Origin of the sequence: Lutibacter sp., assembly GCF_016342705.1 — a bacterium.
GTDB lineage: Bacteria > Bacteroidota > Bacteroidia > Flavobacteriales > Flavobacteriaceae > Lutibacter.
Genome location: NZ_JAEINV010000001.1, coordinates 57,672 through 288,357, shown reverse-complemented (window position 1 = coordinate 288,357; position 230,686 = coordinate 57,672). Strand labels below are relative to the sequence as shown.

Sequence of the window (230,686 nt, the reverse complement as noted above, 5' to 3'; positions counted from 1 at the left end):
CGTAGATTTAAAGATTCATATCGGTCGTTATACAAATTACGCGCGCTTAATAAAATGTTTTTTGCTGTTACATAAGAGAAAAAACCACTTTTATGATAGGCCATACTCACATCTGCATTAAAGTAACTTTCGCTTTGTACAATTTGTGAAATTACAGGATCTGGTATGGTAAAACTTCTTTCATCTACATTATTGTTTACTACCATAAAAGAAAGTCCGAATGATAATTGATTTACCTCATCATAACTTCCCATATTTATATGATACGCATACGCTCCTTGCACGCCTTGTTGTGAATGATACCCATTTTTATCATTAAATAAAATAATACCAAGCCCCATATTTTCTCCAACTTTGGTATGTGCGCTTAATGTTTGTAGTGATGGCGCATCTTCTATTCCAGCCCATTGTGTTCTTGCAGTAAGTCTTAATTTACCACAATTTCCAATACCTGCTGCTGATGGATGTACCAAAAAAACATTGTCTGATAAATAATCCGCATAAATAGGCAACGTTTCCTGAGCATTTAAAAAAGGAAGTGCTAAAAAAAATGTTACTACAAATAATTTAAAAAATTTCATTACTTAAAAAAATAGGCCTTCAAATATATGCTATTTAAAATAATTTACGAATTGAGAAAATTTTAATTGTTGCTAAATTTCAAAAAAGTGATAATACGTTGGTTTGTACTTCTTCATTTTTTCCAACAAAAATTTTAATTTTCATAAAATCCAACACTTTCAAAAGTGTGCCAAAATGATATTCCTTTTCCGGAGAATTAGCACTTAAAACTCCGTTTACTGCTGTTTTACTTAAATTAGTTCCGTTTATAATTTCAATCTTTTTAATTCCATTCGCTTCCATTTTTTCACGAATAATTTTAGCTATGTGTACTTTACTTTCTACTTCAAATAAATTAATTGATAACATACCTTTAAATTTACCAGCATTACATACAATATGTAAGTTACGGATTTTTAATAAATTACAATGAATTAAATATAAAGAAATTAAAAACAAACAAACATTTAACACCATTTTAATATACAATAAATTATTTTATTTAACTTTGTAAAGCATTATGAAGCAATTATTTAGCAAAATAGCATCCATCTTAATGGCTATTGTGGTACTTTTTTCCACCATGTCATTTTCCTTTAGTGAACACTATTGTGGTGATCACTTGGTAGATGTTGGGCTATTTTCTAAAGCCGAATCTTGTGGAATGGCCATGGAAACAGCAGCTGCTGATAGTGACTGTAATTCCATAAAAAAAGATTGTTGTTCAGATATTGTAAAACAAATTGAAGGACAATCAAATCTTAAAATAGATTTTCAAAGTCTTTCTATTCCGCAGCAAGAGTTTGTGGTTGCATTTACCTATTCTTATTTAAATTTATTTGAAGGCACCGAAAATACGGATGTTCCTTTTTCAGCGTATTCTCCACCTCTGGTCGATAAAGACATTTCTGTACTTTATCAGGTTTTCAGAATTTGATTTTAAACTTTTTGAGTTGAATTGGTATTGTTTTGATTTTTGAATCAAAATAATAGTTACATACCTATTTATTTAGGTTTCAATATTCATTAAAGTTTAAATTTCATTTTTATGTTAAATAAAATAATACGCTATTTTTTAGAAAATAGATTTGTAACCATCCTTTTATTATTGGTTTTTATAGGATGGGGATTGTCTACTGCTCCATTTAATTGGAAAACAGGCTTTATACCAAAAGATGCAGTTCCTGTAGATGCCATACCTGATATTGGTGAAAATCAACAAATTGTATTTACCGATTGGCCAGGTAAATCACCTCAAGATATTGAGGATCAAATTACGTACCCGCTAACCACTTCTTTAGTAGGAATACCAGGAGTAAAAACTATTAGAAGTACCTCCATGTTTGGTTTTTCAAGTATTTACATCATTTTTGATGAAAATGTGGAATTTTATTGGAGTAGAAGCAGAATCTTAGAAAAATTAAATTCTTTACCTAGTGGCTTGTTACCAACCGATGCCAAACCAATGCTTGGACCTGACGCTACTGGCTTAGGACAAGTTTTTTGGTACACCTTAGAAGGAAGAGATTCCAAAGGAAATGTTACTGGCGGCTGGGATTTACATGAACTTCGTACAGTTCAAGATTTTTATGTAAAATATGGTTTAAATGCTGCCCATGGAGTTTCAGAAGTTGCATCTATTGGCGGCCAAGTGCAAGAATACCAGGTAGATGTAAATCCAGATGCTTTAAAAACCTACGGAATTGGTTTTGATATGGTAATGATGGCCGTAAAAAATAGCAATAGAGATATTGGTGCCAATACTATTGAAATTAATAAGGCGGAATATATGGTTCGCGGATTGGGCTACATAAAATCGCTAGAAGATATTGAAAATGCAGTAGTTACAGTTAATGAAAATACACCCATATTAATAAAAGATGTTGCCTTTGTAAGTGTAGGAGCTGCACCCAGAAGAGGCGTTTTAGATAAAGAAGGTGCAGAAGTTGTTGGAGGTGCTGTTATTGCACGTTACGGTTCTAATCCGTTAGAAGTGATTGATAATGTAAAAGCTAAAATCAATGAAATTTCAACAGGATTGCCTAAAAAAACGCTGGCAGATGGTACAATTAGCCAACTAACTATTGTTCCTTTTTACGATAGAACGGCACTTATCCAAGAAACCATTGGCACTTTAGAAAGTGCCCTTTCAGAAGAAATCATCATCAGTATTATTGTTGTTATTATTTTGTTGTTTAATTTAAGAGCCTCCTTTATAATAGCAAGTTTATTACCGCTGGCCGTAATTATGACTTTTATAATTATGCGTTATGCAGGTGTTGATGCCAATGTGGTGGCGCTGTCAGGTATAGCCATTGCCATTGGTGTAATGGTTGATGTGGGAATTGTTTTTGTTGAAAATAACATTCGATATTTTGAAATGCCTGAAAATATCGGTAAAAAAGGAAAAGAACTAATCTCCGTAATATATGATGCTACCGTTGAAATTGCACCAGCCATTACGGTTGCCATAGCAACTACAGTGGTCAGTTTTTTACCTGTATTTTTTATGGAACATGCCGAAGGAAAACTATTTAGACCTTTAGCTTTTACAAAAACATTTGCTTTAGGAGCATCGTTTTTAATTGGCATCATGTTTTTACCAACATTGGCGTATTTAATTTTTGGATTTAATTTTTCTAAACAAAAATTTAGTACCTATTGGAATGGATTCTTAATAATTGCCGGAATTGTTTTGGCATTTGCGTTTTCAACCATAATACCAGTAGCTTTAACTTTAATTGGTCTGAAAAACATTTTAGAAAATAGATACCCAACCTATTTAAAAAAACATTCAAATACAATAACCATAGGAATAGCATTGCTATTTACAACCTATATATTAACAACCTCTTGGAATCCATTAGGTCACCAAAATAGTTTGTTTTCAAATTACCTAATGGTTGCTTTAATTATAATTTCAGTGCTATCCTTTATAATAGCAGTTATTTACTATTATGAAACAATTTTATGGTGGTGCTTAAATAATAAGGGTAAATTTTTATTGTTACCGTTGTTCACCATTCTTTTTGGTTTATTTATTTGGATGGGATTTAATTCTATTTTTGGATTTACGGCCAAAGGATTAGATAAAGTAGGTGTTAATATTAGAAGTACAGGTGTATATTCCTATCTAGATCATAAATTTCCCGGCATAGGGAAAGAGTTTATGCCTTCACTAAACGAAGGTAGCTTTTTGTTAATGCCAACTTCAATGCCACATGCAGGGATTGAAGAAACTACCAAAACAGTTCAATTACTAGATATGGCCGTTGCCACAATTCCTGAGGTTGAGGTGGTGGTTGGAAAGCTAGGCAGAGCAGAAACAGCGTTAGACCCAGCACCCATTTCAATGTATGAAAATGTAATTAATTACAAATCAGAATATATTTTAAATGAAAAAGGACATAAAGAAACCTTTAAAGTTGATGAAAATAATGGTTTCATTTTAACAACAGGAGATACTATTTCAAATGAAAATGCCATTTTAAAAAGAATTTCAGCAACGCAATTAATTGCAGATGAAGATGGTGAAATTTTTAGAAATTGGCGAAAGGAAATTCAATCACCAAATGATATTTGGAAAGAAATAGTAAAGGTTACAAATTTTCCAGGAATCACCTCAGCACCTAAATTACAGCCCATTGAAACGCGTTTGGTAATGTTGCAAACAGGAATGAGAGCTCCTATGGGAATTAAAGTGTATGGCCCAGATTTAACAACTATTCAACAGTTTGGAATTGAACTTGAAAACATTTTAAAGACAGTGCCTTCTGTAAAATCCGAAGCTGTTTTTGCAGATAGAATTGTAGGAAAGCCTTATTTAAATATTAACATTGATAGAGCTAAAATTGCACGTTATGGCTTAAGTATTGAACAAACGCAACAAGCCATTGAAACAGCTGTGGGAGGAATGCCAATAACCACAACTGTTGAAGGAAGAGAGCGCTACAATGTACGCGTTCGTTACCCTAGAGAATTACGTGATGATCCTGAAAAGTTAAAGAAAATACTGATTCCTACTCCAACAATGGCACAAGTTCCTTTGGGTGAATTGGTTTCAATAGAATATGTTCAAGGACCGCAAATGATAAAAAGTGAGGATACTTTTTTAGTTGGCTACGTGTTGTTTGATAAAAAAGAAGGTTTTGCTGAAGTTGATGTGGTGGAGGATGCTCAACAAATTATTGACGCTAAAATAGCTTCTGGAGAATTAATAGTCCCTGCTCATATAAATTATAAATTTTCTGGAAATTTTGAAAATCAAGTGAGAGCCGTAAAACGTTTGTCAATTGTAATACCTATATGCTTGGGTATTATTTTCTTGCTCTTATTTTTTCAGTTTAAAACCGTAACAGCTTCGGCAATTCACTTTTCAGGCGTATTTGTAGCTTTTGCCGGTGGATTTATTATGATTTGGCTTTGGGGACAAGATTGGTTTATGAACTTCAGTATTTCAGGCGTAAATATGCGCGATTTGTTTCAAATGCATACCATTAATTTAAGCGTGGCAGTTTGGGTTGGGTTTATAGCTCTCTTTGGAATTGCAACAGATGATGGTGTATTAATGGGAACTTATATTCATCAGGTTTTTGAAGAAAGAAATCCGCAAAGTGTAGAAGAAGTTAGAAATGCCGTAGTAGATGCTGGTAAAAAACGTGTTCGCCCTGCCATGATGACAACCGCTGTAACTATTATAGCTTTAATACCAGTTTTGACTTCCACGGGAAAAGGATCAGATATTATGGTGCCTATGGCAATTCCAACATTTGGAGGAATGATTATTCAAACCATGACCATTTTTGTTGTTCCAATTCTTCAGGCGCATTGGAGAGAATCAATCATTAAAAAAAGTAACAAATGAAAGCGAAAATAATATATAGAATATTAAATATGAGATATTTAATAGTGATTGGTTTACTGTTCTCATTGAATGTAAATGGTCAAACCCTAGAGGAGTATTTGTTGATAGCTTCAAAAAACAATCCAGAAATTAAAGCAGCATATACTGAGTTTGAAGTTGCCATGCAAAAATCACCTCAAGTAAAATCGTTGCCAGACCCAACGCTTACAATGAGTGCTTTTGGAAGAATGGTTGAAACAAGAGTTGGCGCGCAAGAAGCTCGTTTCAGTATTATGCAAATGTTCCCTTGGTTTGGAACATTTGCTGCCAAAGAAAATGTTGCCAACTTATTAGCAGAAGCTGCTTTTCAGAATTATGTTGATACCAAAAATGAAGTTCTGCTCAATGTAAAAAAAATGTATGCTGAAATTTATGAACTTCAACAAATGATTGTTCTGGAGGAACAAAACCTTCAAATATTAGATACTTATAGAATTCTATCTTTAAGTAAATTTCAAAATGGAAATGGAGCAATGGTAGATGTTGTGAGAATTGATATTAAAAGAAATGAAAGTAGCACTAATATTGATCTTTTAAAGGAGCAATACAAACCGCTTCAAATAGGGTTTAATAGCATGTTAAATGTGGAATTAAATGAACCGATAAATAGTTTAGATTCATTGCCTTTAAATAATGAATCAATGCAAGAATATACGAATGATTTATTTGATTCAAACCCTAAAATAGTTATTCTAGCCAAAAAAGAGCAAGCGTTTGAAGCACAAAAACTAATAGAAAAAAAAGAAGGATTACCAATGATAGGAATAGGGTTGGATTATTCTATTATTTCAAAAAGAGATGTGCCTGATTTAGAAATGAACGGACAAGATGCTATTATGCCTATGCTAACAGTAACATTGCCAATTTTTAGAAAAAAATACAAAGCAGCACAAAAGGAAGTTGAGTTGATGATAAAAGGAACTGAATTTGAAAAAGAAGCACTTCAAAATAAGTTAAGAACTACTTATAGTATAACACTGTTTAATGTGCAAAAAGCTAAAAAATTAAACCAATTGTACTTAAAGCAAATTGAAGCTACCCAGCAAGCCATTAAATTATTACTTGCCTCCTACAGTAATTCAGGTAGCAATTTTGAAGAAGTTTTAATGATGAACCAAGATTTATTGATGTTAAAAACAGCTGTAATTACAGCAAATAAAAATCAATTTACAGCACAAGCGCAACTGGAGTATTTACTTTCAAAAGATAATTAATTATGACAACAAATACTAAAAACATACTAAAAGCAACAGGAATTCTATTGATAGGATTGTTGTTAGGATGGATACTTTTTGGAGGAAATAACACTTCAGAAGAAATCCACGACCATTCTGCTGAACAAGCTGAAAACACCATTTGGACTTGCTCTATGCATCCACAAATTAAACAATCAGAAGCAGGAAAATGTCCGCTTTGCGGGATGGATTTAATTCCGCTAGAAAATCAGTCAACAGATATGAACTCCATTGAAATGACAGAGAATGCTATGAAGTTAGCCAATATTCAAACAATGGTTGTTGGAACTAAAAACACGAATAAAGAAATTCGTTTAAATGGAAAAGTTCAGATTGATGAGCGAAAATTATATGCTCAAACTACTCATATTCCAGGTAGAATTGAACAATTGACTATTAATTTTACGGGTGATAAGGTAAATAGAGGTCAAACTTTGGCCATGGTATATTCACCTGAATTGGTAACAGCTCAAGAGGAATTATTACAAGCAAATGCAATTAAAAGTGCACAACCCGACTTATTTGCGGCTGCAAAACAAAAATTACGGAATTGGAAAATTAGTGACAATACCATTTCAAAAATAGTGAGCTCAGGGAAAGCTATTCAAAAATTTCCAATAACAGCCGATGTTTCAGGAATAGTAACTGCAAAAAAAGTGGCGTTAGGCGATTATGTAAATAGAGGAATGCCATTGTATGAAATAGCAGATTTAACATCTGTTTGGATTCTTTTTGATGTATATGAAAGCGACATGATTTGGGTTAAAGTAGGTGATAAAGTTTCATATACCCTTCAATCATTTCCGGGTGAAACATTTGAAGGAACCATTTCTTTTATAGATCCTATGATTCATGCACAAACAAGAGTAGCAACCGCCCGTGTTGAAGTTAAAAATGTTGGAAATAAGTTAAAGCCTGAAATGTTTGCCTCGGGGATTATTAAAGATCACTTGAGTAAAACAGCTTCACAAGAAATTGTAATTCCAAAATCTGCAATTATGTGGACAGGTGAACGTTCTATTGTATATATTAAAAATAAAAATTCAACAATTTTTACATTGCGTGAAGTAACTTTAGGAACCTCCTTAGGGGATTCTTATAGTATAAAAGACGGCTTAGAAAACGGAGAAGAAATTGTGGTAAATGGCACATTTACTGTAGATGCAGCGTCACAATTAGCAGGGAAACCAAGTATGATGAATACTGACGGAGGAAAAGCAATGACTGGACATATAGGTCACAATAATACTGAATCAACAGAAAGTTCCGCGATGGAAAAAGAAGAAGGTCATTCAAAAATGAATGCTAGAATTTCAGTTTCAAAAGAGTTTCAACAGCAATTAAATACTGTTTTTGATACATATCTTGCGGTAAAAGAAGCCTTAGTAAATGATAACGCCACAAAGGCACAAAAATTGGCAAGTGAATTACTGAAATTAATTAGTAAGGTTGACATGAATTTATTGACTACTAAAGAAGCACATACTCATTGGATGGCAATTACAAAAGAAATTTCAAATTCGTCAAAAATAATTTCGTCAACATCAGAAATAGAGACTCAAAGAATTGGCTTTATCAACTTGTCAAAAAGTATTTCAAAGAGTGTTGAGATATTTGGTATCAATAAAAAAGTGTATCAGCAATTTTGTCCCATGGCAAATAGTGATAAAGGAGCCATTTGGTTGAGCTCCAATGAAAAAATTATGAACCCATATTTTGGCGCCTCTATGTTAAGTTGCGGAACCGTTCAAAAAATTATAGAATAATTAATTTAAAACAATAGAAAATGAAAACACAAAAATTAGTAACTGTTTTAGTAATTGCATTATTAGCAGTATCAACCATGAATGCTCAAGAAATGAAGCAATCAAAAATGAAAAAAGAAGCAGCAAAAGTTGAACAAAAGGATATGTATGCTTGTCCGATGAAATGCGAGGGTGAAAAAAAATATGAAAAACCGGGGAATTGTCCAAAATGCAAAATGGATCTTAAAAAACTGGAGGTAAAGACAGTTTACACATGTACTATGCATCCAGAAGTTGTGAGTGGTAAAAAAGGAAAATGCTCAAAATGCGGCATGAAACTTACTGAGAAAAAAATGGAAATGAAAAAAGAGCATATGGAGAAAGGTGCATCTCATGAAGGTCACAATCATAATTAAACTGAATAATAGCTTTAATTATTGTTGCATTAGTAATAAGTTTTGGTCCTGTTTCGATAATTAAAAATTTAGTAAGATTTAAAATTCAATTATTTAAAATAAGTGAAATATGAAAACAATTAAAAATAAACAATTAGCCGGTATTTTAGTTTTATTACTAACCATATTATTCTCAGGATGTGCTAAAAATGATGATGTAGTTTCCAATGATGTTGTTGGTATCTATGAAGGAACTTTAACAAATGATGTAGCTGGAAAAATAACAAGCTCAAAATCCAACAGTGCTGCAACAGCTGTAGTAACTATGGTGGGTGATAAAATTGAAGTTCATTGTTATAATGATAATTTTGACATCACAATTATGTTAAATTTATTTGAAGATGGAGACATGATAAATACATGTTTAACTGGTACTGATTTCTCAACTATGTATGGTCACATGATGGGTCAATCTAATATGAATGGAAATATGCAAAATACTGGTTCAGCGTGGATGCAACATTTAAACAATGAACACCAAAACACTGATGAACATTTTGGTGGCTTTAATATGAAAAATCATTCTTTTGACTATATTTTTAAAATGGAAACTGGAGATTTTCATTTTCAAGGAATTAAAAATTAATTTTAATGAATTAGTTTCAATATAGTAAATAAAAAAAGCGAGTTTATTTTAAACTCGCTTTTTTTATAATCTACATATAATTCTAAATGTTTTTAGCTAACCAATCTCCAACTTCTTTCGTTCCGTAAGCCTTACCTTTTTCAGATAAATCTTCTGTCACAATTCCTTCGTTTAAAGCTTTGTTTACAACGGCTCTAATTGCTTTACCTTCTTCTAATAAATTAAAATTTTCAAACATCATAGCCGCAGATAAAACTGTAGCCATTGGGTTTGCTATATTTAATCCTGTAGCTTGTGGATATGAACCATGAATTGGTTCAAATAAACCTATGTTGGAACCTAAAGATGCTGAAGGCATTAATCCCATTGAACCTGAAATTACAGATGCCTCATCCGTTAAAATATCTCCAAATAAGTTTTCCGTAATTAACACGTCATAACTATTTGGCCATTGCACTAAACGCATAGCCACTGCATCTACAAATTCATAAGAAACTGTTACTTCTGGATACTCTTCTTCCATTGCTTGTACAGTTTCTCTCCATAAACGCGAAGTTTCTAACACATTTGCCTTATCTACACAACATAATTTTTTTGAACGCGTCATTGCTAGTTCAAACCCTTTTTTAGCCAAACGTTGTACCTCAGCCCTTGTGTAAACACAATTATCAAAAGCAGTTTCTCCACCATCTCTTCTCCCTTTTTCGCCAAAATAAATTCCTCCGGTTAATTCACGTAAGAAAACTAAGTCAGTTCCTTCAATACGTTCTCTTTTTAAAGGTGATTTATCTAATAATGATGGAAATGTAAACGTTGGACGAACATTAGCAAATAAGCCCAATTTTTTACGCATTTTTAACAATCCTTGCTCTGGACGAACTTTTGCTGAAGGATCATTATCATATTTGGGATGACCAATAGCTCCAAACAATACAGCATCTGAATTTACACATATTTCATGTGTTTCATCTGGGTATGGTTCTCCGCAAGCATCAATAGCTGCTGCACCCGTTAAAGCTGGTTTCCAATTAATTTCATGGTTAAATTTTATAGCAATGGCATCACAAACTTTTACCGCTTGATCAATTACTTCAGGACCTATTCCGTCTCCTGCTAAAAGTGCAATATTCAATTTCATCTTTCTAATTATTGTTTAATTGTATAATCTTTAATTTATTATGTACTTGTATTTAAAATTTGAAACGTCATTCTGAACTTGTTGCAGAATCTCTCTAGAAATATATCTACTATTAATAGGAACCTGAAACAAGTTCAGGTTGACGAACGTATATTTTAAATCACTTTTAATTCTATTTAAATATTTAACATTCTTTGTGTGGCTTTAATTGCAGATACCGTTTGATCTGAATCTAATCCTCTTGTTATAAATCTTTTATTGTCGTTTTCCCAAGTAATAATAGTTTCGCATAATGCATCTGATGTACTTCCTGGAGGAATTCTAACCGCATAATCTACTAACTTTGGCAATACCATTTTTTTCTTTTTATACAATTTTTTTAAGGCATTCATAAAAGCATCAAACTGTCCATCGCCTTGCGCATGTTCTTCATATAAGTCACCATCAATTTTTACCAAAACAGTTGTTGAAGGTTTTAATCCTTTTGAATGGGTAAGTACATACGACTCAATAGTTATACGTTCCTGATACAAATTACTGTTTAATACATCCGAAATAATGTAAGGTAAATCCTCTTTTGTAACCAATTCTTTTTTATCACCCAACTCAATAATACGTTGTGTAACTTTCTTTAAATCTTCATTATTTAAAGTCAATCCTAACTCTTGAAGATTTTTTTCAATATTTGCTTTTCCTGAAGTTTTCCCTAAGGCATATTTACGTTTTCTACCAAAACGTTCAGGCATTAAATCATTAAAATATAAATTGTTTTTATTATCACCATCTGCATGAATACCAGCAGTTTGCGTAAAAACATTATCTCCAACAATTGGTTTGTTTGAAGGAATTCTAACACCAGAAAATGTTTCAATTAACTTACTTACTGAATATAAGGACGTTTCTTTTACGGACACTTCAATTTCATTTTTAAAGAAATCGTTGATGACAGCCACAACACTTGCTAATGGTGCATTACCCGCGCGTTCACCCATTCCATTTACCGTTAAATGAACTCCATTAGCCCCTGCATATAAAGATTCCATGACGTTTGCAACACTTAAATCGTAATCATTATGTGCGTGAAAATCAAAATGAATAGTTGGGTATTTTGTGGTTGTTTTTGAGAAAAACTCTTTGGTTTCAGCAGGAGTTAAAACGCCTAAAGTATCTGGCAATAAAATTCTTGCAACCTGTTGAGTGGCTAAAAAGTCTAAAAATTGAAATACATAATCAGGAGAATTTCGCATTCCATTACTCCAATCTTCTAAATATACATTGGTTGTAATTCCTTCTTTTTGCGCTAAATCTATGACCTCCTTTATTTCAGCAAAATGTTGTTCAGGAGTTTTTTTAAGTTGATGTGTTAAATGATTTAAAGAACCTTTGGTTAATAAATTCTGAACCTTTGCTCCTGCATCTTTCATCCATTGAATAGATTGTCCTCCATCCACAAAAGTTAACATTTCAATTCTATCAATATATCCGTTTTTTGAAGCCCAATCTGTGATGTTTTTAACTGCTTGAAATTCTCCTTCTGAAACTCTTGCAGAAGCAACCTCAATCCTATCAATATGCAATTCTTCTATCAATAATTTTGCAATTGTTAATTTTTCAGCAGAAGAAAAAGAGACTCCTGAGGTTTGTTCACCATCACGAAGTGTGGTATCCATTATTTCTATTTTTCTTTTTTCCATTTAAACAGTTATTGGGTAAAATTTAAGATGAAAAAGCGTTTCTTTAATTTCGAAACGCTTTTTTAAATTTTATGTTTGTACATTCAAAATTAATTAAAACGGTCTTGTTTCAGCAAAAGACGTTATTTCGTTTTTCATTTTAGTTAAGTAATCAATATCATCAAAACCATTAATCATATTGTCTTTTTTATAACTATTAATTTCAAATGATTCTTGTTCTCCACTTGCCAAAATAGTAATGGTTTGTTTTGGTAAATCAATTTCTAATTCCGTTTCTGGATTTGATTCAATAGCTTTAAAGATTTTATCTAAAAATTCCGCACTTACCTGTACTGGAAGTACTCCAATATTTAAACAATTTCCTCTAAAAATATCTGCAAAAAAGCTAGAAACCACACATCTAAATCCATAGTCATAAACCGCCCAAGCTGCGTGTTCCCTAGATGAACCAGAACCAAAATTTCTTCCTCCAACTAATATTTTCCCTTTGTAAATTGGATTGTTAAAGACAAACTGTTCTTTTGGTGTATTGTCTGAATTGTATCTCCAATCTCTAAAAAGATTATCTCCAAATCCTGTACGCTCTGTTGCTTTTAAGAAACGAGCAGGAATAATTTGATCAGTATCCACATTTTCAATTGGTAATGGTACCGCTGTACTTTTTAATATTTCAAATTTATCGTAAGCCATAATATTGTTGTTGGTTGTTGGTTATTTGTATTTGGTTCAAAAAACCTACAACCTAATTTTTAATTATTAATTTTTAATTATAAAAGCGTTCTAGGATCCGTTACAACACCTGTTACAGCTGTTGCTGCAGCAACTAACGGACTTGCTAATAGCGTTCTAGACCCTGGACCTTGGCGACCTTCAAAGTTTCTGTTTGATGTACTTACCGCTACTTTTCCTGCAGGAACTTTATCATCATTCATTGCTAAACAAGCTGAACAACCTGGCTCACGTAATACAAATCCAGCTTCGTGGAATATGTCTAATAAACCTTCTTCTTTTATTTTTGCCTCAACAATATGAGAACCTGGCACTAACCAAGCAGTAATATTATTCGCTTTTTTTCTACCTTTTACAATAGATGCAAATGCTCTAAAATCTTCAATTCTACCATTTGTACAACTTCCAATAAAAACATAATCAACCGGTTTTCCAATCATAGTTTCACCTTCTGCAAAGCCCATATAATCTAATGATTTTTTATACGTTGCAACGCCACCTTCAACATCTTCAGCTTTTGGAATATTTTGTGAAATTCCTGTTCCCATACCTGGATTTGTTCCATAAGTAATCATCGGTTCAATTTCACTTGCACTAAATGTTAACTCTTTATCAAAAGTAGCATCCTCATCCGTAGATAGGGTTTTCCAATAATCCATTGCAGTATTCCAATCAGCTCCTTTTGGCGCAAATTGTCTTCCTTTTACATATTCAAATGTTTTCTCATCTGGAGCTATAAGTCCACCACGCGCACCCATTTCAATACTTAAATTACAAACGGTCATACGACCTTCCATGGTCATATTTCTAAAAACATCACCTGCATATTCAACAAAATAACCTGTTGCTCCTGAAGTTGTTAATTTTGAAATAATAAATAAAGCGACATCTTTTGGTGTTACTCCAAATCCTAATGTTCCATTTACGTTGATACGCATTTTTTTAGGTTTTGGCTGCATAATACATTGCGATGAAAGTACCATTTCTACTTCTGAAGTACCAATACCAAAAGCAATAGCTCCAAAAGCTCCGTGCGTAGATGTATGTGAATCTCCACATACAATAGTTGCGCCAGGCAAAGTAATTCCATATTCCGGACCTACAACGTGCACAATACCATTTTGTTGATGACCTAATCCCCAGTGAGAAATTCCCCATTCGGCTGAATTTTCTTCTAAAGCTTTTAACTGATTTGCAGATAAAGGATCTTCAACAGGTAAATGTTGATTAATGGTTGGTGTATTATGATCGGCTGTCGCGAACGTTCTTTCTGAAAATAAAACAGCATTTTTTCTGCTTTTTAATCCTAAAAAAGCAACCGGACTTGTAACTTCATGTATTAAATGTCTATCAATAAACAACACATCTGGTCCGTCTTTAATTTTACGAACCACGTGTGAATCCCATACTTTGTCAAATAATGTTGTGCTCATTTATCTTTTTTTATTGTATTTACTTTTTAATTAAATTTAAAACGTTGCAAAATTAAAAAAAGCCTTAGAAAACCAACTAGGAATAATTAATTTATACGATACCCAAAACTACTTTTAATAGCTTTTAAATTTTACTAAATACTATTACAACCCGCCTAACATGTTTTTTACATTTATTATATTTTAAAATCCCTACTTTTAAGTCGCTCTTTTAATTTTTTTCCAAATTGCTTATTTAATATATTTTGACCTTAATACACATTAAGAATTGAATACACTTTAAAAAAAAATCACTTTTACTAGTTTTTTGATAGTAATGATTTATTTCTGTAAAAATATAAAAGATTAAAATTTAGCTTTAAAACTAGAAGTTTTTACCATAAAATGTGTCTTTTTAATTTATGAAACTACTACGATATTCAAAAAAAAACACTTATGTTTCATTTAATATTTGCACTAAAAAAATAACATTTTCTACGTATTCGTGAATTCTATGATAAATGTTCTTGAATTACAACTTCATTTTTTTAATTTTAGCCATTCAAATAAAATATTATGAGCCAGATTATAACTTTTGGAGAAGTATTAATGCGTTTATCTCCCCAAGGAAACAAAAAATTCATTCAAGCCAACTTGCTTGAATTCTATTTTGGAGGTACTGAGGTAAATGTTGGTATTTCAATAGCAAACTTTGGTGGTGACGTAAAACATATTAGCTGTATTTCTAATGATTTTGTTGGAGATACTGCCATTTCTTATCTTAGAAAATTTGGTGTTGATACTTCTGCCATTGTTAGATCTAAACGTCCTTTAGGTGTCTATTTTTTGGAAGTAGGAGCTGTTATGCGACCGAGCACCATTTCTTATAACCGATCTCACTCCTCTTTTTCTGAAATTCAACCATCAATGGTTCATTGGGAAACAAGTTTAGAAGGTGGTAAATGGTTTCATTGGACTGGAATTACTCCTGCACTTTGCAAAGGAGGTTATGAAACTTTAAAAGAAGGTTTAATTTTAGCACGTAAAAAAGGAATGACCGTTTCTGCAGACCCAACTTATAGAAAAGGATTATGGCAATACGGTGAAAACCCCAAAGATGTACTTTCAGATTTATTAAATTATTCAACTATTTTTATTGGTGGCGTTAATGAAATTAACGAAGTTTTAGATACAAATTTCAGCTATTCTGAAGAGGATTTTATTGAAGCGAGTAAACAATTAATGCTTAAATTTCCTTCTATTGAAAAAGTTTTTGATAAAATTAGAACTGCCGTAAACTCCTCATGGAATAAAATTAGAGCCAGAATGTGGAATGGTAAAGAATTTAGAGAAACACAAGATTTAGATATTACACATATTATTGAAAGAATTGGTACGGGTGATGCTTTTGCTGCTGGTTTAATATATGGCTTGCAACATTTTGACGATTACAAATCTATGGAGTTTGCAAGTGCTTCGAGTGCTTTAAAACACACCTATGAAGGTGATGTGAATTTCTCCTCAGTAGATGAAGTTATTGGTATTTTAGACGGAAATATTTCTGGTAGATTTAATAGATAATTTTAAAGAGGTTAATTAAAAAGTGAAAATTACGTCAACCTGAACTTATTTCAGGTTCTCATATTAATTAATATTAATTTTGGTAAGATTCTGAAACAAGATCAGAATGACGATTCATTTTTTAATTAACCTCTTTTTTTATTTAAAGTCTTTTAATTTTTGGAATCATAAAAGTTTTTCAACACATAAAAAGCTTTTTTCTTTTGTCCATCTTCAGATATTAAGCCTTTTCTGTTATACCCATCTTGAATTTTTGGCAATACTCTTCTTGGAGATCTAAAATCAACTAAAATCCAAGGTGAAAAACCTTGTAATTGCTCAATTCCTTCCAACATTTTTAAAGTTTGCACGTATACATCTTCTTGGAATTCTTCTGTCCAACGCGTTAATTTATCGCCGTGTAAACCTATTTTTGCACCTGCACCAAATTCCGAAATTAAAACTGGCTTATTTTGTGTTATTTTCCAGCTAATTTGTCCGCATTTTTCAGGTAAACCATCATACCAGCCAACATACTGATTGAAACTTAACACGTCTACTACATCTGCAAACGAATCGTGAATTGTTCTAACGGAAGAATCACCCTGATAATCTGATTGCTCTAAAGCTGCACTAATTAATCTGGTTGGATCTAATGCTTTTGTATGCGCTGCTAAATTGGAAAGAAAAACATTTCGAGGCTCACTAGTTGGCGTTTCATTTGCCATTGACCAAATAATTACAGACGCTCTGTTTTTATCTCTATTGATAACTTCTGTTAATTGATTTTCGGCATTTTTATACGTTTCTTTATTATCCCAAGCTATGGTCCAATAAACAGGATTTTCTTCCCAAACCAACATTCCCATTTTATCTGCCAATCTAACCATATGTTCATTATGTGGATAATGAGCCAAACGTACATAATTACAGCCCAATTCTTTAGCCCAATTTAATAATTGCTGCGCATCTTCTATGCTTGAACCTCTTCCTCCTTTTATAGGGCTTTCTTCATGAATAGAAATTCCTTTTAAAAATATTTTTGAATTGTTAAGCAAAATTTCTTGTCCTTTTGTTTTTATGGTTCTAAAACCTATTTGATCTATTAAATCTTCATCACCTAATTTTAAAATAACATCATACAAATAAGGATTTTTAGTTGACCAATAGTTTATTTTTTTTGAATTTAACTCAATGGTTGCCATTCCTTTATTATTGGTTACAACCTTCGTTTTAATTTTAAGTTCAGGAATGGTAACCTGAATTTCTTTATCAGCAATAGTTGTTCCGTTTAGCTGCACAAACCCTTTTATTTGCTGATTATTTTCGGGATTTAACTGAATAAAATAATCTTGAATAAAGTTTGCAGAAGTTTCAATAAGTTTAACATCTCTTGTAATTCCACCATAATTAAACCAATCTGTATTTAAGGTTGGAACACCTTCTTTTTTACGTTTGTTATCAACTTTAACAATTAGAAAGTTGTCGTTTTCTTTTAAAAGTTTGGTTACTTCAAAATTAAAAGGTGTAAAACCTCCAATATGTTTTCCTAATTTTTTTCCGTTGAAATAAACATCTGCTTCATAATTAACTGCTTCAAAATATACAAAAACACGATTCTCTTTATTGGTTTTTACATAATCAAACGATTTTTTATACCATACTGTACCTTCATAATAGTATAAATTTTCTTTTTGTGTATTCCAATCACTTGGCACTTCAATTACATCCGATAAATCAAAATCATACTCAATTAAATCAGATTTATCTTTTGGTTTAGAATTGATAAAAAAAGCACCACTTGCAGGGTTTTCTTGATTTTCAAAAGGTTCATACCTGTAATTATAAAAACCGTTTTCATAAGGATCAACAATATAATTCCATTGTCCATTTAAACTTTTAACCGTTCTATTATATGTATTTACAATTAAATTTTCTTGTGCATTTAATTGAAAAAATGCTGAAAAAACACCTATTAAAAAAAGTGCTATTCTATTAATTTTAAACATTTTATATTTATTTTACTATATTAATTTACAGACTATTATATGCTGTTGATAACCAATTCATTCTTTCTATGTACCAATTTTTTAAGTGGTTTACTTCCTCTTGATAGGTATCATAAACTACCGGATTTGGCCACACATAATTACCTAATACATTCCATTTTAAATCATTTTCGTCTTGGGCATATTTTAAATAATTAGCATAAAAATCCATTTTATTTAAAATAAGGCTTTGATTGTTTTTAAAATAAACAAAACGAGACTTTACTTTGTTTACAAAAGCTGGATCTTGAAAAAGACGTGCAAACCATTTATGATCTTTTACCCAAAAACCCGAAGCGTTTGTAGCGTCTGAATAATCTACGTTTCCAAAAGCTAAATCAAAATCCCAAAGTGGCCCCATTTTTATTTTTTCACCAGGAATAACATTTAAAAAAATACTTGAAAAATCTCTTGAATCTTGATTTTTAGTAATTTCACTAATTAAATACCAATCAATAAAACAATCTTCATCTATGTATTTTGCGTACCCCGAAATAGGGTCTTTAAATGTTGCGCTTTTTAAAACAGTTTCAAATTCATTAACTAAATCTTTTACATAATTATATTCACTACTATTATACTCTAAATCTGGTTCTTTTATATTTATTAAAAAATCATTTGTTCTAAAATATACATCATCAGGATCTAATCTCTCCAACTGATCAATTTCTAATAAATAACCAGTATCACCCAAATTTACTCTATTGCTACTTTCTTCAACTTTCTGTGAAATATTGTAGGTTCCTGAATATTGATTATTCACAAAAACTTCTGCATATTCAGATTTTGGCGTCCAATCTAACTTGCTTAAATAGCCCATTTCAAAAGCAATTTTATTTCGCATCAATGTTTTATCTGAATGCTCTGCTAAAAAAATCCATTTTTTATCTTTTGGCATTCCTAATACTTCGGCTTTATCACTCAGCTTCATTTGATATGGCTTTTTTGGGTGCAACCACCAAGTTGAATTTCCTCTTCCTCTAATTTCCATTTCCGATGATGCCATCGGACTAAAATTACGCCCACCATTTATTTCGAAAAATCCATTCACCTCAACATCTTTAGAATCAATTGGAACATTTCCAACAGTATTCACATAAACAAGAGGTAAACCCGTAAAATAGGTGACATCAACATTATAACTTTGTTCCCTTCCATCGGTTGTTTTTACTTTAAAAGTTACTGGATTTGTAAAATCATTTATCGAAGATCCTACTTCTTGTGCCACATTATTCACTTCAACTTTTAATCCATTATGAATGTATGTTGCCACCAAATTTTTAATATCTGCGCTGTATGAAACTCTTCCATTAAAAGTATTTCCTTCTTTGTTTAAATAAATATCGTTAGCAAGGCTAGGATTATTCACTTTTAGAAAAGCAACATCTATTAATTCGGTTCCTTCAACAATAGGTTGAACGGTTGGACTATCATCATTACACGATATAAAAAATAATACTGTAAATAAAACCAGTACTTGAAATGGTTTTACTAAAAATTTAATTTTAAAATTTATCATAATTTGATCCTTTAAAGGATTTTAGTTGTTTTACTATTTAATTTTTGAAATACACTTGTTGTTTTAAAACATCTTTTGAATTGCCACCAATTTGCACTTCAAAATCTCCGTCCTCAACAATCCATTTATTTTCGATACCTACATTTTCAAAATCTTTAGTAACTAAAACAAATTCAATAGTTTTAGTTTCATTCGGTTGCAACTGAATTTTATTAAAACGAACCAATTTTTTTGAATCTGGAGAAACTGTTGCTACAAGATCTTTTAAGTACACTTGTACCGTTTCTTTACCTTCTCTTTTCCCTGTGTTTTTTACATCAATTGAAATTTTTACATCTTCTTTTCCAACCAAAGTATCTTTACTAACCTTTAAATTACTGTACTCAAAAGTGGTAAATGAAAGTCCAAATCCAAATTCATATTGGGGATAAAAACCATCATAACCCCAATTTATATCTCTGATATCGGTTTTTTTATGATAGTATGTCACAGCGTTTCCTGAATACATTGGATACGTATATGGCAGTTTACCACTTGGATTTATGTTTCCGAAAATTATATCCGAAATCGCTCTTCCACCTTCTTGACCAGGTAAATATGCCATAATAATTCCATCAACCAATGGTTCAATTTCCTTAATAATTCTTGGTCTGCCTTGTACCATTACTAAAATAATTGGCTTTCCTGTTTTTGCTAATTTTTTCACTAAATCTTGTTGCACTTTTGGCAATTCTAATTCGTTAATATCAGAGGGTTTTTCTGATGCGGGAATTTCTCCAACACACACCACAATATAATCGGCATTTTTAGCTTTTAAAACGGCTTTATCAGAATTTATATCTTCTAAATAATCAGTTCCCTCAATAAAATCTACATGTTGCGCACCCACTTGTTTTTTTATAGCCTGTAGAATTGTTAATTTACTTGGATCGTTATAGGTAGTATCTCTTCCCAAAAAAGAGCGAGACCAAGCACCATTTAAATTATTTATGGAATTTGAAGCGTAACCAGTTACTAGTATTTTTTTATTAGAAGAAAGTGGTAAAACTGCATTTTTATTTTTTAATAAAGTGATGGCTTCACTAGCTGTTTGGTAATTAGCAGCAATATGTTTTTCACTTCCAAAATCTGGATATTCTCCTGGATTATTATAGGGCTTTTCAAAAAGATTTAAATAAAATTTTAAACGTAAAACACGTGTAACAGCATCATTAATTCTTTCTTTTGAAATTTCACCTTTCTCAACTAAATCCACAATAATATCAACTACATCAGCATCATACGGATTCATTAATAGATCAATTCCAGCATTTACGGCAAATTTGGTAGCTTCACGCATATCTTTTGCTGATTCATGAGCGGCAACTAAAAATTCCACATCACTAAAATCTGAAATAACAACTCCTTTAAACTTTAATTCGCCTTTTAAAATATCCGTAATATAATACTTGTTTAAATGGCAAGGAATTCCGTTTACAGCATTAGAGCTAATCATAATTCCCATAGCACCATTTTCAATTGCTTTTTCAAAAGGAGGTAAAAAATATTGACGTAAACTATTTTCTGGGATTATTGCATTTGCTCGGTCTTTTCCATTTCTTCCAACTCCATAACCAACAAAATGCTTTAAACAAACAGCTGTGCTTGTTGGGTTTTGTAATCCTTTTTCTTGGGAACCTTGCATATAGGCGTTGGTCATTTCAGAAATTAAATACGGATCTTCTCCAAAACTTTCTGCAATTCTTCCCCAAAGTGGGTTCATAGCAACATCGGCATTTGGATTAAAATTCCATGGTAGTGACGCTGCTCTGGATTCATAAGAAGTAATTTCACCTCCAAGCCTTGAAAGTTCCTTATTCCAAGTTGCTGCAACTGCAATTTGATGCGGAAATATTACAGAACCATTTACATAATTAGCACCGTGAATATTATCAATTCCGTACAATACAGGTATTCCTAAACGGGTTTTTTGCATTGCTGAATCTTGAATTTCTTTAACAATTTTAAACCACTCTTCTCTAGTTGCAGGATATTGTGGTGTGTTGTGTATAGAGCCAACAGCATAATCAACAATAAATTTTTTGAATTTTTTCCCATCAAAATTAACACTGTCTCTTGCGTCCCAATATTCACCTTTTAAAACTGCAGGCAACCCAATATTTAACATTTGACCTGCTTTTTCTTTTAAGGTCATTTTAGCAACTAATTCTTGTATTTTAGCTTCAGTCTCTTCCGTTTGCAAATCGCTTACTTTAAAATCCAAATTAACTTGCTTTTCATTTTTGGAACAACTCATAACAACCATGGCTATTAAAATTATTTGATGTATTTTACTCATTTTTAGTTGATTATATTTTTTATCTATTATTCTTCTATTTTAAAGTTTAAGGCTTTTGTATAGCCTTTGTTTACAAAGTTATTTTTATACAAACTGTTTTCTAAATATTGATTTAATGCTTTTTGAACTTTTAAAATATCTGGTCTATTTTCTCTCACTTTTGCATAAGTTGAACGATCACTTTTAGCATATTCAGTAATTAAATGATAGTCCTCTGGCTCATTAAAGTTCATAATTCCACGTGGATTATTCATTTTTTTATAAGGCCAAAAACACCAATTAACGGCGTTTTTATCTAACAATATTCTAAAATCATTTACCCATTCATCAGTATTTTCACCAGTTTCACCAATGTAAATTGGGACTTTATGTTTTTCACTGAAATCTATATACGATTGTATAGCTTCCTGATTTACATCAAACCAATATTTATGAAATTCGTACACTACATTATCATCAACTAGTTCTTCAAAAACATCAAAATTGCCACTCCAATTGGAGCCGTTTAAAAAAATCATATGTTCTTTATCAACCTCACGAACTTCTTTAATAATACGGTTGTACAACAAATATAATTGATGATTCAACTGATCTAATTCATCATTAAAATAATGTGCAATAGGCTCGTTTACTATATCGTAGCCAATTATTACGGGTTCATCTTTGTATTTTTTTGCTATATCTACCCAAATCTTAGTCATTAAATCTTGTGATGACTTACTTTTAAACAAATAAGGATAGCCATAACTATCATCTATATTATCACCAGTTTGTCCACCTGGAGCACAATGCATATCTAATAAAACATACAATTGTTCTTCTCTGCACCAATCTATTAATTTATCAACATATTTAAAACCAGCGTTTCTTTGACCCATATACAAATCGTCTGTAAACATTTTATAATGAAAAGGTAAACGGATATGATTAACACCAATACTTTTTAAATACCTTATATCATCATGAGTAATGTAGTTTTTTAAAAAACCATTCCAAAAAACTTGCAAGCTATCAGGACCCACTAATTCATATAACAGTTCATCTATTTTACGAGGAGCATTTACCTGTTCCATTTTAAACATATATCCTTCAGGTACTAACCAGTTTCCCAAATTAGTTCCTTTTAAAATAATTTCAGTTCCTTGACCATCAACTAATTTTGTTCCATTGGTTTTTATAAAACTGAGTGTATTTGTTGATTTTTCTTCAAGAGTTTTAGCTGTTTTTTCCTTGCACGAATAACTTATTGTAATTAATAAGATTGCAGCAAGTGTTATTAAATAGTGTTTCATTTTTAATTATTTTTTTCTTTACTAATTCTTTCAACTTCATTTAACAACAACGGAAATGCTGGTTGCGTCATATTATGTCCGTATCCTTCTAATTCATAAAGAACTGTTTTGGTATGACCAACAATTTTCATCATTCGCATTAAATATGCATTTTCTTCATATCTACCCAACAATTCTAACTCACGATCTCCAGTTATTAAAAGTAATGGCGGTGCATCTGCACGCACATAATACAACGGAGCTAAATCATCAATAATTGGCTGAGTTCCTGCAATTCCACGTTCTTCGCGAACTGTAAAATGTGTAATTGCATGACCACTAAAAGGGATTAATCCTGCTATAGCATTCGCATCAATATTATGAACAGCTAACCATTTTTTATCCAATCCAACCATGCTTGCCAAGTAACCCCCTGCTGAATGCCCAGAAACAAAAATTAATTGATTATTTCCCCCATATTTTTGAATGTTCTTAAAAGTCCAAGCTACTGCAGCAGCAGTATCTTCAATATATGCCGGGGCTTTTACTTTTGGATACAACCTATAATTTATACCAATAATAGCAACTCCTTTATTTTTTAATTCTTCAGGAATTTCTTTTTGAAAACTTGTTAAACCTCCACCATGAATCCAAACAATGGTTGCAAAATTTTTGCTGTTTTTTGGATAATAGACATCCAACACACAACGCTCATTTATATACGCATCTGATTGATTTATAGAATCACTGTAATAATGAATATTTTGTTCTAGTTCATATGCTGTTTGCTGGCTAAAAACTGTTAAATTCCATAAACTAATTACTAAAATTACTATAATACGTTTCATTTTTTATTTATTTAAATTTTAATAATCTTTAAAGTTTTAGAATTTCCTTCACCTATTTTTGCCATGTAAATTCCTGAAGGGTTTTCTTCTAAAGAAATTTTTACCTTACCATTAATACTAGTATAATTACGATTAGAAATTAAGCTTGATTGCATGTTATAAATTGCAATTTGCACTTCATCTTGAATTAAGGGTAAGGTAATTTCAAAAATTCCACTTGTAGGATTTGGGTATGCTTCTATTTCATTAAAAAAATCTATTTTTTTTGTCACAACGCCTTCACAAGGTTTGGCCGTTTTAACCTCTACAACATCTCCTTGCTTAATGGTTACATTAAATTGTGATGCTAATGTTTCAAATGCTTGCTGATTATTAACCAAAATGGAAAAAGGTGGTGTTCCGTTATCTAAGGTTATTTCAACAGTTTTAGAATTTATTATTGAAGCTTTTCCAGAAACATTTTTTCCTTCTAAAATTTCAAAAGTATAACATTGCTCGGAAGATTCACCCACAACTGAAACACATAAATTATAGCTTCCTGACGCTAAATTATTATAAACTTTCGTAAGTGCAAATGTTGATGTTACTCCGTTTAGTTTAGCTTTATAAACACCTTGCTCTTTGGCTGAAACAACAATTTGTCCGTTTTTTTTATTTGGACACGTTTCACCTACTGTTTTTATATCAAAACTAGTTGAAGGTGCATTATTATTTGAGATTGAAATCCAATTAATATTAAAACCTGCATCTTTCACCAACATTTTTAGTACATGTTCTCCCACTATTAAATCAATTGTTGATGATACCGTTTCCCATTTTTGCCAACCACCAGTATTTGGAGTATTTAAAGCTACTTTCAATTGATTGTCCACTAAAAAATCAATTACTCCAGTATCTGAACCAGCTACTCTTGCAGAAATAGTATACGTGCCTGTTGTTGCAACATTTATTTTATAGGTTGCCCAATCATTATTTTCTGTCCATCCTAAGTTTAAAAAACCATCAGTATCTTCAGTTATTTCAGCAAATAACCCAGACATTAAATTATATTCTTCTGCCTCAATTTTACCTGGAATTTGAAATTTATAATTAGGATCATACACTGGTATTTTCATATATATTTCTCCTAATTCAGTTAATTTTCCATCGGAACCATACAAATCAATATATGGATAGGAGGTTGCGCCAGCATTCGTTCTTCCAATAAACCATGAATATCTATATACATCAGGATCTCTTTCTAAAAAATTAACAGTTCCTGCCAAATATTTTTTTTGTTCCTCGACACTTTGCACTGGGTTTGAATAATCCCACGATGCAAATTCTGTCACCCAAATTGGTTTATTGTATTTTCTGGCATCATTAATATAACCAACTATGGAATTTCCACTACCATACCAATGCAATGCTATATAATCCACTTCACAATCTGTACATGCAGCAAAAAAATCATCTAAATATTTAAAAGCATTCGTATACGTTGTGCCGTTTTCAGAAACACAATTTCCACAATAATTCACTGCGGGTCCAACAGTTTTTAAATTATGACTTTTAGCAATTGATTGAAACGCAGGCCAAGCAGTAGCTGCTTGTGAGGGAGTCATATTTGCCTGGTCTTTAAAGTTTGGCTCATTAAATCCTAAAATATATTTCACCTTAGAATCTTGATTTACCCAATTATTCACAGCTGAAATTCCAGTCCCATTCCAAGCCATTGGAGTGAAATCTACATTGTAGTTTTGATATGTTGATCTAATTGCATTATCTGGTTGTGCTCCCCAATTGTACCACCAAGAAATATTTTCAGAAACTTTTTGCATATCATTTACAGAATGATATCCATAGGCTACACCTCTTTTATAACTTTTATTTTGAGCATAATTTTGTGAACATATGAACAATAAAACTATTGCGTATAGTACCTTTTTATTACTCATTATTTGTTGTTTTTATTTTTATTTAATATTCAATCTTATTTATTGGAATGTACCAATCCCCTTTATTTAAATCTACACCACCTTTCATCTCTTCTTGAACAACTCTATCAATAATATAAATTCCTTTTTCGGCCATTTCATTAAAAGTAAACAATCCGTTATTGGGGAAATTTCTTCTAGTTCTATGAATATTAAATTTATCCGAAAATTTTCTATTAAAAGCTTTTTCAATTCCTTCTTTTCCAATCATAAACCCTAACAATCCACCCCAAGTTGCTGTTGGATTATCTGAATCCCAACCTGTTAATACTCCAATTTTTATTGTTTCTTTAAAATCACCTTCACCATACAACAGGCTAATAATACTTGATCCAAAATTTATTCCTGAAGCAAAACAACCATTACAATACATTTTTTTTGAAGTTAAATTATATCCATCACCTTGTTCTAATTGATACCTTTTATAAAGTCCATCCCTTGTTTCCTCCCAAGGTATATTAGCATCATATTTTTCTTTCACAAAATCAAACATTTTTGCAGTATATGAATGGTTTGGTAATCTTTTACGCGCCTCATTTGCCATCCAGTTAATTTTCTCTTTCATTTTTGAATTTTCATCCACTGACGAGGCTAAAGAATACATTGTTACATAGAATTCAGAAGCCCAAGCGGCATTTTCACGAGCTGTTGCATTAATAGGTAGCTTAGCCATTTTTAAAGCTATATCAGGCCGTGAAGGTGCAAAAAAACCAAATATTTCTGTGGTTAGCTGCGCATCAATCATTTCATAATAATTATCGTATATACTATCTGAAGTGAATTTTGGATCACTTGTATCAGGAGGAACGAAACCTTTTACCATCAAGTCCAACGCTTTTTGATTTGCTACCCATAAATAATTTTCTTCTTCCTTTTTTATGTATTTTAACCAGCCATCTCTTATTTGCTCTCCAGTTAAAATTGATGTTTTATTGGCATATAATAAATGTTGATACATAAACTCAATGTCCGTATCATCATCTGCACCCCAAATACTATCCTCTTTTGCAAATACAAAATCAATGACTGGTGATAAATTGCTCGGAAGTCCTTCTCCCCATATACTAGGCTGATCTGGTTTACCCCAATCATTTCTAGTATAAAAATTACCCGTTTTAACAGCTCCAATATCACCAATTTTGTCCATTTCGGTCACTAAACCTGTCCAATTCGCAATACATTGACCTAGCCAAAAACCATATAACTTTTCCTTATAATTTACCCGTGAAATTTTTATATCACTAAACTTAGGTTTGTAATATTTATAAACTAAAGAACTATCTGATAATAGGTTACGATTAAACACCTCCATCTTTTTACTTTGTTCTTTACACGATATTAATAAAATAAAAATTAAAACTAATTCAACTATTTTTTTCATTTACAACATTTAAAATTAATAGTTTTCAACTTCATTACTTTTTATTTTATATCAGTTTCTAATCTTAGGTCATTGTTAGGTTTTCACTTTTAAAAATGAAAATACCAAACAAGAATTATTTTAATTCTGAAAAATGCTCTTTCATAGCTAATTTTGGAGTACGATTTACTGTAAATAATCCCCAATGTTTTTCTGGTTCAAGTGGCTCATCTGAGCCTTTCCAAGGTTCATCAAAAGCTTCAAATACAAAAGTTAGAACTCCTGCTTCATCACTCCAATTTACCAAATCTTTGTAATAAATTTCTTGGTGTTCTTCACTTACATTACTAGGGTTAATACCTCTTCCATTTGAGTTTGTTGCCCAACCAGCCTCAGTAATCACTACTAATTTATCTAGATATTTATTTGCAATTGAATTATAATTTTCTTTAGTATATTCAATTGCCTCATGAATATTTTTATACTCCCAAACTGGGTATGTATGAATGGATATAAAATCAAGTTCTTTAATCAATGGTTCTAATTTATTAGCCCAAGGAGCATAATTTTCACAAAAAGTTACAGGTTGCTGTGCGCCTTCTTTTATCATTTTTACATATTCAATAACCTGATTCACTGGCACAAAATTCCCAGACCAATCTACTGTAGCCTCATTACCGGCTGATAATGCAAATACTACATCGTAATACTCATTTGCCCAAGAAATTAACTTTTTTATTTGAATTAAGTTAATTTTTTTATTCTTCTCAAGCGTTTCTTCAGGATATACACCTCCCCACGGACAACCAAAATTATTTTTTTCAGCATGAATATAGGCTCCCAACAGTACCTTAATAGGCAGCTTTTCTTTTCTTATAATTTGCAATACCATTTCAGCATGCATATCACAATCGTACATTCTTATATAATTCCAGTGATCTTTTATAATGTACAAATCTTCCTTTACCTCATCATAACTTGGAAAAACACCCAAATCTGGACTTTGACCATTTCTGAATCCTGAATAACAAACTGCTTTTCCTTTTAATATGTTTAATTCTTTTGTGTAATCCATTTATTAATATTCATTTAAATTATTTGGGATTGATGTTTTAATATTTAAGTTTTTCATCTTTATCCCAAATTCCCCAATAAGCACCAACATCACCTTCAGCTCCTGTTTTCCATGATTCATCAAATGACGAGAAATAGAATAATTTAATATCTTCTGCTTCTGACCATTGTTGTGCATTTATAAAATATTTCATAGCATTTTCAAATGATGGAACTGCTCCATAAAAAACCTGCCCTTTATTAGTCCATCCAGTTTCAGAAATAATTACCTGTTTCCCTTTTCCAGCTTGTAAGGCTCTTCTGTACATATCTTTCATATATAATAAGGAATACTCTAACCTACAACCTTCCCAATACGGGTAGCAATTGGCAAGAATTATATCGCAAGCTTCTGTAATTTTTGGACGTTTCTCAAACTCATAATAAGCATCAACATATCCCACAGGAATATTTGGAATCTCTTTTTTAACTTCATTTAAAAAAGTCAACAATTCTTCTTCTGTTAAATCACCTCTATACATTACTTCATTACCCACTGCAGCAATATCTACATGGCCTTCTTTAGCAATTTTAATAAGGTTGGCTATTTCTTTTTTATTAGTTTCATCATTATCTCCTAACCAAGCACCAACCATTGTTTTAATACCATACTCATGTGCAATTTTTGGAATTAATTCATTACCATCTGTACAAGAAAAAGAACGTACCCATTTTGTATATGGCTTAATAATTTCCATTCTTCTTCTAACTTGTTCTTCTGTAATAATATCACCAGGCTTTTGACCTTCTTCATAAGGACTAAAACATAATCCGTGCATTCCATTGTTTAAAGCCTTTGAAAATAATTCTTGAAGCTCTTCTTTAGATTTATTATCGTGGTTTATACCAGCCAAGGATAATATTTTTTCTGTTCTAATTGACATGTTTTGTATAATTTAAAATATATAATTATTTAAAAATCCTTATTTTTCAATATCTTGAAGATATTTTTCTTTTACAATAAAAAAAGCTTCTTTTTTATTTCTATCAATATCTACAATTCCCCAATATTCTTCATTTGGTGTACCGTCATAAGGAACCCCGCTACTATTTGGCGCCCAGCCACCGGCATCATATTGGTCATTATTTCCAGCCTTCCATAATTCATCATTAAAAGCAAATAATGCAACTCCTGAACAAGTGTTTTGATTTTTGAAAACACTGCTTAAAATATTTCTTGTTGCATCAGCCTGTGCTTTCTCATTGACTCCTTGTTCGTAACCATCTTTTGAAATTGTCATATAACTATCTGCTCCAGCTTCAGACAAATACATTGGTTTGTTACTTAGATTTTTCCATTGATTAAAAATACTTTTAGGATTGTCCCATCGATATACATTTAATCCCCATACATCAATATTAGGACTTAATTCAAGTGCTAATGAATCAGGAAGTTCTCCATGTGCAGTTGCTACAGGATGATTTATATCATTCTGATGAATTAATTTTGCAGCATTATTCATTGCTGAATACCAATTTTTAATATCATTATTAAACCATTCTGGGTGATAATTGTATTCGTTTCCTAATTCCCAAAAAAGAATGGAATTATGGTTTTTATACTTATTAACATACTTAATAAATGATCCAGAAAGAATATCATAATTGCCATTTTGATTGTATCCAAAGCCAACTATTAACTTTAAACCTGCTTTGTCTATTTCATTTAAAACAGCTATATCATCAATTGGTGAATACACGCGTATAGTATTTATACCTGCTTCAACCATTAAAGCTAAATCTTGCGTTAAATTCTCAAAGCTTCGGTCATTACTTCCTTTTGAAACTGGATTATAGCAAACTCCCTTTATTTGATAATTTTTATTGTTTAATAGTATTTTTTGGCCTGAAACTTTCACTAAATCAACAATGTTTTTATCTTGACAAGAAACAAGTGTACAATTAAACATCACAATAAAACTGATAATAATTGTTATTTTAAATTTATTAATCATTTTTAGAATTGATTTTTTTTTAATGTGATTACAGCTAAACTTTGTGCCAAATAAAAATTATGGTGTATATGTTAAGTTTTTACACTTTTCAACTATTTCCATTACTTGTTCATGAGTAATTTCGCCACTTGTTATATAAGGATATTTAATTAATGGATGTTCTACCATAAAACCTTGATATTCCCTTATTTCAGCCTCATCACCTTCTGTTACAATTCCTCTTATCCAATTTGGCATGTATTCTAATACAATTTCTCGCGTTTGTTTATTATTCCAATATTCAAGAAAAAATGTATATTCATCAAAAGCTAATGGAACAACTTGGGTTGATTGTAAATTGATAGTTTCAGATACTCTAATATCTCTTGAAGAAGCTGCTGCAGAAATAACGTACTCACCGCTTTCTGCAATCCACATATTTCTTTTACCATCAAAATAAGAAAAATCTCTGCTCTCCAATTTAAAAGTAACGGTTTTTTCTTCTCCAGGATTTAATTCTACCTTTACAAATTTCTTTAACTCTTTTTCTGGCCTTTGCAATGTGCTTTCTTTGTCAGAAACATACAATTGTACTATTTCTTTTCCTTTTACTTTTCCAGTATTTTTTATAGTTAAACTAGCTGTCAGTCCTTCTTTATCTGTGGTGTTTTTTGATGACAATTTTAGATTACTGTATTCAAAATTGGTGTAAGACAATCCAAATCCAAATGGAAATAAAGGTTCAATTTTCTTTTCATCATAATAACGATATCCCACAAAAAATCGTTCTCCATATAACACATCTCCTTGTTCGCCTGGAAAGTTAAAAAATGCTGGCGTATCTTCTAATTGCATTGGGAAAGTTTCCGCCAATTTTCCTGAAGGATTTACTTTACCAAATAACACATCTGCAATTCCTCCTGCTCCAGCTTGACCGCCTAACCAAGTTTCTAAAACAGACGAAACATTGTTAATCCAAGGCATGGTAACTGCACTTCCATTTGTAAGAACTACAACTGTATTTTTCTGAACTGCTGAAATTTCGTTGATTAATGTATTGTGAGATGGAGGCATATTGATATGAGTTCTATCAATTCCTTCGGATTCATATTGTAAAGGTAACCCTGCAAATATTAAAACTACATCTGCTTTTGATGCTACTTCCTTCGCTTGTTCAATTAAAGACATATCATTATCATCAGCTAAGTTGTAACCTTGAGCATAGCTAATTTCAATATCCTTTCCATATTCTTGCTTAATAATATCTAATACGTTATCAAGTTTAGTTGGCTTCACTTGTGAACTACCATTACCTTGGTAACGTGGGTTCATAGCAAATTCTCCAATAATAGCGACTTTCTTATATTTTTGATTATTAATTGGTAAAACCTGACCGTCATTTTTTAATAAAGTAGCAACTTCAGAAGCTACTTTTCTTGCAAATGCATGGTCTTTTTCAATATTCAATTTTGTAGTTCTATCTTCCAATGATTTTGCTTTAAAAACCACGGTTAAAATTTCTCTGACAAGATTATCAACAACTTCAATGTTTAAACTACCATTGTTAACAGCTTCAACCGCAATAGCATTATTAACACCACTTACTTTTGGCATTTCTATATGCATTCCAGCTTTCATTGCCTCAACCCTATTTATAACTGCAAACCAATCTGAAACTACAATTCCTTTAAAACCCCATTCATTTTTTAGCTTTTCAATTAATAAATATGGATTTTGAGTTCCGTATACTCCTTGCACTCTGTTATAACATGCCATAACTGTCCAAGGTTGTGCTTTTTTTACAGCAATTTCAAACGGTGTTAAATAAAGTTCATTTAAAGTTCTATTGTCCATATTGGAACTATTATACATACGCATAGTTTCAACATTATTTGCTGCAAAATGCTTTAGAGAAGTTCCAACACCTTTACTTTGAACACCATTAATAAAAGCTGCTCCCATTTCTCCTGATAAAATTGGATCTTCGGAAAAGTATTCAAAATTTCTTCCACCTAAAACAGATCTTTTTATATTTACTCCAGGACCTAATAAAACATTTACACCTAAAGCTTGACTTTCTTCACCTAATGTTTGTCCCACTTTATAAATTAAATCTAAGTCCCAACTAGCGGCAAGTGCAGATGCAGTTGGAAAACAAGTTGCTGGCAATTGATCTCCATAACCTGCCTTGTTTGTTTCTGGGGCACGACGCAAACCGTGAGGTCCATCAGATAGCCAAATCCAAGGAATATCTAATCGTTCAATAGGCATTGTACTCCAATCATCTCTACCGGAACAAAGTGCCACTTTCTCTTCAATAGTTAATTGAGAAATAAGTTGAGTAATTTTATTTTGAAGCTTATTTTCTTCTGGAGTTTGAGCTTTTAAATTCATAGTAATTAAAACTAGGAATGCTATTAATAAAACTTTTTTCATGATTATATGTTTTGGTACATCATCAAAAATAAATGCCCTGTATTTTAAATTTTGATGTTATTAATTGAATTTAGCCAAAACCTTATTAAGGTTAATACTTTTGTTTATTTCTATTCTCTTCTAGCTTAATTTCAGCGCGGCGCTTAACTAATGCTTCTTTAATTTCATTCGCTCTGTCCTCTGTTATATTGTATCGCCAGATTAACAGAATGGCAATAAGAGCTGCAATTATTGGAATTATAATATCTGCCAAACGTAAATTAATAAGCGTATCATGAGCTTGAACAGAAATACTTTCATCAAAACCAACCATTTTTAAAACAATTCCACTCGTTAGCATTGCTAAGGCTGTTCCTAATTTTACCATCCACCAGTAAACGGCGCCAAACATTCCCTCACGACGTTCTCCATTGTTCAATTCATCTAAATCGCAAACATCAGCTGTCATTGACATCATTAAGGTAAACAAACCTCCAATTCCAAAAGAAAGAAAAGGAATAGGCATAAACATTAACCACGGATTACTAGGGTCAAATCCCCACCATTTTAAAACATAACCAACAATTGAAAGTAAGGTTGCCACAACAAAAGCTTTGCGTTTCCCTATTTTTTCCGAAATTTTGGTAACAACGGGAATTACTAAAAACATAGTAGCCAATGCACTTGCAGTTCCAAACCAAGCTGGCCAAGAACCTGCTAAAACTGTATCTCCTTGAAATAAATAATAAACAATGATAAAAAACGAAAACTGGGCAATTGTTTGAAAACCATTGAAAATAAAGAACGTAGCTCCACATAATTTCATAAACTGCTTATTTTGAACAGTTAATACAATTCCTCTAATGAATTCTTTTGTATTTGCAGCCAACTCTCCTTTTGAAAGATTTTTTAATTTACTTTTATCAACTTCCATTTCTTTATTAAAAAGAGCCGGTAAAATTCCTAAAACCATACACAATCCTCCAACCCAAATTGCCATTATTTTAGCTCCTTTCGGAGCACTTTCAAATAATGTTTGATCGTAAATAATAACCCAAAACCAAGGTGCAATTACCCAAGCCATTTGCCCCATAAATTGCGACACAGCCATTAAACGTGTACGTTCATTATAATCAGGTGTCATTTCATACCCTAAACCAATTAAAGGTGTTGCAAATATTGTATACCCAATATAAAAGAATATGGATACTACTAAAAAATACCAAAAATTGTACATTTCAGAGTCTTCTGGATTTAACTGCCACATGATCATAAATGCAATTCCAGAAATTACACTTCCCAACAAAATATAAGGTTTTCTGCGTCCCCATTTAGATTTTGTATTGTCTGATATAAAACCCATTATAGGATCTGTAAGCGCGTCCATAAATCTAGGTAATGCGCCTAATAAACCCGCCAAAATTGGATTCATTCCTAAAGACATCACTAATACAACCATAAAAACACCTAGAGCTGCAGGAAATAACTGATTAGCCAAATGGCCTGATCCAAATGCTAATTTCTGACCAAAAGGAACAATATCCCTAGGCGCTGTTTTGTGATGTGTCATAATTATTTGGTTTTAGTAACGTTATTAAGTTTGGTTTATATATTTTTTAATTTATGTTCGATGATTTTCACCTCCTATTATTTTTTAATTTCATTAGCTAATGGAGGAGCCAACACCTCTTTTAATAGAGCGTCCTTATCTCCATTATAGGTTTTTTCAATTGACATTCCATCGCGTGTTAAACCATTAAAAAGACCCACATCCACCAAATCCCAAATTGCATACTTTGCTTGTCCTTTTAAATTGATTAAACCAAAATGATTTTCTGAACCAATTGGATTTTTAGCATCTTTCCATTGTTCATCAAAAGCTTCAAAATAGAATAATGAAATTTTTTCTTTGTTCGTCCATTCACGCATCATTTTATAATAAGACCCAGCTTTGTATTCATCCGCAGCCCTAGAACTTTTTTTACCATAATGCCCATCTGAGATTGTTGTCCAACCAGATTCACCTATATGAATTGTTTTAGTTGAATCTATACTTTTTACATAGCTTGAAACATCCTGGTATTGTTTTTTAGCAAAATCCAATGCGCGTAACATAGCGGCATCCACTTTTTCAGTTTCAGTAAAATCTTTTTCAGTATCTGGAACTTCCCAAAATTGTGGATTGTAATACGTATTATGCATTGGGTAGGTATGCATTGAAACATAGTCTACCGCTTTAATTAGTTCTTCTAAATCTTTTGTTCGATAGCTAGGATCTCCTCCTCCCCATGATGCAAAATCATCAGAGCTGGTGATCCATAAATCAGCAGAAAGTTCTCCTTTCTTTTTTAATTCTTGCAAGTGATTTACCCATTTTAAAATTACAGATGGCTGCACATAATAACTTGCTGCCCAACGCACCATAGCTTCATTTCCAACTGCTATAATTTTTACAATATCTGCATACTTTTTAGCTAATGCTGCGGCAGTTTCAATTTCAACAGCATTTCTTTCACTTTCTAAATTGTGATCTGGCTCTAACTCTGTCCAAGCATTTTTACAATCGATCCAAGCACCTAACATCACATACATTTCAAAAGTTTCATCCTCTTTTTTTAGTTCTGAAATTGCCTTTAACAAGTTTGAAGCCTCTTCTAAATGAACATTATATGTCCTAACTATTTTAACATTCATCACTGCTAAAATTTTCAAATCTTCTTTAATTTGTTGAATTGTAGGAACTGTATCACGCGTTTTTCCGCGATAACCTCCGTAAGAAATTGCTAAATACTCAGGGTTTCCTAAAATATTCGCTGCTGTTTTTTCCACTTTTTCCGCGTTTTCCATTTTTTTAACCGTTTGTCCGCATCCTACAAAAAAAATTAGGATTGATAGACCTAAAAAATATTTTATCATTTTTACCATCTCACTTATGTATAATTTATAAATTTTAAGTTTTATTTTTTATTTTTTCAAAAACACTTCAATTCTATTAATTTCACCGGTTCTTTTAAATACTTTTTTACTTGTTTGTGAATCAAGACATAAGCTTTCAAATTCAACAATAGCATCCTCATTAAACACTACTTTTAAACCGTGGTTTTCAGCCAATTTATAAATAATTGGAATTTGACAATAAGTAAAACAAAGTGAATCTTTTTGTAATTCAATTTCTTTAACTTCTTTATTAATATTAGTATATTTAAAAACTTTTGGTTCTTTTAAAAATTCGTCCCTTCTAAGCAATCTTGGATTGAATAACAATTTTCCATCTTCAACAAAAACTCCTAATTCACCAAAACGACTTAAAATATCCTCTTTTACTTGTCCTGTCATTCCTGGCTGTTGCGCTCCTTTCCCTCCTGGCGTATGTGAATATGGGTCGGTTGGAAATGCACCATACAATTTAGGTGATTTATGCACACCAATTCCTTCATTAATTTCATAATAATGCTCTAACAATTTTCCAATAGTAACTTCGCTTTCTTTGTTTGAAACAGCTATTAAGCAGGTTTCCTGAACACTTAATAACAATTTGGAAACCATATGCCAATAAATGGAACCTAACCCTTCGTATCCAAAGAAAGTTCCTGATCTTCCTGTAAAAGATTTATGATCAAAAATTTCTTCAAAAATGGCCAATACCAGTGGTGTATCCTTTTCAATTAATACCTGATATTTTTCTTCTGGCAATTGAGAAAGTGCAGTTTTAAGGCTATTCTCATTATTGAAATTTCCATTAAAATGATAGTTTCCTACAATATCTTTTACAATAATTTGTGTGTTTCCATCTTTTAAAAGTTGTTGAAGTAATGCGGATTTTTCAACTTTATCAGAAGCAATGTTATTTTTATCATTAAATCTTGGAAGTTCCTTGTTTGGATACAATATATAGCTGTACTGATCTGGTCTGAATAATGCACTAGATTTTAATGCATTTAACAGTTCTAAAGAAGTTTCTCCAGAAATAAATCCTGAACTTAAAACAGCTACTTGTCCTTCTAACATTTCTGGTAAATAGGAGATAACTATTTCCTGTTTGTTCTTAACAGTCATTAAATTGTATGCGTGATACAATTTATCCGCTCTTTTATTGGCTTCTATAGAATGATCAATAAATTGAAGCGTAATTTTAGTGAAGTTTAACAAGTCTTCTTTTGAAATAGTTCCTTTATTACTAGAAAATCCGTTTTCATAAACACTATTTCTAAAATTGCTTCCTGCATTTCCTAAACCATCAAGTACTACTTTCCTATCCTTATCTGAAATTTTTCCAGCTAATAAATTTTTATTTTTACTAAAAGTTGTTACAGTTTCACTAAAGAACAATACTAGTTCTTCTGATATCTCCACTGTTTCAAAAGTAGTATTTGAAACAATTCCTTCAAAGAATTTTAAGAAACGTCTTAAATAATACAAGGTTACCATTGAGACTCCATTTCCAACCAAAGCATTGTTGGCATCATTCCATTCAGGTCTTTGGGTACTCATCCAAATTCCAGCTTCAGGAATAAAGTTTGATACTTTTGCTAATACTGTTGCTAATAATTTTTCAACTAAATTTACTTTATAAATAAAGTAATTTTCATCTCTCAATAAAGCTCCGTCAGCACCTAATTCTTTCTTTTTTCGGTTAATTTCTTCATCCAATTCAGCATCAAAAACAATAGTGTCTTTCGGATTTGATAAAATAGCATCGTAACTTTTTATTTTGTATGGCACATTTGCATATACAAACAATTCCTGATTGAAGTAGCTTGCTAATTTTGCTGGATAATGCTTTTCAATAAATTCTAAAAATTTCAACAAATAAATAATTTGATGATCTCCCCAATAACCAATATAAGACCAAGGATTGTCTGGCTCAATTGTTTCCCAATCAAAACCATCTTTTGTAACACGATAAGGATTGTAACCGTCAAATGTTGTGGCGTTTAAAAACTTATGAATCATACTTTCAATAAACTCAGGATATGAATGTGCTAAAGCTTCCCAGTTTTGAAAAATATCTCTCCAGTTTCCTTCATAATCTAATATTTTTGAGCCATCAACTTCACTTCTTGTATTTATAGAGAATTTATTCCAAGGTCTGCTTGGGTCTCCATGACGGCGACTAAATTTCAAAGGCATATATTCAAAACAAAGTCGTTTTAAATTTTTATCGACATCTTTTTCTGCCAATTCTTTTAAATAACTTAGTGTAAATACTTCTGGAAGTTGTGCTAATAAATCTTCTTTTTTCTTGCTAACTTTTTTATTTGCATTAGCAATGTATTTTATAAAATCACCTTTTTCAATTTGATAATTGTCATCAAAAATACCACCACGCATAATATTAAAAAGAGTGTTTGCAAAATGACGTGTATTTCGTTGCTTATCTGCAGTTAATTGCATTGCATCAGAAGCGCCGTTAAGTTCCAATAATTGTTTTGAACCTAATTGGATATCGTCTTGAACCAAAACATCTAAATTAGGTTCGTTTTTAATGATTTCTTTAATTTGAGCTATGGACACTATGGACTGATTTACATCGGCAATAATTTTCCAGCTTTTTTCAGATTCAGCCGCTATAGTTAAGTCTGCACAAATAAAATAAGCTCCTTTTTCAGCCTTAATATCAACCTCTTGTTTAATTTCTTTCCCTTTTCTGAAATTATCTAATTGTAATGATGACAACAAATAGGTTGGATTTTCAATTCCAAAAGACCAAACTATGTTTGCTTTTAATGCTTCACTTGGTTCCGCTTTATCGACAATAATAGCGCTTAAAGCAAAAATTCCTAATCCAGTATCAGTTTCTAACTCGCATTTTTTATACGCATCAACTAAATTACTACTCGCATTTTGTAAGTCAGCAGAAACACCATAAGGCAATATGTTTTGAATTCCGTCTAATACTTTAAGTTGAATCGATTTGTTTGTGATATTAACCAATGTTGATTTTTTTACAAAACCAAATTTGTCACTTGAATTCCAATGGTACTTATAAGTAACACCTAAATCGTGATTTATTTCTTCAAAAATTACTTTGTTACCATAGTTATTCTTGTATAAATTTCTACTAATTTTATAAACACCTTCGTACCTTTTTGAAAATGGTTCCCATAAATATGTTTTACCCTCTAGATGAACCTGAATAATTGTTTTACTTCCAGTAATTTCAGCCGATTCGGTTATTTTATCATCTGTATAGTAAGGAAATAGTGCATTTTCACTGTTTTTTCTACCAGCAGATAATCCTCCATTGCTAGACAAAAACATCCAATGGTTTGAGTTACTAACAATACTCATAAAAAAAGGTCTCATTCCTTCAACATTCGAAATTTTGTAATAACTTTCATCCCCTACCATTACTAATTTACCTTTTACCTCATTTGCTCCAAATGAAGCTTCCTTATTTCCTATATACATTGTTTGTTGCTTATTCATTTTTTATTCAATTTTATTCTAGTCCCTCCTGTGAAATTTTATAAAGAGGTTTATCCATTCTCTATTTTTTATATTTATCTGCTTAATTTACTTTAAAAGGAATATTTGCTGTTGCAGCTTTTGAATGTCCGTCATCTGCATATCCAAATAATCTATAAGCTCCTTTAACTTCTGGCGCTTTAAATTTTAATTCACCATTTGTTGAATTAATTACTTTCATATCAATAGCTTTTGGTCTTTTTTCAAAATCACCTCCGTCACCTAAATCTGTGCTTTCTGGTAATAATTCCCATTTATAATTAATACTATCATTTTCAATATCTTTTACTGTAAATAGGGCTACAACTTCTTGATTTTCTTTTAAAATCACATTTTCATAGGCTGTTTTACTATTTAAAGTAAATGATTCAACTTTTGGAGCTCTATTGTGTGGCCATGTTCCACTCCAAATATAGTGCATCACATCAACCGATTCCGTTTCGCTTCCATCTTCTAAAAAAACACCATACCAAGTTGGTGTACGTTCTTGCTTTTGTCCCCATAAAAACACATATGAGCCAATGCATTTTAGAGAGTCTGCTTCAATAGCAACTTGATATCTTTTTAAATAATTTGAAGCTTTTACAGTGCTATTTTCTTCAATTGGAACATTCCAAGAAGTTTTTGGTACCTCCCAATGCCCAGTTGCGCCCCATTCGGTAACTATATATGGACCTTCCCAACCATAATCTTTAATCATTTTAGGCAATTCAATAATTTTGCCATACATCTGAACAGAAAGCACATCAATATCTGTGCATCGTTCTTTAATATTGTCTATTTCTTGTTGAGAAATACCAGCTAGGGTTGTAGTTGTTAAATGATTTGGATCTATTTCATGAATCATTTTTGAAATATCATTTACTGCATCCCATACTTTTGGATTGGTAGCTCTTAAATTCAATTCATTTCCAATAGCCCAAATTAGTAATGCAGGATGATCTTTTAACGCAATTACCTCTTTTTTAATACGTTCTAATTGTTCTTTAACAGCTACCTCATCATTATAATCAAATCCATGACGTTCTCTAGCAACTTCAATTCCCATAGTTACCATTAGCCCATATTTATGTGCTTGGTCTAATACTTCTTTACCAGATTGCTTCCCATTTTCAGTTCTCCACGTTCTGAATGAATTCCCTTTGTGTTTTGCTAATGATGAAATTTCACCAAATTCTAATCCAGCTCCTTTAATAAAAAACGGTTGTTGATTTACGTACAATTGATACTTGCCTTTATTGAGTTTTAATTCAACTTTCGCTGGTTTTTCTAAAGTATTCATAGCTTGTTCTTTTGGTTTGTTTGAAGTACATCCTATTACTAAGAATACAAATAAAATCAGAATTAAATTTTTCATTATTAATTTATAAAAAGTGTGGTTATTTTAATTTTTTACTAAATCCATTTCAATTTGCTCCAAGGATTTTCCTTTTGTTTCAGGCAATATTTTAAATAAAATAAAGAAACCTCCTAAGGCAATAACTCCAAATATTAAAAAACTCATTGCATTACCAAAATTTGATAATTCCCAAGGGAACACTTGTTGAACCAACCAACTGATAAATGAATTTACAAAACCGATAACACCAATTGCTAAACCTCTGTATTTATTTGGAAATAATTCTGACAACATAACCCACATTACTGGACCTAATGAAAAAGCGAAACAAGCAATAAATCCGAGGATTCCTATTAAAACAAGTGTTGCATTAATATTGGTTGCAGCCTCTAAAATAGTTCCTTCGTTCTTTGCGTATACTTGATTTCCTAAAGCAGCTTTCATATCGTTTTTAAAATCGATATCATTATCATATGTTTTATTTGCAAATGGTTCTAACTTGGCAGTTTCAACAGTTTCAACAGTTTCAAACTGAGCAATTTCATCAGAAGTCAATTGGTACGTTGCTTGGTTAAATCCGTAGGCGCAAACCAATAAACTTATGGAAATTCCAGCAATTCCTAACAATAACAAAGGTCTTCTCCCCATTTTATCTATTAAGAAAATAGCTATTATTGTGAAAACTACGGTTGTTAAACTCAACAATATTCCAGATGCAAAAGAAGCATCTGTTCCTATTCCTGTTTGTTTAAAAATAGAAGTTGCATAAAAATATACTGCATTTATTCCTGTAATCTGTTGTAAAACACCTAGTACTAAACCTACAATTAAAATAAAGCGTAATGAAGGTTTTAACAACTCTAGTATAGATACTTTTTCTTGTTTCTGACTTTCATTAATATTTTTTTCAATAGATTCAATTTCAACCTTTGCCAATTGTTCTCCATATAGTTGATTTAAAACTACTTTAGCTTCATTCATTTTACCCCTTGAGCATAACCATCTTGGACTTTTTGGCACGAAAAACATAAATAAAAAGTACAATATTGCAGGAATAAATTCTACTCCTAACATCCATCTCCACACATTTTCATCCGTTAAAAAAGATTCTCCAGAGGTGTTTAATTTATTGAAATAATAGTTACTTAAAAAGGCCGCAAAAAAACCTAATACAATGTTTAATTGTTGAATTGAAACCAGTTTCCCTCTGTTTTCTGCTGAAGAAATTTCAGCAATATAAGTTGGTGCTAAAATTAAAGCTGCTCCAAATGCCAAACCACCAATCATTCTGGCTATATACAGCATTTCATAGGAGGTTGCATATGCCGATGCCAACGCTGATATTGCATATAATAAAGCAACAACTATTAATATTTTTTTTCGTCCAATTACGTCACTTAATCTCCCAGAAATTAACATTGCAATCATTGCAGCAAAGGAAGGTGAGCTAACAACCCAGCCAGTTTGGCCATCGGTTAAATTAAATTCTGGACCTGCGTAGGACATTACTCCAGAAATAATTCCGGCATCAAATCCAAATAAGAATCCTCCTAAGGAAACCACAAACGCAATGAAAACAACCTTTTTTGACATAATTTATAATTATTTAAGAACTTTAATTTAAAATGATTGATTGAATAGAACGTGCTTGCATTTTTAACTTCGCCGTTTTATTATCAACTGTTAACATGTACTCAATTTCGTTATCGCTATCATTTAAAGCTACTACAACAATACTTCCATCTGTATTTAAAAAGGAGGTTGCGCTTAAATGATTGGCTGTTGTTCCTGTTGAAATTCTTTTTGCTCCTGGTCTAATAAATTTTGAGAAATGACCTATGTAGTAATATGAATTAGTAAAAGTCAATTGTCCTGTTTGTGTATTTCCGTGAACTGGTGCAAAACATAAATTACCAACATGATTTGGACCTCCAGTTTCATCTAATAAAATATTCCAGTCTGTCCAAGCTACCGTACCATTATTAAAATCGTTAATCATAGCTTTACCATAACGTTCTGCTAATTTTGGATCTTCAGAATTAATTCTAGTAACATCATATTTTTCATTACATCCTTCTGTAAAAATTAGATTTTTATCAGGATATGCATCGTTAACAGCAGCTACATTTTTGTACATTGGAGTTCCATCTTTCCAGTCTTCATACCAATGAAAACCTGTTCCCCAAACATATTTATTTGCATCAGGGTCACTTAAAATAACATTGGCGCGCTCAAATAACAAATCTCTGTTATGATCCCACACAATAATATTTTTATCACCTAACCCTTCTTTTTCAAGTGTTGGCCCTAAATAATTTTTTAAAAAATCTCTTTCTTCGTCAGCTGTATAGATACAAGATTCCCAAGTTTGTTTTGCCATTGGCTCATTTTGAATAGTTAATCCCCAAATTGGAATTCCTTCTTTTTCGTAAGCTTTTATAAATTTGGCATAATAGTTTGCCCAAGGCTCATAAAATTCAGGTTTTAATTTACCACCTTGCAACATATTATTATTGGTTTTCATAAAAGCTGGCGGGCTCCACGGACTTGCATACATTGTAAGTTTTCCACCTGCAGCCGCAATTGCTAATTTTGTGAAAGGGAGTCTATATTGTCTATCATGCTCAATATTAAACGTTTTTAAATCTGCATCACCTTCTTCAATATATGTATAACTTGCCGTTGAAAAATCGCAACTGTGAATTATAGTTCTTCCCAAAGAATATCCAATTCCTTTATCAACACTGTAATATGCCTCCATAAACAGTTTTTGTTGATCTTCAGTTAACTTATAAAAAGTTTCAGCTGCCGCATCGGTTAAAGCTGCACCAATCCCCAAAAATGTTTGATGTGTTTTGGATGTATTTACAAAAATTGAAGCTTCTGTTTCTAACGGTTGTTGATATTCACCAAATTTTAGTAATTCGGTTAGCTTTAATTTTATATCAGAATTATGAACTGTTGAATAAACTTTTATTGTTTTTTCACTTAATTCAACTTTTTCGTTTTGTTGCATTTCAGCTTGAGATTCAACATTGTTATTACTTTTCTTAGTACAGCTAAAAAAAGTAATTACCAATATTAATAGTATTCCTGTTTTTTTCATTTTATAAAATATTAATTTTACCAGATATAAGTTCCAATTGAGCCGGCTTCTAGTGAAGCTACAACCCAACTATCATTGTATTTAATGTTAAATATTTCGGATGTTTCACCATCATTTTCAACTATCAGCACTTTTTTACCATTTGGAGTTAAAAAAGCTACATTCTGCAAGTTTCCAGCTATATTACTTGAAATTCTTATAGAGCCTGTTGGTACAAATTTTGAAGCATGTCCAATGATATAAAACCCAACATTTTGAGTGTATGATGAACTGCTAGTGACAGTAATTGCACCTTTACAAGTTGTACAACCACCATCTGTATGAGGTCCAAATGTGGCATTGTTTGCTAAATTCCATTCCAATGCAGTTTTACTCCAATTTCTCATAGAACCAATAACTACATTTTTTAAATGCCATTTTAAATCACCTCCAAAATTTCCATCTGTAGCTGTATACTGTTCAGTAAAATATACATCCTTATCTGGGTGTGCATTTTTTACTGTAGACAATGCGCTAATATCTCCAGCATATAAGTGAAATGCAGATCCTGAAATAAATGTTTTAGCTTCTGCATCATTTAAAATGCTAATTGGATAATTTGGATTGTCGCAATTATGATCGTAAATAATAATTTTAGAGGTAATATTTGCAGCTTTAAAGGCTGGCCCTAAACTGTTTTTAATAAAACTTGCTTGCTGAGCAGCAGACATGTACATACTTGGGTTATTTCCCGGATGTAACGGCTCGTTTTGTGGGGTAATTGCATCTATTATAATTCCTTGAGTTTTCATTTGCTCAATGTATTTCACTAAATATTGCGCATATACATTGTAATATTTTGGTTGCAAACTTCCGCCAACTGTGTTATTATTATCTTTCATCCAAACTGGTGGCGACCAAGGCGTCCCCATTATTTTTATTGTTGGATTAATTGCAATTATTTCTTTTAATAACGGAATTAAAATGGTCATGTCTGGAGCTAAACTAAACTGATTTAAATTAACATCTGTTTCTCCATTAGGCATATCATTGTATGAAAAAGTAGAAGCATCTAAATCTGAAGCTCCAATACTTATTCTAAGGTAACTTATAGCAATACCGCTTTCATTAGTACCAAATAATTTTTGTAATAACTCTTGTTTTTTTTCAGGATTTAATTGGCTTATAACCTCAGCACTTCCTCCAGTCAATGAAAATCCGAATCCATCTATGGTTTGGAATGTTTGAGAATCATTTACTTGAATTGAGGTATATGAATTATAATTGCTACCAAAAGCTAAAATACCATCCTGCTTTTCTATTTTTACAGATCCATCTGATTTTGTTAGCCAAAAATCAACCTCATTTTCAATTTGTGGTGGAGTAATAATTGTATCGTCTTTTCCATCGTTTTTTGAATTATTGCAACTCAATAAAGAAATAGCAAAAACTAAAATTATTATTGGCTTCATTTTTTTTATATTTTTAATATTCATTAATATCAATTGCATTAAATTGTATTTAAAAAGGGTTAATTTGTTAAACCTTAATTAGTTCTTATCAAAAATAACCCTCCTGTTTTATAAGTTTTAATACTATTTTGTCATTAAAATGACTATTTTAATTTCTCCTATTGATAAACTCTTACATAATCAATTACAAATTGTTGAGGGAAAATTGAGTCATCAACTCCTTGAGCCCCTCCCCAATTGCCACCTATTGCAAGATTTAAAATTAAAAATTGATTTTTTGTAAATGGCCAAGTTGCTTCATTATAAGTTGTAGGTTTGTAAGTGTAATGTAGTGTTTCATCAACAAAAAAACTTATTTCAGTTGAAGTCCATTCTATACCATATACATGAAATTCTTCTTCTGCAGTAGTTAAATCAAAACTTTTATGATTTACCGTATTTCCGGAACTTGATGTTGTATGAATTGCACTATGTACTACATCTGGTTGATATCCAACATATTCCATAATATCAATTTCACCACAAGCAGGCCAATTTACCGTTGAAATATTTGATCCTAACATCCAAATTGCTGGCCAAGTTCCTTTACCGCTAGGTAGTTTTGCTCTCACTTCAACTTTACCATATTTAAAATCAAATTTTCCTTTTGTTAACAAACGAGTTGATGTATATTCAGCACCCTCGTAACTTTCTTTTTTTGCAGTAATTTTCAAAAATCCACCTTCTACAACTACATTGCTAGTTCTCTTGGTATAATATTGAAGTTCATTATTTCCCCAGCCGCTATTTCCAATATCGTAGCCCCATTTAGAGCCGTCTGGTGCTCCACTACCATTAAATTCATCAGACCATAAAAGGCCTGAGTTAATTTTTACAGTAATTGAAATACTCTTAGAAATTTGCTTATCTAAATTATAAGCTGATATATACACTTGAAATGTTTTTAAACCAGATCCTGTATATGTGTAGGTTAAAGTATTTGATGACGTTTCAATTATTTCATCATTTCCTAAATTAATTTTAAAAGTAGTGGCATTCTCTGCCGAAAAATTAAATATCACCTTTCCACTACCATCACCATTAGGATTTGACGTGTCAGTCCCAACAATAGTTGCATCAATTATTAAATTTGTTGGCGCTAAATTTAATTCCTCACCAGAACTAGATCCACCGCAACTTATAAATAATGTAAAAGCAATTATTAATATTCCAAAAATTGGAAATGAATGTATTTTAGTATGTTTCAAAATGATTTTGTTTAATTATAAAAAATATTAAAAACATCCAGAATTAATAAAATTCTGGATGTTTCATTGTTTTAAAAAAATTATTGAACCGGCTTAAGTTTTATCCACCATCCATTTCCAGTTTCTGTTCCTTGAACTCTAAGGTACAAATAATCTGATGTAGCTTCTAAAATTTCATATTCACTTTGAACAGCTCCATAGCCAATATAAGCTTCATTAGTTGCAAGTTTAATTGCTATCTGAGTTGAAGGATATGTTGCATCAACAGCAATTCCTGAACTTGAAGGAACAAAATTAAAACTTGATGATCCTCCAGAGTATTCACTGTAACATCCTTCATCACCAGAAGCTGGTATTCCTGGGATATTAGCTAAAGCTCCTGTTTTTGTAAACGCTCCATCTGCAGATGCATCTACTGTTAATTTAAATGTACCATTTGCATTTTTAATAAATGTAAATGTTGTACTATAAAAACAAGGCGCTGCTGTAAGTTTTTCATCAACTCCTGCAGTCCACCAAATTGGAGATTTTTCTCCCCAAGGACCTACACCAAAATGTGCTGGTACATCTTTATTAACAACCCAAGTTTTTGAATTATCATTAGTTATTGCAGTAACAACTTCAGGATCTGGAACATAATCACTTCTTACAGTTATGTCCTTTGTTAAATTAGATGCAACTCCCCCAGGACCAAAAGCAATCATTGAAATTCTATAGGTATTTACACCTGGATCTGTGAATTTTTGATTTATTGTTCCAGAAGCTAAAACTTTATAGTTTACTGGTGCAAAATCATCAATTTTATTAAAACCAATATGGTACGTAATGGCATCATCCGCATTTACAGTAATAACTACTTCACCAGAGCCATCTCCATTTGGATTTGAATCTGACATACCAACAATATCGGCATTAATTACAAGATTTGAAGGAGCTATTAAATCCCCAAATTCGTAGGTATCCTCTTTACATCCAGCAATAATTACCAGTGTTAAAAGAGCAATTCCAATTATATATTTTAAATTTTTCATTTTATAATATTTTTTTATTTACTTAACAAGCTTAAATGTCCAATACCCCGCTCCATAGTATAATACCAAAGTCATTGTATTTCCTCCATCAGAAAAAGTAACATCATAGGTAATTGAGCCTGGAGCATTTGCTGGATCTGATAATTCTCCACCATTGTATGGCTTCGGAATTCCTAAATAAGCTCCTGTTCCAATAACAGTAACAGTTCCAGCTGTTTTATCATACGAATATGTAGCCAATGCAGAGCCATTATGAGGTGCAACTGGAGTTCCACAATTATCCGATCCACCTTGCCATCCTTCAATCCAAGTACTTTCTCCTAATTCATTTTTAAATGAACCATTTGCAGAGAAAATATATTGATCATCAAATAAACAAGCTCTTCCTGTTACATCTCCTGCACTATTTCCCCACCAGTTTCCTGAACCATAAGAGTCTCCAACCATAAAAGCGTAAGCTTCAGGAGCCAATTTCCAGTTACCAACAAGTGGAGATACATCTCTCACTAATTTAAACGTCCAATAGCCTGCTCCATAATAAAGAACTAAGGTCATTGTATTATCATTATCAGAAAGTACAACATCATATGTGATAGAGTCCGGAGCATTTGAAGGTGAAGCTAATTCTCCTCCATTGTATGGTTTAGGAATTCCTAAATATGCACCTTTTCCTGTTATAGTAAGTTTCCCTAATACGTCATCATAATAAAATGATGCTGCAGTTGAACCATTGTGAGGAGCTACTGGAGTTCCACAACTATCAGTTCCACCTTGCCATCCTTCTATCCAAGTCGATCCGCCTAAAACATTCTTAAAGGAACCGTCATTCCCAAATACATATTCATCATCAAATAAACAAGCTCTTCCAGTTACGTCTCCTGCGCTATTTCCCCACCAATCACCAGAACCATAAGTAGGCCCAACTTTAAAAGCATTTGCTTCAGGAGCTAATTTCCATGTTCCTGATAAAATTGATGGTGCAGATGGCGCTTTGTAGAAATAAATATTATCAACAAAAATAGATCCCGATCCAACAAATTTAAATTGGTGAATATTGTCTAATGCCAATCCTAAATCAGAAAAATATGATAAAGGAATATCAAAACTATTCCATTGATCAGCTAAAAGAGTTAATGCAAAGAATTTTTCGTTTTCAGCAGCAATTCCAACTGGAAGTGGATAAAATTCAATAGTATTTGCAGTTGCAGACCAAACGTCAATATGCAAAGTTTCCATTCCAGAAACGTTTTGAGCTGCACCAATTTGAATACCTTGGTAATTTAAATTACTGTATTGTAACATTGCATCGCCATTTAAACTAAATGCAGTGTAAATAGTGTTTTGCCACCAGTAAGGATTGAAATCACTCCCTGCAACATTGGTATAAGCATCACTAAAAATAGAAATATAATCAGTTGCTACTCTTCCAGGTTGTGCTGGTGCAGATTTTATTGGTTGTAAAATTTCAGTTACTTCAAAATCTGTCACAATATATTCAGTTGTTGCAATTGCACCACCTTTTAATACTACTTTAATAGTATAAGTTCCAGGATTTGCATAAGTGTAAGAAACTTTATCACCAACATTTGCTGTTAGCACTGTTTCAACTCCATTTTCAACAAAATATGCATCATAAAACATAGCAAATTTTGTATCATTAGGAACCGTTACATTTACTTGTTTCGATTTTGCTGCATCATTCGCAATAATTGGATCAGTTCCAAACTCAGGCGCTTGAAATGATACTACTATTTCTTTAGCATATTCTGTTGTTAATCCTGTTATTCCTTTTGCTGCAATTCCTACTGTGTACGATCCTTCAGCATATACATGTGAAGCTTTTTTTCCAGCTTTTATAGTTGCAGAAGCTGACGTATCTCCAAAATTGATATCATAAGCTACTGCTCCTTCAGCGCTTGGTGCTATTGAGACTAAACCTGTATTATCTTGAGTGATTGTAAACAGCGCTTCAACATTTGTTGGAGCCACTGCAGACTTTGTAAAATCAAGATTATTCATTTCGTCATTTGAACAGCTCCAAAGTACTGCAATCAATAAGATTGCGTTTAAAATATATTTAAATACTTTCATAATTTTAATTTTTATTTAGTAGTTTGGATTTTGTACTAATTTGGTATTTTCCAATTCCTTATAAGGTATTGGGAAAATTTCATGTTTCCCAGAAACAAATCCTCTAGAAGCCAATTTAGCTTGTAATTTTCCATTTCTTCTTAAATCGAACCAACGGTGTCCTTCACCTGCCAATTCTAATCTTCTTTCAGCTAACACATTATCCATACTTACAGGAATAGATGGCAACCCAACTCTTGCTCTTACTGCATCTAATAATGCTTGAGCTCTTGTTCCAGTTCCATTTAAAGCTTCTGCTTCTAGTAAATAGGTATCAGCTAATCTTATCACATAAGAATTTTGACGGTGGTTTAACCACATATCTCCTGCACCTGTATGCTCTTCTGCAACAGTTGGAGCAAATTTATTTAAGAAGTAACCAGTATCTTGATACCCTGGAGAATATTGAATTTTACCTTGTTCTGATAATGCTTTTAAATCTAAAACAGTAGCTTCAAATCTAGGATCATTTTTAAGTAAATCATATAATTCAGGAATAATAGGATTAAAACTCCATCCAGAAGAATAAGCAGGAACATTGTCATTTACATCTAAATCAACAAAACCTCTTGGACCAACCATTGTACTAACCATGTTTCCTTCTGCATCATCATTATAAGCATTTCCCCAACCAGCTAAACTTAAATTTGTATGAGTAACTTCTAAAATAGATTCTGTATTAAATTTATTATCAATTTGCCATAAGTCATTAAAATTAGCTAATAACTTATATCCATAAGGGCTAGTAGCTCCTGGCGTACCATTTACAGCTGCAAATTGCGCTGCAGCTTCAGCTTTTTTGCCTTGCTCTAAGTAAACCTTTCCTAAAACCGCTTGTGCAGCTCCTTTAGTAAATCTACCTAATTCATCAGAATTTAATGTAGTTGGTAATCCTGAAATTGCATCTAATAAGTCAATTTCAATTTGGGCATATACTTCTTCTGGTGTTGATTGAACAACATTATAAGTTTCTGCTGGATCTACTGGCGCTGTAAATAATGGTATGTTTTTAAATAAACGTACTAAATTAAAATGGTAGTAAGCTCTTAAAGCTTTTGATTCTGCCATATATCTAGCTTTTAACGTTTCATCCATTGGCACATCCGGCAATTTCAAAATCATCATATTTGCTCTAAAAATACCTTTGTAATAATCACTCCAAAATGATGAAGGCATTTCAATTGCATTTAAAGTATAATTTGAAAATGATTGGATTCCTGCTCCATCAGTAGAGTTACCTCCACCTGCATAATGGTCGTCAGAACCTGCGTTCATCATAGTTACCATGTTTTCAAAACCTCCAGAGTTTTTTCTCATAAAATCATATTCTGCAACTAACCCCGCAAATGCTTCAGTTTGGTTTGCATAATAGTTTCCTGAAAGAAACTGTCCAGAAGGATCTACTTCCAAATAGTCTTCAGAACAAGAGAATATTGTTGCCAATAATGCTACTGCTAGTATTGGTAACCTATATATTTTTAATTTCATAATTCTTTTCATTTTTATTAAAATTGTACGTTAACCCCCATCATAAATGATTGTGCTTGTGGGTAATACCCTTTATCAATTCCCATTACACTTCCTCCAATTTCAGGATCGTATCCTGTATAATTAGTTATTGTTAGTAAATTTTCACCTGTTACATAGACTCTTAATTTGGAAGCTCCAATTTTTTCAACTATGTTATTTGGTAATGAGTATCCTAATTGAATAGTTTTGAATCTTAAGAAATCACCATCTTCTAAATAGAAATCTGAGAACTTCCCAAAGTTACCATTTGGATCGTTATTTGTTAATCTTGGGTATGAATTAGTTGATCCTTCTCCAGTCCATCTTCCTAATGCAGATGTTTGGTGGTTTGCATTAGCAACATCAAGTCTTCTTAAACCTTGGAAAATTTTATTCCCGGCAACTCCTTGAGTAAATACCATAAAATCGAATCCTTTATAATCTAAGTTTAATGTTAAACCAAAAGTATATTTTGGTAATGGTGTTCCTAAGAATGCTTTATCTTCATCAGAAATTTCTCCATCTCCATTGTTATCCTTCCATTTAAAATCTCCTGGTACCGCATTTGGTTGAATTGGAGTTCCTGCATCATTTACATAAGAATTTACTTCATTTATGTTTTGGAAAACTCCATTGGTTTGGTAACCATAAAATGTGTTAATAGATTCTCCTATTTGAATTCTAGTAACTTCACCCATTGATTGAAATCCTGCTCCTCCACCAATAAATTCTTTACCATCTCCTAAGTAGGTAACTTCATTCTTAATGTAAGAAACGTTTCCATTGGCTTTAAAATTAAAGTCTCCAAAAGATTTTCTATAGCCAACTTCAAATTCTAAACCAGTGTTTTTCATATCCGCAACGTTTCCTAATGGACTTCCTGAAGCTCCAACATATCCTGGAATTTCAACAGGTCTCAAAATTCCATTTGTTTCTTTAATGAAATAATCAAAATTCACATCAATATTTTCAAATAATCTTGCTTCAAAACCAATGTTTGTTTGTGCTGTCTCTTCCCATTTTAAATCTGGGTTATCCGGAGCGTTCGGACTATAACCTGTATAAATTACACCTGGATCTCCAAAAGTATAATTTCTACCACCACCTACTAAAGCTAAATATCCAAAATCTCCAATGGCATCATTACCTGTTATACCATAACCACCTCTAATTTTCAATTTAGTTACCACATTATTTTCTGGCCAGAAAGCTTCTTTTGTAGCTACCCAACCTGCAGAAAATGAAGGGAAAATACCAAATTTATTATTAGTACCAAATCTTGAAGAACCATCACGACGAACAATACCTGTAAATAAATATTTTTCATCATAGTTATAGTTTAATCTAGAGAATATTGATATTACTTTATGCTCTGTCCCTGTCCATGAATAACCAACTTTTTGATCATCTGTTACTGGAAAATTAAAACTAGCTTGATCTCTTGAAGTTACAGGCAAATCAAAATAAGTGATACCAACCCCACTAGAAATACCATCAACATATACACCTTGTCCTAATAAAACAGAGAAGTCATGAACTCCAAATACTTTTGAATATGATACCGTGTTTTCTAAATTCCATCCAAAACCTTTACTTCTGCTTCTAGACAAACGGTTTTGAGAATTTACACTTGTTGCTTGTAAATAATATTCTGGAGTAAATCCTTCATCTCCCCAGTAAGACATTTTTCCACTTAAAGATGATTTAAAAACTAAATTTTCTATAGGTGTAACATCAACAAATACATTTCCAACAACATCATCTGACCAGCCATAGTTGCCTATAGATCTTTGAATATCTGCTAAAGGGTTTGTCATTTCCTGTCCAACCCAATTTGAAATTCCATAAGGATTTCCATTTTCATCTCTAAATACTGGATTAGTACTATAAGGAGCTCCGTTAGCAACTACAGGATCTGTAATAACTAATGGAGTAATTGGATCTAAATTTATTGCAGAACTTAATGGTCCACCAAATTCAGAATTTGTTCCAATTCCTTTTGAAGTTTTATGAGCATATCCAAGTGTTTGACCAACTTTAATATATTCAGAAATTTTATGAGTTGAATTTAATCGAATGTTCTTTTTATTGAAATTAGAAACTTCTGACATTACAATTCCTTCTTGATCACTTAAACCAAATGAAGCATAAAATGTAGAAACATCATTACCTCCATTTAAATTAATTTCGTGTGAAGTTCTCATTGCACTGTCATTAAAAATAACATCTTGCCAGTTTGTTCCTTGACCTAAAGCAGCTATATTATTAAAAATAATTGGCCCACCATCTGCAACAGACTTTTCATTCATTATTGCTCCATATTCAGCAGCATTTAATAATGATAATTTTTTTGAAGCTTGAGAAACACCAATAAAAGTGTTATAACTTACATTCACTTTTCCTTGTTTACCTTTTTTAGTTGTAATTAAAATTACCCCAGCAGCAGATCTAGCACCGTAAATAGCTAATGAAGCAGCATCTTTCAGTACTTCAATAGATTGGATGTCTGATTGATTTAGGTAACCAATTCCTCCTGAGTCTACTACAACTCCATCAATAACCCATAATGGATTATTATTTCCAAAAGTTGTAATACCACGTACTCTAACAGTAGATGAAGATCCAGGTTGTCCAGCATCCGCAGCAATTACTACCCCTGAAACTCTACCTTGAAGTGCTTGTTCAACTCTTTCTACGGGTAAACCTTCTAGGTCTTCTGCTTTTACACTTGAAATAGCACCTGTAACAACGCTTTTCTTTTGTGTACCATAACCAACTACAACAACTTCATCTAAGCTTTGTGTGTCTTCAGATAAAGTTACCTTCATAGGGTTATTGTTAACTACTAAAACTTCCTTAGTAGCATATCCAATAAAGGAGAAAACTAATGTTTCGCCTTTTTCAATGTTAGAAATTGTAAAATTTCCATCAAAGTCAGTAGAAGCACCCTTAGTTGTGTTTTTAACAACTACAGTTACACCAGGTAGTGGTGAACCATAAGTATCTACTACATTTCCTTTTACTTCATAGTTTTGTGAGTAACTACATAACCCAACAAAACTGAGAAAAATTGATAATAAAAGTGATTTCATATATAAATGATTAATTAAGTTTTTATAAAGATACCTTGAATTTGAGCTGTTTTTTAAAATGATACCTATACAAAAAACATACATCTGGTATTTTAATAAATGTTAATTTAACATATATTTAAGATAATTTTGATTAAAATTCCAGTGTTTATTGAGGTTAAGCCACTAATTTAGGCGCAACTTTTTATGTTATTTTTTTTAATTATTTAGTTAACTAAAACCTTATAGTTGACTAATTGTTGTGGTAATGTTGAGGTATGTTTTTTATATGTAGTGGTAGCTATATTACTTACAAAGAGTACAGCATATGTTTTCTACCTATATTTCAATAGGCTTCTTCTTATTTTTAAAAAATCCTTCACACTTTTTCACAAAACAACAGCGTAAATGAAATATTCGAAAAGTAGTATGTATAAAAATATAGATTAAGTTTAAGACCTAAATTCAATAAGATTGTAGCTCCTAATTTAAAAATGTTGATATCTTCCATCAACTATTTGTAGATGCGTTTAAAGGGATGGTAATACTATTGGTATGCAAGTATGCATGGAGTCTATAATTCTCTTTTAAATTAGCAATTATTTAACTCTTAAACTAAAATTTAAGGGCAACATAAACAAGTTGAAAATTTCTAATATGAAAATGAAAATTTCAAGAAATTAACTATGAACTACATTACAACAATATAATAAAGTACTAAACTTATGAATAAAGAAAACTAACTTAATCTGTTGTGAAATTCCAAACTTGCCCAATGATTTGGCCTCCTTTATTATCTTTGACAACTACTTTCCAATAATAAGTGGATGAAGTATTTACAGCTTTGGTAAGTGTTTTGGCGCTCAAATTATCTCCAACTTTAACTATTGGTGGATTTGTAGTATCTAAAAATACGTCATACGTTAAAATATCTGCACTATCAACATCTGAAGCATTCCACTCTAACTCAACGGTTGAAGATTGAATAACAGAATTTAATGTAGGTTTTTTAAGCTCAGGTGCAAAAGGTGCATAATTTCCTACACCAATTCCATAAGTGAAAAATTTATATATTGGCGAAAAATTTCCTGCTAAATTTTTACTGTCAATTGCTTTAACTCTCCAATAGTAGGCATTATTATTTTCTAATGTAACCAATGCACTTGTTGAAGTAGTATTAATTATTTGAACAATTTGTGAAAAACTGTTGTCTTTAGCTATTTGAATTTCATACTTAATTGTATCATTATCCAAATCTGTTGAAGTTCCCCATTCAAAAGTAACAACTTTATCTACACAAAGAGAATTGTTAATGGGATTGGATAGTGATGGTGTTGAAGGCGCTTTATTTTCATCTGGAATTGAAGTTGGCGGAGAATCATCTCCACCTCCACAAGAAATAATTAAAATAACAATAGCAACTACTAAAAATATATTTTTCATAGTTTAATTTTTTATAATTTTAATATTAACCAGTGTGTCTAAATGAATTTTCGCCAAATAAACTCCGTTTGAGTTATTTGATAAATCTATAATAACTTGCCCATATTGAACCGGGTATATTTTAGATAAAACTAACTGCGAATTATAATTAAAAACTTCAATTAATACTTCATTTTTTTGAATTGGAATCCCAATTTCAAAAATTCCTTTGGAAGGGTTTGGATATACTTCAACAGCTTCAACTAAATCAACGGATTTTGCAAATACACCTTCACAAACTACACTGGTTTTTACATTAATAAAGTCTCCATTTTGAACAGGAATTTCAAAAGTATTTGACATTGTTTGAAGCATTAACTTACCATTAACTTCCACATTAAACGGTGCTGTTCCCTCTAAAATTTCAATAGAAGCTTTTTTATTTGCAACAGTTGATTTACCTGAAACAGTTTTACCCGCAGCAATTTCAATTGAATAACATTGTTCAAAAGATTCTCCGACTACTGAAATACAAAAATCGTAAGTTTTAGGAGTTAAATTACTAAACTTAATGGTTGCATTGCCAATAAAGCTATGATTTATGCCATTAATTGTGGTTTTATAACTGTAATTTGCTTTTCCTTTAATTGTTATTTGTCCATTATTCATATTAGGACATGTTTCGCCTATACTATTAATCTCAAAATTATCTTTTGCCAAAGTGAAACAACCATTTGAATCAACTGCTGCACCATTAGTTGTATTAGGGCATACATCTTTTGTGTCAGCAACACCATCTTTGTCACTATCTTTTTCTTGTAAAATAAATTCCATCCAGTTTAAATTAAATCCACCAGCAAGAATTTTTAATCGTAAAGTATGCTTCCCTTTTGGAATAATTAAATCGCCAGAGACAGTTGCCCAAGTTTGCCAGCCGCCCGTTACTGGAGTTGCAACAGTAAGTAATGAAGTTTCAACCGAACTTTCATTCACCAAAAACAAACCAATACTTCCTGCATTAAACGCTCCCGCAACTCTAAAATTTACCTTATAATTTTGCTCTTCTTCGGAATAAATTATATAATCAGCATAGTCATTTGCGTCCGTATAACTAATGTTTTTTCCTCCTCCAATATCTGTAGTTGTTTCTGTCGCAAGCCCAACCATAGATTTATAATTTTCTGCTTCAATTTTTAATGGTAAAATATTTACTACTGCTAGTGTATTTCTTATTACTAAATTCGAAAAAGTTTCAAGTTGTTTACCTCCGACAGATTTCACCAAATCGCCAGAATAACTCACTAAAATTTGATCGGTATATAATAAGTTTTTGCTTGTAGCTAAAACTAATGTTTTCTCTTTATTTGATTTTAGTGAAACAGATGAAATAGGTTGACTAACACCATTAACATATAACGTGAATAGTCCTGAAGAACCTGTTAATGAACTAGCTAATACTGTTTGACTAACAGAGATTTCAACTGATTTTTCATCTGATCCTGTTTCGCCATTTAAAGCTTTACAAGAAACTGACTCAACTGTACCTGTCTTTACAAACTCAATACTACTCATATTGTACTCAACCGCATTATCAATATGTAATTTTAAAACCTGAGCACCTTGCTTTAATACAATATTAGGAATTTCAATTGTTTGAAAATTAGTCCAACCATTTGTGCTAGCAACTGTTTGCCCTGCAGTAATATCTTCACCATTAATGGATAAATGAAAAACTCCTCCATTATTTGGGGTAGATAAACGCACTTTAGCCTTATAAGCCGAAGCTTCTGCAACATTAACTGTGTAACTAACCCATTCACCTTTTCTTACATATCCAATATGATATTTATTACTATTAACATTATCTACATTTGTACTAATATCCACACCGTCATTTCTATATACCCAACCAGAATTCCAAGCTTGAAACTCACCTGATGAACCAGAATAATTTGCAACATCAATATCATAATACGCTATTCCATTTTTACCTAAATCAAAATCCGACAAATAAACTACTCCAGGAATGTTATGTTTTTTATAAGGTTTAGTTTCATTGGTTTTTACCTGTCTAATCATAGCATCTGGCACATCTTTTTGATGATAACATTTTGAACTATTGGAGTTAGCAGCCAACTCCATCATTGCATTATAGGCTTCAGTTTCTGTTGGCTTGGTTGTTTCACCTCGCCAATAACTTAGAATCTTTTTGTATGCTGGTGTAAATGGAATAGAATAAGGACCAACAATAGTTTCAACTCTTTTTAATGGCCACCAAGACCAACCAATGTTATTATCTTCAAACAGTTTAATAGCATCTGTAAACCAAACATTAGAATTTTCTCCAGCTTCACCCATCCATAAAGGAACATTTTGCTGATCTCTTAAATTTAAAACCCATTGAATGGAACCAAGATCATTATAACTCCAATATTTATGAAAGCTATACACCATATTATTATCCCAAGCTGGTGTTAAACCCGTAAAATTATTTGCCCAATCGTGACCTTCAATAAAAAGTATGTGTTTTGTATCTACCTCTCGAATGGCATTGGTAATTTCAACATAAAATTGCTTTAATTGTGTACCCGTAACGTGATTTCCATTTACTTCGTTAATTAAATCATAACCGCCAATCCAAGGTTCATCTTTATACCTATCAGCTAACTTTCTCCATAAAGCAACTGTTTTATTTTTATTTTCTTGACTTTGCCATAAAGATGGTTTTGTATCATCATAATCAGAAATTGCAGCGTTTGTACCTTGTCCTCCAGGCGCTCCATGTAAATCTAAAATAAGATACATCTTATTGGACTCACACCAATCTAACAAATTATCAACCATAGTAAAACCTTTTGTTAACCAAGTATTTCCTCCAGCAACTTGCTCATCTTCTATAGGTAAAGTAAATAAATTATAATGCATTGGGAGCCTAACACTATTAAAACCCCATTTCGCTAAAGAATCAATATCTTTTTTAGTTACATGATTTGCCAACCAAGCATCATAAAACTCATTTGTTTTGGTCTCCCCCATTAACGCAATAAGTCTATTTTTAAATTCGTGCTGAGTATCTGCTACATCACTAGATTGCATCATATAACCTTCTTGAAGCATCCATCCACCTAAACCCATTCCACGCAAAATAACTTCATTGCCGTTTTGATCAACAATTTTTTTGCCTTGTGTTTTTAATCCTTGACTCCAACTAAATAAAGTTCCAAACATTAAGATTATTAGAAATATTTTATTTTTCATTTTAAGGTATAAAGATTATTTATTTGCAGAAAATTTGTAATAGTCAAAATAAGCTTTGCTATATTAATAAAATATATCCGCAACATACATTTATCAATATAAAATATCAAAGCCAAATAATTATACAAAATAACATAAAAAATCTCAAAACATTTAAAAATACAACACATTAAAAACTCTCATTACAATTTTAATCAACTCATCAAAAACTTTCATCCTTCGAAATTATAGTCTTGTAAACCCTTTATATTCAATATTATTATTAAATTCACTCAAATTTATTATTTCATCAATAATGAAAAACTTATTTCGCTTTATACCTTTTATATTATTAGTATTTCACCAGGTGAATTCACAAAGTGTGAAAGCTCCTATTTTACGAAATACTCCTTTAAAAGAACATTTTGACTCTAACGATTACAAAGGTGGGATTCAAAACTGGGCTTTCGACCAAACTAGTGATGGTATTTTATACATTGCAAATAATGAAGGTCTTTTAGAATTTGACGGAAGAGAATGGAATAAATATGAGGTTCCACTTTCTACAAGATTAAGAGCTATTAAAGTAGATAGCCAAGACAGAATTTTTGTTGGAGGTCAGGGACAAATTGGGTATTTCACTAAAACAAAAAACGATTTAGTTTTTACATCGCTCTTAAAACATTTACCTAAAAACAAACAAGATATTGCTGAAACTTGGAAAATACTTGAACTTAACAATAAAATATTATTTAATACAGAAAGTGAATTATTTGTTTTTGAGGACAACAAAATAAAGTCCATGAATTTACCAGGATATATGCGCTTTGCATTTAATGTTAATAATAAGATTTTTGCTCAATTCTATGGAAAAGGTCTCTATGAGATTATAAATAATGAGTTCATTAAAGTTAAAGGCTCTGAGATTGATTTTGATATTATTGCAATTTTACCAACTAACAAGGGGTATTATTGTTTAACTAGAGAAGGAGAAATGAAACTGTTAACTGATAAGGGCTATACACCTATTGACCTTAAAGTAACCCTTGGAACAGTTAATACTGCGCTAAAATTAACCTCTGGAGAATATGTTATTGGTACTCAAAGTAAAGGAATTTACATTTTTAATTCAAACTTTACTCTTAAAAATCATTTAACCAAAAAAGAAGGTCTATCAGATAGAACTGTAAAATCTTTATATGAAGATGAATTTCAAAATTTATGGGTAGGACTAAACAATGGAATTGATTACCTTAAAATAAATTTACCTTTTTCATTAATAAATGAAGAAGTTGGGATTGAAGGTACTGGATATGCAGCCATAAGTTATGGTAACGAAATATACCTTGGTACTAACACCGGTGTTTTTATTCAAAAAAAAGAGAATTATAACTCTAATGGCTACCCTTTTAAAATAATAACGGGAAGCGAAGGACAAGTTTATAATTTCTCTGAGGTTGAGAATAAACTTATTTTGAATCACGATCGTGGTGCATTTGATTTAAAAGGTGAAAACCTAACTCAAATTCAAGAAATTGGAAGTTGGAAATTTATGAATACCAAAATACCAAATATTATAATTGGTGGAGATTATAGAGGAATTTCGCTTTTTAATAAAAATAAAGACAACTGGTCAGTAGCTCAAAGAGTTGAAAAATTAGAAGAGCAATCATCTAGAATTATGGAGTTTGAAAATGACTCAACATTATGGATGACACATGTTTCCAAAGGAGCTTTTAGAATTGAATTTGATTCAAATTTAACTATTCAAAAAAACATCCAGAAATACGGAAAGAATGATGGACTACCTTCAAATATGATGATAGATGTTTATTCTTTGAATAACAACTTAGTTTTTACAACAGAAAAAGGTATTTATGATTTTAATTCAAACTCTCATACTTTCAGTCCTAATTTATATTTTAACAAATGGCTTGGAACCGAATATGTAAGCACTATGGCTTCTAATGGGACTAATTCTGTTTACTATATTCAGAACAAAAAATTTGGAAATTTAGTTCAAAAAGGATTTGGCTCTTTTGAAAATAAGACCACTATTTTTAAACATATCAATAAATTTATAAGTGATGATTTAGCAAATATTTCAATACTTGATAAAAACAATGTACTTATTGGTGCTAAAGAAGGCTTTATTGATTATACTCCTAATAAAAAAACATTTGTAAATAAAAACTTTCGTGTATTGCTTAGAAAAGTTGAAACACAATCTTCAACTGATTCCATTAACACCTATAATCCTTCTTATATAGATCAAATTGAAATTACCGAAACACATTCTATCAAATTTCATTATGCCTCACCATATTTCGATGGATTTGAAGATTTAAAATACTGTTACAGACTTTTACCGCTAGATGAACAATGGTCTAAATGGTCTAGCTTAGGTGAAAAAGAATTTACACACCTACCTTTCGGAGAATATACTTTAGAAATAAAAGCTAAGAATATTTACGAAATAGAAAGTAATGTATCTACCTTTTCTTTTGAAGTTTTAACCCCTTGGTACTTCACAAATTTGGCTAAAATGTGTTATTTGATTTTGGTCCTTATTTCTTTAACATTAATACCCTTTATTCAGCAAAAAAAATATAGAAAAGAAAAATCTATTATTTACAAGAATAAAGATGAAGAAATAAAAATAAAAGATAAAGAAATAAATAAATTAGAAAATGAAAAGCTTAAATCAGAAATTAATCTTAAAAATGATCAACTAACAACAATCACTATGCATTTGGTTAAAAACAATGATTTTATTCAGGATGTTCAAAATAAAATTGTTTCATCTCTAGATCAAACTGATTCAAAAAAAGCATTGAAGAAAATAATAAAAACTATTGATAAAGAGCTTTCAAACAACGATTCATGGGATCAATTTGCATATCATTTTGATCAAGTACACAGTAATTATTTAAAAAAACTTTCTGATAGCAATATAAAACTTTCTCCTAGAGAAATTAAATTAGCAGCATTTTTAAGAATGAATATGAGTTCTAAAGAAATCTCTAAAATGCTTAATATTACATCTCGTGGAGTAGAACTTGCCAGATATAGACTAAGAAAAAAATTAAACCTGAAAAGAGAGCAAAATTTAGTTGAGTATTTAATCGATTTAGATAACTCTTAGTTCTTTCAGGCTGCATACTTCTTTCTATTTTTTAATATAAATACATTAAAAATTGATATTTCACTGCAGTTATACAAATTTTTAAAATTATAATTCTAAAATATACTCCACGAGGCTTTTTTCATGCTGCAATTCCATTTTCTTTCTAAGCCTATATCTTTTTATTTCTACGCTACGAGCTGAAATATTTAATAGTGGAGCTATTTCTTTAGATGATAGATTTAAACGCAAATACGCACACAATCTTAAATCATTTGGAGTTAAATTTGGATGCGCTGCTTTTACCTTCTTTAAAAAATCACTATCTGCATTGTTAAATGCTTCTTGAAACATCTCCCAGTCACTTGTATTAGATAAGTTTTTATTAATAATTTTTATTACAGGTTTAATTTTACTGTCATCTTTTACAACTCCAAGTTCATTTTTAATAGTATTCAAAAGTTCATTCTTTTTTATAATACTCATTGTTGAAGCCGATAACTCTCTAGTTTTACTATCAATTTCATTTTGCAACTTTTCGTTTCTCAAATTCATAATTTCTTTTTCATTTTCTAATTGAGTCATTGAAAACTCCTGCTGCTTTTTATCCATCAATGTTTTCTTTTGCTTGGAATAATGTCTTTTGTACAGCATGTGGATTACCAATGATAAAATGATAAATAAAATTACGTAAACAATAATAATTTCGTTAGATAAAAACCACGGTTTTTCTATAGTAAACGAGAAAGCTGCTATGTTTTTAGAAATTTTACTTCCCACTCTTGCTTTCACATTAAACGTATATTTACCATAAGGTAAGTTTTTAAAAGCTACTTCAGATTCTTTAGACCAATTGGTCCATTTATTATACATACCTTTTAATTGGTACTGATAGTTTACTTCTGCATATTTATTATATCCCGGAGCGCTAAATTTAAAAGAAACATTATTTTCCTTATTTTTAAAGGTAACATTGTTATTCTTTAATGAAACCGGAATGGAATTAATATTAATAGTTCCTTTTTCAATGGCGTTTATGCTAACTGTAAAGTCATCTTGTTTTATTTTTTTAAGATCTAAAATTAAATATCCTTCGGAAGAACCAAACAAATAGGCGTCATTATTTAAATGCAGCACACTTTCAAAGCCTGCTATAAATTTTCTTGAAGAAGCTTCTAAAGATATTTTGGTGACTTTAGCTACGTTGTTTAATTTTCCTGGGGTAAAATATAATAAACTCTTATCTGAGAAACCCCAAAGCGTGTTAGTAATATTATCATTTAAAAGTTTACCCGAAACATAGCTATCATCCTTTAAAAAATAATCACTTAAAATTGGGTCTTTATCAAAATTATTACTGGTTGTATTATACCTAAAAATTCCCATATTAGAACCATACAACAATTGCCCCTCATAATTAGTAATGGCTGACTTTAATGCCTTTGGTGCACTTTTTAAAATGTCGCTACTTACAACTTTTGTATAATTATCATCTAATTCAATTTTAAAAACGCCTTTATACTCATGATTCATTAAAATACTGCCATCCTTTGTAAATTCAAAAAACCGACTTGTTGGATTAAAGCCTTTAATTTTGTTTCTAAATTGCCAGGTACCATTTCTTTTTTCAATAACATTTAAACCACTATAATACCCTTGAATTAATATATTTTTATTGTTTTTAACTGGCTTTATTTCCATGGTTCCCATAACATTACTTATAAGATTTGCCACTCCATTATTTACAATATAAGTTCCTTTATTGTGACCACAAAAAAGTGTATTATCATAAATCCTTAAACACCAAACTTGACCATCAGTACCTTCAATAAAATTAAAATCGTTGTTTGAGTCCAAATCTTTATAAAACAACCCTTGGTTTGTGCCTAAATATAATTTATTGTTAAAAATTGCAGAAGTATAAACAGAACCCAATTTCCCGCTAAAATCATTATAAACTCTGAAAGGAGAATTAAAGTTTACCACACTTAAGCCGTTATCTAAACCTAGCCAAAGATTATGCTCTTTATCTTCAAATAACGATAATACGGTATTGTTATTTAAGCCTTTCTCTTGATTTATGTGAATTAATAAATCTCCGTTTTTATTAATATGAAACATTCCGTTAGATATTGTTCCCAATATAAAACTTCCATCGGCTAATTGTAAGCTGCTATAAATACTAATTTTTGAAATTATTGCATTTGAAGAAATTTCCCATTTTTTTAGAACACCTTCCTCTAAATAATAAAAACCATCCTTTTGTGTTTGATAGAGTATTCTATTGTCTGATTTAAAAATATTTACCAATATATTAGTTTTCAGCATTTCATTATCCGAAACCAATACTGGCATTCCATTTTCAATTTTAAAAATACCAACTTCCATTTTTTGAAAGTAAATTGCGTTATCTACTTTAAAGGCTTTTGGAAGTTGTGTTTCTGAATTAATTATTTTTACCGACTCATCTAATGTATTGTAAATATAAATTCTATGTAACGACTGAAAAAGCACCCAGCTATCAAAAGTTATAATATTCCAGAAATCTTCTTCAATTAAAGATTCTTTTAATTTAGCACTTAAAGATGTATAATATAAACTGCCAAATTCATTTTTTTTCCAAAACCCAAACTCCATATAACTTCCTGTATATATTTTGTTGTTTTGAACATTTACAGAGCGTATTATAGTATTATTGGGTGAAGGATATAATTTCCATGTTGCACCATTAAACTCTAACAATCCGCTATTATTTGCTACATAAATATTCCTTTCTTCGGATTGAGAAATAGACCAGTTTTGATTTTCAGCTCCATAACTTGTTGGCGCATAGTTTTTAATTGGTGGCAATTCTTGAGAAAAAACACTTACTGAAAATACGATACATATTAACTTAAATACTACAGTTAGTTTTAATTTCATGGAAATCATTTTTTTGAAGCGCTACAAAATTACACTTTTAATAGGAAATATAATTGAACAGGTTTTTAATAGAGTTTTTTTACTGCTCCTTTGAAACATTAAATAAATACTCATCAATTAGTTTTTTAAATTTGTATGTCTTCAAACTAATTTAGACTTTTTAATAGAGAGTATTTAATTGATTAATTCAAAGTTAATTGTTTTTTTTGATTTGTTAATTTTTTAAATTTTAAGTACTCATTTCTACGTTGGTTCATAGCTTGTTTTTTTAATTTTTGTCTTTCTTTAAGAATTTGTTCTCCTCTACCGTAATATACATCAGCAGGAGTTAAATTTTGTAAAGATTCGTGGTATCTTTCGTTGTTATAAGTGTGCACAAATTTTTCTAAAGCATTTTCCAATTCCTCGGGAGTATAATAATTATCAAGTTTCACTACATTTTTCATTGTTCTGTGATAACGTTCAATTTTGCCTTGTGTTTGTGGATGATTAGGTCTTCCGTGTACTTGTTCCATCTGGTGCTGGTCTTTTAAATAAGTTTTCAGTTCTGTTGCAATGTAACAAGAGCCATTATCTGATAATAATCTCGGAGGTTGTTTGGTTATCAGTTTTGCTTTTACAATAGCCGTATTTACAGTTCTTTTAACGTCATCAACCTTCATATTTGAACAAAGCTCCCAATGGACAATATATCTACTGTAATCATCTAATACAGTACTTAGGTAATACCAACCCCATCCCAGGATTTTAAAGTAGGTAAAGTCGGTTTGCCACATTTGATGAACAAATCCTGTTTTACTTGTAAATTCATCAGCAGCACTGAGGAAAATATGCGCAGGGGCTGTAATAAGACCTCTAGATTTTAAAATTCTATAAACGCTGGATTCAGACATAAATACCTGTTGTTCATCTGTGATTTTATAGGCTAATTCCCTAGAAGATAATTGAGGATAATCCAATGCTAATTTCACCACTAAGTTCTTTTGCTGCTGTGGAATGCTATTCCATTGCCGATTGACACATCTTTTATTTGGAAGCAATCCTTCTACACCCTTTTCCGTATAGGCATTATACCAATTATAGAACGTGCTTTTATTGAGTCCAATTTCCCTGAGTGTTCTATTCACTCCAATTTCGGAGCGAACCACCATATGAATAATTTCTTGTTTTTCGGATACTGTAAAACGCATATATTTCTTGTATTTTACAGTTAGTCCAACTCGGATAAGCTTTTTTTTACAATGTCATAACGCAATACTAAATCAGCCACAATCTCTTTTAAACGCTGATTTTCTTTTCTAAGTTCTGATACTTCATCGCTGGTAGCTTCTCTTACGGTATCACCTGCAAGACGCTTTTTCCCTGCTTCTAAAAACTCTTTGTTCCATTTATAAAAGGAAGACTCGTGAATACCATATTTTCTACATAATTCTGCAACAGACATTTCTGCTCGCAAGGCTTCCATTACAATCTGTATCTTTTGTTCGGAACTAAAGATTCTTTTCGTTTTTCTACGAATCTCTTTAATGAAGTTTTCAGTGGTTTGTTTCTTCTGTGTTTTCATAATATATCAAAATTAAAGATTTTGAAAACACTCTCTATTAATTTGTTAAAATCAGTCCACTTTTTGCTGACGATTTACATTTTTAATATATAATGGGATTTTATTTTCTTTTGCCCTTATATCAAAAACAGAGAATAATTCTAGTAATAAATCATTTAAACAAACTTCGCTTTCTAGGACACTAACTTGTTTTGTTCCCAGTCTAGATATTTCAATGATATCATCAATAATATGAAGTAATTGTTTACCACTACTTTGAACAATTTGAACGTAATTCTTTCTTTTCTCCTCACTTAAATCCGGATTTAAAAGAAAATCGGTAAAACCTAAAATTCCATTCATTGGTGTTCTAATTTCATGAGACATATTGTTCAAAAACTCCGTTTTTAAACGGTTACTCTCTTCCGCATTTCCTTTCGCAATAATTAATTCATTTTCAACCTTTTTTTGTTCTGTTATGTCAATTTCAATTCCATCCCAACAAATAGCTCCTTTTAAAATTCTAGGTTTAGATATATAATAAGACCATCTAATTGAACCATCTAGATTTACAACTCTTGCTTCTGTTCTAAAAACGGACATTTCTTTTAATGCTGCTTGTTCTTTTAAAATTAAATCTTCAATATCATCTTTATGAATTCTTCCATAAACCAACTCTGGATTTTCTTTTGCCTCTTGAACTGTGCAACCATATAAATCTTTTACAGCATCACTTACATATGTAAACTCCCTTCTATTTTCATCTAAAGTAATTACTTGATAAATCATTCCATTCACCAAATTATTTGAAATTAGTTTTAATTGGTTTTCACTTTCCTCAGCTACTTCTTTGGCTAAAAAAAGCTCTTCATTTTTTTTACTTAAATCTGAAGTAAGGTTGTTTGCAATTCTCTTTGCTAAATTGGCTGTATTAGATAATGAAAACACTAAAAAACTTAATAATAAGCTAATTACAAACGCAATTATTAGAACAATAATACTAAAACCGTTAAAAAACCCTTCTTTTGGCTGGGTAAATTGCAAGGTCCAAATCTTGTCCTTCAATTTAATTGGCAGTAATAAATTGTTAAAATTATTTGTGTTGCTTTTATTTAAATTTATTTCAGAATTATACAGAAGTGAATTTAAATTTAAAGTATCTCCATCAAAAATATTTAAATGAATTTGGTTTTTGTTGTCTAAATTATAGGGAGCAACAACGCCCTCCATAAAGTCGTTTATTCTAAATGATAATGCAGCCCAACTATCAATAGCCTTTCTCCTTTCATTTACATTATTTAAAGGCTTTCCTTTTTTATAGACTGGAGAATAAATGACAATACTTGGCTGACCATTATTATCTCCTTCCTGTATTAAATTTACTTTGTTTGTTAAAATTGCCGTATTTAAATCTCTTGATTCTTCTAATGCTTTTCTCATATTAACATTAGAACTAATATTAAAACCAATAGCTTTTACATTTCTATCTATTAAAGGTTCTATAAATATAATTGGTGTAAATTCTTCCATTTCCAATTTGGGAAAAAGAGTATACTCATTTGAAAATTCATTTTTAAAACGATTTATATGTTTTTGAAGTTGATTTTTTGGCACGCTTGCAACATAAGCCACACCTTGAAAACCCTTTAAATAACTACTAACATTGCTTTTTTCAACAAAAAACTTCCAATCTTCTCTTGTAATGGTATCTGAAGCCATAAAAAAAGAGGAACTACTTTGAGAAAATTGAATATAAGCATTTAATCTACTTTGAATTTTTTCTTTTATTTCAGTAGCTACAATTTCTAATTGTTGTGCTGCAATTTTATTTGTATCTCTTTTAACATAATAAGTTACAATAATTGACAAACCCAAACTGAATAACAGTACTAGTACAGGAATTAAAAGTGTTCTTTGCTTTATTTCAGACATTTATTGAGGTTTGTAAATTTACCTCCCAAAGTAAACTATTTTAAAATGAAATCAAAAAATAATATTATTGGAAGCGCAGTGTTTTAATAACTAAAACAAGCTTTTTATTACATTTTTTTAAACATTAAATGAACCAATACAGGAAAATGATCAGAAGGATATTTATTGTTATATGTTTCCCTTAAAACTTTATATTTTTTAACTTTTATAGCGTTTTCACTCACAAAAATAAAATCTATTCTGTCGGTACTATTTTTAGAAATATCAAAACCATTAAAAGTCCCTAAAGTATCTATCACTTTACTTTTTGAAATTATTTTAGAATCTTTTAAATAAGAATCTATATATTTTATAACATCAGTTTCTTCAGTTAAATTAAAATCACCCATTAAAATTACCGGTAATTTATCTGTATTTAATTCCTTTATTTTTTGAAGAATTAATTTTGAAGATTGTTCCCTTGCTACGTCCCCAATATGATCAAAATGGGTATTAAAAACCCAAAATTTTCTATTTGTTTTTTTATCACTTAACAGTGCATATGTGCAAACTCTAAAATAAGCAGCGTCCCATCCTTTTGATGGTATTTCAGATGATTCCGATAACCAAAAAGTATTTTGAGTTAATAAATTATATTTAATTTTATTAAAAAAAATTGCAGAATACTCTCCTTTATTTTTGCCATCATCTCTACCAACTCCTACATAATTATAGTTTATTAAAACACTATCAACAAAAGCAACTTGGTTAGGTAAAGCTTCTTGAACACCAAAAACATCAACCTTATTTAAAGTTATTTGTTTTATCAATGCGTTTTTTCGAAAATCCCATGAGTTTTCACCATCACTCGGAGTATCTAACCTTATATTGTAAGTCATTATTTTAGCACGCTGACTCCATAAAGATTGCGTAAATAATAGACAAATTAATGCAAAAGGAATTAAATATTTCATGAAAATATATTTTTACTTCAAAAATAAACTATTATCCTTTAAAATTTTCAGTAACAATTTTCTTTATTGAATTATTGAGTGCAGTTAAACCCTTATAACTAGTATGTTCTAAAATAATAATTACCAAATCATCTTCCGGATATCTTGTTAGAGAAGTGCTAAAACCATTCCAATTCCCATGATGATAAATTGCTTTTTCATCTTTTTCATCAATTCTAAAGCCAAATCCATAAGGGATTTCTCTTCCATTCTTTGTTTCTCCTTTAGCGTACATTAATTTTAAAGATGCTTCACTAAGTAATTTTCCACTATTTAAGCTAAGTGTCCATTTTAATAAATCTTCACAGGTAGAATATACATTTTTATCTCCTACAATTGCATCATTTAAAGATTTATTAATTCTGGAATGTCTCCACCCTTTAACTAATCTATATCCATCTAATTGATTTGCTCTTGTACTGTCAATTTCAAAACTATACACAAACGAATCTTTCATTTCAAGAGGATCAAAAACATTTTTCTTCATAAAATCACTAAAACTCAACCCTGAAACTTTTTCAACAATGGATGCTAATACAAAATATCCTGTATTTGAATAATCAAATTTTTGACCTGGTGTAAAAAAACGCTGAACATTTACAGAATCAAGCAATTGCATCATTTCACTGTTTGTTGGTGCCTTTTCTTGCTTCCATTTATTATCCGTAACCCAAAAATACTTTGGCAGTCCAGCTGTATGATTTAACAAGTTTTTAATGGTAACATTTTCATATGGAAAATCTGGGAAATAATTACTTACCAAATCATTTAATTGCACTTGATTTCGCTCATTTAACAACATAATGGCTGCTGCGGTAAATTGTTTACTTACAGATGCCAATTGGAAAGTAAACTCATCGTTTAAAGGCTCCTTTTTATTAAAATCGGCATAACCAACGTTTTTTTTATATAAAACCTTACCGTTTTTAGCAACCAATACAGACCCATGAAAATCATTTCTTTTATTAATGCTTTGTAATAATGCGTCTAATTTAAGACTTACTAATTTTGTTTCTTCTGCTGAGTAGTTTTCAATGACAATTGACTCAACTTTTGGCGCAATAGAAGCTGAAGAATTTGTTCCGTTTTCAGATGCTTCAGATCTAGTGCTGAGTATAAAAACGAACAAAGTAATTGCAAGGGCTGAGGCTAAGTATTTAAAATATATTTTCAAATTAATCTTTGGGGTTTAGGGATGCAATTTAAGCATCACAATTAATATTTCAAAAGGTTAAAATTAATTTAACTAAACTTTCTGAAAAACATTTAATCTTCATAAAATCACATGGAAAATCTTGTATTCAAACTAACATTTAAACCATTTTACTATACATAAACGTAACAAATTGAAATATACTATGTATTATCCTATATTTATTTTTAATTTTGAATAGCTAACAATAAAAAGTAAGAGAAAATTATTGTTTCAATATTAAAATTCACGAAAAAATGAAAGTAAAAATAATTTTAAAGTGTGTATTTATTACATTAAACATTAGCTTCTTATTTTTAATACTTTTTTGGTCCACTACTTCAAAAGCTCAGGAAATTAAAGCTGAAGAGGTAAAACAACTCATGGAAAAAGTTGCGAACTGGCAAATTGAACATTTTTCGGATAGTTATAATGAAAATAATTATGATCATCATCCACTTGACTGGACAAATGGCGCATTGTATGTTGGCATGGAAAAATGGGCTAAAATGTCAGAAAATGACACTTATTACAATTGGCTCATTGAAATTGGAGAAAAGTATTCGTGGAAATTAAATACTAGAAAATACCATGCAGATGATCATACCGTTGGTCAGTTATATCTTGAATTATATAAAAAATATAACGTTGAAGCTATGCTAAAACCAACAAAAGATCAGTTTGATTTTATTTTACTTCATCCTGCAAAAACCTCGCTACATTGGAATACTCCATATCACCAAGACAGATGGAATTGGTGCGATGCTTTATTTATGTCGCCTCCAGTTTGGGCAAAACTTTACAATTTAACGGGTGAAGAAAAATATCTCAACTTTTTGATGGCTGAATTTAAAGCTACAACGAATTTTTTATTTGATGAAAATGAAAACCTTTATTATAGAGATGAAAGTTATATGGGCAAACTAGATCACGGAACCAAAATATTCTGGTCTCGTGGAAATGGATGGGTATTTGCTGGACTTGTAAATATTATGAATGAGTTAAACCCTAACAGTGAAGAATACCAATACTTTCTAGAGATTTATAAAAAAATGGCAGATAAATTAATTAAAATTCAAACACCAGAAGGCCATTGGTCTATGAGTTTATTAGGTCAAGATTTCTACCCAACTCCAGAAACAAGTGGATCTTCATTTTATATTTATGGCTTAGCTTGGGGCATAAATAATGGGATTTTAAACAAAAAAATGTATGGCACATCTGTAAAAAAAGGATGGAATGCAATGGTTAGCCATGTTACTGAAGATGGAATGCTAGGCTATGTTCAACCAATTGGAGCTGCTCCAGGCAATGCATGGGCCGATAAAACTGAAGTATACGGTACCGGAGCCTTTTTATGTGCAGGCTCCGAAGTATATAAATTATATATTCAATAATGAACTTCTAAAAAAGTTTAAATCAAACCAATTTGAAAATTAAAAGATAATAAGCACTCCCTATTCTTTTATATATTTTACAAGCAGAAGAGCTGTTTTTTTCAATTCCTCAACAGCAATAGTAGCTATTTCAGTTGCGCCTAAAACTGATAAATGAGTATTGTCATCCAATCCTTTTGGCAGATAATCATTTTCACCCGGCATAAAATGTAAGTGTAAATTTTTTGACTTTTCTGGGCCGTATGATTCCTCTAATAATTCTGTATAATACTGTAAATCAATAAAAGTTACATTTAAATCTTGAGCAACCAATCTTGTTTCCAAAGTATAAGCTCCATGAGAATCTAATAGCACACCTTCATTATTAAACTTTCTTCTAGCAATGGATGAAAACAATACCGGAATCGCTCCTTTTCCTCTAGTTTCCTGCACATATCTAATTAAATTATGGCGATAGGATGAATGAGGATTTGTATATCTTGTTGAATCGGTTAATTTACCATCATTATGTCCAAATTGAATAAAAACATAATCTCCAGGTTTTAGGCTATTATAAACAGGTTCCCAATGCTTTAAATTTCTAAAACTACGTGTACTTCTCCCGTTTACAGCTCTATTATCTACAATAACATTCTCTGTAAAAAAGGGTTGTAACATTTGACCCCAACCTCGTTCCGGATTCTGTTCTGGGTTTGGTTTATTTGCCATTGTAGAATCACCAATAGTATAAACTGTTATTTGTTGTGCTTTTGAATAATTTGCTATCAGAAGCATAATTGCAATTAATAAAATATTTTTAATTTTCATTTGTATTTATTTTATATTTAAAAGTTTGTTTTTATTCAAAAATTAGCTCCATTTATTTATTTTCGGAACTAAATTAGTAAGATCTGAAATTTTAATTGGCAAACCGGTGTCTATACTTTTTCTTGCTGCGATACCAATTAAAACTGCCATTGATCCATCTCTAACATCAGCTGCATGATTTAATGTTGGTTTGGTGTTTTGCCCTCTAAAAATTTCATCAAACATTAATTTATCACCGCCCCAATGTCCTGAACGCACATAAGGAAATTCTATTTTTTTATACTCCTCAAAATTTCTTTGTGACACTATTTCGTGAAATTTAACCTCCTTTTTTGTATGTGAAGAATTATCCATTTCCTTTTCGTGAAGTTTCGCTTGGTCTTCTGGATTCTCTTCTCTCCAAGGAATTCCTTCTTGAGTTTCTAATCTTCCTTCTTTTCCGTTAAAAGCAAAACGAAAACCTTCAAAAGGCGAATAGGTTGTTAAAGAATATGTAACCTCAACATTATTAGCATATTTAACTAAAACTGACATCTTATCAAAAATATCAATTTCTTCTCTCCACAAACAATTATCTCTAAAATAACCGTCATACTTTTCATTTGCGGCATATAAATTCATATAGTTTTCATTCTTGGTCATATCATAATAAAACTCACATTTATTTGTATGAGGGCAAGATCTGCAATTTTCACCCCTAAATGAATTATTTTTCCCATACTTTTCCAATGCCCCATTAGCATAAACCTCAACAGGATCTGAACCAATCATCCAATTTAACAAATCAAAATGATGTGCCGATTTATGTAATAACAACGTTCCAGATTTAACTCTTAATCCGTGCCAGCGTCTAAAATAATCTGCTCCATGAAATGTGTTTAAATACCAATTTAAATCAACTGAAATTAAATCGCCTATTTCTTTTGAATCAATAATTTCCTTTAGTTTGGTAAATAATTTTCCATACCTATAATTAAAGGCCATTATTAATTTTCCTTTGGAATTTTGTTGTGCGTCTATAATTTGCTGGCATTTTTGCTCATCTGTAGTCATTGGTTTTTCAGTAACTACATCAATATTTTTATTTAATCCTTTAATTATAAATTCATGATGGGTTGCATCAACTGTAGTAACCATTAATAAATCTATTTGTACCGAATTTAACATTTGATCAAAATCAGTAAATGTTGGACAATCTACACCAATGTAGTTTTTTGCATATTTAACTCTACCCTCATTTATATCACACAAACCAACAAACTCCACCATATCTCCATATTCTTCCATCAAAAATTTTCCATACAGAGAATTTCCTCTACTTCCAGTACCAACCATTGCTACTCTTTTTTTATTTGTAGCATTATTTAAAACCTGACTAAATGCTGGGGAAAAAATCATTGATCCTGCAATTGCTGTTCCTGTTGTTTTTACAAATTTTCTACGTGTTAGTTCTTTATTACTTTTAGAATGTATCATATTTTGAGTAGAATTAATTAATACCCTGATTTGTTTCATACCATAAATGATCTGAATTACTCTTGTTATTACCTAAGATTTTTTTAATTGAATATTTTTTTAATTGTGATTTTTTTAATTGATGTGACCAAGAAACTCTTTTTGCTGAATTTGCCCCATTTCCAGTAGATTTATATTCCGCATAATAGGCTGTTTTCTCCGCTTCTGGTTTATCCCAATTGTGCCAACCCTCAGGCACTATATGATTTGCCATTTCGCAATTTACAAATGCCGTTTTAGCATAAATTCTCCAAGGTCTGCCCAAATAAACTTTTGTAACACCTTCATTAGCAGTTAATTTGCAATTTTTAAAAACATACCCATATTTCTGATTTTTAGGGGTTGATGCTGCAGTTATATAAGAATTTTTTTTACTATGAATTGTACAATTTTCAAATAAAACGGTGGCTTTTCCAAAAATAAAATCGGTTGTTCCTTCAATATAACAATCTTTAAAATATTGTCTATTTCCGTCTCCAGAAGTATATAAAGTATCTTGATTTCCTAAAATATTACAATTTGTAATCACAACTTTATCAGAAAATACAGATAATGCAACTGCCTGACCTACTTCACCAGACGTGTTTTGGATTGTTAAATTTGTAGCATAAAAATCATTGGCTTCAACCAATAAAGTATAGGTGTAAAAAGTGCTATTTCTCCCTAAATTCATTTTACCAAAGTAGTCATTGTAAGTAATAATAGTTTTCTCTTTACTTTCACCAATTAAAGAAATATTTGTATTCCATTCATGAACCTTTATTTTTTCGTAATAAACACCATCTTTCACAAAAATAGTGACTCTTTGGTATGGAAAAGATTTTGAAGCGTTAATTGCTTCCTGAATACTTGTATAATCTCCACTTCCATCAAGAGAAACAACTACATTGTATTCATTAATTGGTTTTTTTTTTACACTTTCCTTTTCAACTATAGAAATCTTATTTTTTTTAATCCATTTCGGATACTTTTTTAACACCTCTTTTGGCTGATCTGTATACCAACCATATCCCTTTCTTCGTTCATCACCAATTTCCGCTAAAGTTGCCTTTTTTATACCATCTCTATCACAAAAGAATGGAGTATTGTCATCTAACTCCATAAAACGAGCCCAAATAGGCAGAGCCGTAGCATCCGGAATCATTTTTTTATCAATGATTTTTCCTTTTTCATTATAAACTTTATCTTCCCTAAGCCCCGTGATTTTTACCTTTTCAAACCAAGCTACTGCACTGTTAACTGCTGTAATAATTTCATTTGATGGATTTTCAATTTCCATTAATAGCAATACAATTTTTGCAGATTCTTTCCCACTTAAAGAAGGTAATTCATATGCTCTGGCTTTGGCTGGTAATAGCGTTTTTTCATCGTGTTGTGCGCACCAACTTGTTAGCACTCCATTTTGTTTGTATTGTGTTTTTAGAATACAATCAATTCCCTTATCAAATGCTACTTTTACTTTTTCAATAATTTCTTTTGATGGTTTTATGGAGAAATAATCGGTTTCATCTTTAATTTCTTTCATTACATTTAAAATATTTACCATAGAATCATCATTAAATGTAATATGTGTATAATATCCCTTTTTTAAAGGATAAAATTGAGGCCAACCTCCACTTTCATACTGTGCTTCTAAAATATAATTTAGTCCTTTTAAAAAGGCCGTTTTATAGCGTTGATCTGGCACTTGTCTGTACATTTTAGAAAGGAAAACCATTTCATTATAGGTTGCACCATTATCTGTTGTAACGTTATGATCATCACTTTTTAAAAGTTTTAACTCCTTTATTTCTTCTTTAGTTAAAGGATTTTGCATTTGAATATTTTTTGGCCATCCGCCAATATCTCTTTGATATAATAATACATTTTCAGCAATATCTTTAGCTTCTTGGGAACCAAACCAAGTTCCTTCATCAATGCTTGTAATTTTATCCCAAGATTTATCTAATACTTGCGCCTTTAAACCAGTATTTACTAAACAAGTAACAAATACAATAATTATAATTTTATTTAAATAATTCATTTTTTATTTATTTAATTTATTTATTCTAAACCAATCAATATCAACACTTCCAGCATCATTTGTATTTCCTTTTCTCAGTGCTAAAAAGCCTATTTTTGCACCAATCCATTTTCCTTCACTTGCTAAAAAACTTGAACCAACAGACTTGAAATTTTCTCCATTTTCGCTATAAAAAAAATCACAAACTCCACCTTTATTTACTTCTACCTTAAGGTAAATAGTGCTATTTTTTAATTTAAAGGATTTACTTTCCAATTCCACACCATTATTATCCGCATTTTTGCAAATAACTTGAGAGATATACAATTCTCCATTTTGTTTTTGTACACTTAAAAAACTGTAATCTAATCCCATTATTAAAAGTCCAATTTTTTCACCATCAGAACGTGCATTAAACGTCACTTTTGTTGTAACAGTAAATTCTTCTGCAGGAAATTTTTGAAGTAATAAGTTTGGAACTTCATATAAATTAATTGCATTATCTGGAATTGGACGACAATACATTGTATAATAACCTAAACTTGATGGAAAGCCCCAATATACTTGTGGATTTGCGTGCCATTGCCATTGCAAACCTAATTTTGGACTGTTAAATTCATCACTATCAAAAGGTGTAACTATTGAATATTCTTTTCCTACATTGGGCTTTTTATACGTTGAAACAGGCTCACCAATGCCATTTTTATCATCATCATTTCCAATAACTGGCCAGTTATTTATCCATTTCATAGGTTGTAAATGCACAATTCTACCATAAGCACCTTTATCCTGAAAATGAAAAAACCAATCTTCACCTGTTTGGGTTTGTACCCAAGCACCTTGATGAGGACCATTTATATCCGTTTTTCCTTGCTCTAATACTTTTTTCTTTTCATAAGGACCATAAATATTTTTTGATCTTAATACAGTTTGCCAACCTGTTGAAACTCCTCCAGCAGGAGCAAAAATGTAATAATAGTCATTGTATTTATAAAGTTTTGGTCCTTCAATGGTTGATTCATCTATATGACCATCAATAATTAATACCTCATCATTATTTGCAACGGTGCCTTCTTCATTCATGGTACAAACAACCAACAAACTTTTAATTCCTGCTCTGCTACCTGCAAACGCATAAGCTAAATACACTTTTCCACTATTGTCCCATAAAGGAGTTGGATCTATTAAACCTTTTCCTTCTTTTACTAAAATTGGGTCAGACCAAACTCCTTTTGGGTCTTTTGCTTTCACCATATATATTCCAAAATCCGGATCTGGATAATAAATATAAAATTCGTTATTATGAAATCTAATACAAGGAGCCCAAACACCATTTCCATGTTGTGGCTTATCAAAAACATTATAAGGAGGTTGTTTTTGAAGCGCATAATTAACCAATTCCCAATTTACCATATCTTTAGAATGTAAAATTGGTAAACCCGGAACACAGTTAAAAGAAGATGCAGTCATATAATAATCATCTGCAACTCTTACCACATCCGGATCAGAATAATCTGCATGTAAAATTGGATTTCTAAAAGTTCCATCCCCATTATCTGCCACCCAAACTTTTGAAATTTCAGTATTTCCTTGACCGAAGAATGAAATAAAACTTAACAAAAACAATACGACGCTGCATTTTCTCATAAGTTTATCACCTTTTTTTCTTTATTACTTTTTATGGCAGCTTCAATAATTTTTATCACATTCCTTCCTTCTGTTCCAGTTACTGGTACTGGTTTGTTATTTCTGATAGTTTCATAAATTCCATCATAATATTCCATATAATTTCCATTTGAAGAAGTAATATGTTCTTTAATGATTTTACCACCTATTTCTGTATGCAACAATCCTTTTTCAGCTGCTGGTTCTGTTCCCCAACTTTCTGAATTAGGCATTTTTCCCGCTTGAAGATCCACTTCTTGGACATCTCCTCGAGATTTTATGAAAGAGCCTTTTTTTCCATGAAAAATAAAAGCAGGTAATCCTTCTCGCACAAAATAACTTGATTTTAGAGTTACTCGATGCGACTTGTAATACAGTTTAACATCAAAAAAATCTTCAACTTTTGAATTTGGACGAAAACTATCCAAATCGGCAAAAACTGCATTAGGAAAACCAAACAAAAACAACGCCTGATCAATTAAATGTGAACCTAAATCATATAAAGTTCCTGTTGCAGGTGTTGGAGTTTCTTTATGAATTTTATAACTTAATTTTGAATCAAAACGATCGTAGTGTATTTCAGCATCTACAATTTCTCCAAGTACCTTTTGATCTAAAATTTTCTTTACACTTTTAAAATCGCTATCGTATCGCCTATTTTGATATACAGAAAGCACTACATTATTCTCCTTGGCCAGGTTAATTAACTCTTCAGCTTCTTCAACAGTTGCAGTAAAAGGTTTTTCTATAATAATATGTTTTCCTGCTTGTATAACTTGCTTCGCAAAATCAAAGTGTGTAATATTTGGTGTATTTACTATTACCAACTCAATAGTATCATCTTTTAACATTTCTTCTAATGATCGAAAAGTTTTTATAGATGGATATTTTTCTTGCCCCAGATTTTTTGTTCTTTCTAAAACAGCAAATAAGTTAAATTTAGGATTGACAAAAAGGAATGGTGCATGAAACACCCATCCGCTCATTCCAAAAGAGCATAAAGCAGTATTTATAGGTTTATAATTCATTATTTATCCAATTCTAAAGCTGCTAAAATAAACGGTCCAGTTGCTTTTGGATCATTATCTTTTTTTCGCTCATTTACATAATATTCATAAGAGCCATCTCTATACGGGTTTCCTCCTAAACCTGCTACGGCACACGCTTGAGTTATTACTACTTCTCCTGATTCAGAAATTTTCACAAGATCTCTTGTTAAACCATCAAAAGCTTTGTTTGCATGTTCTTTGTATTCTTCAGGTAAATATCCTTTATTCACTCCCTTTGCAAAAGCATAAGCGAACATTGCAGTTCCAGATGCTTCTAAATAATTTCCCTCTTTATCTCCCATATCAGTTACTTGATACCACAGTCCTGACTCATGTTGAACTTTTGCAAGTGCCACTGCCAATTGATTTAAATAACTAACCAATTCTGCTTGTTTTGGATGTTCTTTTGGAAAATAATCTAACACATCTACCAAAGCCATAGCATACCAACCTAATGATCTAGACCAAAAGTTTGGAGAAGTTCCTGTTTTTTTATTTGCCCAATCCATTGCTTTACTTTCGTCCCAGCCATGGAATAATAAACCTGTTTTAGTATCTAAGGCATGTTTTTGAATTAATTCGAATTGTTTGGCAACATCATTTAAATTTTTACCGTTTTCATAATCAACAGTATATCTTGCATAAAATGGTTCTCCCATATACAAACCATCTAACCACATTTGGTTTGGATATCTTTTTTTATGCCAAAACCCACCTTCATTTGTTCTTGGATGCTCGTCTAATTGTTTACGCAACAGCTGCATGGCTTTAAAATATTTTTCCTCTTTTGTTGTGTTGTATAAATTGAAAAGAATATTACCAGCTTCAATCATATCAATATTATAATCTTCAAACTTATAACTTGGTATTGCTCCTGTGCTATCAATACAAGCATCTGCATACCCTTTTATGTAGTTAAAATACTTTTCATTACCTGTATTTTTGTATAACTGTTCAAAAGAAGTTAAAACCAATCCATGCACATAATCCCATTTTGGCGCTGTTTTATCGTCAATTTGATAAGCTTCTGGATGATGCTTCATTAATGTTAAAGCCATTCTCTCAGACCATTTTAAAGAATCTGAAATAACTTTATTATCCCTTAACTCCACTTCCTGAACTTCCTTTTTCTCTTGCTTACAACTTGCGAAAGTTGTTAATCCAAGAAAAAATATTAATAGAATAATTGTACTATTTTTATATGTATTCATATACTTTAATTTTTTTGATATTTTTTAATAACAAGGTATTTTAATTGCGTTTCGCCAGCATTAGAGATTCCGTGCATTTGCATTGAAGGACAATATAAACTTGTGTATGGACCAACAGAAATACTTTCTCCGTCTAAATAGAATTTTGCGGTGCCTTCTAAAACAAAAAAGAATTCATCTTCTATATGTTTATGTGGTGCGTGCGTAGCTTCATTTGGAGCAACAACACTCATTTTAAGAGTTCTCCCATCCAAAAAATCTTTATCCGCAAACCAATATTGATAACCAACTTTAGTTTCAACAGTTTTATCTGCTGAAAATTGGTTTACGCAATTTTCAATAGTATAAACTTTAACGGAATCGGTTGGCTTTTGATTTTCTTGAGCTACAGCAGATTGATGTGTTAAAAACACAAAACATATTATTAAACTTAAAAATACATAGTTCATTTTAGAAGTTTCCATAAATCCTATTTTAATGTATTTGTATTGTTTAATTCATTTAATTTTTCATCTAAATAAGTTAAAAAATCAGCTTCTGTTTTTATGCCATCTTTTTCTTGTTCCCAAGCACCTAAAAAGTAAAAAGAAATTTCTTTAGTTGAAGGCTTAAAAATTATTAAATGGTCATGTTCCCATTCAGTGACTTCTGCAACTGTTGCTATTTCATAAAAAATTGCCATTCCTAAATTGTCAGGCTCAACAGCTAATGTTTGCTTGCCATAAGTGGCTATATATCCCCATTTTTTATTGGTGCTTTCTTTTGTAAAATAATTCACTCCATGCTTTACAATACCTGTACAAATTCCTTCCATCTCTTTTGAAGCTTGAATGGTGTGTTTTGTATAACGTTGATTGGGTGTTATTGCTAAAACCGAACTAAAATCTATTTTATTATCAGCAGTTTTCCAACCATTGTAATTTACTGTAACAACCGATTTGTCAATAGCGTTTTCAACTTTAGCAAAAGTAGAATCCACTTCATTAAAATGTAAAACTTCTTTATTTACAAATCTTCCAATTGCTCCAATTCCTAAGCCTTTTCCAGCTTTTAAAATATCTTGCCCCCAATCGGATTTTTCATGATAGGAATCAAAACCATCTTGACCAACTTTTGGTAGAATAATACTATCTGTCACTTTTCCAAAAATATCAATACAATTTCTCCAATCTAAATACAACCTGTACGCTACTTTATCACTTTCCCAGCCTGGCCCTTCATATCTTATATACCAAGAATGATCTGTATGTTCTGCTGGTACTTTTAACTCGGTTACATTTTTAAATGTTCCTTCCATATATTCTCTACCTTCCCAATGCCCACCTTCTTTAATGGATAACTCCGCATATGTTTTGGCAGTTTTTATGTTATATGTTTCTTCTGGAGTTGCAACTTCAACTGCTTTTTTTTCTTCCTGATTTTTACAAGCTATAAGACTTATAAAAAATAAAATTGCTGTAAATTTTAATGCTTTCATATTTTTTGAATTTTATATTCTGATGCTATTTTTCTTTAAATATTTTATCTAAAAAGTTTGTTATATATTGAACTGTTTCTTTAAACCAAGGATGAAATAACCAAAAGGAATGAGGACTATTTTCTATTTTTTCAGCTTGATTAAAAATACTGTATTTATTTAAAATTTCAATCATATCATCTTTACCTGCCAAAAAACGAGGATATTGACTTCCTATAAATAATATTGGCGGGGTGTTTTTATTTGTATGTGAAAGTGCAGAAGCTTCTGTCCAAGTTTCAATTTTATCTTTTGAATTGCCACCTAACCACAAACTTGCCATTTCTCCTTCTTCAGATTCTGGATGATTAAATGCCAAAATTCCATCAATATCTATAATTGCATTTACTTCTGATGATTGGTTGTATTTGCTATTTCCTTCTTCGAAATTTACATTATTATTGGTTGCGCCAATTAAAGCGGCCATTTGTCCGCCAGATGAACACCCCAAAATTGCAATTTTTGTAACATCAATATTAAATTCTTTTGAATGCTCTTTAATAAACTGAATTGCATTTTTAATATCAAAAATTCCCGCTGGAAAAATTGCTTCAGGCGATAATCTGTATTCAACAGAAAAGCAGGCATAACCATTAGAAGCTATATGTTGAGCCATTGGCTGCATATGCAATTTATTTCCTGATTTCCAACCTCCACCATGAACTAAAATTACAGCAGGTTTTAACTCCTTACTTTTATTATAAAAAGCATCTAAATGTAATTTTCGTTCTCCAATTTCATTATAAACAATCTCTTTTTTTTCAACAACATTGTCAAATATTTGAGGGTTTACAATTTCAATTTCTGGAAATTTTTTCAAATATTTTGTGTAAGAACTATAGACTGTATAACTTGTGTCTATTGTTTTCATCTGTTGAGAATTTACATGAAATGCAAAAACTAAAAAGAAAAAAATTATATGTGAACTTTTTAAATTCATAAATATTAATAAAACAATTAATTACTTTCAAAAGCGCCTAAATCTGGAGCTGAACCGTTAAATGGCAATCCAACATTTATTCCTTTATCAATTAAATCACTATCTGATTTTAAGTGAAAGAAATTTACTTCTGGTAAACTTCCATCAGATTTTCTTGAATTTAATAATTGATTATAATCTATACTTTCAAAATCATCAGAAGTTACAGAAATTCCGTTTTGCCAACTATTATTAGTAATATCAACAACTGTGGAACTTACACTTCCTAACGTTCCTAAAACACTGCTGTTTTTAATAGTTAGTTTTTCTAAAGGGTTAGTGTTACTAAATGAATAATTTTTTCCATTATCATAAGCTGAACAGTTGTACATTGTAACATTTCCTCTATTACTATTGTGATCAAAACCATCAAAAACATTTCCAACAGCAATACAGTTTTTATAAATTGCATTGTGCTTTAATAACTTATCATCGCTTCCACCTGTTTTAAAACCATTACCGTCACCATTTCCTTTGGAGCCGCTTTTTAAATAGCCATTTTTAATTGACCAACAGTTTTCATAGGTAGTTGTAATATTATCTGTCCCTCTTAAATAACCATCCCAACCATCATCTAAATTTTGCCAAGCTCTACATCCAATAAATTTATTTCCCGTACCTGCAGTTAATTTACAAGCAAAACCGTCTGCATTTTCAATTGTTGGATCTGCATTAAAAAACGAATCACAATTTAAAATAGTATTGTTTGATGCTCCACCATCTATCTGCAAACCCGTATCAGAACATTCAGAAAAAGTGCAAAATTCAATTACATTATTACTTCCTTTTATTTGCAATCCATTATCACCTGCTTTATAAATATCAATTCCTTTTATATGCCAATAATCAGCAGTTAAAACAATACCTTGATTTGCTGAATTTTCTACCATTGATGAAAAATCTAATTTTGGCCTATTCTCACCTTCTTTCCCTATTAAAGTGATTTTATCTTGCGCATTTCCAGAGATGCTAATACTAATTTTACTGTTTAAAGTATACGTTCCTTCATTTAAAATAATTGTACTTCCAGCTTTAATATTTGAAAGCGCATTTAAAAGTTGGGTTGAATTTGAAACTTCAATAGAATTATCTGTTCCGGTTTCAAAACTAGATATTGTAATTTCTTTAGTGGCAATTACAACGTTTTTATCTGTTGCGGTAGCCGTAACAACAACTTTTCCATTTTTTCTGGCCTTTAAAATTCCATTAGAAGAAATAGTAGCAATAGAATCATCTGAAGTTGACCAAGCAATAATTTTATTATTCGCATTTGTTGGCAAAACAATAGCAGTCATTTGACCTGTTGTACCCGAAGTTATGTTAGATCCACTAATAGTTATTGATTGAACAAAAACAATTTCATCAGGATTTCCCTCCTCTTTTGAGCAAGAGATAAGTCCAATTAAAAGAAATAAATATATGAATCTCATTTTTAATTTATGATTACCTTTTAAAAGATATTTTAAATTTAAGTTGATAATAAAAGAGGTATGCTAAAATGCATACCTCTTTTTATAGTAACCTATTTATTTATGCATTACATTTTATTAAATTCTCCAGCGTGGATCTCCAACTTGGTTATCTAATAATGTTTGATTTGAAATTTTAAAATTACCTGCAGATGCGTCAACAAAACCAGGGTCTAAAGCCGTATGAGTTCCTGAACCATCATATATTAATTGAGAAGAATCAAAAAATCCAGGTGCATTAAAATAATTATTATTTAAAAATGTAGGACTTGGATCTGTTCTACTTTGGTTTGAATAATAGGCAGATGTTTCCGCAAACAAATTATTTTTAACTGTTATTTTGTTTGATTGGAATCTAACATATAAAATTCTATCATTTGTATTAGAAACACCAAATAACGTACAACTTTCTAAAAGAACGTTACAAGTAAATCCCGATTGTGTTGATGTTCCTGCATCATCCAATCTGAAAAAATCACGCCCAGGTGCACAATTATTAAATGTACTAGTTTTAACTGTAACATTTAAAACGTCTGAATTTCTAAAGTCAATAAAATCACCTCCGCTTGTTAAAACATTGGTAACAATACTATTTTCAACTATTACTGATTGGACAATAGCTCCAGTAACATTTCCTGCAATAAATGAACGTGCATAATCATGAACATTACAACCACTAACTAAAAGTGAATTATAATTTCCAACTTCGGTATATCTTATTACATCTGATAAACTTGTACCATCATCTCCCAACAAATCTAAATCAATTAAATTTACATCAGTTGCTCCTGCATTAATTTCAAAATTAACTTTTAAAAGTGGTTTGTTGTAACTTCTTAACCCTTGAATTGTAATTGATTTATTTAATTTTATTGTTCCGGTTTGTGAAGTATAATCACCCGCTTCTAACAATAAAATATCACCAGGAGCTGCATCAGCAATCATTTGAAATAAATCATCTTCTATTGTAACCAACGTATTATCTCCTACATCTATTCCGGTAGTAAAAGTTGCAGTTCCTCTAGTTTTAGCATTGTTTAATAATACTGCACTATAATTAGTTTCACTGGTTAATCCAGTTACAGTAGCAATTCCATCAATTTTTTCCTGGGCATTAATGTCATGCTTAATATCTCCAGGATTTATTACAATTTGTGTAACATTGCTATTAGGCACCCATCTAAATGTAGCTTCTAAAGCCTTAATATCGCCCGCTTCTTGGGGTAACATCAGTTGTTCTGTTAATGTAGTCGCTTCCCCAATTGCCCATTTAGATTCGTCCAATCCTATGGCGCTAATTGCTTTTACTCTTATGGAATAAACAGTTTCTCCTTCTAATGCCACTTGAATAGGTAATTCATCTGCTCTAACTTCAATGGATTTATAAATGTTTGCAAAAGTAGGATCATCCGCACTAAATTCTACCACGTAATAATCTACATTATCTTTTGTAGTCCAATTTAATTCAACTGTTGTTTGGTTTCTAACTCTAGCTGTTAAACCAACTGGAGCAAATTCTCTATCTACTAATAGATTATCTATAACATCAACATCGTAGTCACAACTTAAGACTGTGAATGTAAGGAATAGCATCACTAATAATTCTTTTAATATATTCTTTGCTTTCATAATTTTAATAACTTTTTATTTATTATTAACTTTTGAAACTTAATAGTTATAGTCGTTAACCAATTTACCATTACTTCCATCAATAAATACTTGCCAAATTGGCCAAAATTGTCTGTCATCAGGATTTACACCAGTTTTAAAAAGAGAGTTGATTTTATCATCAACCAAAGATTGCCAAGAAACTGCAGAATACTCAATCCCTGGGTTTTGGTTTTCATTTCTATTTAAACCGTAAATATCTAATGTTACATTGTCTTCTTTATATTTAAAATACAATGTTGTTGGCACATCTGCATATTCTCCAGTTCGATCTTTTAGATTCACCATTTTTGATTTAGCTTGTTCTAAATTTGTTTTTAACAAATTCCAACGAATAAGAGATTGTTTACGCTCCATTTCTCCAGTAAACTCAAATTTATGTTCCTTCACTAGCGCATTAAACATACTTTCCTTACTTGACAAAGCATTTACGTAGGCATCTACTTTTTGAGCTTGATCTGCAGATTTAAACGCTCTTTTTCTAATTTCTTTTAAATAAGGTGCCGCTGCGCCAGGCCCTTCTAATTCATTAGCTGCTTCTGCTGCGATAAACAAAACTTCAGCATAACGCATGTAAATTTTATTAACGCCATCATCATTGGTAGATGTCACATATCTATTCATCCATTCGTAACGGTATTTTCCGAAATACCAGGTATCTAAGCTTCCTAATTCTTGTTGTGCAATTCCATTTGATGGTGTTCCATATCTATATGGAACACAAGTAACATCTCTACGAGTATCTGATTGATCAAAATCATAAAAAACTGTTGGAAGTGGGCCTGCCAAACCTCCTCGGCCTTGACCTGTAAATTGATCAGGTTTTGTATGTCTAACTGCAAAAGAGAATAAAACTCTTCCTCTACCATCAGAAAATGGAATTTCCCAAAGTGATTCTCCACCAGCTGTTGTAATTTCCTGATTGTATTTTCTCCATAATCCTTCAAAAGTTGTTTCTAAACGCGCTGTTCCACTTTGAATTACATCACGACATTCATCTAAAGCCAATTTATACATTTTATCCACTGAAAGCTCTGCATCACTGCTTCTTCTAACGCCATCAGGGTATTGTTGATAGCCGCTTGCTACCATTGCTAAACGTGCTCTTAATCCTTTTACAAAAGCTTTATTAATTCTCTCTACACTTGTAGTTGCTGATGTTTCATTTGGCCAAGCAACAAGTGTTGCAGCTTCCCCTAAATCTTCAATTATTTGTTTGTAAACTACATCTCTGCTTGATTTTTCTATATAGATAGTTTCAGAATTGATTGGCTCAAAACGAGCTGGCACATCTCCCCAAGCTTTTGTTAAATCCGCATAATAAATTGCGCGCAATGTTAAAGCTTCACCTAATAACTGTCCAAGTTCAGTTCCTGGTTCTGGATTTCCAAAAGTACGTAACCCTCTAATACAAATATTTGCACGCTCAATACCTAAATACATCATTGCCCAAGCATTATTCTCAGTATTCATTTGAGAATTGTTTGGCATAGTATTGTATACACATAGATCTGCTTGAGAATCATTTAATTTATCTGAATTAAGATTCCATTCCGTATCTGTATTAAATCCGTAGAATGGAATAAAACGACCTCTGTAAGAGTTTGTTTGTCCAAAAGGCTCTTTAATTCCGTCAACTGCTCCTTTAGCTAAACCAGGTGTAGAAAAAATGATAGATTCATCTAAAGTTGATTTTGCTGGCGCTTCTAAAAAATCATCGCTCAAGTCTTGGCAAGAAGCAAAAATTCCAGCTATTATTATTCCTAAAATTATTATTTTATGTTTCATCTTCTAATAAATTTTTAATTAAAAATTAAGGTTTAAACCAAAAACCAATTGTCTACTGCGTGGAAATGGTGAATAATCAACCCCAGGCGTTAGTGGTGTTTTTCTTCTAGTAGAAACCTCAGGATCAAGACCTGAATAGTTTGTAAGAATAAAAACATTATTAGCTGTAAGGTAAAATCTTAGTTTAGAAATACCAATTTGTGATATTAATGATTCTGAAACTGTATAACCTAACGTAAGCGTGTTCAATCTTAAAAATGAGCCATCTTCAACTGCCCAATCACTAAAAACAAAACGTTGCATATATGGAGACCACATTGTAGTGTTTGCATTAAGTGCTGCTAATTGAGTAGGATCGGTTACCAATTGTCCAGAAGTTGGATCTAAATTTGTCCATCTTATACCATCAGCCATTTCTGTACTTAAATTTCTATATTGTCCGTTTGGATTAGAAGTTGTAAACTCAATTTTATTTGCATTATAAACATCATTTCCAACACTCCAGTTAAATCCAGCAGAAAGATCAAAACCATAAGCGTATGCATTTATTACCATACCACCTGTATGCTTTGGGTTTGAATTTCCAATAATTGCATTATCACTTACAGTAACTAAACCATCATCATCAATATCTTTTAATTTCATAGTACCTGGCATAACAGTTCCTACAACTGCAGTATTATCTACTACTCCATCTTTTAATGTGTAGCTTCCTGTTCCGGCATCATAATTAAAATCAGAAACTTCATAACGTCCATCACTTTGATATCCGTACATTAATCCTAATGGTTGCCCAACATTTATAACATAATCATTTCCTATTTGAGAAGAAGCCCAATTGGTGTTTTGTCCAAAATCGCTCATAACTCCTAAAGAATTGATTTTGTTTTTATTTAAACCAATATTTATAGAAAAATTTAAACCGTAATTTTCTTTTTCTATTGCAGCAATATTTAAAGAAGCTTCAATACCCATGTTTTGAGTTTCTCCCATATTTCTATATTGACTTGTATAACCAGTCCCTGGCACAGGGAAATTAATTAATAAATCTTTAGTAACATTTTTATATGCTTCTAACGAACCTGAAACTTTTCGATTAAAAAGATCAAAATCAAGACCTACGTTTTGAGTTACAGTTGTTTCCCATTTTAAATCTGGGTTTGCCAAAGTATTTGACGCTGCCCAATAATTAGTAATACCATTAAGGTAAGTAGTATTTCTAGATTCAAAATTTTGAACAGTTTGCCCAGATGGAATATTATTATTTCCTGCCTGACCATAACTTAATCTTAACTTTAATGTATTCACCCATGATAGATCTTTCATAAAATCTTCTTCAGTAATTTTCCAAGCTACGGCTGCAGATGGAAAATATCCCCAACTATTATCTCCTAAAAACTTGCTGGAGCCATCGGCACGATACGTTGCGGTTAATAGGTAACGGTTTTTATAATCATAATTTACACGACCAAAAAATGATAATAATTTATCATCAGGACTATAGTAATTATCTACGGCTTGAGGAGTACCTTGCGTTGTAAGATTTCTAGATGTTGCAAAATCAAAAAACTTTGGAAAACCTTGTATTTCAGTTGTTACCTCATTATTTTTATTGATAAGCATTTCTTCTCCAACCAAAAGTTTTAAACTATGATCATCTCCTAATAAATTTTTAAAATCGTAGTTAAATGTATTTGCATTTCTGAAGCGTTCTCTTTTCTCATCACTAAAAACTAATGAAGGTAATCCTTGATTTTCTGCTGCTGGTCTATTGTTAGCATAATAAGTAGAACGTCCATAAAAACGATAATCTAAATTATTATAATTATCTAAACCTAAATCTGTTTTAAATTTAAGGTTTTCAATAATTTCCCAAGAAATGCTACCAAGTACGTTAAAGTTTTTTCTAAGTTTTTTACGTTGATTATCTGCAACCGCAACAAATGGATTTACCAAATAACTGGAAAGTGCTTCATCTGTATTGTCAGTTGTTAAACCAGGTAACGGAATTGGTGAGTAACCAACACTATGTCTCAGACGTGCATCTGCAGAAGAAATTTCATTTTGCTCATTAGCTCCACCTCCATTTATTTCAGTATCAGAATAACGGAATGTTAATGATAAATCTACTTTTTCAGACGCTTTATTTTTCAATGAAAATGATATGTTATTTCTTTTATAATCAGAACCTAACATTATTGTTTTTTCATCATAATTTGCAAAGCTAAAATTATAATTCACCTTTTCAGAGCCTCCACGAATTCCTAAATCATGACTTCTAACCTCACCCATTTCACCATAAATCTGTTTTTGCCAATTGTTCCCTTTCATTCCTAAGTATTGATCATAATCTTGCCATTGACCAAATATTTTTTCATAAGAAGGTAAGTCATCTTCAAGCAAAGCATATTCATACTGCCATTTTACAAAATCTTCAGGAGATTGAACATCTAAAGTTTTTGCAATTTTTTTAGCTCCGTAATAAGTATTTAGACCTACTACAATTTTTCCATCTTTTCCAGTTTTTGTAGTTATAATTATAACTCCGTTTGCACCTCTAGATCCATAAATTGCTGTTGAAGATGCATCCTTCAAAACAGTAATATTTTCAATGTCAGATGGTGAAACATCACTCATACTATTTACCGGAAATCCATCTACTATCACTAATGGAGAGCTATCTTGAGTTAATGAGCCTCCACCGCGAATTCTAATTTTAATTTCAGCATCTGGAGATCCTTCTGTTGATAAAACTTGTACACCTGCCATTCTACCCGTTAATGCTTCAGCAACATTTGAAATTGCTACCTTTTTTAAAGCATCTCCTGAAATAGCAGCAACAGAACCTGTTAAATCTGATTTACGAGCTGTTCCATAACCAATGACAACTACTTCGTCTAATGATTCTAAATTTGTTTTAAGTACAATGTTTAGTGCTTTTTTCCCCACAACGTTAACTTCTTGAGTTTGAAAACCTAGGTAACTTATTACTAATTTAGCATTTAAGCTTGTAGTTTTCATAGAAAACTTTCCATCAAAATCAGTTGAAGTTCCATTTTTAGTTCCTTTTTCAACAATATTAACTCCTGGTAAAGGCAGGCCTCCTTCATCTGTAACTACCCCGCTTATTTCAGATCCATTTTGTGCATAAACATCATTCCCTATGAGCGTACCCAAAAAAAGAAAAATAGCACAAGTCCACTTTAGGACTCCTTTTAGTAAAACTTTGATATTCATAATTTAATACTAGATTTGGTTTATATTCTAATTGATAATTTTGTTTGAATTAATTTTTTATACTTGTCATAAGACTTCCATTTATATATGTATTTTCAAAATTTAAATTTTCTACGTTTTCTAGTGAAAAAGGTTCATTTACTTTTTCAATAATTACATTTTTAAAATTGATATTACTTATTGGAGATTCTTTATACCCCTTCGCTAATATTCCATATTCACCTCCATTTTTAACAGTTATATTTTCTAAATAAATATTTTTTACCACTGGAATAAAATTGCCACTTTGAACACCATAAATTCCATAAAACATATTCACTTTTAAAACACACTCTTTTACTTCTCCAATTTCAATATTTCTAACATAGATATTTTCAACAACACCTCCTCTTTTAGAGTTTGTTTTAATCCTAAAAGCTCTATCTAAATTTGGACTATCCATGGTGCAATTTTCAGCAAAAACATTTCTAACACCTGCAGATATTTCACTTCCTATTACTACACCACCATGTCCATCAATCATTTTACAATTTTGAATAACAATATTTTCACTTTTTATAGCCACTCTTCTGCCATCACCATTTCTACCAGATTTAATTGCAATACAATCATCTCCTGTATTAAAAGTGCAATTCTTTATCCAAACATTTTTAGAATATTCTGGATCGCAACCATCATTATTAGGGCCATGACTTTCAACTGTTACACCGTCAATAATAACATTGGTACATTTTATTGGATGTATCACCCAAAAAGGCGCATTTATAATCTTTACACCTTCAACCAAAACATTTACACAATCAAATGGTTCAATAAAACTTGGTCTTAAAAAATGGTTTTCCCCGAAGATTCTTTTATCTACAGGAACATTATTTTCGCCCATTTCCATTAATACTGGAAGATTTAAACTATCCTTTTGATTCCCCATTCCTTCTTTCCATCCATAAATATCTTTTCCGCACCAAGACCACCAATTTTCATTACTGGCTTGCCCATTTAAAATACCTTTTCCAGTAATAGCAATATTCTTTTTCCTATAAGCATATATTAAAGGTGAATAATTCATAAGTTCTGTGCCCTCATAAGAAGTATGGACTAAAGGATAATAATCTTTTGGGTTTGTGCTAAATAAAATTTCAGCACCCTCTTCTAAATGAAGATTCACATTACTTTCTAAATGAATTGGTCCCGATAAATACTTTCCTTTCGGAATTATAACCATACCTCCACCACTCTCTGAGCAAGCCTTAATTGCGTCCTTAAAAGAATTTGTATTGTCAAAAACTCCATCGGCTACACTTCCAAAATCTAAAACATTATAAACCTTATCTGGAAAAACAGGAGTGGATATACTGTCTATTATTTGCTGCATTTTATCCCAATGATTTTCCATTGCAACCTTTTCCTTAGTCGCATTACAAGAGAATAAAATACTTAACAGGAGTAACCCAAAAAATGATTTATGTTTTAATATAGGCATTACTAATTATTTTAAAATTTGATTAAACAATTAATTGCTACAATAACAATTTACACATAGAATATTAATTTCTATGTAATCGATTACACGAAAGTAAATATTTACATCCATATAAACAAACAAATTCTAAAATAAATGTTAAATTAACTCTTTATAAGTAATATTTAACTTATTCATTTAATTAAGGATTCATTTAGGGTTATTATTTTGACCATGAAACCTCATTCAGCACTTAATTTTTTTAATTCTATAAAATAAGGTAATCGATAACATTTATTAGATTAATAAATATTAAATTGTATTTTTACAAAAAAATTAGAATGAGCGGTAAAACAACAATATATGACATTGCTAAAAAACTAAACATTACAGCTGCTACAGTTTCTAGAGCCTTAAATAATAACACAAAAATTAGTGAAGCTACACGGAAATTAGTGATGGAAACAGCTTCTCAAATGAATTATAAACAAAATAAGCTAGCTTTAGCTTTAAAAAGTGGGAAAAGTAATAATATTGGAGTGATTGTACCTCGTATAGATAGCAATTTTTTTGCAACCGTAATTAGAGGGATTGAAGAAGAGCTTCACCCGCATGGCTATCATGTAATAATTTGTCAAACAAGGGATGATAAAAATCTAGAAATTGAAAACATTGATGCGTTATTGAATGCTCAGGTTGACGGTATTTTAATGTCAATTTCAAATGTCTCAAATGAACAAAACGAGAGCTTTAACAGAATTCTTAAAAAGAATGTCCCACTTATATTTTTTGATAGGAAAGCTAATATTGATGGTGTAAGCACTGTTACTATTAATGATTTTCAGGGAGCTTATGATGCAACGACACATTTAATAGCTCAAGGTTGTAAGCGCATTGCGCATTTATCAAACAATCGTTTAATTGAAATTTTTAGAGATAGATATCTTGGCTACAAGCAAGCAATTATAGATAGTGGCTTAGAGTTTGACGAAAGCATAGTTATTGAAACTATTAGTAAAGTTGAAGAAGGAAGAAAAATTACAAAAAAACTACTAGAATTGGATAATCCACCTGATGCTATTTTTTCGTCAAGTGATTTTACTGCTCTTGGGGCTATTCAAGAAATTAATGCTCAAGGATTTAAAATACCGCAAGATATTTGTGTAGCAGGTTTTGCGAATGAACCATTCACAAAATTTATGGAATTATCTATAACATCTGTAGATCAATCTCCTTTAGAAATGGGTAGAATGGCCGCTAATGTTTTCTTAGAACAAGTAGGTGGAAATAATGGAAATATTAAAATTGAGAAAAAAGTTGTTTTAAATCCTAAATTACTTATTCGAGAATCTTCATCAAAATTTCAACTACAGAAAATAATTTAAAAAATAAGCGAAATAAAAAAAGCCATAAAAACTTAAGTTTTTATGGCTTTTTTACGAAAATAAACATAAATTTTTACTTTATAATGATACACCTCTTTTCCAAGGAATAAAATCATTTTGATCTAATAGCATTGCTTTAGATTTTATAGTACCACTTGCAACATCAATTATATATTCTAATAGCACTTCAGCCATTTCTTCAATAGACTTTTCACCTCTAATAACAGCTCCAGTATCTACATCAATTATATCAGACATTTTTGCTGCCAATTCAGAATTTGATGAAACTTTAATTACAGGTGTTATAGGATTTCCAGTAGGAGTTCCTAAACCTGTTGTAAATAACACAATATTTGCACCTGAGCCAACCATTGCAGTTGTACTTTCTACATCATTTCCAGGCGTACATAATAAATTAAGACCTGGTTTTTTTATGTATTCTCCATAATCCAACACATTAACAACTGGTGAAGTTCCACCTTTTTTAGCTGCTCCTGCAGATTTCATTGCATCAGTAATTAATCCATCTTTAATATTTCCTGGCGAAGGATTCATATCAAACCCTGAACCCGCGTCCACAACCGATTTCTCAAATGCCTGCATAAGACTTAAAAACTTAATTGCATCCTCTTCATCCACACAACGGTTTACCAATTCTTGTTCTACTCCGCATAACTCAGGAAATTCCGATAAAATAGCTGTTCCTTTAAGAGCAACTAACAAATCTGATGTATATCCTAACGTTGGATTTGCAGAAATCCCAGAAAAACCATCAGAACCTCCACACTCTAATCCAACATTTAATTTAGATAAAGGTGCTGGTTTTCTAATAATATTATTTGCATTTTTAATAGCCTCAAAAGATTCCTTCACAATAGCACTCAGCATTTCATCAACAGTACCCATTTGTTGTTGCTCAAAAATTAAAACAGGTTTTTTACTAGTAGGATTGATTGCTTTTAATGCATCTTTAAAAATGTTAATTTGTAAATTCTGACAACCCAAACTTAATACAGTAGCTCCCGCAACATTAGGATTATTAACATATCCCGCTAATAATTTTGCTAAACTTTCAGAATCTTGTCTAATTCCTCCACAACCACCAGGATGTGTAATAAATCGAACTTCAATATTATCAAATACTTTCTCTGAAGTAGACTTTTCATCTTCATTTGAAGTTCCATTATCACTATTTACCAATGAACGAAGCAACAATTGATGGCTACTAACTTTTTGTTTTAAAAGTTCTTTTTCAAAAACTTCTTTTAAAATTTCAATATTTCTATTTTCACAAAAAACAAGTGGAAAAAACAACCAAACATTCGCCGTTCCAACTTGTCCATCTTCTCTTTCGTAACCTAAAAAAGTTCTATCTTTCCATTTGTCAATATTTGGAGCTGTCCAACCAATATTTCCAGTTTTTTTATAAACTTTTTCACTTTCATGCTTCACATTATCTGTTGTAAGCACATCGCCTTTTTCAATAGTATAATTTGCTTTTCCAACTAAAACCCCATACATAGTAATTCTATCACCTTTTTGAAAACTGGTTAAAGCAACTTTATGCTTCGCTTTTGTAAATGAAATAATATTAATAGTTTCTCCTTCAAAATCAACTACATCTCCAACTTCTAAATTTACCAATGCTACAGCAACATTATCCGAAGGATGCACTTTTATTAATTTCTTTTGCATTATAAATAACTTTTTAGTGTTTTAATATAATTTACTAAAATTAGCAAATCCTTTTTCAATACCGTTATTTTCAATCTCTTCAAGAGCACAAGCAATTGCTTGAGACAATGAATTCAATTTTGTTAAATCTTGATCCCAAAATTCAGTATTTTTTAAAGTTTTATCTGCAATTTGAGAATAATCATTCAACTTCCAAATTTTGGCAAACGCTTCAGTAATTTCTGAACTATCTTTAATTGGAAGTGTTTTTCCTTGCCAAACTCCCTTATAAAAACGAATTAAACAAGCAAATGAAAACGTTAAATTGGTAGGAACTTTCTCGTGTAATTCAATGTATTCAACCAAACTTGGTAAAACTCTAACCTTAAATTTTGAAATTGAGTTTAAAGCAATATCAGCTAATTGATGTTTTATAAACGGATTTCTAAATCTGTCAAAAACTTCATCTGCAAAACTATTTAATTCATTACGATCCATTTTTAAAGTATCAATAATTTCATTAAAGACGGCTTTATTAATAAAATCACCTGTAAACTCATTATCAATAGTTTCTTTTACAGTACTATTTCCATATAAAAGTGAAAAAGGGACCATTGCTGTATGTGCGCCATTTAAAATTCGAACTTTTCGAGTTCTATATGGTTGCATATCTGCTACAATTTTAACGTCTAAATCTGTTTTATGAAATGGAAGTTTGGCTTTCAAATCATCTCCACCTTCAATTACCCATAAAAGAAAAACCTCAGCAGCAACTATTAAATTATCTGAATAATCTAACTGACTATTATATTCTTCAATTTCATCTTTTGGGTATCCTGGAACAATTCTATCTACCAATGTGCTATGAAATGTACTATTATTTAGCAACCAAGATTTAAATTCATCGCCTAAATTCCAATCTTCAATATATTGAAGAATAATTTCTTTTAATGTTTCAGAATTATGATTGATTAATTCGCAAGGAATAATTGTTAACCCTTTATCTGGATTTCCATTAAAATGCTTGAATCTTTCAAATAATAACAATGTTAACTTAGCAGGAAATGAGCTTGGAGGTTGCATTTCTGGTGTATCTGAAGCAACATAAGCAATACCAGCTTCTGTTGTATTTGAAATTATAAATTCCAATTCATCTTCTTTTGCTAAGCTCAAGTAATCGTTAAAATTTGTATAGGGATCAACACCTTTTACAATATTAGAAATCAATTCAATTTCTTGAATTTCCTTCCCCTTTTTAACACCTTTCATAAATAAAGTATATAAACCATCCTGATCATTCAGCATATTTATTAACCCTTTATCAATTGGTTGAACAACAGCAACACCTGCGTTAAAATTAACTTCTTTATTTAATTTTTGAAAAGCAAAATCTATAAAAGCACGTAAAAAATTCCCTTCTCCAAATTGTACAATTTTAATTGGAAGTTTATTTTCTAATCCTGTATTTTTTCTATTTAATTTTTTGACTGTCAGCATATTAAAACTTATGAATAATTAAATTATTTTTTACAAATCTGTTATTGGTCTATATTTAGGAACTAAAGTTTTCATAACCACCCATCCTATTAAGTAACAAACGGCACAAATTGAAAAAATAATAAAATATCCTGCTTCAATTCCTTTGAATCCCATAAATGCCATATTTGTATTTTCACTAAAATCGAATAAAACTCCAGAACCTTTATTAATAACAGTTGATCCTAATCCACCTGCCAAACCTCCAATACCTGTAACTGTAGCAATTGCTTTTTTAGGAAACATATCTCCCACTGTTGTAAAAATATTTGCAGACCAAGCCTGATGTGCTGCACCTGCAATTCCAATAATTATTACTGGAATCCAATAGGTATAATGGCCTAAAGGTTGTGCTATTAATGCTAATAGCGGGAAAAAAGCAAAAATTAACATGGCTCTCATCCTTCCTTCATAAGGATTCATTCCTTTTTTATCAACAAAATAAGTAGGCAGCCATCCACCAATTATTGACAGCAATGTTATCATATATAAAATAAATAATGGGAACGCAGCTTCGGTAGAATCCATCCCGTAAACTGAACTTAAATAAGCTGGTGTCCAAAATAAGAAAAACCACCAAACACCATCGGTCATAAACTTCCCAAAAGCAAAAGCCCAAGTTTGTTTATACTTAAAACAATCCATTAAAGAAGTTTTTTTCGAACTCTCAGGAATATATCCTTCAATTTTACTATCTGCAATGGCATCTTGCTGAATGTATTCCAATTCTGCAGCATTTACTTTTGAGTGTTTTTCTGGTTTTTCATACATAAATACCCAAAAACCCATCCATATAAAACCTAATGCCCCAATAATGATAAAAGACATTTCCCAACCGTATGCCTTTGCAATAAAAGGAATACTAATTGGTGCTGCTAATGCTCCAACAGTTGCTCCGGCATTAAATATACTTGTAGAAAACGCTCGGTCTTTTTTAGGAAAATATTCTGCAGTAGTTTTTATTGCAGCTGGAAAATTTCCAGCCTCTCCTAAAGCTAAAACAAAACGAGCAAAAATAAATAGAGTAACACTTACATACATTACTAAGCCTGTATCTCCAACTGTACTAATAATTTCTTTTGCTCCTTCAAAACCTACAAACCATTCTCCTGTTAAATAACCTGCAGTTCCAATCCCAGCAAAAGCATGCAAACAAGCCCCAACCGACCAAACTCCAATGGCCCAAAGAAATCCTTTTTTTGTATCCATAATATCTACAAAACGACCTGCAAACAATAAGGATACAGCGTAAAATATTGAGAATAATGCTGTTATGTTCCCATAATCATTGTTAGTCCAATGAAATTCAGGGGCTATAAAATCTTTCCAAGTTAAAGAAAGAACTTGCCTATCTAAATAATTTATAGTTGTTGCCATGAATAACAATCCAGTTATTGTCCATCTATACTTTGTTGCTTTTTTCGGAGATAAATCACTCATAATTTAAATTTTTATTTGCGTCAATTTTTTAATAGAATTGATGTATTATTTTCTTACTTCTTTAATTAGTGCCATCGCGTTTTTTACATCCTGCTCAAGTTTAGCGTAATTTTTGGTTGCCAAAATTTCTTTTGAGATTAATTGCGATCCCATTCCAACGCACGTAACTCCAGCACTAAACCAAGCTGATAAATTTTCTTTATTTGGAGCAACACCTCCGGTTGGCATTACACTCGTCCAAGGTTGAGGACCTTTTATTCCTTTAACAAATTGAGGTCCGTAAATATCTCCTGGGAATAATTTTACAATTTCACATCCTAATTCTTCTGCTCTTGTAATTTCTGTTAACGTTCCACAACCTGGTGACCATAGTACTTTTCGTCTATTACAAACAACTGCAATATCTTCTCTTAAAACTGGAGTTACAATAAAATTTGCTCCCAACGCCATATACAATGATGCCGCTGCTGCGTCGGTTACGGATCCAACTCCCATTATCATTCCTGGTAATTCTTTGATCGCATATTTAGTTAATTCTCCAAAAACTTCGTGAGCGAAATCTCCACGAGCTGTGAATTCCATTAATCGTGCACCACCATCATAACAAGCTTTTAAGACTTGTTTGCTAACTTCTAAATCATTACTGAAAAATAAAGGAACCATTCCAGTTTCTTTCATTACTTGTGCAACTTCTATTCTTGAAAATTGTGCCATTTTATTTATCTTTTTAATGAAGCTTTTCTTAAAAATGGATTGTTGAGTCGCGTTTTCTACGACTCAACTTTCCTATTTAACCAAACTTAATTATAATACTTCTTTATTATCGTGCTACTCTTCCTGAAGCGTCTCCACCCATTAGTTTATTTACTTCATCAACGGTTACCAAGTTTGCATCTCCTTTTATGGTATGCTTTAAACAAGATGCTGCTACTGCAAAATCCAAGGCGTTTTGATCATCTTCTGGGTAGGTTAACAATCCATAGATTAAACCTCCCATAAAACTGTCTCCTCCTCCAACTCTATCTACAATATCTGTAATTTGATATTGACGTGTTTGTAGCATTTGTTTTCCATCGTATAAAACTCCAGCCCACGTATTATGAGATGCCGAAATAGAACCTCTTAATGTGGTAATTACTTTTTTAGCTCTTGGAAATTTTTCCATCATTTGCTGACAAACCGATAAAAATGCTTCCGCTTTTACATCATGTCCGTGAGTTTGTACAGCGGCACCCTCTGGCTTAATGCCAAAGTGCATTTCTGCATCTTCTTCATTTCCTAAAATAACATCACAGTACGATGTTAATTCTGTCATAATTGCTTCTCGATCTCCACCGTATTTCCACAATTTAGCACGGTAATTTAAATCTGTTGAAATTGTTAATCCTAGTTTACTTGCTGCTTTTACGGCTTCTAAACAAGTATCTGCTGAACTTTGTGAAATTGCAGGTGTAATACCTGTCCAATGAAACCACTCTGCACCAGCAAATACTTCCTCCCAATTTACCATTCCTGGTTGGATGTCAGACATTGCTGAATGTGCACGGTCATAAACTACTTTAGATCCTCGAGAAACTGCTCCTGTTTCTAAAAAGTAAATTCCTAAACGGTCTCCTCCCCATACAATTTTGTCTACTCCAACACCTCTTTTACGCATTTCCATCATTGCACATTCTCCAATATCATTTTTTGGTAAACGCGTTACAAAGTCTGTTTTGATACCATAATTAGCTAAAGATACAGCTACATTTGATTCTCCTCCCCCGTATACAACATCAAAATTGTCCGCTTGTGAAAATCTTAAAAATCCTTGTGGAGCTAATCGCAACATGATTTCTCCGAATGTTATTACTCTACTCATTATTAATTAACCTCTATTAAAACTTGAAATATTCTTTTGCATTATTATAACTAATGTTTGAAACCATTTTCCCAATCCATTCTATATCATTTGGCAATTCGCCTCTTTTAATTTCATCACCTAAAAGATTGCATAATATTCTTCTAAAATACTCATGTCTTGGAAAAGACAAAAAGCTTCTTGAATCCGTCAACATTCCAATAAAACAACTAATTAACCCCATATTTGAGAGTGCATTTAATTGTTTTGTCATTCCATCTTTTTGATCTAAAAACCACCAACCTGATCCATATTGAACTTTTCCTTTTACACTTCCGTCGTTAAAGTTGCCAATCATGGTTGCCATCACTTCATTGTCCGCAGGGTTTAAGTTATACAGAATTGTTTTTGTTAATTTATTTTTACTATCCAATGCATTTAAAAATGCAGATAATTTTGCAGCTTGAGAATAATCACCTATAGAATCCCATCCTGTATCTGGACCTAAAACTCGAAGCATTCTTGCATTATTATTTCTTAAAGCTCCTAAATGAAATTGTTGAACCCAACCAAATTCGTGATACGTTTCAGCTAAAAATAATAAAAGTGCACTTTGAAATTTAAGCGCTTCTTCATTACTAACTTGTTGATTATTTCTCTTCTTTTCAAAAATTGATTTAATTTCACTTTCCGTAAAGTTTTCAAAGTAAATTTCATTTAAACCGTGATCACAAAGTTTACAGCCGTTTTTATTGAAATATGCTATTCTACTTTTTAAAGCATCACATAAATCTTGGTAAGAATTTATTGAAGTATCAGCCGCATGACCAAGTGAATCTATATAAGAATTATATCCAGGCTCATTTATTAATATTGCCTTATCTGGTCTAAAAGCGGTACTTACTTTTACAGTTAAATCGCTTTTTGCAATTTTTTTATGATGCTCTAAATTATCAATTGGATCTTCAGTTGTACAAACCAATTCCACATTTACTTTATGTAGTAAATTTTGACAACTATATGCTTCTGTATTTAATTTTTCTTTAGTTTCTTCATAAATTTTTTCAGCTGAATTTTCATTCAATAAATCATAAATATCAAAATAGCGAGCCAATTCCAAATGCGTCCAATGATACAAAGGATTTCTCATTGTATAAGGAACGGTTTTGGCCCAACTCATAAATTTATCTTTATCTGAAGCGCCTCCGGTAATAAAATTTTCATTAACTCCCAATGTTCTCATGGCGCGCCACTTATAATGGTCACCATTAATCCAAACATTTGTTATATTATTAAAAATTTTGTTATCAGCAATTTGCTGAGGAGGCAAATGATTGTGATAATCAATTATTGGCTGATTTTTAGCATAATTATGATACAATTCTTCTGCAAATTTATTCTCCAGTAAAAAATTATCATGTATAAATTTAGCGCTCATTTTATTCTAATTTCTTTAAATTAATCTTCGTTTGAAGGTTTCCCAATAGTGGCTAGTATTCCACCATCAACATATATTATTTGTCCGTTTACAAAATCACTTGCTTTGGATGCTAAAAATACTGCTGTTCCTGCCAAATCTTCTGGATCTCCCCATCTTCCTGCTGGTGTTCGGCTAATTATAAACTCATTAAAAGGATGGCCATCAACTCTTATTGGTGCTGTTTGCGAAGTAGCAAAATATCCTGGGCCAATACCATTGGTTTGAATATTGTATTTTGCCCATTCGGTTGCCATATTCTTCGTTAACATTTTTAATCCTCCTTTGGAGGCTGCATAAGCAGAAACTGTGTTTCTACCTAATTCACTCATCATAGAGTTGATGTTGATGATTTTTCCTGCTCTTCTAGCAATCATTTTTCTACCAACATATTTAGAAACAATAAATGGCCCTGTTAAATTCACATCAAGTACTGCGCGGTAATCTTCCGTTTCCATATCTTCCATTGGAACTCTTTTGATGATACCTGCATTGTTAATTAGAATATCAATTGGACCTACTTCATTTTCTATAATATCTATATATTTTTCTACTTCTTTATCATTGGTAACATCAAAAACATAGGTATGTACCTTTAACCCTTCTCTTTCATATTCCTTTTTTGCTACATCCAACATATCTGGCGAATAATTATTGACAATTAGTTCGGCTCCTGCATGACCTAAAGCTTTGGCCATGGCCATTCCTAAACCGTGAACTCCACCAGTAATTAGGGCTCTTTTACCCGTTAAATCAAATAAGTTTTTCATTATATATATTGCTTTTTATCTTAAGTCTGTTATTTTCGCTACATCCATATCTCCATAATCCAAGTTTTCACCAGCCATTCCCCAAATAAAGGTGTAGTTTGATGTTCCCGAACCACAGTGAATTGACCAAGGTGGTGAAATGACTGCTTGATGATTATTCATCCAAATATGACGTGTTTCTTGTGGTTGTCCCATAAAATGACAAACCGCTTGATTTTCTGGAATATCTAAGTAAAAATAAACTTCCATTCTGCGATCGTGGACGTGGGCCGGCATGGTATTCCAAACACTTCCGGTTCTTAATTCTGTCATTCCCATTTGTAATTGGCACGTGGTTACAATACCTCCAATAATTAATTGGTTTACTGTTCTATGATTAGCTGTTTCTAGCGAGCCTAATTCTAATTTATTAGCCTCAGCTTTACTTACTTTTTTTGTTGGATAACTTTTATGTGCGGGAGCAGCATTTAAATAATACTTCGCTGGATCTTTAACATCATTACTTTTAAAGATCACTTCTTTATTTCCACTACCAATATATAACGCATCTTTTAAACCTAAATCATAAACCGTTCCGTCAACTTCTACAGTTCCGTTTCCTCCTACGTTGATAATCCCAATTTCTCTTCTTTCTAAAAAATATTCAGCCTTTAATGGATCGATTGTTTCTAAAGTCAACGGCTTTAATGGAACCGCTGATCCTGCAATATAACGGTCGTAATGTGAGTAGGTAAGGTTAATTTTACCCTCCTGCATTAAATTATCTATTAAAAATTCTTCCCTTAATTGCGCTGTATCATATTGTTTAACTGCGTTCGGACTTGAGGCGTATCGTGATTCGTAATTTGTTGACATCATATTATATTTTATGTAATCGATTACACAAATATACTATAAATTATTTTAAATCCTATTTTTTTTAGTTTTATGCCATTTAAAAACCTGAAATTACATCAAAAAAGATATCAGTGTCCAAATTTTCAATAATAGATTTTATTCTTTCAGCAACACATTTAGTTATTTCAACAAAAACCAATTAAATAATTATATTGAAAAATTACTAATTTTGTTTTGTAATTTTATAAAGTTCCATAAAATCAAATAATGGAATTGACATAGCATTTTAACTAGCAGAATTAATATTTTTAGACTTCTCAATCCAAAAGGCAACCTTGTCAACAAATTCATCTTCCTCAAATGGTTTCGACAAATAATCATCCATTCCTAATTTAAGGCACTTTTCTCGTTCCCCTTTAATTACATTTGCAGTTAATGCAACAATGGGAAGATTCATTTTTAATTTTTTTCTAATTATTTTTGAGGTACTATAACCATTTAATATAGGCATTTGCAAATCTAACAACACCAAATCGCAATCATTATTTATTAAATGATTTATGGCTTCTTTACCATTTTCTACTTCGGAAATAACAGCCTCATATTCTTTTAAAATAAGTGTAGCCACCATTCTGTTCATAACATTATCATCAACAACAAGTATTTTCTTTCCTTTAATAATTTTTAAGATTTCATCTTTATTACTAATTTTTAGTTCTTCTTCAAGTACCCCTTTATTCATAGTTAATTTAAAACCAATGGCAGTTCCTTTACCCTTTGTACTTTTTACCCAAATCTCTCCTCCCATATTGTCTATTAAGGTTTTGGTAATACTCATTCCTAATCCAGTTCCACCAAATTTTCTTGCTGTAGATGCATATTCTTGACTAAATTTTTGAAATAAATTCTTTAAATAAGCTCCATCCATTCCTATTCCTGTATCAGTTATTATAATTTCAATCTCTTGAAAAATTTCCTCATCTTTCAAAACTCTACAAGAAACATCCACTCCTCCAATTGTTGTAAATTTTAAAGCATTTGAAATAAGATTTAACAGTATTTGATTCAAACGAAATGGGTCACCCATAAGTATTGGAGCTAAATCTGAATCGCAAAAAGTATTTGAAAGTGTAAGCCCTTTTTCTTCTGCTTTATGCATCATAGATTTCAATACATTTTCCATCACAAGTTTAGGAGAAAATGGGATGTTTTCAATGGATAATTTTCCTGCTTCTAGTTTTGCAAGATCTAGAACATCATTAATTATTACCAAAAGGTTTTCAGAAGAATTTGTTATAATATCAAGATAATTTTTTTGTTCAGTATTTATATTTGATTTTAATAATTGGCGACTCATTCCCATAATAGCATTCATAGGAGTTCTAATTTCATGACTCATATTTGCTAAAAAGTTTTGTTTAGAAAGTGCTAATCTTTCTGTAATTTCTTTGGCTTTCTTTAGCTCTCTTTCAGCTTCAATACGTTTTGTAATATCTATAGCAAAAGCAATAACGTAAGGCTCTTTATTAGGCATTTCTTTAAGGTAATTGTTTAATAAACAATAAACAATTTTTCCTTCTTTATTTATAACCCTAAATGTACCTGTAAATTCTTTATTTGATAAAATAAGATTTAAATAAAGATCCTCAAATTTTTCTCTATCATCAATATGCATGAATTCCGTTAAATGATGTCCAATCACATCATCTGGATGGTAACCTAATAATTTTTCTACAATTGGATTCATTGTTAGGAAAAAACCATGTATATCATGGGTTGATATCATTGCCAAACTGTTATCTACTATTTCCTTATACTTTATTTTACTTTCCTCTAATTGCTGTTGATATAATTTAATAGAAGTAATATCAACACCATAACCAATTACTAAATCTACTTCATTATCACTATTAACTACCGGGTACATATTTCGCATTATATAAGTGCTCGTGCCATCTACTCCATTCATTTCTTCTTCCCAGCTTTTCAGCTGTTTACTTTCTAAAACTTCTCTAAATGCATTTTTCCTTTCTTCAATAATTGAAACATGTTTATTTCTTTTTTTAATATAATCTTCATCTGTTTTGCCAATAATCCATTTTCTCAATTCTACATCCCTAATACCTTTTGGATTTACATATAAATAATGATGGTCCTTATCAAATACAGCAATATCTGACGGAATATTATCAAGAATTTTTTCATAAAAAACACGAAGTTCTTCTAATTTTTTGTTTGCTGTTATTTTTTCAGTTATATCAGAATACACCCATAAATGACCGTCATATTTACCTCCATTCCAAATTGGAATAAAATTTCGTTCCAATATTCTTCCATTAGCAAGTTCTAATTGATTGCCAATAACAAGTTTTTTATTTTTTAAGATTTCATTAATACCTGAAACAAATAACTCTGGGTTTGCAAAAAGATGTTTGGATTGCTCAGCGGCTTTAGAACAATCTGCACCTATTAATTGGTTAGGGCTAACAGGGATTTTAAACAAATTACAAAAACGTTCATTAACTAATTCTATTGTTTGATTCTCATTTTCCAACAAAATTGCATCTTGAAGATTGGTAATTAATGAGGACATGCGACTTGCTGCTTTTCTTAATTTTTCTTTTGCAAGTTTTTCTCCAGTAATATCCTCCTTTAAAGCGAAAAAATTTATTACTTCTCCCTTTTTATCAAAAATTGGTTGCGCATTAATTCTTCCCCAATAACCTTCCCCCGATTTTTTATAATTATATACTTCACACGTAAAAGGTTCAAGATTCTTAACCTTTTGCCTCATATAATCAGCCCTTTTTTTATCTGTTTTTTCTCCTTGTAATAATTTTCCAGGAGAATTACCTTTTGCATCTAATAAATTGTACCCTGTTATTTTTTCAAAAGCTTTATTAACCCATTCTATTTTCCCAAAAGAATCAGTAATAACTACTGAGCTTGTTGTTTCTTGAACAATAAGTGATAATTTTTCTAATTCCTGTTGATTTATTTTTTGTTCAGTTATATCTCTACCATATATATTTATATAGCCTTCTTCTGGCATTGCAACACAATCAAAAGAGTAATCAATTTCATTTGATCTAGCTTCAAAATTCCATCTTTTTAAGGTTTTATCAATTTTAGATGAAATCAATTTAAAAAACATATCATTCCTGTAGGTGCTTCCCTCATATTCAATAAAGTCAAGATTAGAAGCTGCGGGATTATTTTGCATTAAATCTCCTTCATAATTTATCCTAATATTTGGATCTGGATTTTGTTTAGGAAATAAAGCAATATCATAAACCTCTTTATTTGCTTTTTTTAAATCGTTTTTTTGCTTATTAACAGTGGCAATTAATTCTTTTAAGTCATCATTTGTAATTTCAACTGTTTTTAGTACATGAAGTAAATCAATAAGCGGATCATTCTTTGCAAAGTCATTAATCTGAAGGTTATTTTCTCTCAATTGTTCCATAGAACCAAACCAAGGAGAACCTAAAAAAAGAATTTCTTTTGTTCCCTCCATAAATTCAAACTGACCTCGTAACATCAATTTTTTAGGTGAATTTAATTCTATCAGTACCATTTGATTTTGTAAAACAATCAAATCATCCAATGAATTTATGATTGTTAATGGCCTTGGAATTGAAAAGAATTCATTAAAATTCTTACCCTTTTGTAAATCGCATAATTTACCTAAAGATTTACCAATAGAAACAACATTCAAATCTCTATTTATTAATATATAAAAAGGGAATAGTCCATTAAATTGGGCTTCACTAAAAGAAAAATGATTTGCCATAGTTTACCAACTTACTTTAAATATTTCGTGTGATTTTCCATCATCACGGCTTTCCAATAATTCTATCTTGGAGTCAACACTATACATTTTAGACAAACCCGAAAGCAATCCTCTCACAAATTCCTGTAACCCTAAACGTTTGGAATGATAATGTATATGAATTGAATTTTCTTCTAAATTACTCACTTTAAATTCTGGAGGTGTTAATTTTGGATACATTAACATAATTCTATTATGAAATAACGGCAGGTTTACTAAAAATTCTTTCAAATTATTTCCACCGGCTTCCATTAACCCTCCATATTTTTCTTTCCCTGTTTTTAATACCCACCATTCACCAAAAGCATTTAATACCTCACCAACTGAAATACCTAGTACTTCAGCAGCAGCTCCGGCAAGTTTATAAGTTATATCATCATCATAGGGCTCATTACTTAGAAAAAAATCAATATCAACTCCGCTTTTCTCTTTAACTGCTTCCCATTTATCTTCTCCAAAATTATCAATAATTAAATCTTGGATAGCTTTATTAACAATTCCATACATAAGCTTTTAATTTATAAATTAATCTTCATAAAATGAAGTAATAGTCATTGTTTGATTATGTAGTTGACAATTCCCACCTTCATTAAACGGAGAAATTTCCCCATAAGAATAAAACCCAGCTAAAAGTGTTTCATTATTAAATGTTTCGCTGACTGCTTTAACTTCTTCATCTGTCTGAGAACCTAAAATAAGCTTTCTTCCGACGCAACTTATCAATAATGAAAAATCTGGATGATTCTTATGCCCTACTGTGGTTTGATTTGCCGCTTCTGAGGCAGCTTGCGTAATTCTTTTAAAATTAGCCTTCATAAATCTTACCTCTGAACCAACAGGAACATCTCCTGCAAAAGTCATACTTTTATCCTCTTCATTTATAGAAAGAATGGTGCGTACAATTGGTTTTGTAGCTCCTGGAATTATGACTGATAATGGATATAAAAGAGCAGATCCAGGTAAATTTTTTGATTCAGGTCCTAAATATTTTTTATAAAGATCTAAAGCATTTTGACCTTCTAATTCAAACAATACATTTCCAGAAGAATTGGTAATTCTTTTTTCTAAGCCAAAAATATCCCAACCTCCTTGTGATCCATGTGTAACCGTTAAGTTTTTACCATAGAACCCAATAGCAATAATTTCACCTTCTTTTGGTTGCTCATTCAATCCTAAAAGTGTAGACTGAAAGTTAGAGCCATCACCTGCAAGCCCTCCTGTTACCAATATATTTTTATCTATCTGAGTAGATAATCCTTTTACAAGTTCACTTCCATTAACCAAACTACCGTCTGAAAACACCATTACATAAGCTAAATTTTCCTTTGGTAATTTTTTGAATAAGCCAATAGCTGCACTATAACTATTATTGTAGTCTTTAATATTAACTCTAGTTGCTTCTATTGTTGATTTTTCAAACTGCAATGCAACAACTATTAATGAGTTATTCAGCACATTTTCTTGATAAATTTCACCAGAAGTGCTGCATAAGGCTATTTGCGATGTTGGAAATTTAGATTTAATATTTATATAAATAGTATCATCCTCAAGTATTTCTTTTGAACCAAAACATAATATGAGATTTTCTTTATTCTCATCAATAGATTGGCTTTTAGGATTTTTAAACCATGTATTATCTTTAAATTGGTAAAGCGATGTATTCATTTTTATAATTTATTTTATGAAATTACCTGTATTTAAAGAAACTCCATATTTGCACAAAACACTTCTTTTTAACTAGTACTAAATATAGACTATTTTTCTTTTTTTGAAAAATAATATTTTTAAAACAACTCCCCTTCCTTTTTCATCTTATAAATTGTACTCTTCCCAATATCCAAAAATTTTGCTGTTGCAAGTACATCGCCATTATTTTTTTTCAAATAATATTTAATAATATCACAAGTATGTCCTCTCAAAGTTTTATGCTCCGTTATAAAACCGTCATTACTTTTAATATGGGTATACATAATATCATCTATTCCAATTTCATTATTTTCACAAATAACTGCGGCAAGTTCAATGATAGCTTTTAACTCTCTAACATTTCCCGGAAAGCTATATTGCAATAATTTTTCTTTAGCCTCTTTTGTAAAACGGATATTCTCCATATTATTTTCTTTTATAAATTCTTCTAAAAAATGTTTTGAAAGAATTAAAATATCACTAACTCTTTCTCGTAAAGAGGGCAATTTTATAGGTAAACCCATTATTCTAAAAAACAAATCTTCTCTAAAAGCGCCTTTTCCTACTTCTTCTAAAAGGTTTTTTTGAGTTGCAACAATAAGTCGAACATCTAATTTTATTGTTTCATTACCTCCAAGTCTTACTAATTCTCTTTCTTGCAATACACGAAGCAACTTAGATTGAAGATTTATATCTAAACCTGAAATTTCATCTAAAAAAATAGTTCCTCCATTCGCTTCTTCAAACTTGCCAATTTTCTGTGAAATTGCTCCTGTAAAAGTTCCCTTTTCATGTCCAAAAAGGTCACTTTCAATTAATCCTTCTGGTATTGCGGCCATATTTACAGCTACATAATTGTTTTTAATTCTAACACTGTTATAGTGAATAGCCTTGGCTATTAACCCCTTTCCTGTTCCAGTTTCTCCTGTAATAGAAATATTAATATTGGTTTTAATGGCCTTTTCAATCATTTTAAAAACCTTACGCATTTCATCACTTTGACCAATGATAGACTTCTTAAATGAATATTTTTCACCTAATTCTTCCTGTAAAACCTCAACTTTTTTCTTTAATTTTTGAGCTTCACAAATTCTTAAAATACTATTACATAACAACTCTTTTATTGACTCATCTTTTATAAGGTAATCTTTCACCCCCATTTTAAATAAGTTGCCAATAATAGAAATGTCTTTCTTCTCACTAATTATAACAACAGGAACCTCCGGATTTATCTCTTTAATTTTCTGAAAAAGTTTATCCCCTGAAATATCGGGCAAAGAAAAATCCATTACTATCAAATCTGGTTGAGTCCACATTGTGGAAAGACACTCCTTTCCCATGGTAAACAGCGTAACTTTATAATCTGGATTTAAACTAAGATGGTGGTGTAATACTTTTCCAAACCATGGGTCATCTTCAACAATAAATATATTATACTCAATCATAAAAAAACTTTAAAAGAGACTTAATTGATTTTAAAATCATTACTAAGTAAATATTTTAATGCAATATATAAAATATTTCCCAAATATAGACAAAAATGCAATAATTGTTCATTTTAACAATAAACGGTATGAAAATATAAACATTTAGCTAGTTTTTTTACATTTTAAAATTCCATATTCTGTAAAATACGACATTTCACAGAGCTGATGAAAAAATAAAAATATTTAAAGTGCTGTTTATCAGTGTTTTAAAATTGTTGTTTTTTCACTACAATATTTGTACATTTATTGGAATAAAAAATAATCTTAAAAAATAAAAATTATGAAAATCGCAATTGTTGGAAGTGGATATGTTGGACTTGTAACTGGCGCTTGCTTTTCTGAAGTAGGTATTAATGTTGTTTGTGTTGACATCGATAGTAAAAAAATTGAGAATCTAAATAATGGAATCATACCAATATACGAACCTGGTTTAGAGGATATGTTAAGCCGAAACATGAAAAAAGGTCGTTTGAGTTTTACAACAAATATTGCTGAGGCAGTAAAAGAGTGTGAAGTTCTATTTATATCCGTTGGAACACCTCCTGATGAAGATGGAAGTGCTGATTTAAAATATGTACTATCAGTTGCTCGTGATTGCGGTAAAAATATGAACGACTATTTATTAGTAGTTACAAAAAGTACTGTACCAGTTGGAACTTCTGAAAAGGTTAAATACGCTATTCAAGATGAATTAAATAAAAGAAAAGTAGATATTAAATTTGATGTTGCTTCAAACCCAGAGTTTCTAAAAGAAGGAGCTGCTATTGCTGATTTTTTAAAGCCGGATAGAATTGTAATTGGATTAGATAGCCCAAAAGCAGAAGATCTTATGAAAAGTTTATACAAACCATTTACATTAAATGGTCATCCAACAATTTTTATGGACATTGTTTCTGCTGAAATGACAAAATATGCCGCAAACGCAATGCTTGCTACCAAAATTAGTTTTATAAATGATATAGCCAATTTATGCGAAATAGTTGGAGCAGATATTAATTTAGTGAGAAGAGGTATTGGCTCTGACTCTAGAATTGGACATAAATTTATTTACCCAGGAATAGGTTATGGCGGATCTTGTTTTCCAAAAGATGTACAAGCACTTATAAGAACCGGTGGTGAATTTAATTATAATCTTCGCGTACTAAAGGCTGTTGAAGAAGTTAACAAAGATCAAAAAATGGTGATTTTCAATAAAATTAATAAATATTTTAAAGGTGATTTAGCAGGTAAAACAATTGCACTATGGGGTCTTTCATTTAAACCTCAAACAGATGACATGCGCGAAGCTCCATCTTTAATAATTGTTGAAAAACTATTAGAAGCCGGCGCTATAGTAAAAGTGTACGATCCAGTTGCTATGAAAGAAGCTAAACACCATTTTGCTGATAGCGTTTCTTATTACGACGATCAGTATGAAGCATTAATTGATGCTGATTGCCTAGCTATACTTACGGAATGGCCAGAATTTAAAATTCCTAACTTAAAAATAGTACATAAATTATTAAATAAACCTGCAATTTTTGATGGAAGAAATATTTATGATAAAGATGAAATGAAAGAACAAGGATTCGAATATTTCTGCATTGGGGTTAACACAACTAAGAATGTCACAACTCCATCATCAATAAATTAATGATGGGTAATCTTAAAAACAATTAATTCAACTTTTATTAAATAACTTATGACACATAAAAAAATTCTTATCACTGGAGGTGCTGGTTTTGTTGGCTCTCACTTATGCGAACGCTTATTAAATGAAGGAAACGAAGTTTATTGTCTTGATAATTTTTTTACTGGACAAAAACAAAATATTGTGCACTTGTTAGACAATCCATATTTTGAGTTGATTAGACATGATGTTACTGCTCCTTATTTTATTGAAGCCGATGAAATTTACAACTTAGCATGCCCAGCTTCACCAATACATTACCAACACAACCCTATTAAAACTGTTAAAACTTCAGTTATGGGTGCAATTAACATGTTAGGCCTTGCAAAAAGAATAAATGCAAAAATATTACAAGCCTCAACAAGTGAAGTTTATGGCGATCCACTTGTACATCCTCAACCAGAAACATATTGGGGTCACGTAAATCCAATTGGTGAACGCTCTTGTTATGATGAAGGAAAACGCTGTGCTGAAACATTGTTTATTGATTACCATAAACAGAATAATGTTAAAATTAAAATTATTCGAATATTCAACACCTACGGACCAAGAATGGATCCTAATGATGGACGTGTAGTTTCTAACTTTATTGTTCAAGCTTTACAAAACCAAGATATTACTATTTATGGAGAAGGAAAGCAAACACGAAGTTTTCAATATGTTGATGACCTTGTAGAAGGAATGATAAAAATGATGGCTTCACCAGATCAGTTTATTGGCCCAGTAAATATGGGAAACCCAAATGAGTTTACTATTCTTGAATTGGCTCAAAAAGTCATAGAACTTACTGGATCAAAATCAAAGATAATATACCAACCTTTACCTTCTGATGATCCAATGATGAGGCAACCAGATATTTCTTTAGCAAAAAAAGAACTTAATTGGTCTCCTAAAATTGAATTGAATGAAGGCTTAATAAAAACAATTGACTTTTTTAAGTCAATCATTTAATTTGAAAAATAAAATATAACCTTAGCTTAAAATATTGTTGTAAATCTTCAATCTATTCAATAGCTGTAGTAATAAATTTTATTATTTTGCTAAGGTTATATTACACTTAAAAAAGTATATAATATAATAATATATTTAAAAAAATTATGCAGTTACCCGAAAACTCAAAACAGGTTCCCGTAAAATTATATGACCTCCATTTAATTGATAAAATGTGTCGTGGTAACCAAGAACAGGTTAAAAAAATGGTTGAGGTTTTTACAAATGAAATTTCACAATCTATTGAAGAAATTAATAGCGCCTATTCTGAAAATGATTTTTTAGAAATAAAAAAATTGGTTCATAAAATAAAGCCTACACTAAAGTATTTTGGAACAGAAACGTTAGAAAAAGAAATATTACAGATTGAAGCATTGTTTACAAATGAAATTGTAACATCAGAATTAAGGTTAAAATTAATAAGCGCTAGTAACCTTACAAAAGAAGTTGTTGATAAAATGAAAAATGATTTTAATATAACTAACCCATAAAATTATGAAGAAAAAAATACTAATTGTTGATGACGAAAAAAGCATATGTCTTTTATTAGAAAATTTTCTTTCAGAAGACTATGATGTTGTTTCATTTAATGACGGTCTTAAAGCTGTAGAATGGCTTGAAGAAAACCTACCGGATTTAATAATAAGTGATATTCAAATGCCTGAAATGGATGGATATGAGTTTTTAACAAATGTTCGTCAAAGAGGCTTTACTAAGCACACGCCTGTTATAATGTTATCTGGAAGATCTGAAAGTAAGGAACGAATAAAATGCTATAGACTTGGAGCCCAAGATTATCTTACAAAACCTTTTAATCCTGAGGAACTTGAAGAATTGGTTAAAAAAAATATTTTTCCAATTCACTATTCTATAGAATGGTAACTTATTGAAACTTGACACTTAAAACTAACTTTACCTGATTTAAAATGACCAATCCAATTCTTAACGTACTATACATTGGCAAATCTCCGGAGTATTTTCAAATAATAAATGAGAATAAAAACATATCTCTTATTACTTTGGAAGATAGTATTAAGGCAACTAATTACCTTAAATCCAATAAAACTCCAGATGCTATAATTTGCCATTATAATTTACCAGGTAATAATGGTTTATTTTTGTATGATTGGATAAAAGAGCATGATGAATATAAAGAAACACCCTTTATTCTAATTACAACAGAATTTAATGTAGATTTATATAAACTTTCATTCAAAAAAAGAGTGAATGACTTTTATGCCACCTCTGTAACGCCACCTGAATACATTCTAAAACGAGTTGAATTTCTTTGTGCCAACAAAAAAACTACAAACGTTTCTGCTATTCCTAAGTTGAATGATGAAATGTACAAAATGCCCGTTTCAAAAAGAATTTTTGACATTTTTGTGGCATCATCTGTCCTTTTGGTTGCCTCACCATTCTTGCTATTAATATTACTTGCTATTAAATTAGAATCAAAAGGAAAGGTGTATTACATTTCAAAAAGAGTAGGTAGAAAAACTTTCGATTTTTATAAACTACGTTCTATGAGAACTGGTTCAGATGAACTATTGAAAAAATTAGCAAAAGAAAAAAATCAATATAATACAGCACAACAACCTACAGAAAGTTTAATAAACTTAGATTGCCCAAGATGCAGTAAATTACCTGAAAATGAAACTTGCTCCCCAATAATGTATATTGACACCCATCAAATTTGTGATTACTGGTATAATTTTCAAAAAATTGAAGCAACTAAAAACAATTCCACATTTGTTAAAATTGTGAATGATCCGCGCGTTACAAGAGTAGGTAAATTTATTAGAAACACAAGTATTGATGAATTACCTCAACTTATTAACGTACTAAAAGGCGATATGTCAATTGTAGGTAACCGCCCTTTACCAGTATATGAGGCGGAATTACTTACTGCAGATGCTGTTTCTCAGCGCTTTTTAGCACCCGCAGGTATTACTGGCTTATGGCAAGTAGAATTAAGAGGTAAAGGAGGAAACATGTCTGAAGAAGAGAGAATGCGTTTAGATAATGAATATGCAGAACATTTTAAAGGAGATAATTATTCCTTTTGGTATGATATTAAACTTATTTTGCGAACTATCCCTGCATTGCTACAAAAAGATTCCGTATAATTAAGCACTTATAATTTGAACACACGTAAAATGAAACTAATATTAAAATTTATAGTTCTATTATACATAAATATTTTTTGTGTTAATTATTCTTTGGCCCAATCATCTTCATTAGAAAATACGTCAAAGCGTAAAAATGAAATGAACTTACCGCCTCTTGAAGCAGTTATAGATTCTGTTTTAAAAAACAATGCTATGATACGTTTTAACAATAAAGGGATTGAGGTTAAAGACGCAACATTAAATTCAGAACGCATTTATTGGACGAGAAATTTTGGCTTTCAAGGCGAATCTAGATACGGGACCTTAAATAACAATTCTACAAGTGATGATGGAGTTAGTAATTCTGCATTTGCAACAACAACAACTAAACAATTTACATATACTGTAGGTTTTTATGTTAAGTTTCCAATATTTGATATGTTGAACAGAAAAAACCAAACAAAAATAGCCGAATTACAACTTGACGAGGCAATTGCTTTAGCAAAATCTCAAGAAGATCAAATAAGGCAATTAGTAATAAAACAATATCAAGAGCTCATTTTAAAACAAAAATTGTTAAGTATAAAATCTCAAACTTTAGGGAATGCAAAAGTGAATATGGAAATGGTTGAAAAAGAATTTACAAATGGCGTAACCACTGTTTCAGAATATGTAAGAATTTCTGATATTACTTCTAGAATAGAATCTGAATATGAAGTGACAAAATCAGACTTTCTATTAGCAAAAAAACTTTTAGAAGATTTAGCAGGTTTTTCATTTGATTCAGAAAATTTAAATTAAGCCCATGAAAATAATTGAATTTATAAGACTTATATTAAGACATTTAGCTCTATTAATACTAGTGCCATTTTTGCTTGCCATTATGGTTTTACTATTAACTATGAATCCGAGTTTTGAGTATTCATCTCAAACAGTTTTATATACAGGACTTGCAACGGGTTCTTCCATTGAAATGGACAAAACATTCAATTATTTCGCCACCAATATTGCTTTTGATAATTTAATAAATATCATTAATTCAAGAGAAACACAAGAAGAAGTTGCTGTTAGGTTATTAACACTTCATCTTATGTTACCTGAAGCTAATCCAAAGTATATTTCAAAGAAATTATATGACGAATTAAAGTTAAAGGTGCCTGAAGAAATCTATTCCTATATTGAAAAAGGAGATAAAAATTCAACTCTCAAAACCAATGAGCAAGTTGTTAATAATCCAATACCTCCAGAAATAAATCGTTATAACTATGAAAAATCAGTTCAAAATTTATTGACTTTAATGAGAAGCAGTAATGATAACTATATTTATGAACTGTTAAATTATGATAATGATAAGCATTATTCACTTAAAGCATTATCAGAGGTAAAAGCAACTCGAATTAATAGTAGTGATTTAATAAAAATGAATTACACTGTTAACGATCCCGGAATTTGCCAGCAAACATTAGAGATTTACAATGAAGTCTGTATAAAAAACTATAAACACATTAAAGAAAACAGATCAGATGATGTGGTAAAATATTTTGAAGAACAATTAGCTCTCGCCAACAAAAGTTTAAAAATGGCTGAAGATAATTTGTTGGAATTTAATAAGTCTTCCAATATTATAAACTACTACGAACAAAGTAAAGCAGTTGCTGTAGTAAAAGAGGACATGGAGGTTGATTATAATAATAAAAAAGCGCAACTAGCAGGAACAAAAGCCGCTACCAAAAGACTAGAAGAAAAATTAAACATTCAAGAAAACATACAAAGCGAAAACAATAATGTTCTTGAAAAAAAGAAAATACTTGGAGAGATTAATTATGAAATAGCATTTAATGAGGCCCGAGTAGATTCTAAGAGTAATGAACTTGTCATTTCAAAGTTAGCCGAATTAAAAAATCAAAAAGACGCCTTAACAAAAGAAATTAAAACTAGTGTTGATAAAATTTACAGTTATCAAAACTCTGTAGATGGCGTACCATTAAGTAAATTACTTCCAGACTGGATGAACAATGTTGTGGAGACTGAAAACCTTAAAGCAAAGATTGAAGTTATGGATCAACAAAACAAACGGTTTGAAAAGCAATATGCCACCTTTGCGCCTGCTGGAGCCAATATTAAACGCATTGAACGAGAAATTTCAGTTTCAGAACAAGGATATCTTGAGATTCTTCACGGGTTAAATCTGGCCAAGTTAAAATTACAAGACAACGAATTATCATCTAACTTAAAAACAATTGACCCTCCATATTACCCATTATCTCCAAATCCAACTAAAAGAGCTATTCTTATAATTGCAGCAGCATTTTTAGGAGGTATTTTAATTTTGGCAATAATATTGGTGATGGAATTTTTTGACGACACTCTAAAAAACACAAAAAAGGCTAGTGAAATTTTAGGCTTAACTTCTTTAGGGATGATGCCAAAAATGATATTAGATCCTGGCAGCATTCAATTACCCTTTATTCAAAATCGATTACTTGAAATAATTACTCAAAATATAATTCAATTTTTCAGCACAAATTCAATAGAAAAAAAAGGAAAAACCATTATAGTTTTTAGTACTCAAAAAAAAGAAGGAAAAACTGTATTAGCTGGTAACATCGCCAAAAATTTAAAGAAAGAAGGTAAAAAAGTGTTATTTCTAAATTTTTCAGAAAAACAAGAGCCGCTAAAACAACAAGCAAAATTTTCTTTCATAAATAAAATTTTAGGATATCCAGATCCAAGGATAGACTATAACAATCCTTTTCTAGCTGAGGTATCTAGTTATTTAACTTCTTCAGAATTTTTCACACTTTCAATTAACGAAAATTTTTACCAAGCAAAAAATTATACTGACATTATTGAGCAAAACAATATAAAACTTGATTTTACACCAGATTTTGTGATAATTGAATTACCTGCTTTAATTTTTCATAATTATCCAGCTGCTTTAATGTCTCATTCAGACTTAGATATTCTTATTTGCAGAGCTAATAGAGTTTGGACGGAAGCAGATCAAACTGCTGTGAGCAATTTGTTGACAACGTCTCCTTCAAAAATTAACTTTATTGTAAATGGAGTAAACATTAATGAAGCTGAGGCTATATTAGGAGATTTACCTAAAAAGAGAAGTGTTTTTAGAAAAAAAATTAAATCCATATTTAAGTTTCAATTTTTCAGTAAAAATCAGATATAACTTTATAATAAATGAAGAAACTTAAAAAAATTGTACGTGAAGATAACTTCTTGTCGCTGACAGGGAATGTTGTTATTGCAATTTTAGGCATTGGGGGTTTCGCCTTATTAGCTAGAAGTTTGTCTTTAGAAATTTTTGGTGAATGGGTATTATTTGTAACTGCGGGATCTTTTGTTGAGATGTTTAGATTTGGTATTACAAATACTGGGTTAATAAGATATTTGTCTGGTGCAGACGAAGCTTCTAGAATTAAATTAATTGGTTCAAATGCTTTAATTGGCTCAGGAGCCACAATACTAATAGCAATTATTTTAATTGGCTGTAACACCCTTTTTAATGATGCCATACAAAACTCTGGTTATGGTATTTTTTTTACTTGGTATCCTTTATTGGCATTTTTAAACTTACCTTGGAATAATGCTTTAGTTGTATTACAAGCAGACAGAAAATATGCCCAAATTTTAGCGCTGAAATCAATAAATAGCGGGTTGTTTTTTTTGGTTATTCTTGTAAATTTTATAATGTTACATTTAACATTGACACAATTAGTTATTGCGTTGCTAATTATTAATGCTATTACTTCGGTAATGAGTGTTGCTTTTGGCTGGGACGGAATTCAATTAATTACAAAAGCAAGTAAAGAAACGAATAAAACACTCTTGCATTTTGGAAAATATACCACGTTTACACTAATTGGCACCAATTTATTGCGAAGTGTAGATACATTAATTCTAAGTTTAAGTCCGTTAGGAAATGCAGCAGTAGCCCTTTACAGCATCCCATTAAAACTTACAGAATTACAACAAATTCCATTACGTAGCTTTGTTGCAACGGCATTTCCTAAAATGTCTAAAGCAAGTGTACAACACAAAATTGAAGAAGTTAAAAGTTTGTTTTATGTGTATTCAGGTGCACTATCCTACTTATTTGTTTTCATTAGCATATTCACCTTTGTATTTGCAGAATTTTTTGTGTTTTTACTTTCGGGAAATCAATATTTGGAAACTGATCCTATAACTGGATTTAATGTTGTAAACATTGTGCGTGTATTTTCAATTTACGGATTATTATTACCAATAGATAGAATGACAGGTATTGGCTTGGATAGTGTAAATAAACCAAATATAAATGCTATAAAAGTATTTGTAATGTTAGTTGCCAATATTATTGGAGATTTAATTGCCATTTTTATTTTTAAATCTTTAATTCTCGTTGCCATTGCCTCAATTATATTTACAATAATTGGTATTTGGATGGGAATGTATTTTCTAAACAAAGAATTGTCATTATCATTTAGAGAAATATTTAAAAGTGGAATTATATTTTATATTTCACTATTTAATAAAGCTACTGGAAATCGCTATAAACGCTTCGTTAAAATTGAAGAGAATAATTAATTATGGCCAAAAACTTTAACATCAACCCTTTTGACAACTATTCCGGCTCAGAGAATTTATCTAAGCCAGGCTATATGGCATTGTTGTTTGGTGTAATAGCTTTTTTTGCAATAATAATAGCTAAATTAGGAGTTATCGGTATTGGATTATTCTTAGCTCTTTTCTTTGGCGTAGTTTATTTATACTATTTATTTTGTTACCCAATCATTGGTTTTTATACCGCAATTGCATTAAACTTTGTATTGCTTGGTTTAGGAAGGTATGTAAAAGGGCTTCCATTAGGCTTTGGAATAGATGGTATACTCGTTTTAACTTATTTAGCTTTGTTTATGAATAGGTTTAAAACTCGTATAGATTGGACTCCTGCTAAAAAAGATATTACCTTGTTAGTAACCTTATGGTTTGGATACTCCATCTTTCAATTGGCAAATCCAGAAGCTAGAAGTATTGCCGCTTGGGTTTCAGGCAGAGGTATCGCCTTTTATCCATTCTTATTTGTGCCGCTTACTCTTTATTTTATAAACACTCAAAAAAAGTTAAATTATTTCTTTTATATATGGGCATTTTTTTCAATCCTAGGAACCTTAAAAGGAATTATGCAAATGACTATGGGCGTAGACTTTGCTGAGCAAGAATGGTTAAACGAAGGAAGCTATAAAACACACATTCTTTTTGGTAAATTGAGGGTGTTCTCTTTTTATAGTGATGCAGGCCAATTTGGAGCAAATCAGGGATATACAGGCGTTGTATTTTTAATTTATGCCATGTCTCAGAACAAATTACTCTCTAAATTATTTTTTATTTTCGTTGGTCTTTTAGGAATTTACGGTATGGTAATCTCAGGCACAAGAGGCGCTTTAGCTGTTCCAATTGTAGGTTTTATGACCTATTTTGTATTAAGTAAAAATATAAAAGTTTTAAGTGTAGGAATCGCATTTTTAGTGATCCTTTTTATCTTCTTTAAATTCACATCAATTGGTCAAGGAAATGCACAAATAAGGAGAATGCGAACTGCCTTCGACCCAAATGACGCTTCATTACAAGTAAGACTCGATAATCAAAAAATTCTTAAAAATTATTTAGCATCAAGACCATTTGGTGGAGGTATTGGCCATGGGGGTACTAAAGCACAACGCTATTTACCTCACGCATTTCTTTCTAATGTTGCAACAGATAGTTGGTATGTTTTAATTTGGGTAGAGCAAGGTATTGTTGGTTTATTACTGCATTTAGCTATTCTTTTTTATGTAATGGCCAAAGCAAGTCTTATAGTAATGTTTAGAATTCAAGACCCCTTTTTAAAATATAAAATATCAGCATTAATAGCAGGAATGGCAGGTATTATGGTAGCATCATACGGAAATGCAGTTTTAGGTCAAATGCCTACAGCATTATTAATATATGCTACAATGGCAATTATTTTAAACACTGAGGTTTTTGAAAAAGAGATCGAGAATAATGAAGTTCAATTAGTAAAATAATAGTGTTCAAATCAATGTTAATCGATAAAAAACACTTAATAGATAGTAAATAAATAGGTTTATAAATCTTTAAATTAACCCTTATGAATTATAGAAATATTAGAGAATTAAACAATATAATACTTAAAAGATTAAGTATTATTCCGCGCGATTTCGATTTAATTGTTGGAGTTCCAAGAAGTGGTATGTTACCTGCAAACTTACTATCATTATACCTTAATAAACCATATACAGATATACATTCATTTTTAAATGGGCATATTTATAAGGCAGGAGCACGAAGTCAATTTTTTGATGGAGATGGCTTCAAAAAAGTGTTAGTGGTAGATGACAGTATTGCTTCTGGTTCAGCAATGATAGAATGTAAAGAAAGTTTAAAACACTTAGAATCTAAATTCGACATAAAATATTGTGCTATTTATGTAATTCCTGGGAAAGAAAAAATGGTGGACTATCATTTTGAAACAGTGCCTTTACCAAGATATTTCCAATGGAATATTTTAAATCATACTACTTTAGAAAAAGCTTGTTTTGATATTGACGGTGTTTTATGTCCAGATCCTTTACCAGAAGAAAATGATGACGGAGAAAAATACATTAATTTTATTTTAAATGCGCCACCATTATTTATTCCTGGAAGTAAAATTGGCACTATTGTTACTTCACGTTTAGAAAAATACCGAAATGAAACCGAAACATGGTTGAAGGCAAATAATATAAAATACAATGATCTTGTAATGCTGGACTTACCTGACATGAAAGCAAGACAAAAGGCAAACAACCATGGTGATCATAAAGCGAAAGCTTATATGTCCAAACCTTATGTACTGTTTGTAGAAAGTGAGCCTGCACAAGCCATAGAAATAAACAGACTCTCAAAAAAACCTGTTTTATGTACAGAAAACTTTGAAATGATTTATAATTCTGAATCTTTTATGTACAACCTTAAAAGTGGTAAGCATTTCCCTTTCCTTAGAAAGTATGCTTTAAAAGTGCGTGATAAATTAAGATCCATGAAATAAATAGCCATCTAAATTTCATTCAATAATAAAACCATACTGGTATGCTAATATTTAATACAGTTCAAATCATCATCCTAATTCTAATAGCATTAGCTACGCTATATATTTTTGTATTTTCAATTGCAGGGTTATTTTACAAGCAACGAAATTATAAATCAAGTGGCGATTTAAAAAAAATTGCTGTATTAATTCCTGGTTATAAAGAAGATGAAGTTATTATAGAAGTGGCTAATTCAGCCTTAAAGCAAAACTACCCTTCAAACCTTTACGATGTAGTAATTATTGCAGATTCTTTTTTGGAAGAAACGCTTAGTGAACTAAAAAAGTTACCTATAAAACTAATTGAAGTTAGTTTTGAAAAAAGTACAAAATCCAAAGCTTTAAACAAGGCAATGGCTGCATTAACAGATAAATATGATATTGCGGTTATTTTAGATGCTGATAATTTAATGGAAACTGATTTTTTAAAAAAAATCAATACTTCTTTTGAACAAGGTCATATCGCAGTTCAAGGACATAGAACCGCAAAAAACACAAATAATTCATGGGCAATTTTAGATGCTGTTAGTGAAGAAATAAACAATCATATTTTTAGAAAAGGGCATATTGTTTTAGGACTTTCATCGGCAATAATTGGCTCTGGAATGGCTTTTCAATACGACTTTTTTAAATCATTAATGTCAAACGTAAAAGCTGTAGGTGGTTTTGATAAAGAAATTGAATTAAAAATGCTAAAAGATGGTCATAAGATTGCATACCTTAATGATGCAATGGTGTACGATGAAAAAATTCAAAAAGCGGAAGTTTTTGGAAATCAACGTAGACGTTGGCTATCTGCACAATTACACTATTTTAGAAAAGACTTTTTAAGCGCCTTAAAAGACCTATTTTTAAAAGGAAATGTTGATTATTTTGATAAAGCAATTCAATTTATTCAACCACCAAGAGTATTACTATTAGGCAGCGTAATGCTTTTTGGCGGACTTTTTATTGTAAGTAATTATTTATTAGATAATGGAATCCTATTTTCAATAAGTTGGCTTATTGTTGCGATAGCTTGCGTGTTGTCTTTTCTATTTTCAATACCAAGAAGTTTTTACACCATGAAAACATTAAAAGCGGTGTCTAGTTTACCAAAAGGAATGTTTATGATGTTATTATCATTACTAAAAATAAAAGGAGCTAACAAAAAATTTATTCATACAAAACACGGTTCAAATAATTAAAAAACAACATAAGAAAGCCGTTTAAAAGGCTGAACTAAAAGTTCTAAAAATCAATAATTAATGTATAAAAACAAGCTAGAAAAATTAGAAGCAATACGTGGATTTGCCGCTATTTATGTGGTATTATTTCACACATTACCTCAAAAAATTTATTTGTTGGGTATTAATGTGGGCACTATTTTTCGTTTTGGATCAGAAGCTGTTATTGTATTTTTTGTTTTAAGTGGATTTGTAATTAAATATTCTTTTGAAAAATCTGAAGACAAATCTTTCAAACGTTATTTTAAACGTCGATTTATTCGGCTTTACACTCCTTTAATTTTTATATTTATTTTAGGCTACCTAATTAAATGTTATAGTGAGGGCTCTCTTGCAGATCCAGAATGGAGTAATTTATTAGGAAATATTTTTATGCTTCAAGATGTAATTTCACAAAAACCAAATGTGATTTCTTCAACCTATATGGGTAATGGTGTTTTATGGTCTTTATCCTATGAATGGTGGTTTTATATGTTTTTCTTCTTAGTTATTAAAAATATAAGCAATGAAAAATTAAATAAATGGATTAATACTATTGTTATTGTTAGCGCCATTTCCTATCTTTTTTACCCTTTTATATTAAATAGATTAGGAATGTATTTTGCTATATGGTGGACCGGCGCTCGCTTTGCAACTATCTATTTAAAAGGAGAAAATATTACTTATAAATCTATGATGTCCTATGCATATGTGTTAATTACAATAGCGGCAATTTTGGGCTTAAACTTTTATTTAAATTACTCGTACACAAAAATATATAGCTACCCACTTGCAGCATACCCTTTTATAGAACTTAGACATTTTGTTTTCACAATAATACTTCTATTTATATCTATAGCTTGGAAAAATTTAAAATGGATTGGTTTCAATTCAATTTTTGGAGTTTTTAAATATTTAGCGCCTTGCTCTTATGTAATCTATATATCGCATCATTATTTAGTAGTAAAAGCAACCTATTTAGATTTTATCAGTAATAAAATAATTGAATATGGACTCTATATTATATTTATGATTCTTTTTTCATATTTATTAGAAGTTATAGTATATCAACGAATTAGAAAACTGGTTATCAAATAAAATAATTATTAACAATGCACCACAAAAAACTAAAATAATATGAAAATAGGAATAGAAGGACAACGACTTTTTCGTAAGAAAAAGCATGGTATGGATATGGTGGCTTTGGAGTTGATTAAGAATCTCCAAATTATAGATAAGAAAAATGAGTATTTTATATTTGTTAAGCCAGATGAAGATGATACTGTTTTAAAAGAAACTTCTAATTTTAAAATTATTAAATTAGAAGGTGGTCCATATCCAACTTGGGAACAATTTGCATTGCCTAAGGCTGCAAAAAAATACGGTTGTGAAATACTGCATTGCACAAGTAATACAGCTCCAATTTTTACTAAAATTCCATTAGTAACTATCTTGCATGATATTATTTATATGGAAAGTAGTTATTTTAAAATACTTACAGGAAGTGCCTCTTCTTACCAAAAATTCGGAAATGTATATCGCAAATTAATTGTACCACGGGTTGTAAAAAACAGTGATAAAATAGTTACAGTTTCTCATTTTGAAAAAAATCGTATTGCTGAGTTTTTTGGAATGTCTGGCGACAAACGTCTAACAGCAATTTACAATGGTGTTAGTACTCACTTTAAACCTATTTCAAATGAACAAGAACTAAAAAGAGTAAAAGAAAAATACCATTTACCTGATCATTTTTTCTTTTTTCTTGGTAATACAGATCCTAAAAAAAATACCAAAGGAACCTTAAAAGCCTTTTCAGATTTTTTAAAACAAAGTAAATCCGATTATAAATTGGTGATGTTAGATTACGATACTAATGAATTGGAAAAATTACTAGATGAAATTGGAGACAAAGAACTCATTAATCAAATTGTATTAACTGGATATGTTATAAATACAGATCTTCCAGCAATTTATTCATTAAGTTCAATTTTCCTATACCCATCATTAAGAGAAAGTTTTGGTATTCCAATGTTAGAAGCAATGGCTTGTGGCGTGCCAGTAATTACTTCAAATACTTCATCAATGCCAGAAGTTTCAGGAGATGCTGCACATATTGTTGATCCATTTAAACCTGAAGAAATTACAGAAGGAATTATTAAAATACTTCATAATAATGAATACAAAAATAATCTTTGTGAAAAAGGAATAGAACGAAGTAAACTATTTTCTTGGGAAAATATGGCCAAAGATTATTTAAAACTTTATGAACTTATTCATGTTGAACATTCTAAAAAATAATTTATTATGCTTAAAGGAAAAAACATCATTTGCATATCACAAACAACTTGGCACGGAGAATTTACTAAATCTACAGTGCAACTGTTATCACTTTTAGCTGAACACAATAATATTGTATTTGTGGAGTACCCATTTACTTTAAAAGATGTGGTTATGAGCTTATTAGGAAAACAAAAAGCTCAAGTTGCCAGAATGTTAGGACTAAAAAACAGAATAAAAGATGAAAAAACAGAAAATGGAGCTATTGTAAAGCACCTTGTAATGCCTCCAGTGCTTCCAGTAGACTTTATTAAAAATAAAACAGCTTTTAAATTTCTGTTTGGAATTAATGCGTATTTGTACAAGCGTCAATTATTAAAAATTATTAAAAAGCAATCTATGTCGAACCCAATTATCATGACGGCTTACAACCCAATGTATGGACTTCCTATGATTGGACAACTTAATGAATTGCTGAATGTTTATTATTGTTATGATGGAATGGATACTAGAAGACATAAATCAAGAATATTTGATATTGAAAAAGAATTCTGTAGCAAAGTTGATGGTATTATCACAACATCTGATTTTTTAAATTCTGAAAAGAAAAAATTTAATAAAAATAGTTTTGTAGTAAAAAACGGAGTTGATTTTAATCTATTTGTTCCTTTTGCCAAGAAAACAGTTTCAAAAAATACAAGTACTAAAAAGATAGGATATATAGGAACGTTAGATCAACGATTTGACATTGACATGGTTGAACATTCAGTGAAAGAATTACCTGAAGTACTCTTTGAATTTACTGGATATTTGCTAAATAATACTATTGTTGAACGTTTATCTAAATACCCAAATGTTTCATTTTTTGGCCCAATAAAAGCAAATAAAGTTCCTGAATTACTAGCCAAATATGACCTTGGAATTATTCCATACATTATGGATGAAGTAAATAAAAATATTTATCCATTAAAAATTAATGAATACTTAGCCGTTGGAGTTCCTGTTGTTATGACTGCTTTTGCCAATTTAACCGATTTTAAAGACACTGTGAAAGTTGCAAATACTAAAGAGTTATTTAAAGAACACATTATAAATGAACTAGCTAATGATAATGATTCATTAATTGAAGAAAGGATTGCTTTTGCTAAACAAAATTCTTGGGAAGGACGAGCTGTAGAGTTTGGTAACATACTAGATAAATTTTATACAGATAAAATTCAAGAGTCTTCATTAAAATAAAGAAAAACTAAAATCACCCCTTATGGAAGTATTAAAAATCACTTTTTGGATCTTATTATTTGTAGTTGTTTACACCTACGTTGGTTATGGAATTTTATTATACTTAATTATAAAAATTCGTAGGATATTTAAAATTGGTAATAAAACCGCCATTGACCCTAATTATGAGCCTGAAGTTACCTTGTTTATTGCAGCTTATAATGAAAAAGATTATGTAGCAGCAAAAATGAAAAATTCATTAGAATTAGAGTATCCTAAAGATAAATTAAACATTGTTTGGGTTACAGATGGCTCTGATGATGGTACGCAAAATTTATTAAAAGACTACCCAAATACAACGGTTCATCATTTAAACGCTAGAAATGGGAAAATTGGAGCGATGAATCGTGGAATGGAGTTTGTAAAAACACCTATTGTTATTTTTAGTGATGCCAATACCAATTTAGGAAAGGAATCTATTAGACGTATTGTTAACCTGTTTGGAAATGAAAAAGTTGGATGCGTTTCAGGTGAAAAAAGAATTATAAATAAAGAAAGTGATGTTGCTTCTGGCGCTGGCGAAGGTTTGTATTGGAAATACGAATCTGCCTTAAAAAAATGGGATGCAGAACTGTACTCTGTAGTTGGAGCTGCCGGAGAATTATTTGCCATTAGAACAAAATTATATCGCCATGTTGAAAAAGATACGTTGCTCGATGATTTTATAATTTCATTAAGAGTCGCTCAAGATGGATATACAATTCAATATGATCCTGAAGCCTATGCTATTGAAACTGCATCCGCAAATGTAAAAGAAGAATTAAAACGTAAAATAAGAATTTCAGCAGGTGGAATACAATCTGTAGTAAGATTGAGATCGTTACTTAATATTTTTAAATACGGCACACTTTCGTTTCAATACATTTCACATAGGGTTTTACGATGGACCCTAACGCCTCTTTGTTTAGTTCTATTAATTCCTGTTTCAACTATTTTGGCTTACAACGAGGGTATGTTAGATTTTGGATTGTATTCAATTTTATTTTGGTTACAGATGCTATTTTATATTGCTGCATTAACTGGATGGTTTCTTGAAAACAGATCCACTAGAATTAAAGCACTTTTTGTTCCATATTACTTTTTTATTATGAACCTATCTGTTGTTCTTGGATTTTTTAGATATATGAAAAAATCGCAATCTGTAAACTGGGAACGTGCAAAACGAGCTGTTTAAGTTTTAAATTAGAATAAGTAAGTTATAAATTGTTGCTTGGATTAAATATGAAAAAAATCAAATATATAGCACTTATAATTTGCTTTTTAATATTGGTTAGAGTAATCATCGTTTTTATAATAAGGGCTCCATCATACACCATTCAAACAACTGGCAAACTGTACATTGTAGATGAACTTAGTAGCGATATTAAAGTGTTTGATTTACTGCAAGGCAAAGAATTAATAGAATACCCTATTAAGGCTGGAATGCACGATATAGCTTCATTATCTGATCAAAACAGAATCGTTGTAACTAATTATGGCACTCAAGAAATTAAAGGAAATAGCATTACTGTTATTAACACTAAGTCTAATACTGTTGAAAAAACAATTTATCTAGATGAAGGTATTAGACCCCACGGAGTTGTATTTATTCCTGAAACAAATAAGGTTGCACTAGTAACTGACGGTGGAAATTATTTTTTAGTAATAAATATTGAAACAGGCATTATAGAAAAAAAGATTAAAATTGAACAACGCGGAAGTCATCATTTAGCAATTCATCCTAATAAACCAATCGCTTTTGTCACCAATTCATCTGCTGGTTCATTAAGTATTATCGACTTAGAACTAGATAAATTAATTAAGATTATTCGTTGTGGTAAAGGAACAAATGGAATTGACATAACCAAAGATGGCTCCGAAGTTTGGGTTACTAATACAAAAGATAATTCTATAAATATAATTAACACAGATATTTTAGAAATAACAGATACACTAAACTCAGGTAAAGAACCTTTAATTTTAAAGTTTTCTATTGATGGTGTTAATTGTTTAGTTGCTAATGGTATTGATGGAAATATTTCTGTTTTTAATCGTCATTCTAGAAAAGAAATAAAAAAAATAAGTATACCTGGTAAAAAGACTCTTGTTGAAAAAATACTTTACCATACTCCTCATCCAGTTAATGTTTTAATGCATTCAAATGGATTATATGCTTTTGTTTCTAATTCCAATGCTAATAAAATTGAAGTTATTGATATGAAAACATTTGAACTAGTTAGCAATATTGGAACAGGAAAGCTTCCAAAAGGATTGGCTTTTATTGAGTAGAATTTTTAAAACTTAAAATTTAAACATAAAGGTAATGTGAGTGTTACAATTACTATTTTACTTTGAATGTATTCCATTACAAGAGAAATTAAACTTACATGAACATATAGTTTTCATTAAAGGAATTATTGCTTCTAATGCTGTCATTCATATATCATTTAATAATATGAATGGTACGCTCATTCAACCTCCTCCCGCAGACGTTATTAAATTGTTTTCAGAATATTTAGAAGAATTAACTAATTTCGTAGTATTTTCTTAAATTACACTGCTGTATCACTTGCATAAAGTAAATGGCTAAGACTAAATGACAAAACCTTTTATGGATACTAAAGAACACGGAATATTTGCTACAAAATCACCCAAACGACCTGATGCAATTGGCCTTTCAACCGTTAAACTTCTAGGAATTGACAACAATATTATTCATATAGAAATGGTTGATATGCTAAATCAATCACTATTGATTGATATAAAGCCTTTTTTTCCTAAGTTTGACAACAGAAAAAAAGCTAAATCCGGATGGTTAGATATTCCGGGAAATTTTCCTATTGATAAACTACGTTCTGATGAGCGTTTTAAATTATAAAACCTATGACAAATAATATACCTATTGAAAATCAATATAAAAGAACTAGTTTATTTGAAAAAGAAAATGTGAATTATTTAGTCAGGGTTTTAAAGAGATTTAATACGGTGCCAAAAATAAACAACATAAATATTATAACCTCAACTAGTCAACCTACTGTATTTAAAATTGTACCAAACAAATCAATTATAATTGGCCTATCATTTTTAAATCAACCCGCATTAGCATTGGTATATTTAAGGTATGGCATTGAATGGCAACTTTGGTATAAAGCTTTGAGTGGAGAAAAACAGAATACTACATTATGTGATATTGCCGCTCTTGAAGTAACCAAAATATTCTATAATCTTTTACCTAAAGATGATAAAGAAAAATTAAAACACCTTGATTGTTCGCTGTTTAATTTAATTAAAAGCACAGAGCAATTGAATACCAAATCTTTGTTGAAATATAAAGTATTACAAGAATTTCATGGATTAAATAACACCAACAACGTATTTGAAGATTCTTGGAAACCTATTATTGAAAATCTGGCAAAACCAACAGAGTATTTATTAATGGCTGGTGGTGACCTTAGATTGAATATTGATGAAATTGATTTGTTAAACAAATATGGTTGCCGACCATTTCCAAGACCCGAGGCATTTACTTTTGCATCATCAACGGCTACAAGTGTTTCAAATTTTGCATATGACAAAACAGATAAAGTTAGAAGTATCTTAATAAGAAATAGCTTGAAAATTGGTTTTAAAAATGCAACCTTAGAGTTTTCAGAATTACTAAAAAATAACCTGAAAAAAATCTTCAAAATAAATGATGAGTGTGAAATCATTTTTTCTCCATCTGGGACAGATTCTTCACTGCAAATTGCAGCTATTACCCAAATTATTTCAGAAAAAGACATTACACATGTTTTAGTTGCGTCAGATGAAACTGGAAGCGGTGTACCAGCGGCATTAAAAGGGTGTCATTTTGAAAATACAACTGCACTTAATCATCCAGTTAAAAAAGGTGATAAAATTCAAGGATTTAGAGATGTTGAAGTAATTAAAATTCCTTTTAGAGATGAAAACGGAGATTTAAAATCTTCTGTTCAATTAGATAAGGAAGTTTTTACTGCTATTTCAAAAACTCATGAATTAGGAAGACATATTGTATTGCACGTAATGGATCAATCAAAACTAGGTTATCAGTCTCCTAGTGAAAAAATGATGCAAAATTTGAATTCACTCAATAATTTATCAATGCAAATTATTGTTGATGGTTCTCAACTTAGGTTAGACCCTAAGGACATACAAAACTATTTAAATAAAGGCTATATTGTTACCATAACAGGAAGTAAATACTTTACAGGCCCTCCATATTCCGGAGCATTAATTCTGCCTAAAAGTGTTAGTAAATTAATTCATTCTGTAAAAAACACACTTCCAGAAGGATTGACCCAATATTACAATCATTCTGATTGGCCAAAATCGTGGTTTTGTTCAAATAATTTATCTGATGGATTTAATTATGGTTCCTATATGCGTTGGAATGCTTCCATAGTTGAAATGGACAGATATTACAAAACACCTATTTTATATAGAAATATGGGTATTGAAATGTTTTGTAATTTTGTTGAAGACTCTATAAAAGACGCCACTTTTTTAGAGCCACTTTATGGTGATGAAACAAACACAAACGCCTATAACAGTAAAGAATTTGGAATTAGAAGTATACGCACCATTTTCCCATTTTTTATCCTTAAAAACAATGAAGTATTATCAATTAATAATGTGAAAAAACTATACATCTTGTTAAATTCTGACTTATCCAATCAATTTGAAGGTGCCTCATTAGAAGTTATTAGACTTGCTGCCCAAAAATGTCACACGGGTCAGGCAGTTAATGTAAAATATAGTAATGAGATTGAAAGTGCTATTTTAAGAATTAGTTTGGGTGCTAGGGTTATTTCAGAAAGTTGGGTTAACAGAGATATCAGTATTTATTTTAGAAATATTGAAACGCAAATGAATCAGATTACTGTTATTATAAAAAAAATAGAATTAATTCTTAACAAACCTGGATTGTTAGATTAAAAAGGTTTAAATAAAAAAAATAAAATGTAGTAAACTCTTAGTTGTTTTATTAAAATAAAAATGGTTTTTATTTATGATAATCAAAATTATAATAGTTGAAAATGTAAAATTGTTTCATCGGATATTTACAATAATTTAAAATCAAGAATTTTAAACAGCTCCAACAAATTTTGCAATCAGCACTCTTCTGTTAACTACTAATTTTACTTTAAAAGAGTTCTCCAAAAAAACTCAAAAAAAAACTCAAAAGTGGAAATGCGAATCCTAAATTGTTGTATCTTTATATTAGTGAAGCTATTATACTGAAATATAATAATTTAGATACACCAAAAAATCCTATATCTTATAATACATTTTTTAAATAAAAATTGTATAAGTTTTAAAAAAAGTTATACAATTTCTGAATAAAAGTTATATAATTTTTACTAAAACTCCTAAGCAGTTTTAAATAACTAATAGGTTATAAAAATAAATTTAACAACCAGTTTACCCCAGTTTAGTACAAGCTACTTATTTCTTATTTAAAAATGTGGAAACCCGTAACAAACTATATGCAACATTACGTAGGTTTGTCAATTATAATTAAAATTTTGAAAAATATTATCAGATAATACTATCAATGGAAACTAACTTGTTATAATACAATTAATTTTTAATTTTTTAGTTATTATATATAAAAAATATTTTGCCTTTTATGTACTTTTAGATTTCATAGGTAGCAATTATGTTTATGCTAAAATTACAAGTATTTTAAGAATTGCATTTTTTGTGTTTCTTTCTTTATTTCATCAAAATGAAATATAAATTATTTGGCTTGCACAAAAAAGTTAATAAGTTTTTTAAAATCTATGCTAGACATTTTTATTTATTTTTCAAATGGATATCTCATAATCAATAATTTGCAACTGATAAATGTCATCTCCATCTTAAAAATAAATAACTATTTTTGTTACAAAAATTGTTAATAAATTAACATCATGACTAAAGCCCCTAACCACTCCAGAAGAAGTTATACCTATTTATTAATAGTACTTTTAACTACTTTTACCTCGTTTACAGGTACATACAGTAAAAATTTAGCAACACTTCATAGCGGAGCTACTCATATAGGGAATCCTATACTAGGTGATGCGGGTACAATTACAATTATTAATGATACTGGTGGCGGTTTTATAACTACTAAAGTAGATAAAGGAAATTTAAATGGGTCACTGTTCGCTCCTTCCATAAGTATTCAACCCATTGCAAGCCAAACAGTTTGTGAAGGGAGTCAAATTTCACTTTCTATAAGCGCAACAGGTATTGGAACATTAACTTATCAATGGAAAAAAAATGGAGTTGATTTATCAGATAACGTTTTTATAACAGGGAGCACATTACCAACTTTGGTTATAAATCCATCTCAAGGTTCTGATGCTGGAAGTTATACTTGTTTGGTTACAGACACTTCTGATTCGGTTACTTTACTCTCAAATCCTGCAACTATTATTGTAAACGCATTACCTACTGTTTTGGCAGGATCACCTCAAACTGTATGTGAGGGTACATCAATTACATTAGCAGGTAGTGGTGCAACATCTTACTTATGGGATAATGGTATTCTTGATAATACTGCTTTTATAGCAACAACTACAACAACATACACAGTTACTGGTACTGATGCTAATGGTTGTAAGAACACAGATGCAGTAACCATTACGGTTAATGCTTTACCAACTACACCTACAACAACTGTAATCCAACCTACGTGCAGCGTAGCAACAGGGAGCATTAATTTTTCAGGACTTCCTACTACGGGTGGTAACTGGACTATTAACACATTACCTATTCCTATTAATGGCAATACTGCAACCTATACCTTAACAGGAGTTGCTCCAGGAACGTATAACTATACATTAACACATAATGGTTGTACATCATTACCGACATTAGATGCCACCGTAAATGCACAGCCGATCATACCAACAGCGCCAACTGTTAATAACACAACACAACCTACTTGTACGCTAGCTACTGGGAGTGTAGATTTAAGTGGCTTACCTTCTATAGGAGGTTGGACAATTAGTGTGTTAAAAAGTGGCGTGCTTCAAAATACAACTACAAATAGCGGGAGTACATTTCCAATATCTGGCTTAATACCTGGTAATTATACATTTACAGTTTCAAACGGGAATTGTTCTTCGGTGGAATCTACAAATGTTATTATATTTCCTCAACCAACAATTACTGCACCTATTCTTGGAACAACTGTACAACCCACCTGTTCATTGGCAACTGGTAGCGTTACCTTAAATGGATTACCTACTGCCACTCCTTGGACATTAACAAGATCTCCAGGTGGTGTAACTACTACTGGCAGTGCTGCATCTATAACAATTTCAGGTTTAATTACAGGCACTTACACGTATACTGTAGAAGATATAAATGGCTGTATTTCTGCAGCTTCTTCAACTATAACTATTGATCCTCAACCAGCCACACCGGCTGTTCCAACGGCAACAGCACAATCATTTACAGGTGGTACGCCAACTGTGGGAGATTTAGTTGCAACGGGTGATGTTTTAGCAACATTTAATTGGTATACTTCTGCTACTGGAGGTATTCCTTTAACAAACGCAACTAATTTAATAACTGGCACTTACTATGTTTCTCAAGTATTAAACGGTTGTGAAAGCGCAAGAGCTTCAGTTCTAGTTAATGTTTTTCCAAATTCAGTTGGAGGAACTGTATCAAGTGGAACTACTGTTTGCTCTGGAACAAACTCTACACTCTTAACTTTATCTTCATATACAGGAATTGTTTCAAAATGGCAATCTTCACCTGTTAGTGATTTTTCTTCTTCAGTTATTGATATTCCTCTTTCTGCTAGCCCTTCACTAACGGTAACAAATTTAACAGGTTCGCTTTATTTTAGAGCGGTAGTTGTAAGTGGTACTTCTACAAATTATTCTGCTCCAGCTTTTATGGAAGTTATTCCTCAGAGTGTTGGTGGTACTATAACTTCAGCAGATCCTACGACCTTTTGTGCCGGTGGAACTATTAACTTATCTCTTACGGGATACACTGGTACATCTTTTCAATGGGAATCTAAAATACCAAGTGGCAGTTGGACTCCAATTACAAATGCTATTACTCCTAATTATACAGCAACAAATTTAACACAAACTACCTTATTTAGAGTTGCGGTACAAAACAGTATATGTAGTACTGTATATTCGGCTCCTGACTTTACAGTCACTGTAAACCAATTACCTGCATTACCAACAAATTTAACGTCTGATAATAAATGTTTTGGAGAAACTGTAACTGTTGGTGTGCCCCCAGGTACTTCACCAACTACTTATGCCTACTCATGGAGCAATTCAGTTGGAACCGTTTTAAATGGAACTTCACAATTTACATTCATCGTTTATAATGATGAAACTTATACGTTAACATTAACAGATACCGCAACTGGATGTATCTCAACAGCTTCATTTAATATTAATATGATACCACTTCCTGCTGCTGCAGTTATTTTACCTACCAGCATCTGTGAAGGAAATAGTATTGCTATAGGAGCAACTGCTATACCAGGTTCAACTTATGGATGGTCAAGTATTCCTGCAGGGTTTAGTTTCCCCAATTCAAACCCAACGGTATCACCTACGGTAACCACAACGTATACACTTACTGAAACTAATTTAGGTTGCTCAGCATCCAATAGCGTTACCATTACCGTTGAGCCAAATCCAATTATTTCAATAGCTGGAAGTCCGTCCATAGCTATTTGTGAAACAGCATTAAATCATTTTATCGGTGCTTCTATTGTAAATAATTATAATGCTTTTAAATGGGAAGTAATACCAGCTAACGCTGGATCACTTGTAAATATAACTGCTAATGGTGCGGACTTTACACCAAGTGCCACAGGAATTGCAACAGGTTCTGCAACGGTTAGACTTACAGTTACCAATACCTGTGGAGTTGATGATTTTAAAGAAATAGTAGTAAATATTGATCGCCAATCTATTGCAGATGCTGGAACAGGCGGAACTACTTGTGGCACCAATCCAATCCCTTTAAATGGTAGTGCTTCACAATTTGCAACAACATATACATGGACCAAACCAATTGGTATTACTGGTACTTTATCAGGCGCGAATACTGCAACTCCAACTTATACACCAAGTGCTGCTGATGTTTTTAATGCTGCAACATTAAGCCCAGTAACCTTTACATTAATTACAACATCTGGGAGTTCATGTGTTCCAAGCGCACCAGCTACCGTGCAGGTAGATATAGTACCACCACCTATTATTAGTGCAGGGCCTTCAGTAACAACAATTTGTGAAGATGGGTTTTACACAACAAATTTAGCAACTAAAGATGTAAATACAGTATCAGTTAGCTGGAGCAATAATGGAGGTGATGGAACATTTGGAAATCCAAGCAATTTAAGCACAACATACACGCCAGGACCTCAAGATAAAGTAAACGGCACAGTAACTTTAACATTAACTGCAGTAGGAAACTCACCTTGCGCAAGTGTACCTAGTAGTATTGTTTTAAACATTGAAAAAAACCCAGTAGTAAATTTAGGCGCAGATGTTTTAGTTTGCGGAAGCCCTATAAATCCATTCAATATAGTTCCTGTAACACTTCTAAACCCTGGTACTATAATGTGGACATCTAATGGGAACGGTAGTTTTGTAAATCCTACAGCTATTAGCCCTATTTATATTCCTGCTGCAACCGATTTAAATACAGCGGTTACGTTTACAGTAACTGTAGCCCCAATAAACCCTTGTGGAACACCAGCTAGTGATAGTGTAATTTATACTATTAATGCAACACCAACAGTAATAGCAGGAGGTGATGCAACTATTTGTGAAACACAACCTTCTTATCAACTTCAATCTTTTGTAACAAATGCATCACTAATTACTTGGAATAAAGGAGCAGGTACAGGTTCATTTGATAATATTAATGATCAAAACCCTGTATATACGTTAAGCCCAAACGATATAAATTTAGGTTCAATAACCTTTACAGTAGAAGTCTCTCAACCTGGTTGTACACCAGTTTCTGATACTATGAAATTAACTATTCAGAAAAATCCAACAGTAAATATTGGAGGTCCTTATGAAATTTGCCAAGGTCAGTCACAGATTTTAAATGGTTCTGCACCAAATTCTTCATCAGTACTATGGACCAGAAGCAGTGGTAGTGGAACATTTATTGGAACTACAACATTAAATCCGGAATATATTTCAAATAGTTCAGAAACCGGCACAATAACCTTTATATTAACCGCTGACCCAATTGGTCCTTGCGCAACTCCTGTAAGCAATATTACACAATTAGTTATTGTTGCTAACCCAACTGCAGATGCAGGAAATAATGCTAATATTTGCGAAGGCGATCCCTTTACTATTAATACAGCCGCCGCAACAGATTATGCAGGTACTGGAGGTTCAACGGGTCTACTTTGGTCAACTTCAGGTTCTGGTAGCTTTACAGGAGGTAACACCTTAACACCGACTTATACCCCAAGCACTTCGGATAATAACAATGGCTCAGTTGTATTAACTCTTACCGCAAGTAATGTAAATGCACCTTGTTTTAATGATGCCGTTGACCAAATGACATTAACTATTAATAAAATACCAAGTATTAATGTTATTAATACGGCATTACCAGTATGCACTGAAACTACACCTTTTGAAATTATAGGAGTATCTGCAAATGACTATGACACACTTCAATGGACAACCTCAGGTTCTGGGACATTTAGTCCATCATCAACACCACTTAATACTGTCGATGCACTATTTTACAATCCATCAACAGCAGATGTAGCTACTGGCTCTGTAATTTTAACATTAGAAGCAGCTAGAAACCCTCTAAATTGTAATTCCAGCACAACTAATACAGTTATTCTTAACTTTGTAAAAGAGCCTATTGTAGATGCTGGCCCTGCAAATGCAACCATTTGTGAAGATAGTTATTATCCAACAAATGATGCCACAGCACAATTTAATAATCTAGTTGTTTGGACATCTGATGGTAGTGGTAGTTGGAATGGGACACAGAATTCATTAAACAATGCGGCTTATACGCCATCAACTGCAGATATAGCTATAGGTTTTGTAACCTTACGCTTAACAGCAACGGGAGATCCTGTTTGTGGTGAAACAGCTGAAGATACGATTATTCTTAACATAGAAGCATTACCGGTAATCACAACCACTGGTACAGATGCTATTTGTGAAAGTAGCACGTCATATCCAATAAGTGGAACGAGTATTACTAATAGTTATACTGCTGTAACATTAGCTAATTGGACATCTACAGGTACAGGAACTTTTACGTCTTCTGGGGATCCTTTAAACCCAATATATACGCCAACGGCGGCCGATATTGCTTCGGGGCAAGTTACTTTAACTTTAACTGTAAATCCTGTAGCGCCTTGTTTAGCTCCACAACCTGAAACCATTATTTTAGACTTTATCTCTGAACCAATTGTTACTGCTACACCAGATTTAAACAGATGCGAAACACCATTTCAAATTAATAATGTTTCAGCTACACCAGGAACATATAGTAATATTGTATGGACTACGGCAGGTGCTGGTTCATTTTTAGGTGGTATAAATAACGTTGTTAACCCAACATATATCCCTTTAGGTTCTGATATTTCAACTGGTATCGTAGCCCTAACATTGACAGTGAATCCTACAAGCCCTTGTGCAGTACCTTTTGTAAAAACAATGACTTTTAATATTGCAAAATTACCAGTTATTAATGTGGCTAACCAAGCCCCTATTTGTGAAGACGCCACCAATGTACAGGTATTAGGAACAACAGTTACCAATGCGCTTAGTTTTGTTTATACATCAACTACAGGGACCACAATTAACAATCCAACATCGTTAAACCCAACCGTAACACCAAGTGCTACTGATATTACTAATGGATATATTGAATTAACTATTGAGGCAACTCCAACTACAAATTGTGCAACAGAAGGCCCTTTTACCGAAACTGTAATCATACCAATTATAAATAATCCAATTGTTAATGCAGGAACAGGAACACCTATTTGTGAAGGTTCAACCATCACAACTTCAAGTGCAACTGCAAATGCTGCCGCTTTAGGAAACCTACAGTGGACTGGTAGTGGTACATTTATTACTTCATCCACAAATTTAGTTACAACCTATCAACCAACAGCTACAGAAATAGCAAACGGATCTGTTACCTTAACGTTAACAGGAACTGCAACAGCACCATGTGCTACAAATGCAGTAAGTACAGTAACCTATACCATTCTAAAAAATCCTGTAGTAACGGTTAATCCAACTACTGTGGAGATTTGTGAAGATGCTACTTATCGAGTACAGCCAGGACAAATTGTTATTACAAATATGAGTTCTGTAGCTAACGTAGTTTGGGCAGCTACTTCTCCAGGAACTATTTTACAAGGAAGTACATTAGATTTAGAGCCTATCTTTACGCCTAGTCTTACAGATATTGGAAATGGATATTCAGATTTAACGATTACAGTGACTCCAAAAGGAGCGTGTTCAGCAAATACCGTTAGCGAAACCATTAGAGTAAATATTGCTCCTGCAGCAACTATTGATGCTACCCAAGCAAATTATACTTTCTGTGAAGGAACAAACAAAGCTTTAACTGCTATTTTTACAAACCATAACCCGGCAACCTATAATTGGTCAATTATTTCAGGAACAGGAACAATTTCAGTGGCAAACATAGCAAACCCTAGTTATATCCCTGCTAGTGATAGTGATGTGGTTGTTATTAGAGTGAGTGTTACTGGAAATGCGCCTTGTGACCAAGTAGTTTTTGAAGAATTTACCTTAAACAAAATTAGTACTCCTATAGTTAAATTACCTTTAAATGCGACGACTATTTGTAGTACTCAAACTTCCTATAACTTATCCGCAAATGTTACAAATACTTCGCCAAGTATAAGTTATTTGTGGACAAGTTCATCATCTTCTGCAACATTTAGTAATCCTACAAGTACAACTTCAACCTATACGTTTACGGGTGCTGATATAGCAAATGGCTCTGTGATTTTACGTTTAACAGCCACCAGTGATGCAATATGTGCTTTAACTGATTTTGATGAAATTGTAATCTCTATCGATGATGCACCAACGGTTACTATTACAAGTTTAACAACTCCTATTTGTGAAGGAACAACGTATAATGCCGTTGCAACTGCCACTGATGCAAGTACCTATCTATGGGAACCTGTAGGTGCTTCAGATGGTGCATTTACAAATGCAAATTCTCTAAATGCAATTTATACACCAGGAGCTAATGATATTTTAAGTGGTTCTTTTACAATACAAGTAACTGCAACAGGCGCTACTTCTTGTGGCACTGCTGTAAAACAACAAACTGTAAATATTATTCCGCTACCAACTGTAGCTGTAGGCGTGGTAAATAGAACAAACTGTGCTAGTGCACCTTTTGTAATTACGGGTGTAACTGCTACTAATAATAGCAACCTTTTATGGACATCACAAAGTGGAACACCAGGTACTTTTAGTAATAACAGCATTCAAAATCCTGTCTATACGCCAAGTGCTGCAGAAATTGCTGCAAATGTGCCAATTGTATTAAGAGTTACAGCGCAACCAATAACTCCATGTACAGGTCCTGTTTTTGATGAAATTATCCTTACTTTATCACCAGTGCAAGTGGTAGATGCAGGGTTGCCTCAATCTATTTGTGAAGACGGAATTGTGAATTTAGTTGGTTCAGCTACTAACAGCTCAAGTGTATATTGGACCACAAGTTCTTCAGCAACGGACACACAATTTTCAACACCAACTATAGCAACTACAAGCTATACGCCTAGTGCATTAGACATAGCGACAGGAACTGTTACGCTTACTTTACACGCGGTAAGTGCTACCAATTGCCCTGAAATTACGGATACTATTTTAGTAACCATAGTTAAAAAACCTACAGCAAATGCAGGAGGACCTGTGACTATTTGTGAAGGATTACCATATACCTTAGCGGCATCAGAAGCAACAGCGCAAAATTATGCCAATTTATTATGGACGGTATCTGGCGGTGGTTCTATTACAGCAGGTGCAACTACCTTAACACCTACATTTACACCAAGTGTGGGACTAACAGGTGATGTTACATTAACGCTAACAGCCCTTGCAAAAACTTCTTGTGGAGCTTCAAACAATGCAGTTGCAACAAAAATAATTACCATTGTTCCTAGTCCGTTTGTTGCTGTACCAGCCACAAAAACTATTTGTCAAGGAACACCATTAACAATTTTAGCTTCAGAAGTAACCGCTACAAACTACAGTTCAGTTTCTTGGTCTTCTTCAAATGGCTTAGGTACTTTTTCTCCAGCAACCTCAACAACCACAGCGGCTACAGTGTATACTCCTGCAGCCGGACAAACAGGAACTGTAAATTTAATACTAACAGCGCACGCCACAGATGCGTCTTGTTCAGATGCTTCATCAAGCATCTCCGTTACTATTGAACCTGCACTTATTGTAGAAGCAGGAATTGGAGGCACTATTTGTGAAGATGAAACATTTACCATTTTAGGAGCAAGTATCTTGAACGGAAATGGTGTGTTTAGCTGGTCTATTGTGGGCCCTGCCACTATTGTAGCAGGAACAGCAAATACATGGAACCCAGAAATCATTCCGAATGCCGGAGCATCTGGCACGGTTACTTTAACATTAACTGCTAACGGAACAAGCAATTGTCCAACTCCAAAAACTGATTCTGTTACTATCACTATAAATCCATTGCCAATAGTGGATGCTGGTGCACCTATCACCGCTTGTGAAGGCGTTACTTCCATTCCAATAACTGGTACTGCTAGTAATGGTGGAACCTATACTTGGACACACACTGGTGCTGGTTCTATACAAACCACTGCAGATCCTTTAAAGGTAAATTATATTCCTGGCGCAGGAGATTTTATCAATCCTTCAGGTAGTACTGTTGTTCAAATTTCCTTGGAAGCTACAGGAACAGGGACTTGTGGAACTGTACAAGATTTTATGGAAATTACACTGTTTGCAAATCCGAAAGTATTTGCAGGGACAAATGCGTCCATTTGTGAAGGAGCAACCTATGCTTTAATAGGAGCTACAGCAACAAATTATAGTTCAATAACTTGGGATGATGGAATAGCAAACGGAACATTTGATTATACAGGTTCAGGTGGTTTATTAAACCCTACATACATTTTAAACCCTGCAGATTCAGGGATTATTACCATAACAATGACGGTTGAGCCAAATACCGCTTGCTTACCTACGGCATCTGTATTTAAAGACTCCATGCAATTAACTGTTGAAAAAAATCCAACAATTGTTGCTAGTACTACAGAAATTACATTGTGCGGTGAATCATTTACATTGCCAGACGTAATAACAGTAAACAATGCAAGTAGCATTTCTTGGGTAAATGTAACCGCTGTGTCACCAGTTTCATCACCAGCAAATGCTACCACTGAAACACCAACATTAAGTCCAACAATAGCTGAACTAGCCAATGGATTTATGCTTTTAGAAGTTACCGCATTTCCATTAAATAAGTGTTCAACAAATGCTATTGAAACCATAAAAGTAAATTTAGCACCAAAAGTTACTATTGGCACTTTAAATCCAATAACTAAATGCGAAACAGCCTCTCCTATTCTTTTAAATTTTGGAGCTTCTGTAAGTCCTTCAACTACATTTACATGGACAGAAGACGGCGCAGGAACTATTACCGCAGGTGCAAATACCTTAACACCAACGTACACACCGGGCGCCAATGAAACTGGAATTATTACGTTTACATTGCGTGCAGCAAACCCGCCTCCATGCTTAGGTGAAACTACTGCTACGGTAACGCTCACACTAACGCCACAACCAACCGCTTATGCAGGTGCAGATGCAACGGTTTGTGCCGGAACTCCTTATAATTTAGTAAATGCAACAGCAACTCATTATTCCAGTATTTCATGGGAAAGCTATATTTCTAGTGCTGGTATTGCTACTTCTGACGGTGTTTTTTCTATAATACCTAATGATCCTAAAGCCACATATACTCCAAGTACAAATGATATTTCAAGAGGTTTTGTATATCTATTTGTAACCGCTACAAATTCTTGCGGTAGTTTTACTGATGTAATGAGATTAAACATCACTCCAGGAGTTGGTGTATTTGCAGGCGTTCCAGCAACAATTTGTGAAGGAAGCACGTATACGTTATCAAATGCAACAGCCACTAATAGTACTTCTGTAAGTTGGACAAGTTCAGAAAATAGTAATGGAACCTCCAACCCTACTTATATTGGAGGTACGTTTAATACTTCTACAAGTGCTTTAAACGCCACCTATACACCTAGTGCAGATGACATTAATAGAGGCTTCGTATATCTTACATTAACAGGAACAGGAGATTCAACTTGTGCTATTGCTACAAGCGTTATGAGGTTAGACATTACACGTAATCCTTCAATTGCTATTACAACCAGTACCGTTGATATTTGTGTAAATACACCTAGTGTGGTTCTTAATAGTGTAGCAGCCAATTATAATACCATAAGCTGGAGTATTTTTAGTGGCCCTGGAAGTATTACAAGTGGTGCTTCTACGGCAACACCAACCTTTACTACAGGTTTACCTTCATCCATTATAACAACACAAACCACAGTAGCTAGAGCTTTACTAACACCAATTAATGGCTGTTCAGCAGCTATTACTGCAGATATCACTATTACTATTCAACCATTACCAACAGTAGAAGCTGGTGATAACGGTGAAGTTTGTTACATTGCAGGTAACCCAATTAATGCTTTTACCATTAATAATTCAAGTGTAACCAATGCAAGCTCAAAAGTATGGAGCACAAGTGGTTCAGGAACATTTGGCAATGGAACACCACCTACTTACCAATCTTTAAGCAATAGCTGTCCATCTACTGAAGATTTAACATTAACTGCAACAGGTGTTGGTGCTTGTAATACCTCTACAATTTCAGATATTGTTACCTTAACCATCAATTGTGCTGCGCCAAACTTAGGAGCTATTACTTCAAGCGTTGGAACAACACTTTGTGCTGGTACTACAAATGTTATGTACCAAGTTGCCACCAATCCGAGTGTTACAACATATAATTGGACAGTGCCAACAGGTGCAACCATTGTTTCAGGAATAAATACCAACATAATTACAGTAGATTATGGAGCAAATTCAGTATCTGGAAATGTGTCTGTATATGCAACCAACTCTTGTGGTAATGGTCCATTTTCAACATTAGCAATTACAGTATTGCCTGTACCGGCAGCCACTACAATTAGTGGATTAACACCTGTTTGTGCAGGAGCAACAGGCATTGTATATACTGCAACTCCAATACCTGGTGCTACATCGTATATTTGGACATTACCAACGGGTGCAACAGGAAGCAGTATTACAAATACAATCACTGTTGATTTTGGACTTTCTGCTGTTTCAGGAAATATTACGGTACAAGGTGTAAATTCTTGTGGTAATGGCGTAGTGTCCTCACTACCTATTACTGTTATTGCACCACCAACACTTACGAATACGACCACTACGCCAATTTGTTCGGGAGATCTATTTACTCATACACTAACTAGCAGTGCTGGAGTTACATTTACTTGGGACAGATACTTACAAAGTGGCATAGATAATACTGCTTCTGGAACTGGCAGCACTATTACAGAAACGCTTGTTAATTCCACTAATGTGGTACAAACAGCAACCTATACCGTTACTTTAACTTCTCCTACAGGATGTATTTCAACAGAGTATGTTTCCGTAGCTATATATCCAGCCGGCCTACTTACAAATACACCAGCTGTAACAACCATTTGTTCAGGAACAAGCATTAATTATACACCAACAAGTAACCCTACAGGTATCATTACTTGGAGTAGAATTACAACTTCTGGTATTACACCAACTGGCTCTACAGGGAATGCTACACCTATTAATGAAATATTAACAAATACAACCAATGCAGTAATTACAGTTGCTTACGAATTAACCCTACCTACAACCATCAATGGTTGTACAAACACCGTAACTGTTTCTGTAGATGTTACACCTACACCTTCAGCTGCTGCAAACTTAGCAGGACCAACAACTGTTTGTGCAGGTTCAACAGGAAATGTTTATACAGTAGATTCTATTGACAATGCAACTAGTTATGAATGGACCTTGCCTAATGGTTCTTCACAATCAACTACTACAAATACACTAAGCATAAATTATCTGTTAACAGATGTTACAGGTAATTTAACTGTATTTGGAAGAAACGCTTGTGACGATGGCCCTTCGGTAACTTTATCTATCACTGTAATTGCTCCAGTAGTAGTAACAATCACAAATCCATTAGTTATTTGTGCAGGGCAAACGGCTGATTTATCAGCTGCTGTAAGTACAGCAGTTACAAATACTGTAACCTATTGGACTGATGCTGCGGCAACCACATCATTAACCAATCCAACAGCTGTTTCAGCAGGTACTTACTATATAAAAGCGACAAATACAACTGGTTGTTTTACTATTGTACCAGTAGTGGTTACGGCACAAACCTTACCTATTGTAACGGTAAATAGCGAAACCATTTGTGAAGGTGCTATTACTAACATTATGGCAACACCTACTTCATTAGGTACTTATAGCTATAATTGGACATCCATACCTGCGACTGCTATAAATCCGGGTAATGTTGCTTCATTTACAACGGCTATTGCTGGAAATTATACGGTTGAAATTACTGATACAGCCGCACCAAATTGTACCAGCTTACCTGCAACAGGTACGGTAACTGTAAATCCGTTACCAACAGCAACTATTGCTGTGCCTGCAACTGTTTGTGAAAACGGAACAGCCGTTGTTACATTTACAGGAGTTAATGGTATACCGCCATATACTTTTGATTATAACATTAATGGTGGAGCGACACAAACCATAAGCACAACATCAACAAGTAATACAGTTACTTTGCCTGTGGTTACAACTGTTTCAGGATCATTTAACTATCAATTAATCAGCGTATCTGAATCAAGTGCAACCATGTGTTCTCAACTGCAAACTGGAAGTGCAACCATAAATATTGTTGCACCCCCTACAGTAGCAATCACAAATCCTTTAGTTATTTGTGCAGGACAAACGGCTAATTTATCCGCTGCTGTAAGTACGGCAGTAACAAACACGGTAACCTATTGGAACGATGCTGCAGCTAACGTTACACCATTAACCAATTTTACTGCTGTAACTGCAGGTACCTATTATATAAAAGCTACAAATAGTATTACTGGCTGTTTCACTATTAAACCAGTAGTAGTTACAGAACAAGCATTGCCAACTGTTACGGTAAATAATCCACCAACCATTTGTGCAGATGGAACTTTAGCAACTATTACAGCTACACCTACCTCATTAGGTACTTATAGTTATACTTGGACATCCATACCTGCGACAGCTATAAATCCTGGTAATGTTGCTTCATTTTCAACGGCAATTGCCGGTAATTATACTGTTGAAATTACAGATACAACAGCTCCTAATTGTACCAGCTTACCTGCAACAGGTACGGTAACCGTTAATCCGTTACCAACAGCAACTATTGCTGTGCCTGCAACTGTTTGTGAAAACGGAACAGCCGTTGTTACATTTACAGGAGTTAATGGTATACCGCCATATACTTTTGATTATAACATTAATGGTGGAGCGACACAAACCATAAGCACAACATCAACAAGTAATACAGTTACTTTGCCTGTGGTTACAACTGTTTCAGGATCATTTAACTATCAATTAATCAGCGTATCTGAATCAAGTGCAACCATGTGTTCTCAACTGCAAACTGGAAGTGCAACCATAAATATTGTTGCACCCCCTACAGTAGCAATCACAAATCCTTTAGTTATTTGTGCAGGACAAACGGCTAATTTATCCGCTGCTGTAAGTACGGCAGTAACAAACACGGTAACCTATTGGAACGATGCTGCAGCGAATACTGCTGCCGTAACTAATTTTACTGCGGTAACTGCAGGTACCTATTATATAAAAGCTACAAATAGTATTACTGGCTGTTTCACTATTGAACCAGTAACTGTTATTGCAAATCCATTACCACAGTTAACAAGTACTCAACCAGCTGCAATTTGCTCGGGGGATATATTTAACACCTATATTCCAACAAGCGATACCGCAGGGACCTATTCTTGGATAAGATATACCATTGGCGCAATTAATGAATCGGGTGCTAATGGTAGTGGTACAGCTGGTATAGATGTTATAAGTGATGGAATATTAACGAATAACACGGTAAGCCCCGTAACAGTAACTTATTATATTACGTTACCTACAACAGGGTTTGGATGTACAGATACGAAAACAATTGATATTGTTGTAAACCCAACTCCATCTACAGGAACCGTGATAACAGGGCCTGAAACTGTTTGTGAAGGTTCCACTGGAAATGTGTATTCCATTGCTTCAATACCGAATGCTACCTCTTACTTATGGACATTACCTGATGGCAGTACAAGTACAACTTTATCTAATTCAATAACTATTAATTATACTGCTTTAACATCGGGTACTTTAACCGTTAAGGGTAAAAATGTTTGCGGTACTGGATTGGCTTCACCTCCACTTTCAATAACAGTTATTGCACCACCAACATTATCTAGCACTCTAACACCAACTAATGTTTGTTCTAATACTGTACTTACTTACGTCCCTACAAGTGTTACTCCAAATGTAAGTTATAGTTGGACAAGAGCTATAAAAGCCGGTATTTCAAATGGTGTAGGATTAGGCAATGGCAATATCAATGAAACATTATTTAATACAACGAACGGCGATGTATCAGTTGACTATATTTATACTTTAATTACGCCTAATGGTTGTACAAATACAGAAACTGTTACTGTTATAGTTAACCCAACCTACCACTTAACAAGTTCTACAGCAATAACTACAATTTGTTCAGGAGACACATTTTCTTATGTAGCAACTAGTGATGACCCTTCAAACGGGGCAATTACTTGGAGCAGAGCTTCAATTGTAGGGATTAATGAAGTTGGGAACACAGGTAGTCCTGCACCAATAAGTGAAACATTAACAAACAGTTCTAATACATTAATTCCTGTTAGTTATAAACTTATATTACCTTCTACACCTAATGGATGTTTAAATACAACAACCATAATTGTAAATGTAAAACCATCGCTTACGGCCACTATTTCTGGTGGAGGCACTACGTGTTTAAATAGCACTAATAATTTAATTACGTTTACAGGTTCAAATGGAACTGCTCCATATACTTTTGAATATGCAATTGATGGAACAGCTGGTTATACCGCAACAAGTGCATCTGGCAATAGTGTTCAATTAGTTACCTCATCAAGTGTGGTCGGACCACATACATATACTTTAACTGGCATAACAGATTCAAGTCCAACTGCATGCAGTACGGATTTAACGACTTCTATAATTGATAAAATAATTGACGTTAGAAATCTCCCTGTTTTAGTAATAACGAATCCACCTACAATTTGTGCAAATGAAACCGCTGATTTAGAAAATCCTGCTATAACAATTGGATCAACAGTTCAACCATTACAATTAAGCTATTGGCTAGATGCTGCAGGAACACTTCCTTTTTATAATTACAATACCGCAACCGCAGGCACCTATTATATAAAAGCTGAAAACGTTGATGGCTGTACAGTTATTGAACCGGTGGTTGTAACTACTGCACCTGTACCAACAGTTTCGGTTAACAGTCCTACTATTTGTGCAGATGGAACTTTAGCTACTCTTACAGCAACACCTGGCGTACCAGGTAGTTATAATTATACTTGGACAGGGCCTTCAGGACCTAATCCAGGAAATGTGGCTTCTTTTTCAACTGATATACCTGGTATTTACACTGTTAAAATAACAAATACTTTAATACCAACATGTGAAAGTAGTATAGCAACAGCCGTAGTAACTGTGAATCCGTTACCTGAAGCAACTATTTTAGGTACAACTTCTGTTTGTTTAAATGAACCTGCAACAATTACGTTTAAAGGTACATTAGGAACTGCTCCGTATATTTTTGAATATATTGACGCAATGGGTAGTACTCAAACTGCTACTTCAATTGTAAATACGGCAACAGTTTCAGTGCCAACAAATACTGCAGGAAACTTTAATTATACACTTATAGGTGTAACTGATTTTAATGGTTGTGAACAAGTATTATCTATTGCACCAATAACAATTACGGTTTACCCAACACCAAATTTAGTTATTACAAATCCAACTAATATTTGCGAAGGAACTACTGCTGATTTAACAGATCCTGCAGTAACAGCTGGATCAGACAGTGGTTTAACGTTTACATATCATACAAGTATTAATGCAACTACTAGTAACGAATTATCAAGTAACAATGTGCCAGAAGGCACCTATTATATCAAGGCCGAAGATCTTACTACCGGATGTTTCATTATAAAACCTGTAGTGGTGACCTCTGTTGCCTTACCAATAGTAACTGTAACTAACGAAACAATATGTGAAGGAGCTATAGCCACCATTAAGGCTTCACCAGGCTTAGGCTCTACAGGAGTATATGATTACAATTGGACAGTAACTCCAGGCGCATTCACACCAGGGAATGTAGCGTCATTTGACACACCTATCTCACTAGCATCAGGTACGTATACTTATACTGTTTCTATTACAGATCGAAATGCACCGTTCTGTGAAAGTGCAACTGCATCAGGAACTGTTACAGTAAATCCGTTACCTAATGATGCTTTAGCTATTTCAGGTCCTACACCAGTATGTGCAGGCTCAACAGGAAATGTATATACTGTAGCTATAATTACGAATGCAACATCTTATAATTGGACACTACCAGCAGGTGCTACAATTGTTTCAGGTACAAATACAAATAGTATAACAGTAGATTACGATACAACTGCTGTTTCAGGAAATATAAGTGTTTATGGTTCTAATGTTTGTGGCGATGGAAATGTTTCGGCTAATTATCCTATTACTGTTAATGAGCTGCCTATAGTAGAAATTGAAGGTGGTTTACCTGAAATTGAAGTTTGTGCAGGTCAATCAGTTACCTTAACTGCCACTGGAGCAAACACCTATGTTTGGGGTTCAGGTGATACTGGAGCTACTTATACATTTACGCCTATAATATCAAGTACTTATACGGTTATAGGTACAAGTAACGGTTGTGATGCTACTGCTGAAATACTAGTAACCGTTAAACCAGCATTAACAGGTACTATTCAAGCACCGTACGACTTTACAGTTTGTAAAGATGCTATACCGCTTACCATTACTTTTGAAGGAGCAAATGGTACAGCACCTTATATATTTACCTATGAAATAGCCTCTACATTATTGGCAACGCCAATTACAGGCACAGTAACTTCAATAGGAACTGATGCCACTTTAGTGCCAGATTTACCAACCTCTATACCAGGTAACTTTACAGTTACTTTAATTAGTATAGAAGATTCAGGTAGTTGTAACAATGGCGAAATTTTAGAACCTTCTCAAGCATTTATCACTGTTTTAGATGCAGGTATTGTGCCAGCAGCTAATAACTTAATAAATGTTAATCAAACAGTTTGTGAAGGAGAAGCTATAACAGCTATTGTATTTGATATTTCAGGGGCACCAGACGATGCTTTTGTTGAAGGACTTCCAGGAGATGTTATTGGAACTTACGATGAAACAGCGGGAACCTTAACAATTTCAGGAAAACCTAATGAATCAGGAACGTTTGACTATACTGTTAAAACTTCTAGTTCCATAATAGGTTGTAATTCTGAATTTTCAGGAACTATTGAAGTAAATGCTAAAGGAACACTAAGCTTAGCTGTTGCCGGTACGGACGAACAAGCTATATGTATAAACACACCAATTACTGCAATTACCTATAATTTAGAGGGTAGTGCAACAAATGTAGAGGTATTAAACCTACCTGCAGGTGTTACTTATAGTACTACAGCAACTACAGTTACTATTTCAGGTACACCTTCCGTAGCAGGTGAATTTAAATATGCAATTAACCCATTTTCAACAACTACTAATTGTGATCAAATTCCTGAAGAAGGCACAATTACTGTTAGTGAAAGTGAAATAACTTTAGTTTCGGGAGAACCTGAACAAACTATTTGCATAGATAACGCTATAGAAGCTATTAAATATAGTATTTCTAATACTCCAGGAACACCAATAATTAACACACCTGCGGAACTAATCTTAGTGGGTACATTACCAACAGGTGTTACATTTGATAGTACTACAGGAATAATTTCTGGAATACCAACTGAAGGTGGAACGTTCTCTTATAGCATTGAAGCATCAACAGGGTGTGCAACACCATTATCAGGAATAATTGAAGTAATTGATACCTTACCAACTGTAGAAATTGAAGGTAGCTTAACCGAAATTGAAGTTTGTATAGGAAGTGAAATAACGTTAACTGCAACAGGTGCAGATACTTATAAATGGTATAATTCAGATCCTTTAGGAGGTTCTTCAACTACGCCATTGAGTACTAACGAAACTTATACATATACCCCTTCTGAAAATCATATTATTTATGTAGTAGGAAGTGTAGCAGGTGGCTGTGAAAATATTGCAGAACTTAATGTAATCTTAAAACAACCTCTTACTGCAAGCATCACAGGAGTGAATGTGTTTGACGTATGTAAAGATGCTGATGAACCTGAAATTACATTTACAGCAACTAATGGTACTGCACCATATACATTTACCTATACCATAAACGGCATTGAAAATACCGTAGTAACTGGAAACAATAGTAATAGTTTTATTATTAAAGTACCAACAAATGTAGCAGATACTTATATTATTGAATTAACAAATGTTGAAGATAGCGCTAATGATGCATATTGCAGTCCTCCAACATTGTTAGAACCTACAACTGCTACTGTTACAGTGGTTGAATCTGGCATTACTCCTCAACCGGGAGCAGCTATATTCCAAACTGTTTGTGAAGGTAGTGCTATCACCGATATTCAATTTGATATTCTTGGTAATGCTATGAATGCATTTGTACAAGGATTGCCTTCTGGTGTAGCAAGTTCTTTTGCTGGAAATGTATTAAAAATTTCAGGCATCCCAACGGTGACAGGCACTTTTGAATATACGGTGACAACCTCTGGTTTAGCTACTGGTTGCAATGCGTCATTTAAAGGCACAATTACCATCAATCCAAATGACAGCATCACATTATTGTCTGCAGGAAATGACAATCAGGAAATATGTGTCAACAACAGTATTGCGCCTATTACATATCAATTAGAAAATGGTGCTTCAGGTGCCACAATAACAGGTCTTCCATCTGGCATTATTTGGAACCTTGTTGGAAATGTACTAACAATTTCTGGAACTGTAAATGATCTAGCTGCAGTTTATACTTACACCATTGCCACTCAAGGTATTTGTGCAAGTGCAACAGCAACAGGGACAATTACAATTACAGCGCTAGGAACGTTATCACGTACTCAGGGTAATCAAAATGAAATTGTTTGCGTAAATACAGTTTTGACAAACCCAATTCAATATCAAGGAAATGCAGGACAAACACTTCAATTAAATGGAGTATTACCTCCAGGTGTTACTTTTATTGCAGATCCAGCAACTGGTAGTGCTGTTATAAATGGTAAACCAACATTGAGTGGTACTTATAATTATAGCATCACTTCAGATAGTAATTGTAGTGTTAGACTTGATGGAAGTATTGTTGTTCAAAAGAATGCTTTTATTAATTTAGTGAGTGGTAGTATAAATCAAATGAATTGTGTAGGTTCTCCTATTGAACCATTGAGATATGCTATTCCTATAAATGTCACTACTACTAATAATATAATCACTCCTGCTCTACCAACTGGAATTAATTATGTGGTAGTAAATGGTGAATTAATTATTTCAGGAACGCCAACAACTATTTTAAACGAAACAGTTTATGAGATTTCTGTAAATAATGGTTGTGGCCTGGCAAAAACAACATTCAAATTAACTGTTGAAACAACGCCTGAAATTACCCTTGAAGCAGATTCTGGAACACTTACACAAAGTGTTTGTCAGAATGCCCCAATTGATGCTATTAAATTTAAATTAAGTGGTGCAGCAACAGGAATAGACGAAAGCTTATTGCCTGCGTTTATCACATCAACGGTAGATGCAAGTGGAGTATATACCTTATCTGGGGCACCAATTTATACAGGCACATTTAATTTCAAGATAAAAACAGTCGGGAATGCTTCTTGTAGCGCCGAATTGGATGTGAACATCACAAACTTGTATGCCGCAGTAAGTATTGAACTCGCTTCAGCAACTGATACGGATAATCAAACAGTCTGCTCGATATCAACTCCAATTATTGATATAGTGTATGACATAATAGGAAATATCACAAATCCTGCACTTATAAGCGTAACTGGATTGCCAAGCGGAGTCACAGCCACTTCAATTACAACAACAACGGGTCTTAAACTGACCATAAGTGGTACACCAACGGCGTCTGGAATTTATGAGTATGGCATTGAATATAATAGTTGTGGTGGCGCTATTGAAAATGGCTCCATCAGTATTTCTTCACCAGCAACTATAAATGGAACAGTTAAACAAATTAGCTGTACTGGAAATGATGGTGAAATAAGTGTCACTATTTTTGGAGGTATTCCATTTATTGATGCAAACGGCACTCCTTTTTATGCAATTAATTGGACAGGTGGACCTGATGGTACTTTTAGACAAAACCAAGCCACTATAACAGGATTGGCCCCTGGTGACTATACGTTTAGCGGAACAGATGCAATTGGTTGTCCATTGCCAACAAAAACTTTTACTATTAAAAATAAAGTTCCTTTGTCAATTACTTTATTAAGTATGACTGCTCCAAGCTGTAATAATGTTTGTGCAAACTTTGATTTTGCTGGAGGCACAGGAATTTATACTCGTTTTACGCTAGAATCTTTTAATCCACAATCTCAGGTATGGTCAATAATTTCGCCTCCTTACAATAATTACTATAATATTTGTGGCTTAAATGCTGGAAGATATCAATTATCTGTTACAGACAGTGGTGGTTGTGTTTCTGAACCTTATTTATTTACGATTAGCAGTGAACTATCAATTTCAATAGAGGCTTTAAGCTTTGATGAAAATCTTTGTGGCAGTGGATCTGGAATTGTTTATGCAAAAATAAACTCCTTAGATACCAATTTAACTTTCTATTACAATAGCAAAATAATTTCCTCTGAGTATTTAGGTGATAATATTTATGAGCTTACTTTTAATGAGACTGAAACATTGGATGGTATCTTAAAAGTTATCAATTCACAAAACTGCTCAGTAGAGAAAATAATCTCCACAAAAACAGTCGATGAAGAAATGCTTGACTTTGAATTTACGTCCTTTGATTTTGAGGCTTATGGTTATTATTCTGTAAAAGAAAATATAGAATTTACAAACCTATCCTTTATAGGAACCCCTAATCCAATTGTATATAGTTATGCCTTATGGGATTTTGGGGATAATACGCCTTCAAGAGTATTTTATAATCCTGAAGATTTAGCTTTTAATTCAAACGGTGAAAATATTGAAACTGTTTTCCATACTTATACAAATGATGGTATTTACGACGTAACATTAACTATTTTTAATAGTTCAGGTTGTTCAACATCAATAACAAAAACAGTACTAATTGGTGAAGGAGCTTCCATATTATTACCAACGGCCTTTTCACCAAATAATGATGGTATAAATGATCTATTTAGACCTATATTTAGAGGTGTAAGTGAGATTTCAATGTACATTTATGATAATTGGGGTAACCTTGTTTATGAATATACGTCTGATGATGCAAGAACACTTGAAAATGACCAGGAATGGGGCTGGAATGGTATTGAACCACTTAATTCAGAGCCTAAAAATGATAGTTATAGGTGTTATATTTTAGCAAAAACTCTAGATAAAAAGGTGATTGAAAAAAATATCAGATTCTTAATCATAAAATAATTATCAATTAACTTTAGTTATTAAATATAGATAGTCAATAATGGTAAAAAAACATATATTAAGTCTTTTAACTTTCTGCTGCATTAGTATAACAATGTATGGTCAGGAATATATACCCTTAAATCAAAATAAATTATTAGGAAGTGTAAACCCTAGTTTTTATAGTTTTGATAAGGAGCCTCATACGGGCGTAGTTTATGGAACTCAAAAAGTTTTAAATAATAATAGTAGTATTGAAAATAGTTTTGCCTTTGGCTCAAATTTTTTTGAAGACTATAGCTTCTCATTGGCTTTAGATGTAAATCGTTTTCAAATTTCAACATTAGGATATTCATCTACTCAGGTAAATGCGCATTATATTTACAGTACTAATTTATCTTATGATTGGGTATTAAATTCTTCAATTTCAGCAGGGTATGGAAATAATAAATATGATTTTTCATCCCTTGTATTTGAAGATCAAATAGATGTGTTAACAGGCAATATTTCTGGATTTTCCATTGATCCCGTAAATGCTAATAGTTCCGTAAGTTATTTCGATTTGGGTGCCGGAGCACATGTACACAATAGTCGCAATATGTTTTTCGGATTAAACTTAAAACATTTAAATAAACCAAACATATCCTTGAATGATGAATTGGGTGATAATAAAGAAATATTAATCTCAGTTCAAGGTGGTTTAGAAATTGATTTAAACCCTTTTAGGAGAAGTTTTTTACCAGCAGATTCTTTTCTGTTTTTATATGGTTCCGCTACTAAACAAGCCAAAAAATCGAGAGTAGATTTCTACCAAGAGGCCGTTATAGATAATTTTTCAATTGGTATTAATCAGCATATTAATAATTATGAAAATGCAAGTATTTCAACTTTAGGCGTATCTGCAAGTATATTTTTGAACCAAGTTGAAATAGGCGGCAACTACTCCTTTGAAGTTGATAGTAAGCAACTTACAGGGGTTCCTTATAATTATTTTGAAGTTTTTATATTATTCGATTTTTACGATTTAAGACTGTCTAGAAATAGAAATAATAGTAGATTTTATAATTTTTATTAATATTAGATTTACAAGAACCTATTTTAAGTAGGCATTGTCAATATTTAAAACAAAAAAATTCTGAATTAATTTTATATTTCTGGAACATTAAAAGATACTAAATTATAGATAGATGAATCTATAAATATTTGTTGTCTTAAAAAAAGACTACATACTTCTTTATATTATTAAACTCCTAAGGAAGTAAAACTCAAAATTCAACAATTTAAAATATGTACCATACGTCTTAAAAAATTTGTTTAATCTTTTTATTTCAAGTTATCAGTAGTTTTAATAAATTTATTTCTTCTAATGGTTAAATAGCTAATTTTTTATCTTTGTAAAAAATTAGTTGCCTTATAATTTAAGTTTTGCCTCCATTATATAGAAGAATATATACCTAAAAATATGCATACTTATAAAATATTATTTTTCCTTTTTTGTTTACAGTGGTCCGTAGTTGCCCAACAAAAACAACCTGAAGTTTCTATAAGGTTTAACTCGCCTTCATTTAAAAATAAGATGTATTATATAGCAGGTTATTATGGTAAATATACTACTTTACTCGATTCTGCTCAAGCCACAAATAGTGGACAACTCTTGTTTCAAAATACAAAAAAATACATTGAAGGTATATATATGTTAGTTGATGAAGATAAAAAAATTGTCACAGAGTTTATTATGGATACAAATCAACAATATTCAATTTCATTAAACTTAACTAATCCTGAAAAAAATATTATACTCAATTCAGAAACTAACACTAACTTTTTTGAATTTAATGCACTGCTAAAACAAAACAACCAACAAATACAAGAATTGTTAAAGCAATTAGAACAAACAACTTCAGAAAAAGACATAAAAAGTATTAAAAGTAAAATTAGGGAACTAAACAACACTATTGATAGTTATAAACATAACTACATAAAGCGTGATCCTAAAAATGTAATTTCACTTTTATTTAAGCTGTCACAACCTATAGAATCCTATTTTAACAACATTGAAAATCCAAGTATTCTTAAAAATAGAATTGATAGTTTGAACTATGTGAAAAACAGCTATTTTAAAGGAATTGATTTTAGCGATTCTAGATTGCTAAGAAATCCATTCTTCGAAACTAAAATAAACACCTATTTTAATTCATTTGTAATTCAAACTGATGAAGAAATAACAAAAGAAATTTTTGCTATTTTAGATAAAACAGGCTCTAGAGAAAATGATGTGTTTTCCTATTTAAGTTTATACTTTATGAATACCTATGCAAACCCAAAAATAATGGGGTTAGATAGAATATTTATAAATATTTATAATAAGTACTTTCAACAACAAGAATATTCATGGATGAGTACAATTCAAAAACTATCATTAAAAAACATACAAAGAGATTTGAAAGATAATTTAATTGGAAATATTTCTCGAAATCTTTTTATGAAAACAATTCATGATGAAAGAATTGATCTATATGACGTAAAAGCACCTTATATTGTTTTAATTTTTTGGGATCCAAGTTGTGGGCATTGTTTAAAAGAAATTCCGAAAATAAAAAAAATATATGATGATTTATGGAAAGCCATTAATATTAAAATTTTTGCAGTAAATATAAATGTAGATTTAAATGAAGATTGGAAAAAAATTATTAAACAGGAAAACTTGGAAGATTGGATAAATGTATACCCTTCCGATACAGTTACCGGAAATTACACGCAAGAAGATGTTGATTTTCAAACACTATTTAATGTTCATCAAACACCCGTCTTATATTTACTAGATGTTAATAAAAAAATAATTGCCAAACAAGTAGCTGTTGAAAAATATATCGATATTATTAAAAATATTGATTCCATCTCATCTGAAAAACTAAAAGATAATTAACCTAAAATAATTGATTAAATAATCTTTTTAAAAAGATTTATCTTTAATTTCTATAAAAAGACAATAGTTTAAAGGAAGGCGAATCAGGTATAAAAATAATTGCAAAAACTAGCCTTGAATAATTATTATTTTGTATGGTTAATTAAAGGCAGCATTTGTTCATTTAGAAACATACATATAACTTTTGTATTTGAATAATAATCAAATTATAAAAAAAGAAGAGAAAACTCCATTAAATATATACAGATTCACTAAATTAGAACAAACAATTATATCAATCAAAACAATTGTTTGGTTTTTTATTAAGGTGTCAGGTATTTATAAAACCAAGGATCATTTTTACTGGTTGCAAAAATAATTATTTCTTAAAAGTATATTTCAATGATAGATACAGCAGAACACATAATCATCAGATATATTGAGAGTCAAAGAGTTTTTTTCTCTACAAATCAAACAAAGAATATTAATTTTAGAATAAAACAGCTCAAAAAGCTAAAACAAGCTATTGTAAAGTATCAAACAAAGATTGAAGATGCCTTATGGATAGATTTGCACAAATCGCCCGAAGAAGCATATTTAACTGAAATAAGTATTGTAACCGGTGAAATTAATAATCACATAAAACACTTGAAAGCGTGGGCTAAAACAAAAAGAGTGTCAACACCCTTCCATCTGCTACCTTCATATAGTAAAATAATTTATGAACCGCTGGGTATTGCTTTAATTGTTGCTCCTTGGAACTATCCTTTTCAATTGCTTATTAATTCATTAGTTGGCGCTATATCCTCTGGTTGTTGTTGTGTATTAAAACCATCGCCTAATGCATCAAACATTGCAAAAGTTATGGAAGAAATGATTTCTGAAAATTTTGCTTCCGAATATATTTTTGTGGTTCAAGGTGGAAGAGAAACAAATACAATTTTATTTAAGCAGCGTTTTGATATTATTTTCTTTACTGGAAGTCCGTCAGTAGGAAAAGTTGTAATGAAAGCCGCCGCAGAAAACTTAACACCCGTAATTCTTGAGTTAGGTGGGAAAAGCCCTTGTATTGTTGATGCAGATGCAAATATTAATATTGCAGCAAAACGAATTGCTTGGGGAAAACTTATTAACGCAGGTCAAACCTGTATAGCCCCAGATTATCTTTTTGCCCACAAATCTATTAAAGATGAGCTATTAGATAAAATAGCCCTCAACTTTAAAATAATGTATGGCGAAAATATAAAAGAAAGTCGTTTTTACCCTCGCATTATAAATGAGCCAGCAATGGATAGATTAGCAGCTTTATTAAACGAAGGAGAAATACATACAGGAGGTGAAATAGATAGAAAAGAAAAATTTATTGCACCTACTATTATAGATAATATTCATCCTGATTTTTTAATAATGCAAGACGAAATATTCGGGCCTATTTTACCTGTTATGCCGTTTAATCATATTGATGAAACTATTACTTATATCAACAAAAATGAAAAGCCATTAGCCTTTTACTATTTTGGTAGTAACAAGAATGCAAAGCGTATTTTAGCAAAAACCACATCTGGAGGTGCCTGTGTAAATGACACACTAATGCATATTACCAACCATAAATTACCTTTTGGAGGTGTAGGAAATAGCGGTATGGGAAAATATCATGGAAAAGATAGCTTTTTGGCTTTTAGTAATAAAAGATCGGTTGTTACTACTCCAACTTGGATTGATTTACCAATGAAATACGTGCCGTTTAAATATTTTAAGTTAATTAAAAAATTAATTTAAGGAATTTTAAACACATTTCCTTCTATGAAAATGTTTAGAGTGTATGACTAGAAAAATGCAAACTATGGAAAATATGATTATTCTTGACAAGGAAACTTATGGAGTTGGTGCAAAAAATATGAATAAAAAACTACCGCCAACATCGCATTTAGTATATTGCTTGGTTTAAGATCATTATTGTCAAAATTAATTAAATTTGTCTCATTGAGTGCAGTCTATTTTCTATTCGATTTTCTTTGCTAAATTAGGTGTTTAACTAAGTCATTTAATTATAAGTAAACACATTGAGCAGCATTATTTCTTAACAATAAACATTGACAAAATTTTTAGAAGAAACCATATTGAAAAAACAATTTAAATAAAAACACTTTGTACTAAATAATCTCCATAGAAATTAAACCATATAATTTGAATAAATAATTCGTATTAGAATAGCTAGTGGATCAAGAACAAATACCCCTGTCCTTCTAGTAAAATTAAAATATGAAATTTTTGAGGGGTATGGGGAAGCATCAATGCCTCCCTTGTATGGAGAAACAATTGAAACTGCTCAAGCTTTTATAAAAATAATAAATTTAAGTCAATTCCATTCTCCACTAGAAATAGTAAAAATAGGAAACTACATAGATCGACTTAACTCTGGAAATACCGCAGCAAAAGATGCAATTGATATTGCACTTCATAATCTTATTGGAAAAATTCTAAATGTTCCTTTTTATAAATATTTCAATTTAGCAAAAAGAAATTTAAAAACCAGTAAAACTATTGGAATTGACAGCTCTGAAATCATAGAACAAAGAGTATTAGAAGCTGATGATTTTAATTATTTAAAGATTAAATTTGAAGGTAATAAAGATGCTGAAATTATAAAAGCAATGCGAAATGTTTCTGATAAACCTCAATTTATAGATCCTTATCAAGGTCACCAAATTCTATACGGAACCATCCATTTAAATGATACAAACGGTATTGGATTAATCAATCCAACTTGGGATAAAATAGAAAGTTATGTTAAAAATATCAACTCGTTTTTCTATTGTTTTTAACTTTTATGTTTACCAATTGTAAGCCATTTTTTAAAAAGGCAGCTGATGAAAAAATGATTGAAGTACAAAATGATACTTTAGATGAATATTTCTCTACATTGTGCACTGCCAAAATGTTTAATGGAGCTGTCGCTATAAAACGCAAGGGTAAACTTATCTTTAAAAAAGGAAATCGATTGGCTAATTTAAATAAGTAAACACCTTTTTTTAACCACCACATCACAAGAGATTGCATCCGTTTCAAAACAATTTACAGCTACTGCAATACTTTTACTTCAGCAGGAAAATAAATTAAAAGTATCAGATTTAGCAACAAATTATTTGGGAGATTATTTCCCTGAATTCATTTTTGTAATATTTAAAGTTGACAATTTTAACTCGGAATAGTTCAAGTACAACCAATAATGATTAATTGTTGTGAATTCTACTTAGATCAAACATTTATTAATACAGCACACGCAAAAAAAACCACAAAAAATGCAATAAATTTTATATCCGAATAAGATTACAATTATCTTTAGACTCAAAAATATCAAATATGGCATATCAAATAACAGCTTAAAATCCTTTTTACCCTGTAATCCTTCTTTAGCACTATACATCCAGCCATTTTAAGTTTTCATTTTACATTATATAAAAAAGTATTTGAAATAGTAGAAATTGTATAATTTTTAATAAAGGTTAAAGGCTATATTTATCATTAAATTTTTTGACCAATTTTTAATTGTAAAAATAACGCTTATTTATTTAAAAATAACCAAACAAAAACAACATGTCCATCACTTGTAAATATTTTTTTAGACCCTTAATTATATTTGGGTTATTGCTGTTTTTTGCTAAATCATATGCACAAATTCAAAATACAAATATGTTGAACGAGCCGCCAGATATTAGTAAAGATTTTGAGGATTTTAGAAACACGTATTATTTAGCTGATGAATTAGTTAAATTTAACCCAGAAACTGGAGAAGGAACAATTAAATATTTACGTCATAATTTTGCAACCAGACAGGCTTTTAACAACATGTTAAGCAAACTTGTGCCTGCGCCTGCAAATGAATTTCCTACTACTGAATATGAAGTTTCTCCTGAATTACCTTTTTCAATTGAATTTATTTCTGATAGAACTATTAGAATAAAAACTTCATCTGGTCCACAATTTAAAAAACAAGAAGCATCATTAATGTTAGTTAATGGTGTTGCAAAAAATGCTAGAAATTTATGGAAATACTCCAAAATCACCGAAGGTCACAAATATACAAGTAGCAAAGGTTCTGTTGTAATTACAGAAAAACCTTGGCACGTTTCTATTTACAATGCTCAAGGAAAACTATTAACTAGCACGTTACATTTAGATGATGTTAAAAGTACATACACGCCTGTAACGCCATTTTCATTTGTTCGTAGAGCCGATGATTATTCAAGAAGTATGGACGCTGTTTTTTCTATGTCTCCTGAAGAAAAAATATTTGGTTGTGGTGAATCTTTTACGCAATTTAATAAACGTGGGCAAAAAGTTATTTTATGGACAGATGATGCAAATGGTGTGCAAAATGAAACTATGTACAAACCAATTCCTTTTTATATGAGTAGCCGTGGTTACGGTGTTTTTATGCATCACTCCACTCCTATTACTGTTGATTTTGGAAAATATTTTAATGGCGCTAATTCTATGATGATTGGTGATGATGAGGCCGATTTATTTGTATTTATTGGTGAACCAAAAGATATTTTAGATGAATATACCGATTTAACTGGAAAAGCTGAAATGCCACCACTTTGGTCATTTGGTTTTTGGATGAGTAGAATCACTTATTTTTCTGAAACAGAAGGACGAGAAATCGCAAAAAATTTAAGAAAATATAAAATTCCAAGTGATGTAATTCATTTTGATACCGGTTGGTTTGAAACAGATTGGAGATGTAATTACGAATTCTCTAAAAACAGATTTAACGATCCTATTGATATGATTGCTGATATGAAAGAAGACGGATTTAATGTTTGTTTATGGCAATTACCTTATTTTACGCCAAGAAATACGTTGTTTAATGAAATTATTGAAAAAGGGTTAGCTGTAAAAGATAGAAAAGGAAATATCCCTTATGAAGATGCTACTTTAGATTTTACAAATCCTGAAACGGTAACTTGGTATCAAAATAAAATAGCATCTCTTTTAAAACAAGGTGTAGGCGTTATAAAAGTTGATTTTGGAGAAGCAGCTCCCGCCACAGGAATATTCAACAATGGAAAAACTGGTTTTTACGAACACAATTTATTTCCACTAAGATATAACAAAGCTGTTTCTGAAATCACAAAAGAAGTTACAGGAAACTCTATTATTTGGGCAAGAAGCGCTTGGTCTGGAAGTCAGAGATATCCTTTACATTGGGGTGGAGATGCTGCAACTACAAATACTGCAATGGCAGCAACTTTAAGAGGTGGCTTATCGTTTGGTTTGTCTGGATTTACTTTTTGGAGTCATGACGTGGGTGGTTTTGTTACAAAATCGCCTGAAGATTTATATAGAAGATGGACTCCATTTGGAATGTTAACTTCACACGTTCGTAGTCACGGTGAACCACCAACTGAACCTTGGGAATATAGCAAAGAATTCTTAGTAGATTTTAGAAATGCTGATAATTTACGTTATCAGTTAATGCCTTATATATATGGACAGGCAAAAGACGCATCTGAAAAAGGCTTACCAATGTTAAGAGCCATGTTTGTTGAATTTCCAAACGATCCGGGTTCTTGGTTAGTTGATGATCAATACTTATTTGGTTCGGATATTTTAGTTGCTCCATTATTTGAAAATGGTACTGAAAGAAATGTGTATTTACCAAAAGGAAAATGGATAGACTACCAAACTAATAAAATTTATGAAGGTGGCTGGCATTCAATTAAAGCTGGTGATATTCCAATTATTATGTTGGTTAAAAATGGAACAATTTTACCTCATATTAAATTAGCTCAATCTACAAAAGATATGGATTGGAGCTCTTTAGAATTAAAAGTATTTGCTGCAGATGCAACAACAGCTAGTTGTAAATTGTATGTGCCTAATAACACTAATTTATACAATTTAGAGGTTGTTAAAAAAGGGAATTCATTTGAATTGGTAAATAATCCTCTTGAAGGCAACACTAAATTTAAAATTTCAACAATTAAATAATTTTATTTTGATTAAAATGTTAAAACAATTTTCAACCGCATTTTTGCTGCTATTTTTAATCTCTTGTAGCCAACAACCTAAAAATGTTTCACAAGAATTAAAGTCTCCAAATCAAAAAAACAAGATCACTTTTGAACTGATTGACGGCAAACCATTTTATGGTGTTTCACATAGTGATATTACTGTTCTTTCTCCTTCAAAATTAGGGTTTGTATTTAAAAATAATGACTCTCTAAGTTCAAACTTTGAAGTAATTAAAATTGATACAACTTCTTTTAATGAAACTTGGGAACCTGTTTGGGGTGAGAAAAACCAAATCAGAAATAATTACAATCAATTATCTGTTTTATTACAAGAAAAATCAGAAAGTAAAAGAAATTTAGAAGTTCAGTTTAGAGCTTTTGATGATGGTATTGCGCTTAGATATATATATCCAGAACAAGGAAAAGACAGTATTTTTATTATGGATGAGTTAACACAGTTCAATTTAAAAGACGATGGAGATGCTTGGTGGATTGGTGCATATCAAGATAATAGATATGAATATTTAACTACTAAATCACCTGTGAGCACTTTAGATACTGTTCATACGCCATTAACAATAAAAAGTAAAAGTGGATTATCCTTAAGTTTTCACGAAGCAAATTTAAAAGATTTTGCAAGTATGACGTTAGAAAGAACCAATGGTACTTCTCTAAAAAGCAATCTAGTTCCTTGGGCAGATGGTGATAAAGTAAAAACAAATGGTAGTTTTACAACGCCTTGGAGAACCTTACAAATAGCTGATAAACCAGCAGATTTAATAACTTCTGCACTAATTTTAAACTTAAACGACCCAAATAAAATTGAAGATACAAGTTGGATTAAACCTCATAAATATTTAGGTATTTGGTGGGGAATGCATATTGGTAAATATTCTTTTTGGGAAAGCCCTATTCAAGGAGCAACTACAAAACATGCTTTTGAATATATTGATTATTGCAAAAAATTTGGAATTGATCATTTATTAATTGAAGGTTGGAATAAAGGTTGGACTCCAGCTTGGTATGAAAACGCCATGCATCAATTTAGTTTTACACAGGAAGCAGATAATTTCGATCTTAAAAAAGTAACTGATTATGCCAAAGAAAATGGAGTTAGTATTATTGGGTATCACGAAACAGGTTCAAATATTATCAATTATTTAGCTCAAATTGATGAAGGAATGGCTTTATATGAAAAAGTTGGAATTCACGATGTTAAAATTGGACAAGTTGGTTCTCGCTTAAATATGAAAGAGTGGCATCACGGACAATTTGGTGTAAATTATTACAGAGCTGTACTAGAAAATGCAGTAAAATACCATTTAACTGTTAATTTCCACGAACCAATAAAAGATACTGGAGAACGAAGAACGTATCCAAATATGATGGCTCGCGAAGGAGCTCGGGGACAAGAATACAATGCTTGGAGTGATGGAAATCCGCCAAGTCATACAGCTACTTTGCCATTTACAAGATTACTTGCTGGTCCAATGGATTTTACACCTGGCGTTTTAGATGTTGAAATTAAACAAGGTTATGAAGGTAGAGATGTGCATACAACGGCAGCAAAACAATTGGCTTTATACGTAGTTTTCTACGCTCCTATTCAAATGTTAGCAGATTTACCTGAAAACTATGATGGAAATCCTGCTTTCAAATTTTTACAAGATGTGCCAGTAGATTGGCAAGATACTAAAGTTTTAAATGCAGAAATTGCTGAATATATTACTACTGTGCGTAAAGATAAACATAGCGAAGATTGGTATTTAGGAAGTTTAACAAATGAAGAAAGTAGATCTTTTGATATTGATTTATCTTTCTTAGATGCTAATACTACTTATGAAGCTCAAATTTATGCTGATGAAGTTGGAACAACTTGGAATACAAATGCAACTAAAGTTGCTATAACAACCAAAGAAGTTAAATCAACCGACACTTTAAAACTTAACCTTGGCGAAGGTGGCGGAACTGCAATAAGATTTAAAAAATTATAAAACTCATTTTATTCTGCGTTATTTTTAACTTTTAAAATAACGCAGAAAACTATATAAAAATAAAAGTCAATGAAACAGTTTCTATTCTTTATAACAATTATAAGCTGCCTTTTTATTCAAACAATAAAATCACAAACGGAAATTTCATCAAACAATTATTATAGAACTATAAAAATAGATTTTAATAATGCTGCTGGAGATTTAAATACGATGTTTAAGGAATGTATTGGAGCAGGAAGAGCAAATGAAGGATTGCGGGCAGATTGGCAGCAACAATTAGCATTGGTAAAAAACGAATGTGATTTCAAATACATTAGAATGCACGGCTTACTATCCGATGATATGGGTGTTTATAGTGAAGATGAAAAAGGAAAGCCAAAATATAATTATCAATATATTGATGCACTTTATGATTTTATTTTAAGTATTAACATGAAACCTTTTGTTGAACTAGGATTTATGCCATCTGCTTTAGCAAGTGGCCATGAAACAATTTTTTGGTGGAAAGGAAATGTAACTCCACCAAAAGATTATGAAAAATGGGGAGCCTTAATAAGAAATTTAACAACTCATTTTACAGAAAGATATGGCGCTAAAGAAGTTAAATCTTGGTATTTTGAAGTTTGGAATGAGCCAAATTTAACACCCGGATTTTGGACAGGAACACAAGAAGAATATTTTAAATTATATGAATATACTGCGAATGCTATAAAAAATGTAAATTCTGAATACAAAGTTGGTGGACCTGCAACTGCGGGAGCTGGATGGGTTCCAGAAACTATTGAATTTTGCGAAAATGCTAATGTTCCAATTAATTTTATTTCAACGCATACTTACGGTGTTAAGCACGGTTATTTAGATGAATTTGGTACTTCCGGTACAATATTAAGTAAAGAAGATTCTAGTGTAAGTGGTGATGTTATAAATTCCCGTAAACAAATTTCAAATTCAACAAAACCAAATCTAGAATTACATTATACCGAATGGAGTTCTTCATACACACCTGCAGATCCAATTCACGATAGTTATCATTCTGCAGCATATATTCTTCAAAAACTAAAACAAGTAGGAGATGCTGCTAACTCTATGTCTTATTGGGTTTTTACTGATATTTTTGAAGAAGCTGGTCCGAGATTTACTCCTTTTCATGGTGGTTTCGGATTGTTGAACACTCAAGGAATTAAAAAATCGGCCTATTTTTCTTATTATTTAATGAACAAATTGGGTAAAACTGAACTTAAAAACGCAGATACATCTTCTTGGGCAAGCAAAAATGAAAATGGTGATATGCAATTACTTTTTTGGGATTTTACCAATACGCATCCTGGTGATACAGAACTCAATCAAACCTATTACGCACAAGATTTGCCTTCAAAACCAAAAGGAAAATTAAAAGTTGAAGTTGAAGGACTTAAAAAGGGTACCTATAAATTAGAAATATTTAAAGTAGGCTATAATGCAAATGATCCGTATTCCGAGTATTTAGCAATGGACAAACCAAGTCAACTTACAAAAGAGGAAGTAAACGCATTAAAGCGAAAAAATAATGGTGAACCAATTAAAACTGAGTTGGTAAAAATAGACGTAAAAGGTAAGTTTATCAAGTATTTTAACATTAATGAAAATGATGTTTACCTTCTCAACTTAAGAATACAATAATTAAAAAATAAAATTCAAACAAAAAAATGAAAATAAATTCAATTTATATCACAATTATAATTTTAGTTATAGGATTAATTTCTTGTAAAAAAGAACAAAAGCCTACCATTGAAAAAATAGCAACCAATGTATATCAGGGAACTGCAATAAGCTCAGAATTTGATGATGCTATTGATAGCCTTATATCATTAATGACAATTGAAGAAAAAATTGGAATGCTTCATGCTAATTCCATGTTTTCTTCGGGAGGTGTTGAGCGTTTAGGAATTCCAGAATTAAAAATGGTTGATGGCCCTTTAGGTATTAGAGAAGAAATTTCTAGAAATAGCTGGGCACCTGCAGGTTGGGATAACGATTACGCAACCTATTATCCAGCAGCAGGAAGTGTCGCCGCAACTTGGAATCCGGACCTATCGTATACATTCGGAAATAGTGTAGGGCAAGAAGCTCGTGCGCGTGGTAAAGATATGTTGCTTTCACCTGCAATAAATATTATTAGAACACCCCTCGGAGGGCGTACTTATGAGTATTTTACTGAAGACCCTTTCTTAAACAAAAAATTAGCGGTGCCATTTATTGTGGGAATTCAAGAAAACGATGTAATGGCTTGTATAAAACATTTTGCTGCAAACAATCAGGAAACGAACCGAGGTACTGTTGACGTTTTAATGGATGAAAGAACATTACGTGAAATTTATTTACCAGCTTTTGAAGCTGCAATTACTCAGGCAAATGCGTATAGCGTTATGGGCGCTTATAACAAATTTAGAGGTGATTATTTGTGCGAAAACGATTTAATGTTAAATAAAATTTTGAGAAATGAATGGGGGTTTAAAGGTGTTGTAGTTTCAGATTGGGCTGCTGTACATAGCACGGTAAAATCATTAGAAAACGGATTGGATATTGAAATGGGAACTCCAAAATCATTTAATGAGTATTTTTTAGCAGATAAATTAATTGAAGCATTTAAATTGGGTGAAATTTCTGAAGCTGAAATAGATAAGCATATAAAACGTATTTTAAATGTGCTGTTTCAAGTAAAAGCAATTAATGGTAAAAATAGAGTCCAAGGAAGTCTAGCAACCGAGGCGCATTATCAAGATTCTTACAATATTGCGGCAGAATCTGTGGTTCTATTGAAAAATGAAAAAAATACACTCCCATTAAATTTAGAGGGTGTTAAGTCTATTGCGGTTATTGGAAATAATGCTACAAAGAAAAATGCTTTGGGTGGTTTTGGAGCTGGTGTTAAAACTAAGAGAGAGGTAACACCTTTAGAAGGACTTCAAAATAGATTACCTGAAAATGTGAAAATTAATTATGCTGAAGGGTATTTAGAAAGATATTCTAAAAACGAAAATGACCAAAAAGCTGAAGTTACTTTACACGGTCCTTTGCCTGTAAACAAATTAGATGCAACAAAATTAGAAGAAGCTATTGAAGCTGCAAAAAATTCGGATATGGCTATTATTTTTGCAGGTTCAAATCGTGATTATGAAACAGAGGCTTCTGATCGTATGAATTTAAAATTACCTTTTGCACAGGAAGAACTAATTAAAAAGGTAATGGAAGTAAACCCTAATACCATTGTGGTGATGATTGCTGGTGCTCCATTCGATTTGCAAGAAGTAGAAAAAATGACTTCAACTTTGATTTGGAGCTGGTTTAATGGTTCTGAAGGTGGTAATGTATTGGCTGATGTTTTATTAGGTACTATAAATCCGTCAGGAAAATTACCTTGGACAATGCCCAAAAATATTGAAGATTCTCCGGCACATGCAACCAATAGTTTTCCAGGGGATGAAACTGTGACTTATAAAGAAGGAATTTTAGTAGGTTACCGTTGGTTCGATACTAAAAACATTGAACCTTTATATCCGTTTGGTTATGGATTATCCTATACAAATTTTGAAATTTCTGATTTAAAAACAAATAAAGAAACATATAATATAAATAACCTTATTGAAATTTCTTTCAAAATGAAAAACATAGGAAATGTTGCTGGAAAGGAAGTTGCCCAATTGTATGTTTCCAATCCAGATTCAAAAGTTGAAAGAGCTACACAAGAATTAAAAGGATTTAAAAAAGTATTTGTAAAAAGTGGTGCTTCTGAAATAATTACAATCACTTTGCCAGTAAAAGAACTAGCTTATTATTCTGAAATAAAAAATAAATGGCTAATTGAACCTGGAAAGTACGTATTGAAAATTGGTAATTCATCGAGAGGGAATTTTGAAGAAATTTCAATTAATATTCAGTAAATCAGATTGGTATAATGAAAAAATCAAACAATAAACTCATTTTTAGTACACTCGTCTTTTTTTTATTATTTGGTTTTTTGGCTTGCAGTAAAGACACATCACCAGATGAAGAAGTAGTTGTTGTGATTCCCAAAACATTAACTGCAAGTCTTACAAATATAGATTTTGAAAAAGAAGCAAGTAGTTTTGATGTTAGTATTAATACTACAGCAGACAGCTGGACATTAAATAGTTCGGCCACAGGTTGGATTACTTTTAGCAAAACATCGGGTTTAAAAGGCTCAAGTACAGTTAAAATTAGTGTTGCTGAAAATACTGAAACAACAAAAAGAACAGCAACTATAACCATTTCAGCAAACAGTGTAACACCTTTTAAAATTACGATTATTCAAAAAGAAACTGAGGTAGCCATTGGTGATTTGTATCCAAATTATAACACAAATCCTATCGCTGCTGATGCTACCAACATGAGCAGTACTTCAACTGAAATTGCATCAAAAATAAACCTTGGGTGGAATTTAGGTAATACATTGGAAGCTAGTGGAAGTGAAACCGCTTGGGGAAATCCAAAGGCAACCAAAGCTTTGATTGATGCAGTAAAACTAAACGGATTTAATGCAGTGAGAATTCCTTGTTCTTGGAATCAATATTTATCAAATAGTGCCAAAGCTGAAATTAAAACTGAATGGCTAAATAGAGTGAAAGAAGTCGTAAAATATTGTACAGATAATGATATGTATGTAATTTTAAACATTCACTGGGATGGTGGGTGGCTTGAAAATAATATTACCGAAGCTAAAAAAGATGAAGTCAATGCCAAACAAAAAGCTTTTTGGGAACAAATCGCCACGCATTTAAGAGATTTTGATGAGCATTTATTATTTGCTAGTGCCAATGAACCTGCAGTTGATGATGTAGCTGGAATGATAGTTTTGAATTCATATCATCAAACTTTTATTGATGCAGTTCGAGCTACTGGAGGTAAAAATGCCTATCGCACTTTAGTGGTACAAGGGCCAACAACTGATATTGAAAAAACAACTAATTTAATGACAACATTACCAACCGATATTGTTGAAAATAGAATGATGGTTGAAGTGCATTATTATACGCCTTGGCAGTTTGCTGGATTAACAGAAGATGCAAGTTGGGGAAAAATGGCTTATTTCTGGGGGAAAGATTATCATTCAATAATAGATACCGAACGCAATGCAACTTTGGGTGAAGAAACAGCTTTAGATACTTATTTTGCATCTATGAAAACTAAGTTTGTAGATAAGGGTATTCCAGTGGTTTTAGGTGAATTCGGAGCCATTAGACGCACAACTTTAACTGGAGATGCTTTGGCCTTACATTTAAATTCGAGAGCTTTTTATTTAAAATATGTTGTAAAACAAGCAAAAGCAAACGGTCTATTGCCTTTTTATTGGGATGAAGGAAGTATTACAAACCACGGTTTTGGAATTTTTAAGCGCGCAGACAATACTGTTTTTGACCAAAAAGTACTCGATGCTTTAATTGAAGGATTGAATTAAATTTCTAATACAACTGAGGTTCATTATAAGAACCATTGTTATTATTTTTTATAAAATGAAAAATCTATTTTTAAAATCACTGTTTTTTTTCGTATTAATAGTAAATGTTAATGCACAGAATACATCCAAATTTTTCCAAAAAGAAGATTTAATGTCATTGGGTATTTACTATTATCCTGAACATTGGGACAAAAGTGAATGGGAAGGCGATATTAAAAACATTGCTGAAATAGGTTTTGAATTTATTCATATTGCTGAATTTTCTTGGATAGATATGGAGCCTTCAGAAGGTGTTTATATTTTTGAATGGTTGGATGAAGTAATCGCATTGGCTTCAAAATACAATTTAAAAGTTATTTTAGGGACACCAACTTCCATAACGCCAGTTTGGATGGGTATTAAATATCCTGAAATTTATTTAATGAATGCGGATTATCAACGGCAGGAACACGGCACAAGAGATCAGCAATCATTAAGCAATCCTATTTGGAAACGTTTTACAAAAAAAATTGTAACAAAATTAGGAGAACGTTATGGAAACAATCCAACAGTAATTGGTTGGCAAATAGATAATGAACCTTGGGCGAAACCCGACTTTAGTCCTTCGTCACAAGAAGCATTTAAAAAGTGGTTAGAAACTAAATATGAAACAATCGAAAATTTAAATAATGCTTGGGGAGCGTCATTTTGGAATCAAACTTATAGCAGTTTTAGTGAAATAAAAATACCAAACGCCAAACTTGTAGGTTGGTGGGGCATCAACCCACATTCGCTGCTTGATTTAAAAAGATATTCAGCCGATACACAGGCTGATTTTTTAGATTTTCAGGCCGAAATATTACGTCCGTTAATTTCAAAAAATCAATATATCACCACAAATTACACTGCAACCAATCAATCTGCTGATCCACGAAGAACTAAAAAATTAGATTTTAATTCATTTACATCTTATCCAAATAAAGGGAATGCAAATATTGGCGATTTGGGTTTTCGTTTAGGCGATCCAAAAGAATTGTCGTTTGCCTTTAGTTTTTATGCGCCAGAAAATCACACTTCTGGAATTATGGAGTTACAACCTGGTTACGTAAACTGGGGAGGCATCAATTCGTTGTTATTGCCAGGTACGGTAAGGATGTGGTTGTATCACTGTTTTGGAGGCAATTTATCGTTTGCTTGTTCATATCGTTATCGTCAAATCAATTATGGCGCTGAGCAGTATCACAGTGGTATAGTTAAGTTAGATGGTCTAACCTTGTCTCAAGGCGGAAAAGAATACAAACAGGTGATTGAGGAGATGGAAATGTTGCGAAAAGCTTACAATCCAAAAGCTGAAATACCTAAAAAAATTAAAGAGCGCAAAACTGCCTTATTATGGAATTACGACAATACTTGGAGTATGGCACAGCAAGGACAAACCAATCAATGGAATACTTTGCAGTTTTTTCAAAAATATTTAGAAATTGTAAAATCCTTTGGAGCACCTGCTGATATTATTTATGAAAATGACGATTTAAGTAAGTACAAAGTTGTAATTGCACCTGCTTTTGAATTGGTTGATAATGCACTTATTGATAAGTGGAAAAACTATGTAAAACAAGGCGGTAATTTAGTTTTAACATTGAGAACTGGAGTAAAAGACCGAAACGGACATATTTTTAGTGCTGGTTGGGGCGAAAAAATTTATTCGCTCATTAATGCTGAAATTGAAAATTTTGATCAGTTATTACCTTCAACAAAAGGCACTATTGAAGGTTTAAAAAATGAATATTTTTGGAATAATTGGGCCGATTTAATCGTGCCAAATAATCCTAAAAATGTGTTAGCGACTTATACCAATCAGTTTTATGCTGGAAAAGCAGCTGTGGTAACTCATAAAATTGGTAAAGGAACGGTAACCTATATTGGAGTTGATACTGATGATGCGCTATTGGAAAAAGATGTCTTACGCAGTGTTTATTTTCAAGCAAATATTACTACCGAAAATTATCCAGAAGGAGTATATGTACAATGGCGCGATGGTTTTTGGGTAGCTGTTAATTATGCTTCTGAAGATTATGAATTGAAATTACCGGTTAAAACCAATTTACTAATTGGAACCAAAATTTTAAAACCAGGAGGAGTATGCGTTTGGACAGAATAATTAAATGAAGAAAATGAAAATAATAAAGCATGTGAGCATTTTATTTTTTTTGATACTTATTATAAGTTGTTCAGAAGAAAAAAAAGCTGCCAAAGAAATCGTAAAATATGAAGAGACCTGGGAATCTTTAGCGGAATATGATGAAACTGCTGAGTGGTTTAAAGATGCTAAATTTGGGATTTATGCGCATTGGGGAGTTTTATCTGTGCCGGCTTATGCCAACGATTGGTATCCTAGACTCATGCATATTGAAGGAACTGATGAAAATAGACACCATGTTGAAACTTACGGACAGCCATCAGAATTTGGGTATCACGATTTTGTGCCCATGTTTAAAGCTGAGAACTTTGATGCCAATACTTGGGCAGATTTGTTTGAAAAATCAGGAGCTCAATTTGCAGGTGTTGTGGCCGAGCATCACGATGGATGGTCTAACTGGGGAAGTAAAATCAATCCGTGGAATTCGGTTGATATGGGCCCGAAACGAGATATTTTAAAAGAGTTGAGTCAGGCAATTCATCAAAAAAACATGAAATTTATTGCCTCTTTTCACATCGCTAGAAATCTTCAAATATATAAAGAGGAGCCTCAAAAATGGTTGAATGACACTTCCTATTTTCCTTATAATCCTAAAATGCCAACTTCATCTGAAGATCCGCTTTTGGCTAAAATGTATGGCAATATTTCAAAAGAAAAATTCAATAAAGACTGGTTAGGGCAATTAAAAGAAGTGATTGATAATTATAGCCCAGATTTGATTTACTTTGATGGTCAAACACAAAAAATCTCCGATTCGATTAAGAGAAAGTTTATAGCCTATTATTTTAATGATGCAGTTGCCAAAAACAAACAAGTTGTGTTTACACATAAAGATGGGGAGTTTCCAAAATCGGTAAGTTTAGAAGATTTTGAAAAAGGAAGAATGAACAAAATAACCGAAGAATTTTGGTTAACAGATGAAACCGTATCGATAGGTAGTTGGAGTTATGTTGATAATTTAAAGCTAAAAAATGCCAATGAAATTATCCATATTTTAGTAGATGTAGTGAGTAAAAACGGTGCGTTAATGCTCAACATTTCACCAATGGCAAATGGTATAATTCCTGAGAACCAACAAGCAATATTGTTAACCATTGGCCAATGGTTAAAAACAAATGGAGAAGCTATTTATGGTTCGCGTACGTGGGAAGTTTTTGGTGAAGGCCCTACAAAACAAGAAAAATCGGGGATGTTTTTAGATAAAATTACTTACACTCCGCAAGACATTCGTTATACAAAAAAAGGGAAAGTCATTTACGCTATTGTTTTAGGTTGGCCGGGAGAAAACACTCCAATTAATTTAACTTCATTTACAACTGAATTTTTAGGGGATGCCGTTCCAACAATAAAAAATATTACAATTTTAGGGATTGAAAATGAAATTCCTTTCAAAATAGATAAATATGGATTGCATATTAAAACACCTCATCAAAAAGTGGACGATATGGCTTTTGTAATTAAAATTGAAACTGAATAATAGATTAAAATGAAAAAATATTTTGTAACCCTCTTTTTTGCATTCAGCTTATTTGCGAATGCCAATGTACAATTACCGTTATTATTTTCTGACGGCATGGTTTTACAACGTGACAAGCCAATTCCTCTTTGGGGTTGGGCTGATGCTAATGAAAAAATTGAAATCCATTTCAACAATCAAATTGTAAAAACCAACACCGATGCAAATGGAAAATGGGCAATTTTTTTAAAACCTGAAAGCGCCGGAGGACCTTTTAAAATGATTGTTATAGGTAATAATACCATTGTTTTAAGAAATGTATTGGTGGGTGAAGTGTGGATTTGTAGTGGCCAATCTAATATGGAATTTACAGTAAGTAATGTGAAAAATGCAGTAGAAGAAATGAATGATGCTGATTATCCTATGATTCGTCAGTTTTTGGTTGAAAAAGATTTAAGTGATTCACCAAAAGTAGCATTAAAAGCTGGAAAATGGGATGTTTGTAATAAAAATACAGTAAATGATTTTACAGCAGTTGGCTACTTTTTTGCTAAAAAATTATATGCTGAATTAAATATTCCAATCGGTATTATCAACACATCTTGGGGAGGTACTTGTGTAGAAACATGGACTAGTAAAGAAGCTTTTGAAAATAGTAATGAATTTAAAGAAATGATAGCTGAAATGCCTAATGTAGATTTAGATTTGCTTTCAAAAAATCAAATCAAATTAATTACAACCAAAATAGAATATATTCAAGGTTCAAAAATAATGGCTCAAGCGGATTCATCTTTCAAAGAACTTACTTTCAATGATATTAACTGGCCTAAAATGCAAGTTCCAGATTTATGGGAAAACCAACAGTTGGATAATTTGGACGGAGTGGTTTGGTTTCGAAAATCGGTTGAAATTTCAAAAGAAGATGCCGGAAAGGAAGCTTTAATTGAATTGGGAAAAATAGATGATGAAGATATTTCTTATTTTAATGGAATTGAGATTGGAACAACCAATAAATATGATGAAAAAAGAATGTATAAAATTCCATCAGGAATCTTAAAAGAAGGTACAAATGTAATTGCAATTAAAGTCACCGATTATACTGGTGGTGGAGGAATTTGGGGTGATAAAGCCGACTTAAAATTAACCTTACAAAATGCAGTTATTCCATTATCTGGCGCATGGAAATTTAATGTGGTTGAGATAAAAAGTGAAGTATCACCAAATAGTTTTCCTTCATTATTATATAATGCAATGGTACATCCATTAATTCCGTATGCATTTAAAGGTGTTTTATGGTATCAAGGCGAGGCAAATGTAAGTAGAGCTCAACAGTATAAAACTACATTTCCTTTAATGATAGGAGATTGGAGGACACAATGGAATCAAGGTGATTTTCCTTTTTATTTTGTGCAATTGGCAAGTTTTGATGAATTTGGAGGCAACAGTATCAAAGGTAGTAAATGGGCCGAACTTAGAGAGGCGCAAGCTCAAACACTACAAGTTCCAAATACTGGGATGTGTGTAACTACTGATATTGGCGATGCAAAAGATATTCATCCCACAAATAAACAAGATGTTGGGTATCGCTTAGCTGCAATTGCATTAAGTAAGAATTATGGTAAAAATATAATTTATAGCGGTCCAACTTTTAAATTGTTGGAAATAAAACAAAATAAAATTTATTTAACTTTTGATAATGTTGGTGGCGGCCTTATAACATCTAATGAATCAAAAAGTGTTTACGGATTTGAAATTGCAGGTTCAGATAAAATATTTCACAAAGCAAAGGCTGAAATTATAAACAATAAAGTGGTTGTTGAAAATGAATATGTAACTAATCCTATAGCTGTACGTTACGGTTGGGCTGATGATGCGGGAGAATGTAATTTACACAACAAAGAAAAATTTCCTGCAGCACCATTTAGAACTGATAATTGGAAAACTTTAACTGAAAATATATTATATAATTTTTAAAATTAAATCAAAATATTCATTATGAAAAATTTCTTTTTAATAGTATTACTAATTGTAAGCGTAAAAGTAAGTGCTCAAAAATTCGAGGGTTTGGCTTTAACACCACCAATGGGTTGGAATAGTTGGAACACATTCGGAACAGATATAAATGAAGCTCTGGTAAAAGATATAGCCAATAAATTTATTGAATTAGGTTTGAAAGATGCAGGTTATGAGTACATAGTTTTAGATGATGGTTGGATGTCAAAGGAACGTGATGTTGAGGGTAATTTAGTTGCAGATCCTAAAAAATTTCCTAGCGGAATGAAAGCTTTAGCTGATTATGTGCATTCAAAAGGGTTAAAGTTTGGGTTGTACAATTGTGCTGGAGAAAAAACTTGTGCTGGTTATCCTGGAAGTCGTGGTAGCGAATATCAAGATGCCCGTTTATACGCTTCTTGGGGAGTAGATTTTTTAAAATATGACTGGTGTAATACCGAAAAAATAAATGCAGAAAGTGCTTACATTACGATGCGTGATGCTATTAAAACAGCTAAAAGACCAATGGTGTTTAGTATTTGCGAATGGGGCGATAATGAACCTTGGACTTGGGCCGAAAATGTTGGACATGCATGGAGAGTTACTGGAGATATTATTAATTGTTGGGATTGTGAAGTTGGGCATGGTACTTGGTCGTCTTCAGGGATTTGGAAAATAATAAATATGAGAAAAGAAATCCGTAAAGCAGCTGGCCCTGGACATTGGAACGATTATGATATGATGGAAGTTGGTAACGGAATGACTGATGCAGAAGATCGAAGTCATTTTGCTATGTGGTGTATATTGGCTTCGCCATTAATTATGGGGAATGATTTAAGAATTACCTCTAGTGAAACTATTAAAACACTTGCTAATAAAGAAATAGTTGCCGTAAATCAGGATAAATTGGGGATTCAAGGTTTTCGATTTATAAATGAAAACAATATAGAGGTTTGGATAAAACCTTTGGAAAATGATGAGTGGGCTATGACTTTTATAAATATGAATGATAAGCAAATTTCACTGGATTTTGATTGGAAAAAACATGAAATTGGCGACAATCTAAATAACAGAATATTGAACGTAAATAACCAAAATTTTAAAATTCGAGACCTATTTAATCATCAAAATTTAGGAAACACAGCTACTAGTTTGAAGTCAGAAATAGGAGCTCATGATGTTTTAATGATACGACTTTTAAAGTAGGTGATTTTGTGTTAGTTATTTTGAATTTTTAGCTCGAAATATAGTTGTTTTGATTTTAGATAATTCGAAAAAAAATATAAAGACCTGCAATAATATTATATTTGTAGTCATATTTATTGTTTAATTTACCATTAACAATTCCGCAAACAATTTAAGTATATAATAGGTCAAAAATAGCTTAAAATATGCTTTTTAGTTAAACTCATAACCCGAAGGTCACTGGTTCGAGTCCAGTTCCCGCTACTATTTTTAAAACAATGTAAATCAACAGTTTGGCTTCCTAAACTGTTTTTTTATGTTTAATTTTAACAAATTTCTTATCTTTCATAGTCAAAATGCATACGAAAGTGCATACGATTTGTCTATGAAAAAGAATTATTCAAATCCCAAAATTTATGATGCTAATGGGGATTTATCCAAACGTTGGTGTCTAGTCCATATTAAAGGCCAATCATTAAATGTAATTCCTTTTGAGGCCATATATAAATAATTTTTCGTGCCAGAATAAAGCTATGCTGAATATTTTATACTGTTGAACCATATTAATTAGGATCGGGAATTAAATAAATTCATATATTATAAGTGTACACAGGAGATAATTTTATTTTACGTTTTTTTTCCTTTCTTCCAGAGTTATAGATCAATTCTTTTTGAAATTTTTAATACCTACTCCAATTATAACGGTATAGAGAATAAAACAAATTATAGCAATCTATTTTTTATCTCTTTAAGTTATATTAATTTAAATATTTGCAAAATCGTATTCCTATTTTAGATTGATTTATTCAATAAATTTTTACTCAATTATAGCGAAAAATAGTTAATAAAAGAGTTTATTTAATTCGTTTTAATTAAAATAGAATCAATATTAAATATAAAAACAACCATATTTAAATTTAATTTATTTTATGTATTTTTACAAGTGTCCTTTAAACACTACTTATGAAAAATTATATTATTCTTTTTGCTACAAGTATTATATTACTTTCTTGCAAAATCAACAGAAATAACGCGCTATTTGAAAATCCATCTAAAACAATTAAAGTTGAATTCAATTTAACCGATGACAACATTCCTTATTATCAAGTTTATTACAACAACAATAAAGTTTTAGACTCTTCTCAATTAGGAATTATTAGAGAGGATACAAATTTTTATAACAACTTAAAAATAGTAAGTATTTCAGAAGCTACGCCAGTTTCCAATTCTTATTCAATGCTTCAAGGAAAACAAAAAGATATTGAATATACTGCTAATAAATACACTGTTCATTTAGAAAATGAGAATGGAAATTTATTGGATATTATTTTTCAATTATCAGATGATGGAGTTGCTTTTAGATACTACTTTCCTGAAACTTCAACAGAAATTAAAAAGATTACTGAAGAAAAAACAACGTATAATTTTAATGAAAACACTAAAGCTTGGTTACAACCAATGTCTAAAGCAAAAACTGGATGGAGTGAAACAAATCCTTCCTATGAAGAAAATTATATGATGGATATTTCGGTAAATACTCCTTCCCCAATTGGTGAAGGCTGGGTATATCCTGCTTTATTTAATACAAATGATTCATGGGTTTTAATTACTGAAGCTGGTTTGCAACAAAACTATTGCGGAACCAGATTAAAATATAATAATGAAATGGAAGCGTTACAAGTTACATTTCCACAAAAAGAAGAAATATTTCCAGAAGGTGAATTAAACCCTGAATCTGAATTACCTTGGTTTACGCCTTGGAGAATTATTACTATTGGTAATTTAAATACCATTACAGAAAGTACATTAGGAACAGATTTAGCAGATAAAGCTATTGAAATGGATACCTCCTTTATAAAAAGTGGATTATCTTCCTGGAGTTGGGTTTTGTTAAAAGATGATTTTACAACTTTTGAAACCTCAACAAAATTTATAGATTATGCTGCTGAAATGAATTGGCCTTATTGTTTAATAGATGCAGATTGGGATACTAAAATTGGCTATGAAAAAATGAAAGAATTAGCCGATTATGCCACAAGTAAAAACGTAAAAATTAATGTTTGGTACAATTCGTCAGGAGATTGGAATTCTACTCCTTACCATCCAAAAAGTAAATTATTAACACACGAAGACAGAATAAAAGAATTCACAATACTTAATGAAATTGGTGTTTCGGGAGTAAAAATCGACTTTTTTGGAGGTGACGGACAATCTATGATTGCCTATTACCATGGTATTTTAAAAGATGCCGCTGCTCATAATTTAATGGTGAATTTTCATGGAGCAACATTACCAAGAGGATGGCAACGTACATATCCACACCTAATGACAATGGAATCTATTAAAGGTGAAGAGTTTATTACATTTACACAAGAAACTGCCGATTTACAACCTAGCCATTGTGCTATGTTACCTTTTGCCCGAAATGCATTTGACCCAATGGACTTTACTCCAATGGTTTTAGATACAATTCCAAATATTAAAAGAAAAACAACACCAGCATTTGAATTGGCTTTACCTGTTTTATTTTTATCAGGCATTCAGCATATTGCAGAAATTCCAGAAGGAATGGCTAAACAGCCTCAATATGTTATAGATTATTTAAAAGACATTCCAACTAATTGGGATGCTGTTAAATTTATTGATGGATATCCTGGAAAATACGCAATTATAGCCAGAAAAAAAGATAATAACTGGTTTGTGGCTGGTATCAATGGAGAAAATGAAGCTAAAGAAATTACAATAGATTTATCTTTTATCACAAAAGAAAATGGTCTTATTATTGCTGAAGATGAAAATGGGTTTGTACAAAAAACAATTGAGCCATCTTCTAAATTAACTGTAAATATGAAAGCTAACGGTGGATTTATAATGAAGTTTTAAGAATTAAAATGCTCTGTAAAATACGCTAAGTTGCAATTTTTAAATTAGCAATTTAGCGTATTTTTTTATGAAATTTTTAATGAAGTCATACTTAAACTTCCTGCAACCAATTTGTCATTAAATAAAGATATGTTTTCACCTTTTTCTTGCAATCCTAACGCATATATTAACGGTAAATAATGGTCTGGTGTTGGAATCGCTAATTGAAGTGCTTTTCCTAACCTATTATAATTTATTAACGATTGATAATCTCCTTTAACAATTAAATTATTAACTATTTCTTTTGCTTCGATTGCCCACTCAAAACCGTAATTATCTTTATCAAAATTTTTAAAATCAACCATTCCTAAATTATGAATAATGTTTCCGCTTCCAATTATTAACACACCTTTTTTTCGCAAAGAATTAAGTTTATGAGCCAATTCAAAATGGTATTGTGCTGATTTTGTATAATCAATACTTAATTGAATTACTGGAATATCTGCATTAGGATATAAATGTTTTATAACCGACCAAGCACCGTGATCAAGTCCCCATTTTTCATCTAATTCAACCAATTCAGGAATTAATAATTCTTTTGTTTCAACTGCTAACAAAGGATTTCCTTTTGCAGGGTATTGCACCTCAAACAATTCTTTTGGAAATCCACCAAAGTCATGAATTGTTCTAGGCATTTCCATAGCTGTAACTTTAGTTCCATTTGTATACCAATGTGCCGAAATACATAAAATAGAAGTTGGTTTTGGAATATTTTTTACACTATTTCTAAAACCTTCAACAAATTGATTGTTCTCAATTGCATTCATTGGACTGCCGTGGCCTAAAAATAACACCGGCATTTTTTCTGTATTTGAAAAATGTTGGGAAAGAGAGTCTAAATAATTTAAATTTTTCATGATAATTCTTCTTGGAACTACATTTTTATAATAATTTCACTTTTAAAATAAGAACTAAAATTAACAATAATTTATTTAAGAAGAAACGCTTTTTTTGTGCTAAAATAGCTGATTATACAAAATATTTAGCACAAAAAAGGAGGGTAAATACCCTCCTTTTTTGTTTATTAAAATTTTATGAAATTTATTTCCCGTTAAAGAAAATCATAACTCCAATAACAATAGCAACAACTATAACAGAAATTACAATGTCTATTGCGCCGTAACTACTTTTATTTTTAACTTTTTCTACTTCTGAAATAGTTCCAAAAGTTAAATTCTCAACTTTTTCTTCTGTAGGTGCTTTAGTTACTAAACTTACAACAATTGTTAATACTATACAGAATAAGAAGAACCAAGCTCCAAAAGTTAAAAAGTTCATATCTCCAAGTTTAAACAAGAAACCATTTGGATCTAACGAACCTTTTACCAATTCTAACACAATTCTAAACGCAGCAGCAACAAAACCAACAACTAAAGTTACAAACGCACCTTGCGAATTGATTCTTTTATGGAAAATACCTAATAAGAAAACTGCAGTAATTGGTGGTGCAATATATGATTGTACCTTTTGTAAATACTCATACAATACTCCCGAAATATTTGCCATAATTGGTATCCAAATTATTCCAATAATTACAACAATAATTGTTGCTATCTGACCTGTTTTTACCAATTTTTTCTCAGGTGCATTAGGTTTCAATTTTTTATAAATATCAACCGTAAATAATGTAGAAACCGAATTAAAAACAGATGCCAAAGAACTCATTAATGCAGCCAATAAACCCGCAGCAACTACACCTCTTAATCCTGAAGGTAATAAATTACTCATTAATACAGGAAATGCCTGGTCCGGACTATCATATTCTAATTCACCTCTCATTTTTAAAGTCACCGCAATCACACCCGGAATTAAGAATAAAAATACTGGAAGCAATTTTAACAAAGCACCAAAAATAGTTCCTCTTCTTCCTTCTTTAATATTTCTAGCAGTTAAAGTTCGTTGTACAATATATTGGTCTGTACACCAGTACCAAACCCCAACAATTGAACTTGTTATAAATAATGCTGGCCAAGGAAAATCAGGATCTGAAGCTGAACGCCACATATTTAAATATTCTGGAGTAACTGTTTGTTTCATGCTTTCCCAACCACCTACGTGTTGCAAACCTATAAACGTTAATGCTCCTGCTCCAATTACTAAAATAATTGCTTGTAATGTTTCTGTATAAACAACAGCTCTCATCCCTCCTAAAACGGTATACAAACCAGTTAATAATACCGTTGCAATTGCTCCTGTCCAAAAATCGATTCCAAGCAACGCAGAAACAACTACTCCACCTGCATAAATTGTTACCGAAATTTTGGTTAAAACATAGGCTATAATTGAAAATACCGAAAGTATCCATCGAGATCGTGCATCAAATCGTTTTTCTAAAAATTCTGGCATTGTAAACACACCACTTCTGGCATAAAAGGGCAAGAATACCCAACCTAAAAGCAATACTACCCAAGCCTGAATTTCATAAATAAGCATTGGTAATTTATTTCCAGCTCCTGCACCTGCCAAACCAACAACGTGTTCAGATCCAATATTTGAAGCAAAAATAGAAGCCCCAACAACAAACCACCCAACATTTCTACCTGCTAAAAAATAATCTTCAGTATTTGCTTGTTTTTTTCTAACCACCCAAATAACAATTCCTATTAATACCAAGAAATAAATTCCTATGGATATCCAATCATATAAGTCTAATGTTTTCATATTATTTAACTGAAAATTTAAATGTTGTTACTGTTTCATATTTTTCTCCTGGATTTAAAACCACTGAAGGAAAGTCCTTTTGATTTGGCGAATCTGGATAATGTTGTGTTTCTAAACAAAAACCAGTTCTAAACCCATAAGTTCCACCTTGTTTACTTGGTAATGTTCCATCTAAGAAATTTCCTGTATATAATTGAATTCCAGGTTCATTAGAAAGAATCTCCAGCAATCTTCCACTTTCTTTGTGATATGCAGTTGAAACCAATCTTATTCCTTCATTTTGTTTGTTTAACACCCAACAGTGATCATAACCCAATCCTTTTTTCAACTGGTCATCTTTCACTTCAATATCTTGGCCTACAGTTTTAGCTACTCTAAAATCAAATGGTGTATTTGTAACGTCTTTTAATTCACCCGTTGGAATTAAAGTTTTGTCAACAGGAATAAATGTATCTGCATCAATTGTAATTTCGTGATCTAAAATAGTTTTTGAAAAATCACCTGATAAATTAAAGTACGAATGTTGCGTTAAATTTACAATGGTTTTTTTATCTGTTGTAGCTTCATATGTTACTTCCAACTCATTATTATTTGTTAAGGTATAAATTACTTTCGTTTCTAAATTTCCTGGAAAGCCTTCTTCCATATCCTTACTTAAGTATGTAAGCACCAAAGAAGCAGTACTATCACCCTTAATTTCGGTAGCATTCCACACCACTTTATCAAAACCTTTTACACCACCGTGCAAATTGTTCGGACCATCATTTGTAGCTAATTGATATTCAGTATTATCTAAAGAAAATTTTCCTTTGGCAATTCTGTTACCATATCGTCCAATAATAGCTCCAAAGTAAGGGTTCTTCCTGGTGTAATGAACAAGTGAATCATATCCTAAAACAACATCTTCTAGCACCTGATTTTTATTAGGTACTTTTAATGAAGTTATAATACCTCCATAAGTAATTACAGTTAACTCCATACCATTTTCATTTTTCAATGTATAGCTATCAACCGCAATACTATCAGGAGTAATTCCATATGCTTTTTTCATAATAGTAACTGGTTTAATTATTTCAGCCCCCATATCATCACTCACATCTTTTTTCTGTTCTTTACATTGAATGCTTATAAAAGCCATGCTTGTTAGCATGAAAAAAGTAAAGATTCGTTTTAAAATATTCATAAGTTTGGTATTTGGTTGATCATTTAATTTTTATAAGCCGTGCTGGAACGAATGGTAATAAGCTTCATTGGCATTAATTTTATCTTTAAAATCACGCACAGTGGTTCTTTCATCAATTACCAACAATTCAATACCTGCTATATCGGCAAAATCTTCCATAAATTCAGTTGTAACAGCCTGACTGTAAACTGTATGATGTGCACCGCCAGCTAAAATCCAAGCCGTCGCGGCCACTTCTAAATTAGGTTTAGCATCCCATAAAACACGTGCAACTGGCAGTTTAGGCAAATCAGCCATTGGTTTTACTGCTTCCACTTCGTTTACTATTAATCTAAATCTGTTTCCCATATCTACTAAAGATACATTTATGGCGTCTCCAGCGGCCACATTGAACACCAATCGTGCAGGATCTTCTTTTCCTCCAATTCCTAAAGGATGTACTTCACAAGTAGGATTCCCTTCAGCAATTGATGAGCAAATTTCTAACATATGAGAACCTAAAACATAAGACTTTTGAGGTGTAAAATGATAAGTATAATCTTCCATAAATGAAGTACCTCCTTCTAGTCCATAATTCATAACTTTTAAAGCTCTAACCATTGCTGCAGTTTTCCAGTCGCCTTCACCACCAAAACCATAACCGTCAGCCATTAAACGTTGTGTTGCAATACCTGGTAATTGTTTTAATGCTCCTAAATTTTCAAAAGTATCTGTAAATGCGCCAAAACCTCCCTCTTCTAAAAAGGCTCTTAAACCTAATTCAATTTTAGCAGCATCAACCAATGATTCTCTTTGGGCTCCACCTTTTAATAATGATGGTGTTAATTGATAAGATGCTTCATAAATAGCTAATAAATCGTTCAATTCTTTATCAGAAACCATTTCGATATGTTTTACAACATCTGATGAGTCAAAACCGTTTACAGCAAATCCAAAACGAATTTGCGCTTCTACTTTATCGCCTTCCGTTACTGCAACTTCGCGCATATTATCGCCAATTCTTGCCACTTTTAAATTTTGTAATTCATCCCATCCTAATACAACTCTAGACCAAATTCCTAATTTATTTTGAACACGTTCTTCTTGCCAATGACCAACTACAACTTTACGTTTTTTACGCATTCTTGACATGATAAATCCAAATTCACGATCACCATGTGCTGATTGATTCAAATTCATAAAGTCCATATCAATAGATTTCCAAGGAATTTCTGCATTGAACTGTGTATGTAAATGGCATAAAGGTTTATTTAATATTCGCAAACCATGGATCCACATTTTTGCAGGTGAAAAGGTGTGCATCCAAGTAATAATACCAATACAGTTTTTTTCGGCATTGGCTTCTTGACATACAGCGGTAATTTCATCGGGTGATTTTACGGTTGGTTTGTAAACTATTTTTACAGGCATTAATGACGAAGCATTGAAACCTTTTACAATTTGTTGAGAATTTTCTGCAACTTGTCTTAAAGTTTCGTCACCATATAAATGTTGGCTTCCTGTTACAAACCAAATTTCTTTTTGAGATATATCAATCATCAGAATAAATGTTTTATGTTAATTATTGACCGTAGTACGAATTTTTTCCGTGTTTACGTTCGTAATGTTTTTTTATTAATGTTTCTTTTAATCGTGGTGCGTTTGGATTAATTTGTAACGTTAGATACGCCATTTTTGCAATGGTTTCTAACACTTTACTATTATAAACTGCCTTTGCTGCATCTTTCCCCCAAGTAAAAGGACCATGGTTACCAATTAAAACCATTTCAACTTCTTTGTGAGAAAGGTTTTTATTTTTAAAGCAATCTAAAATTTGAATACCTGTATTATGTTCATAGTTTCCCTCAATTAAATCATCACTCATTGGTGGTGCACAAGGAATATCAGTAGTTAAATGATCTGCGTGTGTGGTTCCAAAAATTGGAATATCCAATTGCGTTTGTGCCCAGGCTACTGAAAACATTGCATGTGTATGCGCAATTCCACCAATATCATCCCAGTTTTTATATAAATACGCATGTGTTTTTGTGTCTGACGATGGTCGCATTTTACCTTCAATAATATTATTATCGAAATCCAAAATCACCATGTCTTCAGGTTTTAATATTTCATAAGGAACACCACTTGGTTTAATTGCAAAAACTTTATTCTTCCTATCAACCCTACTTACATTTCCAAAAGTGTAAATTACCAAACCCAATTCATTTAGCTGCATATTGGCTTCGTAACACTCTTCTTTTAATAATTTATACATACTCATTTTAGCTATTTTTCATTATGTATTTTTCAATAATTACAGCAAAATCGCTATAATTTTCATAGACTTTTTGATAGTTCGGAACATTCTCCATAATTGGTTCGTACACTTTTTCAAACGGACTACCCATTGCATTCATCGCTTCAAAAGTATCTTTATAAGTGTTGGCTGCTACAGCTCCAAAAATTGCCGCCCCCAAAGCGCAGGCTTGTTCAGATTTTACCACTTTAATTGGCATATTTAAAACATCCGCCATCATTTGCATAATGAATGGTGATTTTTGAGCAATACCTCCAATAGCAATCACACCTTTAATTGGAATACCTTCATTTATAAATCTATCTACAATTTTCTTTGCTCCAAAACAAGAAGCTTCAACTAAGGCTCTAAATACTTTAGGTGATGTACTTCCTAAATTAATACCTGAAATTACACCCTTTAAATTTTGATTGGCATCTGGTGTTCTTCTACCATTCATCCAATCTAAGGCTAATTCACCTGACGCTCCAATTGGTTCTTTTGAAGCTGCCTCAGTTAATTTAGGTATTAAATTATCTAAAGCTTCTTCTATTAATTTTGTTTTTGTTACCTCATCAATTAATAAAGAGTTTCCAATTAATTCTTTTAAAGGCCAAGCTAATAAACGATTATACCACGCGTATATATCACCAAATGCAGATTGTCCCGCCTCTAAACCTAACATATCTGGAACCACAGAACCATCTACTTGTCCACAAATACCTTTTACTAAATGTTCTTCTTTATTTTTTGGAGCTACCAAAATATCGCAGGTTGAAGTACCCATAATTTTTGTTAAAAAATAAGGCTCAATATTTACGCCTACAGCTCCCATATGTGCATCAAAAGCACCCACTGCAACAACTACTGATGTCGGCAATCCAAGTTTCTTAGCCCATTCCTCAGACAGAGTTCCTGCTGGAACATCTGAAGTATATGTTTCTGAAAATAATCGATCTTTTAACCCATCTAAAACTGGGTCTAATGCTACAAAAAATTCATTTGGTGGTAATCCTCCAAAAGATTCGTGCCACAAGGCTTTATGACCTGCAGCACATCTGCTACGTTTCATTTGAGAAATATCAGTTCCTCCTGTTAATAAAAATGGCACCCAATCACAGTGTTCAACCCAAGAATAGGCATTTTTTAAAACTGCATCATCTGTTCGTGAAACGTGCAATATTTTTGACCAAAACCATTCTGATGAATAAATTCCTCCTTCATATTGAGAATAATCTATATCCCACTTTTTACAAAGCTCATTAATTTTATCAGCCTCTTTAATACCCGTATGATCTTTCCACAATACAAACATTGCATTTGGGTTTTCTTCAAAGCCATTTAATAGTGCTAATGGAGTTCCTGTTTTATCAACCGCAACTGGAGTTGAACCTGTAGTATCAATTCCTATTCCAACAATATTGTTTACAACCTCTGCACTTATCTGAGTAACTACAGACTTTATGGTATTTTCAATACCTTCAATATAATCAAGCGGATGTTGTCTAAATTGGTTTTCTGAAGGTTTACAGTATTTACCTTCTTTCCATCGAGCATAATAATGAACTGCGGTTGCCAATTCTTCTCCAGTAACTGTATTTACTAATAAAGCTCTCACTGAATCGGAACCAAAATCCATTCCTATTGCATATTTTTCCATCTAAAAACTATTTTAATGTCACAAATATAATGTTTTTTGGCTACAAGTGTAAATAAAACACTTATAAATTTTCATTATACTTATTTTTTAATTATTTCAATTTAAATTTTAAAATAGTGAATGAATATGGAGCTACTTTTGTTTCCAGATTTTCACCATTTAAATCTATTTGCTTTTCAACTGGACTTATTTTATTAGGAAGTTCAAATGAATTATTGTCTTCTAAATGTTTACTTTTAAGAATAATTGCAATTCCTTTAGTTGTAAGTGTTTGATTTTTAAATTGAAGGTTTATATTTTGAAGGTTTTCTGAAGTATTTACTAATTTAATAATCACCTCATTTTTTTCAATATCTTTTACTGCAGATGCAAACAAATTGTTTTGACCAGTAATTGGCATTCCATCTTTTGAAATTTCAATTAAATTAGTTCCTTTATTGGTTGCATACATTTTTTGAACCTGGTAATTTGCTGTTCCATATGACTGTAAATTGTTAAACCAAATCATATCTGGAGCCCATTGAAATGCGTCAATGTGTGCCATTAAAGGTGCGTAGGAAGTTAAATTAACTACTTCTGCATTACGTTCTAAGCCTGTCATAAAAGCTGCTTCAGAAAGTGCAGCTTCCCAATTATTTTCTTTTGGACCATCTTCTACCTCTTTTGGGTGCGCAGCATACTCACCTGCAAATATTTTTGGGCCGTTTCTATCGTAACTATCATAACGAGTAGCATTTTCTCTAAACCATTGTGGATTTTTATAATAATGCTCGTCAATAATTTCAGTATTTAATTTTTTTAATTCTTCCCAACCATACTCAAAATAATCACCATCAGGAAATGGACCACTTCCTGAAACAATAATTATTGTTGGATATTTATCTTTAATGGCTTTTTGAAAAACTTTATATCTTTCAATATAAGCTGGCCCCCATTGCTCATTGCCAACTCCAATATATTTTAAATTGAATTTTTCTGGGTGTCCCATTTCGCTTCTCACTTTTCCCCAAGGAGTATCAATTGAACCATTTGCAAATTCAATTAAGTCTAGCGCATCTTGCACATAAGGATCTAATTCTTCCATTGGTACTAATTCGCCTGTATTAAACTGACAAGCAATTCCACAACTTAAAATTGGTAATGGTTCTGCACCTAAATCTTCTGATAATTGGAAATATTCAAAAAAACCTAAACCAAAACTTTGGTAATAATCTGGTGCTGATTTGTAAGCAAACTCTGTATTCCATCTGTTCACTAAAATCTCTCTATCCTCAATATTTCCTATGGTTTTTTTCCATTGGTAACGACGTTCTAAAGTTCTACCTTCAACTATACATCCACCTGGAAAACGTAAAAACCCTGGATTTAAATCATCCAATAATTGAACTAAATCTTTACGAAGACCTTTTTTTCTTCCTTTCCAAGTATCTACTGGAAACAATGAAATCATATCTAAATCAATTTCTCCAGTTCCTTCAAAGGTGATTTTAAGTTGTGCTTTTTCTTCTGTTTTTGAAGCTGTAAGTTGTGCTGTATAATTTTTCCAATCTATTGAAGTTGGAACGATATTAGTATCACCTAAAACAATTCCATCTTTATCAATAAATTGAATGATTATTTTTTTAATATTTCCACTTATTTTTTTAGCTGAAAGATCTAAATTATATGAAGCCTCTTTGTGAATTCCCATACCACGAAAGCCTTCATTTATAAGTTCATAGCCTTTATCATTATTTACTTTTACTCTACAATAATTTTTATTACTTGGGTTTCCAGTATATTTTATTGCTGAAGCTATTCCAGAATTTTTATTTAATGAATGTTTGTTACTATTTGGTTGCAACCAACCCATAAATGGATTTGTAAATTCAAATGATCTATTTTTAATCATTTCAGCATACAAACCGCCATCAGCCGCAAAATTTATATCTTCAAAAAACACACCATACATTGTTGGTTGGATTTTTATTCCTGTATTTTTAAAATCCACAACTAGTTCTGTTACTTCACTTGAAGACAAGTTTGTAACCGATTCAACTTTGTTTTTATTAGTACAACTTAAAATTAAACCAATAACTAAAGTGATTAAAAGTGTGTATTTTAAATCAACTTTTTTCATTTAATTAAAATTCAAAAATTGGTTTTCCTGCTTCATTAAACTTTACTTCCATTACTCTTGCATGTCTATTGGGATCATATAAAGGATCTCCAACAATTTCTTCATAATCTCTAGCATGATAAATGCTTAAAGGCGTTATTCCATCTTCTGCAAATGTAAAACTGTTATGACCTGGCCCATATATTTTCTTTTCATAATCTGTCTCTAAAACTGGGTATCTAGATTTTTTCCACGAGTTTCTATCTAATAAATCAGAAGCTGAATCTGCTTCCATCATACCCATACAATAACATGCGCCTGTAGCACTTGCTGAAAATGTGATATAAATTTTGCCGTTATTTTTTAAAACGGCTGGTCCTTCATTTACCCAAAAATCGATTCTTTCCCAATCATAATCAGGTGTGGTAAGCATAAATTGGGCTGTCTTTAGCTTAATCGGTGATTCCATTTCAGCCAAATATAAATTTGAAGCGGCAAACTGTCCGCCAGTTTTTTCTGCCCAACAAAAATAACGCTTGTCATTATTTTCGAAGACTGTTCCATCTAATGAGAAATCAATAAATGTTTTGTTGTCACCATCTGCCGCCTGCATTTGTCCTAATTCAATCCATTCATCTTTTAATGGATTTTGCCCTTTACATTCAAGTAAATAAGGTCTTAACTTCCATATATCATCTACTTCACTTGCCGCAAAATATACATACCATTTTTCATCTAAATAATGAATTTCAGGCGCCCAAATATGCTGACTCATTGGTCCGATGTTGTGTTTCTGCCATACTTTAAATGTTTCTGCATCTTGCAATTCATTTAAAGATTTAGCTCTTCTAAGTTCAATACAATCAAATGATGGAACTGAACCAGTAAAATAATAATAACCGTCTGTATGTTTATAAATAAACGGATCTGCACGTTGCTCAACAATTGGAGTATTTTTTCCAGTAGTATCCATTTTATATTTTAAGTTTAGTTTTAATGGTTTCATAGTATTCATCGGTAATCTTGTAGCGGAACATCATTCCACCCATAATTACATGAAATACACCAGGAATTATTGTTAACATAAGAGCAAGGCCAATCAAAGTAGTTTCACTTTGTATCCCATCAGGGATATAGCCAAAATAATCAAGCAAATACCCTACAGCAGCTCCTGCAACTCCCATACCAGCTTTTTGTGCAAAAGAAATACCGCCAAATGAAAGTCCAGAAACACGTTTTCCTGACTCGGCATGTCCATAATCTACTGCCTCTGCAATAGCTGACCAGAATACCGGCGCATGTAAATCAACTACAAAGGATAGAATAAAATACAATATGTAAGCTAAAACCATATCTCCAGGTTCAATAGTAAAGAACATTAGCAAACTAATTGCCCCAACTGCAAGTTGGGTGTATTTAAAGAGTTTCACTTTGCAATAGCGCTTCGTAATATATGTAGACGCTGGCATTGCTAAAATCGCAGCAATTACACCTGTTGCCATAAAAGTAGACTGCACACTTGCATCACCTCCAAGAAAATATTTTGCATAGAAAATAGCTACAGAACCACGAATTACATAACCTACAGTACCTGAGAAACAAACACCAAACAAAAGTGTCCATTGACCGTTTTTTAAAAGCAGTTTGAATTGTTCCAACAAAGGTGTTTTATCAACCACATGTTCTACACGTTCTTTTGTTGTGAAGAAACTAAATAAGAAAAGTAGTGTTCCCAAAAGTGCCATTAATCCCATTGCTAGTTGGTAACCTCTGGCTAAATCATTTTTACCAAATTTTTCAGCCATAATTGGAACTACAATTGAAACAAGAAATGCTGCAATTTTTGCAAAGAAAAGCCTATAACCGTTGGCAGATAAACGTTCTTTTGGATCACTGGTTAACACACCAATTAAGGAAATATAGGGAATTGTTACCGACGTAAACATTAAAGTCACAAATATATAAGTAACGTATGCGTAAATTAATTTACCTGAATAATCAAATCCTGGGGTTGTAAATGTTAAAAAAACTGAGATTCCAAAAGGTACAGATAAAAACAAAAAATAAGGTCTGTAACGTCCCCATCTTGTTGTGAATTTATCGGTAATGAGTCCCATTAATGGATCAGTAATGGCATCTATAAACCTTACCAAAAGAAACATTAATGCCATGTCTTTGGGTTTTAAACCATAAACATCTGTATAGAAAAATGTGATAATTAGAAACATTGAAGAGATAACGACATTCACTGCGGCATCTCCTGATCCGTATCCAATTTTTTCAAGTATGCTTAACTTTTGATTGTTAGATTTCATATATGTATTTTCTAAATATTTTTAATATTTAACAGTTAAGCGTCAATCACTTCTGTTCTTTAATTGTTTTAATTATTTGATTTTTCTTGAATCCAAACTTTCATTTTACCTACACCTCTATTTGACCAAGCGTAGTATGGAATCGCTTTTAATTTATTATTACTTACTGTGTTTACTCCATCTAAAATTGCTTCTTTTTGAACTTTAAATTCATCTGAAGTGGAAACCGTAATTTTATCAAAATTTGGATTGTCAATTTCCTCAATTGCATACACTAAAGGCCCATATTCTAAACTTAATTTTCCTCTATCGTCTTCAATTTTATCATTCGCTTTTACAGTTCTAACTTCCATTGGAAAATTAAGCTCAATTTTATCTTCTTTTTTCCAATTTCTTTTCAATTCAAAATAACCATCTTTTATTGCAGCGGCTACTTTTTTACCATTAATGGTTATAGTTGGTTGCATTTTTGATGTTACTGAATAACTGTATAAATCACTTGGCAAAACTTGATTTCTAGCCCAACCTGGAACTCTTAATTTTAGAGTAAATTCTGATTCTTTTTCTGGTTTTAAAGTAATAACCACTTCACCATTCCAAGGGTAATTTGTTTGTTGCGAAATTTGAATTTTATTATTTTCTAAATCTATTGTAGCTTCATTTGAAGCATATAAATTAACATAAATTTCATCATTGGTTTTTGAGTAAATTAATCCTGGAATTGAAGGAATAAATCGTATTACATTTGTAGGACAACAAGAACAGTCAAACCAAGATTGACGAGTACAAGAACCTCTATTAGATTTATAGACACCATCAGATTCTAATGCATTTGGATAGAAAAAGTTAGTTCCGTCTAATGATAATCCTGAAATTAATCCGTTGTATAAAGTTCTTTCTATTACATCATAATATTTTACATCACCAGAAAAATTATGAAGTCTATGATTCCAATAAACATCGCCAATAGCCGCACAAGTTTCGTTATAGGCTGTTAAATTTGGTAATTCATAGTTTTCTCCAAAAGCTTCACCATCATGTCTTGCTCCAATTCCTCCTGTGATATACATTTTTTTATCAACCATATTGTTCCATAATTTTTGAACAGCACTGCTATAAGCTGAATCTTTTTTTATGGCTGCAATATCTGTCATTGCCGCATACATATAAACTGCTCTTACAGCATGACCAACAACTTCATCTTGCTCAATTACAGGAATATGATCTTGCGAATAAGCGCCATATAGTTCGTGATTTTCTGGATTTCCACGATTGTCTAAAAAGTATTTAGATAAATTTAAATAAGCTTCATTTTTTGTTATTTGATATAATTTTATCAAACCAGATTCAATAATTTGATGCCCCGGAACTGCATGAATTTTGCCTTCTCCTTCTCCAAAAGTTTTCACCATTAAATCGGCATTTTTTAAAGCAATATCTAAGAAATTTCTCTTTCCCGTAGCTTCAAAATGAACTGCAGCCGCTTCATACATATGACCGGCGTTGTACAATTCATGGCTCATAAATAAAAACTCCCAGCGTTTTCCTTCATTTACTTTTACCCAAGGTGCGGGTGGTTTTGCAGGATTAATAGTTCTCCAAGTAGTTAAATAACCATCACTTTCCTGACCAATTTTAACAATACCAATTAAAGAATCCAGTAATTTTTCTAATGGTTTATTTGGAGCGCTAATTAAAGAATTTGAAGCACCTTCAATTATTTTATACACATCCGAATCATCAAAAGGCATAGCTCCTTTTACGGTACCTTCCATTTTTTTACCAGCAATTAAAAAATTATCGAAACGGCCTTCTTCTTCACATTTAGCAATTGCGTATTCAATGGTTTTTTCTTGAACTCTTTTAATAATTGGCAACCAAAACTCATCTGTAAGCTTTACATTTTGAATATTAACTGGAGAGATAGGATATCCCGTTTTAACTTCTTTTACTATCTTATTTTCTTTCTTAGGTACTGAACAATTATAAAGTAAAAGTGTGAATCCTATAATTAAAATGTTATTTAATAGTTTCATATTTAATCCATTGGTTTTACAGTTGGCCAACCATCGACCCACGTTACTTCTTTTACAATTAATTTTGGTAATCCTTTATCACTTGCATCGTATCCGTGCATAAAAGTGTAGTCTTTATTATCAAAAGTGAATACACTATTATGACCAACACCATACCAATTTTTATTGCCTTCAATTACTAAAGATCCACCTCCTTTATTCAATTCTTTTCCATCTTTATCAACGTATGGTCCAATTACTGATTTTGAGCGACCAACCACTAATTTATAAGTGCTATTTTCACCTCGACAACAGTAATCCCATGATAAAAATTGATAATAATAATCGCCTTTTTTAAAGATAAAAGGTCCTTCCAATGCTGCATTTCCAGCTTCACTATCCTCTAAATCAGTCTTTCTTTCTCTTCTTGCAATTGCATGCCATTCTTCTGGTTGAGCAACTTCTTTTAAGTTGGCATTCAATTTTACCATTTTTAATCCACTCCAAAATGAGCCAAATGCTAACCAAGGTGTAATATTTTCATCAAAAATTAAATTAGGGTCAATAGCATTCCACAAATCTCTATTTGGAACAGATTGAATAACAATTCCTTGATCCTTCCATTTGTAATTTTCATCTTCAGGATTTAGTGTTTTATTTGTAGTTACACCAATTGCGGAAGTATTTTTACCAAATGCTGACACAGAATAGTACAAATAATATGTCCCATTATGAAGCGTAATATCCGGCGCCCAAATATGACCATTAAATCCTGGAGCAACATCTAAAGCCCATGTTGGATATTCAGCAAAAACTGGAGCTGATTGGGTCCAAGTTTTTAAATCTTTAGAGGTAAAGCTTGTAATTCCTGGTCCGGTGCAAAACAGGTAATATGTATCTCCTTGTTTTGCAACTACAGGATCGTGTGTAATTGGTCTTTCTTGAGCACAAGAAACTGAAACTACAAAAATTACTATTAAAAAAAATATGGTTTTAATAAATTTCGGATTGCTTTTCATTAGTATCATTTTTAGATTTTTACTGAATTCCTTCTGAAGTCATCACAATTCGTTCCATCGTTCCATCTTCATTGTAATACAGCCTATCTATACAAACAGAACGTCTAAAACTTCCTCCATTTGGCTGAATGCTTCCATTATGATATATAAAATAATCTTTTCCTTTAAACTCAATAATTGCTTGATGATTGGTATTGCTATTTCCAGCAATTTCATTTAATATTCCTTTAAATTCCCAAGGCCCATTAATAGATTTACTCATTGCATACGCTATTTTTTCAGGAAATTGATAGGCATATGATAAATAATACCAATCCCCTTTTTTATGAATCCAAGGTGCTTCTGTAAAATTAGGCAAGTCAATAGTTTCAATTGGTCCATCTAACTCAATCATATTCTCTTTTAATTTTGCATAATGACATATTGTATTTCCCCAAAACAAGTAAGCTTGTCCGTCAGCATCAATCATAACTGTTGGATCAATATCATCCCAACTTATAGCTGTTTGGGTTGTCATATCATTAGTTATTAAGGCTTTCCCTAAGGCATCTTTAAAAGGTCCTGTTGGACTATCAGAAACCGCAATCCCAATTGCTTTTCCTTCAATAGTAGCATGTGAAACTGTTACATACCAATAAAATTTATTATTTCGTTCAATAACTTGCGCTGCCCAAGCATCACCAGAAGCCCAAGAAAAATCCGAAGTTTTTAAAGGAACTGGATGTTCTTCCCAATTAACCATATCAGTTGATGAATACACCAACCATTCATTCATTTTATAAAAATTGAAATCATTTGGAGCTTCATCATGACCAGCATACAAATAAACTTTATCATTATGAACAATTGCAGCAGCATCTGCGGTGTATTTATCTGTTACAATTGGATTGTTTATTTTTAATGGTTTTTCAATAATTTCAGAAACTAAATCGTCTTTTTTTTTCTCTGTTGTACATGATAAAATTAAAAACCCCGTGATTAGCAATACAAATACATTCCTCATAAGTATATTTTTTTAATTGAATTTTTTAATTTTTCTTACCCCAGTATGGCAGTCCACCAACTGTAAGACCAGAATATGTTATGGTCACTTTTCGGGAGGATGCTTCCCAGTCCCATGCATCTTTCACTTTACATTTTACACCATTAATGGTCAACGTTTTGTTTGCACTATCATAAGACCAGGTTCCCGTTATACCACCACTAATTTTTTTATCTGCTGTTAAAAAAATAGTTGAAGATGTTTGGATTGTTTTGTATTGATATTTCATTTCTATATGTTCCCAAGTTCCATAAAAAGAAGCTTCGGTAATTTCCGTAGTTGGTACAGCTGCATAACGTTCTGGTGCAATAACTGGCCATCCATCTTCGGTCCATTGAATTTCACGAACTTGTCCCATCATAATAGCATTAGAAACTGCAATGCCTGGAACATTTTCTGGCAATCGTGCTTGAGATGAAAAAAACCATTCTTTAGTGTCTGGGTTTTGAAAAACGGCACAGTGAGAAATCCCAACCCAACCTGAATGATTCTTAAAACCATATGGATGCGTTAACATAGGATAGCAATCAGCTCCATTTGTTACGTTTTCTCCATTAATTCCCAAATAAGGCCCCATAATACTTTTTGAACGTGCCACTCGTGTGTTATAAGCAACAGATAGCTCATCATAAGCCATAAATAAGTAATAATAATCTGTCTCTGGATTATAGATTATTTCTGCTCCTTCTGATGCTTGCCAACGGCTATTGCCTCGTTTAGCTATTGTTGCTCCATAATCTTCTAGTGATTCTAATTTATATGGTTTACCTGTAGCTGGATCTAACTTCACCACAGCAATTCCTGTCATCCATGAACCATAAACTAACCAATTTTCACCTTGTGGTGTAACAATTAAACTAGGATCAATACCATTATATTTGTAAAAAGAACTCCAGTCGTTACAACTAGATCTTGTATAAGTTTCTAGCCCATCTGGCACTGACATTATCACCATACCCTTATCCACCCATTGGTTAGAGGCCAAATCTGTAGTTTCCATTAAACCAATGTATGGTCGCTCACCCCAAGAGGCACATCCATCTGCTCCTGTAATAAGTTCGTTTACTACTAAACTATAATACATTCTGAACACATTTCCGACTTTTCTAACACAGGGTGCCCAATAACCATAATTAGGATTTGTTATTTCAGGTAAACCCATTGATAATCTGTTGGCGTTCATAGATTCTTTAACCCAAGCCGGTGCAGTTGCCATAGTGCTTCCACGATATTCCCAGTTTACCAAATCTTTAGATCTTCTATGATGAAAATGTCCATGGCCATCATGAACATTCCCATAAGAAGCATCAGTTTGATACATATAATAATAATCGCCATCTTTTACAACTGATGGATCATGAACATTTGCTAAGTTCCATTGCATTCTATTTTCCCAAGACGCAATGGAAGTATAATTATCTGAATAATTTGGCCCAGGAAAAGTTTCTGGTACAACAACAATTGGATCTGGATCTGGATCTGGTTCTAAATTATCATCCCCTGAACAACTATTTATTGATAGCATCAATAAATAAAAAGTAGAAATTGATAGTAGTTTTAAATAGTTCTTCAGGTTTTTCATGATAATTTAATTCTTATTTACCTTCTAAAACAATTACTGAAAATGCTGGAATTTTTACTGTAAGAATTCCTTTTTTAACTTTAAAATCTTTAAAATCAGTAGGCTCAACTTTTGTTGGGTTCTCAAAAGTATTATGATCTTGTAATTTTTTAGAGCTTAAAAAAGTTCCTGTAATTTTTTTAATATCTAGAGTTTCAATATTTATTTCAACTATATTTTCTTTTTTAGAATCTATATTTGCTAAAGAAATATGAATAAACCCATTCTTATCTTTGGATGTTGAAACTGACAACGCTGGAATTTTTTCATCACCTAAAGTATAATCCACGTTTTCGAATAAAGTTGGTATTAACTGCGCATCTTGATGTACTTTGTACATTTTCATTACATGATACGTTGGTGTTAAAATCATTTTTTCCTTATCAGTTAAAATCACTGCTTGTAACACATTTACCACTTGAGCAACATTTGCCATTTTCACTCTACGTGCATGGTTGTTAAACGTATTTAAAGTTGTTGCAGCAATCATAGCATCTCTCATTGTATTTTGTTGAAATAAAACACCATTTGCTATTTCAGGTTCTGTATCATACCAACCTCCCCATTCATCAACAAAAAGTGCTACTTTTTCTTCTGGGTCATATTTATCCATAATGGCAACATGCTTTGTAACTAATTCTTCCATTTTAGTTGCAGCTTTCATAGACTTAAAATAAATTTCTTCATCAAAATCTTTTGAAGGTCCTTTTACTGTCCAGTCAATTACTGCATAATAATGTAAGGCTACGGCTTCCATTAAATGATAAGGAACCTTTTTCATTAAAACTTCAGTCCAGTGATAATCATCTGCTGATGCTCCTGAAGCAATTCTAACAATTTTAGCTTCATTAGACCAACTAGACATAAAAGTGGCGTATTTTCTATAAACATCGGCATAATATTCAGCCGTCATATTTCCTCCACAGCCCCATGCTTCATTACCAATTCCCCAATATTTTACATTCCAAGGTTCTTCTCTTCCGTTCTCTCTTCTCCAATCAGCCATTGGGCTTATTTGTCCATGATTTGTATATTGAACCCAATCCGAAAGTTCTTGAACTGTTCCACTACCAACATTACCTGATAAGTAAGGCTCAGCTCCTAAAGTTTCACATAAATTTAAAAAATTATGTGTTCCAAAGCTATTATCTTCTGTAGTTCCTCCCCACCAACGGTTTACTATTGTTGGTCTATCTTCTTTTGGACCTATACCGTCTTTCCAGTGATACGTATCAGCAAAACAACCTCCTGGCCATCTTAAATTAGGAATCCCCAATTCTTTTAATGCATCAATAATATCATTTCTAACCCCTTCTGTATTTGGTATTATTTTATTATCCTCACCTACATAAAGACCTTCGTAAATACAACGCCCTAAATGTTCGGCAAAATGCCCATAAATATGTTTACTAATTATTGGGGCATTTTTATCATTTGAAATAGTAATTGTAGTTATTTCATTTTGTGAAAAAACTAATATACTACTTAATAAAAGTACCATTAATGTTAGAACCTTTAATTGCTTAATTATCATAATATTATTTCTTAAATTATTTTCATACGGCAAGTATTTGAAACTTGCCATATGAAAATTAACCAAACTTAACTCAATTCAATATATATTAATATCCATCATTTTGAATAGTACCAGGGTTATTGTCCATTTCTAACTGTGGAATTGGAAAATATTCTCTACCTGCAGAATATGTATCAAATTCTGGATCTCTAGATTTCAACCAAGCAAGTTTTGCTGAATCTTGTAACCAACCCCAACGTCGAATATCATCAAACCTATGTCCTTCCAATGGGAACTCTAAAAATCTTTCATGCCCTATTTGTTCTCTCATTTGCACTTGATTCATTCCTGCCTTAACAATATTTAAATCAGGTAATCCAACACGATCTCTTACTTTTTGAATATAAGTATATGCTCCTGGAGTATCACCAGTTTCATTTAAACATTCTGCATACATTAATAATACATCTGCATAACGCATAATACGCTCATTAATTCCAGACCTCCAATCATATTCATCAGCTTGCCCTCCATCAGAATTTTGATATTTTGCACAAAATAAATCATTCAAATCTTGAGCATTACCGCCATAAAAAGTTGCAAAATCTTGACCATATAACATCATACCGCCTGGTTTGTTATAAAACATAGTTGCATCTAAACGTGGATCTACTTGACCACTTATAGTTAACTCCTCATGGAATTCATTAAATAAAGCCCTAGTTGGTTGTACATCTGTCCAACCAAAAGCTCTTGGTCCATATGTAATTGCTCTTGCCGACGTTTTTCCCCATCCAGGTTGAGGTGCTCCACCCCACCCTAAATCCACACCACCTGCATCTCTACTAAATTGTACTTCAAAAATAGATTCTGAATTATTTTCATTTACTGTCGTAAAGTTATCACGATAATTTGAAACTAAAGAATAAACATTTAAATCAATCACTTTCTTAAAGGCATCTCTTGCATTTGGAAAATCGCGTGTAAATAATTGGGCTTTCCCCAAATATGCTAAAGCAGCTCCTTTAGTTGCACGTCCATTTTCACCAGCATCTGCACCTGAAATACTTGAATAAGATACAGGAAGTAAATCAGCCGCTGTTTTAAAATCATCAATTACTTGAGCCCAACCTTCTGCTTCAGTTTTTTGAGGATAAGTAGCCGCTAACTCTGTTGGTAATGGTACATTTTTAAACATGTTTACTGCATGAAACAAAAATAAACCTCTTAAAAAGTATGCTTGCCCTAATATCCTATCTTTAAGTGCACTATCTTCAAATTCAATATTTGGAACATTTGTCAAAACCTGATTTGCACGATAAATTCCTTGGTAATATGTTTCATATGCCCACCCATAAATTGCTGCATCAGTAACGTTAGAATTAAATTTACCAACTACATACATAGAACCCCATGGACTATTACTTTTGCAGTCATCTCCTTTTAAATCCAATAATAAAGGTGTGCTTCTCATGTAAGTTCCATCAGTTAATAAACTACCGTAAGCGGAGTTAACACCTTTTAGAGCATCTTCATCTGTCTTCCAAAATGAATCTACAGCGTCATTGTTTGGATCCACTTGAATTAAATCATTTTCGTCAACACAACTGTTTAATACAACAGCTAGTGAAAGAAAAATTGTTAAGTATTTAAAATTTATATATTTCATTTTAATTTGTTTTAAAATTCTTTTATTCTATTAATTAAAAACCTACAAGAACTCCTAAAGAAAATGTTCTTGGATTAGGGAAAGACCCTCCATCGTAACCTCTAGAAAACAATCCATCATTATAATTGAAATCTGCATCATAACCTTGGTATTTACTTATTGTAAATAAGTTTTGACCATTTACATATACTCGTGCATTTTGAATTATGTTATTATCTGGTAAAGAAATGTTATAACCAATCTCCATATTTTGAAGTTTAATATAATCTCCATCTTCAATAAATCTATCAGAGTCTCTTGCATTTGCATTAGGGTCGCCAATAATTGGTCGTGGCACATTGGTATCCGTATTAGTAGGTGTCCAATAATTTAAAGCATCTGTATGATGATTAACATATTGTTCAATCATTAAATTACGATACATACCGTTAAACACTTTGTTTCCTCCAGCTCCTTGTAAAAATAATGACATGTCCCAATTTTTATAACTACTGTTAAAATTAAAACCATAACTATATTTTGGAATTGTAACACCTTGATATGTTCTATCCAAATCAGTAATTTGACCATCCGGCACACCATCTGGACCGCTTATATCTTTAAATTTAATATCTCCTGCTGCTGCTCCAATTTGTGTAGGAGAAGAAGCTACCTCTGCATCAGTTTGAAAAATACCATCTGTTACATAAGCATATATTTCCCCAATAGATCTGCCAACCTCTGTTTTTGAAGCAGCGCCATAAATTGGATTTCCATTTATTCCTATTTGTAATACCTCGTTCTTAAGTGTTCCAAGATTTGCAGAAACCTCATACTTAAATTCCTTACTATTATTTCTATAAGAGGCTGAAAACTCAAGTCCTTTATTTTGAACAGCCCCAGCATTTGTTGTAATACTTGCAGGGAAAGCGCCTGTAGAAAATGGTAATGGTACACCAATTAATAAATCGTTAGATTTTTTAATATAATATTCAGCTGTAAATTCTAAATCGTTATCTAACATACCTAATTCTAAAGCAACATTGGTAGTATTTGTTTTTTCCCAGTGTACATTAGGATCTAACGCACTAACAACCGTTGTTCCTGGAGCTAAAGCATTGTTGAAATCATATCCAGCAAACTGATTTGTTGTAGTTGCAAAAAAGTAAGGAGAAATTGTATTGTTTCCTAATTCTCCATAACCTCCTCTTAGTTTTACTGTATTTAACCATTCAGGAAGATTAATAAATTTTTCATTGCTAATTTTCCATGCACCTGAAAACGAATAAAAATTCGCCGAATTATTAATAGTACTGAAAAGCGATGTTTTATCTTGTCTGAAATTTGCTGTAATTAAATAGCGATCATCAAATCCATAATTTAATCTACTTAAATAAGAAATTCCAGTAACTGTATTTTCATATTCTCCCGTACTAGTTGCATCTGCATATTCTAAATGACTAATTGTACCTGTTGGATAACCTACCCCTCTTGACCAATGATTGTAATAATCATTTCTTTCTTGAACATAACCTACTAAAGCACTTATTTTATGCTTTTCAGCAACAGTTATATCATAAGTAAGCAAATTATTTAAAAAAGTTCTTGTTTGGCTACCTGTAGCAACGTCTAAAGAAGATTCATCTGCAGTTGTTAAATAATACCACCCCAAATTACTCTCTGGAAAATAGGTTCTATCTCTCCAATCTAATCTATCAAAACTGGCATCTATCTTATATTTTAACCCTTCAACAATTTCTAACTCCCCCCAAATGTTCCCAATAAAACGATTTCTTTGTCCTGTTCTTGAATTTACATTATTAAAACCAATTACATTCATTGAAATAGCTCTTTGAGTTAAATTATCGGTACCACCATAACCTCCTAGTCTATTCGCATCGTAAACAGGCATTGTTGGAATTGCACCTAATAAATCACTAATTGGTGATTCACCTGCTAGATATTCATTAAATATCGCTTTATTAGATTGTGTATAACCAATTTTAGAACCATATTTAAACTTCCCTTTACTTCCTGTTAAATTTAAATTAGCTGAAATTCTTTCATAATCTTGTGGTGATTCCATGTAGCTACTATTTTTAAAATAATCTACATTCATATTATATCCTAAACTTTCAGCACCACCATTAAAAGTAACAGTATGGTTTTCAACAGTACCTGTTTTAAATGCGGCATTTTGCCAATTGGTATCTACATTATTAATATATGAGGCACTGCTTGGGTCATTTCCTGGTGCAATACTTAACCCTGCATTTAATTCAGCAGCTGTCGTAATTTTTTGGTAACCAACTCTATCAGTCACAGACCATTCTTTAGCAACGTTTTGAACACCATAAAGTGATTTATAATTGATGCTAAACTTTCCCATTTTTCCCTTTTTTGTTGTTATAATTACAACTCCATTTGCACCGCGCACACCATAGATTGCTGCTGCAGACGCATCTTTAAGAACTTGCATAGATTCAATATCGCCTGGAGCAAAATCTTGAGGATTATCTATAATCATTCCATCAACAACAAAAAGAGGGTTATTATTTGAAAAAGAAGAAATACCTCTAATTTTAATATTTACAAATCCCCCAGGTTCACCAGAAGATTGGACAGTAACACCCGCTACTTGACCTTGAAGCATTTTAGCTGTATCATAAGTCACAACTTTTTTAGCATTATCTATATCTACAACACTAACTGCCCCAGTTAAATCAGATTTTCTTTGGGTACCATATCCAACAACCACAACTTCGTCTAATGTCGTTGTATCGTCTTGTAATGAAATATTTATTTTCCCTTCATTACCTACGGTTACTTCCTTATTCTTAAATCCAACATAAGAAAAAACTAAAACATCATTGGCAGAAGCATTAATAGAATATTTACCATTAAAATCTGTAACAACACCTTTATTAGTGCCTTTAACTAATACATTTACACCTGGTAAAACAATTCCTTCTTTTACTGATGTTACTACTCCTTCAATAACTCTATTTTGCTGAGCAAAAGTGTTATTTGAATACATAAAAACAATTACTAATGCCATAAGCCACTCTTTTGCAGGCCAATACAACTTGTAATTAAAAAATAATCGTTTGATTGCTATCATACTAATTTGGTTTAAATTAATTTATAAGTGTTAATTTCACATTTGTAAAATAATAAAAAAAAAATAACAAAACCTAATTTTTATTAAGAAATGTTTTAATCACACTTATTACTGAAATAACATTAACATTTATACGAAAATTTATATCTTCGTATAAAGTTTCAAAGTATGTTAAAGAATTATAATAATGAAGATAAGGTTTTACTGGCAGTAGACTGTATCATTTTTGGTTTTGATAATGAAGATTTAAAGATTTTATTAATTAAAAGAGATTTTGAACCAGAAAAAGGGAAATGGTCATTAATTGGTGGATTTCTTAATAAAAATGAAACTTTAGACTTAGCAGCATCAAGAATATTAAATAGATTAACTGGCATGCAAGATATTTACATGGAACAATTTTATGCTTTTAGTGAAGTTGACCGTGATCCAGTTGATAGGACAATTTCGGTTTCTTATTATGCTTTAATTAATATTGAAAATCATAATGAAGAATTAATTGAAAATTACAACGCCAAATGGTTTAGCGTAAGTAAAGCACCTAAACTAATTTTTGACCATAATGAAATGTTAGGTAAAGCAATAAGAAGACTTCAAAGGAGAACTTCTATTAGACCTATTGGTTTTGAATTATTACCGGAAAAATTTACGATGAGACAGCTTCAAAAATTATATGAAGCAATTTTAAACAAGGAATTAGATAAAAGAAATTTTATAAATAAAATAAACTCATTAGATATTCTAATTAAATTAAATGAAAAAGATATGACCTCTTCAACGAAAGGATCATATCTTTATATGTTTGATCAGAAAAAATATGATGAAAAGCAAGTAAATAACTTTTATCTAAAGTTATAATTAATTTTAATTATTTCCTTTTTGATAATCTGCTAAAAACTGTGCTAAACCACTATCAGTTAATGGGTGTTTTAACAATCCTGTAATTGAACTTAATGGTCCTGTCATTACATCACTTCCAATTTTTGCACAATTAATTACATGCATAGTGTTTCGAACTGAAGCCGATAATATTTGCGTTTCAAATCCGTAGTTGTCGTAAATCTGTCTGATTTCTGAAATTAAATGCAGTCCATCTGTTGAAATATCATCTAATCTTCCTAAGAATGGAGAAACATACGTTGCTCCTGCTTTTGCAGCTAACAATGCTTGTCCGGCTGAAAATACCAAAGTTACATTGGTTCTAATTCCTTTGTCTGAAAAGTATTTACATGCTTTTACGCCGTCTGCTATCATTGGTAATTTTACCACAATTTGAGGGTGTAAAGCTGCTAATTCTTCACCTTGCTTTACCATTCCATCAAAATCTGTTGCTATAACTTCTGCAGAAACATCTCCATCTACAGCATTACATATGTCTAAATAATGTTGTAAAATATTTTCGGCTCCGGTAATTCCTTCTTTTGCCATTAATGATGGATTTGTAGTAACACCATCTAAAACACCTAGGGCTTGTGCTTCTTTAATTTGCTCTAAATTTGCTGTATCTATAAAAAATTTCATTTCTTTTGTTTTGTTAAATTATTTTAATAATTCTGTAACTTGGTTAAACACGTTTTCGCCTGTAAATCCGAATTTCTCATCCAATACGGTTGCTGGTGCTGAGTATCCAAAATGATCTAAACCAAATACTTTTCCGTTGTTTCCAACCAAGCCTTCTAAGTTTACAGGTAAGCCTGCTGTTAAACCAAATGCTGGTTTGTTTGATGGAATGATACTTTCTTGGTATGCTTTTGATTGCAATCTGAAAATTCCTTCTGAAGGAACTGATACGACTTTTGCTTTTATGTTTGCTCTTTCTTGAAGTAATTTAGCACCTTCAATTAAAGTTGCTACTTCTGATCCGTTTGCGATTAAAACAACATCTGGATTTTCTGCTTCTATAACAGTATAACCTCCTTTTTCTGCTGCTAATGCTTCTTTGTATCTTGAAGTTGCTGCTGGAAGGTCTTTTATTCCTTGACGAGATAAAATAAGTCCTGTTGGTGTTTTATCATTTTCCATTGCCATTTTCCAAGCTACATTGGTTTCTGCTGAATCTGCAGGACGCAATGCCATAAAACAAGGATCTCCACTGTGGTTTTTTAATTTTTCCAACAAACGAATTTGTGCTTCTTGTTCAATTGGTTGGTGTGTTGGTCCGTCTTCACCTACTCTAAAAGCATCGTGTGTCCAAACATATTTCACTGGTAATTCTTGGATAGCACTCATTCTAATGGCTGGTTTCATATAATCTGAAAACACAAAGAATGTTGCTACTACCGGAATTACACCTCCGTGTAACGCAATACCGTTTGCAATGGCTGACATTGTTAATTCTGCTACTCCTGCTTGTAAAAAGGCGCCTGAAAAATCGTTCTTTTTTAAGGCGTGTGTATTTTTTAAGAAACCATCTGTTTTATCACTGTTTGATAAATCGGCAGAAGAAACAATCATATTCTCCACATTTTGTGCTAAATACCCCAACACATTTGCTGAAGCTGCTCTGGTTGCCAATCCTGGTTTATTAACAATAGATTCAAAATTTAACGCTGGTAATTTTCCTGCTAAAAAGCCATCTAACTTTTCTGCCAGTTCAGTATTGTCACTTCTCCATTTGCTTATTTCAGCTTTTTTTGCTGCTGCAGCTACTTTTTTGTTTTCTAAAAGGCTTGCGTAAAATTCTTCTACATCGGCATATTTTGCAAATGGATCGTTTACATCAGCACCTAAGTTTTTTAAGGTCGCATTAAAATCAGCTCCTGTATGCCCTATTGGTTGTCCGTGTAGTTCACAATGTCCTTCCCAATTGGCACCTGTTTCAGTAACACAACCTTTACCCATAATGGTTTTACCAATTATTAAGGTTGGTTTTTCTTGCTCATTATTAGCGTCTTTTAAGGCTTTTCTAATTTCATCATGGTTATGACCATCAATAGTGGCTACTTTCCAACCCCAAGCTTCGTATTTTTTTGCAGTGTCTTCTGATGTTACTTCATCGGTCATGGTAGATAATTGCACATCATTTGCATCATAAAACATAATAAAATTGTTCAATCCTAAATGTCCTGCTATTCTTCCTGCTCCTTGTGAAATTTCTTCCTGAACGCCTCCATCTGAAATAAATCCGTAAATTTTATGATTCATCCAATAGCCAAAACGTGCGGCTAAAAACTTTGCTGCAATGGCTGCTCCAACACCCATAGTATGTCCTTGACCTAAAGGTCCTGAAGTATTTTCAATACCTCTTTCAATATCAACTTCTGGATGACCTGGAGTGACTGAGCCCCATTGTCTGAAGTTTTTTATATCTTCTTTTTTATAATTGCCTAATAAATAATATTGTGCATATAATAAAGTTGATAAATGACCTGCATCCATAAAGAAGCGATCTCTAAATGGCCAAGCCATATCACTTGGATCAAAATTTAAAAATTCTGAATATAAAATATGCATAAAATCGGCTCCTCCCATAGGGCCTCCAGGATGACCAGAATTTGCTTGCTCAACCATTGAAATGGCTAATGATCTTATATTATCTACTGCTCTTAAATTAATTTTACTCATTTTAATTTCCTTTAGAATTTAAATAATATCTCAATGATAAAACTTAGATTACTTTTATAAGTGTTATTTTTACACTTACAAATATATGAAATTTTATTTAATATTTAGATTTTTTATGGAAAGGGTAAATTGCTTAATTAGGATAAATTTTAAAAAGTACAAATTGATATTAAATAAACATACAATTTACAACCATTTTTCAATATTTTGTATTAATTATTAACTTCAAATTAATCGAAGAAAAATCATTTTATTGATGTTTTAAAGTGAATAATATCCAAAATATTTTTGTGATATTTTTTTATCATAATTTAATCACGTTTTATTTCACAGTTAAAATGATTAATTTCGAGGCTGAATTGGCAAAGTAACATTTCTTTTTACCAATTATTAAAGAATTCGCCTCAGCAGCATCTTCATTAGTAAATTTTCTAGGATGCTATTTAAAAATTGAACCACAATGCTTTTTGTCAGTTGATCAATATATTTCACCTCGGGATAGTTCGTTGCAATAAATTGTTGCAATGCTGTGGATTTGCTCGTATAGGCTTTTAATGTAATCTCCTTTACCAGTTTCTTTTTAAGGTTTAGCGAAAATTCAAAGGCTTCCGCTATAGTTTTTGCATTTGTTGCAACGATTGGCGAAACCTGTGCTACCTTTTCAACAATGGGTGTTAGAACATTTTTTTCTACTATTGCAACATTAGCTGTATTCAAAGCAGCTTGCTCTTTTTGGAAAAGTTCGGCATTTTTTTCAAAAGGATTGTACCCTCTTTTCAATAACTCTTTAATTTTATGTTTATAAACAGCTAACACAAACATCCGATCGGACTTTGTTTTGTGTTTATTGGCTTCGCCATAAAAGGGAGTAATCCGTTTTAACTTCCCAGTTTCCGGATTTCTGTAAGAAAAATAGACATACCAACGTTTGGATAAATCCCCATTAGAATCATAAATTTTGGGATTTGAATAATTCTTTTTCACTTGAAAATCGTGTTCCAAAACGTGTTCATTTTGGTACTCAAATATAATACTTTCATTTAAATTGAACATAAAAAAAACGGTTTAGATCAATCTAAACCGTTTGTTTGTTCGCTTTTTTGCTTTTGTAGCGGGAACTGGACTCGAACCAGTGACCTTCGGGTTATGAGCCCGACGAGCTACCTACTGCTCTATCCCGCGATTTGGATTGCAAAGATACATGTTTTTTCAAAAAAACAATAAGTTTTTACAAAATAAAAATATTAAAGTTTACCTTTGCATTCTTATATCTTGAAAATGAAGCATAAAGCAGGTTTTGTAAACATTATTGGAAATCCAAATGTTGGTAAATCAACATTAATGAATGCGTTTGTTGGTGAACGATTGTCTATCATCACATCAAAAGCACAAACTACACGTCATAGAATTTTAGGAATTGTAAATGGTGAAGATTTTCAAATCTTGTTTTCTGATACTCCAGGAATTATAAAACCCGCATACGAGCTACAAGTTTCTATGATGGATTTTGTGAAATCTGCCTTTGATGATGCCGATGTGCTTATTTACATGGTGGAGCCAGGCGAAATAGAATTAAAAGATGAGCAGTTTTTTAATAAAATCCAAAATTCTAAAATTCCAGTTTTATTAATCATCAACAAAATAGATACCTCAACTCAAGAAGTTATTGAAGAAAAGGTATTGTATTGGAAAGAAAAAGTACCAAATGCGGAGTTGTTTGTTATTTCTGCCTTAGAAAATTTTAATGTAGAAGCTGTTTTTAATAGAATTTTAGAAGTTTTACCAGAATCTCCAGCCTTTTATCCAAAAGACCAATTAACAGATAAGCCTGAACGTTTTTTTGTAAATGAAGCAATTCGCGAAAAAATATTAATGCATTATAAAAAAGAAATTCCATATTCTGTTGAAATAGATACTGAAGAATTTTTTGAAAGCGATAAAATTATTAAAATTCGTTCTGTAATTATGGTAGAACGCGAAACTCAAAAAGGAATTATAATTGGGCATAAAGGCGCGCCATTAAAACGTGTGGGAACTGAAGCTCGAAAAGATCTAGAAAAATTCTTCGATAAAAAAATACATTTAGAATTATATGTAAAAGTTAATAAAGATTGGAGAAATGATAAACGCCAATTACGCCGTTTTGGCTATAATGATTAATTATTTTTCTAAGGTTTTCATCATAAATTGATATAATTCATCCATTTGTTTATTTCCAGTACTTTTCCCTAATCGGCCTAAAAAATACATTAAAATCCAAATAATTGGTAATAAAATAACCACTGTTAAAGCATTTATATACTCTGTTTTTAAGCTCCATTGCACGTATGCCATTACTGAAAACCCCGTAAAAGCAACTGCCACTGCAAAATGAAAAAACATAAATAAAGTCCAAACTTGGGGTTTCGGCCCAAATAATCCCTTTACAATAGTTTTATCAATTTCATATTGTTCAATTTCAATATTTAATTGAGGCGACCAAAAATAATTTTCATCCTTTGGAACATCAATAACAATATGACCATCAACAATTTTACTGCAATATTTACATTCCTCATTGTTTAAATTATCTTTAAACTTAGTAATTAAATCATCCTGATTTACATTCAACTCCATTTTAAATCTTGGACGTAAATGAATATCGCTATTTTTTTTAGTAGTCATAAATTATAAAAATTTGTTGTGAAATATACACAATTTTATCAAATATCTAATTTAGAGTGGTTAATACTTAAATTACCAAAATAAAATTATGTAATTTTGCAAAAAATTTAAAAACACGAATGAGTAATATAGTAGCCATAGTAGGTAGGCCAAATGTTGGAAAATCAACACTGTTTAATCGTTTAGTACAACGAAGAGACGCTATTGTTGATGCGGTAAGTGGTGTTACAAGAGATAGACATTACGGGAAAAGTAATTGGAATGGTAAGGAATTTTCAGTGATTGATACAGGTGGATATACTGTAGGTTCTGATGATATTTTTGAAGAAGAAATTAGAAAACAAGTTACTTTAGCTATTGAAGAGGCTGATATCATAGTTTTTGTAGTTGATGTAGTTGAAGGGATATCTCCAATGGATGTAGAAGTTGCTAACTTATTAAGAAAAGTTAAAAAGCCAATTTTTATGGCTGTTAACAAAGTAGATAATTCTATGAGAGATGCTGATGCTGTAGAATTTTACGGTTTAGGATTAGGCGAATATTATACAATATCATCTATAAACGGAAGTGGAACAGGTGAATTGTTAGATGCCATGGTTAAAGAAATGTCTGACATTGTTGAAGAGGAAACCGAATTACCTCGATTTGCAGTTGTTGGGCGTCCAAACGCTGGAAAATCTTCATTTATTAATGCTTTAATTGGTGAAGAAAGAAATATAGTTACGGATATTGCCGGAACAACACGTGATACTGTTGATACAAAATATACTCGTTTTGGATTTGAGTTTAATTTGGTAGACACTGCCGGAATTAGAAAAAAATCAAAAGTAAAAGAAGATTTAGAGTTTTACTCCGTAATGCGCGCTGTTAAAACTATTGAAATGTGTGATGTTGCTATTTTGGTTTTAGATGCAACACGCGGTTTTGAAGGCCAAGATGAAAACATATTTTGGTTAGCTGAAAAAAATAAAAAAGGAATCATTATTTTAGTGAACAAATGGGATTTGGTTGAAAAAGAAACCAATACAATGAGAGATTTTGAAGCTCAAATCAGGCAAGAAATTGCTCCTTTTACAGATGTTCCAATTCTTTTTATTAGCTCATTAACAAAACAACGTATTTATAAAGCTATTGAAACGGCTGTTGAGGTTTTTGAAAATAGAAAAAAACGTATTCCAACAAGTAAATTAAATGATACTATGTTGGGAATTATTAAACACAATCCACCACCATCTAATAAAGGTAAATTTGTAAAAGTTAAGTACTGTATGCAATTGCCAACACCAACGCCTCAATTTGTATTTTTCTCAAATTTACCACAATATGTAAAAGAACCTTACAAACGTTTTATTGAAAATAAAATGCGTGAACTGTTTGATTTTAAAGGAGTTCCAATTGTAATTTATTTCAGACAAAAATAAAATAAATGCTGGTTAAAAGTTTTTTTAACCAGCATTTATTTCTTTAACCCCTAGGCTTATCTCTATTCATTTCAAGCATATCAACATCGGTATTTTCTACACCTAATAAATATTTGCTGAAATAATCTGCTTTTAACCAAAAGAAATATTCATTCATATCTCCAAATCCATGGCGTTGCCCAGGCATTATCATAAAATCAAAACGTTTATTTGCTTTAATTAAAGCGTTTACCATTCTAATTGTTGCTCCTGGATTTACATTATTATCTACATCACCAGTAACTAACATTAATTTTCCTTTTAAATTAACTGCCAACTCTTGGTTTTTATCAATATCATATTTGTAAGAAATTTTTCCATCAGCATCTTTTTCCTCTTGAACTCCATGATGTGTTTCACTCCACCAACTATTATATATGGTATTATCATGATTTCCTGCTGAAGATACCGCTACCTTAAAAAAATCTGGATATACTAACATTGCTGCTGTAGACATAAATCCACCGCCAGAATGTCCAAAAATTCCAACTTTATGAATATCAATAAAAGAATACTTATCAGCCAACTGTTCGGCTACATATTTTTTATCTGCTAAACCATAATCTCTCAAATTTCCATAACCATAATTATGGTACCATTTCGAACGATCTGGATGCCCACCTCTATTTCCCAAACTAACCACAATAAAACCAACTTGCGCCATTCTATCTGTTCTATCCATACTAACCGAAAAAGATTTACTTACTGATTCTGTTTGAGGCCCAGGATATACATACTGAATTAAAGGATACACTTTTGTTGAATCAAAATCATAAGGCTTGTACATCACTCCATAAATATCAGTTATCCCATCATCGGCTTTCATTACAAATGTTTCTGGGAATTTATAACCCGTTGCCATTAATTGCGATAAATCTGCTTCTTCTAAACTTAAAATTAATGTCCCTGAATTTGATCTTAATTCAGATTTTGGAACAGTATTAACTCTTGAATAATTATGAACAAAATATTTGTTAGAATCAGCTAAACTAATATCTGTATTAAAATCTCCAGCATTAATACTTCGCATTCCAGTACCGTTTAAATTAATTCTATATAAATGAGAATAATATGGGTCAATTCCAGTATTTACGCCATTTGCTGTAAAGTATAAAACGCGCTCACTTTCATCCAAACCTTCAAAATTATCAACATGAAATGGCCCGTCTGTAACCTGTTGCTTTAAATTCCCTTTTGTATCATATAAATAAAAATGTGCCCAGCCATCTCTTTCCGCCCAATGTAACATTTCCTGTTCATTGTTCAATAAAACTAATGGTCTGTCTTCAATATAAGTGTTAAAACGTTCTTCAATTAAAACTGTTACTTCACCTGTTGTAATATCTGCAACACATATATCTAGCTTTTTTCTATCTCTGCTAATTGTATTAAAATAAATTTTTCCCTTTTTTGATAGTAATAATGAAGGTGAAAAATCATCATCATATGAAGATTTTTTTCTTGGAGCTCTGTAAACCGAAACGCTTTGTTGTTTTACAGTATCTAATTGAACTTTTACAATTTCCTTTGAAGGAATATCAAAAATTAATAATTCATCTTTTGAAAATTCTTGTTCACCAGGCATATGATATTTATAAGTTTCTAATGTTGGTCTTTTTTTTGAAACGGAATTAATCACCCATAAATCTTTCAACATTCTTTCATCAGATTTCTGAAAAACAAACTTTTTTGAATCATGAGACCAAACTCCCCAAACACCTTTTCTATCATCTTTCTTCTCCTCTATTGATTCATTATTTTCACCATAATAATTACCTCCATATCCATAATCTTTAACACCATCTTTTGTCCATTGATTTTCAACAATAGTAGAATCTTTATCATCTTTAACAGCTTTCAAAAAATTATCTTTGTCCATCCAATACAAATTGAAATTTTTAGAAAAAAGCACAATAGAACTATCAGGAGCAATATTTGCCCATCGTTTTATTTTTTCATCTTCCTTTTTATTATCAATTATTGTTAGTTTAGAATCTCCTAATTTATACTCTAAATGATACACTTTTTTCTCCATTTTAGGCTTTCCCTTTTTTGAAGATTTTTCATTTATAGAGTCCTTTTTTGAAGCGGCCTCTTTTTCATCATCAATAGCTTCAACTTCTTCTGTTGCTGTAATTCTAAACCTTATGGCTGTTTCATTTTTAACAAATTTAAAATCAAATTTAGGTAAGTGTTGGGCATCATATGGATCTTTAGTAATTTCCGTTAGCCACTTCGCCATTTTTACATTATCAAATAATTGTATTTTCGATTTTCTATCTGCATCAACTAGATAATAATTAGATCCTTTAGTTGTTTTGTATTGATACCAAAATCTATTTCCATTTTTTAACCAGTGTGGATTTACACTTGTGGAATGTACTAGTTTTGAAATATTCTCTGATGAGAACTTTGAAGCTAATCTGTAATTGGGTTTTGGCTGTTTACTGTTTTCTATTTCAACAGTTTTATTTTGTGCGAATGAGAAACAAGTTCCTATAAAAAAAAGGAATATTATTGTTTTAATTTTCATATTATAAGCTTGGTTTGTTAAAAAGTTAAATTTCCTTAATTTGAATAACATTTCAAACATTTAAATCAGTTTTATTTCTACAAAACAAAAAAGCTGAGAAATTTCTCAGCTTTTTTGTTTTTATAATTGTTAGGTTACATTTTCATTAACCACGTTTTTACATCTACTTCTTTTTTAATAATCTCGCGTAAATCTTCAATTTTAACACGTTGTTGCTCCATAGAATCTCTATGTCTAATTGTAACGGTGTTATCATTTAAAGTATCGTGATCTACCGTAATACAAAAAGGAGTTCCAACTGCGTCTTGTCTTCTGTAACGTCTTCCAACAGCATCTTTCTCATCATAATCAACATTAAAGTCCCATTTTAAGTCTTCAACAATTTTTTTAGCAACTTCTGGCAAACCATCTTTTTTAACCAATGGTAAAATGGCTGCTTTTGTTGGTGCTAAAACTGCTGGCAATTTTAACACTGTTCGGGTTGTGTTATTATCCAATTCCTCTTCTTGTAAAGCGTTAGAAAAAACGGCTAAAAACATTCTATCTAAACCAATAGAAGTTTCAACTACGTATGGAATATAACGCTCATTTATTTCCGGATCAAAATATTGTAATTTTTTCCCTGAGAATTTTTCGTGACTAGATAAATCGAAATCCGTACGAGAGTGGATTCCTTCTAATTCTTTGAATCCAAACGGAAATTTAAATTCAATATCTGCCGCTGCATCTGCATAATGTGCTAATTTTTCATGGTCATGAAAACGATAATTTTCAGCGCCCATCCCTAAAGACAAGTGCCATTTTAATCGGGTTTCTTTCCAACTTTCATACCATTCTTTTTGAGTGCCAGGACGTACAAAAAATTGCATTTCCATTTGTTCAAATTCACGCATACGGAAAATAAACTGACGCGCAACAATTTCATTTCTAAAAGCTTTTCCAGTTTGCGCAATTCCAAAAGGAATTTTCATTCTTCCTGTTTTTTGCACATTTAAAAAGTTTACAAAAATACCTTGGGCAGTTTCTGGACGTAAATATAAATCCATTGCTGTATCTGCAGAAGCACCTAATTTTGTTCCAAACATTAGGTTAAATTGCTTTACATCTGTCCAATTTCTTGAACCTGATAACGGACACGCAATCTCCAATTCTTCAATTAATGCTTTTACGTCTGCTAAATCTTCTTTTTCTAAAGATTGTCCCATACGCTTTAAAATTGCATCACCTTGCTCTTTGTATCCAACAACTCTTGGGTTTGTAGCTAAAAACTGATCTTTATCAAAAGATTCTCCAAAACGTTTTGCTGCTTTTTCAACTTCTTTTTCAATTTTAGCATCTAATTTACCAACGTAATCTTCAATAAGAACATCTGCTCTATATCTTTTTTTAGAATCTTTATTGTCAATTAAAGGATCATTAAAAGCATCTACGTGACCTGAAGCTTTCCATGTTGTTGGATGCATAAATATTGCGGCATCTAAACCAACAATATTTTCGTGCATTTGCACCATTGCTTTCCACCAGTAATCTCTAATATTTTTCTTTAATTCTACTCCATTTTGAGCATAGTCATATACTGCGCTCAAACCATCGTAAATTTCACTAGACTGAAATACAAATCCGTATTCCTTTGCATGTGAAACTACTTTTTTAAATTGATCTTCTTGATTTGCCATTGTGCAAAAATAATAAAGGTTTTAGTACAAAAAAATAAAAAAGTGGAAATAGCCTAAACTATTTCCACTAGTTAACATTAAACAATATTAATTTGGAGTTCCTTTTTTTACTTTAATGTAATTTGAGAGGCTCCAGCAAATTTATTTTCAATAAATACATTTACAGTATAAACACCATCTTTTATATTATCTCTATTTACCTCAACCAATGAAATAATATCAATTGGTTCATTTAAATAATTAACAATAGTTTTATCACTGTAATCAATACTTGTGTTATCAAATAATGTTAATTGACCTTTTCTAGAAATTGTATTTCCTTTTAAATCAACTATTTGTATATAAACATTACGTTCACCTTGTTCAGAAATTTCATTTTTTCCGATGGTAAAATTAACTCTAAAAGCATCTGTATTTCTAGATCTTGATGTTTCAACCAACTTACCTCCTGTACGCTCTCTCATTGCTAAAATCTTGGTTGAATTTACTTTTAGAATAGATCCAATTTTTACTTTTTCACTTAATCCTTGATTTACAAATGTAAGCGTATCATTTTTAGCCATTTGATTAGAAACAACCACATTAACACTATCTAAATTACTAGTTAAAATTCTATTCTCACTAATTAAAATTCCATTTTTTTGAAAAAGTTGCTTATTAGTTTCTTCCAATTTAAAAATTTGATTTCTAAATCTCTTTAACATTTCATGATTTATCACTTTCATATTTTTAACAGAATCACGTAACATAATAATTCTATCTCTTTCTAGTGATAATTCATTAGACATTGAAGTATTTTTTGATATAGCATCTTCATACTTTACAATCATACTATCTAAATTAGTTGCAATTTCATTTTTCTCAGCTTCAATTGCATCTTTATACATTTTATTTTGACTATTATTATAAATTGTATAAGCTACTACACCTACTAATAAAAGCCCTAAAGCAATTATTAATATCTTATTATTTGAATTTTTAGATTCTTCCATTTTCTATATATTAAATTTGTATGTATAACGCAAAATTACGTGAATTAAGTATATAAATCACCATAAATTATTTGAGGGAGTATATTTGACTAAGAAAACTTAAATATAAGGTTTTAATTGTTAAATTCATAATTATATCCACTTTTTCATATCAAAAAAATAATTATATTTATAAAAAAATACTATGAAACTTTTAAAAGACATTTTTAATGTTTTTTATCCAGACATTTGTCTTTGCTGTAAAAATCACTTAACCACAAATGAAGCATTCATTTGCCTATTTTGCAGAAATGATTTACCCTTAACTAATTTTAGTTTTGAAACACCAAATCAAATTGAAAAAACATTTTATGGGAGAATTCCTATTGAAAAAGGCACCGCGCTATTTTATTTTCTGAAAAAGGGAAAAACTCAACAGCTAATTCACGAATTAAAATATAATGGCCAACAACAAGTAGGTGGTTTTATTGGAAGTTGGTTGGGAGAAGAAATGTTAAAAAGTAATAGGTTTAAAAATATAGATTGCATAATTCCCGTTCCATTACATTCTAAAAAACAAAAAAAAAGAGGTTATAATCAAGTGTCAACCTTTGGAAATAGCTTATCTAAAACATTAAATATACCATTCTACGAAAATGTGCTTAAAAAGAAAACAGCTATAAATTCACAAACAAAACTTTTACGATTAGACCGATGGAAAAATGTTCAAGAACTATTTTATGTGGAAGAGAAACTTTCTTTAGCCAATAAGCACATACTTCTTATTGATGATATTATAACTACTGGCGCTACACTTGAAGCATGCTATTTAGCATTAAATAATTTTAGTAATATTAAAATTAGTATTGCAAGCATGGCTTACACCAAATAATATATTAAAAAACACAATAGTAGCTTGTTTAATACGTTTTTTAAATAAATTAATTGTTATTTTGCATTCAAAAAAATACATGAGAGCAGCATTTTTAAAGTTACTTTTAGTTATATTCTTATATACTGCATTTTTTAGCTGTGCTAAAAGAGGCACTCCAACCGGTGGCCCAAAAGACTCTATTCCGCCTATTTTAGTTAATGCAATACCAAAATTAGAAACCGTTAATTTTAAAGAAAAAAAAATAAAATTATATTTTGATGAATATATAAAAATTAAAGATGCTAAAAAAAATTTAGTAATATCTCCACCTCAACAATACGACCCAATAATTACACCAGCCGGAACTGCTAGTAAATTTATAACAATTAAAATTTTAGATACGCTAGAAGCAAACACCACCTACTCCTTTAATTTTGGAAATAGTATTGTAGATAACAATGAAGAAAATAAATTTCAAAATTTTAAATATGTTTTTTCTACAGGAACATTTATAGATTCATTAAAACTATCAGGAAAAGTAACTAATCCGTTAATAAAAAAATCTTTAACAAATATTGATGTTATGTTATACGAATATAACGATAAATATACTGACTCAATTATTTACAAACAAAAGCCAAGATATATTGCAAACACTTTAGATTCAACACTTTTTGAAATAACAAACATACGTGAAGGCAAATATTTATTAATTGCCTTACAAGATGCAAATAGCAATAAAATTTACAATCCTGAAATTGATAAAATTGGTTTTATTGGAGATACTGTTACACTACCAACAGATAAAAATTATGATTTTACTATTTTTAAAGAAGTTCCAAAACTAAAAGTTATTAAACCAAAAGAAGTAAATAAAGGCCATGCAATTTTTGGTTTTGCAGGAAATGCCAACGATTTAATTATAGATTTACTTTCCCAAACACCAGAAGATTTTAAATCGGAAATAATTTACGAAAAAAATAAAGACACATTAAATTATTGGTTTTCAACAATTGAGGCTGATTCATTAAATTTTAAAGTTTCAAAAGGAGATTACGCTGAAAACTTTACCTTAAAGCTTAGAAGCTCAAAAATAGATTCATTAAAAGTTACTCCAAATTCAAACGGTATTTTACATTTAATTGATACGTTTTACATAACTACTAATACTCCAATCATAAACTTTGACCCTTCATTAATTAAAATATCTAAAAAAGATTCAACAATTGTTCCTTTTACACCAATTTTAGCAAAATCAAAAAATAAATTATACCTAAATTTTGAAAAGGAAGTAAATACAGAGTATACTTTTGAAATATTACCAAAAACAATTACAGATATTTATCAAATTTCAAATGATAGCATTTCGTATAAATTAAAAACAAAAACACTTGAAGATTACGGAACTATAGCTTTATCATTTAACAATCCGAAAAATATACCGTTAATTGTTGAGTTATTAAATGAAAAAGAACAAATTATACGAATAGCAAAAATAAGCAACCCTCAAATTATAAATTTTGAACTACTATTACCTGGAAATTATATGATTAGGGTAACTTTAGATGAAAATAATAATGGCGTTTGGGATACAGGAAATTTTTTAAATAAAAAACAGCCCGAAATAGTCCAGTTTTTTGACAAAATAATAGAGTTAAGAGCCAATTATGAATTAAACGAAACATTTGATATTAATTAAGTGGATTTAATTTATAAGAAAACTTCAAAAAGAATTTATTACATTTGAAATATTAAAACCTCAATGAATAAAAAACACTATCATATAGTCCTTCTTTTAATTTGCATAAATGCATTTAGCAGTTTTGCTCAAGACAACAGTAGCCATGAAATCGGTTTTATTACTGGGTCAGCTTCATTTACTACGGATTATGGAGAGCGAAATTATTTTAAAAGTAACGTAGGTGGTAATATTGGTGCTGGATTTGGGTTAATCTATTATTTAAACTTTACTGATTATAGATATCGTTGGAACGAAAGATCTAGCTATTTTGTACATCATTTTAGACTTCGAGGAGAATTATCGTATATGTCCGCTAAACTTGATCATTTTGGAGAATGGGTACAAGATTATAGAACAACTCCTGAAGCAGATAAATTAAGAGCACATCACGGAAAAGCAAGTATTATTAATTTAGGAACGCAACTTGAGTTTCATTGGGTAGATATTGTAGATTTTGGTTCGCGCAGAATTCCTGATTTAAAATGGTCTCCATATCTTAGTGCTGGTTTATATGTAGATTTTTACAACCCAACAATTTCTTCTGATTTAGGAGATTGGAGAGATCCAGGTATTTTATATCCAAAATGGGATCCAAATATTGACCCAGCAGCAGCGCGCGATACTGCCGGAATTACAATGTCAGCAACTTTAGGTGTTGGAACACGGCATAAATTAGGTGAATACTCAGATATTTTAATAGAATCTCGCTGGCAATACTTTTTTTCAAATTACGTTGATGGACTTAACTCAAGACCAGACCCTGCAAATAAATATAACGACTGGTTATTGTGGGTACATGTTGGCTATATCTATTACTTAAATTAAAATTTTTAAACAAACTTTTTTAGCTGAAGAATTATTCCTAAATGAATTCCTTCGTGTAATAAATTAAAAGTTAATGCGTCATTTATATTTCTTAAAGTAATAGCTACACTTGTTGTATATTCATTATAATTGGTGAATATTCCTTTCTCATAATCTGCTATTAATTTCTCTGGTAACTCTAAAAACAGCGCTTTAATTTCTTTAAATTCAGCTTCAGAAATTGTATATGTTGGAGCTGTTCCTTTTTGAAAATTAGTAATCATCTCCTCAGAAATCAAACACTTTAAACCAGCTAATTTATAACATAGTAATTGCTGTGTTACCACTAAGTGTGCAATATTCCAAGCAATATTATTATTAAATCCTTTAGGAATACTATTTAACTGATCTATAGATAGACTTTCAATAACTTTCAATATCAGAATTCTAGATTTTTTTAAAGTTTCAAAATTTTTATTCATTTTCTTAAATTTATTTTAAAGTCTTCAAATTTAAACTAAAACAACTTAAATTTACCTTGTCAATATCTAAAAACTAATGAAAAAAATTTATTACTTAAAAACGTGCGACACTTGCAGAAGAATTTTAAAAGAAATGAATACTTCTGAATATATTTTGCAAGAAATTAAAACAGAACCTATAACCGTAAAGCAGCTAGATGAATTATATGCGCTAACAAAGAGCTATGAAGTATTATTCAGTAAAATGGCAAAAAAGTACAAGCAAATGGATTTAAAAAGTCAAATTTTAACTGAAAATGATTATCGTCAATTAATTTTAGACGAATACACCTTTTTAAAGCGCCCTGTAGTAATTAATGAAAAGGAGGTTTTAATTGGAAATACTAAAAAAAGAATCAGTTTTTCTAAATAATTTTAAATAAAAAGCACTATTATTTAGGTTTTCAAACAAATATGATAATTTATTTTAAATGTAACATTTATCATTTGAATTGCTTTTTTTAAAAACTATATTTCCGACTTACTAAACAATTAAACTAATTATGAAAAAACATTTATTATTATTGGTTGCTTTTATTATAGCAACAAGTGCAAGTGCACAATTTTATGTAAGTGCTAGTGGTGGATATTCAATTTCTAGTGCAGGAATACTTACTGGAACTTCTTTAAATGATAGTCAAACTACAGCTACTAATCACTACGGTAGTTACGGAGAGGGAATGACTGCTCAATTACGCGTTGGTAAAATGTTTAATGAAATGTTTGGCGCAGAGTTAGGTTTTGCATATTTACATGGAGCAGATCAAAATATTTCTTCGTATTTAACAAATGATAGTGGATCTATTAAAGAATTTACTGACGGTAGTGCCCATGCAAGAGCTTATGGCTTAACTGCTTCATTAATTTACAATTTTAATGATAATTTATATGGTAAAATTGGGATGGTAACTAAACTTGGCGGAAAAACTGAGGCTGAATTTACAAGGTCTACAGTAACACCTTTAAGCGCTTTTGGTGTAGCTCCAATTATGACAGAAGGTATAAATGATTACCACGGAAGACCTCCTTTAGGATTTACTGCTGCTTTTGGATACAAACATGACCTTGGAGGGAATTGGGGTATTTTTGCAGAATTAGAATATTTAGGAATTAATGTTACTAGAGATTATTCTGAATTTGCGGAATTAACAATCACAACACCAGCAACACCTGCACTTCCTGCTGGTGCAATTGGTCCAAATGCGGTTCCTGCAATTCCTTCAATGACTTGGAATTTAGGAGATGCACCTCTAAATCACCCAATTTTTGGAACTATAGCAGCTCCAAGCAAAGTTACTTATGAAGATTCTTTACCTCAACCAAATAATGATCCTTCAAAATCATTATCATCAGTTGCTCCTTATTCATCATTCGGACTTAACGTTGGTATTACTTATACTTTTTCAAAAAAATAAAAAAGTAAAATAATTCATAAAAAAAAATGCGGTTTGAAATTAAATTTCAAACCGCATTTTTTTTATTTTAAAACGTTAATTACTTGTAATTTTAACCGAAGATTTTTCTAAAAGATGATTAAAATCTTTTTCCGACAAATTTGTTTTTAAGCCTAATACCATAAAATCTTCATCGCTTTTTTTTTTAGAACAACTTCTTTAATAGTGTTTTTGCTCTCTAAAAAATACAATTGAACTTGATCACCATCACTATTAACTCTAAATATAGAAGCGTAATTTTTTCGTTTCATAAATTTATCAAACTGCTTATCAAGCGACGTTTTTTCGTTTTCAAAAATCATTACTTTATAATGTTTTACTTTTTTAAACAAATCTTTATATTCTTCAACATCATCTTTTGGAATAAATAAATTAGCAAAAAAAGCAGGAGTGCTTATTGAAAAATCACATTCATTTTTATGTTCTGCATAAAAAGAATTAAAAGACGATTTTGAAGCGCAAGAAGTTAGCAATACTACTGTTACTAAAATTAGGAAACTATTTTTCATAAAAAAGGTGTTTATTCTATGACGAATAAACACCTTTTTTGTAACGCTAAGTTTTACTATTTTTTAGCATATAACATTGGGTTGGTATCCTCATCGTTATACATTTTCATTTGCTTATATACTTTCATAAACTTTTCACCGGTAGAAAAATCATTTAATAAATCATCAATAGCTGTAGATAAATCTACACGTTGTTCTAATAAAACATTCAATTTTTCTTGACATTTTGCTCTATGTTCTTCCGAAGCACTTTCTCTGGTTGCTTCTTCATTCATATGATAAATTTTTAAAGCCAAAATTGATAACCTATCAATTGCCCAAGCGGGAGTTTCAGAATTTATTTTAGCACCATCTTTAACTTTTACATCTTTAAATTTATTTAAAAAGTAACTGTCAATAAACTCAACCATATCCGTTCTATCTTGGTTTGAAGCATCAATTTTACGTTTTAAAACAATTGCTTCAACTGGATCAATATTTGGTAACCGAATAATATCTTCGTAATGCCATTGAACAGTATCTATCCAGTTTTTTCTATATAATAAATGTTCAAATGAATTTTTATTAAAAGGGTTTTCAAATGGCTGATCTACGCTATCAATAACGTGGTATTTTTTTATAACTTCATCAAAAAGTTTGTTGTATTGTTCTGCACTCATACTAATTTTTCTAAAATGTGTAAATATTCAACTGTTGCAGTTGCTTTATGATTTCTATTTTCAGTTTTATCGGCTTTAAAGCGCTGATAATTGGTGGTTTTTAAACTGTATTTTCCGTACTTTTTCATTATTGTACAAACCTCATCTTCAGTCATTAAACCTTCATTATTATAACTTAAAAAAACGTAGGTAAAGTTAGCATTTTTAATTAACTCTTCGAAAGAATTTTTGACTTCATTTTTTTTGCAATAAGACGATCTGTAATAATTTCGTAATCCCGTTTTTCCTTGTGGTTGAAACTCATCGTACTTTGCAATGGTATTCAATAAATGATAATTAGAACCATATTGACGTGCGTTGTATGGCGGGTCTAAATACAAAATATCTCCTTTTATATTTTGTATTAGAGTATTGCTATCTTCATTAAAAACTTTGTGTGAATTTTTGGTAACATCAAAATTTGCTGGGATTAACAACAAGTTTTTTTGGGCAGATTTTTTTATTTTTTTTAAATAGGCACCATAAACCGAAGCTGTATTTGCCACTTTATCGGCACTTTCAATAAGCGACGCTAGCAAGAAAAAATATTCGTCATCAGAAACTTCCTTGGAGGTTTTCCATTGTTCAATTTGTTTTCGAATGGCATCAATTTTTCGTCCGTTTTCAGCTGAAAAATACAACCTATTTTGCAATCCGTTTTCACAATAATTTTGAAAAATAAATCCTTTCTTTCCTTCTAAATTATTTAAAAAAGCTAACCTATCCTCCATTTCTAATTTTTCTGAATTTCCAATATAATTTCTATTCAACACATAGCTATAAAACTCCACATCATTAGAAATTACTTGCTTTACAATTGGTTTAAAATTTCTCCCAACAATTCCTGTTCCTGCAAATAAATCGCAAAAAACAAGATTCGAAATGTTACTGCCAACTACACTTAATATGGACTTTTTTAAAAACGAAGAAAGTTTATGTTTAGAACCTATATAATTCAATAGTAATGGTTTTTAATTTTATTTTATTGCCCAAATAATATCAGATTTTACAATATTATTTTGAAAATAAAAAGACTCTAATTTATCTTCCGTAAAAGTACTTAAATATGTTGAAATAATTTTTTGCAGCCATAAAATCTCCGCTTTTAATTTCCAATGTTCATTTTGTTGGTTAAAATCTATTAAAACAACAAATAATCTGTTTTTTAGGTGCTTTCGTTGTTGTTGACTTTGGTTTTTGTACAACCATTCAATCAATTCTCTTTTATGTTCAATAGCATACGGAATCGATTTTTTAAAGCTAGCGGGAAATACGGTGGTTTTATGATCGAAAGGAATTTCATCAATAAAAAAATCAACAAATTTATCTTTTGAATTTGAGTGAGGTTTTACGTTTTTATGTTCACAAAAAATAGCTTCAACACCTTTTGCAGACCAAAAATTAAACCATCTGTTCAATGCGTAATTTTTAAGGTCGGCATACTTTAAATTATTTTTAAAATTGATGTCTATTTCTTTTAAAACCGCTTCAAACGAGCTTATTTTATAAATAAAATTGGTCTCAACATCAAACTTATTAGTTTGTTTTCTCCCCCAATTGTAATCAAATTTTAATCTTTTTTTTAATTCTTTTTCTAGCAATTCAAAATTCATTCATGTAATTTTATAAAAATTTACGTTCTATTAAATTAATTAATCTGTTTTCCAACTCCTCTTTACTTTTCCAGTCATAATCCGGTTTTACAAAATCATTTAAAAATGAAATTGCTTCTTCCATTTCTGTAAATGAATTTAGTTGCGATAACACTCTATTAAAATCTTCCTGACTGCCATCAAATAAATATTTTACAAAAGCAATTCTATCATTCAATCCAACCTGAATATTACTAGTAAACAACGCATCATTTAACGAACGTTTTTTTGCCGTATCAGCAACTGGTTTTTCTATAGCAGGGCTTTCTTTTGTTACTTTTTCAAATAAATTGGTAGCAACATCGGCAGAAATTGCGTCTTTAAACTCTTCTTCCAATGAAATTTGTAAAGAAGGTAACTCTTGCTCATCATCTTTTACTGAAATGCTTTTAGTTTCAAATAGTTCTTCCATTTTTTCTTCAGAAATCATCTCTTTTTGTTCAGGTTCAAAAATAATTTCATCGCCTTCACTTTCTTCTAATTCAACCGCTATTTCAAGCTCTTTTTCAACAATTTCTTCAATTATTTTGGTTTTTTCCTCAATAATCACTTCATTTTTTGTTTCAACCTCCTCCGGTTTAACACCCAAAAATTCATCAACAAATTTTAAAACTGATAATTTTTCATAAATTTCTTGCGCTTTTTTATGCAAAACTTGAACATCATCTTTATTTTCCATTTTTAAAATGCTGTGTGCCAGACTCACTAATTCAGCTTCCAATTTTTTGTGCATAAGTTGATTTGTTAAATGATTTTTGATGAATATTTTTTATCTAAATTTGTATGATTCAAAATTGAATTTTCAGTTTGAATTAATTTATAACGAATGTAAAAAAATAATCACTATTTTTTTATCATTTATTTTAAAACTAAAAAATTACAATAACCTTTCAAGCGTGAATTTACAAAATGTTTCTTGAAAATACAGTAAATCATACCGAACAATTTGGCTGGATAGAAGTTATTTGCGGCTCTATGTTTTCTGGTAAAACAGAAGAACTAATCCGTAGATTAAAACGCGCCCAGTTTGCCAAACAAAAAGTAGAAATTTTTAAACCTGCTATTGATGTGCGGTATGATGATGAAAAAGTAGTTTCACATGATGCCAACGAAATTAGATCTACACCAGTTCCTTCCTCTGCAAATATTAGAATTTTAGCTAGTGATTGTGATGTTGTAGGTATTGATGAAGCGCAATTTTTTGATGATCAGATAGTTGCAGTTTGTAACGATTTAGCCAACAGAGGTATTAGAGTTATTGTTGCTGGTTTAGATATGGATTTTAAAGGAAATCCTTTTGGACCCATGCCAGCCCTTATGGCAACAGCAGAATACGTTACAAAAGTGCATGCTGTTTGTACCAGAACGGGAAATTTAGCGCATTACAGCCATAGAACTGCTGCAAGTGAAGAATTGGTTTTATTAGGTGAAACTCAAGAATATGAACCTTTAAGTAGAGGCGCTTATTACAAAGCCATTCAAGAAGAAAAAATAAAAAAAGCCCAACAAAATAACAATGGAAAATAGCCATGTTACAACTCTTGAAATAGATTTAAACGCTATAGATTTCAACTTAAACTACTTTAAATCTAAACTAAAAAAAAGCACTAAAGTTTTAGTTGTTGTAAAAGCTTTTGGTTACGGCAGTGATGCCCAAAACATTGCAAAATATTTAGAACCTAAAGTTGATTGTTTTGCCGTTGCTTATACAGATGAAGGAATTGCACTTAGAAACGCCGGTGTAAAAACTCCAATCTTAGTTTTACATCCACAAAAAAGCAATATTCTAAAAATTATTGAGTACAATTTGGAAGCAAATATGTATTCTGTTGGAATATTAAAATCTTTGTTAGAAATTGTAAATGCCGAAAAATTAGGACATATTCCAATTCATTTAAAATTTAATACCGGTTTAAACAGGCTCGGTTTTAATAAAAAAGATATTTCAGAAATTGTTACGTTAATTAATAATCAGGATGAAGTTTATATAAAATCAATATTTTCTCATATTGCTGCCAGTGAAGATTTAAACGAACGCGCTTTTACCATTCAACAAATAAATGATTTTAAAGCAATTGCTGATGAATTAATTCCACAATTAAAAAATGTTCCTTTTAAACATATGCTAAATACTTCTGGAATCATAAATTACGCGGAAGAAGCTCAGTTTGAAATGGTGCGTTTAGGAATAGGATTGTATGGTTTTGGAAATGACAAAAATGAAACTTCAAAACTAAAAAATGTACTTACTTTAAAATCAGTAATTTCTCAAATTCATACAATTGAAAAAGGAGAAAGTTTAGGTTATAACAGATCATACATTGCAACATCAACCACAAAAACAGCGACAATACCAATTGGTCACGCCGATGGAATTTCAAGACAATTTGGAAAAGGTGTTGGGTTTGTTTATATAAACAACCAAAAAGCACCCATTATTGGCAACGTGTGTATGGATGTAATTATGGTAAATATTACAGGAATACCTTGCCATGAAGGAGATGAAGTTATTATTTACAAAGATCAGCAACATATAGAAGATTTATCAAAGAGCACAAACACAATTCCCTATGAATTACTTACCGCTATTTCTCAACGCGTAAAAAGAGTGTTAAAGAAATGTTAACTCAATTATATATTTTTTATTAAATTAGCCCTATTAACTAAAAACAACAATTAAATGGGAATGTTAAAAGAATTTAAAGATTTTGCAATGAAGGGAAACCTTGTTGACATTGCAGTAGGTTTTGTTATGGGTGCTGCCTTTAACAAAATTGTTTCTTCATTTACAGGTGGGATAGTTTCTCCACTTGTTGGTCTAATTTTTAAATCAGACTTTAAAGAATTAAAATATGTAATTAATGAAGGGGTTATGGATGAAGCCGGAGCAGTAACTGGTGAAGTTGCTGTATTATACGGTGAATTTTTAACAAACCTTATCGATTTTATTATTGTGGCATTTGTAATGTTTATGATGATAAAAGCTATAAATAAAACTAAAAAGAAAGAAGTACCTGCTCCAGTAGCACCAAAAGGACCTTCACAAGAAGATTTATTAGTTGAAATTAGAGATTTATTAGCTAAAAAATAATAAAGAATTTAGCCAAACTTTCTTTACTATATAAAAAGGTTCGCAATTGCGAACCTTTTTTGTTTTACTACGTTTAAAAATGGCAGTATTATTTACTTTTTAGTCTCATAAACTTCCGCTATTGTTGGCGTATTTATTGCTTTTTTTATTAAAACCATTTCATCACCTATATTTACTTTTCCAGTTTGCAATACTTTAAAATAAACGCCACATTTTGTAGAATTCCAAAATTGCTTTACAACTTTTTGAGTATCAAAACGCAATCCTAATTTATAACAAGGTTCGCGCGGTTTTGTAACTTCTAAAATAACTTCACCTAATTTATAAGTATCGCCAACACAAATTTCTGTTTCTTCTAAATTTGAAATGGTCAAATTTTCACCAAACATACCATATTGCCACTCTAAATTTGGATATAATTCTTTCCAATATTTATAATGATTTTCAGAATAACCATATACAGCCTGGTCAATTCCTCCGTGATATTTTCTATCTATAACAGCATCGCCAATAACATCTTCTTCTCCTAAAAAAATAGATTGATTTACTGGAAATTTAAAAATCCCTGTTTCAATAATTTTTCCTTTGTAATTTACTTCCTTTTTTTCTCCTAAGTTTACTGAAATTACTTTCATTTTTCCTCAAATTTTAATAGTTCATCTGCAATTTTTCTATCGTTTGCCAATCGTGGTACTTTATTTTGTCCGCCTAACTTCCCAACAGATTTCATATAATTATTAAATCCACCTGTTTCAATTAAGGTAATTTTAAGTGGACGAAGCACTTTTCCTACAATTAGATCGTAATAATAACTATTTTTTTCTTGCAATGATTGATCTACTTTTTTAGCGAAGTCCTCTAAATTATCAGGCTTTTTTCCAAACTCTATAAACCACTCATGATATGGTAAACCATTTTCTGGTGAAATTTGTGGCGCTACAGTAAATTCATTCACTGAAATTAAAGTATCTATAGTTTGACTATTAATAGCATCTTCAACCTCTTTTCCAATAACGTGTTCACCAAAAGCAGAAATAAAATGTTTAATTCTACCAGAAACTACAATTCTTGGTGGATTAAGAGAAACAAACTTAACAGTATCTCCAATATTATAACCCCAAAGACCTGCATTTGTGCTTAAAATAATAACATAATTAACATCTATTTTTACATCTTTCAATGAAATTCTTGTTGGGTTTTCGTCAAAAAATTCTTCAGCAGGAATAAATTCATAAAAA

Annotated in this window: 149 protein-coding genes, 1 tRNA gene and 1 pseudogene (2 of these 151 only partly in view); 57 read left to right on the top strand and 94 right to left on the bottom strand. The window is 31.6% G+C overall.

Annotated features, from left to right (window positions below):
• Together JEY78_RS01005 and JEY78_RS01000 are read right to left on the bottom strand one after the other, a co-directional pair.
• On the bottom strand, positions 1-581 hold the 5' portion of the coding sequence (locus JEY78_RS01005; protein ID WP_291846052.1) for a type IX secretion system membrane protein PorP/SprF. 391 nt of this gene lie to the left of the window's left edge; 581 of the gene's 972 nt are visible here — the first part of the coding sequence; the start codon lies at positions 579-581; the stop codon falls past the left edge of the window.
• Between the two features lie 79 nt (positions 582-660).
• Positions 661-930, bottom strand: coding sequence for a hypothetical protein (locus JEY78_RS01000; protein WP_291846051.1), 270 nt, complete (start codon positions 928-930; stop codon positions 661-663).
• A gap of 151 nt (positions 931-1,081) precedes the next feature.
• On the opposite strand from JEY78_RS01000, the gene JEY78_RS00995 reads away from it, so the two are divergent.
• From JEY78_RS00995 to JEY78_RS00970, 6 genes are all read left to right on the top strand, one after another.
• Positions 1,082-1,498 (top strand): hypothetical protein, encoded by a 417-nt coding sequence (locus JEY78_RS00995; protein ID WP_291846050.1) that lies wholly within the window; start codon positions 1,082-1,084, stop codon positions 1,496-1,498.
• Between the two features lie 111 nt (positions 1,499-1,609).
• Entirely contained in the window at positions 1,610-5,425 is a 3,816-nt protein-coding gene (locus JEY78_RS00990; RefSeq protein ID WP_291846049.1) for an efflux RND transporter permease subunit, read from the top strand.
• Between the two features lie 29 nt (positions 5,426-5,454).
• A complete protein-coding gene (locus JEY78_RS00985; RefSeq protein ID WP_291846047.1) occupies positions 5,455-6,678 on the top strand; it encodes a TolC family protein in 1,224 nt (407 codons plus the stop codon).
• Positions 6,679-6,680: 2 nt separating this feature from the next.
• Positions 6,681-8,465, top strand: a complete 1,785-nt coding sequence (locus tag JEY78_RS00980; RefSeq protein WP_291846046.1) for an efflux RND transporter periplasmic adaptor subunit — start codon at positions 6,681-6,683, stop codon at positions 8,463-8,465.
• 20 nt (positions 8,466-8,485) lie between these two features.
• A complete protein-coding gene (locus JEY78_RS00975; RefSeq protein ID WP_291846045.1) occupies positions 8,486-8,860 on the top strand; it encodes a heavy metal-binding domain-containing protein in 375 nt (124 codons plus the stop codon).
• A gap of 109 nt (positions 8,861-8,969) precedes the next feature.
• Positions 8,970-9,485, top strand: coding sequence for a hypothetical protein (locus JEY78_RS00970; RefSeq protein WP_291846044.1), 516 nt, complete (start codon positions 8,970-8,972; stop codon positions 9,483-9,485).
• Positions 9,486-9,567: 82 nt separating this feature from the next.
• Here JEY78_RS00970 and leuB read toward each other — a convergent pair whose 3' ends face one another.
• From leuB to leuC, 4 genes are all read right to left on the bottom strand, one after another.
• Positions 9,568-10,623 carry a 3-isopropylmalate dehydrogenase gene (leuB, locus tag JEY78_RS00965; RefSeq protein ID WP_291846043.1) on the bottom strand — a complete coding sequence of 352 codons (1,056 nt, stop codon included), beginning with the start codon at positions 10,621-10,623 and terminating at the stop codon, positions 9,568-9,570.
• Positions 10,624-10,799: 176 nt separating this feature from the next.
• Positions 10,800-12,317, bottom strand: coding sequence for an alpha-isopropylmalate synthase regulatory domain-containing protein (locus JEY78_RS00960; RefSeq protein WP_291846042.1), 1,518 nt, complete (start codon positions 12,315-12,317; stop codon positions 10,800-10,802).
• Between the two features lie 93 nt (positions 12,318-12,410).
• Complete coding sequence (gene leuD / locus JEY78_RS00955) at positions 12,411-13,007, bottom strand: 3-isopropylmalate dehydratase small subunit (protein WP_291846040.1); 597 nt, start codon at positions 13,005-13,007, stop codon at positions 12,411-12,413.
• A gap of 77 nt (positions 13,008-13,084) precedes the next feature.
• Positions 13,085-14,479, bottom strand: coding sequence for a 3-isopropylmalate dehydratase large subunit (leuC, locus tag JEY78_RS00950; protein ID WP_291846039.1), 1,395 nt, complete (start codon positions 14,477-14,479; stop codon positions 13,085-13,087).
• A gap of 555 nt (positions 14,480-15,034) precedes the next feature.
• On the opposite strand from leuC, the gene JEY78_RS00945 reads away from it, so the two are divergent.
• Positions 15,035-16,039 carry a sugar kinase gene (locus JEY78_RS00945; RefSeq protein WP_291846038.1) on the top strand — a complete coding sequence of 335 codons (1,005 nt, stop codon included), beginning with the start codon at positions 15,035-15,037 and terminating at the stop codon, positions 16,037-16,039.
• Between the two features lie 152 nt (positions 16,040-16,191).
• Here JEY78_RS00945 and JEY78_RS00940 read toward each other — a convergent pair whose 3' ends face one another.
• The 25 genes from JEY78_RS00940 to JEY78_RS00820 form a co-directional block, all read right to left on the bottom strand.
• A complete protein-coding gene (locus tag JEY78_RS00940) occupies positions 16,192-18,027 on the bottom strand; it encodes a glycoside hydrolase family 2 protein (RefSeq protein WP_291846037.1) in 1,836 nt (611 codons plus the stop codon).
• A gap of 25 nt (positions 18,028-18,052) precedes the next feature.
• Positions 18,053-19,585 (bottom strand): CotH kinase family protein, encoded by a 1,533-nt coding sequence (locus tag JEY78_RS00935; protein WP_291846036.1) that lies wholly within the window; start codon positions 19,583-19,585, stop codon positions 18,053-18,055.
• Between the two features lie 37 nt (positions 19,586-19,622).
• A complete protein-coding gene (locus tag JEY78_RS00930; protein ID WP_291846035.1) occupies positions 19,623-21,923 on the bottom strand; it encodes a glycoside hydrolase family 3 N-terminal domain-containing protein in 2,301 nt (766 codons plus the stop codon).
• 26 nt (positions 21,924-21,949) lie between these two features.
• The gene (locus JEY78_RS00925; protein WP_291846034.1) at positions 21,950-23,215 is read right to left on the bottom strand and encodes a cellulase family glycosylhydrolase; all 1,266 of its coding nucleotides are present in this window, start codon (positions 23,213-23,215) and stop codon (positions 21,950-21,952) included.
• 2 nt (positions 23,216-23,217) lie between these two features.
• On the bottom strand, positions 23,218-24,042 hold the full coding sequence (locus tag JEY78_RS00920; protein WP_291846032.1) for an alpha/beta hydrolase: 825 nt from the start codon (positions 24,040-24,042) through the stop codon (positions 23,218-23,220).
• A gap of 11 nt (positions 24,043-24,053) precedes the next feature.
• Positions 24,054-25,979 carry a glycosyl hydrolase gene (locus JEY78_RS00915; RefSeq protein WP_291846031.1) on the bottom strand — a complete coding sequence of 642 codons (1,926 nt, stop codon included), beginning with the start codon at positions 25,977-25,979 and terminating at the stop codon, positions 24,054-24,056.
• 22 nt (positions 25,980-26,001) lie between these two features.
• Positions 26,002-27,399, bottom strand: coding sequence for an ADP-ribosylglycohydrolase family protein (locus JEY78_RS00910; protein WP_291846030.1), 1,398 nt, complete (start codon positions 27,397-27,399; stop codon positions 26,002-26,004).
• Positions 27,400-27,514: 115 nt separating this feature from the next.
• The gene (locus tag JEY78_RS00905) at positions 27,515-28,453 is read right to left on the bottom strand and encodes a glycosyl hydrolase family 17 protein (RefSeq protein WP_291846029.1); all 939 of its coding nucleotides are present in this window, start codon (positions 28,451-28,453) and stop codon (positions 27,515-27,517) included.
• Positions 28,454-28,490: 37 nt separating this feature from the next.
• Positions 28,491-29,375 (bottom strand): glycosyl hydrolase family 17 protein, encoded by an 885-nt coding sequence (locus JEY78_RS00900; RefSeq protein WP_291846028.1) that lies wholly within the window; start codon positions 29,373-29,375, stop codon positions 28,491-28,493.
• Positions 29,376-29,414: 39 nt separating this feature from the next.
• Positions 29,415-30,446 (bottom strand): glycoside hydrolase family 2 TIM barrel-domain containing protein, encoded by a 1,032-nt coding sequence (locus JEY78_RS00895; RefSeq protein ID WP_291846027.1) that lies wholly within the window; start codon positions 30,444-30,446, stop codon positions 29,415-29,417.
• 57 nt (positions 30,447-30,503) lie between these two features.
• Positions 30,504-32,861: a glycoside hydrolase family 3 C-terminal domain-containing protein gene (locus tag JEY78_RS00890; RefSeq protein ID WP_291846026.1), complete on the bottom strand. Its 2,358-nt coding sequence runs from the start codon at positions 32,859-32,861 to the stop codon at positions 30,504-30,506.
• A 91-nt stretch (positions 32,862-32,952) separates the two neighbouring features.
• On the bottom strand, positions 32,953-34,410 hold the full coding sequence (locus JEY78_RS00885) for an MFS transporter (protein ID WP_291846024.1): 1,458 nt from the start codon (positions 34,408-34,410) through the stop codon (positions 32,953-32,955).
• A 77-nt stretch (positions 34,411-34,487) separates the two neighbouring features.
• Positions 34,488-35,687 (bottom strand): glycosyl hydrolase family 17 protein, encoded by a 1,200-nt coding sequence (locus JEY78_RS00880; RefSeq protein ID WP_291846023.1) that lies wholly within the window; start codon positions 35,685-35,687, stop codon positions 34,488-34,490.
• A 117-nt stretch (positions 35,688-35,804) separates the two neighbouring features.
• Positions 35,805-39,269, bottom strand: a complete 3,465-nt coding sequence (locus JEY78_RS00875; RefSeq protein ID WP_291846022.1) for a hypothetical protein — start codon at positions 39,267-39,269, stop codon at positions 35,805-35,807.
• Between the two features lie 82 nt (positions 39,270-39,351).
• Entirely contained in the window at positions 39,352-40,665 is a 1,314-nt protein-coding gene (locus JEY78_RS00870; RefSeq protein WP_291846021.1) for a glycoside hydrolase family 2 TIM barrel-domain containing protein, read from the bottom strand.
• A 27-nt stretch (positions 40,666-40,692) separates the two neighbouring features.
• Positions 40,693-42,240, bottom strand: coding sequence for a sugar porter family MFS transporter (locus tag JEY78_RS00865; RefSeq protein WP_291846020.1), 1,548 nt, complete (start codon positions 42,238-42,240; stop codon positions 40,693-40,695).
• A gap of 22 nt (positions 42,241-42,262) precedes the next feature.
• Positions 42,263-43,663, bottom strand: a complete 1,401-nt coding sequence (locus JEY78_RS00860) for a glycoside hydrolase family 30 beta sandwich domain-containing protein (protein ID WP_291846395.1) — start codon at positions 43,661-43,663, stop codon at positions 42,263-42,265.
• A 107-nt stretch (positions 43,664-43,770) separates the two neighbouring features.
• Positions 43,771-45,204: a glycoside hydrolase family 30 beta sandwich domain-containing protein gene (locus JEY78_RS00855; protein WP_291846019.1), complete on the bottom strand. Its 1,434-nt coding sequence runs from the start codon at positions 45,202-45,204 to the stop codon at positions 43,771-43,773.
• Positions 45,205-45,362: 158 nt separating this feature from the next.
• Positions 45,363-46,451, bottom strand: a complete 1,089-nt coding sequence (locus JEY78_RS00850) for a glycoside hydrolase family 16 protein (RefSeq protein ID WP_291846018.1) — start codon at positions 46,449-46,451, stop codon at positions 45,363-45,365.
• A gap of 80 nt (positions 46,452-46,531) precedes the next feature.
• Positions 46,532-47,482, bottom strand: coding sequence for a hypothetical protein (locus tag JEY78_RS00845; protein ID WP_291846016.1), 951 nt, complete (start codon positions 47,480-47,482; stop codon positions 46,532-46,534).
• An 18-nt stretch (positions 47,483-47,500) separates the two neighbouring features.
• Positions 47,501-49,573: a hypothetical protein gene (locus JEY78_RS00840; RefSeq protein WP_291846015.1), complete on the bottom strand. Its 2,073-nt coding sequence runs from the start codon at positions 49,571-49,573 to the stop codon at positions 47,501-47,503.
• 15 nt (positions 49,574-49,588) lie between these two features.
• Positions 49,589-51,100, bottom strand: a complete 1,512-nt coding sequence (locus JEY78_RS00835; protein ID WP_291846014.1) for a RagB/SusD family nutrient uptake outer membrane protein — start codon at positions 51,098-51,100, stop codon at positions 49,589-49,591.
• Between the two features lie 17 nt (positions 51,101-51,117).
• A complete protein-coding gene (locus JEY78_RS00830; RefSeq protein ID WP_291846013.1) occupies positions 51,118-54,213 on the bottom strand; it encodes a TonB-dependent receptor in 3,096 nt (1,031 codons plus the stop codon).
• 723 nt (positions 54,214-54,936) lie between these two features.
• The gene (locus tag JEY78_RS00825) at positions 54,937-55,635 is read right to left on the bottom strand and encodes a SusE domain-containing protein (protein WP_291846012.1); all 699 of its coding nucleotides are present in this window, start codon (positions 55,633-55,635) and stop codon (positions 54,937-54,939) included.
• Positions 55,636-55,638: 3 nt separating this feature from the next.
• A complete protein-coding gene (locus tag JEY78_RS00820) occupies positions 55,639-58,872 on the bottom strand; it encodes a carbohydrate-binding protein (RefSeq protein WP_291846011.1) in 3,234 nt (1,077 codons plus the stop codon).
• Between the two features lie 295 nt (positions 58,873-59,167).
• On the opposite strand from JEY78_RS00820, the gene JEY78_RS00815 reads away from it, so the two are divergent.
• The gene (locus JEY78_RS00815; RefSeq protein WP_291846010.1) at positions 59,168-61,996 is read left to right on the top strand and encodes a triple tyrosine motif-containing protein; all 2,829 of its coding nucleotides are present in this window, start codon (positions 59,168-59,170) and stop codon (positions 61,994-61,996) included.
• Positions 61,997-62,083: 87 nt separating this feature from the next.
• Here the strand turns inward: JEY78_RS00815 and JEY78_RS00810 are convergent, their stop codons facing one another.
• From JEY78_RS00810 to JEY78_RS00790, 5 genes and pseudogenes are all read right to left on the bottom strand, one after another.
• Positions 62,084-64,897 carry a triple tyrosine motif-containing protein gene (locus tag JEY78_RS00810; RefSeq protein WP_291846008.1) on the bottom strand — a complete coding sequence of 938 codons (2,814 nt, stop codon included), beginning with the start codon at positions 64,895-64,897 and terminating at the stop codon, positions 62,084-62,086.
• A gap of 182 nt (positions 64,898-65,079) precedes the next feature.
• A pseudogene (locus JEY78_RS00805) lies at positions 65,080-66,461 on the bottom strand (IS3 family transposase).
• 51 nt (positions 66,462-66,512) lie between these two features.
• Positions 66,513-68,372 carry a CHASE domain-containing protein gene (locus JEY78_RS00800; protein WP_291846007.1) on the bottom strand — a complete coding sequence of 620 codons (1,860 nt, stop codon included), beginning with the start codon at positions 68,370-68,372 and terminating at the stop codon, positions 66,513-66,515.
• Positions 68,373-68,479: 107 nt separating this feature from the next.
• Complete coding sequence (locus JEY78_RS00795; RefSeq protein WP_291846006.1) at positions 68,480-69,325, bottom strand: endonuclease/exonuclease/phosphatase family protein; 846 nt, start codon at positions 69,323-69,325, stop codon at positions 68,480-68,482.
• A gap of 31 nt (positions 69,326-69,356) precedes the next feature.
• Positions 69,357-70,538 carry a serine hydrolase gene (locus JEY78_RS00790; RefSeq protein WP_291846005.1) on the bottom strand — a complete coding sequence of 394 codons (1,182 nt, stop codon included), beginning with the start codon at positions 70,536-70,538 and terminating at the stop codon, positions 69,357-69,359.
• Positions 70,539-70,813: 275 nt separating this feature from the next.
• Here JEY78_RS00790 and JEY78_RS00785 point away from each other — a divergent pair, with 275 nt between their 5' ends.
• The gene (locus JEY78_RS00785; protein ID WP_291846004.1) at positions 70,814-71,953 is read left to right on the top strand and encodes a glycoside hydrolase family 88 protein; all 1,140 of its coding nucleotides are present in this window, start codon (positions 70,814-70,816) and stop codon (positions 71,951-71,953) included.
• A 60-nt stretch (positions 71,954-72,013) separates the two neighbouring features.
• Here JEY78_RS00785 and JEY78_RS00780 read toward each other — a convergent pair whose 3' ends face one another.
• The 14 genes from JEY78_RS00780 to JEY78_RS00715 form a co-directional block, all read right to left on the bottom strand.
• Complete coding sequence (locus JEY78_RS00780; protein ID WP_291846003.1) at positions 72,014-72,760, bottom strand: rhamnogalacturonan acetylesterase; 747 nt, start codon at positions 72,758-72,760, stop codon at positions 72,014-72,016.
• A 42-nt stretch (positions 72,761-72,802) separates the two neighbouring features.
• Positions 72,803-74,236: a Gfo/Idh/MocA family protein gene (locus tag JEY78_RS00775; protein ID WP_291846002.1), complete on the bottom strand. Its 1,434-nt coding sequence runs from the start codon at positions 74,234-74,236 to the stop codon at positions 72,803-72,805.
• Between the two features lie 13 nt (positions 74,237-74,249).
• Positions 74,250-76,298 (bottom strand): pectate lyase, encoded by a 2,049-nt coding sequence (pelA, locus tag JEY78_RS00770; RefSeq protein ID WP_291846001.1) that lies wholly within the window; start codon positions 76,296-76,298, stop codon positions 74,250-74,252.
• Between the two features lie 3 nt (positions 76,299-76,301).
• Complete coding sequence (locus tag JEY78_RS00765; protein WP_291846000.1) at positions 76,302-77,924, bottom strand: glycoside hydrolase 43 family protein; 1,623 nt, start codon at positions 77,922-77,924, stop codon at positions 76,302-76,304.
• On the bottom strand, positions 77,921-78,970 hold the full coding sequence (locus JEY78_RS00760) for a Gfo/Idh/MocA family oxidoreductase (protein ID WP_291845998.1): 1,050 nt from the start codon (positions 78,968-78,970) through the stop codon (positions 77,921-77,923). The genes JEY78_RS00765 and JEY78_RS00760 overlap by 4 nt, the downstream gene beginning before the upstream one ends.
• Complete coding sequence (locus tag JEY78_RS00755; RefSeq protein WP_291845997.1) at positions 78,970-80,202, bottom strand: glycoside hydrolase family 88 protein; 1,233 nt, start codon at positions 80,200-80,202, stop codon at positions 78,970-78,972. The genes JEY78_RS00760 and JEY78_RS00755 overlap by 1 nt, the downstream gene beginning before the upstream one ends.
• Before the next feature lie 5 nt (positions 80,203-80,207).
• On the bottom strand, positions 80,208-80,666 hold the full coding sequence (locus tag JEY78_RS00750; RefSeq protein ID WP_291845996.1) for a cupin domain-containing protein: 459 nt from the start codon (positions 80,664-80,666) through the stop codon (positions 80,208-80,210).
• A 5-nt stretch (positions 80,667-80,671) separates the two neighbouring features.
• On the bottom strand, positions 80,672-81,679 hold the full coding sequence (locus tag JEY78_RS00745) for a DUF4861 family protein (RefSeq protein WP_291845995.1): 1,008 nt from the start codon (positions 81,677-81,679) through the stop codon (positions 80,672-80,674).
• A gap of 25 nt (positions 81,680-81,704) precedes the next feature.
• On the bottom strand, positions 81,705-82,589 hold the full coding sequence (locus JEY78_RS00740) for an alpha/beta hydrolase (RefSeq protein WP_291845994.1): 885 nt from the start codon (positions 82,587-82,589) through the stop codon (positions 81,705-81,707).
• 86 nt (positions 82,590-82,675) lie between these two features.
• Positions 82,676-84,127, bottom strand: coding sequence for a right-handed parallel beta-helix repeat-containing protein (locus tag JEY78_RS00735; protein ID WP_291845993.1), 1,452 nt, complete (start codon positions 84,125-84,127; stop codon positions 82,676-82,678).
• A gap of 117 nt (positions 84,128-84,244) precedes the next feature.
• Entirely contained in the window at positions 84,245-85,795 is a 1,551-nt protein-coding gene (locus JEY78_RS00730) for a DUF5123 domain-containing protein (RefSeq protein ID WP_291845992.1), read from the bottom strand.
• A gap of 39 nt (positions 85,796-85,834) precedes the next feature.
• A complete protein-coding gene (locus tag JEY78_RS00725) occupies positions 85,835-87,622 on the bottom strand; it encodes a RagB/SusD family nutrient uptake outer membrane protein (protein ID WP_291845990.1) in 1,788 nt (595 codons plus the stop codon).
• An 18-nt stretch (positions 87,623-87,640) separates the two neighbouring features.
• Positions 87,641-90,859 (bottom strand): TonB-dependent receptor, encoded by a 3,219-nt coding sequence (locus tag JEY78_RS00720; protein ID WP_291845989.1) that lies wholly within the window; start codon positions 90,857-90,859, stop codon positions 87,641-87,643.
• Positions 90,860-90,908: 49 nt separating this feature from the next.
• Positions 90,909-92,339: a glycoside hydrolase family 28 protein gene (locus JEY78_RS00715; RefSeq protein WP_291845988.1), complete on the bottom strand. Its 1,431-nt coding sequence runs from the start codon at positions 92,337-92,339 to the stop codon at positions 90,909-90,911.
• Between the two features lie 320 nt (positions 92,340-92,659).
• Between JEY78_RS00715 and JEY78_RS00710 the strand changes: the two genes are divergently transcribed.
• Complete coding sequence (locus JEY78_RS00710; protein ID WP_291845987.1) at positions 92,660-93,703, top strand: LacI family DNA-binding transcriptional regulator; 1,044 nt, start codon at positions 92,660-92,662, stop codon at positions 93,701-93,703.
• A 78-nt stretch (positions 93,704-93,781) separates the two neighbouring features.
• On the opposite strand, the gene JEY78_RS00705 is transcribed toward JEY78_RS00710, so the two are convergent.
• From JEY78_RS00705 to JEY78_RS00650, 12 genes are all read right to left on the bottom strand, one after another.
• Complete coding sequence (locus tag JEY78_RS00705; RefSeq protein ID WP_291845986.1) at positions 93,782-95,398, bottom strand: UxaA family hydrolase; 1,617 nt, start codon at positions 95,396-95,398, stop codon at positions 93,782-93,784.
• A gap of 21 nt (positions 95,399-95,419) precedes the next feature.
• Positions 95,420-96,874, bottom strand: coding sequence for a tagaturonate reductase (locus JEY78_RS00700; RefSeq protein WP_291845985.1), 1,455 nt, complete (start codon positions 96,872-96,874; stop codon positions 95,420-95,422).
• A 30-nt stretch (positions 96,875-96,904) separates the two neighbouring features.
• On the bottom strand, positions 96,905-98,353 hold the full coding sequence (locus tag JEY78_RS00695; protein ID WP_291845984.1) for an MFS transporter: 1,449 nt from the start codon (positions 98,351-98,353) through the stop codon (positions 96,905-96,907).
• Positions 98,354-98,398: 45 nt separating this feature from the next.
• A complete protein-coding gene (locus JEY78_RS00690; protein ID WP_291845982.1) occupies positions 98,399-99,067 on the bottom strand; it encodes a bifunctional 4-hydroxy-2-oxoglutarate aldolase/2-dehydro-3-deoxy-phosphogluconate aldolase in 669 nt (222 codons plus the stop codon).
• A gap of 106 nt (positions 99,068-99,173) precedes the next feature.
• A complete protein-coding gene (locus JEY78_RS00685) occupies positions 99,174-100,214 on the bottom strand; it encodes a sugar kinase (RefSeq protein WP_291845981.1) in 1,041 nt (346 codons plus the stop codon).
• Positions 100,215-100,230: 16 nt separating this feature from the next.
• Positions 100,231-101,631, bottom strand: a complete 1,401-nt coding sequence (uxaC, locus tag JEY78_RS00680) for a glucuronate isomerase (protein ID WP_291845980.1) — start codon at positions 101,629-101,631, stop codon at positions 100,231-100,233.
• Between the two features lie 20 nt (positions 101,632-101,651).
• The gene (locus tag JEY78_RS00675; RefSeq protein ID WP_291845979.1) at positions 101,652-102,440 is read right to left on the bottom strand and encodes a gluconate 5-dehydrogenase; all 789 of its coding nucleotides are present in this window, start codon (positions 102,438-102,440) and stop codon (positions 101,652-101,654) included.
• A gap of 15 nt (positions 102,441-102,455) precedes the next feature.
• Positions 102,456-103,295, bottom strand: a complete 840-nt coding sequence (kduI, locus tag JEY78_RS00670) for a 5-dehydro-4-deoxy-D-glucuronate isomerase (protein WP_291845978.1) — start codon at positions 103,293-103,295, stop codon at positions 102,456-102,458.
• 268 nt (positions 103,296-103,563) lie between these two features.
• Positions 103,564-107,070 carry a PAS domain S-box protein gene (locus tag JEY78_RS00665; protein ID WP_291845977.1) on the bottom strand — a complete coding sequence of 1,169 codons (3,507 nt, stop codon included), beginning with the start codon at positions 107,068-107,070 and terminating at the stop codon, positions 103,564-103,566.
• A 3-nt stretch (positions 107,071-107,073) separates the two neighbouring features.
• Positions 107,074-107,616, bottom strand: coding sequence for a heme NO-binding domain-containing protein (locus tag JEY78_RS00660; protein ID WP_291845976.1), 543 nt, complete (start codon positions 107,614-107,616; stop codon positions 107,074-107,076).
• Positions 107,617-107,634: 18 nt separating this feature from the next.
• On the bottom strand, positions 107,635-108,774 hold the full coding sequence (locus tag JEY78_RS00655; protein ID WP_291845975.1) for an FIST N-terminal domain-containing protein: 1,140 nt from the start codon (positions 108,772-108,774) through the stop codon (positions 107,635-107,637).
• A 119-nt stretch (positions 108,775-108,893) separates the two neighbouring features.
• A complete protein-coding gene (locus tag JEY78_RS00650) occupies positions 108,894-110,240 on the bottom strand; it encodes a sigma-54 dependent transcriptional regulator (protein WP_291845974.1) in 1,347 nt (448 codons plus the stop codon).
• 322 nt (positions 110,241-110,562) lie between these two features.
• Between JEY78_RS00650 and JEY78_RS00645 the strand changes: the two genes are divergently transcribed.
• The 36 genes from JEY78_RS00645 (at position 110,563) to JEY78_RS00470 (ending at position 181,023) form a co-directional block, all read left to right on the top strand.
• Positions 110,563-111,915 carry a UDP-glucose/GDP-mannose dehydrogenase family protein gene (locus tag JEY78_RS00645; protein ID WP_291845973.1) on the top strand — a complete coding sequence of 451 codons (1,353 nt, stop codon included), beginning with the start codon at positions 110,563-110,565 and terminating at the stop codon, positions 111,913-111,915.
• 48 nt (positions 111,916-111,963) lie between these two features.
• Positions 111,964-112,902 carry a UDP-glucuronic acid decarboxylase family protein gene (locus JEY78_RS00640; protein ID WP_291845972.1) on the top strand — a complete coding sequence of 313 codons (939 nt, stop codon included), beginning with the start codon at positions 111,964-111,966 and terminating at the stop codon, positions 112,900-112,902.
• Positions 112,903-113,048: 146 nt separating this feature from the next.
• On the top strand, positions 113,049-113,432 hold the full coding sequence (locus tag JEY78_RS00635) for an Hpt domain-containing protein (protein ID WP_291845971.1): 384 nt from the start codon (positions 113,049-113,051) through the stop codon (positions 113,430-113,432).
• 4 nt (positions 113,433-113,436) lie between these two features.
• Positions 113,437-113,823, top strand: coding sequence for a response regulator (locus tag JEY78_RS00630; protein ID WP_291845970.1), 387 nt, complete (start codon positions 113,437-113,439; stop codon positions 113,821-113,823).
• Between the two features lie 44 nt (positions 113,824-113,867).
• A complete protein-coding gene (locus JEY78_RS00625) occupies positions 113,868-115,070 on the top strand; it encodes a sugar transferase (protein WP_291845969.1) in 1,203 nt (400 codons plus the stop codon).
• A gap of 30 nt (positions 115,071-115,100) precedes the next feature.
• A complete protein-coding gene (locus JEY78_RS00620; RefSeq protein ID WP_291845968.1) occupies positions 115,101-115,853 on the top strand; it encodes a TolC family protein in 753 nt (250 codons plus the stop codon).
• Between the two features lie 4 nt (positions 115,854-115,857).
• Positions 115,858-118,236, top strand: a complete 2,379-nt coding sequence (locus tag JEY78_RS00615; protein ID WP_291845967.1) for a hypothetical protein — start codon at positions 115,858-115,860, stop codon at positions 118,234-118,236.
• Positions 118,237-118,247: 11 nt separating this feature from the next.
• Positions 118,248-119,633 carry a hypothetical protein gene (locus tag JEY78_RS00610; RefSeq protein WP_291845966.1) on the top strand — a complete coding sequence of 462 codons (1,386 nt, stop codon included), beginning with the start codon at positions 118,248-118,250 and terminating at the stop codon, positions 119,631-119,633.
• A 2-nt stretch (positions 119,634-119,635) separates the two neighbouring features.
• Complete coding sequence (locus tag JEY78_RS00605; RefSeq protein WP_291845965.1) at positions 119,636-121,114, top strand: O-antigen ligase; 1,479 nt, start codon at positions 119,636-119,638, stop codon at positions 121,112-121,114.
• Positions 121,115-121,197: 83 nt separating this feature from the next.
• Positions 121,198-122,136 (top strand): phosphoribosyltransferase family protein, encoded by a 939-nt coding sequence (locus JEY78_RS00600; RefSeq protein ID WP_291845963.1) that lies wholly within the window; start codon positions 121,198-121,200, stop codon positions 122,134-122,136.
• Positions 122,137-122,177: 41 nt separating this feature from the next.
• Positions 122,178-123,362 (top strand): glycosyltransferase family 2 protein, encoded by a 1,185-nt coding sequence (locus tag JEY78_RS00595; RefSeq protein ID WP_291845962.1) that lies wholly within the window; start codon positions 122,178-122,180, stop codon positions 123,360-123,362.
• 60 nt (positions 123,363-123,422) lie between these two features.
• Positions 123,423-124,478, top strand: a complete 1,056-nt coding sequence (locus JEY78_RS00590) for an acyltransferase (protein WP_291845961.1) — start codon at positions 123,423-123,425, stop codon at positions 124,476-124,478.
• Positions 124,479-124,517: 39 nt separating this feature from the next.
• Complete coding sequence (locus tag JEY78_RS00585; RefSeq protein WP_291845960.1) at positions 124,518-125,678, top strand: glycosyltransferase family 1 protein; 1,161 nt, start codon at positions 124,518-124,520, stop codon at positions 125,676-125,678.
• A gap of 6 nt (positions 125,679-125,684) precedes the next feature.
• Entirely contained in the window at positions 125,685-126,896 is a 1,212-nt protein-coding gene (locus JEY78_RS00580) for a glycosyltransferase (RefSeq protein ID WP_291845959.1), read from the top strand.
• A 22-nt stretch (positions 126,897-126,918) separates the two neighbouring features.
• The gene (locus tag JEY78_RS00575; RefSeq protein ID WP_291845958.1) at positions 126,919-128,109 is read left to right on the top strand and encodes a glycosyltransferase; all 1,191 of its coding nucleotides are present in this window, start codon (positions 126,919-126,921) and stop codon (positions 128,107-128,109) included.
• A gap of 47 nt (positions 128,110-128,156) precedes the next feature.
• Entirely contained in the window at positions 128,157-129,203 is a 1,047-nt protein-coding gene (locus tag JEY78_RS00570) for a beta-propeller fold lactonase family protein (RefSeq protein ID WP_291845956.1), read from the top strand.
• Positions 129,204-129,243: 40 nt separating this feature from the next.
• On the top strand, positions 129,244-129,465 hold the full coding sequence (locus tag JEY78_RS00565; RefSeq protein ID WP_291845955.1) for a hypothetical protein: 222 nt from the start codon (positions 129,244-129,246) through the stop codon (positions 129,463-129,465).
• A 45-nt stretch (positions 129,466-129,510) separates the two neighbouring features.
• On the top strand, positions 129,511-129,792 hold the full coding sequence (locus JEY78_RS00560) for a TrmO family methyltransferase (RefSeq protein WP_291845954.1): 282 nt from the start codon (positions 129,511-129,513) through the stop codon (positions 129,790-129,792).
• A 5-nt stretch (positions 129,793-129,797) separates the two neighbouring features.
• The gene (locus tag JEY78_RS00555) at positions 129,798-131,870 is read left to right on the top strand and encodes a hypothetical protein (RefSeq protein ID WP_291845953.1); all 2,073 of its coding nucleotides are present in this window, start codon (positions 129,798-129,800) and stop codon (positions 131,868-131,870) included.
• A 977-nt stretch (positions 131,871-132,847) separates the two neighbouring features.
• Positions 132,848-154,975 (top strand): immunoglobulin domain-containing protein, encoded by a 22,128-nt coding sequence (locus JEY78_RS00550; RefSeq protein ID WP_291845952.1) that lies wholly within the window; start codon positions 132,848-132,850, stop codon positions 154,973-154,975.
• Between the two features lie 94 nt (positions 154,976-155,069).
• A complete protein-coding gene (locus JEY78_RS00545) occupies positions 155,070-156,029 on the top strand; it encodes a type IX secretion system membrane protein PorP/SprF (protein ID WP_291845951.1) in 960 nt (319 codons plus the stop codon).
• A 501-nt stretch (positions 156,030-156,530) separates the two neighbouring features.
• Positions 156,531-157,880 carry a thioredoxin-like domain-containing protein gene (locus tag JEY78_RS00540; RefSeq protein ID WP_291845949.1) on the top strand — a complete coding sequence of 450 codons (1,350 nt, stop codon included), beginning with the start codon at positions 156,531-156,533 and terminating at the stop codon, positions 157,878-157,880.
• A 381-nt stretch (positions 157,881-158,261) separates the two neighbouring features.
• Positions 158,262-159,638 carry an aldehyde dehydrogenase gene (locus JEY78_RS00535; protein ID WP_291845948.1) on the top strand — a complete coding sequence of 459 codons (1,377 nt, stop codon included), beginning with the start codon at positions 158,262-158,264 and terminating at the stop codon, positions 159,636-159,638.
• Positions 159,639-160,054: 416 nt separating this feature from the next.
• Complete coding sequence (locus JEY78_RS00530) at positions 160,055-160,684, top strand: hypothetical protein (RefSeq protein WP_367158755.1); 630 nt, start codon at positions 160,055-160,057, stop codon at positions 160,682-160,684.
• A gap of 5 nt (positions 160,685-160,689) precedes the next feature.
• Positions 160,690-160,881, top strand: coding sequence for a hypothetical protein (locus tag JEY78_RS00525; RefSeq protein WP_291845947.1), 192 nt, complete (start codon positions 160,690-160,692; stop codon positions 160,879-160,881).
• Positions 160,874-161,071, top strand: a complete 198-nt coding sequence (locus JEY78_RS00520) for a serine hydrolase (RefSeq protein ID WP_367158754.1) — start codon at positions 160,874-160,876, stop codon at positions 161,069-161,071. Before JEY78_RS00525 ends, JEY78_RS00520 begins: the two co-directional genes overlap by 8 nt.
• Before the next feature lie 481 nt (positions 161,072-161,552).
• Positions 161,553-163,856, top strand: a complete 2,304-nt coding sequence (locus JEY78_RS00515) for an alpha-xylosidase (RefSeq protein ID WP_291845946.1) — start codon at positions 161,553-161,555, stop codon at positions 163,854-163,856.
• 16 nt (positions 163,857-163,872) lie between these two features.
• Positions 163,873-165,873, top strand: coding sequence for a glycoside hydrolase family 97 protein (locus JEY78_RS00510; protein WP_291845945.1), 2,001 nt, complete (start codon positions 163,873-163,875; stop codon positions 165,871-165,873).
• Positions 165,874-165,942: 69 nt separating this feature from the next.
• Positions 165,943-167,532, top strand: a complete 1,590-nt coding sequence (locus JEY78_RS00505) for a glycoside hydrolase (protein ID WP_291845944.1) — start codon at positions 165,943-165,945, stop codon at positions 167,530-167,532.
• Between the two features lie 26 nt (positions 167,533-167,558).
• Entirely contained in the window at positions 167,559-169,793 is a 2,235-nt protein-coding gene (locus JEY78_RS00500) for a beta-glucosidase (RefSeq protein ID WP_291845942.1), read from the top strand.
• Between the two features lie 14 nt (positions 169,794-169,807).
• Positions 169,808-171,328, top strand: coding sequence for a cellulase family glycosylhydrolase (locus tag JEY78_RS00495; RefSeq protein ID WP_291845941.1), 1,521 nt, complete (start codon positions 169,808-169,810; stop codon positions 171,326-171,328).
• Between the two features lie 151 nt (positions 171,329-171,479).
• Positions 171,480-173,468 (top strand): beta-galactosidase, encoded by a 1,989-nt coding sequence (locus JEY78_RS00490; RefSeq protein ID WP_291845940.1) that lies wholly within the window; start codon positions 171,480-171,482, stop codon positions 173,466-173,468.
• Positions 173,469-173,481: 13 nt separating this feature from the next.
• Positions 173,482-174,984: an alpha-L-fucosidase gene (locus tag JEY78_RS00485; protein ID WP_291845939.1), complete on the top strand. Its 1,503-nt coding sequence runs from the start codon at positions 173,482-173,484 to the stop codon at positions 174,982-174,984.
• Between the two features lie 9 nt (positions 174,985-174,993).
• The gene (locus JEY78_RS00480) at positions 174,994-176,937 is read left to right on the top strand and encodes a sialate O-acetylesterase (protein ID WP_291845938.1); all 1,944 of its coding nucleotides are present in this window, start codon (positions 174,994-174,996) and stop codon (positions 176,935-176,937) included.
• A 21-nt stretch (positions 176,938-176,958) separates the two neighbouring features.
• Positions 176,959-178,161, top strand: a complete 1,203-nt coding sequence (locus JEY78_RS00475; protein WP_291845936.1) for a glycoside hydrolase family 27 protein — start codon at positions 176,959-176,961, stop codon at positions 178,159-178,161.
• Between the two features lie 942 nt (positions 178,162-179,103).
• On the top strand, positions 179,104-181,023 hold the full coding sequence (locus tag JEY78_RS00470) for a glycoside hydrolase family 97 protein (protein ID WP_291845935.1): 1,920 nt from the start codon (positions 179,104-179,106) through the stop codon (positions 181,021-181,023).
• Between the two features lie 65 nt (positions 181,024-181,088).
• On the opposite strand, the gene ygiD is transcribed toward JEY78_RS00470, so the two are convergent.
• The 16 genes from ygiD to JEY78_RS00390 all read right to left on the bottom strand — a co-directional run bounded on the left by ygiD (position 181,089) and on the right by JEY78_RS00390 (position 205,236).
• A complete protein-coding gene (ygiD, locus tag JEY78_RS00465; RefSeq protein ID WP_291845934.1) occupies positions 181,089-181,919 on the bottom strand; it encodes a 4,5-DOPA dioxygenase extradiol in 831 nt (276 codons plus the stop codon).
• A gap of 184 nt (positions 181,920-182,103) precedes the next feature.
• Positions 182,104-183,723, bottom strand: a complete 1,620-nt coding sequence (locus JEY78_RS00460; RefSeq protein ID WP_291845933.1) for a sodium:solute symporter — start codon at positions 183,721-183,723, stop codon at positions 182,104-182,106.
• A gap of 1 nt (position 183,724) precedes the next feature.
• Positions 183,725-184,861, bottom strand: coding sequence for an aldose epimerase family protein (locus tag JEY78_RS00455; protein ID WP_291845932.1), 1,137 nt, complete (start codon positions 184,859-184,861; stop codon positions 183,725-183,727).
• A gap of 75 nt (positions 184,862-184,936) precedes the next feature.
• On the bottom strand, positions 184,937-186,445 hold the full coding sequence (gene araA / locus JEY78_RS00450; RefSeq protein WP_291845930.1) for an L-arabinose isomerase: 1,509 nt from the start codon (positions 186,443-186,445) through the stop codon (positions 184,937-184,939).
• Positions 186,446-186,467: 22 nt separating this feature from the next.
• Positions 186,468-187,166: an L-ribulose-5-phosphate 4-epimerase gene (locus JEY78_RS00445; RefSeq protein WP_291845929.1), complete on the bottom strand. Its 699-nt coding sequence runs from the start codon at positions 187,164-187,166 to the stop codon at positions 186,468-186,470.
• A gap of 1 nt (position 187,167) precedes the next feature.
• A complete protein-coding gene (locus tag JEY78_RS00440) occupies positions 187,168-188,841 on the bottom strand; it encodes a ribulokinase (RefSeq protein WP_291845928.1) in 1,674 nt (557 codons plus the stop codon).
• A 91-nt stretch (positions 188,842-188,932) separates the two neighbouring features.
• Positions 188,933-190,960, bottom strand: a complete 2,028-nt coding sequence (locus JEY78_RS00435; protein ID WP_291845927.1) for an alpha-L-arabinofuranosidase C-terminal domain-containing protein — start codon at positions 190,958-190,960, stop codon at positions 188,933-188,935.
• 4 nt (positions 190,961-190,964) lie between these two features.
• Positions 190,965-191,954: a family 43 glycosylhydrolase gene (locus JEY78_RS00430; protein WP_291845926.1), complete on the bottom strand. Its 990-nt coding sequence runs from the start codon at positions 191,952-191,954 to the stop codon at positions 190,965-190,967.
• Positions 191,914-193,167, bottom strand: a complete 1,254-nt coding sequence (locus tag JEY78_RS00425) for an MFS transporter (protein ID WP_291846392.1) — start codon at positions 193,165-193,167, stop codon at positions 191,914-191,916. The genes JEY78_RS00430 and JEY78_RS00425 overlap by 41 nt, the downstream gene beginning before the upstream one ends.
• A gap of 155 nt (positions 193,168-193,322) precedes the next feature.
• On the bottom strand, positions 193,323-195,290 hold the full coding sequence (locus JEY78_RS00420) for a glycoside hydrolase family 127 protein (protein ID WP_291845925.1): 1,968 nt from the start codon (positions 195,288-195,290) through the stop codon (positions 193,323-193,325).
• A 2-nt stretch (positions 195,291-195,292) separates the two neighbouring features.
• Positions 195,293-196,297 (bottom strand): arabinan endo-1,5-alpha-L-arabinosidase, encoded by a 1,005-nt coding sequence (locus tag JEY78_RS00415; RefSeq protein ID WP_367158750.1) that lies wholly within the window; start codon positions 196,295-196,297, stop codon positions 195,293-195,295.
• Between the two features lie 10 nt (positions 196,298-196,307).
• Positions 196,308-197,291: a glycoside hydrolase family 43 protein gene (locus JEY78_RS00410; RefSeq protein ID WP_291845924.1), complete on the bottom strand. Its 984-nt coding sequence runs from the start codon at positions 197,289-197,291 to the stop codon at positions 196,308-196,310.
• 25 nt (positions 197,292-197,316) lie between these two features.
• A complete protein-coding gene (locus JEY78_RS00405; RefSeq protein WP_291845923.1) occupies positions 197,317-198,912 on the bottom strand; it encodes an arabinan endo-1,5-alpha-L-arabinosidase in 1,596 nt (531 codons plus the stop codon).
• 13 nt (positions 198,913-198,925) lie between these two features.
• Positions 198,926-200,452, bottom strand: a complete 1,527-nt coding sequence (locus JEY78_RS00400) for an alpha-L-arabinofuranosidase C-terminal domain-containing protein (RefSeq protein ID WP_291845922.1) — start codon at positions 200,450-200,452, stop codon at positions 198,926-198,928.
• Between the two features lie 121 nt (positions 200,453-200,573).
• The gene (locus tag JEY78_RS00395; RefSeq protein ID WP_291845921.1) at positions 200,574-202,136 is read right to left on the bottom strand and encodes a RagB/SusD family nutrient uptake outer membrane protein; all 1,563 of its coding nucleotides are present in this window, start codon (positions 202,134-202,136) and stop codon (positions 200,574-200,576) included.
• 34 nt (positions 202,137-202,170) lie between these two features.
• On the bottom strand, positions 202,171-205,236 hold the full coding sequence (locus tag JEY78_RS00390) for a TonB-dependent receptor (protein WP_291845920.1): 3,066 nt from the start codon (positions 205,234-205,236) through the stop codon (positions 202,171-202,173).
• A 168-nt stretch (positions 205,237-205,404) separates the two neighbouring features.
• On the opposite strand from JEY78_RS00390, the gene JEY78_RS00385 reads away from it, so the two are divergent.
• Positions 205,405-206,094: an NUDIX domain-containing protein gene (locus JEY78_RS00385; RefSeq protein ID WP_291845919.1), complete on the top strand. Its 690-nt coding sequence runs from the start codon at positions 205,405-205,407 to the stop codon at positions 206,092-206,094.
• 6 nt (positions 206,095-206,100) lie between these two features.
• Here JEY78_RS00385 and fsa read toward each other — a convergent pair whose 3' ends face one another.
• The 4 genes from fsa to JEY78_RS00365 all read right to left on the bottom strand — a co-directional run bounded on the left by fsa (position 206,101) and on the right by JEY78_RS00365 (position 209,982).
• On the bottom strand, positions 206,101-206,757 hold the full coding sequence (gene fsa, locus JEY78_RS00380) for a fructose-6-phosphate aldolase (protein WP_291845918.1): 657 nt from the start codon (positions 206,755-206,757) through the stop codon (positions 206,101-206,103).
• 18 nt (positions 206,758-206,775) lie between these two features.
• Positions 206,776-208,800, bottom strand: a complete 2,025-nt coding sequence (locus JEY78_RS00375; RefSeq protein WP_291845917.1) for a transketolase — start codon at positions 208,798-208,800, stop codon at positions 206,776-206,778.
• A gap of 390 nt (positions 208,801-209,190) precedes the next feature.
• Positions 209,191-209,853 (bottom strand): hypothetical protein, encoded by a 663-nt coding sequence (locus JEY78_RS00370; RefSeq protein WP_291845915.1) that lies wholly within the window; start codon positions 209,851-209,853, stop codon positions 209,191-209,193.
• Positions 209,854-209,909: 56 nt separating this feature from the next.
• Positions 209,910-209,982 (bottom strand) — tRNA-Met (locus JEY78_RS00365).
• A 96-nt stretch (positions 209,983-210,078) separates the two neighbouring features.
• Here JEY78_RS00365 and era point away from each other — a divergent pair.
• Entirely contained in the window at positions 210,079-210,960 is an 882-nt protein-coding gene (era, locus tag JEY78_RS00360; protein ID WP_291845914.1) for a GTPase Era, read from the top strand.
• Here the strand turns inward: era and JEY78_RS00355 are convergent, their stop codons facing one another.
• Positions 210,961-211,464, bottom strand: a complete 504-nt coding sequence (locus JEY78_RS00355; RefSeq protein WP_291845913.1) for a GTP-binding protein — start codon at positions 211,462-211,464, stop codon at positions 210,961-210,963. It lies immediately after the preceding gene.
• Positions 211,465-211,583: 119 nt separating this feature from the next.
• Here JEY78_RS00355 and der point away from each other — a divergent pair, with 119 nt between their 5' ends.
• Entirely contained in the window at positions 211,584-212,885 is a 1,302-nt protein-coding gene (der, locus tag JEY78_RS00350; RefSeq protein WP_291845912.1) for a ribosome biogenesis GTPase Der, read from the top strand.
• A gap of 43 nt (positions 212,886-212,928) precedes the next feature.
• Here der and JEY78_RS00345 read toward each other — a convergent pair whose 3' ends face one another.
• The 3 genes from JEY78_RS00345 to JEY78_RS00335 form a co-directional block, all read right to left on the bottom strand.
• Complete coding sequence (locus JEY78_RS00345) at positions 212,929-215,457, bottom strand: DPP IV N-terminal domain-containing protein (RefSeq protein WP_291845910.1); 2,529 nt, start codon at positions 215,455-215,457, stop codon at positions 212,929-212,931.
• Positions 215,458-215,591: 134 nt separating this feature from the next.
• The gene (locus JEY78_RS00340; RefSeq protein ID WP_291845909.1) at positions 215,592-217,133 is read right to left on the bottom strand and encodes a glycine--tRNA ligase; all 1,542 of its coding nucleotides are present in this window, start codon (positions 217,131-217,133) and stop codon (positions 215,592-215,594) included.
• A 107-nt stretch (positions 217,134-217,240) separates the two neighbouring features.
• Complete coding sequence (locus tag JEY78_RS00335; RefSeq protein ID WP_291845908.1) at positions 217,241-218,125, bottom strand: hypothetical protein; 885 nt, start codon at positions 218,123-218,125, stop codon at positions 217,241-217,243.
• A gap of 184 nt (positions 218,126-218,309) precedes the next feature.
• On the opposite strand from JEY78_RS00335, the gene JEY78_RS00330 reads away from it, so the two are divergent.
• From JEY78_RS00330 to JEY78_RS00320, 3 genes are all read left to right on the top strand, one after another.
• Entirely contained in the window at positions 218,310-218,996 is a 687-nt protein-coding gene (locus JEY78_RS00330) for a ComF family protein (RefSeq protein ID WP_291845907.1), read from the top strand.
• Between the two features lie 79 nt (positions 218,997-219,075).
• Complete coding sequence (locus JEY78_RS00325; RefSeq protein WP_291845906.1) at positions 219,076-220,677, top strand: Ig-like domain-containing protein; 1,602 nt, start codon at positions 219,076-219,078, stop codon at positions 220,675-220,677.
• Positions 220,678-220,740: 63 nt separating this feature from the next.
• Positions 220,741-221,544 carry a glutamate dehydrogenase gene (locus JEY78_RS00320; protein ID WP_291845905.1) on the top strand — a complete coding sequence of 268 codons (804 nt, stop codon included), beginning with the start codon at positions 220,741-220,743 and terminating at the stop codon, positions 221,542-221,544.
• 5 nt (positions 221,545-221,549) lie between these two features.
• On the opposite strand, the gene JEY78_RS00315 is transcribed toward JEY78_RS00320, so the two are convergent.
• Entirely contained in the window at positions 221,550-222,005 is a 456-nt protein-coding gene (locus tag JEY78_RS00315; RefSeq protein WP_291845903.1) for a DinB family protein, read from the bottom strand.
• Between the two features lie 76 nt (positions 222,006-222,081).
• Between JEY78_RS00315 and JEY78_RS00310 the strand changes: the two genes are divergently transcribed.
• Together JEY78_RS00310 and JEY78_RS00305 are read left to right on the top strand one after the other, a co-directional pair.
• On the top strand, positions 222,082-222,417 hold the full coding sequence (locus JEY78_RS00310; protein ID WP_291845902.1) for an arsenate reductase family protein: 336 nt from the start codon (positions 222,082-222,084) through the stop codon (positions 222,415-222,417).
• 130 nt (positions 222,418-222,547) lie between these two features.
• Positions 222,548-223,459 (top strand): outer membrane beta-barrel protein, encoded by a 912-nt coding sequence (locus JEY78_RS00305; RefSeq protein WP_291845901.1) that lies wholly within the window; start codon positions 222,548-222,550, stop codon positions 223,457-223,459.
• Between the two features lie 152 nt (positions 223,460-223,611).
• On the opposite strand, the gene JEY78_RS00300 is transcribed toward JEY78_RS00305, so the two are convergent.
• From JEY78_RS00300 to JEY78_RS00280, 5 genes are read right to left on the bottom strand one after another with little or no spacing between them, the layout of a single operon-like run.
• A complete protein-coding gene (locus JEY78_RS00300; RefSeq protein WP_291845900.1) occupies positions 223,612-224,007 on the bottom strand; it encodes a DUF4252 domain-containing protein in 396 nt (131 codons plus the stop codon).
• Positions 224,008-224,063: 56 nt separating this feature from the next.
• Positions 224,064-224,666, bottom strand: coding sequence for a DUF4254 domain-containing protein (locus tag JEY78_RS00295; protein WP_291845899.1), 603 nt, complete (start codon positions 224,664-224,666; stop codon positions 224,064-224,066).
• The gene (locus JEY78_RS00290) at positions 224,663-225,664 is read right to left on the bottom strand and encodes a DNA adenine methylase (RefSeq protein WP_291845898.1); all 1,002 of its coding nucleotides are present in this window, start codon (positions 225,662-225,664) and stop codon (positions 224,663-224,665) included. Before JEY78_RS00290 ends, JEY78_RS00295 begins: the two co-directional genes overlap by 4 nt.
• A gap of 18 nt (positions 225,665-225,682) precedes the next feature.
• The gene (locus JEY78_RS00285) at positions 225,683-226,318 is read right to left on the bottom strand and encodes a hypothetical protein (protein WP_291845897.1); all 636 of its coding nucleotides are present in this window, start codon (positions 226,316-226,318) and stop codon (positions 225,683-225,685) included.
• A 10-nt stretch (positions 226,319-226,328) separates the two neighbouring features.
• Positions 226,329-227,090: a hypothetical protein gene (locus JEY78_RS00280; RefSeq protein ID WP_291845896.1), complete on the bottom strand. Its 762-nt coding sequence runs from the start codon at positions 227,088-227,090 to the stop codon at positions 226,329-226,331.
• A 176-nt stretch (positions 227,091-227,266) separates the two neighbouring features.
• Between JEY78_RS00280 and JEY78_RS00275 the strand changes: the two genes are divergently transcribed.
• The 3 genes from JEY78_RS00275 to mscL are packed head-to-tail and all read left to right on the top strand — an operon-like array spanning position 227,267 to position 229,448.
• Complete coding sequence (locus JEY78_RS00275; protein WP_291845895.1) at positions 227,267-227,884, top strand: thymidine kinase; 618 nt, start codon at positions 227,267-227,269, stop codon at positions 227,882-227,884.
• Positions 227,874-228,983, top strand: coding sequence for an alanine racemase (gene alr, locus JEY78_RS00270; RefSeq protein ID WP_291845894.1), 1,110 nt, complete (start codon positions 227,874-227,876; stop codon positions 228,981-228,983). The genes JEY78_RS00275 and alr overlap by 11 nt, the downstream gene beginning before the upstream one ends.
• Positions 228,984-229,043: 60 nt before the next feature.
• Positions 229,044-229,448: a large-conductance mechanosensitive channel protein MscL gene (mscL, locus tag JEY78_RS00265; RefSeq protein WP_291846388.1), complete on the top strand. Its 405-nt coding sequence runs from the start codon at positions 229,044-229,046 to the stop codon at positions 229,446-229,448.
• Positions 229,449-229,540: 92 nt separating this feature from the next.
• On the opposite strand, the gene JEY78_RS00260 is transcribed toward mscL, so the two are convergent.
• Positions 229,541-230,083 (bottom strand): MOSC domain-containing protein, encoded by a 543-nt coding sequence (locus JEY78_RS00260; RefSeq protein WP_291845893.1) that lies wholly within the window; start codon positions 230,081-230,083, stop codon positions 229,541-229,543.
• A protein-coding gene (locus JEY78_RS00255) for a GH3 auxin-responsive promoter family protein (protein ID WP_291845892.1) crosses the window boundary here: on the bottom strand, positions 230,080-230,686 show its end. The gene runs 890 nt beyond the window's last position; the window shows 607 of its 1,497 coding nt (coding positions 891-1,497); its start codon lies off the right edge, out of view — the gene reads right to left on this strand; its stop codon occupies positions 230,080-230,082. The genes JEY78_RS00260 and JEY78_RS00255 overlap by 4 nt, the downstream gene beginning before the upstream one ends.

Excerpts from the sequence above, each read along its gene's own strand:
- JEY78_RS01000 (WP_291846051.1), bottom strand. The coding sequence starts at position 930 with ATGTTATCAATTAATTTATTTGAAGTAGAAAGTAAAGTACACATAGCT.
- JEY78_RS00995 (WP_291846050.1), top strand. The coding sequence starts at position 1,082 with ATGAAGCAATTATTTAGCAAAATAGCATCCATCTTAATGGCTATTGTG.
- JEY78_RS00990 (WP_291846049.1), top strand. The coding sequence starts at position 1,610 with ATGTTAAATAAAATAATACGCTATTTTTTAGAAAATAGATTTGTAACC.
- JEY78_RS00985 (WP_291846047.1), top strand. The coding sequence starts at position 5,455 with ATGAGATATTTAATAGTGATTGGTTTACTGTTCTCATTGAATGTAAAT.
- JEY78_RS00980 (WP_291846046.1), top strand. The coding sequence starts at position 6,681 with ATGACAACAAATACTAAAAACATACTAAAAGCAACAGGAATTCTATTG.
- JEY78_RS00975 (WP_291846045.1), top strand. The coding sequence starts at position 8,486 with ATGAAAACACAAAAATTAGTAACTGTTTTAGTAATTGCATTATTAGCA.
- JEY78_RS00970 (WP_291846044.1), top strand. The coding sequence starts at position 8,970 with ATGAAAACAATTAAAAATAAACAATTAGCCGGTATTTTAGTTTTATTA.
- leuB (WP_291846043.1), bottom strand. The coding sequence starts at position 10,623 with ATGAAATTGAATATTGCACTTTTAGCAGGAGACGGAATAGGTCCTGAA.
- JEY78_RS00960 (WP_291846042.1), bottom strand. The coding sequence starts at position 12,317 with ATGGAAAAAAGAAAAATAGAAATAATGGATACCACACTTCGTGATGGT.
- leuD (WP_291846040.1), bottom strand. The coding sequence starts at position 13,007 with ATGGCTTACGATAAATTTGAAATATTAAAAAGTACAGCGGTACCATTA.
- leuC (WP_291846039.1), bottom strand. The coding sequence starts at position 14,479 with ATGAGCACAACATTATTTGACAAAGTATGGGATTCACACGTGGTTCGT.
- JEY78_RS00945 (WP_291846038.1), top strand. The coding sequence starts at position 15,035 with ATGAGCCAGATTATAACTTTTGGAGAAGTATTAATGCGTTTATCTCCC.
- JEY78_RS00940 (WP_291846037.1), bottom strand. The coding sequence starts at position 18,027 with ATGTTTAAAATTAATAGAATAGCACTTTTTTTAATAGGTGTTTTTTCA.
- JEY78_RS00935 (WP_291846036.1), bottom strand. The coding sequence starts at position 19,585 with ATGATAAATTTTAAAATTAAATTTTTAGTAAAACCATTTCAAGTACTG.
- JEY78_RS00930 (WP_291846035.1), bottom strand. The coding sequence starts at position 21,923 with ATGAGTAAAATACATCAAATAATTTTAATAGCCATGGTTGTTATGAGT.
- JEY78_RS00925 (WP_291846034.1), bottom strand. The coding sequence starts at position 23,215 with ATGAAACACTATTTAATAACACTTGCTGCAATCTTATTAATTACAATA.
- JEY78_RS00920 (WP_291846032.1), bottom strand. The coding sequence starts at position 24,042 with ATGAAACGTATTATAGTAATTTTAGTAATTAGTTTATGGAATTTAACA.
- JEY78_RS00915 (WP_291846031.1), bottom strand. The coding sequence starts at position 25,979 with ATGAGTAATAAAAAGGTACTATACGCAATAGTTTTATTGTTCATATGT.
- JEY78_RS00910 (WP_291846030.1), bottom strand. The coding sequence starts at position 27,399 with ATGAAAAAAATAGTTGAATTAGTTTTAATTTTTATTTTATTAATATCG.
- JEY78_RS00905 (WP_291846029.1), bottom strand. The coding sequence starts at position 28,453 with ATGGATTACACAAAAGAATTAAACATATTAAAAGGAAAAGCAGTTTGT.
- JEY78_RS00900 (WP_291846028.1), bottom strand. The coding sequence starts at position 29,375 with ATGTCAATTAGAACAGAAAAAATATTATCCTTGGCTGGTATAAACCAC.
- JEY78_RS00895 (WP_291846027.1), bottom strand. The coding sequence starts at position 30,446 with ATGATTAATAAATTTAAAATAACAATTATTATCAGTTTTATTGTGATG.
- JEY78_RS00890 (WP_291846026.1), bottom strand. The coding sequence starts at position 32,861 with ATGAAAAAAGTTTTATTAATAGCATTCCTAGTTTTAATTACTATGAAT.
- JEY78_RS00885 (WP_291846024.1), bottom strand. The coding sequence starts at position 34,410 with ATGACACATCACAAAACAGCGCCTAGGGATATTGTTCCTTTTGGTCAG.
- JEY78_RS00880 (WP_291846023.1), bottom strand. The coding sequence starts at position 35,687 with ATGGAAAACGCGGAAAAAGTGGAAAAAACAGCAGCGAATATTTTAGGA.
- JEY78_RS00875 (WP_291846022.1), bottom strand. The coding sequence starts at position 39,269 with ATGAATAAGCAACAAACAATGTATATAGGAAATAAGGAAGCTTCATTT.
- JEY78_RS00870 (WP_291846021.1), bottom strand. The coding sequence starts at position 40,665 with ATGAAAAATTTAATTCTGATTTTATTTGTATTCTTAGTAATAGGATGT.
- JEY78_RS00865 (WP_291846020.1), bottom strand. The coding sequence starts at position 42,240 with ATGTCAAAAAAGGTTGTTTTCATTGCGTTTGTGGTTTCCTTAGGAGGA.
- JEY78_RS00860 (WP_291846395.1), bottom strand. The coding sequence starts at position 43,663 with ATGCAACAAAACGAAAAAGTTGAATTAAGTGAAAAAACAATAAAAGTT.
- JEY78_RS00855 (WP_291846019.1), bottom strand. The coding sequence starts at position 45,204 with ATGAAGCCAATAATAATTTTAGTTTTTGCTATTTCTTTATTGAGTTGC.
- JEY78_RS00845 (WP_291846016.1), bottom strand. The coding sequence starts at position 47,482 with ATGAAAAATTTAAAATATATAATTGGAATTGCTCTTTTAACACTGGTA.
- JEY78_RS00840 (WP_291846015.1), bottom strand. The coding sequence starts at position 49,573 with ATGAAAGTATTTAAATATATTTTAAACGCAATCTTATTGATTGCAGTA.
- JEY78_RS00835 (WP_291846014.1), bottom strand. The coding sequence starts at position 51,100 with ATGAAATTAAAAATATATAGGTTACCAATACTAGCAGTAGCATTATTG.
- JEY78_RS00830 (WP_291846013.1), bottom strand. The coding sequence starts at position 54,213 with ATGAAATCACTTTTATTATCAATTTTTCTCAGTTTTGTTGGGTTATGT.
- JEY78_RS00825 (WP_291846012.1), bottom strand. The coding sequence starts at position 55,635 with ATGAAAAATATATTTTTAGTAGTTGCTATTGTTATTTTAATTATTTCT.
- JEY78_RS00820 (WP_291846011.1), bottom strand. The coding sequence starts at position 58,872 with ATGAAAAATAAAATATTTCTAATAATCTTAATGTTTGGAACTTTATTT.
- JEY78_RS00815 (WP_291846010.1), top strand. The coding sequence starts at position 59,168 with ATGAAAAACTTATTTCGCTTTATACCTTTTATATTATTAGTATTTCAC.
- JEY78_RS00810 (WP_291846008.1), bottom strand. The coding sequence starts at position 64,897 with ATGAAATTAAAACTAACTGTAGTATTTAAGTTAATATGTATCGTATTT.
- JEY78_RS00800 (WP_291846007.1), bottom strand. The coding sequence starts at position 68,372 with ATGTCTGAAATAAAGCAAAGAACACTTTTAATTCCTGTACTAGTACTG.
- JEY78_RS00795 (WP_291846006.1), bottom strand. The coding sequence starts at position 69,325 with ATGAAATATTTAATTCCTTTTGCATTAATTTGTCTATTATTTACGCAA.
- JEY78_RS00785 (WP_291846004.1), top strand. The coding sequence starts at position 70,814 with ATGAAAGTAAAAATAATTTTAAAGTGTGTATTTATTACATTAAACATT.
- JEY78_RS00780 (WP_291846003.1), bottom strand. The coding sequence starts at position 72,760 with ATGAAAATTAAAAATATTTTATTAATTGCAATTATGCTTCTGATAGCA.
- JEY78_RS00775 (WP_291846002.1), bottom strand. The coding sequence starts at position 74,236 with ATGATACATTCTAAAAGTAATAAAGAACTAACACGTAGAAAATTTGTA.
- pelA (WP_291846001.1), bottom strand. The coding sequence starts at position 76,298 with ATGAATTATTTAAATAAAATTATAATTATTGTATTTGTTACTTGTTTA.
- JEY78_RS00765 (WP_291846000.1), bottom strand. The coding sequence starts at position 77,924 with ATGAGAAAATGCAGCGTCGTATTGTTTTTGTTAAGTTTTATTTCATTC.
- JEY78_RS00760 (WP_291845998.1), bottom strand. The coding sequence starts at position 78,970 with ATGAATTATAAACCTATAAATACTGCTTTATGCTCTTTTGGAATGAGC.
- JEY78_RS00755 (WP_291845997.1), bottom strand. The coding sequence starts at position 80,202 with ATGAATACATATAAAAATAGTACAATTATTCTATTAATATTTTTTCTT.
- JEY78_RS00750 (WP_291845996.1), bottom strand. The coding sequence starts at position 80,666 with ATGGAAACTTCTAAAATGAACTATGTATTTTTAAGTTTAATAATATGT.
- JEY78_RS00745 (WP_291845995.1), bottom strand. The coding sequence starts at position 81,679 with ATGAAAGCATTAAAATTTACAGCAATTTTATTTTTTATAAGTCTTATA.
- JEY78_RS00740 (WP_291845994.1), bottom strand. The coding sequence starts at position 82,589 with ATGAAAACAATAGACACAAGTTATACAGTCTATAGTTCTTACACAAAA.
- JEY78_RS00735 (WP_291845993.1), bottom strand. The coding sequence starts at position 84,127 with ATGAGATTCATATATTTATTTCTTTTAATTGGACTTATCTCTTGCTCA.
- JEY78_RS00730 (WP_291845992.1), bottom strand. The coding sequence starts at position 85,795 with ATGAAAGCAAAGAATATATTAAAAGAATTATTAGTGATGCTATTCCTT.
- JEY78_RS00725 (WP_291845990.1), bottom strand. The coding sequence starts at position 87,622 with ATGAAACATAAAATAATAATTTTAGGAATAATAATAGCTGGAATTTTT.
- JEY78_RS00720 (WP_291845989.1), bottom strand. The coding sequence starts at position 90,859 with ATGAATATCAAAGTTTTACTAAAAGGAGTCCTAAAGTGGACTTGTGCT.
- JEY78_RS00715 (WP_291845988.1), bottom strand. The coding sequence starts at position 92,339 with ATGCCTATATTAAAACATAAATCATTTTTTGGGTTACTCCTGTTAAGT.
- JEY78_RS00710 (WP_291845987.1), top strand. The coding sequence starts at position 92,660 with ATGAGCGGTAAAACAACAATATATGACATTGCTAAAAAACTAAACATT.
- JEY78_RS00705 (WP_291845986.1), bottom strand. The coding sequence starts at position 95,398 with ATGCAAAAGAAATTAATAAAAGTGCATCCTTCGGATAATGTTGCTGTA.
- JEY78_RS00700 (WP_291845985.1), bottom strand. The coding sequence starts at position 96,874 with ATGCTGACAGTCAAAAAATTAAATAGAAAAAATACAGGATTAGAAAAT.
- JEY78_RS00695 (WP_291845984.1), bottom strand. The coding sequence starts at position 98,353 with ATGAGTGATTTATCTCCGAAAAAAGCAACAAAGTATAGATGGACAATA.
- JEY78_RS00690 (WP_291845982.1), bottom strand. The coding sequence starts at position 99,067 with ATGGCACAATTTTCAAGAATAGAAGTTGCACAAGTAATGAAAGAAACT.
- JEY78_RS00685 (WP_291845981.1), bottom strand. The coding sequence starts at position 100,214 with ATGAGTAGAGTAATAACATTCGGAGAAATCATGTTGCGATTAGCTCCA.
- uxaC (WP_291845980.1), bottom strand. The coding sequence starts at position 101,631 with ATGAGCGCTAAATTTATACATGATAATTTTTTACTGGAGAATAAATTT.
- JEY78_RS00675 (WP_291845979.1), bottom strand. The coding sequence starts at position 102,440 with ATGAAAAACTTATTTGATTTAACGGGTAAAAGAGCCCTAATTACTGGT.
- kduI (WP_291845978.1), bottom strand. The coding sequence starts at position 103,295 with ATGTCAACAAATTACGAATCACGATACGCCTCAAGTCCGAACGCAGTT.
- JEY78_RS00665 (WP_291845977.1), bottom strand. The coding sequence starts at position 107,070 with ATGGCAAATCATTTTTCTTTTAGTGAAGCCCAATTTAATGGACTATTC.
- JEY78_RS00660 (WP_291845976.1), bottom strand. The coding sequence starts at position 107,616 with ATGTATGGAATTGTTAATAAAGCTATCCAAGATTTAATTATTGATAAT.
- JEY78_RS00655 (WP_291845975.1), bottom strand. The coding sequence starts at position 108,774 with ATGAATACATCGCTTTACCAATTTAAAGATAATACATGGTTTAAAAAT.
- JEY78_RS00650 (WP_291845974.1), bottom strand. The coding sequence starts at position 110,240 with ATGATTGAGTATAATATATTTATTGTTGAAGATGACCCATGGTTTGGA.
- JEY78_RS00645 (WP_291845973.1), top strand. The coding sequence starts at position 110,563 with ATGAAAATCGCAATTGTTGGAAGTGGATATGTTGGACTTGTAACTGGC.
- JEY78_RS00640 (WP_291845972.1), top strand. The coding sequence starts at position 111,964 with ATGACACATAAAAAAATTCTTATCACTGGAGGTGCTGGTTTTGTTGGC.
- JEY78_RS00635 (WP_291845971.1), top strand. The coding sequence starts at position 113,049 with ATGCAGTTACCCGAAAACTCAAAACAGGTTCCCGTAAAATTATATGAC.
- JEY78_RS00630 (WP_291845970.1), top strand. The coding sequence starts at position 113,437 with ATGAAGAAAAAAATACTAATTGTTGATGACGAAAAAAGCATATGTCTT.
- JEY78_RS00625 (WP_291845969.1), top strand. The coding sequence starts at position 113,868 with ATGACCAATCCAATTCTTAACGTACTATACATTGGCAAATCTCCGGAG.
- JEY78_RS00620 (WP_291845968.1), top strand. The coding sequence starts at position 115,101 with ATGAAACTAATATTAAAATTTATAGTTCTATTATACATAAATATTTTT.
- JEY78_RS00615 (WP_291845967.1), top strand. The coding sequence starts at position 115,858 with ATGAAAATAATTGAATTTATAAGACTTATATTAAGACATTTAGCTCTA.
- JEY78_RS00610 (WP_291845966.1), top strand. The coding sequence starts at position 118,248 with ATGAAGAAACTTAAAAAAATTGTACGTGAAGATAACTTCTTGTCGCTG.
- JEY78_RS00605 (WP_291845965.1), top strand. The coding sequence starts at position 119,636 with ATGGCCAAAAACTTTAACATCAACCCTTTTGACAACTATTCCGGCTCA.
- JEY78_RS00600 (WP_291845963.1), top strand. The coding sequence starts at position 121,198 with ATGAATTATAGAAATATTAGAGAATTAAACAATATAATACTTAAAAGA.
- JEY78_RS00595 (WP_291845962.1), top strand. The coding sequence starts at position 122,178 with ATGCTAATATTTAATACAGTTCAAATCATCATCCTAATTCTAATAGCA.
- JEY78_RS00590 (WP_291845961.1), top strand. The coding sequence starts at position 123,423 with ATGTATAAAAACAAGCTAGAAAAATTAGAAGCAATACGTGGATTTGCC.
- JEY78_RS00585 (WP_291845960.1), top strand. The coding sequence starts at position 124,518 with ATGAAAATAGGAATAGAAGGACAACGACTTTTTCGTAAGAAAAAGCAT.
- JEY78_RS00580 (WP_291845959.1), top strand. The coding sequence starts at position 125,685 with ATGCTTAAAGGAAAAAACATCATTTGCATATCACAAACAACTTGGCAC.
- JEY78_RS00575 (WP_291845958.1), top strand. The coding sequence starts at position 126,919 with ATGGAAGTATTAAAAATCACTTTTTGGATCTTATTATTTGTAGTTGTT.
- JEY78_RS00570 (WP_291845956.1), top strand. The coding sequence starts at position 128,157 with ATGAAAAAAATCAAATATATAGCACTTATAATTTGCTTTTTAATATTG.
- JEY78_RS00560 (WP_291845954.1), top strand. The coding sequence starts at position 129,511 with ATGACAAAACCTTTTATGGATACTAAAGAACACGGAATATTTGCTACA.
- JEY78_RS00555 (WP_291845953.1), top strand. The coding sequence starts at position 129,798 with ATGACAAATAATATACCTATTGAAAATCAATATAAAAGAACTAGTTTA.
- JEY78_RS00550 (WP_291845952.1), top strand. The coding sequence starts at position 132,848 with ATGACTAAAGCCCCTAACCACTCCAGAAGAAGTTATACCTATTTATTA.
- JEY78_RS00545 (WP_291845951.1), top strand. The coding sequence starts at position 155,070 with ATGTATGGTCAGGAATATATACCCTTAAATCAAAATAAATTATTAGGA.
- JEY78_RS00540 (WP_291845949.1), top strand. The coding sequence starts at position 156,531 with ATGTATTATATAGCAGGTTATTATGGTAAATATACTACTTTACTCGAT.
- JEY78_RS00535 (WP_291845948.1), top strand. The coding sequence starts at position 158,262 with ATGATAGATACAGCAGAACACATAATCATCAGATATATTGAGAGTCAA.
- JEY78_RS00525 (WP_291845947.1), top strand. The coding sequence starts at position 160,690 with ATGTTTACCAATTGTAAGCCATTTTTTAAAAAGGCAGCTGATGAAAAA.
- JEY78_RS00515 (WP_291845946.1), top strand. The coding sequence starts at position 161,553 with ATGTTGAACGAGCCGCCAGATATTAGTAAAGATTTTGAGGATTTTAGA.
- JEY78_RS00510 (WP_291845945.1), top strand. The coding sequence starts at position 163,873 with ATGTTAAAACAATTTTCAACCGCATTTTTGCTGCTATTTTTAATCTCT.
- JEY78_RS00505 (WP_291845944.1), top strand. The coding sequence starts at position 165,943 with ATGAAACAGTTTCTATTCTTTATAACAATTATAAGCTGCCTTTTTATT.
- JEY78_RS00500 (WP_291845942.1), top strand. The coding sequence starts at position 167,559 with ATGAAAATAAATTCAATTTATATCACAATTATAATTTTAGTTATAGGA.
- JEY78_RS00495 (WP_291845941.1), top strand. The coding sequence starts at position 169,808 with ATGAAAAAATCAAACAATAAACTCATTTTTAGTACACTCGTCTTTTTT.
- JEY78_RS00490 (WP_291845940.1), top strand. The coding sequence starts at position 171,480 with ATGTCATTGGGTATTTACTATTATCCTGAACATTGGGACAAAAGTGAA.
- JEY78_RS00485 (WP_291845939.1), top strand. The coding sequence starts at position 173,482 with ATGAAAATAATAAAGCATGTGAGCATTTTATTTTTTTTGATACTTATT.
- JEY78_RS00480 (WP_291845938.1), top strand. The coding sequence starts at position 174,994 with ATGAAAAAATATTTTGTAACCCTCTTTTTTGCATTCAGCTTATTTGCG.
- JEY78_RS00475 (WP_291845936.1), top strand. The coding sequence starts at position 176,959 with ATGAAAAATTTCTTTTTAATAGTATTACTAATTGTAAGCGTAAAAGTA.
- JEY78_RS00470 (WP_291845935.1), top strand. The coding sequence starts at position 179,104 with ATGAAAAATTATATTATTCTTTTTGCTACAAGTATTATATTACTTTCT.
- ygiD (WP_291845934.1), bottom strand. The coding sequence starts at position 181,919 with ATGAAAAATTTAAATTATTTAGACTCTCTTTCCCAACATTTTTCAAAT.
- JEY78_RS00460 (WP_291845933.1), bottom strand. The coding sequence starts at position 183,723 with ATGAAAACATTAGACTTATATGATTGGATATCCATAGGAATTTATTTC.
- JEY78_RS00455 (WP_291845932.1), bottom strand. The coding sequence starts at position 184,861 with ATGGCTTTTATAAGCATTCAATGTAAAGAACAGAAAAAAGATGTGAGT.
- araA (WP_291845930.1), bottom strand. The coding sequence starts at position 186,445 with ATGATTGATATATCTCAAAAAGAAATTTGGTTTGTAACAGGAAGCCAA.
- JEY78_RS00445 (WP_291845929.1), bottom strand. The coding sequence starts at position 187,166 with ATGAGTATGTATAAATTATTAAAAGAAGAGTGTTACGAAGCCAATATG.
- JEY78_RS00440 (WP_291845928.1), bottom strand. The coding sequence starts at position 188,841 with ATGGAAAAATATGCAATAGGAATGGATTTTGGTTCCGATTCAGTGAGA.
- JEY78_RS00435 (WP_291845927.1), bottom strand. The coding sequence starts at position 190,960 with ATGAAAAAAGTTGATTTAAAATACACACTTTTAATCACTTTAGTTATT.
- JEY78_RS00430 (WP_291845926.1), bottom strand. The coding sequence starts at position 191,954 with ATGAATACTATGAAACCATTAAAACTAAACTTAAAATATAAAATGGAT.
- JEY78_RS00425 (WP_291846392.1), bottom strand. The coding sequence starts at position 193,167 with ATGTTTCTAATTATCACATTTTTCTATACAGATGTTTATGGTTTAAAA.
- JEY78_RS00420 (WP_291845925.1), bottom strand. The coding sequence starts at position 195,290 with ATGAAACTATTAAATAACATTTTAATTATAGGATTCACACTTTTACTT.
- JEY78_RS00415 (WP_367158750.1), bottom strand. The coding sequence starts at position 196,297 with ATGATACTAATGAAAAGCAATCCGAAATTTATTAAAACCATATTTTTT.
- JEY78_RS00410 (WP_291845924.1), bottom strand. The coding sequence starts at position 197,291 with ATGAGGAATGTATTTGTATTGCTAATCACGGGGTTTTTAATTTTATCA.
- JEY78_RS00405 (WP_291845923.1), bottom strand. The coding sequence starts at position 198,912 with ATGAAAAACCTGAAGAACTATTTAAAACTACTATCAATTTCTACTTTT.
- JEY78_RS00400 (WP_291845922.1), bottom strand. The coding sequence starts at position 200,452 with ATGGTACTTTTATTAAGTAGTATATTAGTTTTTTCACAAAATGAAATA.
- JEY78_RS00395 (WP_291845921.1), bottom strand. The coding sequence starts at position 202,136 with ATGAAATATATAAATTTTAAATACTTAACAATTTTTCTTTCACTAGCT.
- JEY78_RS00390 (WP_291845920.1), bottom strand. The coding sequence starts at position 205,236 with ATGATAGCAATCAAACGATTATTTTTTAATTACAAGTTGTATTGGCCT.
- JEY78_RS00385 (WP_291845919.1), top strand. The coding sequence starts at position 205,405 with ATGTTAAAGAATTATAATAATGAAGATAAGGTTTTACTGGCAGTAGAC.
- fsa (WP_291845918.1), bottom strand. The coding sequence starts at position 206,757 with ATGAAATTTTTTATAGATACAGCAAATTTAGAGCAAATTAAAGAAGCA.
- JEY78_RS00375 (WP_291845917.1), bottom strand. The coding sequence starts at position 208,800 with ATGAGTAAAATTAATTTAAGAGCAGTAGATAATATAAGATCATTAGCC.
- JEY78_RS00370 (WP_291845915.1), bottom strand. The coding sequence starts at position 209,853 with ATGTTCAATTTAAATGAAAGTATTATATTTGAGTACCAAAATGAACAC.
- era (WP_291845914.1), top strand. The coding sequence starts at position 210,079 with ATGAAGCATAAAGCAGGTTTTGTAAACATTATTGGAAATCCAAATGTT.
- JEY78_RS00355 (WP_291845913.1), bottom strand. The coding sequence starts at position 211,464 with ATGACTACTAAAAAAAATAGCGATATTCATTTACGTCCAAGATTTAAA.
- der (WP_291845912.1), top strand. The coding sequence starts at position 211,584 with ATGAGTAATATAGTAGCCATAGTAGGTAGGCCAAATGTTGGAAAATCA.
- JEY78_RS00345 (WP_291845910.1), bottom strand. The coding sequence starts at position 215,457 with ATGAAAATTAAAACAATAATATTCCTTTTTTTTATAGGAACTTGTTTC.
- JEY78_RS00340 (WP_291845909.1), bottom strand. The coding sequence starts at position 217,133 with ATGGCAAATCAAGAAGATCAATTTAAAAAAGTAGTTTCACATGCAAAG.
- JEY78_RS00335 (WP_291845908.1), bottom strand. The coding sequence starts at position 218,125 with ATGGAAGAATCTAAAAATTCAAATAATAAGATATTAATAATTGCTTTA.
- JEY78_RS00330 (WP_291845907.1), top strand. The coding sequence starts at position 218,310 with ATGAAACTTTTAAAAGACATTTTTAATGTTTTTTATCCAGACATTTGT.
- JEY78_RS00325 (WP_291845906.1), top strand. The coding sequence starts at position 219,076 with ATGAGAGCAGCATTTTTAAAGTTACTTTTAGTTATATTCTTATATACT.
- JEY78_RS00320 (WP_291845905.1), top strand. The coding sequence starts at position 220,741 with ATGAATAAAAAACACTATCATATAGTCCTTCTTTTAATTTGCATAAAT.
- JEY78_RS00315 (WP_291845903.1), bottom strand. The coding sequence starts at position 222,005 with ATGAATAAAAATTTTGAAACTTTAAAAAAATCTAGAATTCTGATATTG.
- JEY78_RS00310 (WP_291845902.1), top strand. The coding sequence starts at position 222,082 with ATGAAAAAAATTTATTACTTAAAAACGTGCGACACTTGCAGAAGAATT.
- JEY78_RS00305 (WP_291845901.1), top strand. The coding sequence starts at position 222,548 with ATGAAAAAACATTTATTATTATTGGTTGCTTTTATTATAGCAACAAGT.
- JEY78_RS00300 (WP_291845900.1), bottom strand. The coding sequence starts at position 224,007 with ATGAAAAATAGTTTCCTAATTTTAGTAACAGTAGTATTGCTAACTTCT.
- JEY78_RS00295 (WP_291845899.1), bottom strand. The coding sequence starts at position 224,666 with ATGAGTGCAGAACAATACAACAAACTTTTTGATGAAGTTATAAAAAAA.
- JEY78_RS00285 (WP_291845897.1), bottom strand. The coding sequence starts at position 226,318 with ATGAATTTTGAATTGCTAGAAAAAGAATTAAAAAAAAGATTAAAATTT.
- JEY78_RS00280 (WP_291845896.1), bottom strand. The coding sequence starts at position 227,090 with ATGCACAAAAAATTGGAAGCTGAATTAGTGAGTCTGGCACACAGCATT.
- JEY78_RS00275 (WP_291845895.1), top strand. The coding sequence starts at position 227,267 with ATGTTTCTTGAAAATACAGTAAATCATACCGAACAATTTGGCTGGATA.
- alr (WP_291845894.1), top strand. The coding sequence starts at position 227,874 with ATGGAAAATAGCCATGTTACAACTCTTGAAATAGATTTAAACGCTATA.
- mscL (WP_291846388.1), top strand. The coding sequence starts at position 229,044 with ATGTTAAAAGAATTTAAAGATTTTGCAATGAAGGGAAACCTTGTTGAC.
- JEY78_RS00260 (WP_291845893.1), bottom strand. The coding sequence starts at position 230,083 with ATGAAAGTAATTTCAGTAAACTTAGGAGAAAAAAAGGAAGTAAATTAC.